The 224,564-nt window shown below is 60.8% G+C and carries 228 protein-coding genes, 2 tRNA genes and 1 other RNA gene (2 of these 231 only partly in view); 105 read left to right on the top strand and 126 right to left on the bottom strand.

Annotation, left to right across the window (positions count from 1 at the left end; genetic code table 11):
- The 4 genes from DSM110093_RS04880 to DSM110093_RS04865 form a co-directional block, all read left to right on the top strand.
- Positions 1-602, top strand: partial view of an AI-2E family transporter gene (locus DSM110093_RS04880; protein ID WP_243266938.1) — the 3' portion only. Its footprint begins 481 nt before the window's first position; only the last 602 of its 1,083 coding nucleotides appear in the window; its start codon lies beyond the left edge, outside the window; it ends in the stop codon at positions 600-602.
- Position 603: 1 nt separating this feature from the next.
- Complete coding sequence (locus DSM110093_RS04875; protein ID WP_243266937.1) at positions 604-1,284, top strand: DnaA/Hda family protein; 681 nt, start codon at positions 604-606, stop codon at positions 1,282-1,284.
- Between the two features lie 61 nt (positions 1,285-1,345).
- Positions 1,346-3,520 (top strand): RNA degradosome polyphosphate kinase, encoded by a 2,175-nt coding sequence (locus tag DSM110093_RS04870; protein WP_243266936.1) that lies wholly within the window; start codon positions 1,346-1,348, stop codon positions 3,518-3,520.
- Positions 3,521-3,604: 84 nt separating this feature from the next.
- On the top strand, positions 3,605-5,188 hold the full coding sequence (locus DSM110093_RS04865) for a Ppx/GppA family phosphatase (protein WP_243266935.1): 1,584 nt from the start codon (positions 3,605-3,607) through the stop codon (positions 5,186-5,188).
- A gap of 6 nt (positions 5,189-5,194) precedes the next feature.
- Here the strand turns inward: DSM110093_RS04865 and DSM110093_RS04860 are convergent, their stop codons facing one another.
- From DSM110093_RS04860 to scpA, 5 genes are all read right to left on the bottom strand, one after another.
- Positions 5,195-5,560: a hypothetical protein gene (locus DSM110093_RS04860; protein WP_243266934.1), complete on the bottom strand. Its 366-nt coding sequence runs from the start codon at positions 5,558-5,560 to the stop codon at positions 5,195-5,197.
- 77 nt (positions 5,561-5,637) lie between these two features.
- A complete protein-coding gene (locus DSM110093_RS04855; RefSeq protein ID WP_243266933.1) occupies positions 5,638-6,639 on the bottom strand; it encodes an endonuclease/exonuclease/phosphatase family protein in 1,002 nt (333 codons plus the stop codon).
- The gene (locus DSM110093_RS04850; protein ID WP_243266932.1) at positions 6,639-7,319 is read right to left on the bottom strand and encodes a molecular chaperone DjiA; all 681 of its coding nucleotides are present in this window, start codon (positions 7,317-7,319) and stop codon (positions 6,639-6,641) included. The genes DSM110093_RS04855 and DSM110093_RS04850 overlap by 1 nt, the downstream gene beginning before the upstream one ends.
- A 52-nt stretch (positions 7,320-7,371) precedes the next feature.
- Positions 7,372-7,893: a GNAT family N-acetyltransferase gene (locus DSM110093_RS04845; RefSeq protein ID WP_243266931.1), complete on the bottom strand. Its 522-nt coding sequence runs from the start codon at positions 7,891-7,893 to the stop codon at positions 7,372-7,374.
- A complete protein-coding gene (scpA, locus tag DSM110093_RS04840; protein ID WP_243266930.1) occupies positions 7,893-10,034 on the bottom strand; it encodes a methylmalonyl-CoA mutase in 2,142 nt (713 codons plus the stop codon). Before scpA ends, DSM110093_RS04845 begins: the two co-directional genes overlap by 1 nt.
- Positions 10,035-10,199: 165 nt before the next feature.
- Here scpA and DSM110093_RS04835 point away from each other — a divergent pair, with 165 nt between their 5' ends.
- The gene (locus tag DSM110093_RS04835) at positions 10,200-10,655 is read left to right on the top strand and encodes a DUF4174 domain-containing protein (protein ID WP_243266929.1); all 456 of its coding nucleotides are present in this window, start codon (positions 10,200-10,202) and stop codon (positions 10,653-10,655) included.
- Between the two features lie 42 nt (positions 10,656-10,697).
- Here the strand turns inward: DSM110093_RS04835 and DSM110093_RS04830 are convergent, their stop codons facing one another.
- The 7 genes from DSM110093_RS04830 to DSM110093_RS04800 form a co-directional block, all read right to left on the bottom strand.
- A complete protein-coding gene (locus DSM110093_RS04830; RefSeq protein WP_243266928.1) occupies positions 10,698-12,743 on the bottom strand; it encodes an acetyl/propionyl/methylcrotonyl-CoA carboxylase subunit alpha in 2,046 nt (681 codons plus the stop codon).
- Between the two features lie 137 nt (positions 12,744-12,880).
- On the bottom strand, positions 12,881-13,084 hold the full coding sequence (locus tag DSM110093_RS04825; RefSeq protein ID WP_093926802.1) for a hypothetical protein: 204 nt from the start codon (positions 13,082-13,084) through the stop codon (positions 12,881-12,883).
- 322 nt (positions 13,085-13,406) lie between these two features.
- On the bottom strand, positions 13,407-13,754 hold the full coding sequence (locus tag DSM110093_RS04820; protein ID WP_243267674.1) for a hypothetical protein: 348 nt from the start codon (positions 13,752-13,754) through the stop codon (positions 13,407-13,409).
- A gap of 81 nt (positions 13,755-13,835) precedes the next feature.
- On the bottom strand, positions 13,836-13,982 hold the full coding sequence (locus DSM110093_RS04815; protein ID WP_167360200.1) for a hypothetical protein: 147 nt from the start codon (positions 13,980-13,982) through the stop codon (positions 13,836-13,838).
- A gap of 214 nt (positions 13,983-14,196) precedes the next feature.
- Entirely contained in the window at positions 14,197-14,520 is a 324-nt protein-coding gene (locus DSM110093_RS04810; RefSeq protein ID WP_243266927.1) for a DUF6497 family protein, read from the bottom strand.
- Positions 14,521-14,594: 74 nt separating this feature from the next.
- Entirely contained in the window at positions 14,595-14,849 is a 255-nt protein-coding gene (locus DSM110093_RS04805) for a Rho termination factor (RefSeq protein WP_243266926.1), read from the bottom strand.
- 105 nt (positions 14,850-14,954) lie between these two features.
- Positions 14,955-16,487 carry an acyl-CoA carboxylase subunit beta gene (locus DSM110093_RS04800; RefSeq protein ID WP_243266925.1) on the bottom strand — a complete coding sequence of 511 codons (1,533 nt, stop codon included), beginning with the start codon at positions 16,485-16,487 and terminating at the stop codon, positions 14,955-14,957.
- 169 nt (positions 16,488-16,656) lie between these two features.
- On the opposite strand from DSM110093_RS04800, the gene DSM110093_RS04795 reads away from it, so the two are divergent.
- Together DSM110093_RS04795 and DSM110093_RS04790 are read left to right on the top strand one after the other, a co-directional pair.
- Positions 16,657-17,871: a multidrug effflux MFS transporter gene (locus DSM110093_RS04795; RefSeq protein ID WP_243266924.1), complete on the top strand. Its 1,215-nt coding sequence runs from the start codon at positions 16,657-16,659 to the stop codon at positions 17,869-17,871.
- A gap of 85 nt (positions 17,872-17,956) precedes the next feature.
- Positions 17,957-19,357: a helix-turn-helix transcriptional regulator gene (locus tag DSM110093_RS04790; protein WP_243266923.1), complete on the top strand. Its 1,401-nt coding sequence runs from the start codon at positions 17,957-17,959 to the stop codon at positions 19,355-19,357.
- Here the strand turns inward: DSM110093_RS04790 and DSM110093_RS04785 are convergent, their stop codons facing one another.
- The 6 genes from DSM110093_RS04785 to DSM110093_RS04760 form a co-directional block, all read right to left on the bottom strand.
- Positions 19,358-20,032, bottom strand: coding sequence for a thermonuclease family protein (locus tag DSM110093_RS04785; RefSeq protein ID WP_243266922.1), 675 nt, complete (start codon positions 20,030-20,032; stop codon positions 19,358-19,360).
- Positions 20,033-20,093: 61 nt separating this feature from the next.
- On the bottom strand, positions 20,094-21,752 hold the full coding sequence (gene betA / locus DSM110093_RS04780; RefSeq protein ID WP_243266921.1) for a choline dehydrogenase: 1,659 nt from the start codon (positions 21,750-21,752) through the stop codon (positions 20,094-20,096).
- A gap of 86 nt (positions 21,753-21,838) precedes the next feature.
- Positions 21,839-23,296: a betaine-aldehyde dehydrogenase gene (betB, locus tag DSM110093_RS04775; protein ID WP_243266920.1), complete on the bottom strand. Its 1,458-nt coding sequence runs from the start codon at positions 23,294-23,296 to the stop codon at positions 21,839-21,841.
- Between the two features lie 76 nt (positions 23,297-23,372).
- Positions 23,373-23,948 (bottom strand): transcriptional regulator BetI, encoded by a 576-nt coding sequence (betI, locus tag DSM110093_RS04770; protein ID WP_120351550.1) that lies wholly within the window; start codon positions 23,946-23,948, stop codon positions 23,373-23,375.
- Between the two features lie 92 nt (positions 23,949-24,040).
- Positions 24,041-24,970: a DMT family transporter gene (locus tag DSM110093_RS04765; RefSeq protein ID WP_243266919.1), complete on the bottom strand. Its 930-nt coding sequence runs from the start codon at positions 24,968-24,970 to the stop codon at positions 24,041-24,043.
- Positions 24,971-25,025: 55 nt separating this feature from the next.
- On the bottom strand, positions 25,026-25,625 hold the full coding sequence (locus DSM110093_RS04760) for a LysE/ArgO family amino acid transporter (protein ID WP_243266918.1): 600 nt from the start codon (positions 25,623-25,625) through the stop codon (positions 25,026-25,028).
- Between the two features lie 88 nt (positions 25,626-25,713).
- On the opposite strand from DSM110093_RS04760, the gene DSM110093_RS04755 reads away from it, so the two are divergent.
- The gene (locus tag DSM110093_RS04755; protein ID WP_243266917.1) at positions 25,714-26,595 is read left to right on the top strand and encodes a LysR family transcriptional regulator ArgP; all 882 of its coding nucleotides are present in this window, start codon (positions 25,714-25,716) and stop codon (positions 26,593-26,595) included.
- Here the strand turns inward: DSM110093_RS04755 and DSM110093_RS04750 are convergent.
- Positions 26,592-27,332 (bottom strand): YebC/PmpR family DNA-binding transcriptional regulator, encoded by a 741-nt coding sequence (locus DSM110093_RS04750; protein WP_067936698.1) that lies wholly within the window; start codon positions 27,330-27,332, stop codon positions 26,592-26,594. The genes DSM110093_RS04755 and DSM110093_RS04750 overlap by 4 nt on opposite strands.
- Positions 27,333-27,451: 119 nt before the next feature.
- Between DSM110093_RS04750 and DSM110093_RS04745 the strand changes: the two genes are divergently transcribed.
- Positions 27,452-29,224, top strand: coding sequence for an SLC13 family permease (locus tag DSM110093_RS04745; RefSeq protein WP_243266916.1), 1,773 nt, complete (start codon positions 27,452-27,454; stop codon positions 29,222-29,224).
- Positions 29,225-29,371: 147 nt separating this feature from the next.
- Here the strand turns inward: DSM110093_RS04745 and DSM110093_RS04740 are convergent, their stop codons facing one another.
- The 4 genes from DSM110093_RS04740 to mgtE form a co-directional block, all read right to left on the bottom strand.
- Positions 29,372-31,144 (bottom strand): SLC13 family permease, encoded by a 1,773-nt coding sequence (locus DSM110093_RS04740; RefSeq protein WP_243266915.1) that lies wholly within the window; start codon positions 31,142-31,144, stop codon positions 29,372-29,374.
- 94 nt (positions 31,145-31,238) lie between these two features.
- Complete coding sequence (locus DSM110093_RS04735; protein ID WP_243266914.1) at positions 31,239-32,051, bottom strand: TIGR00282 family metallophosphoesterase; 813 nt, start codon at positions 32,049-32,051, stop codon at positions 31,239-31,241.
- Between the two features lie 57 nt (positions 32,052-32,108).
- Positions 32,109-32,675, bottom strand: a complete 567-nt coding sequence (locus DSM110093_RS04730) for a 5-formyltetrahydrofolate cyclo-ligase (RefSeq protein ID WP_243266913.1) — start codon at positions 32,673-32,675, stop codon at positions 32,109-32,111.
- Positions 32,672-34,075: a magnesium transporter gene (mgtE, locus tag DSM110093_RS04725; RefSeq protein ID WP_243266912.1), complete on the bottom strand. Its 1,404-nt coding sequence runs from the start codon at positions 34,073-34,075 to the stop codon at positions 32,672-32,674. Before mgtE ends, DSM110093_RS04730 begins: the two co-directional genes overlap by 4 nt.
- 121 nt (positions 34,076-34,196) lie before the next feature.
- Between mgtE and guaD the strand changes: the two genes are divergently transcribed.
- A complete protein-coding gene (gene guaD, locus DSM110093_RS04720; RefSeq protein ID WP_243266911.1) occupies positions 34,197-35,498 on the top strand; it encodes a guanine deaminase in 1,302 nt (433 codons plus the stop codon).
- A gap of 24 nt (positions 35,499-35,522) precedes the next feature.
- Here the strand turns inward: guaD and DSM110093_RS04715 are convergent, their stop codons facing one another.
- From DSM110093_RS04715 to DSM110093_RS04700, 4 genes are all read right to left on the bottom strand, one after another.
- The gene (locus DSM110093_RS04715) at positions 35,523-35,942 is read right to left on the bottom strand and encodes a CAP domain-containing protein (RefSeq protein ID WP_243266910.1); all 420 of its coding nucleotides are present in this window, start codon (positions 35,940-35,942) and stop codon (positions 35,523-35,525) included.
- On the bottom strand, positions 35,939-37,273 hold the full coding sequence (locus DSM110093_RS04710; protein WP_243266909.1) for an 8-oxoguanine deaminase: 1,335 nt from the start codon (positions 37,271-37,273) through the stop codon (positions 35,939-35,941). The genes DSM110093_RS04715 and DSM110093_RS04710 overlap by 4 nt, the downstream gene beginning before the upstream one ends.
- A gap of 132 nt (positions 37,274-37,405) precedes the next feature.
- A complete protein-coding gene (hisN, locus tag DSM110093_RS04705) occupies positions 37,406-38,206 on the bottom strand; it encodes a histidinol-phosphatase (RefSeq protein WP_243266908.1) in 801 nt (266 codons plus the stop codon).
- A 98-nt stretch (positions 38,207-38,304) separates the two neighbouring features.
- A complete protein-coding gene (locus tag DSM110093_RS04700; RefSeq protein WP_243266907.1) occupies positions 38,305-38,673 on the bottom strand; it encodes a helix-turn-helix transcriptional regulator in 369 nt (122 codons plus the stop codon).
- Between the two features lie 624 nt (positions 38,674-39,297).
- On the opposite strand from DSM110093_RS04700, the gene DSM110093_RS04695 reads away from it, so the two are divergent.
- Positions 39,298-40,074, top strand: coding sequence for a Bax inhibitor-1/YccA family protein (locus tag DSM110093_RS04695; RefSeq protein WP_243266906.1), 777 nt, complete (start codon positions 39,298-39,300; stop codon positions 40,072-40,074).
- A gap of 134 nt (positions 40,075-40,208) precedes the next feature.
- Here DSM110093_RS04695 and DSM110093_RS04690 read toward each other — a convergent pair whose 3' ends face one another.
- From DSM110093_RS04690 to DSM110093_RS04680, 3 genes are all read right to left on the bottom strand, one after another.
- Positions 40,209-40,898, bottom strand: coding sequence for a VIT family protein (locus DSM110093_RS04690; RefSeq protein WP_243266905.1), 690 nt, complete (start codon positions 40,896-40,898; stop codon positions 40,209-40,211).
- Positions 40,899-40,914: 16 nt separating this feature from the next.
- Entirely contained in the window at positions 40,915-41,073 is a 159-nt protein-coding gene (locus tag DSM110093_RS04685) for a hypothetical protein (protein ID WP_243266904.1), read from the bottom strand.
- A gap of 72 nt (positions 41,074-41,145) precedes the next feature.
- Positions 41,146-41,838, bottom strand: a complete 693-nt coding sequence (locus DSM110093_RS04680; protein ID WP_243266903.1) for a metal-dependent hydrolase — start codon at positions 41,836-41,838, stop codon at positions 41,146-41,148.
- Positions 41,839-42,164: 326 nt separating this feature from the next.
- Here DSM110093_RS04680 and gatC point away from each other — a divergent pair, with 326 nt between their 5' ends.
- From gatC to rpmG, 6 genes are all read left to right on the top strand, one after another.
- Positions 42,165-42,452 (top strand): Asp-tRNA(Asn)/Glu-tRNA(Gln) amidotransferase subunit GatC, encoded by a 288-nt coding sequence (gatC, locus tag DSM110093_RS04675; protein WP_093927248.1) that lies wholly within the window; start codon positions 42,165-42,167, stop codon positions 42,450-42,452.
- The gene (gatA, locus tag DSM110093_RS04670) at positions 42,452-43,939 is read left to right on the top strand and encodes an Asp-tRNA(Asn)/Glu-tRNA(Gln) amidotransferase subunit GatA (RefSeq protein ID WP_243266902.1); all 1,488 of its coding nucleotides are present in this window, start codon (positions 42,452-42,454) and stop codon (positions 43,937-43,939) included. The genes gatC and gatA overlap by 1 nt, the downstream gene beginning before the upstream one ends.
- Before the next feature lie 37 nt (positions 43,940-43,976).
- A complete protein-coding gene (locus DSM110093_RS04665; protein WP_243266901.1) occupies positions 43,977-44,735 on the top strand; it encodes a hypothetical protein in 759 nt (252 codons plus the stop codon).
- 3 nt (positions 44,736-44,738) lie between these two features.
- Entirely contained in the window at positions 44,739-45,407 is a 669-nt protein-coding gene (locus tag DSM110093_RS04660; RefSeq protein ID WP_243266900.1) for an N-acetylmuramoyl-L-alanine amidase, read from the top strand.
- Between the two features lie 33 nt (positions 45,408-45,440).
- An RNA gene (gene rnpB, locus DSM110093_RS04655) (RNase P RNA component class A) lies at positions 45,441-45,922 on the top strand.
- 159 nt (positions 45,923-46,081) lie between these two features.
- Positions 46,082-46,249: a 50S ribosomal protein L33 gene (rpmG, locus tag DSM110093_RS04650; protein WP_007119221.1), complete on the top strand. Its 168-nt coding sequence runs from the start codon at positions 46,082-46,084 to the stop codon at positions 46,247-46,249.
- Between the two features lie 138 nt (positions 46,250-46,387).
- On the opposite strand, the gene DSM110093_RS04645 is transcribed toward rpmG, so the two are convergent.
- Genes DSM110093_RS04645 through DSM110093_RS04635 form a run of 3 tightly spaced genes read right to left on the bottom strand, consistent with a single transcriptional unit; the run spans position 46,388 to position 47,862 of the window.
- Positions 46,388-46,786, bottom strand: coding sequence for a hypothetical protein (locus DSM110093_RS04645; RefSeq protein ID WP_243266899.1), 399 nt, complete (start codon positions 46,784-46,786; stop codon positions 46,388-46,390).
- Positions 46,783-47,403 carry a DUF5671 domain-containing protein gene (locus DSM110093_RS04640; RefSeq protein WP_243266898.1) on the bottom strand — a complete coding sequence of 207 codons (621 nt, stop codon included), beginning with the start codon at positions 47,401-47,403 and terminating at the stop codon, positions 46,783-46,785. The genes DSM110093_RS04645 and DSM110093_RS04640 overlap by 4 nt, the downstream gene beginning before the upstream one ends.
- Positions 47,404-47,406: 3 nt before the next feature.
- Positions 47,407-47,862 carry a nucleoside deaminase gene (locus tag DSM110093_RS04635; protein WP_243266897.1) on the bottom strand — a complete coding sequence of 152 codons (456 nt, stop codon included), beginning with the start codon at positions 47,860-47,862 and terminating at the stop codon, positions 47,407-47,409.
- A gap of 62 nt (positions 47,863-47,924) precedes the next feature.
- Here DSM110093_RS04635 and DSM110093_RS04630 point away from each other — a divergent pair, with 62 nt between their 5' ends.
- The 10 genes from DSM110093_RS04630 (at position 47,925) to dtd (ending at position 56,487) form a co-directional block, all read left to right on the top strand.
- On the top strand, positions 47,925-48,983 hold the full coding sequence (locus DSM110093_RS04630; protein ID WP_093926833.1) for a pseudouridine synthase: 1,059 nt from the start codon (positions 47,925-47,927) through the stop codon (positions 48,981-48,983).
- A 111-nt stretch (positions 48,984-49,094) separates the two neighbouring features.
- Positions 49,095-49,325: a hypothetical protein gene (locus DSM110093_RS04625; RefSeq protein ID WP_243266896.1), complete on the top strand. Its 231-nt coding sequence runs from the start codon at positions 49,095-49,097 to the stop codon at positions 49,323-49,325.
- A 3-nt stretch (positions 49,326-49,328) separates the two neighbouring features.
- The gene (locus DSM110093_RS04620) at positions 49,329-50,243 is read left to right on the top strand and encodes a 5-bromo-4-chloroindolyl phosphate hydrolysis family protein (RefSeq protein WP_243266895.1); all 915 of its coding nucleotides are present in this window, start codon (positions 49,329-49,331) and stop codon (positions 50,241-50,243) included.
- Entirely contained in the window at positions 50,243-51,439 is a 1,197-nt protein-coding gene (locus tag DSM110093_RS04615) for a toxic anion resistance protein (protein WP_243266894.1), read from the top strand. Before DSM110093_RS04620 ends, DSM110093_RS04615 begins: the two co-directional genes overlap by 1 nt.
- 202 nt (positions 51,440-51,641) lie before the next feature.
- Positions 51,642-52,424 (top strand): DUF2927 domain-containing protein, encoded by a 783-nt coding sequence (locus DSM110093_RS04610; RefSeq protein WP_347568634.1) that lies wholly within the window; start codon positions 51,642-51,644, stop codon positions 52,422-52,424.
- Between the two features lie 35 nt (positions 52,425-52,459).
- The gene (locus tag DSM110093_RS04605; RefSeq protein WP_243266892.1) at positions 52,460-53,581 is read left to right on the top strand and encodes an SPFH domain-containing protein; all 1,122 of its coding nucleotides are present in this window, start codon (positions 52,460-52,462) and stop codon (positions 53,579-53,581) included.
- 51 nt (positions 53,582-53,632) lie between these two features.
- Entirely contained in the window at positions 53,633-54,181 is a 549-nt protein-coding gene (locus DSM110093_RS04600; protein WP_243266891.1) for a cytochrome b/b6 domain-containing protein, read from the top strand.
- Positions 54,182-54,252: 71 nt separating this feature from the next.
- Positions 54,253-55,365, top strand: a complete 1,113-nt coding sequence (locus tag DSM110093_RS04595) for a TFIIB-type zinc finger domain-containing protein (RefSeq protein ID WP_243266890.1) — start codon at positions 54,253-54,255, stop codon at positions 55,363-55,365.
- A complete protein-coding gene (locus DSM110093_RS04590) occupies positions 55,362-56,039 on the top strand; it encodes a nitroreductase (protein WP_243266889.1) in 678 nt (225 codons plus the stop codon). Before DSM110093_RS04595 ends, DSM110093_RS04590 begins: the two co-directional genes overlap by 4 nt.
- A 1-nt stretch (position 56,040) precedes the next feature.
- The gene (dtd, locus tag DSM110093_RS04585) at positions 56,041-56,487 is read left to right on the top strand and encodes a D-aminoacyl-tRNA deacylase (protein ID WP_243266888.1); all 447 of its coding nucleotides are present in this window, start codon (positions 56,041-56,043) and stop codon (positions 56,485-56,487) included.
- A 189-nt stretch (positions 56,488-56,676) separates the two neighbouring features.
- Here the strand turns inward: dtd and DSM110093_RS04580 are convergent, their stop codons facing one another.
- The 6 genes from DSM110093_RS04580 to DSM110093_RS04555 all read right to left on the bottom strand — a co-directional run bounded on the left by DSM110093_RS04580 (position 56,677) and on the right by DSM110093_RS04555 (position 62,621).
- Positions 56,677-56,937 (bottom strand): hypothetical protein, encoded by a 261-nt coding sequence (locus DSM110093_RS04580; protein WP_243266887.1) that lies wholly within the window; start codon positions 56,935-56,937, stop codon positions 56,677-56,679.
- Complete coding sequence (locus DSM110093_RS04575; RefSeq protein ID WP_243266886.1) at positions 56,927-57,169, bottom strand: DUF1127 domain-containing protein; 243 nt, start codon at positions 57,167-57,169, stop codon at positions 56,927-56,929. Before DSM110093_RS04575 ends, DSM110093_RS04580 begins: the two co-directional genes overlap by 11 nt.
- A 262-nt stretch (positions 57,170-57,431) precedes the next feature.
- The gene (locus DSM110093_RS04570; RefSeq protein ID WP_243266885.1) at positions 57,432-59,312 is read right to left on the bottom strand and encodes an acyl-CoA synthetase; all 1,881 of its coding nucleotides are present in this window, start codon (positions 59,310-59,312) and stop codon (positions 57,432-57,434) included.
- Between the two features lie 147 nt (positions 59,313-59,459).
- Positions 59,460-61,268 (bottom strand): ABC transporter transmembrane domain-containing protein, encoded by a 1,809-nt coding sequence (locus DSM110093_RS04565; protein WP_243266884.1) that lies wholly within the window; start codon positions 61,266-61,268, stop codon positions 59,460-59,462.
- Between the two features lie 135 nt (positions 61,269-61,403).
- On the bottom strand, positions 61,404-62,495 hold the full coding sequence (locus DSM110093_RS04560; protein ID WP_243266883.1) for a purine nucleoside permease: 1,092 nt from the start codon (positions 62,493-62,495) through the stop codon (positions 61,404-61,406).
- A gap of 52 nt (positions 62,496-62,547) precedes the next feature.
- Positions 62,548-62,621, bottom strand: a tRNA-Gly gene (locus DSM110093_RS04555).
- A gap of 168 nt (positions 62,622-62,789) precedes the next feature.
- On the opposite strand from DSM110093_RS04555, the gene DSM110093_RS04550 reads away from it, so the two are divergent.
- Positions 62,790-63,725 (top strand): YihY/virulence factor BrkB family protein, encoded by a 936-nt coding sequence (locus DSM110093_RS04550; protein ID WP_243266882.1) that lies wholly within the window; start codon positions 62,790-62,792, stop codon positions 63,723-63,725.
- Between the two features lie 3 nt (positions 63,726-63,728).
- On the opposite strand, the gene DSM110093_RS04545 is transcribed toward DSM110093_RS04550, so the two are convergent.
- The 6 genes from DSM110093_RS04545 to DSM110093_RS04520 all read right to left on the bottom strand — a co-directional run bounded on the left by DSM110093_RS04545 (position 63,729) and on the right by DSM110093_RS04520 (position 70,612).
- On the bottom strand, positions 63,729-64,304 hold the full coding sequence (locus DSM110093_RS04545; RefSeq protein WP_243266881.1) for a hypothetical protein: 576 nt from the start codon (positions 64,302-64,304) through the stop codon (positions 63,729-63,731).
- Complete coding sequence (locus DSM110093_RS04540; protein WP_243266880.1) at positions 64,301-66,541, bottom strand: molybdopterin cofactor-binding domain-containing protein; 2,241 nt, start codon at positions 66,539-66,541, stop codon at positions 64,301-64,303. The genes DSM110093_RS04545 and DSM110093_RS04540 overlap by 4 nt, the downstream gene beginning before the upstream one ends.
- Positions 66,542-66,543: 2 nt before the next feature.
- Positions 66,544-67,002, bottom strand: a complete 459-nt coding sequence (locus DSM110093_RS04535) for a (2Fe-2S)-binding protein (RefSeq protein ID WP_243266879.1) — start codon at positions 67,000-67,002, stop codon at positions 66,544-66,546.
- A 123-nt stretch (positions 67,003-67,125) separates the two neighbouring features.
- Positions 67,126-68,301 (bottom strand): hypothetical protein, encoded by a 1,176-nt coding sequence (locus DSM110093_RS04530; RefSeq protein WP_243266878.1) that lies wholly within the window; start codon positions 68,299-68,301, stop codon positions 67,126-67,128.
- Between the two features lie 92 nt (positions 68,302-68,393).
- Entirely contained in the window at positions 68,394-69,830 is a 1,437-nt protein-coding gene (locus DSM110093_RS04525; protein ID WP_243266877.1) for a TolC family outer membrane protein, read from the bottom strand.
- Between the two features lie 128 nt (positions 69,831-69,958).
- Positions 69,959-70,612, bottom strand: coding sequence for a methyltransferase domain-containing protein (locus DSM110093_RS04520; RefSeq protein WP_093926866.1), 654 nt, complete (start codon positions 70,610-70,612; stop codon positions 69,959-69,961).
- 143 nt (positions 70,613-70,755) lie between these two features.
- On the opposite strand from DSM110093_RS04520, the gene DSM110093_RS04515 reads away from it, so the two are divergent.
- Positions 70,756-70,829, top strand: a tRNA-Cys gene (locus DSM110093_RS04515).
- A gap of 237 nt (positions 70,830-71,066) precedes the next feature.
- Here the strand turns inward: DSM110093_RS04515 and ptsP are convergent.
- The 5 genes from ptsP to DSM110093_RS04490 all read right to left on the bottom strand — a co-directional run bounded on the left by ptsP (position 71,067) and on the right by DSM110093_RS04490 (position 76,480).
- On the bottom strand, positions 71,067-73,310 hold the full coding sequence (ptsP, locus tag DSM110093_RS04510) for a phosphoenolpyruvate--protein phosphotransferase (RefSeq protein WP_243266876.1): 2,244 nt from the start codon (positions 73,308-73,310) through the stop codon (positions 71,067-71,069).
- Positions 73,311-73,471: 161 nt separating this feature from the next.
- Positions 73,472-74,710, bottom strand: coding sequence for an aspartate kinase (locus tag DSM110093_RS04505; protein WP_243266875.1), 1,239 nt, complete (start codon positions 74,708-74,710; stop codon positions 73,472-73,474).
- A gap of 87 nt (positions 74,711-74,797) precedes the next feature.
- Positions 74,798-75,442, bottom strand: coding sequence for an SDR family oxidoreductase (locus DSM110093_RS04500; RefSeq protein ID WP_243266874.1), 645 nt, complete (start codon positions 75,440-75,442; stop codon positions 74,798-74,800).
- Positions 75,443-75,468: 26 nt separating this feature from the next.
- Positions 75,469-75,918: a DUF1178 family protein gene (locus DSM110093_RS04495; RefSeq protein ID WP_243266873.1), complete on the bottom strand. Its 450-nt coding sequence runs from the start codon at positions 75,916-75,918 to the stop codon at positions 75,469-75,471.
- A 94-nt stretch (positions 75,919-76,012) separates the two neighbouring features.
- On the bottom strand, positions 76,013-76,480 hold the full coding sequence (locus DSM110093_RS04490; protein ID WP_243266872.1) for an NUDIX hydrolase: 468 nt from the start codon (positions 76,478-76,480) through the stop codon (positions 76,013-76,015).
- Between the two features lie 109 nt (positions 76,481-76,589).
- Between DSM110093_RS04490 and modA the strand changes: the two genes are divergently transcribed.
- Genes modA through modC form a run of 3 tightly spaced genes read left to right on the top strand, consistent with a single transcriptional unit; the run spans position 76,590 to position 79,094 of the window.
- Positions 76,590-77,327, top strand: coding sequence for a molybdate ABC transporter substrate-binding protein (gene modA / locus DSM110093_RS04485; RefSeq protein WP_243266871.1), 738 nt, complete (start codon positions 76,590-76,592; stop codon positions 77,325-77,327).
- Positions 77,317-78,009, top strand: coding sequence for a molybdate ABC transporter permease subunit (modB, locus tag DSM110093_RS04480; protein WP_243266870.1), 693 nt, complete (start codon positions 77,317-77,319; stop codon positions 78,007-78,009). The genes modA and modB overlap by 11 nt, the downstream gene beginning before the upstream one ends.
- Entirely contained in the window at positions 78,006-79,094 is a 1,089-nt protein-coding gene (modC, locus tag DSM110093_RS04475; protein ID WP_243267673.1) for a molybdenum ABC transporter ATP-binding protein, read from the top strand. Before modB ends, modC begins: the two co-directional genes overlap by 4 nt.
- Here the strand turns inward: modC and DSM110093_RS04470 are convergent, their stop codons facing one another.
- Positions 79,095-79,862 carry an EcsC family protein gene (locus DSM110093_RS04470; RefSeq protein WP_243266869.1) on the bottom strand — a complete coding sequence of 256 codons (768 nt, stop codon included), beginning with the start codon at positions 79,860-79,862 and terminating at the stop codon, positions 79,095-79,097.
- Positions 79,863-79,913: 51 nt separating this feature from the next.
- Positions 79,914-80,393: an N-acetyltransferase gene (locus DSM110093_RS04465; protein WP_243266868.1), complete on the bottom strand. Its 480-nt coding sequence runs from the start codon at positions 80,391-80,393 to the stop codon at positions 79,914-79,916.
- Positions 80,394-80,498: 105 nt separating this feature from the next.
- On the opposite strand from DSM110093_RS04465, the gene DSM110093_RS04460 reads away from it, so the two are divergent.
- On the top strand, positions 80,499-81,104 hold the full coding sequence (locus DSM110093_RS04460; protein WP_243266867.1) for a flavin reductase family protein: 606 nt from the start codon (positions 80,499-80,501) through the stop codon (positions 81,102-81,104).
- A 118-nt stretch (positions 81,105-81,222) separates the two neighbouring features.
- Here DSM110093_RS04460 and DSM110093_RS04455 read toward each other — a convergent pair whose 3' ends face one another.
- Complete coding sequence (locus DSM110093_RS04455; RefSeq protein WP_243266866.1) at positions 81,223-82,854, bottom strand: SulP family inorganic anion transporter; 1,632 nt, start codon at positions 82,852-82,854, stop codon at positions 81,223-81,225.
- Positions 82,855-83,144: 290 nt separating this feature from the next.
- On the opposite strand from DSM110093_RS04455, the gene DSM110093_RS04450 reads away from it, so the two are divergent.
- Positions 83,145-84,017, top strand: coding sequence for an S-methyl-5'-thioadenosine phosphorylase (locus tag DSM110093_RS04450; RefSeq protein WP_243266865.1), 873 nt, complete (start codon positions 83,145-83,147; stop codon positions 84,015-84,017).
- A gap of 154 nt (positions 84,018-84,171) precedes the next feature.
- Entirely contained in the window at positions 84,172-84,702 is a 531-nt protein-coding gene (locus tag DSM110093_RS04445; protein ID WP_067939895.1) for an adenine phosphoribosyltransferase, read from the top strand.
- Here the strand turns inward: DSM110093_RS04445 and DSM110093_RS04440 are convergent.
- From DSM110093_RS04440 to coxB, 10 genes are all read right to left on the bottom strand, one after another.
- Positions 84,699-86,114 (bottom strand): FAD-binding oxidoreductase, encoded by a 1,416-nt coding sequence (locus tag DSM110093_RS04440; protein WP_243266864.1) that lies wholly within the window; start codon positions 86,112-86,114, stop codon positions 84,699-84,701. The genes DSM110093_RS04445 and DSM110093_RS04440 overlap by 4 nt on opposite strands.
- Positions 86,115-86,249: 135 nt before the next feature.
- Positions 86,250-86,834, bottom strand: coding sequence for a GNAT family protein (locus DSM110093_RS04435; protein ID WP_093926879.1), 585 nt, complete (start codon positions 86,832-86,834; stop codon positions 86,250-86,252).
- Positions 86,834-88,096: a pitrilysin family protein gene (locus tag DSM110093_RS04430; protein ID WP_120351626.1), complete on the bottom strand. Its 1,263-nt coding sequence runs from the start codon at positions 88,094-88,096 to the stop codon at positions 86,834-86,836. Before DSM110093_RS04430 ends, DSM110093_RS04435 begins: the two co-directional genes overlap by 1 nt.
- The gene (gene thrC, locus DSM110093_RS04425) at positions 88,093-89,481 is read right to left on the bottom strand and encodes a threonine synthase (protein WP_243266863.1); all 1,389 of its coding nucleotides are present in this window, start codon (positions 89,479-89,481) and stop codon (positions 88,093-88,095) included. Before thrC ends, DSM110093_RS04430 begins: the two co-directional genes overlap by 4 nt.
- A gap of 4 nt (positions 89,482-89,485) precedes the next feature.
- The gene (locus tag DSM110093_RS04420) at positions 89,486-90,172 is read right to left on the bottom strand and encodes an SURF1 family protein (protein WP_243266862.1); all 687 of its coding nucleotides are present in this window, start codon (positions 90,170-90,172) and stop codon (positions 89,486-89,488) included.
- Between the two features lie 95 nt (positions 90,173-90,267).
- Positions 90,268-91,074, bottom strand: a complete 807-nt coding sequence (locus DSM110093_RS04415) for a cytochrome c oxidase subunit 3 (RefSeq protein WP_093926883.1) — start codon at positions 91,072-91,074, stop codon at positions 90,268-90,270.
- Positions 91,075-91,109: 35 nt separating this feature from the next.
- The gene (locus DSM110093_RS04410; RefSeq protein WP_243266861.1) at positions 91,110-91,685 is read right to left on the bottom strand and encodes a cytochrome c oxidase assembly protein; all 576 of its coding nucleotides are present in this window, start codon (positions 91,683-91,685) and stop codon (positions 91,110-91,112) included.
- On the bottom strand, positions 91,685-91,852 hold the full coding sequence (locus DSM110093_RS04405) for a hypothetical protein (RefSeq protein ID WP_007119153.1): 168 nt from the start codon (positions 91,850-91,852) through the stop codon (positions 91,685-91,687). Before DSM110093_RS04405 ends, DSM110093_RS04410 begins: the two co-directional genes overlap by 1 nt.
- Positions 91,852-92,787 carry a heme o synthase gene (cyoE, locus tag DSM110093_RS04400; RefSeq protein ID WP_243266860.1) on the bottom strand — a complete coding sequence of 312 codons (936 nt, stop codon included), beginning with the start codon at positions 92,785-92,787 and terminating at the stop codon, positions 91,852-91,854. The genes DSM110093_RS04405 and cyoE overlap by 1 nt, the downstream gene beginning before the upstream one ends.
- Positions 92,788-92,847: 60 nt before the next feature.
- Complete coding sequence (gene coxB, locus DSM110093_RS04395; protein WP_243266859.1) at positions 92,848-93,765, bottom strand: cytochrome c oxidase subunit II; 918 nt, start codon at positions 93,763-93,765, stop codon at positions 92,848-92,850.
- Positions 93,766-93,944: 179 nt separating this feature from the next.
- Between coxB and tldD the strand changes: the two genes are divergently transcribed.
- The 6 genes from tldD (at position 93,945) to DSM110093_RS04365 (ending at position 101,736) form a co-directional block, all read left to right on the top strand.
- The gene (gene tldD / locus DSM110093_RS04390) at positions 93,945-95,366 is read left to right on the top strand and encodes a metalloprotease TldD (protein WP_243266858.1); all 1,422 of its coding nucleotides are present in this window, start codon (positions 93,945-93,947) and stop codon (positions 95,364-95,366) included.
- A gap of 98 nt (positions 95,367-95,464) precedes the next feature.
- Complete coding sequence (gene dprA, locus DSM110093_RS04385) at positions 95,465-96,643, top strand: DNA-processing protein DprA (RefSeq protein ID WP_243266857.1); 1,179 nt, start codon at positions 95,465-95,467, stop codon at positions 96,641-96,643.
- 254 nt (positions 96,644-96,897) lie between these two features.
- Entirely contained in the window at positions 96,898-99,570 is a 2,673-nt protein-coding gene (gene topA, locus DSM110093_RS04380; protein WP_243266856.1) for a type I DNA topoisomerase, read from the top strand.
- A gap of 154 nt (positions 99,571-99,724) precedes the next feature.
- On the top strand, positions 99,725-100,312 hold the full coding sequence (locus DSM110093_RS04375) for a L,D-transpeptidase (RefSeq protein ID WP_243266855.1): 588 nt from the start codon (positions 99,725-99,727) through the stop codon (positions 100,310-100,312).
- A gap of 96 nt (positions 100,313-100,408) precedes the next feature.
- Positions 100,409-101,113: a CoA transferase subunit A gene (locus tag DSM110093_RS04370; RefSeq protein ID WP_243266854.1), complete on the top strand. Its 705-nt coding sequence runs from the start codon at positions 100,409-100,411 to the stop codon at positions 101,111-101,113.
- Complete coding sequence (locus DSM110093_RS04365; RefSeq protein WP_243266853.1) at positions 101,113-101,736, top strand: CoA transferase subunit B; 624 nt, start codon at positions 101,113-101,115, stop codon at positions 101,734-101,736. The genes DSM110093_RS04370 and DSM110093_RS04365 overlap by 1 nt, the downstream gene beginning before the upstream one ends.
- 42 nt (positions 101,737-101,778) lie before the next feature.
- On the opposite strand, the gene DSM110093_RS04360 is transcribed toward DSM110093_RS04365, so the two are convergent.
- Positions 101,779-102,594 carry a lytic transglycosylase domain-containing protein gene (locus tag DSM110093_RS04360; protein ID WP_243266852.1) on the bottom strand — a complete coding sequence of 272 codons (816 nt, stop codon included), beginning with the start codon at positions 102,592-102,594 and terminating at the stop codon, positions 101,779-101,781.
- 358 nt (positions 102,595-102,952) lie between these two features.
- Between DSM110093_RS04360 and DSM110093_RS04355 the strand changes: the two genes are divergently transcribed.
- The 17 genes from DSM110093_RS04355 (at position 102,953) to DSM110093_RS04275 (ending at position 119,042) form a co-directional block, all read left to right on the top strand.
- Positions 102,953-103,156: a hypothetical protein gene (locus DSM110093_RS04355; protein WP_243266851.1), complete on the top strand. Its 204-nt coding sequence runs from the start codon at positions 102,953-102,955 to the stop codon at positions 103,154-103,156.
- A 105-nt stretch (positions 103,157-103,261) separates the two neighbouring features.
- Positions 103,262-103,429, top strand: coding sequence for a hypothetical protein (locus DSM110093_RS04350; protein ID WP_243266850.1), 168 nt, complete (start codon positions 103,262-103,264; stop codon positions 103,427-103,429).
- A gap of 142 nt (positions 103,430-103,571) precedes the next feature.
- On the top strand, positions 103,572-104,432 hold the full coding sequence (gene cpaB, locus DSM110093_RS04345; protein WP_243266849.1) for a Flp pilus assembly protein CpaB: 861 nt from the start codon (positions 103,572-103,574) through the stop codon (positions 104,430-104,432).
- A gap of 205 nt (positions 104,433-104,637) precedes the next feature.
- On the top strand, positions 104,638-106,074 hold the full coding sequence (locus tag DSM110093_RS04340; RefSeq protein ID WP_243266848.1) for a type II and III secretion system protein family protein: 1,437 nt from the start codon (positions 104,638-104,640) through the stop codon (positions 106,072-106,074).
- A 4-nt stretch (positions 106,075-106,078) separates the two neighbouring features.
- The gene (locus DSM110093_RS04335; protein WP_243266847.1) at positions 106,079-106,762 is read left to right on the top strand and encodes an OmpA family protein; all 684 of its coding nucleotides are present in this window, start codon (positions 106,079-106,081) and stop codon (positions 106,760-106,762) included.
- A 292-nt stretch (positions 106,763-107,054) separates the two neighbouring features.
- A complete protein-coding gene (locus DSM110093_RS04330) occupies positions 107,055-108,299 on the top strand; it encodes an AAA family ATPase (protein ID WP_243266846.1) in 1,245 nt (414 codons plus the stop codon).
- A 24-nt stretch (positions 108,300-108,323) separates the two neighbouring features.
- The gene (locus DSM110093_RS04325; RefSeq protein WP_243266845.1) at positions 108,324-109,793 is read left to right on the top strand and encodes a CpaF family protein; all 1,470 of its coding nucleotides are present in this window, start codon (positions 108,324-108,326) and stop codon (positions 109,791-109,793) included.
- 11 nt (positions 109,794-109,804) lie between these two features.
- Positions 109,805-110,767 carry a type II secretion system F family protein gene (locus DSM110093_RS04320; RefSeq protein ID WP_243266844.1) on the top strand — a complete coding sequence of 321 codons (963 nt, stop codon included), beginning with the start codon at positions 109,805-109,807 and terminating at the stop codon, positions 110,765-110,767.
- A 10-nt stretch (positions 110,768-110,777) separates the two neighbouring features.
- Positions 110,778-111,755, top strand: a complete 978-nt coding sequence (locus DSM110093_RS04315; protein WP_243266843.1) for a type II secretion system F family protein — start codon at positions 110,778-110,780, stop codon at positions 111,753-111,755.
- A complete protein-coding gene (locus DSM110093_RS04310) occupies positions 111,755-112,354 on the top strand; it encodes a tetratricopeptide repeat protein (protein ID WP_243266842.1) in 600 nt (199 codons plus the stop codon). Before DSM110093_RS04315 ends, DSM110093_RS04310 begins: the two co-directional genes overlap by 1 nt.
- Before the next feature lie 27 nt (positions 112,355-112,381).
- Entirely contained in the window at positions 112,382-113,233 is an 852-nt protein-coding gene (locus tag DSM110093_RS04305; RefSeq protein ID WP_243266841.1) for a tetratricopeptide repeat protein, read from the top strand.
- A 3-nt stretch (positions 113,234-113,236) separates the two neighbouring features.
- Complete coding sequence (locus DSM110093_RS04300; protein ID WP_243266840.1) at positions 113,237-113,731, top strand: prepilin peptidase; 495 nt, start codon at positions 113,237-113,239, stop codon at positions 113,729-113,731.
- Between the two features lie 124 nt (positions 113,732-113,855).
- On the top strand, positions 113,856-115,163 hold the full coding sequence (locus DSM110093_RS04295) for an ATPase (RefSeq protein WP_243266839.1): 1,308 nt from the start codon (positions 113,856-113,858) through the stop codon (positions 115,161-115,163).
- Between the two features lie 45 nt (positions 115,164-115,208).
- Positions 115,209-117,662, top strand: a complete 2,454-nt coding sequence (locus DSM110093_RS04290; RefSeq protein ID WP_243266838.1) for a ligase-associated DNA damage response DEXH box helicase — start codon at positions 115,209-115,211, stop codon at positions 117,660-117,662.
- Between the two features lie 49 nt (positions 117,663-117,711).
- Entirely contained in the window at positions 117,712-117,864 is a 153-nt protein-coding gene (locus DSM110093_RS04285; RefSeq protein ID WP_243266837.1) for a hypothetical protein, read from the top strand.
- Between the two features lie 84 nt (positions 117,865-117,948).
- Positions 117,949-118,620 (top strand): ligase-associated DNA damage response endonuclease PdeM, encoded by a 672-nt coding sequence (pdeM, locus tag DSM110093_RS04280; protein WP_243266836.1) that lies wholly within the window; start codon positions 117,949-117,951, stop codon positions 118,618-118,620.
- Positions 118,620-119,042 carry a PaaI family thioesterase gene (locus DSM110093_RS04275; RefSeq protein ID WP_243266835.1) on the top strand — a complete coding sequence of 141 codons (423 nt, stop codon included), beginning with the start codon at positions 118,620-118,622 and terminating at the stop codon, positions 119,040-119,042. Before pdeM ends, DSM110093_RS04275 begins: the two co-directional genes overlap by 1 nt.
- Here DSM110093_RS04275 and folD read toward each other — a convergent pair.
- The 17 genes from folD to ruvC form a co-directional block, all read right to left on the bottom strand.
- On the bottom strand, positions 119,039-119,929 hold the full coding sequence (gene folD / locus DSM110093_RS04270; protein ID WP_243266834.1) for a bifunctional methylenetetrahydrofolate dehydrogenase/methenyltetrahydrofolate cyclohydrolase FolD: 891 nt from the start codon (positions 119,927-119,929) through the stop codon (positions 119,039-119,041). The two genes, DSM110093_RS04275 and folD, sit on opposite strands and share 4 nt — an antisense overlap.
- Before the next feature lie 74 nt (positions 119,930-120,003).
- Positions 120,004-121,680, bottom strand: coding sequence for a formate--tetrahydrofolate ligase (locus DSM110093_RS04265; protein WP_243266833.1), 1,677 nt, complete (start codon positions 121,678-121,680; stop codon positions 120,004-120,006).
- Between the two features lie 111 nt (positions 121,681-121,791).
- Positions 121,792-122,376: an MOSC domain-containing protein gene (locus DSM110093_RS04260; RefSeq protein ID WP_243266832.1), complete on the bottom strand. Its 585-nt coding sequence runs from the start codon at positions 122,374-122,376 to the stop codon at positions 121,792-121,794.
- Between the two features lie 39 nt (positions 122,377-122,415).
- The gene (locus tag DSM110093_RS04255) at positions 122,416-123,069 is read right to left on the bottom strand and encodes a hypothetical protein (protein WP_243266831.1); all 654 of its coding nucleotides are present in this window, start codon (positions 123,067-123,069) and stop codon (positions 122,416-122,418) included.
- Between the two features lie 167 nt (positions 123,070-123,236).
- Positions 123,237-125,153, bottom strand: a complete 1,917-nt coding sequence (gene ftsH / locus DSM110093_RS04250; protein WP_279290854.1) for an ATP-dependent zinc metalloprotease FtsH — start codon at positions 125,151-125,153, stop codon at positions 123,237-123,239.
- A 101-nt stretch (positions 125,154-125,254) separates the two neighbouring features.
- The gene (gene tilS, locus DSM110093_RS04245; protein WP_243266830.1) at positions 125,255-126,526 is read right to left on the bottom strand and encodes a tRNA lysidine(34) synthetase TilS; all 1,272 of its coding nucleotides are present in this window, start codon (positions 126,524-126,526) and stop codon (positions 125,255-125,257) included.
- Between the two features lie 6 nt (positions 126,527-126,532).
- Entirely contained in the window at positions 126,533-127,390 is an 858-nt protein-coding gene (gene ybgF, locus DSM110093_RS04240; protein WP_243267671.1) for a tol-pal system protein YbgF, read from the bottom strand.
- Between the two features lie 72 nt (positions 127,391-127,462).
- Complete coding sequence (gene pal, locus DSM110093_RS04235) at positions 127,463-127,993, bottom strand: peptidoglycan-associated lipoprotein Pal (RefSeq protein ID WP_243266829.1); 531 nt, start codon at positions 127,991-127,993, stop codon at positions 127,463-127,465.
- 100 nt (positions 127,994-128,093) lie between these two features.
- Positions 128,094-129,401: a Tol-Pal system beta propeller repeat protein TolB gene (tolB, locus tag DSM110093_RS04230; protein WP_243267670.1), complete on the bottom strand. Its 1,308-nt coding sequence runs from the start codon at positions 129,399-129,401 to the stop codon at positions 128,094-128,096.
- Between the two features lie 40 nt (positions 129,402-129,441).
- A complete protein-coding gene (locus DSM110093_RS04225) occupies positions 129,442-130,626 on the bottom strand; it encodes an energy transducer TonB (protein ID WP_243266828.1) in 1,185 nt (394 codons plus the stop codon).
- Positions 130,627-130,629: 3 nt separating this feature from the next.
- Positions 130,630-131,103: a protein TolR gene (tolR, locus tag DSM110093_RS04220; RefSeq protein ID WP_093926914.1), complete on the bottom strand. Its 474-nt coding sequence runs from the start codon at positions 131,101-131,103 to the stop codon at positions 130,630-130,632.
- Positions 131,104-131,106: 3 nt separating this feature from the next.
- Positions 131,107-131,802 carry a protein TolQ gene (gene tolQ, locus DSM110093_RS04215; RefSeq protein WP_243266827.1) on the bottom strand — a complete coding sequence of 232 codons (696 nt, stop codon included), beginning with the start codon at positions 131,800-131,802 and terminating at the stop codon, positions 131,107-131,109.
- A 117-nt stretch (positions 131,803-131,919) separates the two neighbouring features.
- Positions 131,920-132,318 (bottom strand): YbgC/FadM family acyl-CoA thioesterase, encoded by a 399-nt coding sequence (locus DSM110093_RS04210; RefSeq protein WP_243266826.1) that lies wholly within the window; start codon positions 132,316-132,318, stop codon positions 131,920-131,922.
- Positions 132,315-132,938 carry a hypothetical protein gene (locus DSM110093_RS04205; RefSeq protein ID WP_243267669.1) on the bottom strand — a complete coding sequence of 208 codons (624 nt, stop codon included), beginning with the start codon at positions 132,936-132,938 and terminating at the stop codon, positions 132,315-132,317. The genes DSM110093_RS04210 and DSM110093_RS04205 overlap by 4 nt, the downstream gene beginning before the upstream one ends.
- 30 nt (positions 132,939-132,968) lie before the next feature.
- Positions 132,969-133,988 carry a Holliday junction branch migration DNA helicase RuvB gene (gene ruvB / locus DSM110093_RS04200; RefSeq protein ID WP_093926916.1) on the bottom strand — a complete coding sequence of 340 codons (1,020 nt, stop codon included), beginning with the start codon at positions 133,986-133,988 and terminating at the stop codon, positions 132,969-132,971.
- A 46-nt stretch (positions 133,989-134,034) separates the two neighbouring features.
- Positions 134,035-134,712 carry a Holliday junction branch migration protein RuvA gene (ruvA, locus tag DSM110093_RS04195; RefSeq protein ID WP_243266825.1) on the bottom strand — a complete coding sequence of 226 codons (678 nt, stop codon included), beginning with the start codon at positions 134,710-134,712 and terminating at the stop codon, positions 134,035-134,037.
- The gene (gene ruvC, locus DSM110093_RS04190; RefSeq protein WP_243267668.1) at positions 134,709-135,212 is read right to left on the bottom strand and encodes a crossover junction endodeoxyribonuclease RuvC; all 504 of its coding nucleotides are present in this window, start codon (positions 135,210-135,212) and stop codon (positions 134,709-134,711) included. Before ruvC ends, ruvA begins: the two co-directional genes overlap by 4 nt.
- Positions 135,213-135,570: 358 nt before the next feature.
- Here ruvC and DSM110093_RS04185 point away from each other — a divergent pair, with 358 nt between their 5' ends.
- The gene (locus DSM110093_RS04185; protein ID WP_243262439.1) at positions 135,571-135,789 is read left to right on the top strand and encodes a DUF1127 domain-containing protein; all 219 of its coding nucleotides are present in this window, start codon (positions 135,571-135,573) and stop codon (positions 135,787-135,789) included.
- 104 nt (positions 135,790-135,893) lie between these two features.
- Here the strand turns inward: DSM110093_RS04185 and DSM110093_RS04180 are convergent, their stop codons facing one another.
- The 4 genes from DSM110093_RS04180 to DSM110093_RS04165 form a co-directional block, all read right to left on the bottom strand.
- Positions 135,894-136,238, bottom strand: coding sequence for a hypothetical protein (locus tag DSM110093_RS04180; protein ID WP_243266824.1), 345 nt, complete (start codon positions 136,236-136,238; stop codon positions 135,894-135,896).
- 110 nt (positions 136,239-136,348) lie between these two features.
- On the bottom strand, positions 136,349-137,221 hold the full coding sequence (locus DSM110093_RS04175) for a 50S ribosomal protein L11 methyltransferase (RefSeq protein WP_243266823.1): 873 nt from the start codon (positions 137,219-137,221) through the stop codon (positions 136,349-136,351).
- Between the two features lie 82 nt (positions 137,222-137,303).
- Positions 137,304-138,536 (bottom strand): MFS transporter, encoded by a 1,233-nt coding sequence (locus DSM110093_RS04170; RefSeq protein ID WP_243266822.1) that lies wholly within the window; start codon positions 138,534-138,536, stop codon positions 137,304-137,306.
- Positions 138,537-138,789: 253 nt separating this feature from the next.
- A complete protein-coding gene (locus DSM110093_RS04165) occupies positions 138,790-140,979 on the bottom strand; it encodes a primosomal protein N' (RefSeq protein ID WP_243266821.1) in 2,190 nt (729 codons plus the stop codon).
- A gap of 122 nt (positions 140,980-141,101) precedes the next feature.
- Between DSM110093_RS04165 and fsa the strand changes: the two genes are divergently transcribed.
- The gene (gene fsa, locus DSM110093_RS04160; RefSeq protein WP_243266820.1) at positions 141,102-141,755 is read left to right on the top strand and encodes a fructose-6-phosphate aldolase; all 654 of its coding nucleotides are present in this window, start codon (positions 141,102-141,104) and stop codon (positions 141,753-141,755) included.
- A gap of 63 nt (positions 141,756-141,818) precedes the next feature.
- On the opposite strand, the gene DSM110093_RS04155 is transcribed toward fsa, so the two are convergent.
- Positions 141,819-142,739: a nitrilase-related carbon-nitrogen hydrolase gene (locus DSM110093_RS04155; protein ID WP_243266819.1), complete on the bottom strand. Its 921-nt coding sequence runs from the start codon at positions 142,737-142,739 to the stop codon at positions 141,819-141,821.
- 269 nt (positions 142,740-143,008) lie between these two features.
- Here DSM110093_RS04155 and DSM110093_RS04150 point away from each other — a divergent pair, with 269 nt between their 5' ends.
- The 3 genes from DSM110093_RS04150 (at position 143,009) to DSM110093_RS04140 (ending at position 145,193) form a co-directional block, all read left to right on the top strand.
- Entirely contained in the window at positions 143,009-143,716 is a 708-nt protein-coding gene (locus DSM110093_RS04150; protein WP_243266818.1) for a DUF484 family protein, read from the top strand.
- Entirely contained in the window at positions 143,713-144,657 is a 945-nt protein-coding gene (locus tag DSM110093_RS04145; protein WP_243266817.1) for a tyrosine recombinase XerC, read from the top strand. The genes DSM110093_RS04150 and DSM110093_RS04145 overlap by 4 nt, the downstream gene beginning before the upstream one ends.
- Before the next feature lie 107 nt (positions 144,658-144,764).
- Positions 144,765-145,193 (top strand): PACE efflux transporter, encoded by a 429-nt coding sequence (locus DSM110093_RS04140; RefSeq protein ID WP_243266816.1) that lies wholly within the window; start codon positions 144,765-144,767, stop codon positions 145,191-145,193.
- On the opposite strand, the gene meaB is transcribed toward DSM110093_RS04140, so the two are convergent.
- Positions 145,190-146,164 (bottom strand): methylmalonyl Co-A mutase-associated GTPase MeaB, encoded by a 975-nt coding sequence (gene meaB / locus DSM110093_RS04135; RefSeq protein WP_243266815.1) that lies wholly within the window; start codon positions 146,162-146,164, stop codon positions 145,190-145,192. The genes DSM110093_RS04140 and meaB overlap by 4 nt on opposite strands.
- Before the next feature lie 80 nt (positions 146,165-146,244).
- Here meaB and hrpB point away from each other — a divergent pair, with 80 nt between their 5' ends.
- Positions 146,245-148,668: an ATP-dependent helicase HrpB gene (hrpB, locus tag DSM110093_RS04130; RefSeq protein WP_243267667.1), complete on the top strand. Its 2,424-nt coding sequence runs from the start codon at positions 146,245-146,247 to the stop codon at positions 148,666-148,668.
- A gap of 55 nt (positions 148,669-148,723) precedes the next feature.
- On the opposite strand, the gene msrB is transcribed toward hrpB, so the two are convergent.
- The 4 genes from msrB to DSM110093_RS04110 all read right to left on the bottom strand — a co-directional run bounded on the left by msrB (position 148,724) and on the right by DSM110093_RS04110 (position 151,252).
- Positions 148,724-149,206 (bottom strand): peptide-methionine (R)-S-oxide reductase MsrB, encoded by a 483-nt coding sequence (gene msrB, locus DSM110093_RS04125; RefSeq protein WP_243266814.1) that lies wholly within the window; start codon positions 149,204-149,206, stop codon positions 148,724-148,726.
- A gap of 82 nt (positions 149,207-149,288) precedes the next feature.
- Positions 149,289-149,843, bottom strand: coding sequence for a fasciclin domain-containing protein (locus tag DSM110093_RS04120; protein WP_243266813.1), 555 nt, complete (start codon positions 149,841-149,843; stop codon positions 149,289-149,291).
- Positions 149,844-150,014: 171 nt separating this feature from the next.
- Positions 150,015-150,707: an anti-sigma factor gene (locus DSM110093_RS04115; RefSeq protein WP_243266812.1), complete on the bottom strand. Its 693-nt coding sequence runs from the start codon at positions 150,705-150,707 to the stop codon at positions 150,015-150,017.
- Positions 150,704-151,252 carry a sigma-70 family RNA polymerase sigma factor gene (locus DSM110093_RS04110; RefSeq protein WP_093926930.1) on the bottom strand — a complete coding sequence of 183 codons (549 nt, stop codon included), beginning with the start codon at positions 151,250-151,252 and terminating at the stop codon, positions 150,704-150,706. Before DSM110093_RS04110 ends, DSM110093_RS04115 begins: the two co-directional genes overlap by 4 nt.
- 251 nt (positions 151,253-151,503) lie before the next feature.
- On the opposite strand from DSM110093_RS04110, the gene DSM110093_RS04105 reads away from it, so the two are divergent.
- From DSM110093_RS04105 to DSM110093_RS04090, 4 genes are read left to right on the top strand one after another with little or no spacing between them, the layout of a single operon-like run.
- Positions 151,504-152,706: an FAD-binding oxidoreductase gene (locus DSM110093_RS04105; protein WP_243266811.1), complete on the top strand. Its 1,203-nt coding sequence runs from the start codon at positions 151,504-151,506 to the stop codon at positions 152,704-152,706.
- Positions 152,703-153,482 carry an aldolase/citrate lyase family protein gene (locus DSM110093_RS04100; protein WP_243266810.1) on the top strand — a complete coding sequence of 260 codons (780 nt, stop codon included), beginning with the start codon at positions 152,703-152,705 and terminating at the stop codon, positions 153,480-153,482. The genes DSM110093_RS04105 and DSM110093_RS04100 overlap by 4 nt, the downstream gene beginning before the upstream one ends.
- 12 nt (positions 153,483-153,494) lie before the next feature.
- Entirely contained in the window at positions 153,495-154,337 is an 843-nt protein-coding gene (locus tag DSM110093_RS04095; protein WP_067630166.1) for an NAD(P)-dependent oxidoreductase, read from the top strand.
- A gap of 23 nt (positions 154,338-154,360) precedes the next feature.
- Positions 154,361-155,593, top strand: a complete 1,233-nt coding sequence (locus DSM110093_RS04090) for a mandelate racemase/muconate lactonizing enzyme family protein (protein WP_243266809.1) — start codon at positions 154,361-154,363, stop codon at positions 155,591-155,593.
- 96 nt (positions 155,594-155,689) lie between these two features.
- Here the strand turns inward: DSM110093_RS04090 and DSM110093_RS04085 are convergent, their stop codons facing one another.
- Together DSM110093_RS04085 and DSM110093_RS04080 are read right to left on the bottom strand one after the other, a co-directional pair.
- Positions 155,690-157,864: a thiamine pyrophosphate-dependent enzyme gene (locus DSM110093_RS04085; protein WP_243266808.1), complete on the bottom strand. Its 2,175-nt coding sequence runs from the start codon at positions 157,862-157,864 to the stop codon at positions 155,690-155,692.
- A gap of 68 nt (positions 157,865-157,932) precedes the next feature.
- The gene (locus DSM110093_RS04080; RefSeq protein ID WP_243266807.1) at positions 157,933-159,156 is read right to left on the bottom strand and encodes an acyl-CoA dehydrogenase; all 1,224 of its coding nucleotides are present in this window, start codon (positions 159,154-159,156) and stop codon (positions 157,933-157,935) included.
- 97 nt (positions 159,157-159,253) lie between these two features.
- On the opposite strand from DSM110093_RS04080, the gene DSM110093_RS04075 reads away from it, so the two are divergent.
- Both DSM110093_RS04075 and DSM110093_RS04070 read left to right on the top strand, forming a co-directional pair.
- Positions 159,254-160,153, top strand: a complete 900-nt coding sequence (locus DSM110093_RS04075; protein WP_243266806.1) for a LysR substrate-binding domain-containing protein — start codon at positions 159,254-159,256, stop codon at positions 160,151-160,153.
- Between the two features lie 90 nt (positions 160,154-160,243).
- Complete coding sequence (locus tag DSM110093_RS04070) at positions 160,244-160,591, top strand: hypothetical protein (RefSeq protein ID WP_243266805.1); 348 nt, start codon at positions 160,244-160,246, stop codon at positions 160,589-160,591.
- 67 nt (positions 160,592-160,658) lie between these two features.
- On the opposite strand, the gene DSM110093_RS04065 is transcribed toward DSM110093_RS04070, so the two are convergent.
- Positions 160,659-161,072, bottom strand: coding sequence for a VOC family protein (locus DSM110093_RS04065; protein ID WP_243266804.1), 414 nt, complete (start codon positions 161,070-161,072; stop codon positions 160,659-160,661).
- Positions 161,073-161,238: 166 nt separating this feature from the next.
- On the bottom strand, positions 161,239-162,798 hold the full coding sequence (locus DSM110093_RS04060) for a bifunctional metallophosphatase/5'-nucleotidase (protein WP_243266803.1): 1,560 nt from the start codon (positions 162,796-162,798) through the stop codon (positions 161,239-161,241).
- A 129-nt stretch (positions 162,799-162,927) separates the two neighbouring features.
- Here DSM110093_RS04060 and DSM110093_RS04055 point away from each other — a divergent pair, with 129 nt between their 5' ends.
- From DSM110093_RS04055 to arsC, 3 genes are read left to right on the top strand one after another with little or no spacing between them, the layout of a single operon-like run.
- Positions 162,928-163,278 carry a DUF952 domain-containing protein gene (locus DSM110093_RS04055; RefSeq protein WP_243266802.1) on the top strand — a complete coding sequence of 117 codons (351 nt, stop codon included), beginning with the start codon at positions 162,928-162,930 and terminating at the stop codon, positions 163,276-163,278.
- Positions 163,278-164,318 (top strand): quinone-dependent dihydroorotate dehydrogenase, encoded by a 1,041-nt coding sequence (locus DSM110093_RS04050; protein ID WP_243267666.1) that lies wholly within the window; start codon positions 163,278-163,280, stop codon positions 164,316-164,318. The genes DSM110093_RS04055 and DSM110093_RS04050 overlap by 1 nt, the downstream gene beginning before the upstream one ends.
- Positions 164,315-164,656 carry an arsenate reductase (glutaredoxin) gene (gene arsC, locus DSM110093_RS04045; protein ID WP_243266801.1) on the top strand — a complete coding sequence of 114 codons (342 nt, stop codon included), beginning with the start codon at positions 164,315-164,317 and terminating at the stop codon, positions 164,654-164,656. Before DSM110093_RS04050 ends, arsC begins: the two co-directional genes overlap by 4 nt.
- Here the strand turns inward: arsC and DSM110093_RS04040 are convergent.
- The 3 genes from DSM110093_RS04040 to DSM110093_RS04030 are packed head-to-tail and all read right to left on the bottom strand — an operon-like array spanning position 164,653 to position 166,959.
- Positions 164,653-165,990 carry an MATE family efflux transporter gene (locus DSM110093_RS04040; protein WP_243267665.1) on the bottom strand — a complete coding sequence of 446 codons (1,338 nt, stop codon included), beginning with the start codon at positions 165,988-165,990 and terminating at the stop codon, positions 164,653-164,655. The two genes, arsC and DSM110093_RS04040, sit on opposite strands and share 4 nt — an antisense overlap.
- A gap of 37 nt (positions 165,991-166,027) precedes the next feature.
- Positions 166,028-166,540 (bottom strand): PaaI family thioesterase, encoded by a 513-nt coding sequence (locus DSM110093_RS04035; protein WP_243266800.1) that lies wholly within the window; start codon positions 166,538-166,540, stop codon positions 166,028-166,030.
- Positions 166,537-166,959: a PaaI family thioesterase gene (locus tag DSM110093_RS04030; protein ID WP_243266799.1), complete on the bottom strand. Its 423-nt coding sequence runs from the start codon at positions 166,957-166,959 to the stop codon at positions 166,537-166,539. The genes DSM110093_RS04035 and DSM110093_RS04030 overlap by 4 nt, the downstream gene beginning before the upstream one ends.
- A gap of 118 nt (positions 166,960-167,077) precedes the next feature.
- Here DSM110093_RS04030 and DSM110093_RS04025 point away from each other — a divergent pair, with 118 nt between their 5' ends.
- Positions 167,078-167,458 carry a MerR family DNA-binding transcriptional regulator gene (locus DSM110093_RS04025; RefSeq protein WP_243266798.1) on the top strand — a complete coding sequence of 127 codons (381 nt, stop codon included), beginning with the start codon at positions 167,078-167,080 and terminating at the stop codon, positions 167,456-167,458.
- 22 nt (positions 167,459-167,480) lie between these two features.
- Here DSM110093_RS04025 and DSM110093_RS04020 read toward each other — a convergent pair whose 3' ends face one another.
- Positions 167,481-167,711, bottom strand: a complete 231-nt coding sequence (locus DSM110093_RS04020; protein WP_243266797.1) for a hypothetical protein — start codon at positions 167,709-167,711, stop codon at positions 167,481-167,483.
- Positions 167,712-167,811: 100 nt separating this feature from the next.
- Positions 167,812-168,705: a helix-turn-helix transcriptional regulator gene (locus DSM110093_RS04015; protein WP_243266796.1), complete on the bottom strand. Its 894-nt coding sequence runs from the start codon at positions 168,703-168,705 to the stop codon at positions 167,812-167,814.
- A gap of 59 nt (positions 168,706-168,764) precedes the next feature.
- On the opposite strand from DSM110093_RS04015, the gene DSM110093_RS04010 reads away from it, so the two are divergent.
- The 8 genes from DSM110093_RS04010 to DSM110093_RS03975 all read left to right on the top strand — a co-directional run bounded on the left by DSM110093_RS04010 (position 168,765) and on the right by DSM110093_RS03975 (position 176,946).
- A complete protein-coding gene (locus DSM110093_RS04010) occupies positions 168,765-169,166 on the top strand; it encodes a MerR family DNA-binding transcriptional regulator (RefSeq protein ID WP_093926948.1) in 402 nt (133 codons plus the stop codon).
- Between the two features lie 38 nt (positions 169,167-169,204).
- The gene (locus tag DSM110093_RS04005) at positions 169,205-170,986 is read left to right on the top strand and encodes an acyl-CoA dehydrogenase C-terminal domain-containing protein (RefSeq protein WP_243266795.1); all 1,782 of its coding nucleotides are present in this window, start codon (positions 169,205-169,207) and stop codon (positions 170,984-170,986) included.
- Positions 170,987-171,035: 49 nt separating this feature from the next.
- The gene (locus DSM110093_RS04000) at positions 171,036-171,248 is read left to right on the top strand and encodes a hypothetical protein (protein ID WP_067630099.1); all 213 of its coding nucleotides are present in this window, start codon (positions 171,036-171,038) and stop codon (positions 171,246-171,248) included.
- Positions 171,249-171,265: 17 nt separating this feature from the next.
- Positions 171,266-172,417 (top strand): acyl-CoA dehydrogenase family protein, encoded by a 1,152-nt coding sequence (locus DSM110093_RS03995; RefSeq protein ID WP_243266794.1) that lies wholly within the window; start codon positions 171,266-171,268, stop codon positions 172,415-172,417.
- A gap of 137 nt (positions 172,418-172,554) precedes the next feature.
- The gene (locus DSM110093_RS03990; protein WP_243266793.1) at positions 172,555-173,193 is read left to right on the top strand and encodes a glutathione S-transferase family protein; all 639 of its coding nucleotides are present in this window, start codon (positions 172,555-172,557) and stop codon (positions 173,191-173,193) included.
- An 18-nt stretch (positions 173,194-173,211) separates the two neighbouring features.
- Positions 173,212-174,426 carry an acetyl-CoA C-acetyltransferase gene (locus DSM110093_RS03985; RefSeq protein ID WP_243266792.1) on the top strand — a complete coding sequence of 405 codons (1,215 nt, stop codon included), beginning with the start codon at positions 173,212-173,214 and terminating at the stop codon, positions 174,424-174,426.
- Positions 174,426-174,722 carry an acetyl-CoA acetyltransferase gene (locus DSM110093_RS03980; protein WP_243266791.1) on the top strand — a complete coding sequence of 99 codons (297 nt, stop codon included), beginning with the start codon at positions 174,426-174,428 and terminating at the stop codon, positions 174,720-174,722. The genes DSM110093_RS03985 and DSM110093_RS03980 overlap by 1 nt, the downstream gene beginning before the upstream one ends.
- Positions 174,723-174,741: 19 nt before the next feature.
- Positions 174,742-176,946: a 3-hydroxyacyl-CoA dehydrogenase NAD-binding domain-containing protein gene (locus tag DSM110093_RS03975; RefSeq protein ID WP_243266790.1), complete on the top strand. Its 2,205-nt coding sequence runs from the start codon at positions 174,742-174,744 to the stop codon at positions 176,944-176,946.
- Between the two features lie 109 nt (positions 176,947-177,055).
- Here the strand turns inward: DSM110093_RS03975 and DSM110093_RS03970 are convergent, their stop codons facing one another.
- Entirely contained in the window at positions 177,056-177,706 is a 651-nt protein-coding gene (locus tag DSM110093_RS03970; protein WP_243266789.1) for a sulfotransferase family 2 domain-containing protein, read from the bottom strand.
- A complete protein-coding gene (locus DSM110093_RS03965; RefSeq protein WP_243266788.1) occupies positions 177,703-178,635 on the bottom strand; it encodes a DMT family transporter in 933 nt (310 codons plus the stop codon). The genes DSM110093_RS03970 and DSM110093_RS03965 overlap by 4 nt, the downstream gene beginning before the upstream one ends.
- Positions 178,636-178,730: 95 nt before the next feature.
- Between DSM110093_RS03965 and DSM110093_RS03960 the strand changes: the two genes are divergently transcribed.
- Together DSM110093_RS03960 and DSM110093_RS03955 are read left to right on the top strand one after the other, a co-directional pair.
- Positions 178,731-180,356, top strand: a complete 1,626-nt coding sequence (locus tag DSM110093_RS03960) for an AMP-binding protein (protein WP_243266787.1) — start codon at positions 178,731-178,733, stop codon at positions 180,354-180,356.
- Positions 180,357-180,441: 85 nt separating this feature from the next.
- The gene (locus tag DSM110093_RS03955) at positions 180,442-181,455 is read left to right on the top strand and encodes a hypothetical protein (protein WP_243266786.1); all 1,014 of its coding nucleotides are present in this window, start codon (positions 180,442-180,444) and stop codon (positions 181,453-181,455) included.
- A 75-nt stretch (positions 181,456-181,530) separates the two neighbouring features.
- Here DSM110093_RS03955 and DSM110093_RS03950 read toward each other — a convergent pair whose 3' ends face one another.
- The 5 genes from DSM110093_RS03950 to DSM110093_RS03930 form a co-directional block, all read right to left on the bottom strand.
- A complete protein-coding gene (locus DSM110093_RS03950; RefSeq protein WP_243266785.1) occupies positions 181,531-182,970 on the bottom strand; it encodes an SPOR domain-containing protein in 1,440 nt (479 codons plus the stop codon).
- Between the two features lie 87 nt (positions 182,971-183,057).
- On the bottom strand, positions 183,058-183,699 hold the full coding sequence (gene upp, locus DSM110093_RS03945; RefSeq protein WP_243266784.1) for a uracil phosphoribosyltransferase: 642 nt from the start codon (positions 183,697-183,699) through the stop codon (positions 183,058-183,060).
- 70 nt (positions 183,700-183,769) lie between these two features.
- Complete coding sequence (locus tag DSM110093_RS03940; RefSeq protein WP_243266783.1) at positions 183,770-184,960, bottom strand: phosphopentomutase; 1,191 nt, start codon at positions 184,958-184,960, stop codon at positions 183,770-183,772.
- On the bottom strand, positions 184,960-186,264 hold the full coding sequence (locus DSM110093_RS03935; protein WP_243266782.1) for a thymidine phosphorylase: 1,305 nt from the start codon (positions 186,262-186,264) through the stop codon (positions 184,960-184,962). Before DSM110093_RS03935 ends, DSM110093_RS03940 begins: the two co-directional genes overlap by 1 nt.
- A 4-nt stretch (positions 186,265-186,268) precedes the next feature.
- On the bottom strand, positions 186,269-186,661 hold the full coding sequence (locus DSM110093_RS03930) for a cytidine deaminase (RefSeq protein WP_243266781.1): 393 nt from the start codon (positions 186,659-186,661) through the stop codon (positions 186,269-186,271).
- Between the two features lie 189 nt (positions 186,662-186,850).
- Between DSM110093_RS03930 and DSM110093_RS03925 the strand changes: the two genes are divergently transcribed.
- On the top strand, positions 186,851-189,124 hold the full coding sequence (locus DSM110093_RS03925) for a phosphate acyltransferase (protein ID WP_243266780.1): 2,274 nt from the start codon (positions 186,851-186,853) through the stop codon (positions 189,122-189,124).
- Between the two features lie 52 nt (positions 189,125-189,176).
- Here DSM110093_RS03925 and DSM110093_RS03920 read toward each other — a convergent pair whose 3' ends face one another.
- Complete coding sequence (locus DSM110093_RS03920; protein WP_067267274.1) at positions 189,177-189,287, bottom strand: malic enzyme; 111 nt, start codon at positions 189,285-189,287, stop codon at positions 189,177-189,179.
- Between the two features lie 142 nt (positions 189,288-189,429).
- The gene (locus tag DSM110093_RS03915) at positions 189,430-190,191 is read right to left on the bottom strand and encodes a MipA/OmpV family protein (RefSeq protein WP_243266779.1); all 762 of its coding nucleotides are present in this window, start codon (positions 190,189-190,191) and stop codon (positions 189,430-189,432) included.
- A 189-nt stretch (positions 190,192-190,380) separates the two neighbouring features.
- On the opposite strand from DSM110093_RS03915, the gene DSM110093_RS03910 reads away from it, so the two are divergent.
- The 3 genes from DSM110093_RS03910 (at position 190,381) to DSM110093_RS03900 (ending at position 194,856) form a co-directional block, all read left to right on the top strand.
- Positions 190,381-192,273, top strand: coding sequence for a propionyl-CoA synthetase (locus tag DSM110093_RS03910; protein WP_243266778.1), 1,893 nt, complete (start codon positions 190,381-190,383; stop codon positions 192,271-192,273).
- A 227-nt stretch (positions 192,274-192,500) separates the two neighbouring features.
- Positions 192,501-193,595 carry a carboxynorspermidine decarboxylase gene (locus DSM110093_RS03905; protein WP_243266777.1) on the top strand — a complete coding sequence of 365 codons (1,095 nt, stop codon included), beginning with the start codon at positions 192,501-192,503 and terminating at the stop codon, positions 193,593-193,595.
- A 19-nt stretch (positions 193,596-193,614) separates the two neighbouring features.
- Positions 193,615-194,856, top strand: coding sequence for a saccharopine dehydrogenase family protein (locus DSM110093_RS03900; RefSeq protein WP_243266776.1), 1,242 nt, complete (start codon positions 193,615-193,617; stop codon positions 194,854-194,856).
- 70 nt (positions 194,857-194,926) lie between these two features.
- Here the strand turns inward: DSM110093_RS03900 and DSM110093_RS03895 are convergent, their stop codons facing one another.
- Together DSM110093_RS03895 and DSM110093_RS03890 are read right to left on the bottom strand one after the other, a co-directional pair.
- The gene (locus tag DSM110093_RS03895) at positions 194,927-195,124 is read right to left on the bottom strand and encodes a CsbD family protein (protein ID WP_243266775.1); all 198 of its coding nucleotides are present in this window, start codon (positions 195,122-195,124) and stop codon (positions 194,927-194,929) included.
- 141 nt (positions 195,125-195,265) lie between these two features.
- On the bottom strand, positions 195,266-196,027 hold the full coding sequence (locus DSM110093_RS03890) for an NAD kinase (RefSeq protein WP_243266774.1): 762 nt from the start codon (positions 196,025-196,027) through the stop codon (positions 195,266-195,268).
- Between the two features lie 182 nt (positions 196,028-196,209).
- Between DSM110093_RS03890 and glyA the strand changes: the two genes are divergently transcribed.
- Both glyA and DSM110093_RS03880 read left to right on the top strand, forming a co-directional pair.
- A complete protein-coding gene (gene glyA / locus DSM110093_RS03885; RefSeq protein WP_243266773.1) occupies positions 196,210-197,487 on the top strand; it encodes a serine hydroxymethyltransferase in 1,278 nt (425 codons plus the stop codon).
- A 282-nt stretch (positions 197,488-197,769) separates the two neighbouring features.
- On the top strand, positions 197,770-198,168 hold the full coding sequence (locus tag DSM110093_RS03880; protein WP_243266772.1) for a cupin domain-containing protein: 399 nt from the start codon (positions 197,770-197,772) through the stop codon (positions 198,166-198,168).
- 19 nt (positions 198,169-198,187) lie between these two features.
- Here DSM110093_RS03880 and DSM110093_RS03875 read toward each other — a convergent pair whose 3' ends face one another.
- Entirely contained in the window at positions 198,188-198,562 is a 375-nt protein-coding gene (locus DSM110093_RS03875) for a hypothetical protein (protein WP_243266771.1), read from the bottom strand.
- A 53-nt stretch (positions 198,563-198,615) separates the two neighbouring features.
- On the opposite strand from DSM110093_RS03875, the gene DSM110093_RS03870 reads away from it, so the two are divergent.
- Positions 198,616-199,401 carry an alpha/beta fold hydrolase gene (locus DSM110093_RS03870; RefSeq protein ID WP_243266770.1) on the top strand — a complete coding sequence of 262 codons (786 nt, stop codon included), beginning with the start codon at positions 198,616-198,618 and terminating at the stop codon, positions 199,399-199,401.
- Positions 199,402-199,555: 154 nt separating this feature from the next.
- Positions 199,556-202,915 (top strand): carbamoyl-phosphate synthase large subunit, encoded by a 3,360-nt coding sequence (gene carB, locus DSM110093_RS03865; protein WP_243266769.1) that lies wholly within the window; start codon positions 199,556-199,558, stop codon positions 202,913-202,915.
- Positions 202,916-203,023: 108 nt separating this feature from the next.
- Here carB and DSM110093_RS03860 read toward each other — a convergent pair whose 3' ends face one another.
- The 3 genes from DSM110093_RS03860 to DSM110093_RS03850 are packed head-to-tail and all read right to left on the bottom strand — an operon-like array spanning position 203,024 to position 205,796.
- The gene (locus DSM110093_RS03860) at positions 203,024-203,590 is read right to left on the bottom strand and encodes a hypothetical protein (RefSeq protein ID WP_243266768.1); all 567 of its coding nucleotides are present in this window, start codon (positions 203,588-203,590) and stop codon (positions 203,024-203,026) included.
- Positions 203,587-204,120: a TadE/TadG family type IV pilus assembly protein gene (locus DSM110093_RS03855; RefSeq protein WP_243266767.1), complete on the bottom strand. Its 534-nt coding sequence runs from the start codon at positions 204,118-204,120 to the stop codon at positions 203,587-203,589. The genes DSM110093_RS03860 and DSM110093_RS03855 overlap by 4 nt, the downstream gene beginning before the upstream one ends.
- Positions 204,117-205,796, bottom strand: coding sequence for a Tad domain-containing protein (locus DSM110093_RS03850; protein ID WP_243266766.1), 1,680 nt, complete (start codon positions 205,794-205,796; stop codon positions 204,117-204,119). Before DSM110093_RS03850 ends, DSM110093_RS03855 begins: the two co-directional genes overlap by 4 nt.
- Before the next feature lie 416 nt (positions 205,797-206,212).
- On the opposite strand from DSM110093_RS03850, the gene DSM110093_RS03845 reads away from it, so the two are divergent.
- Both DSM110093_RS03845 and DSM110093_RS03840 read left to right on the top strand, forming a co-directional pair.
- The gene (locus DSM110093_RS03845; protein ID WP_243266765.1) at positions 206,213-207,337 is read left to right on the top strand and encodes a beta-ketoacyl-ACP synthase III; all 1,125 of its coding nucleotides are present in this window, start codon (positions 206,213-206,215) and stop codon (positions 207,335-207,337) included.
- Between the two features lie 77 nt (positions 207,338-207,414).
- On the top strand, positions 207,415-207,996 hold the full coding sequence (locus tag DSM110093_RS03840) for a thymidine kinase (protein ID WP_243266764.1): 582 nt from the start codon (positions 207,415-207,417) through the stop codon (positions 207,994-207,996).
- Here the strand turns inward: DSM110093_RS03840 and DSM110093_RS03835 are convergent.
- From DSM110093_RS03835 to DSM110093_RS03815, 5 genes are all read right to left on the bottom strand, one after another.
- Complete coding sequence (locus DSM110093_RS03835; protein ID WP_243266763.1) at positions 207,993-208,943, bottom strand: D-glycerate dehydrogenase; 951 nt, start codon at positions 208,941-208,943, stop codon at positions 207,993-207,995. The two genes, DSM110093_RS03840 and DSM110093_RS03835, sit on opposite strands and share 4 nt — an antisense overlap.
- Entirely contained in the window at positions 208,940-209,278 is a 339-nt protein-coding gene (locus DSM110093_RS03830; RefSeq protein ID WP_243266762.1) for a tRNA-binding protein, read from the bottom strand. The genes DSM110093_RS03835 and DSM110093_RS03830 overlap by 4 nt, the downstream gene beginning before the upstream one ends.
- Complete coding sequence (gene proC / locus DSM110093_RS03825) at positions 209,271-210,086, bottom strand: pyrroline-5-carboxylate reductase (protein ID WP_243266761.1); 816 nt, start codon at positions 210,084-210,086, stop codon at positions 209,271-209,273. Before proC ends, DSM110093_RS03830 begins: the two co-directional genes overlap by 8 nt.
- Positions 210,087-210,117: 31 nt before the next feature.
- The gene (locus DSM110093_RS03820; RefSeq protein ID WP_243266760.1) at positions 210,118-210,618 is read right to left on the bottom strand and encodes a YbjN domain-containing protein; all 501 of its coding nucleotides are present in this window, start codon (positions 210,616-210,618) and stop codon (positions 210,118-210,120) included.
- Between the two features lie 313 nt (positions 210,619-210,931).
- Complete coding sequence (locus tag DSM110093_RS03815) at positions 210,932-211,174, bottom strand: accessory factor UbiK family protein (RefSeq protein WP_243266759.1); 243 nt, start codon at positions 211,172-211,174, stop codon at positions 210,932-210,934.
- 94 nt (positions 211,175-211,268) lie between these two features.
- On the opposite strand from DSM110093_RS03815, the gene lgt reads away from it, so the two are divergent.
- From lgt to DSM110093_RS03790, 5 genes are all read left to right on the top strand, one after another.
- Positions 211,269-212,153: a prolipoprotein diacylglyceryl transferase gene (gene lgt, locus DSM110093_RS03810; RefSeq protein WP_243266758.1), complete on the top strand. Its 885-nt coding sequence runs from the start codon at positions 211,269-211,271 to the stop codon at positions 212,151-212,153.
- Positions 212,150-213,208, top strand: coding sequence for an SAM-dependent methyltransferase (locus DSM110093_RS03805; protein ID WP_243266757.1), 1,059 nt, complete (start codon positions 212,150-212,152; stop codon positions 213,206-213,208). The genes lgt and DSM110093_RS03805 overlap by 4 nt, the downstream gene beginning before the upstream one ends.
- Positions 213,205-213,960 (top strand): peptidoglycan editing factor PgeF, encoded by a 756-nt coding sequence (gene pgeF, locus DSM110093_RS03800; protein ID WP_243266756.1) that lies wholly within the window; start codon positions 213,205-213,207, stop codon positions 213,958-213,960. The genes DSM110093_RS03805 and pgeF overlap by 4 nt, the downstream gene beginning before the upstream one ends.
- A 274-nt stretch (positions 213,961-214,234) precedes the next feature.
- Complete coding sequence (locus tag DSM110093_RS03795) at positions 214,235-214,378, top strand: hypothetical protein (RefSeq protein ID WP_243266755.1); 144 nt, start codon at positions 214,235-214,237, stop codon at positions 214,376-214,378.
- Between the two features lie 300 nt (positions 214,379-214,678).
- Positions 214,679-215,398, top strand: coding sequence for a Hint domain-containing protein (locus tag DSM110093_RS03790; protein WP_243266754.1), 720 nt, complete (start codon positions 214,679-214,681; stop codon positions 215,396-215,398).
- 47 nt (positions 215,399-215,445) lie between these two features.
- Here DSM110093_RS03790 and DSM110093_RS03785 read toward each other — a convergent pair whose 3' ends face one another.
- Positions 215,446-215,946 (bottom strand): Lrp/AsnC family transcriptional regulator, encoded by a 501-nt coding sequence (locus DSM110093_RS03785; protein ID WP_093927269.1) that lies wholly within the window; start codon positions 215,944-215,946, stop codon positions 215,446-215,448.
- Between the two features lie 214 nt (positions 215,947-216,160).
- On the opposite strand from DSM110093_RS03785, the gene trxB reads away from it, so the two are divergent.
- Positions 216,161-217,165 (top strand): thioredoxin-disulfide reductase, encoded by a 1,005-nt coding sequence (gene trxB, locus DSM110093_RS03780; protein WP_093926987.1) that lies wholly within the window; start codon positions 216,161-216,163, stop codon positions 217,163-217,165.
- A 195-nt stretch (positions 217,166-217,360) separates the two neighbouring features.
- A complete protein-coding gene (locus DSM110093_RS03775; protein WP_243266753.1) occupies positions 217,361-219,070 on the top strand; it encodes a bifunctional sulfate adenylyltransferase/adenylylsulfate kinase in 1,710 nt (569 codons plus the stop codon).
- A gap of 259 nt (positions 219,071-219,329) precedes the next feature.
- Here DSM110093_RS03775 and DSM110093_RS03770 read toward each other — a convergent pair whose 3' ends face one another.
- A complete protein-coding gene (locus DSM110093_RS03770) occupies positions 219,330-219,548 on the bottom strand; it encodes a DUF1150 family protein (RefSeq protein WP_007119022.1) in 219 nt (72 codons plus the stop codon).
- Between the two features lie 4 nt (positions 219,549-219,552).
- Complete coding sequence (locus DSM110093_RS03765; RefSeq protein WP_067267324.1) at positions 219,553-219,966, bottom strand: Hsp20 family protein; 414 nt, start codon at positions 219,964-219,966, stop codon at positions 219,553-219,555.
- Between the two features lie 163 nt (positions 219,967-220,129).
- On the opposite strand from DSM110093_RS03765, the gene DSM110093_RS03760 reads away from it, so the two are divergent.
- The 3 genes from DSM110093_RS03760 to DSM110093_RS03750 all read left to right on the top strand — a co-directional run bounded on the left by DSM110093_RS03760 (position 220,130) and on the right by DSM110093_RS03750 (position 221,998).
- Positions 220,130-220,354, top strand: a complete 225-nt coding sequence (locus DSM110093_RS03760; protein ID WP_067267347.1) for a DUF465 domain-containing protein — start codon at positions 220,130-220,132, stop codon at positions 220,352-220,354.
- A gap of 95 nt (positions 220,355-220,449) precedes the next feature.
- Positions 220,450-220,935 (top strand): 5-(carboxyamino)imidazole ribonucleotide mutase, encoded by a 486-nt coding sequence (gene purE, locus DSM110093_RS03755; protein ID WP_243266752.1) that lies wholly within the window; start codon positions 220,450-220,452, stop codon positions 220,933-220,935.
- Positions 220,928-221,998 (top strand): 5-(carboxyamino)imidazole ribonucleotide synthase, encoded by a 1,071-nt coding sequence (locus DSM110093_RS03750; protein ID WP_243266751.1) that lies wholly within the window; start codon positions 220,928-220,930, stop codon positions 221,996-221,998. The genes purE and DSM110093_RS03750 overlap by 8 nt, the downstream gene beginning before the upstream one ends.
- Before the next feature lie 4 nt (positions 221,999-222,002).
- Here DSM110093_RS03750 and DSM110093_RS03745 read toward each other — a convergent pair whose 3' ends face one another.
- The gene (locus tag DSM110093_RS03745) at positions 222,003-223,145 is read right to left on the bottom strand and encodes an alpha-D-ribose 1-methylphosphonate 5-triphosphate diphosphatase (protein ID WP_243266750.1); all 1,143 of its coding nucleotides are present in this window, start codon (positions 223,143-223,145) and stop codon (positions 222,003-222,005) included.
- A complete protein-coding gene (locus tag DSM110093_RS03740) occupies positions 223,132-223,932 on the bottom strand; it encodes an alpha/beta fold hydrolase (RefSeq protein ID WP_243266749.1) in 801 nt (266 codons plus the stop codon). The genes DSM110093_RS03745 and DSM110093_RS03740 overlap by 14 nt, the downstream gene beginning before the upstream one ends.
- A gap of 63 nt (positions 223,933-223,995) precedes the next feature.
- Between DSM110093_RS03740 and DSM110093_RS03735 the strand changes: the two genes are divergently transcribed.
- Positions 223,996-224,460, top strand: a complete 465-nt coding sequence (locus DSM110093_RS03735) for an NUDIX hydrolase (RefSeq protein WP_243266748.1) — start codon at positions 223,996-223,998, stop codon at positions 224,458-224,460.
- Here the strand turns inward: DSM110093_RS03735 and DSM110093_RS03730 are convergent.
- Positions 224,426-224,564 carry the final stretch of a DMT family transporter gene (locus DSM110093_RS03730; protein ID WP_243266747.1) on the bottom strand. It continues 710 nt past the right edge of the window, so 139 of the gene's 849 nt are visible here — the last part of the coding sequence; its start codon lies off the right edge, out of view — the gene reads right to left on this strand; its stop codon occupies positions 224,426-224,428. The two genes, DSM110093_RS03735 and DSM110093_RS03730, sit on opposite strands and share 35 nt — an antisense overlap.

Genomic DNA, 224,564 nt, shown 5'->3' with positions numbered 1-224,564 from the left:
TCGCCGTCTACCTCCTGCTTGACTGGGACCGCATGGTCGCCGGCATCGACCGTCTTTTGCCGCGCGACCACGCCCCCACGATTCGCCAGCTCGCGCGCGAGATCGACGCAACGCTTGCATCATTTGTGCGCGGCATGGGCACGGTCTGTCTGATCCTTGGCACCTATTACGCCGTGGCGCTGATGCTGGTGGGGCTGCAATTTGGCCTTGTCGTGGGGTTTGTCGCAGGGCTGGTAACCTTCATCCCCTACCTTGGGGCGCTGATTGGCGGGGCGCTGGCCATCGGGTTGGCGCTGTTTCAGTTCTGGGGGGACTGGCTCTCGATCGGGCTGGTCGCAGGTATCTTTGTGCTGGGCCAGATTGTCGAAGGAAACCTGCTGACCCCGAAGCTGGTCGGCAATTCGGTCGGGCTACACCCGGTCTGGCTGCTGCTGGCGCTGTCAGTCTTTGGCACGCTCTTTGGCTTTGTTGGTCTGTTGGTCGCCGTGCCTGTCGCCGCCGCAATTGGCGTGATCGCGCGTTTTGCCACGGCAAGTTACCGCGAAAGTGTACTCTACAAAGGCCGGGAACCTGAAACGACCGTCGACGAGGACATCCGCTAACATGGCCCACCAACTCGGGTTGAACCTGCCCAGCCGGACGGCTCTGGGCCGCGACGCTTTTTTTGTCGCCCCCTCCAACGCGATGGCGATGGCGATGATCGACGGCTGGCGCGAATGGGCAGGCGGCAAACTCGCGCTGACCGGGCCGCAAGGGTCGGGCAAGACGCATCTAACGCATGTTTGGGCGGACCTGTCGGGCGCGCGGATCATCAGCGCCGCCGATCTGATGGAGGCCGACATTCCCAACCTCGCCCGCGGCCCCCTCGCCGTCGAGGATGTGCATCTGATTGCCGGAGACGCGGCGGCGCAAACGGCGCTCTTTCACCTGCACAACCTCGTGTTGGCCGAGGGTCAGGCGCTCTTGCTCACCGGCACCGGGCCGGTGGCCCATTGGGGGCTGACGCTGCCCGATCTGGTCAGTCGGATGCGCGGCGCCACGATGGTCGAAATGGAAGCACCCGATGACGCGCTGCTCTCTGCCCTGCTGGTCAAGCTTCTGGCCGACCGGCAGTTGACGCCCAAACCGGAGCTGATCAACTACCTGATGACCCGGATGGATCGTTCCTTTGCCGCCGCCATCGCGCTAGTCGACCGGCTGGATGCCGCCAGCCTTGCGCAGAAGCGCCCCTTGACCCGCGCACTGGCCGCGCAGGTGCTGGACATCGCCCCGCCCCGCGCGTGATACTGGAATAATTAACGTTCGCATTCGCAAACCCGTTACATTCCAATGTCATGAGGCCCGCATGACCCAAGCTGATTTCCTGCAAGCGCCCTTTCCGCCCGCCACCGATCTGCCCGAGCTTGATACCGCCGGGCCGGGCCGTTTCTTTAACCGCGAGCTAAGCTGGCTCGACTTCAACTGGCGGGTGCTGGAAGAGGCCGAGAACCCGCGCGTGCCGCTGCTGGAACGGCTGCGCTTTCTGTCGATCTCGGCCACCAATTTGGATGAATTCTACACCGTGCGCGTCGCGGGCCTGCGCGAACTGGCCCAAGCGGGCAATACCACCGCCGCCGCCGACGGGCTGAGCCCCGGTGAGCAACTGGTGCTGATCAACGAAGATGCGCGCAACCTGATGATGTCCCAGCAGCGCGTGCTGGTCGATCTCATGGCCGAGATGGACGCCCAGAACATCATGCTAGAGCGCACGGCCGATCTGACCGAGGCCGATCTTAAGCATCTCGAAGGGGTCTTTCTTAACCAAGTTTTCGCTGTGCTGTCGCCACTGGCGATCGACCCTGCGCATCCGTTCCCTTTCATCCCCAACACGGGCTATGCGCTGGCCTTGCAACTGGAGCGCAACAGCGACAAACGCCCGCTACAAGCGCTGCTGCCGATCCCCGGCCAGATTGACCGGTTCGTCGCCCTGCCCGCGCCAAACGGGTGTCTGCGCTATCTGCCGCTCGAAGACCTGCTGATCATCAACATCCCCAACCTCTTCCCGGGCTACAAACTCAAAGCGCATTTTGAATTTCGCGTGCTGCGCGATAGCGATCTAGAGGTTGAGGACGAGGCCGAAGACCTCGTGCGCGAATTCGAAGTCGCGCTAAAGCGCCGCCGCCGGGGCGAGGTCGTGCGTCTAACCCATTCCGCTGGCGCACCCGAAAAGCTGAAATCGGTCGTCATGCGCGAGCTTTGCGTGCGGCCTCAAGACGTGATCGAAATCGAAGGGATGCTGGGCATTGCCGACCTGTCAAAACTGGTGACAGACGCCCGGCCCGACCTTCTGTGGCCGCAGTTCACCCCCCGTGTGCCCGAGCGGGTCAGCGACCATGATGGCGATATGTTTGCGGCGATCCGGCAAAAAGACATGCTGCTGCACCACCCTTATGAGACGTTCGACATGGTGGTCCGCTTCCTTGCCCAAGCGGCGCGGGATCCGGATGTGGTGGCGATCAAACAGACGCTTTACCGCACCTCGCGCGACAGTCCAATTGTCGAGGCGCTTTGTGAAGCCGCCGAAGATGGCAAATCCGTCACCGCGCTGGTCGAGCTTAAGGCCCGTTTTGATGAGGCCGCCAACATCCGTCAATCGCGCCGCTTGGAACGCGCTGGCGCACATGTTGTTTACGGGTTCCTTGACCTCAAAACACATGCCAAAATCTCGACTGTTGTGCGGCGCGAGGGCGACCAACTGGTGACCTACACCCACTATGGCACGGGTAATTACCACCCGATCACGGCCCGCATCTATACTGATCTGTCGCTCTTTACCTGCGATCAGAACCTTGGGCGGGATGCCACCAAAGTGTTCAACTTTCTCTCGGGCTACGCCCCACCCGAAAAGCTGGAAAACCTTGCCATCTCTCCCACCACGCTCAAGCCACGCCTGCTTGAGATGATTAAGGCCGAGGCCGAGCATGCCCGTGCCGGGCGGCCCGCAGTGATCTGGGCCAAGATGAACGCGCTGATTGATGCCGAAGTGATCGACGCGCTTTATGACGCAAGCCAAGCCGGGGTCGAAATCAGCCTTGTAATCCGCGGCATCTGCGGGCTGCGCCCCGGCGTGAAGGGGCTGTCGGACAACATCCGCGTCAAATCCATCATCGGGCGTTTTTTGGAACACAGCCGCATTGTTTGTTTCGGCAATGGCCACGGTCTGCCCCATAAAAAGGCGCGGGTTTTCATGTCTTCGGCCGATTGGATGGGCCGCAACCTGAACCGTCGGGTCGAGACACTGGTCGAGATCGAAAACCCCACCGTCAAAGCACAGATCACCAGTCAGGTTATGGCGGCCAATCTGGCCGATGTAGCCCAAAGCTGGGTCATGGGGCCGGAAGGCAAATTTACCCGCCCCGCCATTCCCGAGGGCACGTTTGCCTTCAACTGCCATCGCTTTTTCATGGAGAATCCGTCGCTTTCGGGCCGGGGCAGCGCGGGAGCATCGGATGTGCCCAAGCTGACCCATACCGAGGATTGACCGGCGGATAGCTGCGTTAGCAATTGACCTTACCGCCCCCCTGCGCCAATTATCCAATCAAACGGATGGCCCGCAGGAGCATTGATGGCAGACCAGACCGACCCTTCCCGAGCCGCCCCCGTCCCTGAGACGGGCGTGGCGGAACTGGGCCTTTTCGCGAAACCGTTGTTTCAGGATCCGGGTGCGCGCGCGCTGGCACGGGTGGGCGTGGTGGATGTGGGCTCGAACTCAGTCCGTCTGGTGGTGTTTGACGGCGCGGCCCGCTCTCCGGCCTATTTCTATAACGAAAAGATCATGTGCGCCTTGGGCGCTGGCATGTCCGAAACCGGGCACCTCTCGCCCGAAGGCCGCGCCCGTGCTCTATCGGCGCTGCGCCGTTTCAGCAAGCTGGCCGATGGCATGGGGCTGTCTGAACTCACCGTCGTCGCAACCGCAGCGGTGCGCGATGCCAGCGATGGGCGCGAGTTTTGCGCCGATGTGCTGCGCGAGACCGGCCTGCGTATCTGGGTGATCGACGGCGAGGAAGAGGCCCGTCTTTCGGCCCAAGGCGTGCTGCTGGGCTGGCCCGGCGCTTACGGCCTTGTCTGCGACATCGGCGGCTCTTCGATGGAACTTGCGGAAATCTCTGGTGGGCGCGTCGGGCGGCGGGTGACCTCGCAACTCGGGCCGCTGAAATTGCGCGATCTCAAGGGCGGTGCCAAGGGGCGGCATGCCCATATCAAAGAGGTCATCACCGGCCTTCAGGAAAAGATGGGCAACCAGCGCGACCGGCTGTTCCTTGTGGGCGGCTCATGGCGTGCCATTGCGCGGATCGACATGTACCGCCGGGGCTATCCGCTGCATGTTCTGCATGAATACCGCATGACCGTGACCTCGGTCCGGGAGACGGTGAAGTTCATCCAAGCCTCTGATTTGGAAGAGCTGCGCAGCGCCTGCGGCGTGTCGTCGAGCCGGATGTCGCTGGTGCCCTACGCCGCCGAGGTGCTTAGCCGTCTGGTCAAAACCTTCCGCCCCAAAGACATTGCCATCTCCAGCTACGGCATCCGCGAAGGCATGCTGTATGAGCAGATGCCGCAACGCCTACGCGACCGTGATCCGCTGATTGAGGCCTGCTATTTCGCCGAAGCCAAAGACGCGCGGATGCCCGGCTTTGGTAAGGTGCTTTATAACTTCATCCTACCGCTCTACCGTTCTGCCCCCCATGCCCGCAAACGGCTGGTCAAAGCAGCCTGCCTTTTGCATGACGTCAGCTGGCGCGCGCATCCCGATTACCGGGCAGAGACCTGTTTTGACAACGCCACCCGCGCCAACCTCGGCGGGCTCAAGCATTTGGAACGCATCTATCTAGGGCTGGCGCTGCTCCACCGGTACTCCAACAAGCGCGAAAATACGCGGTTTGAAGACCTCTATGAAATGGTCGACGAACAGATGCGGTTAGAGGCGGAGATTCTTGGCAAGGCCATGCGCTTTGGCGCCATGCTGTGGATGGATAAAGACGAGCAACGCGGCGAATTACGCTGGTTCCCCAAGAAAAAGCAGTTGGAGCTGTGGCTCACCCCCGACATGGTGCCGCTTTTCGGTGAGGTCGCAGAGGCGCGACTTAACTCGCTCGCCAAATCCCTTGACGCCGAAGTCCATGTGCGCACCGGCAAGCGGCCTCCGAAATAGGCCGGATTACAGGTCGATCTGGGGGGCAGGCTCTGTCGGCGTCTCTGGCGGCACCATTGGATGGTCCGGCTTGCGGCGAATGATGATATCCCCGTTGGGCTGCATCTCGGGCGCTTGGTATGCGCTCCAGTCTTCGACCTCATCCAGCAGTTCCGTCAGCTTCGGCCCCATCTCGCGCGCGAAATCGCGCAGGGCGGGGCGCATGGCTTCGGTAAAGCCTTCGAAGCCTTCCATAACCGGGCCCATCTCATCCATGATCCCGTCCATGAACATCTGCGCGCCGCGCTCCATCAAGCCGAGGCCGCGTTCTTCGGTGCCCTCTTGCGCGTGGGCCGCAAGCGGCAGCATCGTGCAAAGGGCGATAAGGGGCATAAAACGTGTCATGCAATTGATGTAGGCGGCGCGTTCGGGATTTCCAGTCTTCTGCCGATGCACGGGCACAAGCACGCCTAGAGGTAGACATCCAGCGTGACCGGGAAATGATCCGACGCCGCAAGAAGCGCATCGCGCAGGGCCACATTTTGCCAGCAGGCGGGGTCATCCATCGGATGCCAGATCCGCCAGCGCGCATCGCAGGCAAAGATTTGCGGGCTGACCATGATGTAATCTAACAGCGCCTGAAGATAACGCTCCTCTGGTGCGATCCAAAACCGCGCGCTGGTAGGCGCGGCCCCCAACCGTCGGCTAAGCGCTTGTTTGGCATGCGGGTCAAAGAGCGCCGGCGCCCCCTCCCCCAGCACAATCTCGACCGACGACCGCCCGAACAGGCTTTCGAATTCATCCAGCCCCGGCCCGTCGTTCAAATCGCCCATCACCATCACGGGCCGATCTGCCGCCAGATGCATGTCGATCCGTCGCCTGAGCCAAATCGCCTGCGCCAATTGCTTACGCCGATTGGCGATGGCGATGCGCAGCACATCGGCCTCGGACTTGGCCCCATGGGGCGCTTTGGATTTGAGATGCGCGCCGATCATCTGAAAGGCAAACCCGGTCTCCGTGGTCACCTCCAACTCAAGCGGCGGTTTGGAGAAGACCACGGCATCCTCCGTCGCGTCTACGTCAAGATCAATCCGCAACGTCTGGTCAAAGCGCGGGGCATCAGCAGCCGACTGCGGCGCGTGGCGGGCGGTGAGCTTGTCGGGGTCATAGAGCAGTGCAATCTCTTGCTCTGTATCGTTGGAAAACCCCATGACGGCCTCCCGCGCGCGCAGGGAAAACCGCGCGGCGAAATGCTTTAACGCTGCCACGGTGGACTGCCGCCGCCCGTGGTTGGGTGCCTCAATCACCATCACCGCATCGGCATCTAGCGAAGCGAACACCAGCCCCAAAGCCGCCGTCTGCTGCGCACGGGTCACCTGATAGCGCGAAGACCATTCATCGTCGTCGTAGAGCTGATTGTCATCGTCAAAAAGGCTCGCGAACCACTCAACATTGTAGGTCGCGATGCGCATCAAGCGTGTTTGCCCGAGATCGTTTCCCACGCGCGGTTGATGTCGATCATGCGTTTCTCGGCCATTTTGATGGCCTCTTGCGGCAAGCCACGCGCCACCAACGCATCGGGATGGTTTTCGCGCACCAGCCGCCGCCACGCTTTGCGGGCTTCTTCGAGCGTGGCATGGGGGCCGATGCCCAGAACCGTGCGCGGCAAGGGCGAGCTGTCGGGCACGAACCGCGCTTTCAGCGAGGCAAAAGCCTCCTCTCCCATGCCAAAGATCGCGGCCACATCTTCGAGAAAGGCGTTTTCGTTCGGGTGATAGACGCCATCGGCCATGGCAATGTGAAACAGCCCCTCCATCAGATCATGCAGCATCTCGGGCTGGTCGTTGAACATGTTGGCGATGCGTTTGGCGTATTCCTCAAACCCGGTGACATCCTGCCGCGCAAGGTTAAAGACCCGCGCAGCGCCGTCCTGATCCCCTTCGGCAATCTGGAAGACCTCGCGAAAGGCAGTCACCTCATCGCGGGTCACCAATCCGTCAGCCTTGGCCATCTTTGCGCCCAAGGCGATGACTGCGATGGTAAAGGCGACCGAGCGTTCGGGCGGGCTGCGCAGACGGTCAAAGACAGCCGAAAGCCCTTCGCCCGCGGTGAGGGCTGACAAAGCTTCGGAAATGCGCGTCCAGATCGACATGGGCTGACCCTTTGGTATTCGGCCCCCAGCTTAACCGCTGGCACCGGGGAAGTCAGGATGCTGACAGGGTTTTTTGCATCAAGATCAGATCAAGCCATTGGCCGTGCTTGCGCCCGACCTCGGGCATCCGGCCCACCTGCGCAAAGCCCAGTTTTTCATGGAAAGTCACAGCACCCGGATTGGCGCTGCTGATCGCGGCAACCATGACGTGATGGCCCTGCGCCGCAGCCGCCTCCTCCGCCCGCGTCATCAGGCCGCGGCCCAGCCCCTGCCCCTGTGCGGCGTCCGCCAGCACGATGCTATGTTCGACCGTCGCGCCGTAGCCCGGACCGCCGCGAAAGCTGCCGTAGGTGACAAAGCCCATGACTTGCCCTGCGTCTTCGGCCACCCAAAAAGCGTCGGCGCGGGTGGCGATGAGCGCGGTGATCTCCTCAGGCGTTTTTTCGTCGGTGGTAAAGGTCGACAGGCTGTCGCGGATCATGCCGTTCCATAGGCCCGCCACGGCAGCGGCATCGCGCCGCTCTGCCGGGCGGATCGCGCGGCCCGATTGGACCGCGCCCGTTTCAGCCTGCATCACTTCCGGGTCTCGCGGATCAGCTTGAGGATATCCTGCGCAGCCGTCGGGATATTCGTCCCCGGGCCAAAGATCGCCTTCACGCCCGCGTCCTCCAAGAACTTGTAATCCTGCTGCGGGATCACCCCGCCGCAGATCACAAGGATATCCTCGGCCCCTGCATCCTTGAGCGCCTGGATAAGCTGCGGTGCCAATGTCTTATGCCCCGCCGCTTGGCTAGAGATGCCGATCACATGGACGTCATTGTCCACCGCATCCTGCGCGGCCTCGGCGGGTGTTTGGAACAGCGGTCCCACGTCCACGTCAAAGCCGATATCAGCGAAAGCCGTGGCGATCACCTTGGCGCCCCGGTCGTGCCCGTCTTGGCCCATTTTAACCACCAACATACGCGGGCGGCGGCCTTCGGCCTCAGCGAATTCATCGACTGATTTCTGGATATCGGCAAAGCCCGCGTCGCCCTCATAAGCCGCGCCATAGACGCCCGAGAGGGTTTTGACCTCGGCCCTGTGCCGTCCGAATTCTTTCTCCATCGCCATGCTGATCTCTCCCACTGTGGCGCGCGCGCGGGCGGCTTCCACCGCCGCGTCGAGCAGGTTGCCGCCCTCGGCGGATCGCCGTGTCAGTTCCGCCAAGGCGGCTTCGCAAGCTGCGTCGTCCCGCTCGGCGCGGATGCGCTCCAGCCGCGCCACCTGACCGGCGCGGACCTTGACGTTGTCGACGTCGAGAATGTCGATCGGCTCTTCCTTGTCGCGGCGGTATTTGTTCACGCCCACGATCACCTCGGTGCCCCGGTCGATGCCCGCCTGACGCTGGGCCGCGGCTTCCTCGATCCTGAGCTTCGGCATGCCGGAGGCCACGGCCTTGGTCATGCCACCCATCTCTTCAACTTCTTCGATCAACTTCCACGCGGCCTCGGCCAGATCGGAGGTCAGCTTCTCGACGTAGTAGCTGCCCGCAAGCGGGTCGACGACATTGGTGATGCCGGTCTCTTCCTGCAAGATCAGCTGGGTGTTCCGAGCGATGCGCGCGGAGTGTTCCGTGGGCAGACCGATGGCCTCGTCCAGTGAGTTGGTGTGCAGCGACTGCGTGCCGCCCAGCACCGCCGAGAGCGCCTCGTAAGCCGTGCGCACGACGTTGTTGTAGGGGTCCTGCTCGGCAAGGCTAACGCCGGAGGTCTGGCAATGGGTCCGCAGCATCGAAGATTTGGGGTTCTTCGGCTCGAATTCCTCCATCACCCGTGACCAAAGCAGACGCGCGGCGCGTAGTTTGGCGGCTTCCATGAAGAAGTTCATGCCGATGGCGAAGAAGAAGCTCAGGCGCGGAGCAAAACGGTCCACATCCATGCCCGCCGCAATCGCCGTGCGCACATATTCGCGCCCGTCCGCGATGGTGAACGCCAGCTCCTGCACGAGGTTCGCGCCCGCCTCTTGCATGTGGTAGCCGGAGATCGAGATCGAGTTGAACTTCGGCATATGGTCCGAGGTATATTCGATAATGTCCCCGATGATCCGCATCGACGGCTCCGGCGGATAGACATAGGTGTTGCGCACCATGAATTCCTTGAGAATGTCGTTCTGGATCGTCCCCGAGAGCTTGGCCCGGTCATGGCCCTGCTCTTCGCCCGCGACAATGAAACTCGCGAGGATCGGGATCACCGCGCCGTTCATCGTCATGGAGACCGAGACCTGATCCAGCGGGATACCGTCGAAGAGGATTTTCATATCCTCAACCGAATCGATGGCCACACCGGCCTTGCCGACATCACCCTCGACACGCGGGTGGTCGCTGTCATAGCCCCGGTGCGTCGCAAGATCAAAGGCGACCGAAACACCCTGCTGCCCGGCGGCCAGCGCGCGGCGGTAAAAGGCGTTGGATTCCTCAGCCGTCGAGAAGCCCGCATATTGCCGGATCGTCCAAGGGCGGCCCGCGTACATGGTCGCTTTCACACCGCGCGTAAACGGCGCTTCGCCGGGGATGCCGCCCAAATGATCCAGCCCATCGACATCCTCCGCCGTATAGAGCGGCTGAACGTCGATCCCCTCCAGCGTCTTCCACGTCAGATCATCAAGGCTGCGCCCGCGCAATTCGCCCGTCGCCAGTTCCTGCCAACGTGTCTTTGCGTCCTTTTGGTCGGATGTCATATGCTTGTCCTTCTCCCTTAGCGCCGGGCGGCAGGCATGGGCCTGCGCATCACTGGCGGCTGAATTGTCACGGGGCGCGCGCTCACGGGGATAAATGCCCCCTGCGGCGCTTTGCCCTTCGCAAAATGGCCCAAGCCCCCTATATCTGAAGGGACAGGAGCCTTGATGAAACGTTTGATCTCACTAGTTTTTGCAGGATTGATGACCACTGCGGCCATGGCCCAAGGGGCGGACGCCCCGGCGGAGGATCCGTTGTTCCTGCCTGCCGATATGGCCGATCTCAGTACTTTCCAATGGACCAAGCGGCCCGTGCTGGTCTTTGCCAATTCCGAGAACGATCCCGCCTTCGTCGCCCAGATGGAGTATCTACGCGACCGCGAGGAGGAGTTGCGCCTGCGTGATGTCATCGTTCTGACCGATACCGACCCCGCTGCACGCAGCCCGCTCAGGCTGCGGATGCGCCCGCGTGGCTTCATGCTGGTGTTGGTCGACAAGGAAGGCCAGATCGAGTTGCGCAAACCCTTTCCGTGGGACGTGCGCGAGATCACTCGGAGCATCGACAAGATGCCGCTGCGCCAGCGTGAAATCAGAGAGGCGAAGGAGCGCGACGTCATCCGATGATGCCCCGCGCCCTGCCCGCCCTGATCGCCAGCGCATCGCACCCTATTCGAACTCCATGATCACATCGTCCACCGCAAGGCTGTCGCCCGCGCCAGCGTTGACCTTGCTCACCACGCCCTTCTTCTCGGCGCGCAGGATGTTTTCCATCTTCATCGCCTCGATGGTGCAGAGCGCTTGGCCCTCTTGGACCTCATCACCCACTTCGACGTCGAGCTTCACCACCAGACCCGGCATCGGGCAGAGCAGCATTTTGGAAGTGTCGGGCGGCAGTTTCTCGGGCATCAGCGCGGCCAACTCGGCCTGACGCGGCGTGCGGACATGGACCTTCAGGTCTGCGCCGCGTGTCCGGATACGGAAGCCCCCAGAGATCTTGCCGACCTTCAACACCAACGGCGTGCCATCAACGGTCATTTCTGCCAATTGGTCACCCGGCGTCCAATCGCCGCTGACGCGCATTTCGCCGCCATCGCCAAAGGCCACCGTCGCCCCTTCGGGATCGGCCTTGGTGACCACGTCAAAGCTCTCGCCCTGCAGCTTTACGTTCCAATCGCTGCCGACTTTTCGCTCGTGGTTGTCCATCCGGCCCGAGACACGCGCGCGGCGGATTTCGCCTACGCGGTGCATGGCGGCACAGGCGGCGGCGATGCGGCGCAACTCCCCTTCGGGCAGGGTCACGCCCTCGAAACCTTCGGGATATTCCTCGGCGATGAAGGCGGTGGTCATTTCGCCCGAGACGAATTTCGGGTGATCCATCACGGCAGAGAGAAACGGCAAGTTATGCCCGATCCCTTCAACTTCGAAGCTATCCAGCGCCACGCGCATCTTCTCGATCGCTTCGGCGCGGGTCGGTGCCCATGTGCAAAGCTTAGCGATCATCGGGTCGTAATACATCGAGATTTCGCCGCCCTCAAAGACGCCGGTATCGTTGCGTACGGCCATCTCGCCGCTGGGTGCATCGCCCTGCCATGTGCCTTGCTCCAGCAGCGGCCCTGCGGCTACTTCCTGCGGCGGGCGGTAGCGGGTCAGACGGCCAATGGACGGCAGGAAACCACGGTAAGGGTCTTCGGCGTAGAGCCGGTTTTCGATGGCCCAACCGGTCAGGGTCACATCGTCTTGGGTGATCGACAATTTCTCGCCATTGGCGACGCGGATCATCTGCTCGACAAGATCGACGCCGGTGATCAGTTCGGTGACCGGGTGTTCCACCTGAAGGCGGGTATTCATTTCAAGGAAGTAGAAGTTCTTGTCCCCATCGACGATGAACTCCACCGTGCCTGCGCTGGTATAGCCCACGGCCTGCGCCAAAGCGACGGCCTGTTCGCCCATGGCTTTGCGGGTGGCTTCGTCAAGGAAAGGGCTTGGTGCTTCTTCGACAACCTTCTGGTTGCGGCGCTGGATCGAACATTCTCGCTCGCCCAGATAGATACCATTGCCATGCGCGTCGCAGAGCACCTGAATTTCGATGTGGCGCGGCTGGGTGACGAATTTCTCGATAAAGATACGGTCATCACCAAAGCTATTGGCCGCCTCGTTCTTGGACGACTGGAAACCCTCGCGGGCCTCTTCGTCGTTCCAAGCGATCCGCATGCCCTTGCCGCCGCCACCAGCCGAGGCTTTGAGCATCACCGGATAGCCGATCTCATTGGAGATTTTCACGGCCTCATCGGCGTCTTCGATCAGCCCCATATAGCCCGGCACGGTCGAGACGCCCGCCTCCTGCGCGATCTTTTTAGAAGTAATCTTGTCGCCCATCTTCTCGATAGCACCAACGGGCGGGCCGACAAAGGCCACGCTGATCTCATCAAGAGCCTCGGCAAACTTGCTGTTTTCGCTGAGGAACCCATAGCCCGGATGCACCGCCTGCGCGCCGGATTTCTTGACCGCCTCCATCACCTTGTCGATGACGATATAGGATTGGTTGGCAGGGGGTGGGCCGATGTGAATGGCCTCATCCGCCATTTCGACATGCAACGCATTGGCGTCCGCGTCTGAATAGATCGCGACGGTGCTCAGCCCCATCTTTTTGGCGGTTTTAATGACGCGGCAGGCGATTTCGCCCCGGTTGGCAATGAGGATCTTGTCAAACATCAGCAGTTCCTTTGACGGTGACAGGCAACGCAAAAAGCCGCGTCAGCCGGGGCTGCGCGGTGCCTGTGAATGTAGTGTTAGAAGGGTCCGAAGCTCTGCCCACGCCGATGGTGGACAGAGCGGTCCGAGGGCTTAGATTAACATTTGCCGGGGTTAAGCTGGCAATAGGCGACGTTGCCTGCCGCACCGATCGCAGCACCCTGCGCCAGAGATCCGCCGGTGATTGCGGCTGCGCCTGCGCCAACGGCTGCGCCGCCCAGACCTTGTTCGCCGATGTTGTCGCCACAGGCGGCAAGCCCGGCTGCCGCGCCAAGCGCGAGAATGATATTACGGATGGACATGAGCCTGTTCCTTCACTGCTGTTAACTAACCGACCAACGCCCTGATTGGCATAGGGTTCCCAGCCGGTTCTTCTGTTTGATGCCCTGCGCCAAAAAGACCACATTAGTAAAAAGTCGGACAGCGACGCCAGAGGTCTGGTCCGCTGCCCGACAGGGGAAGGGGTATGGTCTTCATGCTTAGCGGAGCTTTGGACAATTACTGCCCCGCCAACAGACTTATATCTGCCCCAAGGCCGCACCCGCGCCAAGCGGGGCATGCGCGGCGGCAAGACTTCGGCAAGCCTATGCTGATTTGCAAAGAGGCGCGGCGACAACATGCCTATCAACCCTCGAATGCTTCGGGGAAGGCCGCGCGGGCGGCGGGCACATCCAAGACCAACAGCGCTTCGTAATCGGCAGGATCAAACGGGTCGGTCGCGGGCAGCACCTCGCGGCCAAAGAGCCACGAAAGACGGCCTGCATCAAGGTTGCCGCGCTCAAAGGGATGTTCGCCAAAGGCCTCCCACAACGCTTTGACAAAGGCAGTGTCGGCGCGGCGATCCGGCGCGCGGCGGTCATTGCGACGCTCACGACGGGTGATCGGCGTAACCCCTTTAGGGTTCGGGCGGCGAACAGTGAATTGGAAATCGGTGCCGGGCAGACGGCCCGGGAACCCGCGGTGTTTCAGCATATAGGCGGGCATTACACACCCCTCCCGATTGCAGGGGTGGCAGGGATCAGGGCAGGCGCGGACGCCTGCCCTGCAACGGCATTACTTGTACTTGCCGGTGTATACGGGCTCAACCGAAATGGGCTCGGGCTCGACAACAACGAACTCTTCTTCGGTCTGACCGCTTGTGCAGGCGGAAACGACTGCGACGAAACCGAAAGCTGCCAGCATCTTGATGCTCTTGGACATGTAAGTCTCCTATTAATGTTAGTGGAACCTGGTGCGACATCATGCCGACCAAGCCCGGGTTCTGAGGCAAGGGATACGTCGGTATTCCTTGACCGCATCATATGCGATTCACATGGCAATGGATACGGTTGCAAGCGCAATCGGTCGCGTTGTGACTCCAAAGCATCATTCCAAATGCGGGATCGGCGGATTCTTGCAAGATATTGCGTCTGCATCACAAACCCTCCCAGATGCAGGTGCCATCCTGGGCGCGGAACGCTTCGAAATACTGGGTCGCGTCGGGGTCAGCGGCGCCGAATTCCACGAAACGGTCAGCAAGTGAGACGACAATTACCTGCCCCGCAAGCGCGTGTTCGGTCATGTAAGGCAGGGCGACGGCCGCGCAGAGGTGTTCCATATCAGGCGCGGCCAGATCATAGGCGATGGCATCCGGCCCTTTTGCAATCTGCGGCGCAACAAAGCGGAAGCGCAGCCACGTCTCGCCGCCCAATTCCTCGATCAACACCTCTTGAAGATCAATAGCTTGGCCGGAAGGCACATCAATCGCCAGCGCGGGCGTTACCAGCCCGAATGCAAGCGCACCAACCAGCAGCGCGCGTGCGATTCCCGCGGTTAATGGTTGCGCAGCGCGTTGATCAGCGCGTCCTTGTCCATGTCCGAGCGCCCCTCGATCCCAAGTTCCTGCGCCCGGTCGTAGAGGTCGTCCTTGGTCCAATCCTCGTAAGGCGGCTGCTTGCCCCCCTTCTTGCCGGGATGCTGGCTGTCGTTGGCCTGCGCATTGGCGATGCGGGCGGCTTTCTCCTTGCTCGCCCCATCCTCGCGCAGGGATTTGTAGGTCTCTTCGTCTTTGATGGATGAATTTGGCATGGGGTGACCCTCCTTTGCGAAGGAAACCACCCAGCCCGCCGAGGGTTCCGCATGCGGCCTCGGTGGGATCGGTATTTAAGAAAGGATGAAACTGCATGGCGGTGCTCAGAGCGGGATGTTGTCGTGCTTCTTCCACGGGGTCTGCACTTTTTTGTTGCGTAGGGAGGCGAAGGCGCGGGCGACCCGTTTGCGGGTGCTGCGCGGCTGGATCACTTCGTCGATGAAACCGCGTTCGGCGGCGACAAAGGGATTGGCGAACCGGTCTTCGTAATCCTTCGCGTGCTGCGCGATCTTTTCGGGATCGTTCAGGTCTTTGCGGTGGATGATCTCGGTCGCGCCTTTGGCGCCCATCACGGCGACCTCGGCCGTGGGCCAGGCGTAGTTAAAGTCAGACCGGAGGTGTTTGGAGGCCATCACGTCATAGGCGCCGCCATAGGCTTTGCGGGTGATCACTGTGACCATCGGCACGGTTGCTTCGCCATAGGCGAACAGCAGTTTCGCACCATGCTTGATGACGCCGCCGAATTCCTGACCGGTGCCTGGCAGGAAGCCGGGCACGTCTACGAGGGTCAGGATCGGGATTTCGAATGCATCGCAAAAGCGCACGAAACGTGCGGCCTTACGGGAACTATCAATGTCGAGGCAGCCCGCCAGCACCATCGGTTGGTTGGCCACAACGCCGACGGTACGCCCCTCAAGGCGGATGAAACCGGTGATGATGTTCTTGGCGAATTCCTCTTGGATTTCATAGAAGTCGCCCTCATCTCCCAGCTTTAGGATCAATTCCTTCATGTCATAGGGGGTATTGGCATTGGCCGGGACCAACGTGTCGAGCGACGGCTCGATCCGGTTGGGATCATCAAAGAAGGGCCGAACGGGTGGTTTCTCGCGGTTGTTGGCGGGAAGCAGATCAACAAGGCGGCGCACTTCGGCGAGCGCTTCGACATCGTTCTCAAACGCCGCATCAGCCACGGAGGATTTACGGGTATGGGTCACGGCACCGCCAAGCTCTTCGGCGGTGACGACTTCGTTGGTGACGGTTTTCACCACATCAGGGCCGGTCACGAACATATAAGAGCTGTCTTTGACCATGAAGATGAAATCGGTCATCGCAGGCGAATAGACCGCCCCGCCCGCGCAGGGGCCCATGATCACGCTGATCTGCGGGATCACACCCGAGGCTTCGATGTTGCGCTGAAACACCTCGGCATAGCCTGCAAGGCTTGCGACGCCTTCTTGAATACGCGCGCCGCCGGAATCGTTAATGCCGATCACAGGTGCGCCGTTTTGCACGGCCATGTCCATGATTTTGCAAATCTTCTGTGCGTGTGTTTCCGAAAGGGAGCCACCAAAAACAGTGAAATCCTGACTAAAGACATAGACAAGACGGCCGTTAACCGTGCCCCATCCTGTGACCACACCGTCGCCTGCGGGCTTTTGATCCTGCATGCCGAAATCGGTGCAGCGGTGGGTGACGAACATGTCGAATTCCTCAAACGAGCCTTCGTCGAGCAGCAGATCGACCCGCTCGCGCGCCGTCAGCTTGCCACGGCCATGCTGCGCATCGATCCGCGCTTGACCGCCGCCCAAGCGCGCATCTTCGCGGCGCTGCTCCAGTTGTTCGAGAATGTCTTTCATGACGCACCCCTATTGTGATTTTGACCAGTCTATCGGAGGAGCGCAGACGACCAAAGCGCATTTTTGCAAATTTGCAAAACTAATACATAGACTGAACGGCAAATTGAAAAGTTGCAAATCAATCTAGTTAACATGGACATTGCCCACACCCCCGACTACTTGCCATAGCATGAGCGATCTCCCCCGTGTCCGGTATTTAGACCGAACGACCCCGCCCCACATTTCCACGCTGATCCTGCTTGCGGGGCTTTCGGCCATGGTGATGAACATATTCCTGCCAAGCCTGCCCAAAATGGCAGAGCATTTCGGCACGGATTACGCTGTCATCCAGCTTTCGGTGCCGCTGTATCTGTTCTTCAGCGGGATATTGCAGATTTTCATCGGTCCAATCTCGGACAACCTTGGGCGGCGGCGCGTTATGCTTTGGGGGTTGGGGCTGTTTCTTGGGGCGACTGTTGGCTGCCTGCTTGCACCCAATATCGGCATCTTTCTTGTCTTTCGGATGGCGCAAGCCGTCATCGCCACCGGCATGGTTCTCAGCCGTGCGGTGATCCGCGATCTTTACACCCAAGAACAGTCAGCTTCGATGATCGGCTATGTCACCATGGGCATGGCGCTGGTGCCGATGATCAGCCCCGCCGTGGGCGGCCTGCTAGAACAAGCCTTTGGTTGGCAGGCTTCCTTCTGGGCGATGCTCATCCTTGGCGGGCTTGTGTTCTGGGCCGCGTGGGCAGATTTGGGCGAAACGGCCCGTGCAAGTGGCAAATCTTTGGCCCAACAGTTTGGTGAATACCCTGAACTCCTGCGTTCCCCACGTTTTTGGGGTTATGCGCTGGCGACGGGCTTCTGTTCGGGTGCATTTTTTGCCTATCTCGGCGGTGCGCCCTTCGTGGGGACCGTGGTGTTTGGGATGGAACCGGCTGTGCTGGGCATCTATTTCGGCGCGCCAGCCATTGGCTATTTCGTCGGCAATTTCATCACCGCGCGCACCGCGACCCGCTACGGGGTTAATACGCTGGTGCTTTGGGGCTGCATTTCCAACGCGGTTGGCGGCACAGTATCGCTGCTAATCTTCCTCGCCGGCTACGGCTCCCCACTCAGCTTTTTTGGACTGATGACGCTGGTGGGTCTGGGCAATGGGCTGTGCATCCCCAATGCCACCGCTGGCATGCTGTCCGTGCGCCCACATCTGGCGGGCACGGCCTCTGGTCTTGGCGGGGCGATCATGATCGTTGGCGGCGCGGCGCTTAGCGCACTGGCGGGGGCGCTGCTTACCCCTGAAACAGGGGCCTATCCGCTTTTGTGGCTGATGCTGCTGACGGCCATCGCCTCGGTCGGGTCGATCTGGCTGGTAATTCACCGCGAGAAGGTCTTGGGCCTGTAACCTGCGTTAGCCACGCGACCCACCTTGCGACCATCAGTTTGCAAAGCTACGCTGCGGGAAACTGCAAAGTTGCAAAGGGGCGCGGATGGCGATCCAAAAACTCTACGCCGGTGTGAAACTGCGTGAAACCCGCACGCGCGCGGGGCTGACGCAAAAAGACTTTGCCGCCCGGCTTGGCGTATCCCTGCCCTATCTCAACCAGATGGAAAACAACAACCGCCCCGTCAGCACCAGTGTCGTGCTGGCGCTAGCTTCAGAGTTTGGGCTGGATGTGACCGAGCTTTCCAGTGGTGACGGAGAGCGATTGGTAAGCGATCTGCGCGAAGCCCTGGCCGATCCAATTTTCGCTGGAAAGACGCCACCAACGGCTGATCTGCGTCTTACCGCGTCTAACGCACCGGGGCTCGCGCATGCATTTCTAGCCCTACACCAAAGCTACCGGCAGGTGCACGAACGACTTGCCTCATTGGACGAAGCATTGGGGCGCGAGGATGCCCGCGCCACCCCCTCTCCGTGGGAAGAGGTGCGGGACTTCTTTCACTATTGCGACAATTACATTGATGCGGTCGACCGTGCGGCAGAACATTTTGCCACCCGCAAAGGCACGACTGGCGATGCCCGGACGACGGCGATGGCCACTCTCAGCAACGCCGGAGTGTCAGTGGTTTTCGACGATGATGACCGCCTGCGCGCTTACGATCCGGCCAGTAAAACGCTGCAGCTCTCTTCCCGCGCGGCACCTGAGACGCAGACCTTTCAGCTTTTGCTGCAAGTGGCGCTAACCCGGCAAGATGCACTGCTAGAGGCGACACTTGATCTGGCCCGGTTCCACAGCGCCGCTGCGCGAGACATCGCCAAAATCGGGCTGGCCAATTACTTCGCTGGGGCGGCGCTATTACCCTATGGGCGTTTTCTGGAAAAGGCCCAGGCCTGCCGCCATGACCTTGAGGTTCTAGCCGGGCATTTCGGCGCGTCGATCGAACAGGTGGCACATCGCCTATCGACCTTACAGCGGCCCGGGGCGAAGGGCATCCCCTTCTTCTTTGTGCGTGTCGATCAAGCCGGCACAATCACCAAACGCCACTCTGCAACGCGGCTGCAATTCGCGCGCTTTGGGGGCGCTTGCCCGCTGTGGAATGTGCACCGCGCCTTTGAGACGCCCGGCCGTTTTCTGCGGCAATTGGCCGAAACGCCGGATGGGGTGCGCTATATTAGTCTGGCGCGCGACATCTCGAAACCGGCGGGACGGTTTGGGGCGCCAGTGCGGCGCTACGCGATCTCTTTGGGGTGCGAGGTGCGCCATGCGCCCGCGCTAGTTTACGCCGATGGGATGGACATCAATCGCGCCGAAGCCTTTGAGCCGATTGGCATTTCCTGCCGCATCTGCGAACGGCGCGATTGCCATCAACGTTCTGTACCACCGCTGGAACGGCAGTTGGTTGTTGACCCGCATCTGCGCGACGTGCTGCCCTATCGGGTAGAGTGATCAGCGCTGTGCGCGTCGCCAGCCAGCGCCGCGGGCTTCCGCCTCGGAACAGAACCAACGCTCTCCATTTTGGCTGCTGATCCGGGTGCGGCTGTAAAAACTCTGCCCCGGCATGTGATAAATCTTGGTTCCCTTGGCGCTGATGTTCCCCTTGATCTGGCAGCTTCCTTCGGGACGCTCGGGTTCCGCCCCGCTGCGTCGGGTCACGCGATAACGCGCAGGGGACACCGTTTTGAAGCCATGAATCCCGCGCGCCGCGACAAAGGCGGCTTTTTCATCCAGATCATAATCCATCGAGTATTTGCGATAGGCAAAGGCCAGCCCCTCCTGCACCAGCGCCTGCCCCACGTCGACGCCATCTATACGGCATCGCGCCACGATACGCTCATAGCGGTCCCGATCCAGTTCTTCGCACTGGGCTTGTTCCCCTTGATAACGGTCGCGCACCTCCCTCGTTGTCCAATCGCCGCAGGCCCAGGGCTGCCCGCCCTCGGTCTCACAGGTTTGGCGCGCCTCAAGCGCGTCGATCCCATGCAAACGAATGCGCGTACCGCCAAGATCGAAGGTATCCCCATCAATCACACGCACCACGCCAGAGACGGTCTGCGCCCCAGCCGAAGCGGCCCCAAAGCTCAGCGAGAGACTGAGGACGAAAAGTGAACAAATCCTTAACATGCGGCAGGTATGACGCCCTGCCCCGCCAGCTTCAAGAGTCCGAATTAAGAGAGGTTAACGATCAACGCTGCGCCACCTGCCAGTTTGGATGCATCCAAGGTTCGTCATTGGCGCGGGGCAGCGGATCGCGGCCCAGCAACAGGTCCGAAACCTTCTCTCCTACCATGATCGACGGCGCGTTCAGGTTGCCATTGGTGATGCGCGGGAAGATTGAGCTGTCGGCCACCCGCAGCCCCTTGACCCCGATCACCCGGGCCTGTGGGTCGACTACGGCGTTCCGGTCATCGGCCGCGCCCATGCGGCAGGTGCCGCATGGATGATAGGCGCTTTCTGCGTGTTCGGCGATAAAGCTGTCAAGCTCCGCATCCGATTGCAGCGCGGCACCGGGTTGGATTTCGTGCTTTACGAAAGGCTTAAACGCCTCCTGCCCAAATATCTCCCGCGTGAGGCGAATACAGGTGCGGAATTCCTCCCAGTCATCGGGATGCGACATGTAGTTAAAGCGGATTTTCGGCGCCTCCGCCGGGTCAGCCGACCGCAGCGTGATGTCGCCCCGCGACTTGGACCGCATCGGCCCGGTGTGGGCCTGAAATCCATGCCCCTCGGCCGCTGCCTGCCCGTCGTAGCGCACGGCAATTGGCAGGAAATGGTATTGAATATCGGGATAGTCCACGCCGGGCTTGGAGCGGATGAAGGCAGCGGATTCAAACTGGTTCGACGCCCCCATACCGGTCTTGGTAAAAAGCCACTGCGCCCCGATCACCGCCTTGGACAGCAGGTTCCAGTGCTTATAGAGCGTGATCGGTTGGCTTGAGGCCATCTGGATGTAAAGCTCCAGATGGTCCTGCAAATTCTGCCCTACACCCGGGCGGTCTGCGACCACATCGATCCCATGCTCGGCCAGATGGGCTGCCGGGCCAATGCCCGATAGCATCAAGAGTTTTGGGGAGTTAATCGATGATGCCGCCAGCACCACTTCGCGCTGCGCACGGATGATCTCGACCGTTTTGCCACGCTTGACCTCGACGCCCACGGCACGCCCGTCTTCGATCACCACGCGCTGCGCCAGCGCGCGGATCAAGGTGACGTTGCCCGTCTTTTGCGCAGGCCGCAGATAGGCGTTCGCCGCCGACCAGCGCCGCCCGTTCCAGACCGTCTGCTCCATGGGGCCAAAGCCCTCTTGCTTCTCTCCGTTGTAATCTTCGGTCATCTGGTACCCGGCCTGCGACCCAGCCTGCACAAAGGCGTCAAACAAAGGGTTCGCGCGCGGCCCACGGCTGACATGCAAAGGCCCGTCCTTGCCGCGCCATGCTGCATCCCCGCCATGGCCGTTCTCGTGCCACGTCTCCATGCGTTTGTAATAGGGCAGCACGTCGGCATAGCCCCAGCCCTGCGCGCCGCTTTCCTCCCAATGGTCGAAGTCCTTGGCATGGCCGCGCACATAGACCATGCCATTGATCGACGACGAGCCGCCGATCACCTTACCACGCGGGCAGACCAGCTCGCGGTTGTTCAAATGCGGCTCAGGCTCAGACTTATAGCCCCAATCATAGCGCGGCATGTTCATCGGATAGCTGAGTGCAGCAGGCATCTGGATGAACGGTCCCGCGTCGCTGCCGCCATGTTCGATGACGATCACCTTTCGCCCGGCCTCGGCCAGACGGTAGGCCATGGCGCAGCCTGCAGAGCCCGCCCCGACGATTACAAATTCAGCTTCCATTCCACTCACCTTCCGCAAATCCGCACGGGTGCGGGGCAGCGCCCGACGGTGTCGGCTTTATGCGCTGCGGCCTAATTTTCCGTTGCTTAGAACGGCGCTTCGACATCGCCCATGCGGACGTAGACCGACTTCAACTGGCTATAATGGTTGATCGCCGCCTTGGAATTTTCGCGGCCCACGCCGGAGTTCTTCATGCCCCCAAAGGGCGCTTCGACGGGCGCGTCATTATAGGTGTTGATGTAGCAGGTCCCCGCCTCGAACCCGGCAGCCACGCGATGTGCGCGGGTCAGGTTTTGGGTAAAGACACCGGCGGCGAGGCCGAATTCCGTGGTATTGGCACGGGCCATGACCTCGGCCTCATCCTCAAAATCGAGCACCGCCATGACGGGGCCGAAAATCTCTTCGCGGGCGATTGCCATGTCGTCTTTGACATCCGCGAAAACGGTGGGCTGCATGTAGAAACCGTCGCGCTCGATCCGTTTGCCGCCATAGACCAGCCGCGCGCCTTCAGCCTCGCCCTTCGCCACATAGTCCAGAGCGATCTGCATCTGGCGGTCGCTGACCATCGGGCCAAAGCTGGTGTCGGGGTCCATCGGGTCACCGATCACGGCGTTTTCCAACCGCTCAGACAGCCGCCCGAGAAACGCCTCCTTGATATCGCGGTGCACAAAGACCCGCGTGCCGTTCGAACAAATCTGGCCGGAGCTATAGAAGTTGCCCAAAATCGCGCCACTCACGGCGTTGTCGATATCCGCATCTTCAAAAACGATCATGGGGGATTTGCCGCCCAGCTCCATCGTGACGTGCTTGATGCCTTCGGCGGCGGCTGCATAGACCTTGCGGCCCGTCGGAACGGAGCCAGTCAGCGACACCTTGTCGACGCGGGCATCGGTGACCAGCGACTGCCCTACCTCGCCCATGCCCTGCACCACGTTAAACAGGCCCGCAGGCAGCCCGGCCTCGATGAGTATCTCGGCCACCTTCAGCGCACAAAGCGGTGTCGTCTCGGACGGCTTAAAGATCATCGCATTGCCACAGGCGAGCGCTGGCGCGGCTTTCCAGCAGGCGATCTGCGTGGGGTAGTTCCACGCGCCGATGCCCACACAAAGGCCAAGCGCCTCGCGGCGGGTATAGACCCAGTCTTCGCCCAGTTGGATATGCTCGCCCGTCAGGCTGCCTGCAAGTCCGCCGAAATACTCCAGCGCGTCAGCCCCGCTGGTGGCATCGGCGACAGAGGTCTCCTGATAGGGTTTGCCGGTGTCATAGGTCTCCAGCACCGACAGGTCGTGGTTGCGTTCGCGGATCATGTCGGCGGCGCGGCGCAGGATGCGCCCCCGCTCGGTGCCTGTCATCGCGGCCCATGCGGCCTGCGCCTTGCGGGCCGAGGTGATGGCTTGTTCAACAATCGCAGGCGTGGCGGCATAGAGGGTGGCGATCGTCTCGCCCGTGGCGGGATAGATCACCGGGATCGGCGTGCCCTCCGTATCTTCGACATAGGCGCCGTCGATGAAATGGCTGGCTGTGGGTTGGGGATCATAAGACATCAAAGATACTTTCTTGCCTGAGGGGCGGAGTGTTCGAGGAGGCGGAGCGCGGCAATGCCGCCATTCTCCGCAGTGTTTAGCGGCCCGCTTTCAGCAGCAGGTCGAGGGTATAGAGCGCGCGGGTCATGGCTTCGGCAGCGCTCACATCGTCCGACAGCGCGGCGCGCAGATAGAGCCCATCAATCAGCGCCGCCAATGTGTCGGCGTCGCCTTCGGGTTGGGGGCTGATCGGGCGCAGCGCATGGGTGAGGTTCGAGCGCAGACGGCTTTGATAAGCCGTCAGCAGCCTCCGCGTTTCGGGATTGGTGCGGGCATGGGCATAAAGCGTCATCCACGCGCTGATCGTGCCGGGGTGAAAGCCGGTGTCGTCGAAACTGGCGACGATGATCGCCGCCGCCCGGTCATGCGGCGTGCGGGCCGTGGCCAGCCGTTCGCGCACCCCGGCGGCATATTCCGACAGGATATGCCGCATCGCCGCGAGGAAGATCTGGTTCTTGCCGCCGAAATAGTGATGCGCCAGCGCGCTCGACATGCCTGCCCGCTTGGCGATCTGGCTCACCGTCACATCCAGCGACTGAGCCTCGCCAATCTCGGCGATGGTGGCTTTGACCAGCGCAGAGCGGCGGATGGGTTCCATTCCGACTTTGGGCATTGGATTCGGGTCCTTGGGGCAGTGTTGACCGCCTCAGGATAGGGGAATCTTTATTGACTCGTCAATCAAGTTACCGAAGGCCACCGCCTCCGTCAGAATTTCGTGGCATGAGCGGGCGGCGTGACCTGCCGTTTCAGCATCGCTTCGCGCCATGTGATAAAAGTAACCGAGCCCAAAATCACAGCACCACCCAGCACGACCCAGACGTCCACCGGCTCGGCAAAGACCACCACGCCGAGGATCGTGGCCCAGACCAATTGCAGGAACGTGACTGGCTGCGTCACCGTCACCGGGGCGGCGGCGAATGCCAGCGTCATGGTGAAATGCCCCGCCGTGGCAAAAAAAGCGACCCCGGCGAGGATCAGCAGCTCCTGCGTGGTCGGGGTGATCCAAACGGTGAAGGCAAAGGGCGCCAACCCGATGGTGACGAAGATCGACAGCATGGTGACGATCATCACCGGGCGTGCCTCATCCGCCAGCACCTTGGCCAAGAGGTAGGAGCCTGCAAACACCACCGCTGCCAGCAGCATCGCCAGATGCCCGGTTGAGACTTCGCGAAAGCCGGGCCGCAGGATGATCGCCGCCCCCGCCAGCCCCAAGCAGACCGCCACGATGCGCCGCGCCGCGAGCTTTTCGCCCAAAAAAATCGCAGCCCCGACAGTGACATAGATCGGCGCGAGGTAGTTCATCGCCGTGACCTCGGCAATCGGCAGGCGGGTCATGGCGTAGAACCACAAGATCACCCCGCCCGCGTGAAAAAACCCGCGCAGACCGAACAGCCCCCACTGACGCCTGCTGACCGGGGTTGCAAGCAGCGAGCGCAGGATCGGAAGGACAAAGACCAGCCCCATCGCGTAGCGCAGGAATGCGGCCTCTGCCGAGGGCAGGCGCGGGCCCATGTATTTCACCAACGCAGTCACGCCGATGAAGCAAGCCCCCGTGACCAGCATCCAAAAGACGCCGACAAGCGGACGGTTGGCGGGAACGGGGATATCGGGCGTGGTGGCCGGGCTTTGTGTCATGCCGCGACCCTTTCCCAAAGTGCAGGTAAGGGCAAGATAGCCGCAGCATTTTTATTCACATCGCAAGCAACTTGAGGGCAATAGACCACACGGTCACGGCGATCAGCGCGTCCAGAGTTTGCCAGCTGCGCGGTTTAGCGAAAAGCGGCGCAAGCAACCGCGCACCATAGCCGAGGGCAAAGAAGAACACAAAACTGGCCGACGCCGCCCCAAGGCCAAAGCTCAGCCGATCAGGGTATTGCGCCGAAAGGGAGCCGAGCAGCACCAGCGTGTCCAGATAGACATGCGGGTTCAGCCATGTCAGCGCCAGCAGGGTTAAGATTGCCTTGCCCAAGCTGCGCGTGGCCTGCCCGTCGGCTTCCAAAGCCTCACCCCCGCGCCATGCCGACACAGCGTTGCGCCAACCATACCAAAGCAGGAACGCCGCCCCGCCATAGCGCATCAGCGGACCAAACCATGGTGCTGCCTCGGCCAGCGCGCCAAAACCGGCGACCCCTGCCCCAATCAGCAGCGCATCCGAAGCTGCGCAGACCAAACAGACCGGGAGCACATGCTCACGCCGCAGCCCTTGGCGCAGCACAAAGGCGTTCTGCGCACCGATGGCCATAATCAGCGTCAGGCTTAGCGCAAAGCCGGGGAGGAAAGAGGTCAGCATTGGTATGTCCTGTTATGGGTTGCCTTTGCCTAGCCCCCTGCTTCAAATTACTCAAATTCAATAAGCTCCGCTAGGATTAGAAAAACTTATGCAGCTAGACAGCGCCCAACTGACCGCTTTGGCGAGCATCCTGCGACTTGGCAGTTTTGATGCGGCAGCGGCGGCGCTCGGGGTCACCCCCTCCGCCATTTCGCAGCGGGTGAAGGCGCTTGAGGATCGTGTCGGCACCACGCTCGTCCTGCGCGGCCAACCCTGCACGGGCACGCCGACCGGCCAGCGCCTTGCCAAACACGCCGAAGACGTTGCCCTGCTCGAAGCGCAGGCATTGGGCGTCAGCGGCAACACCTCCCCACCCCGGCTGCGGCTGGCGGTGCCTGCGGATGTTCTGGCGACATGGCTCATCCCGGCCTTGGCTCAGATACCGGATATGCTGTTTGATCTGGTGATCGACGATCAAGACACCTCTGCCGATTGGCTGCGGCGTGGAGAGGTCAGCGCAGCCGTGACCGGACAAGCCCGCGCCGCACCGGGCTGTGATGTGCGGCCCTTGGGCGCGCTGCGTTATCACCCCACCGCCAGCCCCGCCTACATGAAGAAATGGTTTGCCCGAGGTGTCACCACCGAGACACTGAGCCAAGCGCCGATGCTGACCTTTAACCGCAAGGATCAATTGCAGGGGCGTTGGCTGATGCAAAAGACCGGGCAGCGACTGACCCCGCCCAGCCACCATCTGCCCTCAAGCCACGGTTTCGTGACGGCGGCGCGCGAAGGCTTGGGCTGGGGCATGAACCCTGCCCCTCTGGTGGCCGAGGATATGGAGAAAGACCGCCTCGTCTCGCTCGACGACGCATTGCCATTGGATGTGCCGCTTTACTGGCAGGTCGCGCGGATCATGGCCCCCGCGCTTGCCCCGCTCACCGCTGCCATAAGGGCCACGGCGCGCGAGGCGCTGGTGCAAGGGGCGCGTTAAAGCTGCGCCATAACCTCGTCAGAGGCTTCAAAGTTGGTAGTGACGCGCTGAACGTCGTCGTCTTCCTCAAGCGCATCGACAAGCTTCATCAGCTTTTCCATGTTCTCAAGGTCCATCTCTGTCGTCGTGACCGGACGCCAGATCAGCTTGGTCGATTCCGATTCGCCCAGTTCGGCCTCGAGCGCGGTCGAGACATCGTTGAGATCGGTGTCGGCGCAGTAAATGACGTGGCCGTCTTCGGAGCTTTCGACATCCTCGGCTCCGGCTTCGATCGCCGCCATCATTACTGTGTCGGCGTCGCCCACGGACGCGGGGTAGATCACCTCGCCCTTCCGCTCGAACATAAAGCCGACCGAACCCGTCTCGCCCAGATTGCCGCCATTCTTGGTAAAGGTCGAGCGCACGGTCGAAGCGGTGCGGTTGCGGTTGTCGGTCATCGCCTCGACGATCACCGCCACGCCGTTGGGGCCATAGCCCTCATAGCGGATTTCCTCGTAATCCTCGCCTTCACCGCCCACGGCCTTCTTGATGGCGCGTTCGATGTTGTCCTTGGGCATGGACTGGCCCTTGGCCTCTTTCACGGCCATGCGCAGACGCGGGTTCTTTTCCGGGTCGGGATCGCCCATCTTGGCCGCGATGGTGATTTCCTTGGAAAGTTTGGAAAACACCTTGGCGCGCAGCTTGTCCTGACGGCCCTTGCGATGCTGGATGTTTGCCCATTTGGAGTGACCGGCCATGAATACCTCGTTCTGGCAATGCGTTTGCGCCACTCTATATGCCAGCATCACCGCTGGAACAAGCCACCCGGCCTGTGCTTAGCTTTCCGCCGATAGGGCAATCACGTTAGACCGGATATATGACCACAGATCAGATCATTCTCTTTACCCTCTTTGGCGCGGTCTTTGGCCTGCTGCTGTGGGGCCGCTTTCGCTATGACATCGTGGCCTTTGGCGCACTGATGGCCGGGGTCGTGCTGGGCGTGGTGCCCACGGAAAACGCCTTTGACGGCTTTGGCCATCCGGCGACGCTGATCGTCGCGCTGGTGCTGGTGGTTTCCGCCGGGCTGGTGCGGTCGGGCGCGGTGATGTTGATCACCCGCACGCTGGTGGACAGTTCGCGCAGCTTGGGCGCGCATATTTCGATTATGGGGGCCGTCGGCGGGGTGCTCTCGGCCTTTATGAACAACGTGGCGGCCTTGGCGCTTTTGATGCCGGTCGACATTCAGACCGCCCGAAAAGCGGGCCGCGCGCCGGGGCTAAGCCTGATGCCGCTGAGTTTTGCCACCATCCTTGGCGGCATGGCCACGCTGATCGGCACACCGCCCAATATCATCATCGCGTCGATCCGGCAAGAATCGCTGGGTGCGCCGTTCAAGATGTTCGATTTTGCGCCGGTGGGCGGTTTGGCCGCCATTGCCGGACTGATCTTCGTGGCGCTGATCGGCTGGCGTTTGATCCCCGCCCGCGAAGACGCGATGATCGAGGCTGAGGATATCGCGGAATATATCGCCGAGTTGACCGTGCCCGAGGGCAATAAGCAGATCGGCAAGCGTTTGGCAGAGCTACAGGAAGAAGCACATAAGGCCGATGTGGCGATCCTTGGGCTGATGCGGGACGGCAAGAGGCGCTATGGCACCGCGCGCAATGTGGTGCTGCAGGCCGGGGACGCGATCGTGCTGGAAGCCACGCCCGACGCTTTAGATGAATTTCGCAGCACGCTGAACCTCGCGCTGGCGGACAGTGACCGTGAAGACCTGCTGCTGGCCGATGGCGACGGGGTCGAGATTGTCGAGGTTGTGGTGACCGAAGCCTCGCGTCTCAATGGTCGCACGGCGCAGGCGGTGGGCCTCTCGTGGCGCCAGCGCACGGTGTTGCTGGGCTTGTCGCGGCAGGGTCGCAAGATCACCTCTCAGCTGCGCACGACCGAGTTGAAACCCGGTGACATCCTCTTGCTGCTGGTGCCGCGTGACACGGTGGCCCATGTCACCGACTGGCTGGGCGTGCTGCCCTTGGCCGACCGTGGCCTTGCCGTAACCCAAGACAGCAAGACGTGGCTTGCCATCGGCATGTTCGCAGGTGCGGTGGCGGCGGCCTCCTTTGGGTTGATCTATCTGCCCATCGCGCTTGGGCTGGTGGTCGTGGGCTATGTGCTGGCCAAGATCGTGCCGCTGTCGGAGCTCTATACCCATATCGAATGGCCGGTGATCGTGCTTTTGGGGTCCATGATCCCGCTGGGCGCGGCGCTGGAAACCTCGGGCGGGACCGAGTTGATCGCGGGCGCACTTGTCGGACTGACCGAAGGGCTGCCCGCATGGGTCGTGCTGACGGTGCTCATGGTGGTGACCATGTCGCTGTCGGATGTGCTGAACAACACGGCGACGACAATCGTCGCCGCCCCGGTGGGCATCCAGATGGCGCAGACGCTCGGGGTGTCGCCCGACCCCTTCCTGATGGCGGTGGCGGTGGCAGCCTCTTCGGCGTTCCTCACGCCGATTGGGCATAAGAACAACACCCTGATCCTTGGCCCCGGCGGCTATTCCTTTGGCGACTATTGGCGCATGGGGCTGCCGCTAGAGATCATCGTCGTCGCGGTGTCGATCCCCGCGATCCTCGTCTTCTGGCCGCTCTGAGCAGAACGCAAAAGGCGCGCCATCTCTGGCGCGCCTTTTAAGGTTTAAACTGTCTGGCTCAAACAACATCAAAGACATCTTCAAAGCGTATCATAGCCCCGACCCCTTCTTCCTGCGCCGAGGTGTGGCTAAGCGTATCCCTCTACCCTACCAAAACAGCGGGATTACCGCGCTGACCAACAGCGACATGCTCAGGTTCAGCGGTATGCCGATGCGCATGAAGTCAGTAAATTTGTACCCCCCCGGCCCGTAAACCAGCGTGTTGGTTTGATAGCCGATGGGCGTGGCAAAGGCGCAAGAGGCCGCGATCATCACCGCCACGACCAAGGGGCGCGGGTCCATGCCAAGGGCCGTGCTGAGGCTGATGGCGATGGGCGTCATGATAACGGCCACGGCGTTGTTGCTGACGATCTCGGTCAATGTCGTGGTCAACAGGAATACCGCCCAGATGATGAAGAAGGGGGGCAGCTCGGCCAATCCCGGTGCGATGTTATCGACGATCAGCGAAATCGCACCTGAGTTTTCCAGCGCCGCGCCCACGGCCAGCATGGCAAAAATAAGCGCTAACAAACGCCCTTCGACAAAAGAAAACGCCTCCTCGGCGTCGATACAGCCTGTCACCAGCACCACCGCTACGGCGATCACAGCCAAAGCCAAAATCGGCGCCACGTTAAAGGCCGCAAGCACCACGATGCCCGCGAGAGCAGCAATGGCAATCGGCGCGTGCCCCCGGCGGAACGCGCGGGACGATGGCTGGGTCACGTCCACAAGGTTCATTTCACTGGCGAGCCGCTGGATATCTTCCGCAGCCCCCTCCAGCAGCAGCGTGTCGCCCACCTTGACGATCAGTTGCTCAAGCTGCTGGCCGATGTTCTGGTTCCGCCGATGCACCGCCAGCGCATAAACCCCATAACGCCGCCGCAACCGCATGGAGCCGAGCGAACGCCCCACCATCCGGCAACCCGGTGTGATCAGCACCTCAACGGTCGTGGTTTCGACCGCCGACAGCTGGTCAACGCGGCGCAATTCCTTGTTATTTTGCAGGCTCAAAAGCTCGGTCATTTGGGTCCGCAGAACCACGCGGTCCCCGACCTGAAGCTCGACCCCCTTAAGGCTGCGTCGCAGGGAATCATCACCGCGCACCACGTCGATTAGCCGCACGCCCTCGCGCTTGAACAGCTGCACATCCAACACATCGCGCCCGATAAGGTTGCTTTCAGGCGGGATTACCGCTTCGGTGAAGAACTTCATCTTGGATCGGTCCGACAGCATGTTCGCCATGCTGTCGCGCGCAGGCAGCAGCCTGTCGGCAAAGAACAGCATATAGATCAGACCCCACGTACAGACCACAAGTCCCACGGGAAGGATCTCGAAGATACCGAATGGTGCCATGCCCTGCGCCCGCGCCACACCGTCAACCAGTAGGTTGGTCGAGGTGCCGATCAACGTGAGAGAGCCGCCCATGATCGCGGCATAACTCAGCGGAATTAACAACTTAGAAGCTTTGGTGTTGAGCGTGCGGGTCAATTGCACCACCACCGGAATCATCACTACAACAACGGGTGTGTTGTTCATGATGGCGCTGGCCGCCATGACCGACAGGACAACCCCCGCTACTGCGGATTTCGGGTGGGTCTTGGCCGTTCGTTCGGCCAGCCGCGTCAGCACATCAAGCGCCCCGGTCCGCACCAACGCCCCCATGATGATGAACATGGCGGCAATGGTCCAAGGTGCGGGGTTTGATAGCACCTCTAGCGCATCGTCATAGGGTAAAACGCCGATTGCCAGCAGCAAAGCCGCCCCAGCAATGGCAACCACCTCGGTGGGAAAGGCTTCGCGCAGGAAAAGCACGAACATCATGCCGACGACCACCAAGGTGAGCACCGACGTCTCCATCGGAGAGAAACTGAAAAATTCCATCAAGAACCTGTCATTCGGGCAAAAGGCCGTTGTCCAGTTACGCCGATTGCGGCGCCCTGCGCAAGCCTGACGCAAAGGCGCATGCTGTCAGATCTCAGGGGGCACTGGCCTGTAATGCGCCACCATCGCGCACCGGCACAATGCGCGTGGCGCGGCCTGTGCGGTCATCGGTCTCGATATAGACGCCAGATAGTGTTGCTTCGCCATTTGCGGGGGTAAAGCGTTCGCGCGGCATGCCGGTGATGAAACGGCGCAGCGGCTCGGCCTTGTCCATGCCAATCACCGAATGATAATCGCCACACATGCCCGCATCGCTCAGGTAGGCCGTCCCGCCCGGCAGGATCATCGCATCGGCGGTCGGCACATGGGTGTGAGTGCCGACAACAAGGCTCGCACGCCCGTCGCACCAATGGCCCATGGCCATTTTTTCGCTCGTGGCTTCGCAGTGCATATCGACGATGATCGCTTGGGCCATTCCACCCAAAGGATGAGTTTTCAACACCGGCTCCAGCGCTGAGAAGGGGTCATCAAAGGGGCGTTTCATAAAGACTTGGCCAAGCGCTTGAGTGACCAGAACCTTCTTGCCGTTCTGCGCCGTGAACAGCTTTGCCCCCTTGCCCGGCGCGCTTTTGGAAAAGTTCAGAGGCCGGATAATTCGCGGCTCTTGCTCGATAAAGCTGAGCATGTCTTTTTGGTCAAACGCGTGATCGCCAAGGGTCAGACAGTCAGCCCCGGCATCCAGCAACGTCTTGGCATGCGCGCCCGACAGGCCCATGCCCCCGGTCGCATTCTCGCCATTCACCACAATAAAATCGAGCTTCCAGTCGCGCCGCAGCCGCGCCAGATTTTCGGTGATTGCCCGCCGTCCGGCCCGGCCCATCACATCGCCAAGAAACAAAATCTTCATAAACTATGGACTAGGACGCGCGTGGCTTGGCGGCAACCCTTATTCCGCGTGGGCGGGTTAGTGTTGCGTCACTTCGATCACACCGGCCTCTGTCACGATCAGGTCCAGCGTCTCATCGGTTTCCTCGAGCGGAATGTCATCGCACTCCTGCCCGGCAAAGGCGAAACCGATTGCCATAGTGGCCCTGCGCGCGCGCAGCATCGCCAATGTCCGATCATAAAACCCGCCGCCATAGCCCAGCCGCGCCCCCGCGCGGTTAAAGGCCAGCAGCGGCACGATCACGATCTCCGGCTCAAAGAAATCGTTATGTTCGGGGATCATTGCGCCGAAAGTGCCCGCGACCATCGGCGTCTCCGGCGTCCAGCGCGAGAACGACAGCGGGTGGTCGGGCCACATGATCACCGGCACGCCGACTGGCCCATGGGCGCAGGCTTCGGCCATGGCCGGGCGCGGGTCGATTTCGGTGCGGATCGGCATAAAGCCCGAAAGCGGCACGCCGCGATACCCTGCCAGCACTTCGGAAAGATACCCCGCCTGCGCGGCATTCGCCTGTTCAAACAACGGCTTGCGGCGGGCAAATGCCGCCTTGCGCGCTTCGGCCTTCTGGGTGGCGCAATCACTCACAACAGCACCAGCGCCGCGAGACCGAGGAAGGCAAAGAAGCCGACAACATCCGTCACCGTGGTCACAAAGGCCCCCGAGGCGAGCGCCGGGTCGACCCCAAACCGCTCCAGCAAAATCGGGATACCGGTGCCCGCAAGTCCTGCCACCACAAGGTTAATCACCATCGCGGTCGCAATCACATAGCCAAGCGCCGGAGAGCCGAACCAAATCACCCCGACGATGCCCATGATCACCGCAAAGATCAGCCCGTTCACCAGCCCCACCAGAACCTCCCGCCGGATCACCCGCCAGACGTTGGAGCCGGTAAGGTCTTTCGTCGCAATCGCACGCACCGCGACGGTCAGGCTCTGCGTGCCCGCATTGCCGCCCATCGACGCCACGATCGGCATCAGCACCGCCAGCGCCACGATCTGCGCGATGGCGGCTTCGAACTGCGAGATGACCATCGATGCGGCAATCGCCGTCACAAGGTTCACCGCGAGCCATGGCAGACGTTGTTTGGTCGTTTCCGCCACCCGGTCGGAAAGTGAACCCTCGCCCACACCCGCCAGACGCAGGATGTCTTCTTCGTGTTCTTCATCCAGCACCGCCATGGCATCATCAATGGTGATGACGCCGATCAACCGCCCCTCTTCATCAACCACCGGGGCCGAGATCAGGTGGTACTGGTTAAACGCATAGGCCACATCGCCCTCATCGCGCATGGCGGGGATGATTTGGAACGTTTCCTCTAAGATATCCGCCAGCCGCGTCTCGCGGCGCGAGCGCATCAGCTTGCCCAGTGTCACATTGCCCACCGGGTGCAGACGCGGGTCGACCATGACAATGTGATAGAATTGGTCTGGCAGGTCTTCTTCCTTGGTGGCGCGCAGATGGTCGATGGTTTGGCCCACCGTCCAATGCTCGGGCGCCATCACAACCTCGCGCTGCATCAGACGACCGGCGGAGTATTCTGGCCAGTTCAGCGCCTGTTCAACGGCGACCCGGTCGGTTTCCTCCAGCGCGTCGAGGATGGTTTCCTGCTGCGCGTCCTCCAGATCTTCGATCAGGTCGACAACATCATCGCTGTCCAGTTCACGCACCGCTTGGGTCAGGACCTGCGGCGTCAGGATGGAGATGACTTCTTCGCGGATCGACTCGTCGAGTTCCGACAGAATCTCACCGTCGAATTCCTGCCCGTAAAGCCGGATCAGTGCTGCGCGGTCATCTTCGTCGATCTGTTCCAAAAGGTCAGCGATGTCCGCCGCGTGCAGCGGTTCCATCAACTTGGTCAGATGGGCTTGATCGTTGGCCTCTACGGTTTCAAGGATCGCGGCCACGGCCTTGCGGTCCAGCATATAGGCTTCGGCATTCTCCTCAGAAGGTACCGCCGGATCCAGCTCTTCGATCTGCTCTGACATCCGCGTTCTCCGTGCCTGTGCTGCGCTTTGGGCCGACAATATGCAAGCGCCCGCACGGGCACAATGCCGCCCGCGACGCTTCGGTATTGTTCCCTGTCTCGCCCTCACCTAAACCACTGGCATGACAAATCAACGACTCCTTTTGGGCGCGACGCTCACCTATTCCGGCAACCCGATGCAAAGCGCGTGGGAAGATACCGTGAAGATCGACACCGAAGGCGGTGTCTTGATCGAAGACGGTCGCATTGCCGCCTTGGGCAATGGCGAACGCCTGCGTGCCGACCATCCGCAAGCCGAGGTGACGCGCTATGGCGAGGCGCTGATTTGTCCGGGGTTTGTCGACGCCCATGTGCATTATCCGCAAACCGCGATCATCGCGTCATGGGGCAAGCGGCTGATCGACTGGCTGAATACCTACACCTTCCCCGAAGAGATGCGCCTCTCGGATCCCGCCTATGCGGGTGACATCGCCGCGCGTTATCTGGACCTGACGCTGGCCCATGGCACCACCACGGTCGCGTCTTATTGCACGATCCACCCCCACAGCGCCGACGCGCTGTTTCAGGCGGCAGAAGATCGCGGTCAGCGGATCGTGGCGGGCAAGACCTGCATGGACCGCAACGCCCCCGAGGGGCTGCGCGATACGGTGCAATCGGCCTATGACGACAGCAAAGCGCTGATCGAGCGGTGGCACGGCAAAGGCCGCGCGAGCTATGCGATCACGCCGCGTTTCTCTCCGACCTCGACGCCCGAGCAACTCTCGGCCCTCGGTGCGCTTTGGGCAGAGCATCCGACCTGTCTGATGCAGACCCACCTCAGCGAACAAACGGATGAGATCGAATGGGTGCGCGGCCTGTTCCCAGAGGCGCGCGATTACCTTGATACCTATGAGGCCCACGGGCTGTTGGGCGAGCGCGGCCTTTACGGCCATGCGATCCACCTAGAGCCGCGTGAGATTGACCGGCTGGCAGAGACAGGCGGGGCGCTGGTGCATTGCCCCACCTCCAATACGTTTATCGGTTCGGGGCTGTTTGACATGACCGGCCTTGCGGCGCGGGACATTCCGCTGGCGCTGGCAACGGATACCGGGGGCGGCTCTTCATTCTCGATGCTGCGGACCATGGCGGCAGCCTATGAGGTCGGCCAACTGCGCGGCACGCCGCTGCATGCGGCGCAGCTGATCTGGCTCGCCACCGCAGGCTCGGCCCGCAGCCTTCATTTGCAGGATCACGTCGGCAGTCTGGCCGAAGGGATGGAGGCGGATATTACCGTGCTATCGCTCGACTCCACCTCCGCCATCGCGCAGCGTCACGCGGCAGCCAAGGATATCTGGGAAAGCCTTTTCGCCACCATCATGATGGGCGATGACCGTGCGATTGCAGATGTTTGGGTTGCGGGTGCGCGTCGGGGTGGCACAGCGTAACGCACCACCCGCGATTGGTTCAAGTTAGCAGGGCGCGCCCAGCACCATGACCCAAACCTCACTATCGGCCTGCACCAGCCCCATCTCTTCGGCGCGGCTGTCGACCATATTGCGGTAATGCCCCGGCGAGTTGGTCCAGCCGGTCATGACCTCATCCAAGGAGTGCTGCCCCTTGGCAATATTCTCGGCCACAAAACACCATTGATACCCCGCCATCGCGGCACGACGGCCCACATCCGTGCCATCGCGGCCTTTGTGGCTGAAATAGTCATGCTCTGCCATATCGGTGGCATGGGTTTGCGCCGCCTGCGCCAAACGGCCATCATAGACGAGAGGTTTGAGCCCCTGCACATCCCGCAGCGCATTTACGCGCTCCAACCCCATGGGGTCGGCCAATGCTGGCATACCGGCCAGCATCAGGATCGATAGAAAAAATGGCCTCATTCAGCCAAGCCTTTCGCCAATTCGTTTTGCCGCGCCACCTGTGCGGCCAAGTCAATCGTGGTGATGTGACCATCGCGCACCACCTGACGGCCTTCAACGAAAAGGTCGCGCACCGCCGTCGGACCGGCAAGAAGCAGCGCAGCAGGATCCCAACTGCCTGCGCTATGCACGCCGGAAACGTCCCAGATCGCCACATCGGCCCGTTTGCCGGGCATCAGCCGCCCGCAATCAGGGCGCCCCAACACATCCGCCCCGCCGCGTGTGGCCATTTCCAAGGCGGCGCGGGGACTCATCGCATCAGCGCCGCGTGCCACGCGCTGCAACAGCATCGCCTGCCGCGCCTCGGCTGCCAGATTGCCGCTGTCGTTGCTGGCCGATCCATCGACCCCCAGCCCCAGCGGCACGCCTGCATCCAGCATCGCCCGCACCGGCGCGATGCCCGACCCAAGGCGGCAATTGGAACAGGGGCAATGCGCCACCCCGGTGCCTGTGCGCGCGAAAAGATCAATCTCCGCCCCGTCCAACTGCACGCAATGGGCATGCCAAACGTCATCGCCCAGCCAACCAAGACTTTCGGCATATTCTCCGGGGCGGCAGCCGAATTTCTCCAGCGAATAGGCCACATCCTCGGCATTCTCAGCAAGATGGGTGTGCAGCATCACGCCCTTGTCCCGCGCCAGCAGAGCCGTGTCGCGCATCAACTCGCGGCTGACCGAGAAAGGAGAGCAAGGGGCCAGCCCAACGCGGCACATCGACCCTTCGGCGGGATCGTGAAAGGCGTCGACCACGCGAATGCAATCGTCCAAAATCGCCGTTTCCCGCTCCACCAGCGCATCAGGCGGCAGGCCACCATCGCTTTCCCCGATGCTCATCGAGCCGCGGGTGGGGTGGAAGCGCAGCCCAAGTTCGGCGGCGGCATGGATCGTGTCCTCCAGCCTTACGCCGTTTGGGTAGAGGTAAAGGTGATCCGAACTCAGGCTACAGCCCGACAGCGCAAGTTCAGCCAAACCGATCTGGGCCGAGACGAACATATGCTCTGGCCCCATACGCGCCCAAATGGGATAGAGCCGCTGCAACCAGCCAAAGAGCAGCGCATCCTGTGCCCCCGGCACGGCGCGGGTCATGCTTTGGTAGAGATGGTGATGCGTGTTCACGAGACCCGGCGTGACGACGCAACCCTTCGCCTCGACAATCTCACCGTCCGTCCGAAGGCCCTGCCCGATCTCGGCAATCACCCCGTCGCGCAGCAACAGGTCCGCGCCGGCAAGCTCGCGCCGGGTGTCGTCCATCGTGATGAGGTAATCCGCGCCGCGGATGAGGGTCTCTGCCATAGGTCACACTTTTCGCTATGCCCGTCTCATGCAAAGTGTGTGTGGCCGGTGGAAAACGGGCGAGAGAACCAGCCTATACGGCATTATCGCATCCCGCTGGGGCCGGTCAATCCGCGGGTTCTGACAATTGGATCAATAGGCGGAAAGGATCGCAAGCGCCTGCGCGTGGATTTCGCGGTTGGCCGCCGCCAGCGCCCTGCCCCCTTCATGCACCGGATTTCCCTGCCAATCGGTGACGATGCCCCCGGCCGCTTGGATCACTGCGATGGGCGCTTGAATGTCATAGGCGTTCAATCCTGCCTCAATCACCAGATCGACCTGCCCCGCCGCGACCAGCGCATAGGCGTAGCAGTCCATACCATAGCGGGTCAGCAGCGTCTGCGACGCGACGGCCCGAAAGGCGCTGGCCTCCTCGGTGCTGCCGACCTCTGGGAATGTGGTGAAAACGATGGCCTGCCGCAGGTCCCGCGCCGCGCGGGTTTGCAAGGGGCGGCTTCCATGCGGCCCGGTCATCAGCGCGCCATCCGGTGCGCCCTCGAACCGCTCGCCGATATAGGGCTGGTCAATGATGCCGTAGAATGGCCCCGACGCATCGCTGACCGCGATCAGCACGCCCCATGTTGGTGTGCCGCTGAGAAACCCGCGCGTGCCGTCAATCGGGTCGAGTACCCAAGTCAGCCCCGACGTGCCGGGCTGCGCGCCATATTCCTCGCCCAAAATGCCATCGGCGGGCCGTTCCGCCGCCAAGATATCGCGCATTGCTCGTTCGGCGGCGTGGTCTGCTTCGGTCACAGGGTCAAAACCCGTACCGAGCTTGTTGTCAGCCTGCAAATCAAGGCTGCGGAAATAGGGCAAGATCACCTGACGCGCAGCATCAGCCATCAGATGGGCGACGCGGCGAATATCGGGATCAAAATCAGGGGCGTTCATCATGACGAAGACCTGACAGCTTGCGCTTGTTTGCGCAAGCCTGCCAGTTTGACCAAAACCCCGTTAGGGTCAAAGTGCCGTAGCAACGATCTCGGTTGCCGTCAGGCCACGTCGCTTAACACACGGGCCAATTCAAACAGCCTGCGCCGCTGGTTCTCTGGAATGGCATAATACGAGCGGACCAACTCCATCGCTTCTTTGTCAGCCATCAGATCAGCAGGCAGACCGTCTATCGGTGCATCGGCTTCATCTTCCTTCAGCCCTTCGAAGAAGAAAGGCACCGGCACGTCGAGGGCATCTGCGATATCCCACAGCCGTGAAGCGCTCACGCGGTTCGCGCCAGTCTCATATTTTTGTATCTGCTGAAATTTAATGCCAACGAGTTCTGCCAGCCGTTGCTGGGTCATCCCTGTTAGCCAGCGTCGTTGCCGGATGCGTTTTCCGACGTGAACATCAACTACATGTACCATCTAGCATATTCCTTATAGGGCACATGCTACCGTGCCAATCTCATTTCCGAACATGAACGAATTGCGCCGTCACCCAGCGCAGTACCGCATTGGTTGCGCATGGGGCCTTCCCTTAATTATAATGGTTGCGTCGAATTCAGCAAAGAAATTTCACACAATGGTAAATATCCGCCTCTATCAACTGCAACCCTAGGCGGTGCAATGCTCTTGTTTCCTCTTAGCCGGGCGGGGACGAATGACCCAATTTTCCTTAGGCGTACTAGTTCCCGCCCAGCAACCAGTGGATGAACGCAAAAGATATCAATCGGTTCCCAGAGTATCTTTCAGTTCCTAAATTTAATCTATTTATGGTATTGGACTTCTTGTTTTCCCTCTTGCGCAGATATGCGGCAGGTGACGGGGGTTTTCCGCCTATCGAGGCTGTTTACGGGGCCCTGATAGACAACAAAGAGCAATCCGCCCCTTCCCCGTTGGCCATGCGATGCACATCTGTCGAAACCTGCGGCTATCACCCTGAAATCAGACAGCAAGACACTTGAAATTCAGCCCATCAGGCCCGATATTCAAACCCAAGAACGTGTCGGCTTGTTTGCGACACGCAACTTTGCCAATGGGAGTCACTAAATGGCTGACGTCAATTCAATTCGCTCTGCTGCCGGGTCGCACGCCTCTGCGATCGACGCGGGGCTGCGCGCGCATATGAATAAGGTGTATGGCACCATGTCGGTTGGCATGTTGATCACCTTTGCCGCTGCTTGGGCCATCTCGGGTCTATCTGTCACATCTGATCCGTCCGCAGCTGCGGCGCAGCTCAGCCAAGATAAATACCTGACACAATTGGGCTATGCGCTTTACGCCTCCCCGTTGAAATGGGTTGTGATGTTTGCGCCGCTGGCCTTTGTCTTTGGCTTTAGCGCCATGATCAACAAGATGTCGGCGGCCACGGCGCAGGTTGTGTTCTACGCATTTGCTGCGGTGATGGGCGTTTCAATCAGCTCAATCTTCTTGGTCTTCACAGGTTATTCTATCGCGCAGATCTTTTTGATCACCTCGATCGCGTTCGCGGGTCTGTCGCTATGGGGCTACACCACCAAGAAAGACATCTCAGCATGGGGCAGCTTCCTCATCATGGGTGTGATCGGTCTTGTCGTGGCGTCGATCGTGAACATCTTCCTCGCCTCTTCGGCGCTGATGTTTGCGATTTCGGCCCTTGGCGTGCTGATCTTCGCGGGTCTTACTGCCTATGACACCCAGCGCATCAAGACGGAATATCTGGCCCATGCGCACCATGGCGACACCGAGTGGCTGGGCAAAGCCGCCATCATGGGTGCGCTGAACCTTTACCTGAACTTCATCAACATGTTCATGATGTTGCTGTCGCTTTTCGGTAACCGTGAATAACTTACGCGTAATATGAATGCGGAAGGGTCGGTTCTGAAAAGGGCCGGCCTTTTTCTTTGGGCCGATCCATTCTATAATCTACCGTCCGAATGGATTAGTGACACCCTTCCATGCGGGCGGGGCAGTGTGCAGGCCTAACCCACCGCGCCGAAAAGCTGACCGACACCCGCGGTTACTGCCATAGCCAGCCCGCCCCAGAACACCACCCGCCGGATCGCAGGCCACACAGGCGCGCCGCCCAACCGTGCACCCCCTATCCCCAGCAACACCAGCGCAAACACCGCCACCAATGCGACACAGGCACCGCGCGTGCCTGAAGGCGTTACAATCGCGGCGATCAAAGGCAGACCGCCCCCGAGTGCGAAGGCAAATGCAGAAGCCCCCGCCGCCTGCAACGGATCAGCCTGTCCGGCGAGACCAAACATCCCCAACTCTTCCCTAGCGTGGGCACCAAGGGCGTCATGATCCGTCATCTGGGCGGCCACCTCTAGTGCAAGGTCACTTTCTACGCCCCGGTTCTCCAGCCCCTCGGCAAGCTCACTAAGTTCGTAATCCGGGTCTTCGATCAGCGCCACGCGCTCGCGTTCCAGATCGGCTTTCTCTACGTCCGCCTGCGCGGAAACAGAGACATACTCCCCCGCCGCCATTGACAGCGCCCCTGCGGTGAGCCCGGCAAGCCCCGTCAACACGACGTTACCATGCGCCATGCCAGCCGCACTCACCCCGACCAACAAACTGGCGGAGGAGACGATACCGTCATTGGCCCCCAGCACGGCGGCGCGCAGCCAATTGCTGCGGTTGATATAGTGTCCTTCTCTTGGCATCGCGGCCGCCTTACGTCTATTGCGGCTGGTAAACCAGTATATGCGCCGGGAAGATGACCGGGCGGTCACCGCCGACGCCCGTGAAACCGACACTGCCCGTAGGCTCGGCCCGGTCCAGCGGGGCGCAGGCCCCCAGCGTCAGCAACAAAATCACGGCAGTCGATTTGGCAGACATGGCATTTCCCCGGGCAGTTGGTCTTCAGGTATCCCCTGTTCCGTCTTGCAGCGCAAGGCGAAGGGGGGCCGGTCAGAGCTTGATCGGCTGCATCACCTGCGGTTCCACCACATCGACGCCCGGCAGCCCGTCGACCAACACCTGCGCCGATTGCTCTAGTGCATCGAAGGTACGGTAGTGGCAGGGGATAACCGTCTTGAAGTTAAAATAGCGTTTCGCGGCATAGGCGGCCTGCGCCATGTCCATCGTGAAATGCCCACCCGCGGATAGAATGCCAAGGTCGGGTTTGTGGTAGTCGCCCATCCAATCCATATCCGCCATGATCGCCGTGTCGCCGGAGTGATAGATCGTATGCCCCTCGCCCGAGATCATGAACCCCGTCTCCATCCCGGTGTAGATCGGCCCGTTGTCGCCCTCGACCGAGGAGGAGTGCGACGCAGGCACCATGCTAATCGCGACATTGCCCGCGCGGATCGTACCGCCCTTGTTGAAGCCTGTGGTGTTCTCGACACCCTGCCCTTCAAGCCAGCCCATCAACTCGACCATCCCCGCCACCGGCGCGTTGGTCTGCCGGGCGACATCGGCGATGTCGGCTGTGTGGTCGAAATGGCCGTGAGTGACGAGGATTTGAGTCGCACCTTTGATTGCATCGGCATGGTGTTCCTCAGGCAGCATCGGGTTGTCTTTGAGCCAAGGGTCGATCAGCAGCACTTGATCTTCGATCTCGATGCGAAATGAGCCATGGCCGAGCCAGATGATGTTCATTGGAGTTCTCCTGAGTAATGTGGGTTTTACGTCAGATTTGACCCTCCGAAGCGCGGAATCAAGTAAACGCCTCCGCATGCCACCAGCCCGGAAACAAGGGCGCATGCCCGCCGGGCAGCGCCAGACCGGCCCAACGGGCTGGCGCTTCTGCAAGCCGGAAGCCATCCCGCCATCGCGCAATACCCCAGCAAACATAAATTGCCCAACTGCTTCGAAGCAGGCGCCATCCCCCGGTCTGGCGCTGCCCGGCTCCGCTTCGCCCCTCTCAAACCCTTGCGAGGCCCGCCCCCAGACGGTAGAGGAGCCTCAAAGAGATGGAGATGTTCATGTCGATCGACGAAAACACCGCCGCACGGGTGGCGAAACTGGCACGGATCAAAGTTGAACCCGACGCGCTTCCGGCGCTTGCGGAAGAGTTCAACAACATCCTCGGCTTTATCGAACAGCTGAGCGAGGTGGATGTCGACGGCGTCGAGCCGATGACCTCAGTCACGCCACAGCGCCTGAAACGGCGCGAGGATGTGGTCACCGATGGCGACCAGCAAGACCGCGTGCTGGCCAATGCCCCCGATGCCCGTGAAGGGTTCTTTGCCGTGCCGAAGGTGGTGGAATAATGACCGATCTGAACAAACTGAGCCTTGCCGAAGCCCGCGACGCCCTGCGCAAGGGTGAGACCACCTCGAAAGACCTGACCGAGGCCTGCCTCAAGGCCATCGACGGCGCAGGCGCGCTGAACGCCTTCGTGCACCGCACCCCCGAGATCGCGCTGGAACAGGCCGCCGAGGCTGACGCGCGCATCAAGCAGGGTGACGCCCCCGCCATGTGCGGCCTGCCGATCGGCATCAAGGATCTTTTCTGCACCAAGGGCGTGCCCAGCCAAGCGGGCAGCCGCATCCTTGAAGGCTTCCTGCCCGAGTATGAGAGCACCGTCAGCCAAAAGCTGAAAGACAGCGGCGCGGTGATGCTGGGCAAGCTCAACATGGACGAATTCGCCATGGGCTCGTCGAACGAGACCTCTGTCTATGGCAATGCAGTGAACCCGTGGCGCCGTCAGGGCGACACCGCCGACCTGACACCGGGCGGTTCCTCGGGTGGTTCCGCCGCTGCCGTGGCCGCTGACCTCTGCCTCGCCGCCACCGGCACCGACACCGGCGGCTCAATCCGCCAGCCTGCGGCCTTCACCGGCACCGTGGGCATCAAGCCGACCTATGGCCGCTGCTCGCGTTGGGGCATCGTCGCCTTCGCCTCAAGCCTCGACCAAGCCGGGCCGATGACCAAGACGGTGCGCGACGCCGCGATTATGTTGGAAGCCATGTGCGGCCATGACGCCAAAGACAGCACCAGCGCCGATCTGGCGGTGCCGGACTTTGAAGCCGCGCTGACCGGCGACATCCGTGGCAAGAAGATCGGCATCCCGCGCGAATACCGCATGGACGGCATGCCCGCCGAGATCGACAAGCTCTGGCAAGACGGCATTGCCATGATGAAGGACGCGGGCGCCGAGATCGTCGATATCTCGCTGCCGCACACGAAATACGCCCTGCCCGCCTATTACGTCATCGCCCCCGCCGAGGCGTCCTCGAACCTCGCGCGCTATGACGGTGTGCGCTTTGGCCACCGTGCCAAGCTCGACCACGGCGACGGCATCACCGAGATGTATGAGAAAACCCGCGCCGAGGGCTTCGGCCACGAAGTCCAGCGCCGTGTGATGGTCGGTACCTATGTGCTGTCGGCGGGTTTCTATGACGCCTATTACAACCGCGCCCGCAAGGTCCGCACCCTGATCAAGAAAGACTTCGAAGACGTCTTCGCCCAAGGCATCGACAGCATCCTGACCCCGGCGACCCCCTCGGCCGCCTTCGGTCTGGGCGAAATGAAGGACGCCGATCCGGTCGCGATGTATCTCAACGACGTCTTCACCGTGACGGTGAACCTTGCCGGTCTGCCCGGTGTCGCGCTGCCGACGGGGCAAAGCGCCACAGGCTTGCCGTTGGGTCTGCAACTGATTGGGCGGCCGTGGGAAGAGGCCGAGTTGCTATCCTCCGCCTATGCGCTGGAGAAGGCAGCCGGTTTTGTGGCCAAGCCTGAAAAATGGTGGTAAGCCCACGGGCGTTATTTAACAGGCAAGAGCGGGTCAGATGATCAAACGGACACTTCTAGCGATGACAGCGGGCGGTCTTTTGGCAGCCTGCCAACCTGCGATCCCCGATTCCGGGAGCGTCAACAGCGGGCGCGGCGTCGGCTTTGGCGATGGCAGCTTTGAGGCCGAACAGCGTGCACGCGATGCGGCACTTGCCAACGATAGCATCGACAGTGCCATCGCGGCGACTACGCCCGCCCCGGCGGATGGTTCGCCCGAGGCCACAGCAGCCGAAACCGCACGCGTTTTGGCCGCCACCCGTCCCGGCGGGGCCAGCAACGGATTGGGCAACGACGCGGCCACCAACTCCGGTGTCGCGCCCGTTAACGCCAGCCCGTCAAATCCGGCCCCAACGGCGGTTAACGCGGTGGGCATCTCGAATGAGAATAACTTTGACGCGGTTTCTGGCCAGCGCAGCATTCAAGACGATGCCGCGCGTGTTGCAGCCAACCGGGCGCAATATCAGGTCGTCCAACCCGAAGCCCTGCCCGAGCGCAGCAATAGCGGCCCCAATATCGTCGCTTACGCGTTGCAAAGCAATCAGTCGGTCGGCCAGCAAATCTACAGCCGGATTGGCTTTAACAAGGCACGGAAGTTTGAGCGGGCCTGTGCGCAGTACAGCCACGCAGATCAAGCGCAGATCGCCTTTCTAGAGGCCGGTGGCCCAGAGAAGGACCGCAACGGCATGGACCCCGACGGCGACGGATTTGCCTGTAACTGGGATCCGACGCCCTTTCGCCGGGCTGCACAGGGCTGATAGATGCCCGTCGCGCCTGACGTATCGGCGCAGCCTTCGCCCAATTGCGGCCCGCGACGCGGCGGGCTGCGCCCCCGGCTTATCGTCCTGCATTACACGGCCATGGCCAGCGCCCAAGCGGCGCTGGAACGGCTTTGCGACCCTTCTGCCGAAGTCTCTGCCCACTACCTGATTTCAGGCAGCGGAGAAGTCATTCAGATGGTCGACGAGGATCAGCGTGCATGGCACGCGGGCCAAGGCGAATGGGCGGGGATGGACGACATCAATTCCCGCTCAATCGGCATCGAATTGGACAATCGCGGCGATCACCCGTTTTCGGAGCCCCAAATGCAGGCGCTCGAAACCTTATTGCCCAACATCATGGCCCGACATGACATCCCCACTAAGGGGGTGATCGGTCATTCGTGCATGGCACCAGGCCGCAAGGTTGACCCCGGCCCCAGATTCGATTGGGCACGTCTGGCATGGCGTGGACTGGCGCAGCCTGCAGGCTCCGGCCCTTTGCCCGAGAGGGTGACCGCCGAAACCTTTCGCGATGCCGCGCGGGCCGCAGGCTTCACCGCGCCCTGCGACGATGACACGCTGTTGAGTACCGTGCGGATGCGGTTCAGACCATGGGGGAGAGGCCCTCTCACCCCCGCAGACCACACTGCCCTGCCCCACGCCCATTGACGCGCCGCGCGGCGGGGTCTAGGGCGGTCAGGCGCGGAAGGCTGGATGGCCGCTGCGTCGACTCGTGTCGCATGACCGACGTCCGCTCCCGTCACAAGCATGTGTGACCTTCGCGGCGTCGCTTTTGCGAGACAAAAGCGGCGTAGAGGAAAGTCCGGACTCCAAGAAGGAACGGTGCCGGGTAACGCCCGGGCGGGGCAACCCGACGGAAAGCGCCACAGAAATGAAACCGCCCCTACGGTCCGGCTTGCCGGAACAGCCGCAGGGGTAAGGGTGAAACGGTGGGGTAAGAGCCCACCGCGGGGCTGGCAACAGCTCTGGCACGGCAAGCCCCACCGGGAGCAATGCCAAATAGGGACCGCGCGCCGATGATCTTCGGGTCAAAGGCGGGGCTCTTCTGCCCCAGCAGGTCCGGGTTGGCAGCTATAGCTGCATCGGCAACGGTGCAGTCAGAGGAATGGTCATCGCCTGCTTTAGGGCAGGTACAAAATCCGGCTTATAGGCCTTCCGCGCATATTCCTGCTCTTTCAGGTCCGAAAGACAGGTTTTTCGACGAAACCGGCGTCTTTCGGCACCGGACGGGCAAATAGCGGTTGACTCGGGCGCGGGTCTGACTAGAACCCGAAATTCAGAATTCACGCACGCCTGCGCGGCGCTGCAGCAGGAGAAGACACATGGCGAAGCCAACCACGATCAAGATCCGTCTGAACTCGTCCGCGGGCACAGGCCATTTCTACGTTACAAAGAAGAACGCACGCACCATGACCGAGAAAATGGTCATCAAGAAATACGACCCTGTTGCGCGCAAGCACGTGGAATACAAAGAAGGCAAGATCAAGTAAGATCGCCTGACTTGAATGGTTTATTAGACCACGTGCTATGCGCGTGGTCTTTTGCGTTTGGGAATGGGGGCAAGTTCAAAGCCCTGCCCGCGCATGCGTCAGACAGGCCGCGACCATAAACAGCCATAGCACCCCCATTCAGTGCCCTTCGATCACCCACTGCTTTGACGGTTGCGCCAGTTGGTACCGCAGGCACCCGCGCGCCCCGTCAAAGTGCAACGCGTCTCTCATAGAGGACTCCGCCTGCGCCAACTCAAACCGCGCACATACTTGGAAAGCATCTTCACCTTGCGTCACCTCATAGGCCGCCCCGGTCTGTGGGTCCGTTGCGTCCGCCGCAGAACGGCAAGCCCGCGAGAATGCCCTCCCATCGCCCGCATCGCAAATAATCGCATCGGCGATTCGATGCAGATCGGCGATGCGCTGGTCATCGCGCTTTTCGGCCCGCGCCTGCCCCGGCCCGCCTACCACCGCGAGCCCCGAAACAACCGCGCCCGACACGACTGCAATCACCGCAACAAAAAGCAGCTTATTCACACCGCTGCTCCGCGCCCATCGCCCGCGCGGTAATAGCCGAAAATGCCCCCGGCAATGCCCGCCACGACCAAGGCCTTCAGCGCGAACTGCAACGTGAAATCGCCATTCAGAAAGGCATAGATCACCGCAACCAGATCGCCCAAAAGCACGGCAGCGGCAAAAAGCAGCGTTACATAGGTCATCCAATTGCGGATGGCTGAACGCTGTAACGCCGGGTCCGCCGCCAGCCGCGCCCGTTCGCGGGTGGCGAGCCAGAGATAAAGCGGCAAGGTCACAATCAGCACTGCCACCGCCCAACGGATACGATGATCCGCCGTGCGCGCCGGCGCGTCGAGCAGGTGGTCAATCAGCGCATGCAGCAGCCCCACCAGATAGCCCGCGCCAAATAACAGCGCGCCGAACATCAACGCATAGATAAAAAAGTCCCGCGCTGTGACGACGGTCTGCGGGCGCGGCACCGGCGGGGCGAAGGGCACATCGGCCCAGCCATCAAGCGCGTCCGTAATCTCATGCGTTGACCAGCCTGCCTGCGTCAGCACTGATGCGATCTCTGCGCGGTTTTTGCCCGCGCTCAGCGCATCCCGTACGAATACAGCCAAATCCCTACTGCTCGCCATGGGTTACCCCCCTCTTTTTGCTTTGAAAAAATCGATCAGCAAGTCTTCGGCATCGCTCGCGGCGATACCATCAAAGACCTCTGGCGCATGGTGGCATTGCGGATGCGAAAACACCCGCGCGCCTTGTGCCACGCCGCCTGACTTGGGGTCTGCCGCGCCATAAAACAACCGCCCGACCCGGGCGGCGGCGATGGCCCCGGCGCACATCGCACAAGGCTCTAATGTGACGTAGAGCGCATGGTTGATCAGCCGCTCCGACCCAACCGCGGCACAGGCGGCACGCAGGGCCAACATCTCGGCATGGGCGGTCGGATCATGGCGTGCGCGGGTCTCATTGCCCGCCGCTGCAATGATCTCTCCCGTGGGAGAGACCACAACCGCGCCCACCGGCACCTCGCCGCGCGCGGCGGCGGCACGGGCTTCTTCCAGCGCCTGAGCCATATATGAGCGAAACTTCATCCGCTCACATGGCCGCAAACGCCACCCTTTCGCAAGGGCGTGAAACAGGGTAAGCGCAGTGTATGAACGCAAAACCTCCCTCCTCCGGCTCCGGCCCGACTGCTGATTCTTCCGATGCCGCCGCCGATACGGCGAAGGGCGACCGCATTGCCAAAGTGCTGTCTCGCGCAGGCATCGCCTCGCGTCGTGAGGCTGAGCGGATGATCGAGGCGGGCCGCGTGCGCGTGAATGGGGAACAGATCACCTCGCCCGCGCTGAACGTGACGCCCGACGATAAGATTACAGTCGACAACACCCCCGTCGGCGCGCCCGAGCCGCCGCGCATCTGGCTCTACCACAAGCCCACCGGGTTGGTGACGACGAACTCTGACGAAAAAGGCCGCGAAACGATCTTTGACGCCCTGCCCGAGGACATGCCCCGCGTGATGACCGTGGGGCGGCTTGATCTCAATTCCGAAGGTCTGCTGCTACTGACCAATGACGGCGGCGTGAAACGCAAGCTGGAATTGCCCAGCACCGGCTGGCTGCGCCGCTATCGTGCCCGGGTGAATGGCCGCCCCACCGATGAGATGCTGGAACCGCTGCGCAAAGGCATCACCGTGGAGGGCGAACAGTTCCAACCTATGGATGTATCGCTGGACCGTCAGCAAGGCGCGAACGCTTGGCTGACCATCGGCCTGCGCGAAGGCCGCAACCGTGAGATCCGCCGCGCGATGGAGGCCGTTGGTCTGACTGTGAACCGGCTGATCCGCGTCTCCTATGGCCCGTTCCAATTGGGCGAACTTAAAACTGGCGAAGTCGAAGAGCTGCGCCGCAAGGTCGTGCGTGACCAATTGGGGCTAGAGCTGGAAGACCCCACCGGCACCGCCGTCAAGAAACCCACCACAGTACGTCGCCCGCCGCGGCGCAAACCCGGTGGCTTCGGCGGCGCGGGTCAGCCGGGCATGCCGGTGCAACGCGGCGAAGACGACGAACCACCGCCCCGTCGCGGTGGCGGCAAGGCCAAGAACGCGCCGCGTGGCAAGGCGACATCGGGCAGAAACACAGCCAAACCGGGCGCGCGCCCCGGTGGCCGTACGGGTGGCAAACCCGGCAGCAGGGGCCCAAAGCCCCGCCGCTGACATTCTCGCCCCCATCTGAGCCGCCGATTGCTGGAACGCTGCTGTAATGCGCGCGTTGAATAGAGAACGACAGGCAAGACCGGCGCGAAACCGCTGTCAGAAAAGGGCAATATGGCGCGAATACTGATGTTTTTGGTGGCCTTGGCCGCGCTGGTGGTTATCATCCTCGGCGCGGCCTCGCTCTTGGGGCGCGCGGCAGACACCGCAGGCACAGCTCTGCGCCCCATCTGGGGCAGCAAAAGGGGAAACTTGATGGCGCCCACACCCTTTCAGAAAATCGCTTATGGGGCGCTTCTGGTAGTGCTACTGGGCGTGACCAGCGGCTTTCTCGGGGGGCTCTAAGCCATGGCGCAACGCTTTGGGGGCCGCTATAGCCCCGATCCCGATACACAGCCCGGTAAGACTCCGCGCAAAACGCAACGGCTGCGCGTTGACCCAGCGGGCGGGCGTGTGAACCTGATGTTCCTGCCACCCATTGTTTTGGCCGCGACCTCTTTGATGGGTGGCGCTGGTACTTTGGTCATTGGGCTTGCCGGGGCTTTTGTGTTGGCCTCTGGCGTATGGCTTTTGCGCGAAGGTTTGCTTGCCGAAGCTGAGTATAACGAGCGCAAGGTCGCCCGCCGCCCCGCGTGGCCCCGCAAAATCTTCGCTGCCCTTCTGGCCGGATTGGGCACTGCACTCGCCGCCTACACGTCAGAGCCCGGCACAGTCGCCCCGCTGCTGTACGGCGTGGCGGTTGGAGCGCTGCATGTGGCTGCCTTTGGCATTGACCCCTTAAAAAACAAAGGGATGGAAGGTATCGACACCTTCCAACAAGACCGCGTGGCCCGCGTGGTGGACGAGGCGGAAAAACTGCTGTCAGGCATGAGCCAGGCAATCCTCCGCGCCGGGGACCGCCGTGCTGAAGCAAGATTGGCAGATTTCCAAGACACCGCACGTCACCTGATCCGTACCGTCGAAGAAGACCCGCGTGATTTGACAGCCGCCCGCAAATACCTTGTCGTCTACCTACGCGGCGCGCATGATGCGACGGTGAAGTTCGCAGACCTGTATGCCCGCAACCACGATGAACAAGCCCGCGATGATTACCTTGCGCTGCTCGACGATCTGGATGAGAATTTCGCCGCTCGAACGGCGAAATCCCTGCTTGACGATCGCAGCGATCTGAACGTCGAAATCGACGTGCTGCGTGCGCGTCTCTCCCGCGAGGGGGTCAGGCTGGATCAGTCTACGCCCGTAAATACTAAGGAAGATCAGTGATGACCGATGCCGTCCGTGAAAAAGCTGCCCAGTCCCAAGGGCTGGTCGAAGAAGTGAACGCAACCGTCCTGCCCGAACCTTCGGACGCCAACGCCATCGTGCCATTGGCCAAAGCCGACGCGACCCAGAGCGCAGAAATTCAAAAACGCATGGCCGAGATTGACGTGACCGACACCCAATCCATCGTCAGCTTCGGCTCTGCCGCGCAGGCCGAGTTACAAGAGATCAGCCAATCCATGCTCGCCGATGTGCGCAACAAGGATGTCGGGCCAGCAGGCGACAGCCTGCGCACCATTGTCAGCGCGATTCGCGGTTTCTCGGTCTCGGAGCTGGATGTCCGCCGCAAGCAAAGCTGGTGGGAAAAACTGCTGGGCCGTGCCACGCCTTTCGCCAAATTCACCGCGCGTTTTGAAGAGGTGCAAGGCCAGATTGACCAGATCACTGACAATTTGCTGGCCCATGAGCACACACTATTGAAAGACATCAAATCGCTCGACTTGCTTTATGAAAAGACGCTGCAATTCTACGATGAATTGGCGCTGTATATTTCTGCCGGTGAGGCCAAGATCGTAGAGTTGGATCACAAAACCATCCCCGCAAAACAGACCGCGCTGGATAAGGCGAGCGAAGAAAATCAGGTAATGCGCGCCCAAGAATTGCGCGATCTTCGCGCCGCGCGTGATGATCTGGAACGCCGGGTGCATGACCTTAAACTGACGCGGCAGGTGACGATGCAATCCCTCCCCTCCATCCGCTTGGTGCAAGAAAACGATAAAAGTCTTGTGACCAAGATTAACTCGACCTTGGTCAACACCGTGCCGCTGTGGGAAACGCAACTTGCGCAGGCCGTGACGATCCAACGCAGCAGTGAGGCGGCAAATGCCGTGCGCGAAGCGAATGATCTGACCAACGAATTGTTGACCTCTAACGCCAAGAACCTGCGCGACAGCAACAAGGTCATCCGCCAAGAGATGGAACGCGGTGTGTTTGACATCGAAGCGGTAAAACAGGCCAATGAAGACCTGATCGGCACCATCGAAGAATCGCTTCAGATCGCGGACCAAGGCAAAGCAAAACGTGCGGCTGCAGAAAAAGACCTGCAAGAGATGGAAGGCCGCTTGCGCGACACATTGGCCGCAGCCAAAGCACGCGAAACGGGTTTGGGGGACACCACCAGCAACGCGGTCCCGAGCTAAGACCGACGTGAGGGAACTGGCAATGCAAGGACGTTTGCGCCGACATTTGCGCGTCGCTGGGGTGTTGTCTTTCTGCGCCTTGTTGCTTGCCTGTGCGGAACCCGCGCCGGCGCCGCAAACGGTTGCTAAACCCCAAGCACGCCCGGCTGAACCTGCCCCGCGCCCCCCCGAGGTTGCCAAACCCACATCTCAAAAAAGCGCAATGCTGCGCAGCTATTTGCATCAGGTTGAGAAGGCGCAATTGGGCCAAGACCTGCTGCGCCAAGACGGCGGTGGGCCCGACACGCCTTTCACCAGCGACATGCTGGCGCGGAACTTTGAACAGATCGCGCTTTATAATGAATACGATGGCAATTTTGCGGGCCAGGGCGGCGCAAGCCCGCTGCGCCGCTGGGAAGCGCCGGTGCATATGGGGATCATCTTTGGCGATAGCATCCCCCCTTCGCAGCGCCGCTCTGACACGGCCCACATCAAAGCGTTTGCCCGACGCCTTTCACGGGTCACCGGGCATCCGGTTTCGACCAATGGCACGCCTAATTTCATGGTGATCGTCGCCTCCGAGGATGACCGCGTCGAAGCATTGACCCAAGCCGCCGAAGAGGTCGCGGGTGTCAGCCCTTCATCGCTACGCGCGATGCGCAACATGCGCCGCGACACCTATTGCGCCGTAGCTGCCTATGCGGCGGGCGACAATCCCAACGTCTACACCGCCGCCGTCGCGGTGATCCGGTCGGAAAACCCTGAACTGTTGCGGCTATCGTGCATTCACGAAGAACTGGCTCAGGGGCTAGGTCTGGCCAACGACAGCCCCAGCGCGCGGCCATCAATCTTTAACGATGATGACGAATTCGCCCTGCTGACCAACCACGACGAGCTTCTGCTTAAGATGCTCTATGACGCGCGTCTGCGCCCCGGTATGACGGCAGAGCAGGTCGACCCGATCAGCCGGATCATCGCGCGCGAGTTGACGGACGGGCCGGTGTAGCGCACCTTTACGACGAAAAAATAAGGACCACCCCCATGGGCATTTTCGATTTCCTCTCTGGCCAGTTCATCGACGTCATTCACTGGACCGACGACACCCGCGACACGATGGTCTGGCGGTTTGAGCGTGAAGGCCATGAGATCAAATACGGCGCCAAGCTGACGGTGCGCGAGGGGCAAGCCGCGGTCTTTGTGCATGAGGGGCAGTTGGCGGATGTCTTTACCCCCGGTCTCTATATGCTTGAGACCAACAATATGCCGATTATGACCTCCCTTCAGCATTGGGATCACGGCTTCAAAAGCCCGTTCAAATCCGAAATCTACTTCGTCAACACCACCCGGTTTAACGATCTGAAATGGGGCACAAAAAACCCGATCATCGCCCGCGATCCTGAGTTTGGCCCCGTACGATTGCGGGCCTATGGCACCTATTCGGTGCGGGTAAGCGACCCGGCGAAATTCCTGATTGAGATCGTCGGCACCGATGGTGAATTCACCATGGACGAAATCTCTTACCAAATCCGTAATATCATCGTTCAAGCATTCTCACGCACGCTTGCATCCTCTGGCATCCCGGTGCTCGACATGGCCGCAAACACGCGCGAGTTGGGGCAGTTGGTGGGCAAGGATATCGCCGCGCAGATCGCGGAATACGGTCTGGCGATGCCAGAGCTCTATATCGAAAACATCTCGCTTCCCCCTGCGGTTGAGGCGGTGATGGACAAGCGTACATCCATGGGCGTCGTTGGAAATCTCAACGAATACATGCAGTTTCAGGCTGCCGAAGCGCTTGGCCGCGACGGTGCCGGGGGTGCGGCGATGCAAACCGGCCTTGGTGCGGGCCTCGGCATGAGCATGGCCCAAGCCGCCACCGCCCAGGCCGGCCCATGGGGTGCGCGCCCTGCGCCTGCCGCTGCCGCGCCCGTTCCGCCGCCCCCACCGCCGGTCGAAAAAGTCTGGCATATCGCCAAAGATGGCGCGACCTCTGGCCCCTTTTCCAAGGCCGCGATGGGCCGCAAAGTGAGCGAAGCCAGCCTTGGGCGCGATTCTTTGGTCTGGACGCCGGGCCAAGACGGCTGGCAACGGGCCGAAGACGTGGCCGAACTCGCGCAGCTCTTTACCGTGATGCCACCGCCCCCTCCGCCGCCGCCCGCGTGATCCGGCGCTGCTGCGGGTGAAACTTTCACGCCTTTTGCCCGTGGCTTTGCCATGACACCGCGCTTTACCCTTCCGCACCGCCGCAGCGCCCTAAAGGTGCTGCATTGGTCGATGGTGCCGCTGCTGATCTGGTTCATCCTCGTGACCCCCGCCGATGTACTGCCCTTTGGCCGCACGGCCTTTCGCATTCATTCGCTGCTGGGGCTGGTCTTTGTCACCGCCTGCTTGCTATGGACCGCCGATTACCTGCGTAGGGGTCTTGCCAGCCGACCGGGGCCAAAGCTGCCGCCTTGGGCGCGGCGTGTGCACCAATGGATGCATAAGGCGCTGATTTGGGGGCTGTTTGGCGTGGCACTTACGGGCTTTGGCCTTGGTCTTACTGCACCGCGTCTCTTTATGGCGAGCGATCTGGTGCCCGTCGCCCCGCCGCTGAACCTGCCGCATGCGCATGATCTGATTGGCAAAATCCACATCTATGAATTCTACCTGCTCGCCGCCATCGCGGGCGCCCATGCGCTGTTCCACCTTTGGCGTCACCTGCGCCTGCGCGACAACGCGCTGCGGATCATGGCGCCGAAATGCCTGCACCGCTTTTTGTGAGGTTCAAGGTCTGGCCCATGCACCCCAAGGCCGCTAGGCTCCGCCGCGATTAACCTTGCAAAGCATATCCCATGTCCGCCACCGATCTGCCCCCCGCCGCCCCGCTTGAAGAGCATCGTTTCCCCTGTGATACCTGCGGCTCTGACATGCGCTTTGATCCGGCGCAGTCGCTGCTGATCTGCGATCACTGCGGCAATGTTGAACCGATCGACGGCACCGGTCGTCACGCCCATGCCATCGCCGAGCAAGACTTCCGCGCAGGCTTGCAATCCGCCCTGCCCGCCGCCGAAATGGAAGAAACCCGCGTCACCACCTGCCCCAATTGCGCAGCCGAGGTAGAGTTCGCCCCCGGTAAACACGCCCGTGAATGCCCGTTCTGCGCCACGCCCATCGTGATCGACACCGGCACCAACCGCCATATCAAACCCCGCGCCGTGCTGCCCTTTGCTCTGCCCGAAGAAAGCGCCCGTAATGCAATGAAAGATTGGCTCGGCAGCCTTTGGTTCGCGCCCAACGGCTTGCAGCAATACGCGCGTAAGGGCCGCCGAATGCAGGGGATTTACGTGCCCTTCTGGACCTATGACGCGCAGACGGCATCAAGCTATCGCGGGGAACGTGGCACGGTCTATTACGTGACCCGTACCGTCATGCGCGATGGCAAGCGCGTGCAGCAGCAGGTGCCGAAAATCCGCTGGCGCGCGGCCTCGGGCCGGGTGGCGCGGTTCTTTGACGACGTGCTGGTGCTGGCCTCCCGGTCTCTGCCCAAGAAACACACCGACGCGCTGCACCCTTGGGATCTGTCCGCGCTGGAACCCTATGCGCCCGAATACCTCGCCGGTTTCCGGGCCGAGGCCTATGGCATCACGCTGGAGGAAGGCTTCGTTCAGGCCCGCGCCCATATGGACCGCGTGATCGAACGTGACGTGAAATTTGACATCGGCGGCGACCGTCAGCGCGTGCATGATATCGACACGCAGATCAGCGATGTGACCTTCAAACATATTCTGCTGCCGGTCTGGCTTGCCGCCTACAAATACCGCGGCAAGACCTATCGATTTGTGGTGAACGGCCATTCCGGCAAGGTGCAGGGCGAACGGCCCTACTCCGCGATTAAAATCACATTTGCCGTCGTGCTGGGGCTAATTGCCGCCGCCATTGTCGGCTATTTCATGGCACAGCAATGACCCAAACTTACAACCAATTCGCCGCGCTTTTGCAGGCGCGCTATTCCTGTCGCGCGTTCCGGTCTGACCCGCTGCCTGAAGAAACCATCATCCAGATCGTGAGCGCCGCGCGCCATGTGCCTTCGTGGTGCAACGCCCAGCCATGGCAGGTGACCGTAACGCGTGGCGCAGCCACCGACGCCTTTCGCGCCGCGCTGCTCAAGGCTGCCAATGAAAACACCCCGGTTGAGCCTGACCTCGCTTGGCCCAGTGGCTACTCCGGCCCATATGCCGAGCGCCGCCGCACCTGTGGGTTTCAGCTTTATGATGCGGTGGGCATCGCCAAATCCGACCGCGACGCGCGCAAGGCGCAGATGCTGCGGAACTACGAACTTTTCGACGCGCCACATGTGGCCATCGTAACCTCCCCTGCCGAGCTTGGGCCCTATGGCGCGATGGATTGCGGCGGCTTTGTCACGGCCTTTACCCTTGCGGCAACCGCGCTCGGCGTGGCCAGCATCCCGCAGGCCGCCATTGCCGCCTATGCGCCATTGGTCCGCGAATCCCTTGATCTCCCCGAAGATCGGCTGGTGCTCTGCGCCATCTCATTTGGATATGCAGACTCAGATCACCCGACCAACGCCTTTCGTACCGAACGGGCGGCCCCCTCAGACATTATCGACTGGAAAGACTGACATGCGCGCATTGCTGCAACGGGTGACCGAGGCGTCAGTCACGGTCGAAGGTAAGATCATCGGAGAGATAGGCCCCGGCCTGCTGATCCTCGTCTGCGCCATGCCCGAGGACACAAAAGAGGGGGCAGAGAAGCTGGCGCTGAAAATTTCGAAACTGCGGCTGTTTAAAAATGAGGGCGGCAAAATGAACTTGAGCCTTGCTCAGACCGGTGGCGCGGCACTGGTCGTCAGCCAATTCACTCTCGCCGCAGATACATCACGCGGCAATCGTCCCGGTTTTTCGGGCGCGGCGAAACCTGACATGGCCGAAGCGCTATATGAGCATTTTGCCCGCAGCTTTGCCGACTTGGATATTCCAGTTCAGACGGGACGGTTCGGCGCGGATATGTCAGTGGCGCTGGTCAATGACGGGCCAGTGACTCTGTGGCTCGACAGCGCGGCACCTTGATCGAAAGCGGGAAAAGCATGGGCCGGCAAGCTTGGGAGGAGGTAAGCTTGCCGGCCGGTATAACGGGTCCGGGAGGAGGAGGACCGTTAAGATGCGGTGTCAGATCAACCCGGGAAGGAGCGGGGTCCGGCACCTGACAATGCAGCGCTATTGCGCGACATTGATCTCTGAAGGTCGAAAGCCTAAGGCTTACAAACCGTCGTATTCTTCGGTAACCAGCGCTTCGGCGTGCTGCGGGATCTGGTTCCGGTCGATGCCCGCGCGCTCTAGCTGATCGTCGCTCATGCTATTGAGGACGGACTGCATGCGCGAAATCTGCATCTGGGTCACGCCGCGTGCCAGCAAGCTGCCGACTTTGCCAGCTGCGGTGCCGAGGGCACCAACAACAGGCGCTGTCGCGTCGCGGAAAGAAAAGCCGTGGGGGGCGCTAAGGGTGTTGTTATACTTCATAGGTCTGCTCCTTTGAAAGTTCTTCCGACGCCACACGCCGGATGTCGCACCGCGCGATGCCGATATCGGACAGTTCGCGATCGCTCAGTACGTTAAGTTCTGTGAAAGTTCGGTCGTAAGCTGCGCGCCGGGCCTTGATCTGGGCCACACGACGACGCATGCCGTCATAGGTGTGTTGAAGCCCATCGAGCGCGGAGCTCAGGGTAGTGCCACGTGAGATTGCCATCGTCATAAGCGCAACTCCTTTCAGAATGCTGCAAGTGCATTGTTAAATGCTGCAATGCAGAAGTAGTACGCTCTGACCCTAGTTTGAACCCTCAGAATTTGCATAGGCGCTATGCCTGACGCGAAAGGCCCACCCCTAACTATGTGCAAAAAAGCCTAAAATTTTTGCGCCGACCCACAGGAATTGTGCATCGGCGCAACGCAGCAGGGCTGCAAACAGAGATTTGAGAGGTAAGAGGGCGGATCAGCCGCCCCCGAAACTGAGTCGTTTAGCTCACAGGTTCCCAAGGGCGCGTATAGGCGCTAAGCACTTTACCGACGTCATCGTGCGATGCACCGTTCATCGTCACCTTGGCCACCAAACCACGCTTCTTGTTGTCCTCAACCTCCGTTACCCGCGCGGCGCTGCCGGCTTTCTCTAGGCTGCCATTGTAGACTCGCGTGATCGCATCTTTGCGCAGGTCGGGCTTAAAGATCTTGCCAACGGCGGTCTTCGGCAACTCATCCATGATCTTGAGGTGTTTCGGCTGCGCCGCACGTTCGGCAACCTTCTCTCGCGCAAAGGCGAGCAGCTCTTCCTCTGTCACATTGGCACCGTCCACCAGTTCGACGAAGGCGCAGGGCACCTCGCCCGCATGGGCGTCGGGTTGACCGATGGCTCCGGCAAAGGCGACGGCCTCATGGCCCAACAGCGCCTCTTCAATCTCAGCAGGATCAATGTTGTGCCCGCCGCGAATGATCAGGTCTTTGGCACGCCCGGTGATCCAGACGTAGCCGTCGTTGTCGATCCGGCCCAAATCACCGGTGCGCAGGTACTTCCCATGATAGAAAAGGTCTTTGTTCTTTTCCTCTTCGACATAGGTATGGCCCGCAAAGACACCGGGGTTCGACACGCAGATCTCGCCGATCTCATCGACATCTGCGTCAACCGGTCCGTCCGCCGTGCCCTTGATGATCCGCACATCCGAATAGGGAAAGGCGACGCCGATAGAGCCAACCTTTTTGACGCCATCCGGTGGGTTGCAGGACACAAGGCACGTCGCCTCAGTCAGGCCATAGCCCTCAATCAACGTGATTCCTGTGGCCTTTTCAAAGCGGCGGAAGAGTTCCAGCGGCAGCGGGGCCGAGCCGGAGAAGGCAGTTTTTACGGTGCTGACATCCGCATCGATCGGGCGCTGCATCTTGGCCGAAATCGCCGTGGGCACGGTGATGATAAAGGTGATCTTCCACCGTTCAATCAGCTTCCAGAAGTTGTCGAACACCCCGTCGCCGCGATAGCCCTGCGGCGTCGGAAAGACCACATGCGCGCCTGATGCCACGGCGGCCATCAGGATGACGTGGCAGGCAAAGACGTGGAACAGCGGCAGCGGACACATGATATTGTCCTGCTCGCTGAACAGCAGACGATGGCCCAGCCAACCGTTGTAGATCAGCCCGGAATACTTGTGCTGCGCGACTTTGGGCATGCCGGTGGTGCCGCCGGTGTGGAAATAGCAGGCAACGCGGTCTTCTTGCACATCCTCGAAGTTGAGCGAAGTGTTCTGCTTGGCGATTTCGGCGTTGAAGTTGAGGTATTTCGCCTGATTGTTCATCATCCCCTTGGGCCGAACCAGCGGGACGATCCAGCTTTTCGGTGGGGTGAGATAGCGAACCAGATCGACTTCGAGCACCGTATGCACCTTGGGCGCAAGCCGCACCGCCTCGGCAGTCTTTTGGGCCACATCCGTTTTGGGGAAAGGCCGCAGAGTGACGACGACCGATGCGCCAACTTCGCGCAGGATCGCGCCGATCTGTTCGGCATCCAGCAGCGGGTTGATCGGGCTGACGATCCCGGCCACGGCTCCGCCCAGCAGGGTGATCGTCGTCTCGTTACAGTTCGGCAGCACATAGGCCACCACGTCTTTCTCGCCCACGCCCAGGCTGCGGAACAGGTTCGCGGCCTGCGTCACACGGCCATGCAACTCTTTCCAAGTCAGCGTTTCCGCCTTGTCCTTGGGGCCCGAGAAAATCTGATAGCTGACGGCGTTGTGGTTGGGGAATTTCGCGGTCGTATTGCTTAGCATCCCATAGAGCGTCTTGGCCACGTCTCGGTCTTCCCACGGCATTTCCGCGGCGATAACATTGCGGTCTTCGATCCCGGCGAATGTCATGGTGTCTCCTCCCCTATGCCGGTGTTCCGGCTTGTTCTCCGTGCTCAGATTGCGGCGAAACGCGCCATTTCGCAAGCAATCGGCGGCAACAGACGCAACGTCACACAAAGTTGACGTAACACCGGAGTGGCGCGGTTCAAGAGCAGATCAGGCGGCAGCGGCCCCATCAGTAAATTGCAAACGCGCCAAACGCGCATAAAGCCCATCACTGGCGACCAATTCATCATGTGTGCCGATGGCGGCAATCCGTCCGGCTTCCATCACCACGATGCGGTCGGCCTTTTTCACCGTGGCTAGACGGTGCGCCACGATCAACGTGGTACGGTCGGCACTCAGGCGGTCCACGGCTGCCTGCACCAGCTCTTCGCTTTCGGAATCCAGCGCACTTGTTGCCTCGTCCAGCAGCAACACCGGCGCATCGCGCAGAATGGCGCGGGCGATGGCGATCCGCTGCTTTTGCCCGCCTGACAACATCACGCCGCGTTCGCCCAGATAGCTGTCATAGCCTTCGGGAAGTGCGGCGATGAAACCATGCGCGGCGGCGGCACGCGCAGCTTGCTCTACCTCGGCATCGCTGGCGTCGGGCCGACCAAAGCGGATGTTCTCAGCAGCGGTCGCGGCAAAGATTACCGGGTCTTGCGGCACCAAGGCGACGGCCCGGCGGAAATGATCCCGTGCCACATCCCGAAGGTCCACACCATCAAGCGTGATGCGGCCGGTTTGCGGGTCATAGAACCGTAGGATCATTTGAATGATTGTCGTCTTCCCCGCGCCTGACGGGCCGACGAAAGCCACCGTTTCACCGGGGTTGATCACCAGATTAATTCCGTCCAATGCCGCCACATCAGGCCGCGCCGGATAGGTGAATTGTACGTTCTCAAACGTGATCTTACCCGCAACGGGGTCCGGCAGGTGGGCTTGTGCGTCGGCGGATGGGTCTTTCACGCTGTCTTCGGTTTGCAGCAGATCAACCAGCCGTTCCGTGGCACCTGCCGCGCGCTGCAATTCACCCCAGATCTCTGACAGGGCAGCGACGGCACCTGCGACCATGACCGCATAGATCACGAATTGCACCAGCGCGCCTGCACTCATCACATCGGCGCGCACGTCCCGCGCCCCGATCCAAAGCACGCCGACCACGCCGGAAAACACTAGAAAGATAACGATCATCGTCATTGCCGCGCGGGTCTTGATCCGGCGTTGCGCCGCATCAAAAGACGCTTCGGTCATCTGTGCAAATTGGCCCCGGCTGGCCGTCTCATGGGTAAAGGCTTGCACGGTTTGTACCGCGCCTAATGTCTCTGATGCATTGCCCGAACTGGCGGCGATCCAGTCTTGGTTCTCACGGCTAAGGACACGCAGACGGCGGCCCAGTGTCAAAATGGGGATCACCACAGCAGGCACGATCAGCAGCACCAGACCCGTCAACTTGGCAGAGGTCAGCAGCATTAGCCCCAGCCCGCCCACAAAGATTAATAGGTTGCGCAGCGCGATGGACACCGAAGAGCCGATTACCGACAGGATCAGCGTGGTGTCGGTGGTGATGCGGCTTAGGACTTCGCCCGTCATGATGCGCTCATAGAACGACGGGCTCATCCCGATCACCCGGTCAAACACGGCGCGCCGGATGTCGGCCACGACCCTTTCGCCCAGCCGTGTAACCAGCGCATAGCGCAGGCCGGTGCCCACAGCGAGCAACCCGGCAATGATCAACGCTGCGATGAAATATTGGTCCAACAACTCCGTCTCGCCGGTGCCGAAATTGTCGATCACCCGACGCACCGCCAAGGGCAAAGTGAGCGAGATCATCGCCGTCATGACCAAAGCAGCCCCGGCAGCAACCATCAACCAACGATAGGGTCCAAGGAAGGGCGTCAACGCCGCCAATGCTCCGATCCGCCGTGACTTTTCGCGTTCATCTTTGGCGGTCGGTGCGGGGGTGGGCGTGCGGGCCATGGGCATTCCTTTGTCTTGCGACATGGTCATGGCGCGGGGACCGAGCGGGGTCAAGCAAGACCGCCCCAACGGGACAATCTGCCACCCCTGCCCTGCAGCGCAAAACAAGACGCCGCAGGGTGTTGGTGTGCGAGTTTACTCGGCGGAGGGTGCGGGTACGCCGTCTTTCCAATCGCCCCAATTGGCGACGATCTGATCGACCAGCGGCGCACCGACGAGGGTGATATTCTCTACCGTTTCGGCAAAGCCACCGGCCGTCTCACCCGGCGCCGGGTCAAGGTGCTCAAGCGTGGTCTCATCCGGGTGGCCTTGATCAAAGTTCACCGCGCCGCGCAGGCTGGCGATCCGGTCTGTGCCGTGCAGACGTTTGATAACCAGTGCGATTGCTGCCGCTTCCATCTCTGTGATCATATAGTCGTCAGCCCCGTAAAGCTCGGCCATATACTGCGCCTCTTCCGACAAGCCCGGCCCGTGAAAGAAAGTATCGCCTGTCATATGCGTGCCGACCTTAACGCTCGGCGCGGCCTGCGCGGCGTCATCTGGATAGCGCTGGCGGTATTGACGCGCAGAATCGGAATCCTGCATCTCGACATCTTGGGAAAGTTCAACACCCCATGAAACCAACTGCGCATTCAGCTCAAAGCGGCGGTAATCCTCATATCCTGCGCGCGGCATGAAAACCGGCGCGTCAGGTTTCCCTTCTTCAGGCGCCCAGCGGTGACCAAGGTCATAATCCACCAACCAACTGCCCCAGACCACATCACCGATTGTGCCGCGCGATGGGGGTGTGCCCGCCACGCCCGACAGCATGAAATAGGTCTGCGAAAAATCGTAAGCCGGGTTCAACAGAATCGCCTGCATAGAGGCCGAAGAGTTCACCTTGCCCATGCCCAATACCGCGCCGCAAACGCCATCGTCGTTGCAATACATCGAAGAAAATGCCCCCGGCACGTCCTGCGCTTCAGTCTCGGACCAATATCTCTCGTACCAATGCTGCAATTCGCCCGCCCGGTCGCCGGTGTTTTCGCCAATCTCAAACATCGCGCCAATGAACACCTTGACGGGCATCGGCTCTTGCGCTGCCAGCGGCGCGGCGAGTGTGGAAAGGGCCAGAGCGGCAAGGCCCGGTGTGGAATGCTTTAGCATGATGTGTCCTTTAGGAGTGTCGCCCGCACGCAGCGCGCGGATGGCGCAGCTATAGACGTTGACGTAAGGGAAACCAAGCATCCGGCACGCCTTTGGCAGGACCAGCCAAAAGGATGAAGTATATCAGGAAGAGTGGAGCGGGCGGCGGGAATCGAACCCGCATCATCAGCTTGGAAGGCTGAGGTCTTACCATTACACAACGCCCGCGCTACGGTTTCTCTCCTATTTTATCGCTTGAGGAGCGTCAAGTGGAGCCATGCTCCTTAGGAGCGATCAATCGAATAAGCCTGCTTTTGCCAACAGCCCTTCATCAAGGTGGTCGCCAACGCCAAGGGGCACTAGCTTATGCCCCACGGATCAAAATGAGGCACGGGAATGGACGCCAGACCGGCTCAGGACCAAAAGCGCGAAGTCGTGATGACCCACGGTGTTCTGAGTGAGAACCCCGAGGATCTTTTTCATGGCCGTGGTTGGCGGGTCGGGCGCGCAGTGCTTCACGAAGCGGTGCTGCGTCTGTGGAGCGATGACGCCTTTGGCATGGCGGGCAATGTGGCGTTTCGGGCGCTTCTGGCGATCTTTCCGTTCCTAATCTTCACCAGTTCGCTGACCGCCTATGTCGGCGACCGGTCGATGGCCGACGATCTGATCCATTTCCTTATCGCCATTGTCCCCCCTGCCCTAATTGAGCCGATCGTGTCCGAGGTGGAAAAGGTCATGACCGTGCCGCGCGGCGATTTGCTGAGCGTCGGTATCCTGCTCACCGTATGGTTTGCGGTTGGTGGGGTAGATGGCGTGCGCGTCGGCCTTAACCGCGCCTATGGGCTGCGCGAAACACGTTCGGTTTTCACGATCTACGCTGTGCAGGTGGTGATGGTGCTGCTGGCAAGCCTGATCCTTGTGATCGTCGGCTATCTGCTGGTTCTGGCCCCTCGTGCGGGGTCTTGGCTACATATGTTGATGCCGGGATTTGACCCAAGGTCCGTGACCGTTGGGCTTGTCCGCTTTCCGGTGTCAGCGACGATCCTATTGATCGCCCTTTTCGCGGCGCATGTGATCCTGCCCGCGCGCCGCACCAAGTTTAACAACATCTGGCCCGGCGTGGTGGCCACCGCCGTTGCGTGGACCCTGCTTGCGATGCTTTTTTCATCTTATCTTCGCAGCTTTGCTACCTATTCCAGCTATTACGCAGGTATGGCCGGAATCATCGCGGCGTTGTATTTCATGTATCTCGCCGCACTAGTGCTGATATTTGGCGGAGAGTTGAACCGCGCCCTGCGCATTCGCAGACTGGCCCGCGCGATGAGCGATTAGCGGTCAATCCCCCTCGCAGGGTGTGCCCGCAGCGCCCCAGACCGTCACATCATGCACCAGCCCATCGAGCGATCCTTCGGGCACCGACCGCCCCGCACCGGGGGCGAAACCCCAGTTCACAAAGGCCGAGTTTTGCAGGTGGTCGACCAGTGAGGCGATGTCATGGCCGTCATTGGTCTCAGGGTCGCGCAACTGGGTGCAGACCTCTGCCGAGGTCTTGCCGAGCCACGCCAATTCCACCGGAGGCAGCCGCCACGCATCGTCGATATGCGGTGGGGCATGGGGCACGGTGTTCGCAGCGGCAGAGGTGACGTGGCAGGCGTCGCAAGGAATGCTCTCGGCCCCGATCCGGCTATCGCCCGCGCGCACGTTCATGCCATGCACCGCCTCTGGCCCATACCCCAATGCCTGCCACATCGGCTGGCCCTCTTCGCCTACATGACAGTTGGTGCAGCGCGGGTGCGAGGTGACGGCAAAGATCCGGTCCCAAGCCGCCAGCCCCTCGACGCGGTTGGGATCGTCCTGCGCGATCGCAGGGGCGGCCAGCATCAGCGCGGCACAGGTAAGCAGGTATTTCATGCGAAATCCACGGACTTGGAGAGGGGGAGTTCACGGATACGCTGGCCCGTGGCGGCAAAGATCGCATTGGCCAGCGCAGGAGCGGCTGGCGGCACGCCCGGCTCACCGATGCCGCGCAGCTTGCCGCCATTCTCCAACCCGCGCACTTCGATCTTCGGCGTCTGATACAGCCGCAGCCCCTCATAGAGGTGATAGTTGTCCTGTTGCGGCACCCCATCGCGATAGGTCAGCTCGCAATTCATCGCATGGCCCAAGCCCCAGATCACCGCGCCTGAGAGTTGCGCCTCGAAATTCACCGGGTCCATCACGCGGCCCACTTCGGCGGCGACGAAAGCCCGGTCGATCTTGAGGCCCGCGTCAGTCTGGCTGACCTCGACCACCTCGGCCACCGGCACGCCAAAGGACAGGCAAAACGCCAGCCCCCGGCCCCGCCCCGGCCCAAGGTCCGCGCCCCAATCCGACATCTCGCCCACAGCTTCCAGCACCTTGCGCGATGGGTCATGGGTACAAAGCCGCAACCGTTCCTCCAGTGGATCGACGCCTGCGGCGTGGCACATCTCATCCATGAAGCTTTCGTGCAGAAACCCGTTGCCCGACGCCCCGACCGACCGCCACGAACTCACCGGAACCATCGCGGGCACCCGGTGGCCGGTCACACGGTAGTCGGGAATCGCAAACGGCTGATCCCACGCGCCCGCCACGATGGCGATGTCGGGGCCGAAAACAGGCTGGTTCAGCCGCGCCATCTGCGACTCTGCGGTAGATGGCGCAGCGATAGCCAGATCATAGGCCGCGATCTGCCCGTCTGCGACTTTGCCACGCGCCCGGGCCATGGCCAGCGGTCGGGGGAAATCATGGGTGAAATCCTCCTCCCGCGACCAGACCATCTTGATCGGTGTACCGGGTATCTGCCGCGCCACTTCGACGGCGCGCAGGGTATAGTCATCCTCCAACCGCCGTCCGAAACTGCCGCCTGACATCAGCACATGAATATGTACGTTCTCGGCGTCGATCCCGGTCAGCGCGGCGACGTTGGCCTGCATGAAACGCGGAATCTGCGTGCCGGTCCAAATGTCGACGCGGCCCTTCTCAAGCTTCACCACGACGCTCATCGGCTCTAACGGGGCATGGGCGAGATAGGGGATACGGTACTCAGCCTCTAGCAACTCGCCATCGGAAAGCGCGGCGCTGACATCGCCATCATCGCGAAACCGGCTGTCCTGCCGATCATCGGTGAAAGACTCCGCGACAGCTTTGAACTGATCTACCGTGTCGCCGGTATAGGGCGACGGCCCCCAGTCACAGTCGACTGCCTGCACGGCCTGAAAGGCGCGCCATGTATTGTCCGCCACCACGGCTACCCCGCCGGTGATCGGTAGCACGGCCTGCACGCCACGCATCTTTTCGGCACGGCCTGCGTCAAACCCCATGATCTCCCCACCCTGCGCCGGATTGGTGCGGGTCGTGGCGTACACCATCCCCTCCAGCGCCATGTCGATGCCATAGGTCTGGGTGCCGGTGGATTTGGGCAGGATATCAGTGCGCATCTGCGCCTTGCCCAGATGCCGCCATTCGCTGGGATCGCGCAGTGTCACTTCGGTTACTGGATCAATCTCCGCCGCGGCGGCGGCAAGGTCTTGATAGGCCAGTCGCATGCCATCGGGCAGTACCACAGCGCCCGATTCGGTCTTGAACTGATCGCGGTCCAGCCCGGTCTGCGCCACAGCGGCAGCCAAAAGCGTTTCACGTGCCACAGCGCCTGCCATGCGCAAACGGTCATACATATCCGGCACGGTGGAACTGCCGCCGGTCAGTTGCAGGCCCAACAGCTTGCCCGCTACATCCGACGCCCCGCGCCCGGTGCGGGCCAGCAAGGTTTCCGAGGTCGCGGCGATCGGCATTGCCTCAACCCCGACCACGCCATTGTAATAGACCGGCGAAGGGGGGCCGGGCGTGATCTGAACCGCGTCGAGATCGACATCCAATTCCTCAGCAATCATATGGGCTTGCACCGAATACGCCCCCTGCCCCACATCAGCGCGCGGGGTGATTAGGGTGACACCGCTGGCATCGATCTTAACATAGGGCGTGATCGCCGCCGCGCCGGGTGGCAGCCCCTCTAGCAGCGGGTTTTTCAGGTCACGTTTATAGAGGTAGGTGCCAAAGGCGACGCCCCCGACAATCGCAGCAGAACCGACGATGAAACTGCGGCGGGTGATGGTGCGCAGACGCGACATGCTCAGGCCCCCCGCAGTCGGGCGGCGGCGCTGTGGACGGCGGCGCGGATACGCGGGTATGTGCCGCAACGACAGAGGTTTCCGCTCATTGCCGCGTCGATCTGGTCATCGGTTGGTTCGGGATTGAGATCAAGAAAAGAGGCCGCCTGCATGATTTGCCCCGATTGGCAGTAGCCGCATTGCGCGACCTGATGCTCGATCCATGCTGCCTGAACCACATGCAGCGCCTCTGGCGTGCCCAAGCCTTCGATCGTGGTAACGTCGCCATCTACATCGCCCGCCCGCAATTGGCACGAGCGCACGGCCAGACCGTCAACATGCACGGTACAGGCCCCACATTGCGCAATGCCGCAGCCGTATTTCGGACCGGTGATGCCCAACTCATCGCGCAGGACCCACAGAAGCGGCATATCGTCTTCCACGTCCACGTCGTGGACCGTGCCGTTAACCGTCAATTCCATCGGTGATCCTTCTGCCCTGTTGCGTATAATGTAACCACGCATCAACGGGCCGCAAGACCGCGCGAAGCAAGTCGCGCAGCGTCATGCAAATAAAGGAAAGGACAACTGTGGTCGCGCCTAAGACTATTCGAGGTCTTGCGCCGTCATGGCACGGTGAATTTCACGGCGCACCAGTTTACGGACATTGCGGGTGATCCGCTCTCCCAAGGCACCCTGCAACTCGGCCCGGACGATTTCGGTCACCAGATCGCGCAGCGCCTCTTCGTCGAGGAATTGGTCTTCGCCCCCCATGCCTTCATCTTCCGCAGGGGCGGCATAGCCAAATTCCGGCGCCGTCGCTGCGGGATCGGCCACGCGGGGGCCGGTATCGGCAAAGCGACGCACTTGCTCCTCGACCTGCGGCGTGGACGGTTGCGTGGGGCGCGCGCGCGGCGCGGTATCGGCGGCTTCTACAGTCGCGGTATCGGCGATCGGCGTCTCTGGCGTGTCCAGTTCAACATCGTCTTTCCATTCCATCGCCGGAGGTTCCGTACCGGAATAGTCATTATCGCCGGGGCTGTCGGGGTCCCAATCGTCAGTAATCTTGCCAATGGCCGTCTCCAACGCTGCCAGCTTGTCACTGCGCGAACCACTGCTCGCTTTGGCCGCCACCTCGGATATGGGTTTGGTCGGGGTCTCTATTTGTTTTTCAGCAACGGGTTCTGCTGGAGCTTTCACTTCGGCTACAGCGTCCTGCGGTGGGCTGCTGAAGTCTTCGGCATGTAAATCACTGGGATCATCATGCAGCATATCGTAATCCAAGGGGGTGACCTTGGCCGGTTCAATTGCAGCGGGCGTCGGGCGATCTTTGCCGTCCGACGTGGCAACCCGCAACGCCGGGGTCAACACCAAACGGTCGCTTGATGGATCGGGTGCTTTGGCGGGGGGCGGCGTAGAGGGGCCGCGCGCCGAGACAAAGGGACGTTCCGCAGTACCACCGCTTCGGTCATCTTCGGTCTGCATAGCTTGGGTCAAGCTCAGCGGGCGCGTCACACCATTGGACGCCGATCTAATGGATAGATGCGGGGTGAAGTCATCAGAAGACGCGGCCTCAGAAGCGTCCGTATCCGAAGGCGTTACACGCGCGCTCTTGAACTCACCTTCCTGAACTGTCTGCCCCTCTGATTGGGGCGCAGCAGCTTTGGGAGCGTTTTCCCCTGCAGGGCCAGAGGCTTGCAAGGGGCGCTTGTTTTCGGACACCAATCGGCGGATCGACGACAAAACGTCTTCCACCTCCGCATTTGTGACGGGTTCGGACATGTTTCTCTACCACTCTTTCCTCGCGGATAGCTTAACCGCGCGGGGGGATTCTCACAATGGGGCGGTGCAAAATGTCCGGTCGGTGTGACCCGTCAGTCTTTTTGCAGTGCACGCAGCACCCGATCAAGTGCTTGCCCCTCTTTCGAGTATTTAGCAGGCCCATCCTTAACAAGGTTGTAATAGGCCCCTGCATCATAGATCTGCACTGGCAATTTCAGGTCACGCGCGGTCAATTGACCGGTCGCCGCCAAAACCGAATAGGCGGCAACATATAGGTTCGCACGGGCTGACACGCGGGTCGATTCCGCATCCAGCAGGGACTGTTCCGCATCTAGCACATCCAACGTGGTACGCGCGCCAAGTGTGGCTTCCTCTCGGACACCGCGGAAGGCGATACGCGCGGCACGAATTTGCCGCTCGGAGGCCTCCAATTGTGCACGAGCCGAAGACAGCGCGGCATAGGCGTTGCCCACTTCCTGCTCCACGTTCCGGCGCACCACATGCAGGTTTGCCCGCTGCGCATCACGCTGGGCCATGGAACTGCGCACAGCCGAAGACAGCGCACCGCCCTGATAGATGGTCTGCCCCACTTCAACGCCGACACTGCCACTGCGGGTATAGGAATTGCTGTCGAACGTCTCATTCAAACCGTATTGGCCGTTCAACGTGACACGCGGCGCCATCGCCGCTTCATTGGCTTCGACCCCAAGATCGGCGGCAGCCACCTGATGCTGAGCCGAGATAATCGACGGGTGCTGACGCACGGCCAGACCTTTGGCCGCCGCAAGGTTGCCCCCGACATTGGGCAGGCTTGGCGGCTGGTTAAGGTTACCGGGCTGGCGGCCAACGGCGTTGCGGTATTCTTCGACAGCACGCAGCAGATCCCCTTCGGCACCGGCCAGACCGCTGCGGGCATCGGCCAGTTGTGCTTCGGCCAAGGCGACATCGGTACGGGTCACTTCGCCCACGTCAAAACGATCCCGCGCGGCGCGCAATTCTTGGGTCAACAGACGCAGGTTGTTGTTACGCAGCTCCACAGTTTCCGAGGCTTCGATCACCCCCATATAGGCCGCAACCGCACGCAACAGCACTTGCTGCTCAAGGTTCACGAGCGTCTGGCGGGTGGCCAGCACAGTTTCCTTGGCGGCTTCAATGCGATAGGCACTGGCCCCAAAATCATAGATAAGCAGCTGACCGATCAGACTGATCGACGCTTTCAAGCTTTCCGTTGATTGTGCTGCCAGCAATGAAGAGGTGCGGGTGGTGCCAAAGCTCTGCGTGAGGCCGGCGGCCCACTGCAAAACCGGCTTAAGCGCTGATTTCGCAGTTGCAACATCTTCGTCGGCTGCGCGCAGCAGCGCCCGGTTCTGCTCAAGAAGCCCGGAATACTCGTAGGCCCCGACCAAAGCATCAGCCAGCGTCTCGGCTGAGGCCGGACGCGGCAGCGCCACTGCACCCGCTAGGGCAAGGCTTACCGGCACCGCAAGGGCAAAACGTTTAAGGGATTTTCGGATACTGATCGCACTCATGGCTCGATGCCCCTGATTGGCTTTATATAGACCTTCTTAGACCGACCCATTGGCCGACCGGGACAGGTGCCCCTACCTTGGAAACGATGTTGCGGCACCCGATTCACTTCGAGAATCCGCCACCACGTTTACAGCTGAAATTCTGCCTGACGTTCAAAGCCACGCAGCACCGGCGCACCGGCGTTAAATTCGGGCCGCCAAGAGACCTGCCCGCCCCGTTTATAGCCCACGCGCACCTCGCCCAGACCACGCTCCATAAAGAGGCACGCAATGCGCCCGCCTTCTTTCACCTGTTCAAGCAGCGCCTTAGGCAGTTCGCCAACAGCTCCCTGCACGATCACCACGTCATAGGGTCCATGCTGCGGCGCCCCATCAGTCAACGGCGCGACATGAACAATCACGTTATCCGCACCAGCCTGCGCCAGCGCCTCTTGCGCCTCGGCGGCCATGGCTTCGTCTTCTTCAACGGCGACAACGGCTTCGGCCATATGGGCGATCACGGCGCTGGAATACCCCATGGCGCAGCCGATATCGAGCACCAGTTCGTTGTTGGTGATGTCGAGGTGATCGAGCATCTTGGCCAATGTCCGCGGGTCGAGCAGCACACGATCTTGGCCCAGATCAAGGTTTTCACCCAGATAAGCGGCCTCACGCTGCGCCGCCGGCACGAAGTCTTCGCGCTGCACGGTCAACATCGCGTCGATGATTGGGAACTTGGTCACATCCGAAGGACGAACCTGCGTATCTACCATGGTTACGCGGCGGGCGGCGAAATCACTCATCAGCTAAACTCATTCGTTCAGGGTGTCTGAAGAGTGATGTGCCACATTGCCGGGCCAGCGGCAACGCCCTGACCGCATTTTCACACGCATATGGGTCTTGCGGCCCTCTTCGTGATCCGATAGCAGTGCGCCAACCACGGAATGGCGAGTTGGCGGAGTGGTTACGCAGCGGATTGCAAATCCGTGTACACCGGTTCGATTCCGGTACTCGCCTCCAATACTCCCATAGAGAACGATGTTTGCGACCGAACGGTCGCGTGCCCGGACGTGTGGTGGCGGTTTTTCTGTATGCGTCCACACCGCACAGCCCCGCCGTCACCTAGGACACCGTCGAACCGGTCGCCGCAATCCGAACTGCCGCAAAGACCGCCTTTAAATTCATTCTCAGAATAAAGCAGTCGTTGCCCGTTTCGCCCCATGGTTTCGCGATGATCTCAGCGCAAAGCTGCAGTTCTCAGTGCTGGTGCTGTTGACGCACGTAATCCATCACCGCACCTCGGACCGACATTTCGCCCCGTTCGCGCGCCGCATGGATTACCTCGCGCACATCATCAAGGTTGCACCGTCGCAGCAGACTTTTGACGGGCCCGATCGAAGCAGGGCGCATTGAAAGCGTATTGAGCCCAATGGCCGCGAAACACAGCGCTTCAACGGGGCGGCCCGCGTCCTCTCCGCAGAACGACAGCGCCGTATCGGTTTCGGCGCAGCGTTCCACGATACCTTCGAGGAACGTCAGGAACGAAACGTTCAGTGTGTCATAGCGCTTGCGCACCCGCTCATTTTCGCGGTCGGCGGCAAAGAAGAACTGTTTCAGATCGTTGCCCCCGATGGACAGAAACTCAACTTCTTCAAAGAATTTCTTCGGCGCAAAAGCGAGGCTGGGAGTCTCAAGCATGGCGCCGATTTCCAACTTCTCGGGTAGTTGATGGCCCAGAATACGTTCACGCTCCATTGCCTTGTCGACCTCGGCGCGGGCGGCGCGGAATTCTTCGAATTGCGCAACGAAAGGAAACATCACCGCAAGGGGCCGCCCCGCCGCAGCGCGGATCAGCGCTTGCAACTGCATCCGCATAACGCCCGGCTTGTCCAAGCCCACACGAATCGCGCGCCAACCCAAAGCCGGGTTCGGCTCATCGTTTGGCTTCATATAGGGCAGCACCTTGTCCGATCCGATATCGAGCGTGCGAAACACCACCCGGCGGCCATGTGCAGCATCCAGCACGCGGGCATAAAGCGCGGCTAATTCGGTCCGGCGCGGCATTTGATTGCGCACAAGGAACTGCAACTCGGTGCGGAACAGCCCCACCCCTTCAGCCCCCGACCCTTCGAGGGACGGCAGATCAGCCATCAAGCCCGCATTCATCTGCAGGCTGATGATCCGCCCGCATTTCGTTTCAGCAGGTTTGTCGCGGATCGAGGCATAGCGCTCCTGCGCCGCCGCCTGCATCGCGATCTTGTCGCGAAAGGCCGTGGCCACGGTATCGTCGGGCCGCAGATGCACCACGCCCTGTTCCCCATCCACCATGATGTGATCGCCATTCAGCGCATCATTGGTGATGCGGCTCGCGTGAACGATCAGCGGAATTGCCAGCGCCCGTGCCACAATAGCCGCGTGCGACCCGACAGAGCCGCCCTCCAACACGATGCCGCGCAGCGTCCGCCCATAGTCCAGCAATTCCGCCGGGCCGATGTTGCGCGCCACGAGGATCGGATCGACCGGCATCTCTGCACCCGTGTCACTGCCCTGCCCCGTTAAATGCCGCAGCAAGCGGTTCGACAGATCGTCCAGATCCGACAGCCGCTCCCGCAGATAAGCGTCATTGACCTGCCCCAATCGGGCGCGGGCCATGGATTGTTCTTTCTCGACCGCAGCCTCGGCGCTCAGCCCGCTTTGAATATCCTCCACCATGCGCCGCATCCAGCCTTTGGAATTGGCGAACATGCGATAGGCTTCGAGCACCTGTTGCTGCTCTTTGTCGGCGGTAAGGCTTAACAATTGGTCAACGCTGACGCGCAATTGCTCGACCGCTTCGGTCAAACGCTCCGTCTCACGCTCCGGGTCATCGGCGATGGGGTTGGAAACCACCACCCGCGGCTCATGCAGCCAGACATGGCCCTCGGCCACGCCCTCTTGCCCCACGGTGCCGCGCAGCAAAACCGGCTGGCTGTGCCGCGCCGACATCGCCGCGCCCTCACCGACAAAGGCACCAAGCTCGGCCATTTCGGCCAGCACCATGGCCACGACCTCAAGCGCGTAAACCTCATCTGCCGAGAATTCGCGTGCCTGTTTCGACTGCACCACCAAGACGCCCAGCGTCTCGCCCAAGCGTTGAATCGGCACGCCAAGGAACGAAGAGTAAATCTCCTCCCCCGTCTCTGGCATAAAACGGAAACCGGCAGCTTGCGGCGCATCGGGCGTGTTGATCACCGTGCGGCGCTTGGCCACGCGCCCCACCAGACCTTCGCCCAGTTTCATACGGGTTTCATGCACCGCCGCCTCGTTCAGGCCTTCGGTGGCACAAAGCTCAAGCGTGTCTTCGTCGCGAAACAGATAAATCGAGCAGACTTCGCAGCCCATGGAGTTGGCGATCAACTGGGTGATCTTGTCGAGCCGCGCTTGCCCCGCCACATCACTGGCCATCGCATCGCGCAGCCGCCCCAGCAGCTTGCGGCTTTCTGTTTCAACCCGTTCGGCCATATGATCTGGTCCCTGTCCCTCTGGAGCAGGGTTTAGCGCACTCGCGCAAGGATAGAAATGCTATTCGCGACATACCCTGCATCCTCTGCCAGCATATCGGCGGGATGCTGCAGTTTTACGCAAGGCGCAACCTCGCGTAAAACCCATTTTATCGCAGATGCTTAAGCGGCTTTATCAAGCCCGAAAGCGTCATGGAGCGCCTGCACGGCCAGCTCCATATACTTGCGGTCAATCAACACACTGATCTTGATTTCAGAGGTGGTGATAACCTTGATGTTGATCCCCTCGTCCGAGAGGACTTTGAACATCTTGGCCGCCACGCCGGTGTGGCTGCGCATGCCGATGCCCACCACCGAAACCTTGGCCACAGCCTTGTCGGCGATCAACTCTTGATAGTTGATGACCCCCTCTTCATGGGCCTTTTCCATGGCCTTTTCGGCGCGGATCACCTGATCGACGGGGCAAGACCACGTCATATCGGTGCGGCCTTCTTCGGCGATGTTTTGGACGATCATGTCGACGTTCACGCCACCTTCGCTGAGCGCGGTAAAGATCGTCGCCGCGATGCCGGGGCGGTCCGCCACGGACACCAAAGTCATCTTTGCCTCATCACGGGAAAACGCGACCCCGGCCACCACATTGCTTTCCATGATTTCCTCCTCATCGCAGACGAGCGTCCCGGCATCGTCAGATTGTTCTTCGAAACTGCTCAGCACCCGCAGTTTAACCTTATAGCGCATCGCCAGCTCGACCGACCGGGTCTGCAAAACCTTTGCCCCGAGAGAGGCCAGTTCCAGCATCTCTTCAAAGGAGATCTTGTCAAGTTTGCGTGCTTTGGATTCGACCCGCGGGTCGGTCGTGTAAACGCCGTCCACGTCGGTATAGATATCGCAGCGCTCCGCACCGAAGGCAGCGGCAAAGGCCACGGCGGTCGTGTCAGACCCGCCCCGGCCCAGCGTGGTGATCCGGCCCTGCGGGCTGATGCCCTGAAAGCCTGCAACCACGGCGACTTTCATGCCTTCGCCGAATTTGGCGGTGATGTTGTCTGTTGGAATTTCCTCAATCCGCGCGGCGGAATGGGCATCAGTCGTGCGCACTGGCACCTGCCAGCCCTGCCACGAGCGTGCGGGCACGTCCATTTCTTGCAGGGTCAGCGCCATCAGACCAGCGGTAACATTCTCGCCACTCGACACGATGGCGTCATATTCGCGCGCGTCGTAAAGCGGCGAAGTCTCGTTGACGAAGCCCACCAGCTTATTCGTCTCGCCCGACATGGCCGAAACGATGACGATCACGTCATAGCCTTTAGCAACCTCGACGCCGACGCGCTTTGCTGCGCGGCGGATACGGTCCAAGGTGGCGACCGAAGTCCCACCGAATTTCATAACCAGAACAGGCATATTGTCCCCCGCGCAACAGTCCAGCGCGGTCTAAGCCCCCGGCACGGCAAGGGCAAGCCTATTTAACATGATGTTATGCTGCGCAGCTTAGAACGGATGCGGGCATCCATCCCATGTCTCAAACGCGCCCGTCTGAGCAAGGTCCAGCGCGGCAATCCGTTGTACAAGGCCTCGCGCAGACTCCGCGACGCTGATCTCGCCCTGATCGCCGCCCATATCCGTGCGCACCCAGCCGGGATGGTAGATGCCTACCGCGATGCCCTTAGGTTTGAGGTCGACCGCCAGATTGCGCCCCAGATTGATCGCCGCCGCCTTGGAGGCACGGTAGATATAGCTGCCGCCCGGTGCCCGCGTCGAAGACCCCATTTGCGAAGCAATGATCGCGATTTTCGCGCTCGACGCAGCCCGCAGGTTGGGCAAGAGCGATTGCACCGTCAGGAACACGCCGGTCACATTGGTCGCGAAACTCTGCGCCCAGAGATCGGCGCCAAAGCCGGTTTCCAAATCGTGACCCTTATCAAGATAGACGCCCGCGTTGCAGATCAGCAGGTCCAGCGGACGATCTTTCAGCTGGGTAGCAAAGGCGGTGTGGCTTGCCCGGTCGGTCACGTCCAACACGGCTTCTGCCCCCGCGCCGCGCGCGGTGCCGATCACCTCTTCGCCTGCATCTTCGAATTGTGCAGCCAGCGCCGCGCCGATGCCCCGACTTGCGCCGGTGATAACGATGGTCATGGGCGATCCTTTACAAGAATGAGTTTTCAGGAAAGCTGGCGTTTGGGTTTGAACGGCAGCGACATTAGGGGCACGCCTTCCTCAACCAAGGCCCGCGCCTGATCCAGCCGCGCCTCGCCATAGATCGCACGCTCAGGAATACGCCCTGCGTGCATGTCACGCGCTTCGCGAACAAAGTTCTTGCCGACGTAATCCGATGTGGATTCTACCTTTTTGCGCAGCGCGGTCAGGGCTTTTTCAACATCGCTCGGAGGGTTGGACAAGACGGGTACGGATTTTTCAGCCACCTTGGGGGCCTCGGCCACGCTATCGCTCGACGTCACGCGCGGGGCCATCAGCGATTTGCTCACCTCGCCCGATCCGCAGACGGCACAGCTCAGATGGCCGCCGCGGGCGAGGCTGTCAAAGGCTGCCGCCGATTGGAACCAACTGTCGAAACCATGCCCGGCCTCACATTTTAACGCATAACGGATCATTCGCCCGGTCCTTAAACTCTCTGCATTAGATGGGCCGCGACGCGAGAGAGGTCAAGACAGATGGGATCGGCCCATGCGCCACATCTCCGTGTGGTTATCGCGTTAGACCGCCGCTGCGCGGATCGAAATCACGGATCAACCGCGCCAGATCGGGCGCTTCGACCAAACGTGCGGCCTTTCGGCGAGAACACCACATCCGTTTGCGCTGCCCCTTTTCGGGAAAATGCTTGGCCAGCGCTTTGACCTTCACGGGATAGAGCATGGCCAAACAGGGCAATGTCCCGTCAGCTGCGACCTTCGCATAGCTATAAACGCCCAAACATTGGCCCCGCGCTTGGCCCACCACGCCGCCTTCTTCCCACGCCTCGACCAAGGCCGACGCGGCAGGGGTTTTCCCCTCCATCGGCCAGCCTTTGGGGATGATCCACCGCTTGCCGCCGCGCGATGTAATCAGCAGAACCTGCAATTTGCCACGTTTGCGACGCCAGCAAAGCGCTGCAAACTGAATGCGCAGATCGTCTTTCTGTCCGCCGTTCAAGGATATCGGTGCCTGTGTCGTCATCCGTCGCGGCCGCGTCCTGTGGCTGTTGGCTTCTGCTTACCCTAGCGTGGCAATCTCTGTCTGGCCATATGCACTTGCCCCCCTCCAATGCATCAAAGATACTACCAAAATGATAAGATTTCTCACCCTTCTGGCCTTGCTTTGCGGCCTCGCCCTGCCCCTTAGGGCCGAAGCGCCGCTTACGGTCTTTGCTGCCGCCAGCCTGCGCGGCGCATTGGAGGAGGTTGCAGCAGCCTTTCCCGCGCCTTTGGTGCTGGCCTATGGCGGCTCAGGCACGATGGCGCGGCAAGTCGCAGCCGGGGCACCTGCAGATGTCGTCCTGCTGGCGAATGCCGACTGGATGGATTGGTTGGTCGATCAGGGTATGGCCCCTGCCGAGGGTGCGCAAATCGTCGCTCGCAACCGTTTGGTGCTGATCGCGCCCAGCGGCAGCGCCCCCCTTGCAAACCCCGGCGACCTTCCCGCGCGACTTGGCCCCACGGGGCGGCTGGCTATCGGGCAACGCGATGCGGTGCCTGCTGGCAGCTATGCCCGGGAATGGTTGAAGCATGAAAAACTTTGGGACGGGCTGCAAACTCAACTGGCCGAGACAGACAATGTTCGCGCCGCATTGGCATTGGTCGCACGCGGCGATACGCCTTTTGGCGTGGTCTATGCCAGCGATGCGCAGGCCGAAGCTGAGGTTCAGATCGTCTTTGACGTGCCCGCAGTTACCCATACGCCCATTACATACCCCGCCGTCGCCCTAACGCCTAAAGGCGCGACATTGATCGATTTTCTAACATCGGAAAAGGCGCAGGCGATCCTTTTGAAACATGGTTTCGCCCGGGCCGATCATGGATCTTGACACCGCCGCTTGGGCGGCTTTGCTGCTTTCCTTGCGGGTGGCAGGCGTGGCGATGCTCTGCTCTTTACCGCTGGCGCTTTGGGTAGCGTGGATCCTCGCCCGCAAGGAGTTTCGCGGCAAGGGTCTTTTCAGTGCGCTGGTGCATCTACCGTTGGTGCTGCCGCCGGTGGTTACGGGCTATCTGCTGCTGCTCAGCTTTGGCCGCAACGCCCCCTTGGGTCGGCTGCTAGAGAGCTTTGGCATGGGGCTTGCCTTTCACTGGAGCGGCGCGGTCTTGGCCGCGCTGATCATGGGCTTTCCGTTGATGGTCCGTTCTATGCGGCTGGCGATCGAAGCGGTGGACCCGCGCATTGAGGCCGCCGCCGCCACGCTCGGTGCGCCACGTGTTAGCGTCTTTCTCCGCGTGACCCTGCCGCTGATCTTTCCCGGCATCCTTGCCGGGGCGGTTATGGGCTTTGCCAAGGCAATGGGCGAATTTGGGGCCACGATCACTTTCGTCGCCAATATCCCCGGCCAGACACAAACGCTCCCCAGTGCGATCTGGACTGCGTTGCAGGTGCCGGGCGGCGAAAACCGCGCGCTGGCCATGGCCGCTTTGGCCGGTCTTGTGGCATTGGCCGCCGTCCTGCTTTCCGAAGCTTTGGCCCGGCGGGTCGCCAGACGCATCTCGGGGGCCCGCTGATGCTGAACGTCACACTGCGCCACGGTTTTGACGGGTTTGATCTGGACCTGTCCTTCATTGCCGAGGACGGTATCACCGCGCTTTTCGGGCGGTCCGGGGCGGGCAAGACCACGGTGATTAATGCCGTGGCTGGGCTGCTGCGCCCCGAAACCGGACGCGTGGTGCTGGATGACGAAGTGCTGTTCGACGCAGAGCGCGATATTTGGGTGCCGCCGCATCGCCGCCGGCTTGGATATGTCTTTCAAGATGCACGCCTTTTCCCCCATTTGGACGTGCGCAAAAACCTAACCTTTGGCAGGCGCTACGCCCCACGCGGCAGCCGTGGCGCGGGGTTTGACGATGTGGTCAGCTTGCTGGGGCTCGCACCGCTGCTGACCCGCGCCCCCGCAACCCTTTCGGGAGGAGAGAAACAGCGCGTGGCGCTTGGTCGGGCGCTGCTTTGCAACCCTCGCCTGCTGCTGATGGACGAACCGCTTGCCAGTCTCGATGGCCCCCGCAAACAGGAAATCCTGCCGTATCTGGAGCGTTTACGTGATGGCGGACTGGGCCTGCCGATCCTCTATGTCAGCCATGCGGTGGATGAGGTGGCGCGGCTCGCGGATCGCCTAGTGCTGTTGCAGGGAGGGCGGCTCATGGCTCAAGGGCCGCTGTTTGATGTAATGGCCGACCCCGCTGCCGTGCCGCTGTTAGGGGTGCGCGAAGCGGGCGCGGTGCTGGAAGCCGATGTCATCGCCCATGCGGAGGATGGGCTGTCGACCTTGGGGGTGCGTGCGGGGCAATTGGAACTGCCCGGCGTGCAAGCGCCAGCTGGGACGCGGGTGCGGTTACGGGTTCTGGCGCAGGATGTGATCCTGTCGCGCCAGCGGCCCGAGGGGCTGTCTTCGGTCAACATTCTGCCCGTGCGGGTGAATGCCGTGCACCCCGGTGACGGGCCGGGCGCTGCCATTGCGCTGGACGCGGGCGGTGACCGTCTGCTTGCCCGCGTCACGGCGCGGGCAGTGCACGATCTTGACCTGCGCGCCGGGATGGATTGCTACGCCATCATCAAGGCCACTACCGTGGCGCCGGGCAGCATCGGGCGCTAATCAAATTTTTGGCGGCGTCCGACCCATTTTCTGACGCAGCCGGGCGACCAGTTCCTGTTGCGGAATATCCGCATCAATCGCCAGTTTGCGCATCCCGAAATGCACATGCGCCATGTCTTGGTAATAGCTGGTATAGGCATAGTTCGTCGCAGCCCCGGCCACGGCGCCCAGTACCGGGACAGCTTGGGCCGCAAGCTTTTGCCCCAGCACCACAGCGAGGCGCGGTGCGACACGGGCGATCACAGCATTCATTGCGCGCCCCGTCAGTGCCATGCGCACGGTTAGAAATCCCAGATCGGCGCTGTCATCATCGGCCAGCGGGCCAGCAGCAGTGAAAACATGCACGCAATCGAACTGCACATTCTCGGCCGCCGGATCGAACCCATGCTCAGCAGCCACACCTTGGATCACCCGCAACAACAGCGTAGTCGTCACCGGCAATTCCGCCAGCGCCGTGGGCAGGCCCCCGGCCCCACCAGCGGCCCCCATAGCGGTTGAGACCGCTTGGTTCAGCCAACCCTGCTGATCTTTGACATAGCTACGGCTGGAATGCGCCGCCTGCATCGCGTGGTTAAGCGCCTTCATCGTGGCGCCTTCGAGGTTGCGCCGCACCGGAGACGGCAGACGGTCAATCAATCCGTCTGCACTGCCCCCGATCAGGTTGAGCACATGGATACCCACACCGCCCGCTTGTTTATAGCGGCGGGCGATTTCATCCAGCCGCGCATCGACGTCGATTGTGCTGGGCAGGTTGCTTTCGATCTGCATGGGCGTCCCTCTTTGAGCTTAGGCTCAATGTGGGCCGCGATGGGCGTAAAATCAATCGCGCCAGCGGCGAACCGCGCCGGAAACGCCTGCCCATGCGCCCTCAACCAAGGCCCGGCCCAAAATGCGCGCGGGGTTCGTCGGTGGAGGCATCTCAACGCCCGTTAGCAAGGTAAAACCAAAGCGGTTATAATAGGGCGCATCGCCCACCAGCATCACGCGCTGCCAGTCCAGAGGGGCCGCGCACGCCAGTGAGGTTTCGATCAAACCAGCGCCCAGCCCTTCGCCCTGACGGGTCGGGTGCACCGCCACCGGCCCTAGCAAAAGCGCGTCAGCCGCGCCGATCCGCACCGGCCAATAGCGGATCGCGCCCGCCAAAATCCCATCGCGGTCGCGCGCCACATGGCTCAGCCCCGCCACGGGCGGTACGCCGTCGCGCAGCCGGTAAGACGACAGCGCCTCGCGCCCCGGCGCAAAACAGGTGTCGTAAAGCGCCTCAACCTCCCAATGGTCGGCGGGCCCCTCCGGGGTCATCTTGTATGGCATCTGATGCAAGGCCGGAGGCTTTCAGGAGCAATTGCGGGTGGCGCTGGACGTAGCATGAGGCTAGCCATGGGTGCAAACCATCAAGGAGTGTTCATGTTCTACCGCCCCGAAGACGGCCATGGTCTGCCGCATAACCCGTTTAATGCCATCGTAACCCCCCGCCCCATCGGCTGGATTTCCAGTCGCGATGGCCAAGGCCGCGACAATCTTGCACCCTATTCGTTCTTTAACGCCGTGGCCTATGTGCCGCCGCAGGTGATGTTCGCCTCGACCAGCGCCAAGGATGACGTAGACGGCACCAAGGATTCGGTCGCCAATATCCGTGAAACCGGTGTCTTTTGTGTAAACATCGTCGAATATGCGGCGCGAGACGCAATGAACGTGACCTCCGCCATGTTGCCCCATGGCACGGACGAATTCGACCGAGCCGGGATCGCCAAGGCGGACTGCGACCAGATCGCCTGTGCGCGCGTCGCCGATGCGCCCGCCAATCTGGAATGCAAGGTGACGCAGATCGTGCAGCTACCGGGCGAGGCGAATTTTGTCGTTTTCGGTGAAGTTGTCGGCGTGCACCTGCGCGATGATTGCGTGGTCGACGGACGCTTTGACGTGACCCAGTACCAACCGCTGTCGCGCATGGGCTATCGCGATTACACAGTGGTGCGCGAGTTGTTCGAACTGAAACGCCCGGATGATTGATTAGGACCATCGCCTGCCCGTGGGGTGGACGATGAGGCGGTGCCTTCGGCTTCGTTCCGGGCCTGCGAGAATCCTCAGCCAACAAAAAACCCGGCACCTCTTGGCGCCGGGTTTTCCATTAGTGCCCGCCCAGGACCCCGGTGCGTACATCGTAATCAACCGCCAATTCATAGTCGGGGTCGTCATCACTATCGACCATCAAATGCCCCGCCTTGGTCAGCAACCGGTGGCAATCGCGGCTGAGGTGGCGCAGTTGCAGACGCTTACCCGCAGCCTCGTATTTCGCGGCCATCGCCTCGATCGCCTGTAGCGCGGATTGATCCACCACGCGGCTATCGGCGAAATCAACGATCACCACATCTGGGTCATTCTCGACGTCGAACAATTCAGAAAAACCATCCGACGAGCCAAAGAACAGCGGCCCATGAATCTCATAGACCTTGGCCCCCTGCTCTGTCGCAGATTCGCGGGTGCTGGCGTGGATGCGCCGCGCGTTGTTCCATGCATAGGCCAACGCCGAGACGATCACGCCAACGACCACCGCCACGGCGAGGTCCTCCATCACGGTCACCACCGTCACAAGAATGATTACAAAGGCGTCCATCAGCGGCACTTTGCGCAGGATGGTAAGCGAGTTCCACGCGAAGGTGCCGATCACCACCATGAACATCACCCCGACCAAAGCGGCCAGCGGGATAAGTTCAATTACCGACGATCCCACCAAGATAAACAGCAACAAAAACACCGCCGCCGCGATCCCGGCAACGCGGGTGCGGCCACCGGATTTCACGTTGATCATCGACTGCCCGATCATCGCACAGCCGCCCATGCCACCGAAGAAACCAGTGACGGTATTGGCGACACCTTGGGCGATACATTCTTGGCTCGCACCGCCGCGCTTGCCCGTTAGATCACCGACGAGGTTCAGCGTCAGCAGGGATTCGATCAGACCGATTGCCGCAAGAATCACTGCATAGGGCAGGATGATCTCAAAGGTTTCCCACGTCAGCGGCACCATTGGGATGTGCCATGCGGGCACCCCCCCTTGGATCGAAGCCAGATCACCAACGCGCGGCACATCAAGACCAAAACCGATGACCAGCGCGGCGATAATCCCGATGCCCGCCAAGGGCGCGGGGATCAGGCGCGTGATGCGCGGTGTCAGCCAGATGATCGCCATCGTCGCGGCCACCAGACCCAACATCAGGTACAGCGATTGACCCGAAAGCCATTCACCACCACCCATGCCGTGGCCAGTGTCGACCATCGTGCCGGGCACTTTAAACTGGCTCATCTGGGCCAAGAAAATCACGATGGCGAGGCCGTTCACGAACCCCAACATCACCGGGTGCGGCACCAGACGGATGAACTTGCCCCACTGCATGACGCCTGCGAAAATCTGCAATAGGCCCATCAGAACGACAGTAGCAAAGAGGTATTCAACCCCGTGCTGTGCGACCAAAGCCACCATGACAACCGCCAGTGCGCCCGTGGCGCCCGAGATCATGCCGGGCCGGCCGCCGATTAGCGCGGTGATGAGACCTACAAGGAAGGCGGCATAGAGCCCGACCAGAGGGTGCACCCCAGCGACAAAGGCAAAAGCCACCGCTTCGGGTACCAAAGCCAGCGCCACGGTCAGCCCCGACAGCAATTCGATGCGCAGCCGCCCAATGGAAAAGCCATCATCCGGCATCCAGCGCAAATCGGTCACATCAAGGTTCTTGGCAAAATTGTGCAGCGTGGCGCGCATAGGGGCGTCCTTTGACTTTCGGAAAACAGATATAGCGCCCGGATCGCGGATGCGGGGCGCTTTTGGCTGCACCTAGAGTAGTTTTACCACGATGAAAAGCATCTTGGCGACGATCAAACTGAGGCTGCTGCAATGCAGAAACACATTGATGCAAGGGCCAACTCTCGAAGAGCTCTGGCAATTCCTGACTAAGACGTGTCTTCCCCGGTGGCAAAAACACTTGAACCCCATTGAAATCTGTGAGGTTCTTTAAGCTTCACTGGCAAACATCCGAGGCACAGGCACCCCCCATGACAGATACAAAAATCGCCGTGATCGGCGGCTCAGGCATCTATGACATCGACGGCCTGAAGGATGCCGATTGGGTCACGGTGGAAACCCCATGGGGGGCGCCGTCGGATCAGGTGCTGACCGGGACTCTGGATGGGGTGGCCATGGTCTTTCTGCCGCGCCATGGGCGTGGTCATGTGCATACGCCAACCTCCGTGCCCTACCGCGCCAATATCGACGCGCTCAAGCGGCTGGGCTGTACCGATGTGATCAGCGTGTCGGCCTGCGGATCGTTCCGCGAGGAAATGGCACCGGGCGATTTTGTCGTCGTCGACCAGTTCATCGACCGGACCATGGCGCGAGAGAAAAGCTTTTTCGGCCCCGGATGCGTCGCGCATGTGAGTGTGGCCCACCCGACCTGCCCGCGCCTGAGCGACGCTTGCGAGACTGCCGCACGGGACGCGGGCATCAACGTACATCGCGGCGGCACTTATCTGGCGATGGAGGGGCCGCAGTTCTCGACACTGGCGGAATCAAAAATGTACCGCGAAAGCTGGGGCGCGGATGTGATCGGCATGACCAATATGCCGGAGGCGAAATTGGCCCGCGAGGCAGAGCTTTGCTATGCCTCTGTCGCGATGATCACAGACTATGACAGCTGGCATCCGGATCACGGTGAGGTGGACGTAACACAGATTATCGCCACTTTGATGGGCAATGCCGACAAGGGCCGCAGCATGGTATCACGTCTGCCTGCGCTGTTGGGGGCTGATCGCGCACCCTGCCCGCATGGTTGTGACCGGGCGCTGGAATTTGCGATCCTGACGCAGCCCGACGCGCGGGATCCGAGCTTGGTCGCGAAGTTAGATGCTGTGGCGGGCCGGATACTTTGAACGCAGGCGGTGGCGCGCGAAGCAGATTGCGGACGGTATTTAAGAAAGGATGAAGGAGGGGTGTGATCCGCGAGCCGCATGGGGGGCCTTTGGGTTTGCGCAGGGGGCGCGGGCTGGGCTATGACGGTTCGGGTGATTTACGCGGAAGGGCGGCATGAAACAGGTTCAGGATTATATTCGCACGATTGTAGATTTCCCGCATGAAGGGATCATGTTTCGTGACGTGACAACGCTTTTTGCCGATCCGCGCGGGTTTCGCATGGCGATCGATCAGATGCTGCATCCCTATGCGGGGATCAACATCGACAAGGTGGTGGGGCTCGAGGCGCGTGGCTTTATTCTTGGCGGTGCTATTGCGCATCAGTTGAGCGTGGGCTTCGTGCCGATCCGCAAGAAGGGCAAGCTGCCCGGCACGGTTATCAGTCAGGAATATAAGCTTGAATATGGCGAGGCCATTGTCGAGTTGCATGACGATGCGATCAAGCCGGGTGAGAAGGTTTTGGTGGTGGATGATCTCTTGGCCACCGGCGGAACGGCGGAAGCTGGAATCAAACTGATCGAGCGTCTGGGGGGCGAGATCGTTTCCTGCGCCTTTATCATTGATCTGCCCGAATTGGGCGGGCGCAAGCGTTTGGAAGCGCTTGGCAAAGAGGTGCATGCGCTCTGCGCTTTCGACGGGCTTTAAGCCCTTAGGACGGCACCGGGGTTCATGATGCCTTGGGGGTCGAGCGCCGTTTTGATGGCGCGCATGGCGGTGAGTTTGGCGGGGTCGCCGTAGCGTTCGAGGTCAACGACCTTGATGCGGCCCACGCCATGTTCCGCGCTGAATGAGCCGCCGAAGTCGTGGACGAGGTCGTGAACCAGACGTTTCACGTCGTCACGCTGGCCTTCGTAATCGGCGCGGCTTTTGCCCTTTGCGGGGAAGACGTTGTAATGCAGGTTGCCGTCCCCGACATGGCCGAAACAGTTGATCCGAAAATCATTAAGCGCATTTAGCGCTTTGGTGGCGCGGGTGATGAACTCGGGAATAGCGCCCAAGGGGACGGAAATGTCGTGGCTCGAAACCGAGCCGATCAGACGATTGGCCTCGGGGATAGTTTCGCGGATGGTCCAGAAGTCTTGGGCCTGTTGGGCGTTTTGGGCGATCAGACCGTCCGAGACAAGACCCGCGTCGAGGGCCGCCGCGAAGAGGGTTTCGAGAGCAGCGTCGGTGTCGATTTTGCCCGGCGTGCCGATTTCCATCAGTACGCACCACTCAGGCGGGATCGCGAAAGGTTGGCGGGTTTGGGGCAGGGTTTCATTAAGGAAATCGAAACCTTGGCGGTGCATCAATTCAAAAGCGCTGATCATTTCGCCCATGTGGTCGCGGGCGAGTGATAGCAGGGTCAGCGCCGCGGCGGGGCTGTCGACCACCAAAAGTGCTGTGCCGCTGCGGGCCGGGCGGGCATAGAGTTTGAGCGCGGCGGCAGTGATGATACCGAGCGTGCCTTCGGCTCCGATCAGCAGATGGCGCAGATCATAACCGGTGTTGTTTTTTCGTAGGCGGGTCAGGCCGTGCCAGATTTGGCCATCAGGCAGCACGGCTTCGAGCCCAAGACAGAGGTCACGGGCATTGCCATAGCGCAGCACGCCAGTGCCGCCTGCGTTGGTGGAGAGTGTGCCACCGATGCGGGCTGTGCCTTCGGCGGCGAGAGAGAGTGGAAAAAAGCGGTTTGCCTCTTCGGCGGCGGTTTGGACATCGGCGAGAATCGTGCCCGCTTCGGCGACCAGTACGTTCTCTTCGGGCAGCACGGCCCGGATGCGGTTCATGCGTTCGAGGGAGAGGATCAGCGGTGCCGGGCCATCGCTACTGATCTGCCCGCCGACGAGGCCGGTGCCGCCGCCATAGGGCACGACCGGCACGCGGGCGGTATGGGCGGCGCGGATCAGGGTGGCGACCTCTTCGGTAGTGCGCGGCAGCGCCAAGACGCCACCCTGCCCTGCGTAACGGCCGCGGGGTTCTTCAAGGTAGCGCTGCTCGGGTTCGCGCAGCACATTGTCGGGCAGTTGCGCGCGCAGGGTGTCGATAAGGGCGGTGTCGGCTGGGTTCAGTGTCATGGACCTTTGATCCTGCGCGGGGCGCGCGGATGCAAGGGCAAAGCGCCGGAACGGCTGGGAGAATACGGATCGTGAAGCGGTGCGATGATGCTCCGGCGATGCTTGTATTCGCAGCGAAGCGTTCCGCGTTAGGGCTTAGCCTACGTCCGTGCGCCCGCGCCGATCCTTGCGCAGGGAGGCATAGAGCACATGGGTTCGCCAGCGGCCATCGATTTGCAGATAGCTCTGCGCGACGCCTTCGTATTTAAAGCCCGCCTTTTCGAGCAACCCGCGAGAGGCTTGGTTTTCCGGCAAGCAGGCGGCTTCGATGCGCGACAGGTCAAACCGGGTGAAGGCCTGATGCACCGTCGCCTCAATCGCTTCGCGCATGTAGCCTTGGCGGGCGAAAGGTTCGCCCGTCCAATAGCCTAATGTGCCCGATTGCGCGGGCCCGCGGCGGATGTTGTCCAGCGTGATCGCGCCAACGAGATTTTGGTCGCTGCGGCGGATCAGGAACAGCGGCATGGCATTGCCCGACGACACCGAACGCTGCGCCCAGTAGACGCGGTTGGTAAAGGCCTTGCGGGTCAGGTGATCCTCGGCCCATGTCGGCTCCCACGGGCGCAGGTAGTCGTTGCTGGCGCGACGCAGGGCAGACCACGCGCGGAAATCGGCGTGGATCGGCGGACGCAGGGTCAGCCGCTCCGTTTCGATCCGCAGTTTACGTCGCCCCAACAGCATCAGGCGGCGCGTCTGCTGTGAAGCTCGTCGAGCGTTGGTGCACTATCTACAGGGCCGTAGAGCGCAAGGGCCGCCGGGGCTTGGGTCGCCATGCGTTCGGCGAAATCGCGCACATCGCCTGTGGTGACGGCGTCGATCTGGGCCACGGTTTCTTCCAGCGGCGGGACACGGTCCCAAATCTGGATCAGCCGGGCCAGACGCTCGGCACGGTTCGAGGGGCTTTCCAGCCCCATGAGCAGCCCGGCCTTCATCTGCGCACGGGCGCGGGCGACTTCGGCGGGGGACATGTCAGAGGCCGCGCGCTTCATCTCGTCGATGGTGATGTTTGCCAATTCGGGCAGTTGTTCGGCGCTGGTTCCGGCGTAGATCGTCGTCATCCCGGTGTCGGCATAGGCACCGGCTTGGGCAAAGATCGTATAGCAGAGGCCGCGGTTCTCGCGAATTTCTTGGAACAGGCGCGAAGACATGCCGCCGCCCAAGGCAGAGGCGTAGATTTGGGCGATGTAGATATCGTCGGACCGATAGCCGGGGCTTTCAAAGCCGAGGGCGAAATGAGCCTGCTCAAGCTGCTTGACCTGCCGGAACTCGCCCCCGCCGAAGCGGGCGCTGTCGATCTGGTAGAGCTTTTTCGAGGGCATGTCGCCAAAGAGGCTTTCGGCCAGTTTAACGATTTTGTCGTGATCCACGGCCCCAGCAGCTGACAGGATCATCTGCTCGGGACCGTAGTGATCGGCAATGAACCGTTGCAGATCGTCGCGTGAGAAGGCCGAGACACGCTCGCTTGGGCCAAGGATGGTGCGGCCGATGGGCTGATCTGGATAGGCTTGCTCTTGCAGCCAGTCGAAGATCACGTCGTCGGGCGTGTCGAGGGCTTGGCCGATCTCTTGCAGGATCACGCCGCGTTCGACCTCAACCTCCGAAGGGTCCAGCACCGGGTTACGCAAGATGTCGGCGATCACGTCGAGGCCAAGCGCCACGTCGTTTTCCAGCACGCGGGCGTAATAGGCGGTGACCTCGCGCGAGGTATAGGCGTTGATATAGCCGCCCACGTCTTCGATCGCTTCGGCGATTTGCAGCGAGGAGCGGGTCGCGGTGCCTTTGAACGCCATATGCTCAAGGAAATGCGCGATGCCGTTTTGCTGCGGCGTTTCGTGGCGCGCGCCTGCGTTGACCCAGACTCCGATTGCGGAGGAGGCAAGCCCCTCCATATGTTCGGTGACGATCCGGAAGCCGTTGGGCAATGTGGTCTGTTGAAGGCTCACGCGGGGAGGTTTCCTTTGATATGCGCTTTCAGCGCGTCGAGGTCATTGGGCAGCCGGGTGAAACGTTCTTCCCGGTCGAAAAGGTCCGCCATGCGGGGCGGCAGCGGGGGGCGAATGCCGGTTGCAGCTTCGACCGCGTCGGGGAATTTCGCCGGGTGCGCGGTGGCTAGGGTGACCATTGGGATGGCCGGATCGCGCTGCTCATCCGCGACTTTGACGCCCACGGCAGAGTGCGGGCAGAGCAGCTCGCCCGTGGTGCGGCGGCGGTCGCTGATGGTGGCGCTGGTTTCTTCTTCCGAGGCGCGACCTGACCGGTAGGTGTCTTGCAACGCCTGCATGGCGCCTTGGGAGACATCGAAACCGCCCTGCCCCAATTCGTCCATGAGTTGTGCCACGGCACCGGCGTCGCGGTCGTATGCGTCAAAGAGGGCGCGCTCGAAATTGGACGAGACTTGGATATCCATCGAGGGGCTGATCGAGGGGGTCACGCCGCCCTTGTGATAGCCCTGTCCCGACAGGCAGCGGTGCAGGATATCGTTCTGGTTGGTGGCAACCACCAGGTCGGCGATGGGCAGGCCCATGCGTTTGGCGATGTAGCCCGCGAAGATGTCACCGAAGTTGCCGGTGGGCACGGTGAAGCTGATCTCACGCAGGGGTGCGCCGAGGCTAGTGGCGGCGGTGAAGTAATAGACCACCTGTGCCAGCACGCGGCCCCAGTTGATCGAGTTCACGCCTGCGAGCCGCACGGAATCGCGGAAGTCGAAATCGTTGAACATGTCCTTGAGGCGGGCTTGGCAGTCGTCGAAATCGCCGTCGATGGCGAGGGCGTGGACGTTGAACTCCGACGGCGTGGTCATCTGGCGGCGCTGCACGTCAGACACGCGGCCATGCGGGTAGAGGATGAAGACATCGACATTGTCCAAGCCCTTGAAGGCTTCGATCGCGGCAGAGCCAGTGTCACCCGAGGTGGCGCCCACGATAGTCACCCGCTCGCCCTTGCGGCCCAAGGCGGCTTGGAACATCTGTCCGATCAGCTGCATGGCGAAGTCTTTGAACGCCAGCGTGGGGCCGTGGAACAGTTCCAGCAGGAAGTGGTTCGGCGCAAGCTGCACCATAGGCGCGCGGGCAGTATGCTCAAAACTTGCGTAGGCGCGGGCGATGATGGCGTGGAATTCGTCGTCGGTGAAAGTCTCGCCGATGAAGGGGCGCATGACGGTAAAGGCGACCTCTTCGTAGCTTTGGCCCTGCATGGCGGTGATCTGGTCCGCGCTGAGTGTCGGGATCGTTTCAGGCACATAGAGCCCGCCGTCACGGGCAAGGCCGGTCAACATCGCCTCTTCGAAGGACAGAACGGGGGCGGAGCCACGGGTAGAGATATAGCGCATAGGGTCAGTCGACTTTCGGCGTTGCAGGGGCGCGGCGGCGGCGCAGGAAAAGGACGGTCATCGCCAGCCAGATGGCGGCGAGGGAAAACCAGGTGATCGCATATTGCAAGTGATCGTTGGGGATCCGGGCAGTATCGACGGGCAGCGGGGCGACCTTGGGGTCACCCCCCTCGGTCTCACGGGCGACGACGAGAAGTGGTTCCGTGCCAAGCGTTTCGGCCATAAGCGGCACGTCGCGGGCGAACCAAATGTTGCGGGCGGTATCAACCTCGGGCGTGAAACTGTCGACCTCCTGGGGCCATTGCAGATTGCCGATGATGCGGGCGGGGCCAGCAGGTTCTACCGCGTCTTTATTCTCTGTAGCGGTGAAACCCAGATCAACGAGGATGCGGCGGCCTGTGTCCAGCGTCAGCGGCGCGATGATGCGATAGCCTGCGCCCTTTTGCTTTTGGCTGACGAGTACATGCAGCGCGTCGGCACCGATCTCTCCCTCCACCATCACGGGCAGATAGGCGTCGGCCTCAGGGTCAGGTTGGGCGGGCAATTCAACGGGTGCGGCCGTAATGCGGGCATTGATGTCGGCGACAATCGCCTCTTTCCATGCCAGCCGCTGCACCTGCCATACTCCAAGCGCCACGAGGATGGCCGCCCCGCCAAGACCTACGATGATGAAGAACAGGCTGCGCCGCATACGAATCTCTCAGGCTGAAACGACAAACGCGCGAAGAAGGCTTCGCGCGTTTGGGTTTTACGGGTGTGGGGCGCGGATGCAACCCCGCCCTATGTTCAGGGCTGGCCCCACATGTAGACGGCGAAGAAGAGGAACAGCCAGACCACATCAACAAAGTGCCAGTACCACGCCGCCGCTTCAAAACCCACGTGGCGTTCTGGGGTGAAATGGCCCCGCATCGCGCGCAGCAGGCAGACGAAGAGGAAGATCGTACCGATCACAACGTGGAAGCCGTGAAAGCCTGTCGCCATGAAGAAGCTAGAGAAATACATGTCGCCGCCGAAGGTCCAATCGTCATGGACCAGAAGCTCGTAGTATTCGTAAGCCTGAAGCGCGGTGAAGAGCACACCGAGGATCACCGCAATGGTCAGGCCCGAGATCAGGTCTTTGCGGTTGTTCTCATGGGCCAGTGCATGGTGCGCCCATGTGACGGCGCAGCCCGACAGCAGCAGAACCAGCGTGTTGATCAGCGGCAAGTGGAATGCGTCGACTGCGTGAATCTCAGGCTGCACGTATTCGGTGCCAGCGTATTCGTACATCGGGTACAGGGCTTGCTTGAAGAAAGACCAGAACCAAGCGACGAAGAACATCACTTCGGACATGATAAAAAGGATAAAGCCATAGCGCAGGCCGATCCGCACAACGCCGGTGTGATCCCCGACTTCGCTTTCGGTTACGACTTCGGCCCACCATGCGAACATGACGTAGAGCGTGGCGACCAGACCGCCGAGGAAGACAAAAGGCGTTACACCGTGCATCCAGAGCACGGCACCGGCCAGCATGACAAACCCACCAAGCGAGCCGAGCAGTGGCCAAGAAGAGGGGGGCAGAATGTGATAGTCGTGGTTCTTTGCATGGGCCATGGTTTCGGGTCCCTCACCTTTGTTTAATCAGGTCGTTAATTCGTTGTTGTGGCGCTGGCCTGATCGAGGGCGGCATAGCCTTCGGGCAGGTCAATTTCATAGAATGTATAAGATAGTGTGATGGTATGTACAAACTTCCCATCGCGGTCTTCGACCATTTCGGGGTCGACAAAGAAGCTTACCGGCATTTGCACACGTTCACCGGGGGCCAGCACCTGTTCGGTGAAGCAAAAGCAGTCAATCTTTTCAAAGAACGGCCCGGCGGTATAGGGGGTCACGTTATAGCTCGCCTGCCCTGCGACCGCATGGTCGGTTGGGTTGTAGGCTTCATAAAACGCCAGCCCGGTTTCACCGATGCGGACCTCCATTTCGCGGACCACGGGCTTGAACTGCCACGGCATACCGTCGTTCAACGATCCGTCAAAGCGAACCTTGACGGTTTGTTCCAGTACATCTGCGCTGCCCGCCGTCACCTGCCCCGGCGTGCCACCGAACCCTGTCACGCGGCAGAACCAATCGTAGAACGGGACAGAGGCCCAAGCCAAACCACCCATCAGCACTACAACGCTGACGGTTTGCACCACTGTTTTCTGAGGACCGGAGAGCGCCATTACTGGGTCACCTCGCGTTGGTTAGCAGGCAATTCAAAGTCGGTTTGCGTGATCTTGACGTAGGTTAGCGCCATGATCAGCACCACAAAAGCCGCCAGCATCAGACCGACACCAATATTGCGGCCCCGGCGGCGTTTGTGCAGTTCGTGCTCAGGACGAAAGCTCATCACCAGCCCCCCAAGCCAAAGGTGCGCAGGGCGGCTTCGCCCAAGATCGCGCCGAAGTGCAGGAACAAATAGGCTAGCGACAAGCGGAAGAACTTGCGCTCTTCGGCGTAATCATCGGCTTCGGCCATGACCTCATCCCGTTTCCAGATGCGCCATGCCCCCAGCAAAAAGGCTAGGTTCAGCACCAGTGCCACGGCGAAGTAAAAGATGCCGCCGATTGCGGTAAAGGCCGTGCCAATCGCCAGAGCGGCCAGCAGAACAGTGTAGATCAGGATGTGCATCCGCGTCGCTGGGCGGCCGTGGGTCACGGTGAGCATCGGCACTTTGGCATCGTCATAGTCAGAGCGCATGAACAGGGCCAAAGCCCAGAAGTGTGGAGGGGTCCACATGAAGATCAGCGCAAACATCAGCCAGGCCTCGACCGAGAAGCTGCCCGTGGCGGCGACCCAGCCGATCACCGGTGGGAAGGCCCCAGCCGCACCGCCAATGACGATGTTCTGCGGCGTCAAACGCTTAAGCCACATGGTGTAGAACACGGCGTAGAACAGGATGGTAAACAGCAACATGCCCGCAGCCAGCAGGTTGGTTGCCAGCCCCAGCATCATTACCGACAGCCCCGAAAGGGCCACGCCAAGCACCATGGCTTCGCCGGGTTGCACGCGGCCCGACGGAATCGGGCGGCCACGGGTGCGGCGCATCACGGCGTCGATATCGGCATCCCACCACATGTTCAGCGCGCCAGAAGCCCCACCACCAATGGCGATGAACAAAATAGCGCAAAAGCCAACGATTGGGTTCACGGACACCGGTGCGGCCAACAGGCCCACGAAAGCCGTGAAGACGACCAACGACATAACACGCGGCTTCAACAGGGCAAAGTAATCCCCCAGTTGAGCGTCGTATTCACTTGTTGGCGTATTGGTGATGTCAGTCATCCCGAACCTTCCCAGGGTAAACACGGGGCGAAGGCCTAGGCCCTGCCCCGTGGAACTGGCTTACTTAGAAGCGACGGTCAGCGGCTGTTCGATGCCTGCATATTCCGCCTTAGCCTTGCCAAGCCACTCGGCATAGGCCTCTTCCGAGACGACTTTGACGGTGATCGGCATATAGGCATGGGCCTGCCCGCAAAGCTCGGAACACTGACCGTAATAGACGCCTTCCTGCTCGGCGGTGAACCACAGCTCAGCCAAACGTCCCGGTACGCCATCCTGTTTCACGCCAAAGGCGGGGATGGTCCACGAATGGATCACGTCGCTTGCGGTAACCTGCACCACGATCGTCTGACCCACGGGGATCACGACAGAAGTGTCGGTGGCCAGCAAAAAGTCTTCGCGGGCATAGCCTTCGCCTTCGAGCTTGGCGACCATTGCGTCATTCAACACGAAGGGGGTCACATCTTCGTCGCCGTCACCCAGCGTGGCCGGGGCGCCGATCATATAGCTGTCAAAGGCGATCTCTTCGTCGACATATTCATAGGTCCAGTACCACTGGTTGCCCGTCGCTTTGATGGTGATGTCTGCCTCAGGGATTTCCTGCTGGCGGAACAGGATCGGCAGCGAATAGGCACCGATCAGCACAAGGACCAGAATCGGCAGGATCGTCCAGGCGATCTCAATCGGGGTGTGGTGCGTGAAGGACGACGGTGTCGGGTTCCGCTTTTTGTTGTAGCGGATCATGACCCAGATGATCAGACCCGTCACAAAAATCGTGATGAGCGTGATGATCACGAGAATCATATAGTCCAAATCGTGGATATCCTGCGCCAACCGCGTCACAGCGGGTTGAAAGCCTGTCTCGCCGTCAACAGGTCTGCCGATGACATCAAGCCCGTCAATGCGCAGGCTGTCCTGTGCCAATGCAGGCAGGGCGGCAAGGCTGGTCAACAGACCGGAAAGGGGGAGTAGATGTTTCATATGTCGTCCTGATCTTGTGACCATTAAGAAGCCGATTAGACACCTCAACCGCTGCTGCGACCCGGTGCCGTTGTAATCCTGGGTGCTTACAATCATATTCTGCTTACAAGATAAAGTCACATGCTTGCGTCATAGAGCCGCGCGAGACAGTTTTGTGACAGCAAGTAAGGATACCCCCAATGAGCAGCGCGCAATTCACCCCGTTTGAGGCCGATCTGGACCGAGAAACCGCTCTGAGCGTCCTTCGCGAAGCTGTGGCCGGTGCGGATGACGGCGAATTATTCCTAGAACGCCGCCGTTCCGAGGCGCTGGTCTTTGATGATGGGCGCCTCAAAACCGCAAGCTATGACGCCGCCGAAGGGTTTGGCCTGCGCGCGGTTCGTGGCGAGGTGGCGGGTTACGCGCATTCAACCGAACTTAGCGAAGCGTCGCTGCGTCGTGCGGCAGAAACGGCGCGGCTGGCGGTGGGTGATGGCGGTGGCACATGGGCCGACGCGCCCCAAGCGAGCAACGCGCGGCTTTACACCGACGAAGACCCGATTGCTGGCCATGCCTTTCCTGTAAAAGTCGACACGCTGCGCGAGATCGACGCCTATGCCCGCGGCCTTGATTCCCGCGTGGTACAGGTAAGCGCTACGATTGCCGCAAGCATTCAAGAGGTCGAAATTCTCCGCCCCGAAGGGCATTCGGTGCGCGATGTGCGGCCCATGACGCGGGTCAACGTCTCGGTCATTGTCGAACAGGACGGGCGCCGTGAAAGCGGCGGCGTCGGCGGTGGCGGGCGGATTGGTCTCGACGGAATGCTCGCCGCTGAAGATTGGCAATCGAAGGTACGCGAAGCGCTGCGTATTGCTTGCGTGAATCTTGATGCGGTCCCTGCTCCGGCGGGTGTGATGGATGTGGTGCTTGGCCCCGGCTGGCCCGGCATCCTTTTGCATGAGGCCATTGGCCACGGGCTTGAGGGGGATTTCAATCGCAAGGGCTCCAGCGCCTTTGCCGGGCTGATGGGCCAGCAGATCGCCGCAAAGGGCGTGACCGTGCTGGACGATGGCACGATCCCCGACCGCCGCGGCTCGATCTCTGTCGATGACGAAGGCACCCCTTCGGCGCGTAATGTGCTGATCGAAGATGGTGTATTGGTAGGCTATATGCAGGATCGTCAGAACGGGCGGCTGATGGGCGGTGCCTCAACCGGGAACGGGCGGCGCCAATCCTATGCGCATATCCCTATGCCGCGTATGACCAACACGTATATGCTGGGCGGCAACGTGGCACCGGGCGATATCGTGGCTGACCTAAAAGATGGGATCTATGCCGTCGGCTTTGGCGGTGGTCAGGTCGATATCACCAACGGTAAATTCGTGTTTTCCTGCACCGAAGCGTATCGCGTGCAGAACGGCAAGGTCGGCGCACCGGTCAAAGGGGCCACGCTGATCGGTGACGGGGCCACGGCACTGCAGCAGATCCGCGCTATCGGCAATGATCCGGCGCTGGATCCGGGCATGGGCAACTGCGGCAAACAGGGGCAATGGGTGCCGGTGGGCGTGGGTCAACCGACATTGATGATCGGCGGGCTGACCGTGGGCGGCGCGGCGACCTAAGCCGAAGAAGCCGAGTTAATGCAAATGGTCGGGAAAAGATTCATGAGTTGTTAAGCAACAAATTCTATACCTGATTCTGCAACGGACGGAGCTTTGGGATGACTGACAAGGACCTACATCCTTCTTCCACTCACCCCCCACTCCCACCCACCCAGGAAGATGAACAGTTTGCCCGGCTTCGTCTGTTGCGCTCTCGCAGAGTTGGCATCTCAACCTACCGGCGGTTGCTGGATGAACATGGGTCTGCGATCAATGCGCTGACCGCCCTGCCAGACGTTGCGCATGCCGCTGGCATTTCTGACTATCGCATCTGCCCCGAAGGGGTTGTTCAGGCCGAACTTAACGCGGCCCGCACCGCCGGGGCGCGGCTGTTGGTTCAGGGCCAAGCGCTCTACCCCGACCTGTTGAATGATCTTGAAGATGCACCGCCCTTCTTGTGGGTTATCGGTGACCCAAACCTACTTTCGAAACCTATGATTTCATTGGTCGGGGCGCGGAACGCGTCTTCGCTTGGCCTGCGCATGGCGCGGACCCTCGCGGCAGAGTTGGGGGAGGCCGGGTTTGTCGTTGTCTCCGGCCTTGCACGGGGCGTCGACGCCGCAGCCCACACGGCCGCACTGGGACATGGCACAATCGCCGTACAGGCAGGCGGGGTAGACATTATCTATCCGAGCGAAAATGCCGAGTTAGCCCGTCAGATTGGGTCCGATGGGCTGCGCCTGTCAGAGCAACCGATGGGGCTGCAACCGATCGCGCGGCATTTCCCGCGGCGGAACCGCATTATCTCGGGCCTTAGCCGGGCGACCCTAGTGGTTGAGGCGGCAGCGCGGTCTGGCAGCTTGATCACCGCACGGGATGCGCTGGATCAAGGGCGCGATGTGCTGGCAGTGCCGGGGCACCCGATGGACGCGCGCGCGGCAGGGGGCAACATGCTGATCCGTGACGGCGCTGTGCTCATACGCTCCGCCGCCGATGTGTTGGAGGTTTTGCCGGATGTGCATAGACCAACGGCGAACACGCCTACCCCTGCAAAACCTGCCTCTCGTCAAACATCCGCGCCGCCGACCCGCGCAACGCAACCCTTTGGCAATACCGGGTCAATCGCGAAACTACATGCGCGTATCTTGTCCCGTCTCGGCCATGCTCCGGTTGCAGAGGATCAACTGATCCGCGACCTGCAAGTGCCCAGCACCGCCGTGGCCCCGGCGCTTCTTGATCTTGAGATGGAAGGCCAAATCGAAAGGCAGCCCGGCGGATTGCTGAGCCGCACAGTTTAGCGTCAGAGCGGCAAAGCGGCGCCAGCTTATGTCGGGCAAAGAACGGCAGACCGCCGAGGTCTTGACGCGCCTCATCTCGGCCAAAGAACCAATTCAATGCATCACAACGGCAACGGCTTTCTACACCATTCAGGACGCAAAACCGCAGTTTCGCAAAACCCTCATAAGCAGCAGCCGCATTGACAAACACCCCCGCCATCCCACATGAGACAGCGCAAAGCTGCCCTCATTTATGATCTAAGGTGCCTGTATTTATGCCCGTCGTCGTTGTCGAATCCCCCGCCAAGGCCAAAACGATCAACAAATATTTGGGCGACAATTATACTGTCCTCGCCTCTTACGGCCACGTCCGAGACCTGCCGCCCAAGGACGGATCGGTCGACACCGATGCCGATTTCGACATGAAATGGGAAGTGGCCAGCGACAGCAAAAAACACGTCAAAGCCATTGCCGACGCCCTGGCGAACGACAACGCATTGATCCTCGCGACTGACCCCGACCGCGAAGGCGAGGCGATCAGTTGGCACCTGCAAGAAGCGCTGACCAAGCGCAAATCGATCAAGAAAGACACGCCGGTCAGCCGCGTGGTTTTCAACCAGATCACCAAAAAAGCCGTGACCGAGGCTATGGAAAACCCGCGTCAGGTCGACATGCCGCTGGTCGAAGCCTATCTCGCCCGCCGCGCGCTGGACTATCTGGTGGGCTTCAACCTCTCCCCCGTGCTGTGGCGCAAGCTGCCGGGCGCAAAATCCGCAGGCCGGGTGCAATCGGTCACTCTGCGTTTGATCGTTGAACGTGAGATGGAGATCGAAGCCTTCCGCGCCCGTGAATATTGGTCGGTCAAAGCGCTGCTCGCTACGCCGCGCGGTCAGGAATTTGAAGCGCGTCTTGTCTCGCTCGCGGGCAAAAAGCTGGACCGCTTCGATCTGGCCGACGCTACGCAGGCCGAGATGGCCGTGCAAGCGATCACCAGCCGCGCGCTGAAGGTCATGAACGTTGAGGCCAAACCAGCCAGCCGCAACCCATCGGCGCCGTTCATGACATCGACCCTGCAACAAGAAGCGAGCCGCAAATTTTCGATGGGCGCCCGGCAGACGATGTCGACCGCGCAGCGTCTTTATGAGGCGGGCCACATCACCTACATGCGGACCGACGGCATCGATATGGCCCCCGAAGCGGTGAGCATGGCCCGCGATGCGATCAAAGACCGCTTTGGCGCGGATTACGTGCCGAAAGAGCCGCGCATCTATAAAAACAAGGCCAAGAACGCTCAGGAAGCGCACGAATGTATCCGTCCCACGGATATGACCAAGGACGCCAAGACGCTGAAGCTCGATGCGGATCAGGCCAAGCTTTACGATCTGATCTGGAAACGCACCCTCGCCTGCCAAATGGAAAGCGCCCGGCTTGAGCGCACCACGGTTGAGGTCGGCAGCGATGACGGTCAGGTCGGTCTGCGTGCCAACGGTCAGGTCGTGCTGTTTGACGGGTTCCTGCGCGTCTACGAAGAGGGGCGCGATGATGTGGTCGACGAAGACGACAAGCGTCTGCCCCAGATCAACAATGGCGATGCGATGGACAAGCGCAGCGTCACGCCAGAGCAACATTTCACCCAGCCGCCCCCGCGCTATACCGAAGCGACATTGGTCAAACGGATGGAAGAGCTGGGCATCGGCCGCCCCTCGACCTACGCCAGCATCGTCACCACGATCCAAGATCGCGAATATGTCCGTAAGGATGGCAACCGCCTGATCCCAGAGGATAAGGGCCGTTTGGTCACCGCTTTCCTTGAGAACTACTTCCGCCGCTATGTCGGGTATGATTTCACCGCCGACCTAGAAGACCAACTTGATAAGGTCAGTGCGGGCGACGCGGCCTATAAAGAAGTGCTGCGCCGCTTCTGGCGCGATTTTTCCGCCGCGATTGCCGAGACGTCTGAGCTGCGCATTACCGAAGTGCTGGAGAAAATTAACGAGATTCTAGAGCCGCATCTTTTCCCCCCCACGGAAGACGGCAGCGACCCGCGCCTTTGCCCCAATTGCGAGATTGGCCGTCTGTCGATGCGTACTGCACGGTCGGGAGGGGCGTTTATCGGTTGCTCTAACTACCCCGAATGTCGCTACACCCGCCCCTTCGGCCCTCCGGACCCAGAAGCCGAAGCGTCGGCCATTCCACCTGACGGCAAGCTTTTGGGCGAAGATCAGGGTGACGAGGTCCGCGTCTTCAAAGGCCGCTTTGGGCCATATGTACAGCGCGGGCCCGTGACCGAAGAGAACAAAAAACCCCCGCGCCAATCGATCCCCAAAGATTGGCCTGCCGAAGAAGTGACGCTTGAACAAGGTGTTATGCTGCTTTCCCTCCCCCGCCAGATCGGTCCGCACCCCGAAGACGGCGTGATGGTCTGGTCAAACATCGGGCGCTATGGGCCGTATATCAAACACGCTGAGAGCACCTCGGACCGGGGCGGCACCAATGCCAATCTTGAAGGGATTGATGAGGTCTTTACCGTGGGCATGAACCGCGCCGTGCAATTGCTGGCCGAAAAAGTCGCCAGCCGTGGCGGGCGTGGCAAGGCCGCCAAGCCGATCCGCGAGATGGGCGAACACCCTGATATGGGCGGCGCGGTCAATATCATGGAAGGCAAATACGGGCCCTATGTGAAGTGGGAAAAGGTCAACGCCACGATCCCGAAAGAGGTTGAACCGGCGGACCTGACCATGGAGCGCGCGGTGGAGTTGATCGAGGAAAAGCTCGCTAAATCTCCGGCCAAGCGCAAGGCGGCGACCAAGAAGAAAGCGCCTGCAAAGAAGCCCGCGACCAAGACCGCTGCGAAGAAGCCCGCAGCGAAAAAAGCGCCTGCCAAGAAACCGGCCGCGAAAAAGCCCGCCGCAAAGAAACCGGCGGCTAAAAAGACCGACAGCGCGTAACCAATCGCGCCTGATCAGAAAGACCGCGCCGCCATCGGCGCGGTTCCGCCTGTGTCGTGTTTTTCACATCCAGCATCATGCATATGTGATTTGCCATTTCCCTTTGATTTTCGGATCAGGGGCGAACGGCACGACCAGTATGAAAGGCAGATACATGTCAGGCATTAAATTCACCCGACGCGGCGTGATCGCCGCCAGCGGTGCAGCGTTGATGACCCCGCAAATCCTGCGCGCGCAGGAAGTGGGCCAAGCCGCACGCGAGTTTTCCAACGAAGCCCCGGTGTCGCGCAATGCGTCGAGCTTTGCCACGCAGCGCTGGCAGGACCATTTCGACAGTCTTGGCCAAGGGGCGATCGTGGCCGATACCATCAGCCGCGCCTTGCATTATTGGAGCGCCGACGGCCAGATTTACAAGGTCTACCCAACCTCGGTGCCTGCTACCGAAGAGCTGACCAAACGCGGCTATACCGAAATCGTGCGCAAGAAAGAGGGTCCGGATTGGACCCCAACCGCCTCGATGATGGAGCGTTTCCCGCACTATAAATACATGCCGCCCGGCCCCGACAACCCGCTGGGCACCCATGCGATGTATCTCAGCTGGCCTGCCTATATCATTCACGGCACCCATGACACGCGCAAGATCGGGCGCCGCTCCTCGGACGGCTGTATCGGTCTCTATAACGAGAAGATCGAAGAGCTTTTCGGGATGTGCCCTGTAGGCACACAGGTCCGCGTAATCTAAACCTCTCGCGGCGGCCTTCCTTGCGTAGCTCCACGTAATTGACACTGCGGCAACGCAGCGTCACATATGGCGCAACGAAACCAAGGGAGGTCGTCCGTGAACAAAATCTATGGATCCGCCGCCGAAGCGCTGGAAGGCGTCTTGTCGGATGGCATGCTGATCGCCGCAGGGGGCTTTGGCCTTTGCGGCATTCCTGAATTGCTGTTGCAGGCGATCAAGGACAACGGGGCCAAAGACCTCACCTTTGCGTCGAACAATGCGGGCGTCGATGATTTTGGCATCGGCATTCTGCTGCAATCGCGGCAGGTGAAGAAGATGATCTCTTCCTACGTGGGCGAAAACGCCGAGTTTATGCGCCAGTATTTGAGCGGTGAGCTGGAACTGGAATTCAACCCTCAAGGCACCTTGGCCGAGCGTATGCGCGCCGGTGGTGCGGGCATTCCGGGTTTCTATACCAAGACCGGCGTCGGCACCCAGATCGCCGAAGGCAAAGAGGTCAAACAATTCCGGGGCGAGGATTACATCCTCGAAGAGGGCATCTTTGCTGATCTGTCGATTGTGAAGGCTTGGAAAGCCGACGACACCGGCAACCTTGTGTTCCGCAAGACCGCGCGCAACTTCAATCCGCCAGCAGCCATGTGCGGCAAGGTCTGCATCGTCGAGGTCGAAGAGATCGTCCCGCGTGGCAGCCTCGACCCCGATAAAATTCACCTGCCCGGCATCTATGTGCATCGCATCATCCAAGGCGAGCATGAAAAACGCATCGAAAAGGTCACGACACGCCAGCGGGAGGAAGCATAATGCCTTGGGACAGAGATCAAATGGCGGCGCGGGCCGCAGAGGAACTCGAAGACGGCATGTATGTGAACCTCGGCATCGGTATTCCGACGCTGGTGGCGAACTATGTGGGCGACAAGGACATCACGCTCCAGTCTGAAAACGGCATGTTGGGCATGGGCCCCTTCCCCTTTGAGGGCGAGGAAGACCCAGACCTCATTAACGCTGGCAAACAGACCATCACCGAGCTCAGCCGCACGGCCTATTTCGACAGCGCCATGTCTTTTGGCATGATCCGTGGTGGCAAGATTGCCGCAGCGATTCTCGGGGCCATGGAAGTGGCTGAGAACGGCGATCTGGCGAACTGGATGATTCCCGGCAAGCTGGTCAAAGGCATGGGCGGAGCGATGGACCTCGTTGCAGGCGTCAAACGGGTCATCGTGGTGATGGACCACCAGAATAAGGCCGGAGAATCGAAGCTGCTGAAGGAATGCACCCTGCCGCTGACCGGCAAGGGCGTGGTTGACCGGATTATCACGAACCTCGGTGTGCTCGACGTGGTCGAAGGCGGTTTGCGGATCGTCGAATGCGCCGATGGTGTGACCGAGGACGAGCTGCGCGCGGCCACAGACGCCACCATCGTTTGAACCAAAGCCCCCGGCGGCATCCGCCGGGGCGCCACTGCGGCCCTAGTTCATCGCCGCAAAGACGCAGCCATCGCTGATAAGTTGAGGTGGTGTTAAGCAAAGCCCCTGCGCGACCTGAAAGGCGGCCAAAACTTTAGGCACGTAGTCGCGCGTTTCGGCAAAGGGCGGCACGCCCGCGTGTTTGCGCACGGAACCTTCCCCCGCGTTGTATCCGGCAAGCACGAGAATCGGATCGCGGTCGAACTCTCCCATCAGCCAGTCGAGGTATTTGACCCCGCCGAGGATATTCTCGGCTGCGATCAGGCTGTCGCTGACGCCAAAGCGCGCGGCGGTATCGGGCATAAGTTGCATCAAGCCTGCCGCGCCTGCCCGGCTTACTGCATCGCTACGCCCAGACGATTCGACACTGATGACCGCCAGCACCAACGCCGGAGAGACCTTGGTGCCAACTGTGGCGCGCAAGATATCCACACCATTGCTGCGGGCGATGTCTTGTAAGTGTTGAAGACGCGGCGCGGGCACCTTGCCCGTAGAAAGCGCCGCCATCGCAGGTGCCAACCGCCCCGCCCCACCGAAATCAGCTGCGGGAGAGACCTTATCCCAGAACCAGTCGAACTGCCCTGCCCTTAAAGGTGCTATCGCCCCTGAGGGCGTAGCAGCCACCGCCGGACCAGTCTCAACCTTGGCAGCCGCGGCAGCGCGGGCCGCGGGATCAATCTGCACAGTGATCCGCTTTGCCCCTTTCTTTGGGGGGGCGATCCGTTTGGCCGAGAATTCGGGGAAGGGCTTTGGCCCCTCTGCCGACGTGGCAGGGGCGATAAGGGCTGTTACCAGCGATAATGCCAATATGCGATACATGCCTGCTCTACCTTGCGTCTGACGCGCCTTTGGCTGGCAATATCTCATGAATCGGGGAATCGGGCCAGCGATTGAGACGCGGATCATGGCATTTTCGCCCCAATTGGCACGAAAACTCCGGGAAATATCGCGATTCCAGAGCTCTAAACCGGTCTAAACCATTTAATATCAGATCCTTAAGAGAATCTCGAAAGAAAAACTTAGCAGAACTGCAAAAGTCACATTTGCTGCCAAATTCGCGCCCCAATCTAACGGCTATATAGGGTCATACCAAGTCGGACAGCCTCAATGAGAGAACGAGGCAAACCGGACGGCGAGGTTAAAACCTTTTACTCAGTGATCCTTGGAGGGACATGACATGATGAACTTTATCAAAAACTTCCGCAAAGACGAAGACGGTGCCGTGACAGTTGACTGGGTCGTTCTGACCGCTGCGATTGTTGGCTTGGCTATCGTCGCCTTCAACGCAATTGGCGACAGCACAGGGACAATGGCAGGCAATATTGCTACAGATATCACGACTTTTGAAACCACTGCCGATCGCACACCAGCGACGAACTAAGCAGATCAGAGCTGGTCGGCTCTACGAACAATTGGGACCGCTTCCCAACCTGGGAAGCGGTCCTTTTGCATACCTAACGGTGTCGCTCAGCAAGCGGAGATACGCATGCGCAGCCATTTCAAGAAATTCTTCTGTGACCAAAACGGCGCCGTCAGCGTTGATTGGGTTGTCCTGACCGCCGGACTGGTGGGCCTAGCAATCTTGGTGTTGGGCCTATTCTCCGACAGCCTTGACGGGCTTGTCGAATACATCCGGGTCCAGCTGACCGCTTAAGACAACGGCGCCGCAAAAACGCACCACGGCGAGCTTCATCGCATCGCCGCCGTGGCGACCAAATCTCGCCATATTCGGCGGCTAATCTGCCGAGGTGATCAAAGCGGGCCGAGACTCGCTTCCATAGCAAAGAGGTGACGACATGCGAGCCGTATTCGGATTGGTTCTTTTGGTGGGCATAGCACTTGCCGGTGGGGCCGTTTATCTGGCGAAAGACCGGATTTCACAGTATCAAGCCGCCAATGCGCAGGCCCAAGCCGCGCTAGCGCAGGTGGTGCCAACCAAAACCGTTTGGGTGGCTGACAAACCCTTGAAATACGGGCAGCCCCTTACCCGCGAAGACGTCCGCGCCGTGAAATGGCCCGAGAATGCCATTCCCGAGGGCACATTCTTTGAGGAAACCGTGCTGTTTCCGGAAAACACCAAAGATCGACGCATCGTGCTGCGCAACATCGAGAAAGATGAAGCGATCATGGCCGTGAAGGTGACCGAGCCGGGCGAAGATTCCGGTCTGACCTCGCGTCTGGCACGCGGCATGCGCGCCTTCGCCCTCAAAGTCGACGTTTCCAGCGGCGTGTCGGGCTTCCTGCGTCCCGGCGACCGGGTGGATGTCTATTGGACCGGCCGCGTGAACGTGGGCAACCAATCCAGCAACGGCGATGTAACCAAACTGATCGAATCGGCCGTGCAGCTGATCGCCATCGACCAAAGCGCTGATGCGCTGGTGATGGGCGAAGCCTCAATCGCCAAGACAGTAACCGTAGCCGTGAACCCGCAACAGGTCGCCGCGCTGGCGCAGGCACAGTCAACTGGTAAACTCTACCTCTCCCTCGTTGGTACGAATGACGACACCGTCGCCGAAGCAATCGAGGTCGACCAACGTTCGCTTCTCGGCATCGAAGCACAAGAGACCATCGCAGAGGTCGCCAAAGAGAAAGTGTGCACCATCCGCACGCGTCGCGGTGCCGAGGTCGTCGAACTGCCGATCCCCTGCACAAACTGACCCGATAACAACCTCTTGCCATGCTAAGCAAAGACGTCGCAGCCCCCTGCGGCGTCTTTTCCATTTTGGGTTATGTTGCGAATAGCCCACATGCAGCGCGTCCGCGAAGAGCTTGATTCTTGCAATAAAATTCTAATTGCCGCAGAGTGCTGCCAAACGAGGGCGAAAAGACCCATCCCGAGGCGTGATCAAAAAGGCAGGTCACATGAAAATCGATAGATTTCTAAAAGCGGCCCTGCTGGGGCTGACACTGGGCGCGATGCCAATGGCATTAACCCTGCCCAGTTCAGCTGGCGCCGACACGTTGCGCGTTGTCAAACGTGGCACCAATTCCAGTCTCGATGTCCCCATGAACCGCGCTGTGGTGGTGGAAAGCGACATTCCCTTTGCGGAACTCAGCATCGCCAATCCCGGCATCGCAGATATCTCATCCCTGTCGGACCGCACGATTTACGTGCTCGGCAAATCGCCTGGTCTGACCACGCTGACGTTGCTGGACGCAGGCGGACAGTTAATTACCAATGTCGATGTGCGCGTCGCGGCGGATGTGTCAGAATTCAAAGAACGGCTGCGCCAAATCCTTCCCGGTGAAAAGATTGAGGTGCGCACTGCCAACGACGGCATCGTGCTTTCGGGCATTGTGTCTTCGACGCAGCGCTTGCAACGCGCCCTTGATCTGGCCGAACGCTATGCCCCCGAACGGGTCAGCAACCTGATGAGCGTTGGCGGCATCCAGCAGGTGATGATGAAGGTCCGCTTTGCCGAAATGCAGCGCAACGTGTCGAAATCGCTTGGGTCTTCGCTTGCTATTAATGGCGCAATCGGTGGCACGGGCGTTAATGCGGGTACCGGCAGTACCAATACTTCGGGCGGGGTCGCGACCTCGCTCGGCGGTTCGATCCCTTCGGCGAATCAGAACGCGGGCGCGGTGCTGTTTGGCTTTAACGCAGGCTCTACTCAAGTGGGCATCTTGCTGGAAGCACTTGAGGAAAAAGGCGTCGTGCGGTTCTTGGCAGAGCCAAACCTCGTGGCGCTTTCGGGGCAAGAGGCCAAGTTCCTTGCCGGGGGCGAATATCCCATCCCCGTGGCCCAGACCAGTGATACCGTTTCGGTGGAGTTCAAACCCTTCGGCGTAGAGCTCGCCTTTATTCCGCGCGTCGTTGACAAGGATATCATCAATCTAGAGATGAACGCCGCCGTGTCGGCCATCGACGCCAGCAACAGCATTTCATTGGGCAACGGCATCGAGATTTCCGCCTTCACCCGCCGCGAAACCTCCACCACGGTCGAGATGCGCGATGGCGAAAGCTTTGCCATTGCTGGGTTGCTGACCGATGATTTCACCGACAGCACGCGGCAATTGCCGTGGATCGGCGATGTGCCGGTTCTGGGCGCACTGTTCCGGTCGGCGGATTATCAGCGCAGCCAGACTGAATTGGTCATCATCGTCACCGCGCATCTGGTCACGCCAACCCGCGGCGAAGCTCTCGCGCTGCCGACGGACCGCATCAAGCCGCCGTCCGAGAAAGACCTATTTTTGCATGGGCGCACTGCTGATGGCACCCGCACACCCAGCCGGGGTGCAGCGGGCGAAGTGGCCAAGCAGGATTTCCGCGGCTCCTACGGTTATGTACTGGATTGATCCGATGACACGCAGAGATATCACGTTAATTGCTGGCACTGCGGCCCTCACCGCGCTGACGGCCTGCGCCCCCAGCAACGATCCAGTTTATACTCAATTCTACCGCGAAGCGGGTTCGGTTGTGGATACCGGACAGTTCGGAAATGCCACGCTGCACAATCGGCAGGTCATGACAAGCGAAAAACAGGTCACCTTTGATTTGGCCAATCGTTTCGCCAACGAAGTTGGCTCTACCGTGACATTCGCCTTTAATTCGGCCCAACTAGACGCCAACGCACAGGCTGTCTTGCGCCAACAGGCCGGATGGATTCGTCAGTTCCCCGAGATTCGCTTCCGCGTCTATGGCCACACCGATCTGGTCGGCTCTCAGAGCTATAACCGAGCACTCGGATTGCGGCGTGCGCAGGCGGTGGTCGGATATCTTTCCACCCTTGGAATCAGCCGAAGCCGTTTGGAAGCCGTTGTTTCCTATGGCGAAACACAGCCCCTCATCGTCACGCAAGGCCGTGAGCGTCGGAACCGGCGCACGGTAACCGAGGTGAGCGGCTTTGTGAAAGGTCATCCGATGCTTCTGGATGGCAAATATGCGCAGATCATTTACCGCGAGTATGTGGCCAGCGCAGTGCCTTCCTCGCAGTTAAGCTCCGGCGCCACCGCGACCGGTGGCGGCGACAGCGGCGGAGAGTAAGGCCAAGAGCCTCTCTTGCAACGCAATTTCACCCCCGCGCCTTTTGGGCCGCGGGGGTTTTTCGTGACCCGCTAATAGATGTCCAATCGGGCGCTAAAACGCGGATCGTTTCAAGATACCCAACAATGGAGGCTTTTTGGCCCCAATCTCGCCCCAGTTGGAAGTGATATTCGACCAAGAAGGATAAATGTGCCCGGCTTCGAGGCCGCGCATGAGGCAGACGCCAGAGCGGTCGCAGCGACAGAATATCGCCGATCCCCGGCCAACCCGTTGATGTAAAGGACAAAAGGTCATGAGCAGCAGTATGCCCCAACCCGAAGCAGCGCCGATTGTTGCCTGCACAATCAGCCGTGATGTGCAGAACTTCGATCTCTTGATCGAAGACATGGAGGCCACCCTAGGCGAAAGCTGGGGCGATCTGGGATTCGCTGAAGCGCTGGCATTCTTTGGCCAGCCAGAAGCCGAGGCGATGGAATTTGTGGCGCTCGCCATGGATGAAACCGACGAAGACAACCTTGTGCTGATGAGCGAAATCATCACACAGGCCAAGGCCCGGGACATCAGCGTGATCCTGATCGCCGAAGATATGACCCCCGCCGCGCTGCATTCGCTGCTGCGTCAGGGTGCTGACGAATTCGTCCCCTATCCGCTGCCCGAAGGTGAGTTGGCCCAAGCCATTGCCCGGGTGCGCGCCGGAGAGAACAGCGCCCCTGCCCTTGCCGCAGAAGCCGCCGCGCCGCAGCTTAAAGCTGGTGCGCAAAAGGATGGCGCATTGATCGTGGTACACGGGCTGGCCGGCGGCACAGGTGCCACGACCCTTGCCGTGAACCTCGCGTGGGAACTTGCCAACGCTGATAAAAAGAATGCCCCCTCAGTCTGCTTGTTGGATTTCGATCTGCAATACGGCTCGGTCGCGACGTTCCTTGATCTGCAACGCCGCGAGGCGGTCTATGAGATGATGTCCGACACAGAGTCCATGGACGAAGAGATCTTTGGCCAAGCCCTGCAAACCTTCGACGATAAGCTGCATGTGTTGACCGCCCCGGCAGAAATGCTGCCGCTCGACATTATCACCAACGAGGACGTCGACCGCATCCTCAGCATGGCACGCAACCAATTCGACTATGTCATTGTCGATATGCCTTCGACGCTGGTGCAATGGTCGGAAACTGTACTGACCAGTGCCCATGTCTATTTCGCGATGCTGGAACTCGACATGCGCTCAGCCCAAAACGCCCTGCGGTTCAAACGCGCACTGCAATCCGAAGAGCTCCCCTTTGAGAAGCTGCGCTATGTCATGAACCGCGCCCCAAAGTTTACTGATCTCAGTGGCAAAAGCCGGGTCAAGCGTATGGCCGAATCGCTTAGCATTTCAATCGACGTGCACATGCCCGATGGCGGCAAAGCGGTAACACAGGCCAATGACCACGGTCTCCCCCTTGCTAATTCTGCCCCGAAAAGCCCGCTGCGGCGCGAAATCGCCAAGCTGGCAAGCTCCATCCACGATCTCAAGGGCGAGCAGGCCAAAGCGGCCTGAGCCCCCTAGCGAAAGAGCGTATCGATGTTTTCCAAGTATAAGAAACCAGCCCCCGGCGCCCCAAAAGCGGCCCCTGCCCCGGCCAAACAGGCCAAGCCTGCCAAGGTTGTCGAAGCTGCGCCGGTGGCTGCCCCGGCACCTGCTGAGGCTGCCAAATCGGCTTCGATGCGTCGCGCCCTCAAGCCCGCCGCCGCGGCACCTGAGGACCGTGAGGTCAAGCGCAAGCAGCGGATGAGCGAAATCAAACTCGAGTTGCACCGCGCACTGTTGGACAACCTCAACCTTGCCGCGCTGGAACATGCGTCCGAAACTGATTTGCGCCAAGAAATCAACGACATTGCCGTCGAAATTCTGTCGGAAAAAAGCATCGTGCTCAACCGCGAAGACCGCATGACGCTGAACTCCGAACTCTATGACGAGGTGACCGGCCTTGGCCCGTTAGAGACGCTGCTGAAAGACGACACGGTCAACGATATTCTGGTGAACGGCCCGCAGCAGATTTTTGTGGAACGCGACGGCAAGCTGCAACTGACGGACATCACCTTTAAGGATGAAAAGCACCTGCTGCGCATCATCGACAAGATCGTCTCGGCAGTGGGTCGCCGCGTCGATGAAAGCAACCCCTACGTCGACGCGCGGCTCAAAGACGGCTCGCGTTTCAACGCCATGGTGCCCCCCGTCGCGGTGGACGGCTCCTTGGTGTCCATTCGTAAGTTCAAGAAAGACAAGCTGGGCATCGACGATCTGGTGAATTTCGGGGCTTTCTCGGAGGAGATGGCCGCCTATTTGCAGGCCGCCGTGGCGACGCGTCTGAATATCATCGTGTCCGGCGGTACGGGCTCGGGTAAGACGACCACGCTCAACGCGCTGTCGTCGTTCATTGCCAATGATGAACGCATCCTGACCATCGAAGACACCGCCGAACTTCAGCTCCAGCAGACCCATGTGGGCCGGATGGAAAGCCGCCCGCCAAACGTCGAAGGCAAAGGCGAAGTCTCTCCCCGCGACTGTCTGAAAAACGCCCTGCGGATGCGCCCGGACCGGATCATCGTGGGTGAGACCCGCGGCGAGGAAGTGATCGACATGTTGCAAGCGATGAACACCGGCCACGATGGGTCAATGACCACGATCCACGCCAACTCGGCCCGTGATGGCATCAGCCGTCTGGAAAACATGATCGCCATGGCCGGGATTGAAATGCCGCTCAAGGCGATGCGCAGCCAGATTTCCTCGGCTGTGAACCTGATCGTGCAGGCCAGCCGCCTGCAAGACGGCTCGCGCCGGATGACCTCCATCACCGAGATCACGGGCATGGAGGGCGAGGTGATTTCGATGCAAGAAATCTTCCGGTTCCAGCGTGTCGGCCTGACGCCCGAGAACAAGATCATCGGCCATTTCACCGCCACCGGCGTGCGCAGCCACTTCTCTGAGCGGTTCCGCATGTGGGGCTATGACCTGCCCGCCTCTATCTACGAACCCGTGGCGGCCCAGTAAGGATTGATGCAATGAGTGCCGAACCAATCATCTATGGTCTGATCTTCATCGGCGTCCTGGTGCTGGTCGAAGGGCTATACCTTGTCGCATTCGGCAAATCGATCAGCCTCAACAGTCGGGTGAACCGCCGTCTTGAGATGCTGGAAAAAGGCGCCCGCCGTGAGGAAGTCTTGGACAAGCTGCGCAAGGAAATGCAGCAGCATATGAACGCCAAGTCGATCCCGCTCTATTCCCTGCTGTCAGAACGTGCGCAGAAGGCCGCGATTGCCTTCACGCCACAGCAACTTTTGATGATTATGGCAGGTCTTGCCGCCGTGGCCTTTCTGGGGTTGACGATTGGCACTGATGCATCTGTGTCGGTTCGGGCGCTTATGGCCATCGCGATGGGTGTCGGCGCGGTGTTCTTTTGGGTGTCGCACAAAGCGGGCAAACGCATGGCGATGATCGAAGAGCAGCTTCCCGATGCGGTGGAGCTGATGGTCCGCAGCCTGCGCGTGGGCCATCCATTTTCCAACGCGATCTCGATCGTGTCCAAAGAAATCCAAGACCCGCTTGCCTCGGAATTTGGGGTGATCGCCGATGAGGCCGCCTATGGCCGCGATCTGGGTGAAGCGCTGAAAGACATGGCCGAACGGCTCGACATGCAGGATTTGCGCTTCCTCGCCGTGGCCGTGACCATCCAGCAACAATCGGGCGGCAATCTGGCTGAGATCCTCGCTGGTCTGGCCAAGGTGATCCGCGCCCGCTTCCGCCTGTTCCGCCGTGTCAAAGCGATCACCGCCGAGGCAAAATGGTCGGGCAAGTTCCTCTCGGGCTTCCCGCTGGCCGCGCTGGTGGTGATCAACCTTGGCGATCCGCATTACTACGACGAAGTGCGCGATCACCCCTACTTCATTCCCGCCTGTTTCCTTGTGGGCATCTTCCTTGTGCTGAACCTGTTCGTGATGCGCATCCTTACCAATATCAAAGTCTGAGAGGCCGATGATGGAATTTCTCAATCAGCTTAGCGATCAGATCAACCAAGCCTTGGGGCCGATGGGTTTGATTATCATCATCGGCACATTGGGCGTCGCGTTGGTGGCGATTACACTGGTGCTGATGTTGCGCCAGCCAGAGGACCCGTTAAGCAAGCTCAAGCGCACCAGCACGGCCCCGTCAGGCGATAGCGCGCGCGAGAAGTTGCGCCAGTCCGACCAGAACGCACAGCTGCAGAAATTCGCCAAGTTTCTTGAGCCCGAGGACGTGGCCGAACTCAGCGCCAAACAATTGATGCTGCGTCAGGCGGGCTATCGGTCGCGCGATGCGGTGCGGCTTTACTACTTTGCGCAGTTTGCCCTTGGGATGCTCGGGCTGGTGGGCGGTCTGGTCTATACCAATGTCTTGGGCGGCGGCGAAGGGCTGACCACCCAGCAGACCATGATGTGGGCGATCGGTCCCGGTGCGATCGGGTACTATCTGCCCAAGTATTGGGTCAGACGCCGCGTCGATTCCCGCAAAGAAGAGATCACCCGCGGCTTTCCTGATGCGCTTGATATGATGCTGGTCTGTGTCGAGGCCGGGCAATCTCTGGATCAATGTATCGTCCGCGTCGGCCGTGAGTTGCGTGCCTCCTACCTCGCGTTGGCCGAAGAGTTCGAGATGGTCGCCTATGAGATCAAGGCCGGTAAGGACAAGGTCACCGTGCTTAACGATATGGCGGAGCGTTGCGGTGTGCAGGATGTGTCCTCCTTCGTGACCGTGCTGATCCAATCAGCAGCTTTCGGTACATCCGTGGCCGACGCCCTGCGCGTCTATGCCGAAGAGATGCGCGACAAGCGCGTGATGCGCGCCGAAGAAGCAGCAAATAAGTTGCCAACCAAGATGACCCTTGCCACTATGGGCCTGACCGTACCGCCGCTGTTGATCATTCTGGTCGGCCCGTCGGCACATGGCATCTCGAAACTGGGTCAGATAGGAAATTAATGACGGAGAAAATTCGGCGCAGCCTCGCCCGCGCCGTTTTCATCGGGCCGATCTTGGCCCTTGCTTTGGCCGCCTGTTCGACAGACGGCTTTTCCGCGTTCGGCGGGCCAAAGAAACCCGATGATCTTTATGCCCCCGGCGTAAATCAGCGAGCAGAGGCTGTCGACGGGATCGAAGTGGGTCACCGGCTTATCGCAGCGGGACAGCATGAACTGGCCATCAAATCCTTCAACCGCGCCGCGCTGGATCACGGACTGACAGGCGAAATCCTCTCGGCTTTGGGCAGCGCCAACCTTGGGCTGGGCCGGTTGGGTCAAGCCGAGACCCTGCTGCGCCGCGCGGTTGAGAAGGACGCTGCCGAGCCGGAAGTCTGGAACAACCTTGGCGTTGTACTGATGGAAAGCGGTCAAACCGCCGAGGCCGAGCAGATTTTCCGCAAAGCCTATGCACTGGATAATGGCGAAAGTGACGCAATCCGGGACAATCTGCGCTTGGCGCTCGCAAAAACGGAAAAATCTGTTATAACAGAAGTCAATGAAGATAATTACAAATTGGTGCGGCGCGGCAGCGGGGATTACCTGATCCGTCCGACACCATGACCCGGCAGAGCAGTAAAAGGACGCAAAATGCGCCATCCAATCATTCTGGCCGTCTGCATGGCAGGCGTCACCGCCCTTGCTGGCTGCGGTGAAAAAGATGCGAACGCCACCGTTGAGCGGGCCTTCAAGGACGTCAATGTGGTGGATGAAACCAACCTTTCTGACGTGATGCTTACCGTAGCCGACCCCAATGAGGCGGTGAGTTACTTCGCGCGGTCCGTCAAGGAAAGCCCCGACCGGATCGACCACCAGCGCGGGCTTGCCGCATCGCTCGTGCGCGCCAAACGCACCACCGAAGCCGTGGGCGAATGGGACAAGGTCACCAAGATGAAGGGCGCCACGCCCGAAGACAGCGTGCAACTGGCCGATGCGCTGATCCGCTCGGGCAACTGGGCGCGGGCCGAAACGGTCCTGAACGGCATCCCCCCCACCCATGAGACATTCGCCCGCTACCGGCTCGAAGCCATGGTCGCCGACAGCAAAGAGCAGTGGAGCCGGGCCGACAGTTTCTATGAAATCGCCGTTGGGCTCACCACCACCCCCGCCGCCGTGATGAACAACTGGGGCTACTCCAAACTGACCCGCGGCGATTACCCCGAAGCCGAGCGTTTGTTCGGTGAGGCGATCCGTCAGGACAACACGCTATTCACCGCCAAGAACAACCTCATCATGGCCCGCGCCGCACAGCGCGACTACACCCTGCCCGTCATGCCGATGGAGCAGTCCGAACGCGCCCAGCTTTTGCACACGATGGCGCTTTCCGCGATCAAACGCGGCGATGTGGAGACCGGCAAGGGCCTGCTGCGCGAAGCAATCGACACACATCCTCAGCACTTCGAAGCCGCCGTCCGGTCTTTGCGCGCGTTGGAAAACGGCTGAGCCATGGCGATCTCTGCCACGGCGGCCCTGTGGTTTCTGCCCTTCGTCCTGCCGATCTGCCTCTATGTCGCTTTCACCGACATGAAGCAGATGCGCATTACAAATCAGGCGGTCTTGGTACTCACCGCGATCTTCGTGGTGTTGGGTCTGTGTCTGCTGCCGTTTGAGACTTATCTCTGGCGCTTGCTGAGCCTTGTCATCGTCTTGGTCGTTGGCATCGTGCTGAACGCTGCTGGCGCCATGGGTGCCGGAGACGCCAAATTCGCCGCCGCTGCCACGCCCTTTATCGCCATGGGCGATCTGCGTCTGCTGATGATGCTTTTCATGGCCACCCTTCTGGCCGCCGCTGCCACGCACCGTGGGGTGAAATACACCCCCCTGCGCCGCCTCGCCCCCGATTGGCAAAGCTGGCAGGAAACCAAGAAATTCCCCATGGGCCTCGCCCTCGGCACCACACTGGGTCTTTATCTAATCTTGGGGGCTGTTTACGGCGTCTAACGATGACATCGGCCAGATATGCTGCCCCAATTGTCGCTTCGGCCATCCACATTCACGCCATATTCAATAATTACGTTGCACAGTAATTGAACCGCAGCGCGCCGCCCTTTCAAGGAAGCCATTGATGAACGCCCCGACCAGCACAGTGCTTGCCCCGCCGCCCCCCAAGCGGTTGGAGGATATGAAACTGCCCATCGTGATGATGCGCGACATCCTTCTGAAAACGATCTTCCGCAAGAACGTCGAAATGGTCAGCGATCTGGCCCAAGCGCTGTGCCTGCCGACCCAAGTCACGCAAGAAATGGTCGATCAAGCCCGCGGTCAGCGCCTGCTTGAGGCAACAGGCACGCTAAGTGCAACCAGCGGCAATGAAATGGGCTATCAGCTTACCGATGCTGGCAAAGCGCGCGCCTTGGATGCGCTGGCGCAATCCGAATATTTCGGTGCCATGCCCGTCCCGCTTGAGGTTTACCGCGAGCAGGTCAAACGCCAATCCGTACGCAATCTGCAAATCACCCGCGATCAACTGACCGGAGCTATGGGCCATCTGGTGTTGCCCGACAGCCTGCTGGACCATCTTGGCCCCGCCGTCTCTGCCGGACGGTCAATCTTGATGTACGGCCCTCCCGGAAATGGTAAATCTAGCATTTCCAACGGCATACGAGATGCTTTGGGCGATAAGGTCTATGTGCCACGCGCCATCGAATACGCCGGCCAAGTGATTACCGTCTATGATCCCATCGTGCATTCCGCCGCCGAGGCGCAGGTCCAAGACCCCACTTCCCTGCGCCGGATCACGCGTTATGACGCCCGCTATGTCTGCTGCGAACGCCCCACCGTCATCACCGGCGGCGAACTGACGCTCGACATGCTCGATCTGGTGTACAACCCCACGGCGCGGACCTATCAGGCCCCGCTGCAACTCAAGGCCACGGGCGGTATTTTCATCGTCGACGACCTTGGCCGCCAGAAAGAGCCACCGCAAAGCATCATCAACCGCTGGATCGTGCCGCTTGAGGAAAGCAAAGACATCCTCGCCCTGCAATCGGGCGAAAAATTTGAGGTGCCCTTCGACACGCTGGTGATCTTCTCCACCAACTTCCACCCGAATGAGATTTTCGACCAAGCGGCCCTGCGACGTATCTTTTTCAAGATCAAGATCGACGGCCCGGACCAAGAGAACTTCCTCAAGATCTTTGCCATGGTCGCCCGCAAACGCGGCATGCCACTGGACGAGGCGACGCTGATCCATCTGCTCAAGGTGAAATACCCAACCATCGACAACGTCTATGCGAACTATCAGCCGAACTTCCTGATCGACCAGATGATCGCCATTTGCGATTTCGAAGGCATCCCCTATCAAATGAACCCCGATCTGGTGGACCGCGCCTGGGCAAACATGTTCGTCCGCGATGAGGTGATCGTTAAATAGCCCCAGCCGCTGGCCCCACGGCCTGCCGATACTATATTGGCAATCATGCGCGCCCTCCCCCCCAAATTCGCCGATTGGTTCGCCCAGAACGGCTGGTCCCTGCACCCGCACCAGCAAGAGATGCTGGACCGTGCCGATGCCCCCGCCCTGCTGCTTATCGCCCCCACAGGCGGCGGTAAAACGCTGGCGGGTTTCCTGCCCACCCTCGTTGATCTGGCCGAGGAAGAACACGAGGGGATGCACACGCTTTATATCTCCCCCCTCAAAGCGCTGGCGGCGGATATCAAACGCAACCTGACCCGCCCGGTCGAGGAAATGGGCCTGCCCATCCGCATCGAAGACCGTACCGGCGACACCTCGCAATCGCGCCGCCGCCGCCAACGGGCTGACCCGCCGCACATCCTGCTGACCACACCAGAAAGCCTTGCTCTGCTCACCTCCTACGAGGACGCGGCCCGCACCTTTCGCGGGCTCAAACGCGTGGTGATCGACGAAATCCACGCCCTCGCCGAAAGCAAACGAGGCGATCAGTTGATGCTGGCGCTGACCCGTCTTCAAGCCCTCTGCCCCGGCCTCAAACGGGTGGGCCTCTCGGCCACGGTCGAAGACCCCGCCGCCATCGCCCACCTGATGGCCCGCCACCCCGATCCTTGCGAAGTGCTGCTGGCAGACCCCGGCCCGGCCCCTGATATCCAGATGCTACACACCGAAGAGGCCCCGCCTTGGGCCGGGGGCGGTGCTGCATATTCGATCCCGGCTGTCCTTGAGCAAGTGCGCCAACACAAAACCACGCTGATCTTCCACAACACCCGCGCGCAGGCCGAGATTTTCTTTCACAACCTCTGGCTCGCCAATGAAGACGCCCTGCCGATCGCCATCCACCACGGCAGCTTGGATCGCGCCCAACGAGAAAAGGTCGAAGCCGCCATGGTGCGCGGCGATCTGCGCGCCATCGTTTGCACAGGCACGCTTGATCTTGGCATCGACTGGGGCGACGTCGACCTTATCATCCAGATCGGCGCCCCCAAAAACGTAAAACGACTGGTCCAACGCATCGGCCGCGCCAACCACCGCTACAACGCACCCTCCAAGGCGCTTTTGGTACCTGCCAACCGCTTTGAAGTGGTCGAATGCGTGGCCGCGCTAGAGGCCGTGCTCGAAGGCGCGCTCGACGGTGATCCCCGCGGCCCCGGCCCGCGCGATGTGCTTTGCCAACACATCCTCATCGCCGCCTGCGCCGGTCCCTTCGACGTTAATGATCTTTTCGCCCAAGTCCGCTCAGCTGGGGCCTACGCCGCCCTGTCCCGCGCCGACTTCGACGCCTGCCTCGACTTCTGCGCCACCGGCGGCTACGCCCTGCGCGCCTACGACCGTTGGCAACGCCTGCTGCAACGCCCAGACGGCCAGTGGCAATTGCGTGATCCGCGCGCCGCACAACGCATCCGCATGAACATCGGCACGATCCAAGATACCGATAAGCTGAAGGTCCGCATGAAACGCAACCGCGGCGGCAAACCGCTGGGCGAAATCGAAGAAGGCTTTGCCGCAACGCTCACCAAAGGCGACACCTTTCTGATCGGCGGCCAAATCGTACGCTACGAAGGGCTGCGTGAAACCGTGGTCGAAGTCAGCCGCAACGCCGCGAAAAAGCCCAAAGTGGCCACTTTCGGCGGCACCAAATTCGCGACGTCTACCCAGCTTTCCGCCCGCGTGCAGCGGATGTTTACGCAAGACAGCTGGCCTGAGCTTCCGTCCCACACCGCTGAATGGCTGAGTCTCCAACGCGAGATCAGCCAATTGCCGCAACCGGGTACTCTGCTTGTTGAAAGCTTCCCCCATGACATGGCCGAACAAACTGTGTTCTACGGCTTTGCCGGACGTAATGGCCAGCAAACCCTAGGCCTGCTGCTGACCAAACGCATGGAAGACCTCGGCCTGCGCCCCTTAGGTTTTGTCGCCACCGACTATGCCACTCTCATCTGGGGGTTGTCCCCTGTTGAAGACCCTGCACTGCTGCTTGACCCCGCCTTGCTACACGAAGGTCTCGACAGTTGGCTTGCAGGCAACGCCGTGATGAAACGCACCTTCCGTGCCGCCGCGACCATTGCCGGACTGATTGAGCGCAACGGTCCGCAGGCCCGCAAGTCTGGACGCCAAACAACGTTCTCCAGCGACATCCTTTATGACACGCTTTACCGCTATGAACCGGACCACCTGATGCTCGACATCACCCGCGAAGAGGCGCTGAGCGGACTAGTGGACTTTGGACGCATCGAAGAAATGCTGGCCCGTATTGCCGGACGCATCACCCACCGCAAATTGACCCGTGTCAGTCCGTTGGCCGCACCGCTTTTCTTGGAAATGGGCCGCGTGCCGGTCGAAGGGGCCGGCCAAGAACGCATGTTGGCGCAAGAAGCCGAAAGGCTGATGGAAGCGTCGGGTCTTGCACAACTGACCCCGCCGCCCTCAGATCAGCCGCGCTGGCGGACGGGCGGCTGAACTCAATGACTGCGCGTGCGGTCAGGTGGTGCACGGTATTTGAAAAAGGATGAAGCTGATTAAGAGTTCTTTAACCATCCTCGCGCATGTCTTCCCTGCGGTACAGGCTGCGGAGCCGATGACCGCAAAGGATGAAGGCGTGCCTCAGATCAAGTTACCGCTCGATCTCGGGGCACGCTTTCTGCATTTCATCCTTTCTTAAATACCGCTGCGTTGCCTTTTCTGCCTCTCCGACACTTGCGGTTGGCCCCTTGCCAAATCAGCGGCGATCCCAGATGAACAAAGGATGAACGGGTTTGATTTTTCCTTCGTCGGCGCGGCGCTTACCGCGCTTGGCTCTGGCGCGCTTTGGTGGCGCGAGCGGGATCTGCTTTGTGTAAGCGATCTGCATTTGGGCAAGTCAGAGCGGATCGTTCGACGTGGCGGGTCGGCGTTGCCGCCTTATGAAACGCGCGACACGTTGAATCGTTTGGCCGCGGATTTGACTTTCACGCAGGCGCGGCAAGTGGTTTGTCTTGGAGATAGTTTTGATGATTTGGGGGCCGCGCAAGCGCTGCCTAAAGAAGAGCGGCTGTGGATACTAGGTCTGCAAGCCGGCCGGCAATGGGATTGGATTGAGGGCAATCATGATCCCGGTCCGGTTGGGCTGGGCGGCACGCATTTGAGTACCCTTACGCTGGGGCCGCTTACTTTCCGGCATATTGCCGAACCGGGCAGTTGCGGCGAAGTATCGGGCCATTATCATCCCAAAGCGTCGATCCGCGCGCGCGGGCGCAGCATTTCGCGCCCCGCCTTTCTATTTGACACTGCGCGGCTAATTATGCCTGCCTACGGCACTTATACTGGGGGGCTACGCAGCCAGTCTCAGGTGCTATGTGATCTGATGGGGCCGGACGCATGCGCGGTACTTACAGGGCCACAGCCGGTGGCCATACCGATGCCGAGAAAGGCGCGATAATGAACGACATGATCGAACGCCGCGTGCGCGAGAGTTTTGCCACACAGACGATGATGCAGACCTTGGGGGCCGAGATCATTGAGGTGCGATCCGGTCTGGTACGGGTCGCAGCACCAATCTTGCCAAGCGCGATGCAGCAGCAAGGTTTTGGCCATGCGGGGCTGACCTTTTCCATCGGTGATTCCGCAGCGGGCTATGCAGCGCTGAGCATGCTGCCGCCCAAGGTCGATGTCGTCACCTCAGAGATCAAAATCAACTTGCTGGCCCCGGCGCGTGGGGATCGGCTCATTGCCACTGGTCGGGTGGTCAAAGCCGGGCGGCGGTTGTGTGTTGTCACAGCAGAGGTTCATGCGGAAACGGATGGCGCGGCCAAGCTCATCGCTATCCTGCAAGGCACCATCGTTCCTGTGCCTGCCTCTTAGGCGGTCAGCCCTTCGGGCTCTTCCAGCCCGTTGGCGCGGCAGCAGGCAGTGACCGTATTGGCCAGTAGGCAGGCGATGGTCATCGGCCCGACGCCGCCCGGTACGGGCGTGATGGCCCCGGCGCGTTGACTTGCGCTGTCGAAATCCACGTCGCCGACCAGCTTGGTTTTCTCGCCAGTTTCGATCCGGTTGATGCCCACGTCGATCACGGTGGCCCCTTCTTTGATCCAATCGCCGGGCACCATTTCAGGGCGCCCCACGGCGGCGACAACGATATCGGCACGGCGCACCACCTCCGGCAAATCGCGGGTTCGGCTGTGGGCCATCGTCACGGTGCAGCTATCCCCTAGGAGCAGCTGCGCCATCGGTTTGCCGACGATGTTCGACCGCCCGATCACCACGGCGTTCATTCCCGACAGATCACCATGGTGCTCACGCAGCATCATCAGGCAGCCCAGTGGCGTGCAAGGCACCATGCTTTTTTGCCCCGTGCCCAACAGCCCGACGTTGGAAATATGAAAGCCGTCCACATCCTTGGCGGGCGACACCGAGTTAACCACACGCTTTTCGTCCATATGATCTGGGAGCGGCAACTGCACGAGAATACCGTGGATCTCGGGGTCGTTGTTCAGCTGATCAATCAGCTTGAGCAGCGCATCTTGGTCTACCGTGGCGGGGAGCTTGTGCTCAACCGACTTCATGCCGACTTCGCGTGTCATCTTACCTTTGGAACGCACGTAGACTTGGCTTGCTGGGTCTTCGCCCACCAGCACCACGGCGAGGCCCGGCGTTATTCCATGATCGGCCTCAATCCGGGCGACATGGCCCGCCACCTTGTCACGCACCGTTGCCGCAAAGGCTTTGCCGTCGATGATTGTCGCTGCCATAACCGTCTCACTCTCGCTCGCTGCACCTTGAACACGCCCTACATCACCGCGACGGCGGGGCAATGCAACCCGGCTTAGAACAATCCCTCCACATCGCCGTCAGCGTTGAGCTTGATTGCCTCTGCAGAAGGCACCCGAGGCAGGCCCGGCATGGTCATGATCTCACCGCAGATCACCACGACGAACCCAGCACCTGCCGACAGCCGCACTTCACGGATCGGAACGCTAAAGCCGATGGGCGCGCCCCGCAGCTCAGGATCGGTAGAAAAGCTGTATTGCGTCTTCGCCATGCAGACCGGCAGGTTGCCGTAACCCTGCTCTTCCCAATCCTTCAACTGGTTGCGCACCTTCTGGTCGGCCAACACCTCATCGGCGCGGTAGATGCGTTTGGCAACGGTTTCGATCTTTTGCAACAGGGGCATTTCATCGGCGTAGAGCGGCGCGAAATTTGCGTGATTGCCATCGGCAATCTCGGCCACGCGGGTGGCAAGATCGGCAGAGCCTTCGGAGCCCAACTCCCAATGGCGCGATAGGATTGCTTCGGCACCTTGGGCCGCGACGTAGTCCTTGACCGTCTGCACCTCGGCGTCGGTATCTGTGACGAAATGGTTAATCGCCACGACCACAGGCACGCCAAAGGACTTCACGTTTTCGATATGGCGGCCAAGGTTTGCGCAGCCCAGTTGCACCGCTTCCACATTTTCAGGCCCAAGATCGGCTTTGGCCACGCCGCCGTTCATTTTCATCGCCCGCACTGTGGCGACCACGACGACAACCGAAGGGGCCAGACCTGCCTTGCGGCATTTGATGTTCATGAATTTCTCGGCACCAAGGTCGGCACCGAAACCTGCCTCTGTCACCACATAATCCGCCAGTTTCAGCGCCGTGGTCGTGGCAATGACAGAGTTGCATCCGTGGGCGATATTGGCAAAAGGGCCGCCGTGGACGAAGGCCGGGTTGTTTTCCAGCGTCTGCACAAGGTTGGGCTGCATCGCGTCTTTCAACAGCACGGTCATTGCACCGTCGGCTTTGATGTCGCGCGCATAGACCGGGCTGCGGTCGCGGCGGTAGGCGACGATCATCGCGCCCAAACGTTCCTGCAAATCAGCGAGGTTTTTGGCGAGGCATAGGATCGCCATGACTTCAGACGCGACCGTAATATCAAACCCCGTCTCACGCGGGAAACCGTTGGGCACGCCACCAAGAGACGCGGTGATTTGCCGAAGGGCGCGGTCGTTCATATCAACCACCCGCCGCCAAACAACGCGGCGGGTGTCGATCTCAAGCTCATTGCCCCAGTAGATATGGTTGTCGATCATCGCCGCCAGCAGGTTATGCGCGCTGGTAATCGCGTGGAAATCTCCAGTGAAATGGAGGTTCATCTCTTCCATTGGCACAATCTGGGCATAACCGCCGCCCGCAGCCCCGCCTTTCATCCCAAAGTTCGGCCCGAGGGATGCTTCGCGGATGCAGACCGCCGCCTTTTTGCCGATCCGATTCAGCCCGTCGCCCAGCCCCACTGTGGTGGTGGTCTTCCCCTCCCCCGCTGGCGTGGGATTGATCGCAGTGACAAGGATCAACTTGCCATCGGGTCGGTCTTGGACGCTGTCGATAAAGCTCTGGCTTACCTTCGCCTTGTCATGGCCGTAGGGCAGCAGGTCATCGCTGGAGATGCCCAGCTTCTCGCCGATTTCCTGAATAGGGCGTTTCGCCGCTTCGCGGGCGATTTGAATGTCGGTTTTAAAAGCCATGAGAATCCCCTGTTGCCGTTGGTGGCGATCTTTATCCTCCAGCCATACAGCCACAAGCCCTCAACCGGGGGCCGTGTTTCCGACACTCAAAGGGCGCGAAACGGCGCGTGGTCAGCCCAGATGCGGCCAGACAGGCTGGTTTGGCACAAACAGCCGCATTTCATCGCCCAAGGCCAGCGGTCCTTCCCGCTCTACCCAAGCAGTCACGCCGCGCTTGCCCTGCGCGGCGGCTTTGAACCCTTTGCCGTGGCCGGGGGCTTCGCTTTCGATTTCACGCGCGGGCAGGTTGCAGGGGCCGTTTTCAATATCCACCACCAACGTGGTGCCCTGCGCGTTCTGTAACCGCGATCCCGGTGGGATGAGGGTGAAGTCAGGGATGCCCCCAATAATGATAGAAGTGCCCAGCAGTGTCGGGTCCAACTCGGACAGGTCAATTGCCGCGGCGATCTGGGCCATCTCTTCGGCTGAGAGAATAGAGAGTTGCCGCGTATTGCGAATTTCCGTGCCTTTGGCATGTAGATTGCGCACCCGCACGCAAGCGGGGCGGGTCAGCCCGGCGTGGAAGTCCCCTTTGAACCCCGCGTAACTGGCGAAGGTCTCTTTGAGCGGCGTTGAACGGATGTTTTTGCGATCCGGCGGGACCATGCCCAGCCAAGTAATGCGACCGATATAATCTGTAGTGCGAAGCTCGGGCATGGTGCTGTCCTTTGACGTGCGGTTTGAAAGGCGTGAATTTTACTGACGGGTCAGATGTACCTTGAAGCCACCGCCGCTCATTGAAGCGCGGGCGAGCTTGCGGTCGGTATACATCAACTGCATCCCGAACGACTTGAGATAAAAAGGAGAGACATACCCCGGCCCCATGACGACGCGGTAGGACATATCGCAAACCACTGTCTCGTCCTCCTGTTTCACAGCTTCGGTCGCAATCTGAACCACACGCCGGCCATCATAGACGGCGAGCGGCGACAGGCATGTTTCAGCATTGGCAAGGGCGGCAAAAAGTTCGGGCGGGAAGACGGTATCGGCAGGGACCTTTCCGGCTTCCGACATTTTTGTCATTTCAGAAGGCGGCGTGATCGTGACCGAGGCGACCTGATCCGCCCGCCGGGTGATCGCGATATCACGGGTTTCACTGCCCCGGTTCGTCCCCAGATAGTTAGTCTTGTTGCCCTCAGTCCGGGTTACTGCATTGAAGGTACCGTTTTTAATGCCAAAGGGCGCATTGTTCAAAGTCAAAAGAAACGCCGCATTCCGGATTTGGCCATTGAACTGCAATGTGCCCAATTGACGCCCGCCCAATGACACGGCGTAATTTTGCGGTTCGGCCCATGTCGGACCTGCGACCAAAGCAAGGAAAGCGGTAATAGAAAAAAATACGCGTCGCATAAAAAATCCGTCGGTTGAGACCTGTGGCCATGTCTATCTGCTCTCGGCCCCATAAGCGACAGCGGATTCCCGCACCCTAGCTTCTGCCCCCGCCCCGAACCAATAATGCCCGAAAAAGAAAAACCCCGCCAAAGCGGGGTCTTTGCAATTCAACAAGTAGGGTCAGGTCAGACCGAAGGTTCAGGCTCCATCCCGCCATCCTTTGGCGGGGTCTTCTTGCCCTTCGCCTTGGGGATCGCGGTGACACTGGGCGCATTGCCCGCGTCGGAGTTGTCATCGTCGGAATCTTCCGCAGGCGGCAGACCATCCATGACACGTTTGATCTCGTCCCCAGTGAGGGTCTCATATTCCAGCAGACCTTGGGCCAGACGCTCGAACTCGACCTCTTTCTCGGTAATGATCTTCATCGCGTGGTCATAGCCGTCTTGGATGAACTGCTGCACCTCTTTCTCAACCAATTCCTTGGTATTAGCCGAGACTGAGAAACCACCGGTATTGCCCTGATAGCCCTGTGCGGCTTCGGAATAGTCGATGTTACCGACCTTATCCGACATGCCCCATTGCAGCACCATCGCACGGGCCAGAGCGCTGGCCTGCTGGATGTCGCCCGCAGGGCCGTTGGACACGGAATCGGGGCCGTATTTGTGGATTTCAGCCGCCTTACCCGCCATGGCCATGGCTAGGCGTTGGTGGCATTCGTCCTTGAACATGTTCAGGCGGTCAATTTCGGGCAGGCTCATCACCATGCCAAGCGCACCACCACGCGGGATGATCGTGGCCTTATAGACCGGATCACATTTCGGCAGGGTCATACCGACCAGCGCGTGACCCGCTTCGTGGTAAGCGGTCATCTCCTTCTGCTCGGCGGTCATCACCATCGAGCGGCGCTCTGGCCCCATCATCACCTTGTCCTTGGCCTGTTCAAAATCGACCATGGTGACAAAACGGCGACCGACACGGGCAGCCATCAGTGCGGCCTCATTCACGAGGTTCGCAAGATCCGCGCCCGAGAAACCCGGCGTACCACGTGCGATGATGCGCAGGTCGACGTCCGGCCCCAGTGGGGTCTTGCGCGCGTGGACCGAGAGGATCTTTTCGCGGCCTTTGATGTCGGGGTTCGGCACGGTGACCTGACGGTCAAAGCGGCCCGGACGCAACAGCGCGGGGTCAAGCACGTCACGGCGGTTGGTCGCGGCGAGGATGATGACACCTTCGTTGCTCTCAAAACCGTCCATCTCAACCAGAAGCTGGTTCAGCGTCTGCTCACGCTCATCATTGCCGCCGCCATAACCGGCACCCCGGTGGCGACCCACGGCGTCGATCTCGTCGATAAAAACGATACAGGGGGCGTTTTTCTTGGCTTGTTCGAACATGTCGCGCACACGGCTTGCGCCGACGCCGACGAACATCTCAACAAAATCGGACCCTGAAATGGTGAAGAAAGGCACGCCAGCCTCACCCGCGATGGCGCGGGCCAGCAACGTTTTACCAGTACCCGGAGGGCCCACCAGCAGCGCGCCTTTGGGAATTTTACCGCCAAGACGAGAGAATTTCTGTGGGTTGCGCAGGAACTCGACGATCTCTTCAAGCTCTTCCTTGGCCTCATCAATGCCCGCAACATCGTCAAAAGTCACGCGACCCTGCTTTTCGGTCAGCATCTTGGCTTTGGATTTGCCAAAGCCCATAGCGCCACCTTTGCCGCCCCCCTGCATCCGGTTCATGAAGTAAATCCATACACCGATCAGCAGTGCGATAGGCAGAAGCGACATCAGGAATGTCTGAAAGCCAGATTGTTGCTGCGGACGGGCTTTTACGGGGATGTCGCTGTTGATCAACAGCTGTGTCAGCTCTGCATCCTCGGGTTTGATCGTCAGATAATCGGCCCCGTCCGCTTTGCGGAACCGAACCTGCTCGCCATCCAATGTCACATTACGGACATCACCCTGTTCTACAGAAGTGACAAACTCGGAATAGCTGACCTCGTTATTTTGCAACGATCCACTGGACCCGCTGAACAGGTTGAACAGCGCCAAGACCAGCAACATCAGGACAACCCAGAAAGCGAGGTTACGAACATTTCCCAAGGGAATTCTCCTAAATTCACACGACCGCAGGCAAGTCCTGCGGCCCAAGGGGCGCCCGTCCGGGCAACCACCACACTAAGATAGACATGATGCGCTCATGTTCAATGCGATAATGGCGTGGTTTTAAGCCAACCGGCATCGCGTTCCAGCAGCACATGCCATTTCTCGTCCAGACCAGCAAGGGGCGCTGCAAGCAGCCGCCCCCCCTGCCAGACCGCCGGGGTCGACAAAAGCATCGCACGGGGCCGCCCGAAGCTGCGCCAATCAGGACAATACGCCAGACCCTCTGGCCCTAATGCCCGCAATTCGGCCCCCTGCGGAACCACCGTTGGCGGCACTGCGCGCCAGCGCCCGTCCCACAGATGATCCGCAGGCACATGAAGATTGCGTACCGCGTTATATTCGCGAAACACCCAGATTTCACCGCGCCGCAGCAGGGTTTGGCACCCATCCAGCGTCGCGCCTTGCCCTTTTGCCAGCCCAGCAATCAGCGCCGCCACCGGACCGCGACGCGGAGGATAGGCACCGCCGCTAATCTGCCCAAGCGCGCGGATCATCAAACGACGGCGGATTTCTTCGGGTTCGGCGAAAAAGGCTTTGGCCCCAAGCACCAACGCCCCCGCCTCCATGCGCAGAATATTGCCAGCGGCGTGGTCGGTTTGCTGGTCGAGTGCGTCACGGGCGCGGGCCATGTTGCTTGCCACCTCGGCCAGCGTTTCAACATCAAGGCCGAGTGGCGCGAGGGCAGCGAGGGTTTGGCGGGTCTGAATGCGTGTATAACGCGGGTCATCGTTGCTGGAGTCATCGACCCATTCAAGCCCCGCGCGGCGCAGATAATCGCGTAAAGCCTCCCGCCGGGCAAACAGCAGGGGGCGCAGCCATGTGACACCCTGCCGCTGGCTTTGCGGGGCCATCGCGGCCAGCCCATCCACGCCCGCCCGGCGTGCCAATCGCATCAAGACAGTCTCGGCCTGATCATCCGCCGTATGGCCAAGGGCAATGCAGGGCAAATCGCGCCGCGCTGCCCAATCGGCCATCAGCGCATAGCGCGCGTCACGCGCGGCGTTTTGCAGATTGCCCTGCCCGTCCCACCCGCGCCATTGCAACGTCTCGTGGTGCAGCCCCAAATCGCCCGCGCAGCGCGCGACAAGATCTGCCTCTGCCGCTGCTTCGGGTCGCAGTCCATGATCGACTGTCACAACTTCGAGATATGTGCCCGCAGCCTTGCAAAGCCCGTGCAGCAGGGAAAGCAACGCCATGGAATCGCCCCCACCTGAAACGGCAACGCCAAGGCGAGACGGCAGCGCACCGCCCAACCCTGCAAGCAGTCCTTCAGCCAATGTTGCATCAGCCAAATCGGCGGGGGCAGTCATCGCAGGTTAGGAGCAACCCAGCGTCTGACGCTGCGCTTCGGCTCGAGACACCTGCGGCGCATTGGGAAAGCGCACCGCGACCTCGGATAGGGTCACGCAGGCTTCTTGGGTCTGCTCCAAAACGCCAAGCGCACGACCCAACTCAAACAGCGACTGCGGGGCCACTGGCCCTTCGGGATCGGTGCTGAAGGCCGCCAGATAAGCACGGGCCGCTTCGCGGTTGTCGCCCAGCCCGGTCAGCGCCTCGCCGCGACGCAATTCGGATTCGGCGGCTAGCGGACCACCGGGATAGGTCTGATTGAAGGTCGTAAAGAGATCGGCGGCGCTGCGAAAGTCACCGGATGCGAGCGCCCCCTGCGCCCGCTCGAAATCGGTCTTTTCGCTGACCGCCAGCTCTGCTTCGTTGATGGGGGTGATGATACCGCCAGAAGTGTCCGCGCCGCCACCAGGGGCCACCTCGACCACTTCGCGGGCCGGGTCCGTTCCGGGCGCTGCCACGGCGGGCGCTTCGCCGCCACCCAGCGTCGATGTCTCACCAAGTGCGCCCAGATCGCCGCCTTCAAGCTCAACCAGGCGATATTCCAGATCACCGATCCGGTTCGTACCATCGGAAACGACCCGGTTGATGCGGTTCTCCATCTCCTCGGTTTTCGATGTCAGGCGCTGCAATTCGCTTTCCATCGTGCTGACACGTTCCAGCACAGAGTTGCCGCCCGTCTCGACCGAGCCGCCGCCCGTGGTGGACAACTCGCGGCGCAGCTTTTGCACCTCGACGCTCAGCACGGTCAACTGCTGGCGGATGTCCGCCAGCGTTTGATCGTTGTCCTGCGCCATGAGCGCGGCAGGGGCTGTCATCAGCCCCATCACCGCCACGAAGATATATCGCTTCAGCACATCGGTCTCCTTGGATAGGTCATTGCGTCACGGGTGCCGTGATCAGCTGGTCAGCGCGCCGCCCGCCAGCACGGTCACCGCGCGGCGGTTCTTGGCATAGCAGGCCTCTTCCGAGCAGATCTCGATCGGGCGCTCCTTGCCGTAGCTGATGGTCTTGAGACGCGAAGCCGCGATCCCGCGCGAGATCATATATTCGCGCACCGCATTGGCACGACGGCCGCCAAGGGCGATGTTGTACTCACGGGTGCCCTGCTCATCCGCGTGACCTTCGATCACGGCCTGATAATCTGTATTGGTCTGCAACCAAGCAACCTGCCCATCAAGGGTGGCGCGGCCTACATCCGTCAGCGACGATTGGTCGACAAGGAACAGCACCCGGTCGCCTACGGCCTGCTGGAAGTAGGCGGTCGAGGTCGGATCATTCGCGCTGCCCGGCACCACGCCAGAATTGACGCCTGCGCCTGCATTTACCCCGGCGCCGCCCATGCCATCGGCACCAAAACGGTCGGGGTTAGTACAGGCCGACACGGCCAATGCGGAAATCAAAAGCGTGCTGGTCAAAATGCGTTTCATCGGGGTCTGCCTTCTCTGTGGTGGCGTTGTTGTTGCTGTTGTTAGCACAGGCGCGGGACCATTGGAATTGCCCGCGCCCGCATGGGAGGTGTGGAAAACGTTACTTCTGCAATGGTGACCACGATGGGTCAGAGCCGCCTTCGGGTGTGCGCACAGGCTTGAGGTTACGCCCCGAAATATCAACGGAATAGAGCGAGGACGACCCGCCTGCCCCTTGGGTTTCACGGGCGAACATGATCACCCGGCCATTGGGCGCCCATGTCGGGCCTTCGTCGAGGAAGGAGGCCGTCAGCAGTCGCTCTTCGGAGCCGTCGGTACGCATCACGCCGATGTGGAAGCGGCCCTTGTTCTGTTTGGTAAAGGCGACCAAATCCCCACGCGGCGACCAGACGGGCGTGCCGTAACGGCCTTCGCCAAATGAAATTCGCGTTGCCTCCCCACCGGTGGCGGGCATGATATAAAGCTGCTGGCTGCCAGAACGGTCGCTTTCAAAGACGATCTTGCTGCCATCGGGCGAGAAGCTGGGCGCGGTTTCAATCGCGGGGGTGTTGGTCAGGCGCACAGATTGGCCGCTGTTGATATCCATCGTAAAGATGTCGGTATTGCCGCCTTGGCTCAGCGAATAGACAACCGTCTGACCACTGGGCGAGAAGCGTGGTGCGAAAGCCATGCTGCCCTCGGCGCTTTCCAAGGCACGGCGCTGCACCGACCCGATATCAAGCACATAAATACGCGGAAAACCGCTCTCATAGCTGGTGTATAGCACTCGGTTGCCGTCAGGCGAAAAGCGCGGTGCCAAAACGATAGAGCCAGATTCGGTCAGGTACTTCAGATTCGCCCCGTCGTAATCCATGATCGCAAGCCGCTTTTGGCGGTCGTCCTTGGGACCGGTTTCCGAGACGTAGACGACGCGGCTGTCGAAATAGCCGCCTTCGCCGGTGATCCGGCTGTAGACCGCATCGGCCACCTTATGCGCCATGCGCCGCCAGCCATCGACCGTGCCGGAAAATTGCAGACCGCCCTGCCCATTTCCATCAAGCAGCTCTTCACCGGAAAAGACATCATAGACCCGAAATTTCACATTCACGCTATTGCCGGTGACATTGACCGCCCCGGTGATCAGCGCTTGGGCGTTGATCGCTTTCCAATCGGCATATTCCACCGGCGCGTTAAAATCGCTGACGGTCGAGATATAGGCGCTGGCCGGGATCTCACGGAAAAGGCCCGTGCCGGTCAGGTCTTCGGACACCACGCGTGCCAGATCAACGGCCATCTGCCCTGCTTCGCCGCTCTCCGGCTGAAAGCTGGGTACGGCAAAGGGCAAGGGTTCGATCGTTGGATCGTCAATCACGATGCGCAGCGGTTGGGCCTGCGACTGGTTGGGGGCCAGCGCGAGCGTGGCCGCCATGGCGCAGAGCGCCAGTAGTCCCAGAAATCTAGTCAGCATGTTATCGGCTCCTCATTGGGTCGAATGTCATCTCGATGTCTTGCCATTGACTGTATTTTTCCTGCGGCAGTTTGTAACCACTGCTGCCGCAACGAATGACTGCGCGTTTTGCGGCCTCAAAGGCTTGCCGTGCAGCCGTGTCGCTGCCGCCGCTGGAACTCAGCAAGCGGATCGAACTGGCCACTGGCGTGCCGTCGGTGTTCATCTGCATGCCCACCACGACCGTCGTGCGCGACGCCTCTGTCGAGAGCGCGCCGATGTTCCAGCAGGCAGAGACCGCCACGCGCAGAGATTCGCGTTCACCCGATGACAGCGGCGGGCCGCTTGGCGCGGGCGCGGTTGCCTCGGGCTGCCCCAAGACTTCGCTCAGCGCATCGGCGATCGCGTCCTCGGTCGAGCTAGAGGTCGCTGGCTCCTCAACGGGGTCAGGTGTTGGCTCAGGCTCTGGCGTTGGTTCAGGTGTCGGCTCAGGCGCGGGCGTTTCAGCCGGTTCTTCCGGTGCTTCGGCCACTTCGACAGGTGCCGGGGGCGGCGGTGTCGGACGGCGGCCGGGTGGGCGCGCGGAGGCAGCCGGAGCTTTATCGGCTTCGGTCACGATCTCGGTCGTGCTGTCCTCGGGCGTCTGGGCTTCTTGCGGCTCTTCCACAACGGCTTCGGCTTCGGCCTCGGCATCCGGTGCTACGGCGGGTTGCTCATCCAGATCGGGGCGCAGTTCGGGGTCGGGCTGCTCAACCGGTTCTGGGGCCACACGCGGCGCTTCGCGCGGGCGGGCCTCTGGCGCGATCTCAGGCACCAGCACGGCGGTATCGCCCACCGGCTCGTTCATCTCGGGCGGCGTGTCATCCACTTGGGTCTGCGGCGGCAACTCCAACTCCGTCACCTCGGGGGGGAGGTCCTCGGGCGGGGTTTCGGTCTGCACCGGTTCGGGTTGCTCTATCTGGGTGTCAGGCTCTGCCGTGACGTCGGGTGCCTCCTCCGTCACCTCTGGTGGCGCGGGCTGTGTCACCTCGGTGGACGAAGACGGCGGCTGCTGCGCGGCCACCAGCGCGTCATATTCAGCGCCAGAGATCACGGAGACTTCGGTCATCTCAACGGGGTCAGGCTCGGGGGTGAACATCCCACCAAAGAGAAGCCAACCGATAAGACCCAGATGCCCGGCACCTGATATGTAATGCCCGGTATGCACGGCTCAGCCACCCGACGTGTCGCTGCCGTCCAACGCCGGGCCACCGATGTCGGTCACCAGACCGATGTTGGAAAAGCCGCCTGCGTTGAGCGCGCCCATGACTTCCATGACCTGCGCATAAGACACTTTGCCATCCGCGCGGAGGAAAACCCGGTCGCTGGCTCGTTCCGAGGCAATCGCCCGCAGTTTGGTGATCAGTTGGTCGCGGGGCGTCTCGGTGGTTTGGATTTGCACCGCCCCCTCGGCGGTCAGGGTGACGGTCAACGGCTCTTCCTGCTCGGATGGCAGGGCCGTGGCGGCGGTTTTGGGCAGTTCCACCGGCACGCCAACGGTCAAAAGCGGAGCGGCGACCATGAAGATGATCAGCAGCACCAGCATAACGTCGACGAAGGGCGTGACGTTGATCTCGGCCATCGGCTGTGCGCGCCCGCGACGCCGCCCCTTACCGCCTTGCTTTTTCATGACACCTGCGCCCATGGCTTAGCTGTCCAACTGGCGGCTGAGGATGGTGGCGAATTCATCCGAGAAGGCTTCGTAGTTGCCCAAGATACGGTCGCTGTCAGCGCTGAGCTTATTATAGAACACAACCGCCGGGATCGCAGCCAGAAGGCCGATACCGGTCGCCAAAAGCGCCTCGGCAATACCGGGGGCGACGACGGCGAGGTTGGTGTTCTGCTGGGCGGCAATCTCAATGAACGAGTTCATGATGCCGAAGACGGTCCCGAACAGGCCGACGAAGGGCGCGGTGGAGCCCACGGTCGCCAGCACCGGCAGACCCTTTTGCAGACGTTCGGCCTCTTTGGAAATTGCCACATCCATGGAGCGGTCAATCCGTGCGGTGGCGCCGGGGATCAGCGCGCCATCTTCGCGGTGTGAGCGGCGCCATTCGGACATGCCTGATGCAAAGATTTTCTCAGATGGTCCATCGGGGTCTGCGCCGATGTTATCAAACAACCCGTCCAGCGGCTCGCCCGACCAGAAAGCCTGATCAAACTGCGCGGCCTCGGCACGGGCTTTGCGGTATTGGATGGTTTTTTGAACAATGATCGACCAAGACCAGAACGAAGCCCCAATCAGCATGATCATTACAAGTTTGACCGTGACTGTCGCCTTCGCGAACAACCCCCACAGGGAGAAATCAATCCCCTGTGCCAATGCCAGCGTCTCTGCTTCCATTTAACTATGCTCTTTTACTGCCGCCCCTTTGGGGCAATCTGCCTCTTGGGCCTAATTTCCGGCCTCTATTTGGAGCAAAGCTAACGGACTGCAACCGAGATTGCCAGAATTATGGTATCAGGACGCAGGATCGCCGCTTGGCAGGCGGAGTTTCGCTGGCAAACGGGTGGGTTTACCGGCCGTTGTCATGCAAACGGCAGTAACCTTAGCACGAAAGATGACCTTGCCATCGCGCAGCACGTCTTGGTCGAACATCCAGCGCACCGGCCCTTCGGCCTGATGGGTGGTCTGCACCTCCAGCCGATCGCCAAAGCGCGCGGCACCCAGATAATCCGCCTCGACCCGCGTCACGACAAATACCAGCCCCTCGTCGCGCATGGCCCGTTGGTCGAGGCCGATCTGTTCGACGATATCCGACCGCGCCCGTTCGATATAGCGCAGGTAGTTCGCGTAATAGACCACGCCCGCCATGTCGGTGTCTTCGTAGAAAATGCGGACCGGAAAGGTATGGCTCATGACGCGACCTGCACCCGCGCGGCAAGGCGCAGCGCGTGGCTAGGATCATTGGCGGCGGGCGGCATGATCGGGTCATAGGCCGCGCGGATCACATCCGCGATCTCGGGCCGCAGCACCAGTGCTTCATCGGCCAGCGCCAACGGCGATTGCTCTTGAAAGGCGTCCTCGGACCAGAGCAGGATGACCTGTACCGCTTGGCTCAGCGCCAAGACTTGCGCCGACATATCGCGCAGGTTGTCGTCCATGCGCAGAAAGACAAAGGCCGCCTTGATCGCGCCGTTTTCTTCGAAGCGGAAAAAGCGGTATTGGTTGGCCCCAGCCGCCTGCAAGCGCTCGACCTGCCCTGCGAGGTCCGGCACCAGCCCATCCATCCCCGGCACGTCTAGCAACTCCGCCCAATCCGCGAAAAAGAACATCATCAGGTTGCTGCCCAACTCGGGATCGGTCTCGACCATGTCGTGACCGGCGAGCTTGGCAACAGCCTCAAGCGCGCCTTTCACCACCGGCAGCGCCGCCTCCTCGATTCCAAAGGCCACCGGCGCGATAGGGCGGCCCCAGCGGGCAAAAGCGAACTGTCCGTCGCGGCGGGTGAAAAGGGTCTCGATTTGCTCTGCGGTCATTGTCATCAGTCTTACCTTCGCTCTGGGGCGTCAGCCGAAAAGGTCGCTCTGCCCCTTGGGCGCAGCCATGCCGAGATGGGTCCAAGCCTTGGCCGCCAACATTCTGCCGCGCGGGGTACGCTGGATCAGCCCTTGCTGCAACAAGAAGGGCTCGATCACCTCCTCAAGCGCATCACGGCTTTCCGAAAGCGCGGCCGACAGGGTTTCGATCCCCACCGGGCCGCCTTGGTAGTTCTCTGCGATCAGCTTGAGGTAACGGCGGTCAGCGCCATCAAGACCCAGATGATCGACCCCGAGCCGCGTCAGAGCCATGTCGGCCAAATCGCGGGTCACCCGGCCATCGCCCTCAACCACCGCGAAATCCACCACCCGGCGCAGCAGGCGGCCCGCAATACGAGGCGTGCCGCGGGCGCGTTTCGCAATCTCGCGGGCACCGCCTTCGTCGGCGGGCGCGCCCAGTTTGCGAGCATTGCGGTCGACGATGATGTAAAGCTCGTCTTCGGTGTAGAATTGCAGCCGGGTCGGGATGCCGAAACGGTCGCGCAAAGGCGTGGTCAGCAGGCCCATGCGGGTGGTGGCCCCAACGAGCGTGAAGGGCTGCAACTCGATCCGCACGGTTCGCGCGGCGGGGCCTTCACCGATCACCAGATCAAGCTCAAAATCCTCCAACGCAGGATACAGCACCTCTTCCACCGCCGGATTCAGACGGTGGATTTCGTCAATGAACAACACATCACGCGCTTCAAGGTTGGTCAGGATCGCCGCCAGATCGCCCGCCTTGGCCAATACCGGGCCAGAGGTCATGCGAAAGCCCACGCCCAATTCCCGCGCCATGATCTGCGCCAGTGTGGTTTTACCTAGGCCCGGAGGCCCGTGAAACAGCGTGTGATCCATCGCCTCGCCGCGCTGGCGGGCGGATTGGATGAACACGGCAAGGTTCGCGCGCGCCTCGGCTTGGCCGACAAATTCGGCCAACATCTGCGGGCGCAGCGCACGGTCGAAATCTTCGGGCATCGGCTCGGGCCGGACGGTGGGGTCAATGTCGGTCATAGAGCCTCGTTATGGCGTAGGGCGTAGGGTTCTGCCAGAGGGGGTCTCAATCCTTTGGTGCCAGCAGTTTCAGCGCCGCGCGGATGAGGGTCGGTGTGTCCGCCGCTGGCATCTCGCCCGCCGCCTGCGCCACAGCGCCCGCCGCGTCACCGGGACCGTAGCCAAGATTGCCAAGCGCCGAAAGCGCCTCGGACTGGGCGGATGCATTCGGCGCGGCGGGTTTTGGCGCGGGGCGCGGGGTGGCAGCTTCGATGACGCTCTCGTCAGCGGCGGCTTCGGCCTCTCCCATGGCGTCGGCAATGGTGCCCGTCATCGCCATGACGCCGGGCGCTTTGTCTTTGAGGTCAAGCACCACACGCTGCGCGATCTTGGGGCCGATGCCCTTAGCGGCCTTCACCGCGTTCCAGTCACCCAATGCAATCGCCCGGCTCACGCCATCTGGCCCGAGCGTGCCAAGGATCGCCAGAGACGCCTTGGCCCCCACCCCCTGAACGGATGTCAGCAAGCGGTGCCATTCCTTTTCCACCAGCGTCTGAAAACCAAACAGTTGCATCAAGTCTTCGCGCACCACCAAATCGGTATATAGCGCCACAACCTCACCCACGCCCGGCAGTGCGGCCATGGTGCGGTCAGAGACATAAACGAGGTATCCAACGCCGCGTACGTCGATCAAAATATGATCGGCAGCACGGTAATCGATACGGCCCGAAAGCTTACCAATCATGCCTGCGCCCTCGCCACGGCCTGCGCCAATGTACTGGCCCCACCATGATGCGCGTGGCAAATGGCGATGGCCAGCGCGTCCGCCGCATCCGGCCCTGCAATCTCGACCCCTGGCATCTGCATCCGCACCATATGCGCCACCTGTCCTTTATCCGCGTGGCCAACACCGACCACCGTTTTCTTGACTTTGTTGGGCGCATATTCACCCACCGCGAGGCCAAACTGCGCAGGCACCAACATCGCAATGCCCCGCGCTTGCCCCAGTTTCAGTGTTCCAGCGCCGTCTTTGTTTACGAACGTCTGCTCAACTGCTGCGGCACCGGGGCGGTAAGTGGCCAGCACCCGCGTTAACTGCCCGTGCAAGGAAAGCAGCCGCGCCGCAAGGTCGTCGCCCTCGGAATGACAGATACCGTTGGCGACATGCGCGATTCGGCTGCCAGAGACGTCGATGACCCCCCAGCCCAGATTGCGCAGCCCCGGATCTATGCCGATCACCCGTATCATCTCTGCCCTCGTTAAGTTTGTTGCTTTTTTGGTGCACTAGCACGAAACGCGAACATCGCAAAGCCCTGATGCATCACAAGCGCTTTGCGACACCCGTGCTGTCGCATTTGAACCGCAACGTCAAATTGCGCCTGTCCGTGATACAAAACCGACACCACTTGCGCGGGATTTATTACTTATTGGCAATAGGTTAACACCAATTTCGACCCATGCAGAAAATGCAGACCTCCATGTCGTTTTTGAGGGATTGCGCCTTCCTACATTCGGGCATAATTGCCAAAAATCCCGTTTTGAACATGGCGCCTTTCGATGCGCCGCGCAGGACGCAACCGACGATCAAACATAGGACGGCACCATGGCAGCTTTCGATACCACCCGCACCGCTTACGGCTCTACATCGGCCGTCTCTCGTATTTTCAGCTTTTTCGGCGCGTTCTTTGCAGCAGTCGAAGCGTGGCAGGACAGCCGCGCCACCCGCAAGGCGCTGTCGGATCTGACCGATCTTGAATTGCAGGACATTGGCCTGATCCGCGGCGATATCGACCTTGTGGCGCAAAACCATTTCGTACGCTGATTGCCACGCGCGCCCCCGCGGCGCAGCGCCCTGCCCGAATGCAAAAGCCGTAGCCGGATATACCCGCTACGGCTATTTTCTATTTCAGAAATAGGGCGCTGTGCTTAGCGCATCATCGGGCCGGTCAGCCCTGCCAAAGCCTCTGTCACGGGATCGATGGCCATCATTTTGGCACCAATCTGCTCTAGGCTTGATCCATTGTTCAACCGCGACAGCCGTTCATTGTAAGTCACCGGGCCAATCGCGGCCAGAGTGAAGGCTTTGAAGCCAAAAAACACCAGAACGATCAGGTAAAGCCCCCTCATCGGGAAGCCCCGTTTGCCCCGCTTTGGCAAAACGGTGATCAACCCGTCGCGACCGACGCGGGTGACATACCCGTGTTGCATCTTCCGATGCTTGCGCCCCAGAAGTTCAATACGTTTCGCGAATTGAGCGTGTCCTTCAGCCATCACAGCCTCCGTAGCAATTCGGCCCCCACCGTTTGCTCCCAATTTGAATAAAGACAAATTGTGGCAACAAAGAGGCAATAAGGCCAAATGCAACGAAAATGAGGCGTGAATTATGCGTTAGCTTGGAGCGTTAATGTCGTCCAGTCACCAATGCTTTCGCGATGCACCAGATTGATGCCAGATCGTGCATAAACCTCGATCACCTCATCCGCCTGCTCATTCAGAAGCCCCGAGAGAATCGCATAGCCGCCGGGCTGAAGTGCTTCGGCCATATCTGGCGCCAGTGCGACCAGCGGGCCTTTCAGGATATTAGCAAAAACCAAGTCAAACGGCGCGGCTTGCGCCAATTGGGGATGATCAAAGCCCGCGGCCTCGACACAGGTCACGCGGCCCGTGAGGGTATTAGCATCAACATTGGCCTGCGCGACTTCAACGGCGACTTCGTCGATGTCACTCGCCAGCACAGGCTCTGGCCAGATGCGCGCGGCGGCCATCGCCAGCACGGCAGTGCCGCAGCCGATATCGACCACGTTTTTACCGTGAAACCCATCGCCCGCCAGACGGTCGAGCGCGCGCAGACAGCCCAGCGTCGTGCCGTGGTGTCCTGTCCCAAAAGCCATCGCGGCCTCGATCAGCAGCGGCTCGCAATCGGCAGGAACCTTGTCGGCGTCATGGCTGCCATAGACAAAGAAACGCCCGGCCTCGACCGGGGCCAATTCACGGCGCACATGGGCAACCCAATCGGTTTCGGGCAGTTCCGAGATGGTGAACTCCTTGGCCCCCATCGCGGCGGACAGCACGGCCAAAGCAGCGGTGTCGGGTGCTTCCTCGAAATAGCCGCCGACCTCCCACAGGCCTGATCCGTCTTCGACCTCAAAGACACCAACGCCGGTGGGTTCGGGGATCAGCCGCTCCATCGCCTCGCCCAAGGCATAGGCGGGGTCGCGGCCTGTGAGAGTCGTCAGGGCGGTGAAAGTGGGCATGGCGCGGTCCTTTGCTGCGGTGCGGTTGCGCTTCGCCTAGGGCTGTGCGCGCGTCGGGTCAAGCCATGCTGGTTTTGGCGCGCTATTCGGCGGCTTGCGGCACGGCAGTTTGAAAGATCGTCTCATGCCCCGGTGCCGGGTGGCGCGGGATCAACAGCGACAACATCAGCGACACCGCAGCCATTCCTGCAGCGAGAAAGAACACTGCGGCAGGCGAGACGAGCCACAGCAGGCCAAGCCCGACTGGCAGGAACACCGCCGCGATATGGTTGATCGTAAAGGCAACCGCTGCGGTGGGGGCGATATCTGCGGGGTCTGCAATCTTTTGGAAATAGGTCTTCAGCGCCAATGCGAGGGCAAAGAACATGTGATCCAGCACATAAAGCGTTGCCGCAATCACCACACCCCAGCCAAGGTAATAGACGCCGCCGTAAGCAAGGAAGACGATGATCAGCCCGACATATTCAACGGTCAGCGTCCGGCGCTCGCCGAAATGACCCACCGCGCGGCCCATCAGCGGGGCAAAGATCATATTGGCGACAAGGTTGATGAGATAGAGCATTGTGATCTCATGCACTTCAAAACCGAAGCGTTCGACCATCATAAAGCCTGCAAAAACCACGAAAATCTGCCGCCGCGCGCCTGACATGAATTGCAGCGCGTAATAGAGCCAGTAGCGTTTGCGCAGGATCATCTTTTTGTTCTGCACCGTGGGGGCTTCGAACTGCGGATAGGCCAGCATGGCGATGATGGCCACGGCAACGGTGACGCCGCCGCCGATCATGTAAACGATGCCGTAGCTCAGGTTCAGCGTTTCCCACAGCGCCATGATCGCCAAATAGGCCACCAGCGTCGCCAGCGATCCAGCCGCCATAAGCCAGCCGATCATGCGCGGCGCGTCTTCGATTTTCAGCCATTGCAGTTGCAGCGATTGGTTCACCGTCTCGTAGTAGTGAAACCCGATTGAGCTGAGCATGGTGATCGTCAGGATGCCGCCCATGGAGGGGAAATAGGCGGTGATCGCCGTGGCTGCCCCCAGAAGGGTCAGCGACACCAATCCCAGCATTTGTTCACGCACAAACAGGAGAATGGCGATCACGCCGATCGCCAGAAAGCCGGGGATTTCGCGCACGGTGTGCAGCAAGCCGATGTCGGACCCGTCGAAATCTGCCACTTCGATGACGAAGTTATTCAGCAGCGCCGACCATGTGTTGAAGGCGATGGGCATGGCCAGCGCCATGAGGAACAGCAGAGCCACGGGGCGGCGCCAGAACGGCAGGCCCTTGGCTTCTTCGAGGGTGATATAGCGGGTCATGCGGATTTATTACGCCCGGCATGAGGGAATGGCGAGAGAAAAGGCAAGCTCGCAACGCGGCTAACTGCCACCGGGCCCGGAATCAAGCCGCAGGCGCCGGGCCATCGCCTGCCCGCCCCCCGGGTAGGCGATTTGGTGAGGTTAAGTGCGACCTCGCGAGCGTACATCATGACTGATCCATAAAGTGGCAGAGAGCGCCGTCGGATCGCCGACCCGCGGGCAGTCGTTGGCCCTCGATATGTGAAAGCCAAGTTCAATAAAAACTCTGCGGATCGATATCCACTGCCAGCCGCAAATCGCCTTTCAGCCGCACCGATCCGATCCAGCGGCTCAGCGCCTCTTGCAAGGCGACACTCTTATCCGCCTTCACCAAGAGCCGCACCCGATGCCGCCCGCGTACCCGGGCGATCGGCGCGGGCGCTGGCCCAAAGACTTGCGCCCCAACAGCCCGCAAAGGCCCGTCATGCCGCGCCAGATGGTTGCCCAGATCAAACACCGCCGCCGCATCGCTGCCGCTGAGGATGATCCCTGCCATACGCCCATAAGGCGGCACCCCGGCCTGCCGCCGCTCGCCTGCCTCGGCGGCCCAGAATTTTTCCTCCTCACCCGCCAAAATCGCCCGGATCACCGGATGCTCGGGCTGATAGGTCTGCAACAGCGCTGCGCCGGGCGCTTCGGCCCGCCCTGCACGCCCCGCCACCTGCCGCATCAGTTGAAACGTCCGCTCCGCCGCGCGCAGGTCCGACCCGGTGAGGCCGAGGTCCGCATCAATCACCCCCACCAGCGTCAGCTTGGGAAAATTGTGCCCCTTGGCGACCAGTTGCGTGCCGATGATGATGTCCGCCGCCCCCTCAGCGATGCCCGCGATCTCGGCCTTCAACGCCCGCGCCGAGCCGTACATGTCCGAACTTAGCGTCGCGATCCGCGCCTCGGGCCAGAGCGCCGTGGCCTCCTCTCCCAGCCGCTCCACCCCCGGCCCGATGGGGGCAAGCTTGCCCTCGACCCCGCAAGATGGGCAGGCTTCGGGCATCGGCTTGGTCTCACCGCATTGGTGACAAACGAGCCGCTTAAGAAACCGATGCTCCACCATCCGCGCGTCACATTGATCGCAGCCAATCTGCTCACCACAGGCCCGGCAAAGTGTAATCGGCGCATAGCCGCGTCGGTTGATAAACAGCATTGCCTGCTCGCCGCGTTCCAGCCGCGCATCGACTTCGCGTTTCATCTCGCCCGAGATCCACTTGTCCCCCGGCAAGCCCGCCTGCCGCATGTCAATCGCGCCCATCTTCGGCATCACCGCCGGACCAAAGCGCGAGGTCAGTTCAAGCCGCCGATACTTGCCCGCCTCGGCATTGGCCCATGTCTCAAGGCTGGGCGTCGCACTCGCCAACACCACCTGCGCAGCGCAGATTGACGCGCGCAGCACGGCCATGTCGCGGGCGTTATACAAGACACCGTCTTCTTGTTTGTAAGAAGTGTCGTGCTCCTCATCGACAACGATCAGCCCGAGGTTCTGAAACGGCAAAAACAGCGCCGACCGCGCCCCGATCACCAATTGCGCGTTGCCTTCGCCCACCATGCGCCAGATGCGGCGGCGCTCGGTCATGGTGACGCCGGAATGCCACTCGGCGGGCTTCGCGCCAAAGCGCTCCTCAACGCGGTCCAAGAACTGTTCGGTCAGGGCGATCTCAGGCAGCAGCACCAATGCCTGCCGCCCGGCCTCAATCGCCGCCGCCACAGCTTCGAGATAAACCTCGGTCTTGCCCGATCCGGTAACGCCACGCAGAAGGGTCGTGCCATAGGTCTCGGCCTTGATCCCGTCGCGCAAAATCGCCGCCGCTGTCGCCTGATCCTCGGTCAGCGCCTTGCCGGGCAGTGACGGATCAAGCCGCCGGAACGGCAGATCGCGGGGGCTTTCCTCTTCGCGCACGGCCCCCTGCTCCACCAGCCCCTTCACGACCGAAGACGTGACCCCCGCCATCTCCGACAGTTCCTTTAGCGTGAAGGCCAGATCGCCGTATTCCTCTAGCACCCCCATGACCCGCTGCCGCGCGTCGGTCATGCGGGCAGGCAGGCCCCCGCCCGCCCGGTAAATCTTGCGCATCGACGGTGGATCACCCAAACCCGGCGCACGAGTGGCCAGCCGCAGCATCGCGGGCAGCGGGGTCAGCGTATAGGCGGCGGACCGCAGCAAAAACTCGCGCATCTCATCGCGCATCGGCGGGGCATCAAGCACCCGGATGACATGGCGCACCTTGTTGATGTCGTAATCCCCGGCCCCCGGCCCCCAGACCACGCCCATCACCTTGCGCGGGCCCAATGGCACCTCGACAAAAGCCCCCGCATGGCAGCCGCCCTCGGGCGCACGATAGTCCAACGCGCGGCCCAAAGGCTGCGTGGTCATCACTGACAGCAACTCGCCATGATGGTAGAATTCAGCCATGTCTGCCGCATGCTCCGTGTCGCTTGGGGGAATTGAGGCTTTAAGCATCGCAGATCATGCGGTAAAGCCAAGGCAACGAATAGACCTGTTAGCGATCACATTCCAACCCGGAAGGAAAGCCCATGAAATTTTTCGTAGATACTGCTGAGATCGACGCCATTGCCGAACTCAATGACCTTGGCATGGTCGACGGCGTGACAACCAACCCCTCCCTGATCCTGAAATCGGGCCGTAACATCCTCGAGGTTACCAAAGAGATTTGTGACCTCGTTGATGGCCCCGTTTCTGCCGAAGTGGTAGCGCTGGAAGCCGACGCGATGATCGCCGAAGGCCGCAAACTGGCCGAGATCGCCGACAACATCACCATCAAGCTGCCGCTGACATGGGACGGGCTGAAAGCCTGTAAGGTTCTGTCAGGCGAAGGCCGTATGGTGAACGTCACGCTCTGCTTCTCGGCCAACCAAGCGCTGATTGCGGCCAAAGCTGGCGCGACATTCATCTCGCCCTTCATCGGCCGTTTGGATGACATTAACCTTGATGGCATGGACCTGATCCAAGATATCCGCACCGTCTATGACAACTACGGGTTTGAGACACAGATCCTTGCCGCCTCCATCCGCAGCCCGAACCACGTGCTCGATGCTGCGCGCATCGGTGCCGATGTGATGACCGCGCCGCCAGAAGTGATCAAGAAGCTGGCCTCCCACCCGCTGACCGACAAGGGTCTTGAGCAGTTCATGGCCGATTGGAAGAAGACCGGTCAGAACATCCTCTGATCCGGCCTGAGCGCCAAGACATGCAACCCCTTCCGCCCTTGGCGGAGGGGGTTTTTCTTTGCCCTATGCGGCGTTGCCTTCGACAGTCAGGTGATCGCCCGACCACAGGCCGGGGCGCACCTCGGCCTCGGCCGCGCCTGCGCGGATGCGACGGCACTGCCCCACTGGGATCGCCGGAGCCTGCAACACCAGATCCATGCCCTGCGCCGCCGTCTGGGGCGGCAACGCCGCGTGCATTCCGTCCAAGGCCACCGACACATCGCAGGGCAGATAGACGCTTGCCCCGCCCACGCCGGTATCCTGCTGCCACGGGGTCAGCGGTGCGCCCACGGCACCAACACAGCAAACAGCAGTTTGCAATTCGATCGCCCGCGCCCGTGCACAGCTAAAGACGCGGTTGTAGCCGGTTATCATATCGGTCTTGGCAGGGATGATCACCAGATCAAGGTCCAGCTCGCCCAGTTTCGACCAGAGCGCGGTATATTCCGCATCCAGACAGATCGCGATCACACAGCGCAACCCATTCCATTCAAACAGGTTGATCCCGGTGCCCGCGATGGTCACGCCGCTGGCGCCATTTGCCTCAAGCGGCGTCAGGCTCAGCTTGTTTTGCACTTGCATCCCACCATCCGGCGTCAAAAACCACGCCTGATTGAGGTAGCCCTCGGGCGCGTCGGCCGATGGAAAGGCCACAGGAAATGTGCCGGGCAGCAAGGCGACGCCTGTTTGCTCCACCATGCGGCGCATCGGATCAAGGGCCAGCGCGGCGGTCTGCGCGAGCCAGCCCAGTTGCTGCTCTGCGGGCAGGTCCGCCGGGGCAAAGCTCAGCCATTGTGCGCAGCAAAACTCAGGCATCACCAAAAGCTGCGCCTCGCGCGCGGCAGCTTGTTGCAGACGCACCTCCACACTGGCCAGCCAGCTTTGCAGCGAATCCGGCGCGACCTGAAGATTGGCGGCCCAAAGATCGACAGAGACATGTTCCACTTGAAATTTCCTCGCCCGGCTCTGACCCTGAGCGCCACATCCGGGGATATGCGGCAGGCTGTAATGGCGCGCGCAGCCTTGCGGCTGAATTCCGCGCGTCGACTGAGGCCAACACCGCCGAGAGACTTTAGTTCCCCGAGGCTTCGTTCTACATCGGGCCTCTGACGCAAGGGGGCAACAAAGACCTCAGGCGGCGGGACCGTGACCAGTTTGGGGCAGATCTTGACGCCCCACCATGCTATGACAATGCAAATCAAAAAGAGACGCCCATGAGCAGCAGCCCGAAAATTGACGACGCCCTGCGTGAGGCGATCATTCTAGCGCCTGATGTCATCCTAGACGACAGCGACGTGATGCAGGCGTTGATCGCGGCGAATGAAAAGGCCATGGGCGGCAATATCGTCGATCTGCGCGGCATCGCGATGGAGCGGCTGGAGACCCGGCTTGATCGGCTGGAGGACACTCACCGCAGCGTCATCGCGGCGGCTTATGAGAACCTTGCCGGGACCAATCAGATCCACCGCGCGATCCTGCAAATGCTGGACCCGGTGGAGTTTGAGACCTTTCTGCGCAATCTGGGTGGCGAAGTGGCCGACATCCTGCGCGTCGATGCAGTGAAGCTGGTGCTTGAGTCGGTGCAGAACGACAATGATCCGGCAGTGCAGCGTTTGGGCGATGTGCTGACCGTGGCCGAGCCGGGCTTTATCGACGACTATCTGTCGCAAGGGCGCGGCGGCATGGTGCGCCAAGTGACCCTGCGCGCACTCCAAGACGGGTCTGAGACGCTGTATGGCACCAAGGCGGGCTGGATCCGTTCTGAGGCCTGCCTCAAGCTTGATTTCGGCACGGGTCGCTTGCCCGGCCTTCTGGTCATGGGCGCCGAAGATCCGCATATGTTTGGCCCGCAACAGGGCACTGATCTGCTTACCTTCTTTACCGGCGTGCTGGAGCGATCCATGCGCCGCTGGCTGTCTTGAGCGAGAAGGCAAATCCGCTGCTGATCAGCCCCGCCGCGCGGGACGCGCTTCAGACGTGGCTGGAGCACCAGAGCGCCTTGAAGGACGCGGCAGAGAATACGATCATCGCCTATCGGGGCGATGTGACCGAGTTCCTTACCTTCATGACCCTGCATAAGGGCGACACCCAAGGTCTGGGGGCGCTGGCAAAGATCACCATCAGCGACATGCGCGCTTGGATGGCCAGCACCCGCAGCGGCGGGGTCGGCTCTCGCTCCGTGGCGCGCAAGCTTTCGGCGGTGAAAGCCTTTTATCGCTGGCTGGCCGAGCGAGAGGGGTTCGAGCCCACCGCCGTTCTGCTTGCCCGGTCGCCCAAGTTTCAGAAAAAACTCCCCCGCCCGCTGGCCGAAGACGCCGCCCGCGCGCTGATCGACTGCGTCGAAACCCAAGCACGCGCCCCATGGGTCGCGGCGCGCGATGTCGCTGTGCTGACGATGCTGTGGGGCTGCGGCTTGCGGATTTCCGAGGCGCTCGCCCTTAAAGGCGGCGATGCGCCCCTGCCAAACAGTCTGCGCATCATCGGCAAAGGTGGCAAGGAACGGGTCGTACCAGTCTTGCCTGCCGCAAGCGCTGCCGTCGAAGATTACCTCGCTGTTTGTCCCTACCCGCAAGAGCCGCAAGCCCCGCTGTTTCGCGCCATTCGCGGCGGCGCCTTGGGCGCGCGGGCCGTGACCCAGGTGATGGCCGATGCGCGGATGCAGCTGGGACTGCCCGCCACAGCCACCCCCCATGCCATGCGCCACAGCTTTGCCACGCATCTGCTCGACGCGGGCGGTGATCTGCGCGCGATTCAGGAACTGCTGGGCCATGCGTCGCTGTCGACCACGCAGGCCTATACCGCCGTCGACACCGCGCGGCTGATGGAGGTCTATAACAACGCCCATCCCAAAGCGGGCCGCTGACCCTCTTGCACCCCGCGCCCCAATCGCCATATTGAGACCAAGCGAGGACGACCTCCCCCATTTGGGCAGCCACTCGGGACGACCCGACCAATACCGGGACCGACCCCATGCGCAGCACCGCAGACCGCATCCGCCACGCCATCAGCTTTGAAATTCTCGCCCTTTTGATCGTTACGCCCATGGGCGCTTGGCTGTTTGACAAGCCACTGCATGAGATTGGCGTTGTCACCATCGTCAGCGCCAGCATCGCGACGGGGTGGAACTACCTTTACAACCTCGGGTTCGACCACGCCCTGCGCCGGTTGCGCGGCACGGTGCGCAAGACTGTGCCGATCCGGATGCTCCATGCCGTCATTTTTGAGATTGGCCTGCTCTTCGTGCTGATGCCCTTCATCGCGTGGTACCTGAGCATTTCGCTGATGGAGGCCTTCCTGATCGACGTGAGCTTCGCGCTGTTCTACCTGATCTACGCCTTCGTCTTTAACTGGGTCTACGACGTGATCTTCCCGGTGCCGGAGCCTGTCCGCCCGTCCTAATCGGCCCGCAGGCGGCTGACGAACTCAGCCGCCGCCTCTGCCGGATCGCGCGTGCCTTCAGCCACCGCATCGCTGAGACGGCTGAGATCGTCCTTCGCCTGCTGTGTCTCCAACTGCGCCAAAAGCCGCTGTTTCACGTCCTGCTCGAACCAATAGCGCGCCTGCGCGGCGCGGGTGCGGTCCCAAAAGCCCTTTGTGCGCCGCCATTCGATTAACTCCTGCAGCGCAACCCAAGTCTCGTCCAGCCCGTCTTCCTCAAGCGCTGACACAGCGGTGGCGCGGGGGTAACCTTCGGGGTCTTGCGGGCGTTTGCGCAGCAGGCGCAGGGCACCGGCGTAGTCGGCCCGGGTGCGCGCGGCGGTAGATTTCAGATCGCCATCGGCCTTGTTGATCACGATCAGATCGGCAATCTCCATGATGCCGCGTTTCACGCCCTGCAACTCATCCCCGCCCGCCGGGGCCAGCAGCAAAACGAAAGCGTCCGACATCTCGGCCACCACCGTCTCGGACTGACCAACACCCACGGTCTCAATCAGTACCACGTCGAAACCCGCCGCCTCACAGAGCCGCACCGCCTCGCGCGAGCGGCGTGCGACACCGCCGAGGTGGGTCTGGCTGGGCGAGGGCCGGATGAAGGCATTAGGATCGCGGCTGAGCCGATCCATCCGCGTTTTGTCGCCCAAGATCGACCCGCCCGAACGCGCCGAACTCGGGTCAACAGCCAGCACCGCCACGCGCTTGCCCTGTGCCGTCAGCATCATGCCAAAGCTTTCAATAAAGGTGGATTTGCCCACCCCCGGCGTGCCCGAGAGGCCGATGCGCAGCGCCTGCCGGTCGGTCGGCAGCTTCGCTAACAGCTCTGCCGCCGCCGCACGATGGTCCGCACGGCCCGATTCCACCAGCGTGATCGCCCGCGCCAACGCGCGACGCTCGCCTGCTATGATGCCCTTGGCCAGATCGTCGATATCCATGGGCCAACTTTTGCGGGGGTGGCGCGGAATTGTCCATCCCCACCCTTGGCGCGGCGGCGGCTTTGCCCGATAACCGCACCATGTCCAACGCTGATTTCGCCCTGCCCATCGACGCCGTCCTGCCTGACGTGATCGCCGCCCTGCGCGACACGGGCCGCGTGGTGCTGCAAGCGCCCCCCGGCGCGGGCAAGACGACCCGCGTGCCGCTGGCAATGCTCGACGCTCGCCTGACCACGGGCCGCATCCTGATGCTGGAGCCGCGCCGCCTCGCCGCCCGCGCCGCCGCCGCGCGCATGGCCGAAAGCCTCGGCGAGGAGACCGGCCAGACCGTCGGTTTTCGCGTGCGCGGCGCTTCGGCGGTGTCGAAAAACACCCGCATCGAAGTCGTCACCGAGGGCATCCTGACCCGCATGTTGCAGGACAACCCCGACCTGCCCGGCGTCGGCGCGGTGATCTTTGACGAATTTCACGAACGCTCGCTGAACGCTGATTTGGGCCTCGCACTATGCCTCGAAGTCGCGGGTGCCTTGCGGGACGATCTGTTGCTGGTCGCCATGTCCGCCACGCTTGATGCCGCGCCGGTGGCAGAGTTGATGGAAGCCCCCATCGTCACCTCCGAAGGCCGCAGTTTTGAGGTAGAGGCGCGCTGGCTCGACAGGCCCATTGGCAAACAGCGGCTTGAGAATGCGGTGGCCGACCTGACGCTGAAGGCGCTCGCCGAAGCCCCCGGATCGGCGCTGGTCTTCCTTCCCGGTGAGGGAGAGATCAGGCGGGTGGAGGCGCTTTTGCGCTCTACTCTGCCAAGCGACTGCACCTTGGCCCCGCTCTTCGGTGCGCTGGACTTCAAGACGCAGCAGGCCGCCATCGCGCCCGTGCGGTCGGGGCGGAAAGTCGTGCTGGCGACCTCAATCGCCGAAACCTCGCTCACCATCGAAGGCATTCGCATCGTCGTCGACGCTGGCCGCTCGCGCCGGGCGCTGTTCGATCCCGCATCAGGCATGTCGCGGCTGGTGACCGAACGTGTGACCCGTGCCGAAGCCACGCAACGCGCGGGCCGGGCCGGGCGGGTTGAGGCTGGCGTGGCCTACAAACTCTGGACGCGCGGCGAGGAAGGCGCGCTGGCCGCTTTCCCCCCGGCGGAGATCGAGGCGGGTGACCTCACCGGCTTTGCGCTGGAACTGGCGCTCTGGGGCGCACAGGCCGAAGAATTAAGCTTTGTCACCCCGCCCCATGCGGGCCGTTTGGCCGAAGCGCAGGCGGTCTTGCGCATGCTCGGCGCGTTGGAGGACACGGGCCGCATCACCGACCATGGCCGCAAATTGGCCAAGCTGCCCCTGCACCCGCGTCTGGCGCATATGGTCGCGCGGGGCGGTCCGCGTGCGCCGCTGCTCGCCGCACTTTTGGCCGAGCGCGACCCGATGCGCGGCGCGCCGGTGGACCTATCGCTGCGGATGGATGCGCTGGCCGGGAAACGCACCGCCGCCGCGCCCCATGCCCCGACGCTGGCGCGGATCAAGGCCGAGGCCAAGCGGCTAGGTCGGATGACGACAGCCCATGGGCCGGACGCTTTGGGCGTTCTCGCCGCGCTCGCTTATCCTGACCGCGTCGGCCTGCGCCGCAAAGGTGACGCGCCGCGCTATGTTCTGTCGGGTGGTAAAGGCGCAGTTCTGCCTGAGGCTGACCCAATGGCGGGTGCACGGCTGCTTGTGGCGACCGATCTGGACGGCGACCCACGCGAGGCCCGGATCCGGCAGGCGGCGCTGATCACGGATGCCGAATTACGCGCCACTTTCACCGATCAAATCCACTGGCAGGATGTCTGCCTCTGGTCGCGCCGCGAGGGGCGCGTGCTGACCCGGCAACAAGAGGTCTTTGGCGCATTGGTTCTGGAAGACCGCACATGGCCCGATGCCCCTGCCGATGCGGTGGCCGTGGCGATGCTCGACGGTGTGCGACAGTTGGGGTTGAAACCCGGCAAGGCCGCAACGCTATTTCTGGCCCGTGCGCGGCTGATGTCCGCGCCTTTCCCCGATTTCAGCGAAGCGCATCTGATGGAAACGCTTGATGACTGGCTGCTACCGCATCTGGCAGGTGTACGCAGCACCGGCGATTGGAAGGGGTTTGACATCACCCCGGCGCTGAAAGCACGGCTGACATGGGAACAGCAGCAAGAGTTGGACCGCGCCGCGCCTGCGCATTTCGAAACCCCGCTGGGGCGGCGTGTGGCGATTGATTATAGCGGCGAGCAACCCGGCATCTCGCTGCGCCTGCAAGAGATGTTCGGCGTGACCCGGCATCCGACCGTGGGCGGGCAGCCGCTACAGGTCACCCTGCTCTCGCCCGCTCAGCGCCCCGTGCAGGTCACGATGGACATTCCGGGGTTCTGGGCCAGCTCCTATACCGATGTGCGCAAAGACATGCGGGGGCGCTATCCGCGCCACCCCTGGCCCGAAGACCCCACGGTGGCAGACCCGACCCTGCGCGCCAAACCGCGCGGAACCTAAAACAGCAACGCGCGCCGAAAACGGCGCGCGGTCAGGTCGTGTAGGTTCTTAGAAACTAGGCTGCGACAAACTTCAACGACACACCGTTAAGGCAATGGCGCTTGCCCGTCGGCTCAGGCCCATCGTCAAAGATATGGCCCAAATGGCTGCCGCAACGGTCACAGTGGACCTCGGTCCGGCGCATGAAGAAACTGTTGTCGGCCATCGTCTCGACAGCATTGTCGAGCGGTTGGTAAAAGCTCGGCCAGCCAGTGCCGCTTTTGAACTTGGTCGCGGCATCATAGAGCGGCTGGTCACAGCCCTTGCAGATGAAGGTGCCTGCGCGGACCTCATCGTTGAGCGGGCTGGTAAAGGCACGCTCTGTGTCGCCTTCGCGCATGACCGCAAATTCCGTGTCGTTCAGCATGGCGCGCCATTCGGCTTCCGTGCGCTCAACCTCAAAATTGCCTTCGACATAGGCTGCCAAGGCACCGCGTGCGCCCAGCCCGATGGCGGTGGCGCCCAGAAAGGTCGATGTCAGAAAATGACGTCTGTTCATGGTGTTACTCCTCGCATTGGGGTTGGGATCGCACCGGGCCAGCATGGGGGTACTGGCCCGGCATCACAGTGTGTGTCGCCTATTATTTGGGAACCAACACGCTGTTTACAACGTGGATCACGCCGTTGGACTGGTTCACATCTGCGATAGTTACACGCGATGCATTGCCATTTTCGTCAAGGATATAGACGTTTTTGCCCTTAACCTGAGCCGACAGAGCGTCGCCCGATACAGCTTCAAAGTGGTAGAAACCATCGCTGGACGCGCGCGCTTTGGCGGCGATGTCAGCGGCAGACCATTTGCCTGCTACAACGTGGGCTGTCAGCACTTTGGTCAGCATGTCCTTGTTTTCGGGCTTCAGCAGAGTCTCAACGGTGCCAGCCGGCAGCGCCTCGAACGCAGAGTTCACGGGGGCAAAAACGGTGAACGGGCCTTCGGAGGCCAGCGTGTCGACCAGACCAGCGGCTTTTACAGCGGCAACCAGCGTGGTGTGATCGGCAGAGTTCACAGCGTTTTCGACGATGTTTTTGTTCTCAAACATTGGCGCACCACCCACTTCGGGATTGGCAGCCATGGCACCGGTTGCCAACAGAGCGGCGGTGGCGGTGGCGGCGGCGAAAGATTTGAAGTTGATCATTGGTAGTCCTCCTCAGATGCCTCCCGTTGTGGGCGGCGATGCTGAACCCACGGGCCAAGAGGTGAAGGAGTTTCAGAAAGGTTCAAAAAAATCTGAAGAATCTTCAAGCTACTGTTTTTAAATGAACAAATAAAAACGCCCACTCCGATCTGGGGTGGGCGTTCAACCTTTTTACAGTTCGGCAACGGCGCCGAGGGCCATGATGCCGCCAGTGGGCGCGCCCTCCGGCGCGCCGCCCGGTGGCTCATCGGTAATGGCCAGCGTGATCGCGGCCGCATCAGTTGCCAGATCGGCGGGCAAGGCCACGCGGGTCACGTCGCCTTCAGGCAGAACGCCCAAAGAGATCGGCGCGCGATCGGGCAGAATGGCCCAAAGCTCTAACACACGCCCTTCGGGTGCATTGCCCGAAACCCGACGCAGCGCGATATCGCCGCGAGACATATCCATAACAGCCAGCAATTCTAGCGTACTGTCTTCTGCAACCATCCGGGTAGCATAGACGTCGCCCGGCACTTGGGTCGGCGCCTCGCGCAACATGGGCAGAGCAAGGAAGGCCACGGTCGCCAATGCAGCAACCGAAATGCCCTGCCAGAGCCAGAGGCGCTGCATCAACGGCACATGGCGCGTGGGGAAGAGCCGCGACATCAGCGCCTTGCGCGTCTTGGTGGGCGGGGCGACAGGTGCGATATCATCGGTCAGCGCGACGAAACGCTCCTGCCAATCGGCCACGGTGCGGGCAAAATCGCGGTCTTGCAAAAGGCGCGCGCGTGCGGCCACGCGGTCTTCGCCTTCGAGCAGACCCAACGCCACTTCGGCGGCCAGCAGATCGTCGTCTTGGGGGGGGATGATGGGCGTGTCACTCATGCGCTCATACACTCCCGTAGGCTCATCAACCCGCGCCGTAGCCATGTGCGCATCGTATTAAGCGGCACGTTAAAACGCTGGGCAAGGTCGGCGTAACTGTCGCCATCAAGATAAGCACCGCGCACGGCAGCGCCCCGGTCGGCCTCTAGATCGTCGAGGCAGCCGGTCAGGCGCTTCGCTTCGGATGCGGCAACGGCGGATTGTTCGGGGTTCGGCCCCGGCGCGGCCAGTTCCAGCCCCGGCGTGTCGATATCCTGATGCCCCTTGCGGGTCGCACGCAGCCGATCAATCGCGGTATTGCGCGCAATGGTAATCAGCCACGTCATCGGCGACAGACCATTGGCCTGATAGCGGTCGGAATTATTCCAGATCTTGACGAAACTGTCCTGCATGGCATCCTCTGCTGCGGCCCGTGTATCCAACACACGCAGGCAGACCCCGAATAGTTTCGCGGACACCCGATCATAAAGTGTCTCGAATGCCGCACGGTCCCCCAGAGCGACCTGTCCAATCAGACGCTCGATCTCTTCACGGTCGCTGTTCAAGGGTCACTCCTTTGGGCGGTCATGTCTTTGGCGGCGCGGACGCGGCACATCGCTCATGGTGCGACAGCCGCCATAAAAGTCAACGGCGCATTCCCACCAGACGCTTTCTACGGCACCTTGCCCTATCCTAAGGCATCCGCGCAACCCATCGCGGGAAAAGGAAAATTCGCCACGCTGTTCACAGAGATTGCAGGCTCTGGATGCTTAGGCTACCCAAGTTTCAGAGGGGAATGCGCAAAGGGAGACTGTGCATGCAAAACGCGCTTGAGACGTCATATGACGTGGTGATCGTGGGCGGGGCCATCTACGGCTCGGCCTTGGCTTGGTGGTTGACCAACACGCCGGGGTTTGACGGCGAAGTGCTGGTGGTGGAGCGTGATCCCACCTATGAATTTGCCTCAACCAGCCATACGAATTCCTGCATCCGCCAGCAGTTCAGCGCCCCGGTAAACATCCAGATTTCTCAGTTCGGGGCCGATTTTATCCGCAACTTCCGCCACTTTATGCACGACGATCCCGAGGTGCCGGAGCTGGCGCTGCAAAGCTTTGGCTACCTCTACCTGGCCGACACACCCGAGTTTGCCCAGACCCTGCGGGAAGCGCAGAGCATTCAGGCATCTTTGGGTGCGCATACCCAGCATATGACCAAGGATGAGATCGCCGCGCGCTATCCGTTCTACATGCTCGACGATGTGATCGCGGGCAATCACAACACGGTAAACGAAGGCTATTTCGACGGCGGCACGATGTTCGACTGGTTCAACCGTATGGCCAAGCGTCGAGGCGTGACCTTTATCCACGACGAGGTGACGGGCATGACGCTGAACCCCGCAGGCAGCGCGGTGGAAGCGGTGACGTTGAAATCCGGCGCAAAGGTCTCCTGTGGCACGGTGGTCAATGCCTCAGGCCCCCGCGCGGCGGCGACGGCGCAGATGGCAGGGATCGCCCTGCCCGTGGTGCCGCGCAAGCGCTACACCTTCATCTTTGATGCAGCGGAGCCGCTGGAGATGGACCTGCCGCTGACCATCGACCCCAGCGGTGTGCATATGCGCCAAGAGGGCAAGTATTATATGGCCGGCTGCCCGCCAGAAGATGACTATGACGCAGCTTATGATGATTTTGCCTTTGATCATTCGATCTGGGAGGAGAAAGTCTGGCCCATCATCGCCACCCGCGTTCCGGCCTTTGAGCGGGTCAAGGTGATCAACGAATGGGTTGGGCATTACGCCTTTAACACTGTGGATCAAAACGCAATTGTCGGGCGGCACGACAAGGTCGAGAACTTCGTCTTTATGAACGGGTTTTCCGGCCATGGGTTGCAGCAAGCCCCCGCCATCGGGCGCGGCACGGCTGAGTTGATCACCCATGGCGCCTTTCGCACGCTGGACCTCACCCCATTGGACTACGGGCGCATCACGCGGTCGGAGAAATTTATCGAAAAGGCCGTGATATGAAGCACCCCGAGAACACATTCCTGACGGCCATCCGCGCCGGGAAAAAGCAGTTGGGCCTCTGGGTCTCCCTCTCGGATGGCTATGCCGCCGAGGTGGTGGCCCATGCGGGCTATGACTGGGTGATGTTGGATATGGAGCACGCGCCAAGCGACATGAAATCGGTGCTGGGGCAGCTTCAGGCGTTCTCGGGCAGTGAGACCACGGCGATGGTGCGGCCTGATTGGAACGACGCGGTCAAGGTCAAACGCCTGATGGACCTCGGCGCGCCGGGGCTGCTGTTTCCGATGGTGCAAACCCCCGATGAGGCCCGCGCCGCCGTGGCCGCCTGCCGCTACCCGCCGCGCGGTATCCGGGGGGTGGCCGGGCTGAACCGCGCCAACCAATTTGGCCGGGTCGAGAATTACAACACCGAGGTCGAGAACCAGACCGCCATCCTGATCCAGCTTGAAACCCGCGCCGCCGTGGAAGACGCCGCCGCCTTTGCCGAGGTTGAGGGGATCGACGGTATCTTCTTTGGCCCCGCCGACATCGCCGCTGACATGGGCCATCTGGGCCAGACCCTGCACCCCGAGGTTTGGGAGGTGATCCGCCCCGCCGCCAAGCTGCTGATGGACAGAGGCATTCCCGTGGGCACACTGGTCACCGACCCCGATTTCGCCGCCCAGTTGCTGAACGAAGGCTTCACCTTTGTCGCCTGTGGCACGGATGTGGGACTTCTGGCGAAAGGGGCCGATGCCCTGCGCGACCAAGTGCGCGACAAGATTTCTGAGACGTGAAAGGAAGATGTTATGAAATTTAAGAAACTGGTCCTGACAGGTGCCGCCGGTCGGCTTGGCTCTTACCTGCGTGAGCCGCTGGCCGCGATGTGCGAAGAATTGGTCAGCTCTGACATCGCCGAGGACATCGGCAAGCTTTATGAAGGCGAGCGTTATCAGAAGGCCGATCTGGCAGAATACGATCAGGTCGCGGCCCTGATGGAAGGGGCCGATATGGTGGTGCATTTCGGTGCCATCGTGGACGAAAAACCCTTTATGGAGCTGCTCGGCCCGAACTTCGTCGGCTCTTACAACGTGTGGGAAGCTGCCTATCAGGCAGGCGCACGCCGCGTCGTCTATGCCTCCTCGATCCACGCCGTGGGGATGCACAAGAAATCCGATTTCATCGGCATTGACGCCCCCCACAAGCCTGACACGTTCTACGGCCTCGCCAAATGCTTCACCGAAGACCTCGGCTCCATGTATTGGGACAAACGCCAGCTTGAATCCGTGCATCTGCGCATCCTCAGCGCCGCGCAGGTCAACAACTCCCGTGCGCTTGGCTCGTGGCTGAGCTATGACGACCTGATCCAGCTTGTGACCCGCGCGGTGGACACCCCATCGGTCGGTTTCTCGGTCATCTACGGCGTGTCGAACAACGACCGCGCCCCGGTGGACAATGCCAAGGCTGCCTTCCTCGGTTACCGTCCCAAGGACAACGCCGAGCAATTCGCCGAAAAAGTGCTGGCCGAAGAAGGCCCTGTCGACATCACCGACCCCGGTCAGATGTGCCACGGCGGCCCCTTCGCCAAGGTCGATCTGGGCGAAAGCGGCATTGCACAGATGACCATCGTCGACGACAAAAAAGAGACCTGATCAAGCGCGCAGGAGAGACCGTCATGAAGCTACAAGACCTCGACATCATCGTGACGGCCCCGCCCGCCCCCGGCTGGGGCGGGCGCTATTGGATATTGATCAAGGTGACGACCGATACGGGCGTGACCGGCTGGGGCGAATGCTATGCCGCCAGCGTCGGGCCCGATGCAATGCGCGTGGTGATCGAAGACGTTTTTGCCCGCCATATGCAGGGCGAAAATCCTGAGAATATCGAGTTGATGTTCCGCCGCGCCTATTCCGCGGGCTTTACCCAGCGGCCAGATTTGACCGTCATGGGCGCGTTTTCGGGGCTAGAGATCGCCTGTTGGGACATTCTAGGCAAAGACCGCGACCGTCCGGTGCATGCGTTGATCGGCGGGCGCACCAATGACCGGGTGCGCGGCTATACCTACCTTTACCCACTGCCGCATCACAGCATGGCCGATTTCTGGACCTCGCCCGAGATGGCGGCGGAATCGGCGGCGGACTGCGTGGCGCGGGGCTATACCGCGGTGAAATTCGACCCTGCCGGCCCCTATACGCTGCGCGGCGGGCATATGCCTGCGATGTCGGATATCAGCACCTCCGTGGCCTTTTGCAAAGCCATCCGCGAGGCCGTTGGCGACCGCGCCGATCTGCTCTTTGGCACCCATGGGCAGTTCACCACCGCAGGCGCGATCCGGCTGGGGCAGGCGTTAGAGCCCTATAGCCCGCTGTGGTACGAAGAGCCGATCCCACCAGACGCGCCCGAGCAGATGGCCAAGGTCGCGCGCGGCGTGCGCATTCCCGTGGCCACGGGCGAGCGGCTGACGACAAAGGCCGAGTTTGCGCCCCTGTTGCGCGCCGGTGCGGCAGAGATTTTGCAACCGGCGCTTGGCCGCGTGGGTGGCATTGCAGAAGCCAAAAAGATCGCCACCATGGCCGAGGTCTATAACGCGCAGGTGGCGCCGCATCTCTATGCCGGGCCGGTGGAATGGGCGGCGAATGTGCAGCTTGCCACGGCGATACCGAATATCCTGATGTGCGAATGTATCGAAACGCCGTTTCATGACCAGCTGATCAAAGGGGCGATCCGGGTGGAGGATGGGTTCATCACCGCCTCTGACGCGCCCGGTCTGGGGATCGAAGTGGACGAAGGCCTTGCCCGCGCGCATCCCTATACCGGCGATGGGCTGCATCTGGAGATGCGCGAAGAGCCTTGCGATTATGTGAACGGGAATAATTTCCAAGGCGGCGCGCCAGCGGATAGCCACTAGGCAGGCAGGGCGATGGCCCACGGAAAACCGAGGGCCATCGCCCTGCCTGCGGGTCGGCGCCTGCCGCTTGAATCCGGGCCGGGTGGCTCCTACGCCCTAGCCCAACAACTCCCGCGCCGCCGCCACGATCCCCTCCCGCGAGGGCAGGGTCGCCGCATAGGCCGGACCCGTTGCGATAAAACTATCCTCCGCCGTCAGCCGCGCAAAACGCTCAACACCGCGCTCTGCCATCAGCGCCATCAACGCTTCGGCCTGCCCGCCGGTGCGGCGGCATTCATCAACGATCAGCACAGGCCGATCCCCGATTGCTGCCAACAGCGCCTCTTCCGGCAGTGGGGCCAACCAACGCAGGTCGATCACCCGCACCGCGACACCCTGCTTTGCCAGATCATGCGCCGCCTGCTGGCTCAGGTAATGCCCGTTACCATAGCTCACGATTGCCAGATCCGTGCCCTCTCCAGTGACACCAACCTCGCCCAGACCAATCCGCCGATCAGGTGCCGGATAGGTCCGCATCCAGCCGCCATCCCCGGCCTCTAACAAATCGCGCATCGGATAAAGCGCAATCGGCTCAACAAAGACCACCACTCGCTGCTCTTCCCGCGCCAAACGGTGCGCTTCGCGCAGCATCATCGCCGCATCATCCCCCGCCGAGGGGCAAGCAATGATGATCCCCGGAATGTCGCGCAGCACGGCCAGTGAGTTGTCGTTGTGGAAATGCCCGCCAAAGCCTTTCTGATAGCCCAGCCCGGCAATCCGCAGCACCATCGGATTGCTCCATTGCCCGTCCGAGAAGAACGGCAGCGTCGCCGCCTCGCCGCGCAACTGGTCTTCGGCGTTGTGCAGATAGGCGAGAAACTGGATCTCAGGCATCGGCACGAAACCGTTGTGCGCCATGCCGATGGCGAGACCCAGAATGCTCTGCTCATCCAAAAGCGTGTCGATCACCCGCCCCGGCCCAAACCGGCCCTGCAACTTCTGTGTCACGCCGTAAACACCGCCTTTGCGGCCCACATCCTCGCCCATCAGCATGGTCTCGGGATGCGAGAGCATCAGGTCGTGCAGCGTCCAGTTGATCAGCCGCGACATCGGCTGCGGATTGTCCATCTGCGCCATATCGCTGCCCAAGGTTTCGGCACGGACCTCGGCACTTGGCCCGTTACTGGCCGCGCAATTGCGCTTAGGCGGCACGAGGCTCGCCATCACATCGGATGCCGATTTCAGGCGCGGGCGTTTGATCACCTCTGCCGCCGCTTTCGCCACGGCATCTTGGGTTTCACGGTAAATCGCCAGCGCTTCCTGGGTGGTCATCCCAGCCTCAACCACCAGCCGCGCAGAATGCAGTAGCGGATCATTCGCCTCATCCGCCTCGACCTCTGCACGTGGCAGATATGAAGTCGCCACATCCGCCCCCGCATGACCGTAGAGCCGCACGGTGCGCAGATGCAGGAAGGCGGGCTTACGGTGGACCCGAACATAATCCGCCGCCTCTTTCGCCGTTGCATAAGCGGCATGAAGGTCCAGCCCATCGCCCTCGAAATACTTCAAGCCCGGTCGGGCAGACATGGAGGCTTTGATCCAGCCCGTCGGGGTCTTGGTTGAGATACCGATGCCATTGTCCTCACAGACGAAAAGCAGGGGCAGCGGCACGCCCTGAACGGCGGTCCAGCACGCCGCATTGATCGCGCCCTGCGCGGTGGAGTGGTTGGCCGAGGCATCGCCAAAGCTGCACATCGAAATCGCATCGCGTGGCAATATTGCATGCTCAGGCCGGTTGCGCCGCGCCATGCCGATGGAATGCGCCGCGCCCACCGCCTTGGGCAAGTGGCTGGCGATGGTCGAGGTCTGCGGCGGGATCATCAGCGGGCGCGAGCCCAGCACTTTGTGCCGTCCGCCGCTGATCGGATCGTCAGCAGAACAGGCGAAACTCAGGAGCATATCGCGCAGCATGTCCTGCCCCTCGGCCTGATCGGCGCGGGCGATCTGGAACGCCGCATCACGGTAGTGCAGGAAGGCGATGTCATCGACCCGCAGCGCCGCTGCTACTGCCGCCATGCCCTCGTGCCCAGACGAGCCGATGGTATAGAACCCCTGCCCTTCTTTCTGCATCACGCGGCTTTGCAGGTCGAGCGCGCGGCTCAGCACCTGCGCGCGGTAGAGCTGCTCTAACGCGGCACGATCAAGCGCCTTTTTGTCTGAGGTGGAAACGGGAAAATCCCCCGCCGCGACGCGACGGAGGAAGTTCTCATGAACGATGGCAACGCGGTCCATGGGGCCTCTTGGTATTTAGAGTTTTTGCTGAGGCGAGATGGGGGGAGGTGATCCCCCCAAACCGTTTCTTAAAAGAACGCCTGCAGGCAGGTCTGGGCACGGCCCAGGATCAGCGCGTGAACGTCATGCGTGCCTTCATAGGTGTTCACCGTCTCAAGGTTCATCATGTGACGGATCACTTGGAACTCGCCCGAGATACCGTTGCCGCCATGCATGTCCCGCGACATACGCGCCACATCGAGCGCCTTGCCACAGTTGTTGCGTTTGACGATCGAAATCATCTCAGGCGCGGCATTGGCGGCATCCATCAAACGACCCACCTGCAACGACCCCTGAAGGCCCAGCGAGATTTCGGTCATCATATCGGCCAGCTTCTTCTGGAACAGTTGTGTCTGCGCCAGCGGCTTGTTGAACTGCTTGCGGTCCAGACCGTACTGGCGCGACGCATGCCAGCAGAATTCAGCAGCGCCCATCGCACCCCAAGAGATGCCGTAGCGGGCGCGGTTCAAACAGCCGAACGGCCCTTTCAGACCCTGCACATTCGGCAGCAGCGCGTCTTCGCCGACTTCAACACCGTCCATGACGATCTCACCGGTGATGGAGGCCCGCAGGGACAGCTTGTTGCCGATCTTCGGCGCGCTCAGACCCTTCATGCCTTTTTCCAGAACGAAGCCACGGATTTTGTTGTCGTGTTCTTCGGACTTGGCCCAGACTACGAAAACATCGGCGATGGGGGAGTTCGAAATCCACATCTTGGAGCCGGTCAGCCTGTAGCCGTTCTCGGTCTTCACGGCGCGGGTTTTCATGCCGGCAGGGTCAGAACCCGCGTCAGGCTCGGTCAGACCAAAGCAGCCGATCCATTCGCCAGAGCAGAGCTTCGGCAGGTACTTCTGACGCTGTTCTTCGGAGCCGTAGGCATAGATCGGGTACATGACGAGGCTCGCCTGTACCGACATCATCGAACGGTAGCCGCTGTCGACCCGCTCCACTTCACGCGCAACCAGACCGTAGGAGACATAGTTGCCGCCCAAGCCGCCGTATTCCTCGGGGATTGTGACACCCAGAAGGCCCATGTCGCCCATTTCACGGAAGATGCCTGCGTCGGTTTCTTCATTGGCGAAAGCGTCGATCACGCGGGGCTGTAGTTTTTCCTGCGCATAGGCGTGCGCAGAATCGCGGATCATGCGCTCGTCTTCGGTCAACTGGCTGTCGAGACGGAACGGGTCCGTCCAGTCGAATGTACCAAGGTCGGGTTTGTCTTTGGCGCGCAGCTTGGGGGCTTCGGCAGTCATGAGGCATCCTTTCGGGTGATGTGATTTGCGGCAGTATTGCAAATTGGCGACGCGAACTCTATCGCTGCTTTGTCCTGAGTTCATGAGAAAAAGTCATATGATCGCCCCGCGCCGCTTTTTGCCATCGATCTCGGCCCTGCTGTCTTTCGAGGCGGTCGTGCGGCTTGGCACGGCCACGGCAGCGGCGCAGGAACTGAACCTGACCCAAAGCGCGGTGAGCCGTCAGATCAAGACGCTTGAAGATCAATTGGGTGTGTCGCTGATGATCCGTCAGGGGCGACGGCTCTCACCCACGCAGGCCGGGTTAGAGTATGTAACGCAGGTCCGCGATATCTTGAACCGGCTGGCACAGGCGTCGGTCTCGGCCCGAACCAATCCCACCGGCGGCACGCTTGATCTGGCGATCCTGCCGGCGTTCGGAATGCATTGGCTCGCCCCACGGCTGCGCGATTTCGCGCGGGCGCATCCTGAGGTGACGGTGAACCTTTCGACCCGGCTGCACCCCTTTGCCTTTGCGGGCAGCCGTTTCGACGCCGCCATTCATTTTGGTCATGAAGATTGGCCCGGCGTACGCTACCTGCCGCTGCTGCCGGAAACGGTCGTGGCTGTCTGTGCGCCTGATCTGCTAGCCGAACCGCTGGAGGATGCGCGCGATGTGCGCCACCTGCCCCTGCTCCATTTGGAAACCCGCCCGCGCGGCTGGGCGCGCTGGCTGTCCTCGCTGGGCGTAACTGACGAGCCACCGGGCGGCATGATGTTTGACCAGTTCTCAACCATGGCGCAGGCGGCGATCCACGGGCTGGGTGTAGCGCTGCTGCCGACCTTTTTCGCCCGCCCCTATCTGCGCGATAAGCAGTTGGTTTTGGCCGCATCGCAAACCACCCAGAGCATCGGCAACTATTACCTTGTCTGGCCCGAAGACCGGGACGAAACCGCCGCCCTCGCATCCTTTCGTGGCTGGCTGGCCCAGCAAGCCGAACCGGCGACGAACGAATAAGCCACCCCAAATACGGCCAAAGTTATGCCGCAATCCCTTTGTACAAAATCGGCCAATCCGCCCACGTCGGGCGACCTAAAGGAGCAGATGATGCTACGTTCATACCGCAAAAGCGCGGGCGCTCTGGCCGTTGCCATGAGTGCTTTCGCAACCACAGGAGCATGGGCCGAAGCCCGCAACGTGCTGATTGTCGATGGTGCCTACTTTCCGTCATTCACGCATGTGCAGCCGGGCGATCAGGTGATCTTTACCAACAACGCCACGGGCAGCCATACGATCACAGGCGAAGGAGAGGCTTGGACCAGCGGCGCGATCCCTGTGAACGGCAGCTATACGCTCGACATCGCTGCCGATACTCCCGGCACATTCAGCGGTCAGACCTTAGAAGAGCCCGCTTTTGAAGGGGCAATCAGTTTAGATGAGCCCGCTACACAGTAAGACAACCGCCTCAGAAAAACCAAAGCCCCGCAGCAATAACGGGGCTTTGAGGGTCTAGCGCTCAGGCTTACTGGGCGAAAACCCGTTCCATATCCGCAAAACCCTTGACCTCAATCGGATTGCCCGACGGGTCGCGGAAGAACATCGTCGCCTGCTCGCCCGGCTCTCCTTCGAAACGCAGCGAAGGCTCGATAACGAAATCGACCTCTGCGCCTTTCAGCCGTTCGGCCAGCGCCTTCCAATCGTCCATCTGCAAGATCACGCCAAGATGCGGCATCGGCACCATATGTTCGCCGACTTTCCCGGTGGCTTGCGTTGCAAAAGGCTCTCCCAGATGCATCGAAATTTGGTGCCCAAAAAAGGAATAATCGACCCAAGTTTCGGTAGAGCGGCCTTCGATGCAGCCCAACACGTCGCCATAGAAGGCGCGGGTTTGGTCAAGGTCGCGGACGTTATAGGCAAGGTGGAACGGGGTGAGCATTGGTAATCTCCTATCTATCTGCCGCCTGTGTATCCTGCCGGCGCGAAGGTGCAAGTGCGCCCCGCGCCGCAGCACGGCTCCATGGGCCAAAGGCCGCCACCACGCCACATACAAAGGGCGCGCCCGCAATCGGACGCGCCCTCTCAGGTCAGGTCGAAACCTATTCTTATTTCATCGTGATGCGGCCATCGGTGTAAGGCTTATAGCTGCCGTTCTTCGCCAGATACTCCGCCGTCACATCGGCAAGGTCGGGGCCGAAATCATAGGCATTCTCGGCATCTGTGAACATTGCATAGCCATCGCCGCCATTACGGACGTAGTTGTTGGAAACCGCGCCATATGTCTTTTCAAGGTCAATGGGCGCACCCGCAACCATGACATCGCTGATACGGCTGCCCACCTCTGCCTTGGGATCAAAGGCATAGGACATGCCCGCCACCTGCGGGAAACGACCTGCGCCATCTTCCAATTGGCTTACACCATTTTCCAGCGCCTCAACCAAAGTGGCACCGCTGATTTGGAAGGTCGAGAGCGTGTTTTGAAATGGCAGCACGGTCAGCACTTCACCCATTGTCACCTCGCCCGCGTCGATAGAGGCACGCAGCCCGCCCGCGTTGGAAATGGCCACGTCGATGCCCTGATCCTTCACCCGGTCAAGCATGGCGTCGGAAACGAGGTTGCCCATGGCGCATTCCTGTGCGCGGCAAACATCGCGGCTTCCTTCGATGGTCTCTGATGTCTCAGCCACGACCTTTTGGCGCAACTCTTCCAGCGGCGCAGCACGTTCGGCAACCAGATCAACCGTTGCCTGATCTTCTTCGATAGAGGCATCCAGCAAGATCGGATCGCCTGAGATCGATGTCACCTCACCCGCGTCGTCAAAGGTCACGCTCAACTCGCCCAGATATTTACTATAGGCATAGGCCTGAACAATCGGGACATCGCCAACCATTGTTGGGTAAGCGCCTTCGGCACTGTCATCACTGTTGCTAAGCAATGTGTGAGAGTGGCCCCCAACGATCAGGTCAACGCCGGTCAACTCTTCTGCAAGCCGTTTGTCACCCGCCAGCCCGACGTGGGTCAGCAGGATGATCTTGTTGACACCATCATCCGTCAGCGCGTCAATTTCGGCCTGCGCAGCGTCCGCAGCAGGAGAGAAGATCACCTCAGGTCCGGGCGACGAGGTTTCAGGCGTGTCTTCGGCCAAGACCGAGACGATGCCAATCCGCTCGCCGCCGACCTCAAGCACCGTGGATTTGCCAATCTCACCATCCAGCCCTTCAACATCGCTGACATCGATATTCGCCGACAGCACCGGAAAATCGACCTTTGCTACGAAATCGGCCAGCCCTTCGGGGCCGTCGTCGAATTCATGGTTGCCGACGGCCATCACATCATAATCGAGCTTTGACATAAACTCGGCGGCCATCTCGCCCTTATATCGCGTATAGAAAAGTGAGCCTTGAAACCAGTCGCCTGCATCGAGCAGCAGATGGTTCTCTCCCGCGCGTTCGCGTGCGGCTTCAATCGCTGTGACCATCCGCGCGACGCCGCCGAAACACTTCCCTTCGCCGTTATCCTCGGCGCTACAGGGGCCGTCATATTTGCTGATCGGCTCAAACCGGTCGTGGAAATCATTGGTGTGCAGAATGGTGAGGTTATACTCAGCCGCCGCCATGCCACTGGTAAGCGCCAGTGCGGCGGTCGCCGTCAGGAATCGTTTCATGATAGTTCCCCTATTGGTTGTTATGCCGGTATCGTGGCGCGGCGTCAGGCCTGTGTCAAAGGTCATATCACCTGCCCTATGGTCACCCTCGGGTCTTGACCCCACTCCGCCCGGCGGGCATCAGAAGCCATGCTGATTTTCAAGATATTCCGCGCCGACGAATGGGCGGCGCTGCGCAAAGATGGGGCCACCGATGGGGCGCCGATTGATGTCACCGATGGCTATGTGCATTTCTCGACCGCCGAACAGGCCGAAGAAACCGCCGCCAAGCATTTCAAGGGCGAGGACGGGCTGTTTCTGCTGGCACTCGACAGTGATGCCCTCGGCGATGCGCTGAAGTGGGAGCCGTCACGTGGCGGCGCACTTTTCCCGCATCTTTATCGGCAGTTAAAGATCGAAGATGTGGTCTGGGCGCAGCCCCTACCTGTTGTGGACGGCACGCATGAATTCCCCGCCGGTCTGGGCGAAGCAAGCGCATGATGCCACTACTCGAAAGGTTGGGTCTGCGCGCCCTGCACCGAATTGATCCCGAAGCGGCGCACGGTCTTGCGATCCGAGCGCTGCGCGCGCGCCTTGCCCCCGCCCCCGGCCCTCAGACCTCTGCGCGCTTGCACACAACGATTGCTGGGCTTGATCTGCCGAACCCCGTCGGGCTGGCAGCAGGCTTTGACAAAAACGCGACCGCTGTGGCCCCGCTCAGCCGCGCCGGGTTCGGCTTTATCGAAGTGGGGGCCGCCACGCCCCTGCCCCAGCCCGGCAACCCGCGCCCGCGCCTGTTCCGCCTGACCGAGGACCGCGCCGCAATCAACCGCTTTGGGTTCAACAACGACGGCATGGAAGCGATCTGCACGCGGCTGTCACAGCGCGGCATCGGTGTGCCGGTGGGGCTGAACCTTGGCGCGAACAAGACCAGCCCCGACCGCGCTGCCGATTTCGCCCGCGTGATGACCGCCGCCCGCAATCACGTTGATTTTGCCACGGTCAACGTCTCCTCTCCCAATACCGAAAAGCTCCGCGATCTTCAGGGTAAGGCGGCACTCTCGGCCCTGCTCGAAGGGGTGATGGAAGTGCGCGGTGCCACGCCCGTGTTCCTGAAAATTGCCCCCGATCTCAGCCCGGCAGAGATTGAGGACGTGGCCGAGGTTGCCCAAAATTCGGGCGTTGCTGCCATCATTACAACCAATACCACACTCGACCGGACCGGCCTTGCCAGCGCCCATGCGGGCGAGGCTGGTGGCCTTTCCGGTGCGCCGCTGTTTGAGCGGTCCACCCGCGTGCTGGCACAATTGGCGGGGCTGACGGATATTCCTCTGATCGGCGTTGGGGGCGTCTCGGATGCCGAAACCGCCTATGCCAAGATCTGCGCCGGTGCCACCGCGCTGCAACTCTATACGGCGCTGGTGTTTGGCGGACTTGGGCTGGTGCGCGAGATCACCAGCGGGCTTGAGACACTACTGGCCCGCGATGGTTTTGCCAATGTGGCCGATGCCGTAGGCAGCAAACGCGAGGACTGGCTATGATCACACTTTGGCACAACCCACGCTGTTCGAAATCCCGCCAAACGCTGGCATTGATCGAAGAAGCGGGCGCACCCGTGACCGTCCGCCGCTACCTCGAAGACGTGCCGACGTTGGGCGAAATCCTTGCCGCCCGCGACACCCTTGGCCTGCGTGCCATTGCAATGATGCGAACAGGCGAAAAGGTTTTCAAGGAGCTGGGCCTGACCAAAGACAGCCCCGACGACATATTGGTGAATGCGATGGTCGCGCATCCGATCCTGATCGAACGCCCGATCGCCTTTGCCCAAGGCCGCGCGGTGATTGGCCGCCCGCCAGAGGCCGTTCTAGCGCTGCTTTAACCCGCCGCGCGCTCTAGCGCCCGATAGCGCAGCGCCAATGTGATGCCCCGTGCCACGAATGACACCAGCATCGAAATCCACAACCCGTGGTTGCCAAGGCTCGGCACCAGCACCATTGCCACGGCGACGTAGATCAAAAACGACACCACCATCATATTGCGCATGTCACGCGACCGAGTGGCACCGATAAAGACCCCATCCAGCATATAGGCCGCGCAGCCCAAAAGTGGGGCCGCGACCAAATAGGGCAGATAGACCCGCGCTAGGTCTCGCACCTCAGGCGCTTTGGCCATCAGATCAATGATCGCCCCGCCAAAGGCGACAAAAACCACCGCCAATGCAAGGCTGACCAGCAGCGCCCAGCCTGAGGTCAGCACCGCGCCGCGCCGCAACACATCGCGCTGCCCCGCGCCATAAGCCCGGCCAATAATGGCCTCTGCTGCAAAGGCGAAACCGTCCAATCCATAAGACGTAATCATCAAAAATTGTAGCAACACCTGATTGGCCGCCAGCGTCACATCGCCCAAGCCCGACCCCATGAAAAGGAAAGAGACAAAGATCGCTTGCAGAAGCAGCGACCGGATCAGGATGTCAGTATTCACCTGCATCATCCGCGTCCATCGCGGCCCATCAAAGACCTGCACCCAATCCCGCCATGCAGGTTGTGCAAAGGCGGCACGGCAGAACCACAGCCCCAGTGCCGCGCCGCTCCATTCCGCAAGAAAGGTCGCGATCGCCACGCCTTCGACACCCCAACCAAGGCCGAGGACAAACCATAGGTCGAGCAGGATATTCAGCCCGTTCATCCAAACCTGTATCACCAACACCGCACGACTGCGTTCTTGGGCGATGAGCCAGCCAGTAATCGCATAGAGCGAGATGGCGGCGGGCGCAGACCAAATGCGGATCGCCATATATTGCCGCGCCAAGGCTTCGACTTCAGCAGATGCCGGGGCAACCTGAAACGAGGCCAAAAACAGCGGCAGTTGCAGCGCCATAAGGACCAGCCCCGCGCCGGCACCGATCAGCAGCCCGCGCGTCAGCAGCGCCGCGACTTCACGCTCTTCGCCATTGCCTGCCGCCTGCGCGGTAAGACCAACGGTGCCCATCCGCAAAAAGCCAAAAATCCAATACAGCGCCGACAGGATGATCGCCCCCAGCCCTACAGCGCCGATGGGCGCCGCCGCCCCCAATTGGCCCACAACACCGGTATCGACCGCACCGAGGATCGGCACAGTGGCATTGGAAATAACGATTGGCACGGCGATCTTGAGCACCCGGCGGTGCGTTACCACATCGCGTGCTGCAAGGGCGCCACGCGCCACCGCGCGCACTTCGGCATCGGTAAGCGGTTCGGCCTCGGCGCTCGGCTCAGCCACGCTGCTGCGGCATCAAAAAATGGCCCGTGGCTTGGGCGAAAATACGGCTACGGTTGTCTTGCCACGCTTCAACATGGACGCTGGCATAACGCCGCCCCGACCGGTTGATCCGCGCCCGTGCATAGGCATCCCGCGGCAGACCGGTGCGCAGATAATCAACCGTGAAATCAATCGTTTTGGGCAGGCGTGGCAGATGATCGCTATCCAGATTATCCAGATCAAGCGCGCCGTTTTCCATGTCTTCCCAGATCAAGCCCCAGCTAAGTGTGATGATCGCCGTGATCTCAAGAAACGCCGCCGTTGCCCCCCCGTGCAGCGCAGGCAGGATCGGGTTGCCGATCAACTGCTCTGAAAAAGGCATCACCCCCGTCAGCTCATCGCCGCGCCGTTCAATTTCGATGCCCAAAAACCGGATATAAGGCACCCCTTCAACCATGGCGCGCAGCACGCCGTCGCGACGTTGTTTGACGATCTGAACCGGCTCTGGCTTGCGATGTTTGGTCATTTGTGGCCCTCTACGGTGAAGGTTCCAGTGGCAGTGGCGACAAGGTTCTCGGTATCTTCGTCCGTCGCCGTAGCGCGCACAAAGGCCACGGATCGGGTCACATGATAACAGGTCGCGCGGGTGGTGATCGTCTGGCCCGGGGTCGCTGCGCGCAGATACTCGATCCGCAGGTCCATCGTGGCCGTGGCCGACGGGTTGCTTGGATGGCTCATCACTGCCGCACCGCAACAGGTGTCCATCAGAGCCGATACCGCACCGCCACTGATCACGCCTGTCTTGGGGTCGCCCACCAGTTTGTCATCATAGGGCATCGTGATCTCGGCAGAGCCATCCCCCAGTTCCTGCAACTCCATCCCGAGCGCCATGGAATGGGGCAGCGCCTGAATGAACTGTCGCGCCATTTTCAACTTGTCCGACATGCGGCTCAACCCTTCGCATCTGGTTTTGACCTTTATCATGGGGGGATGGCGAAAGGGCAAGACCACCTGTTGCGCATCCCCGCGCGTGACCATAGTTTGCCTGAAGGGAGTAGATGCTTTGGACGATGAACGCTTAACATTCAAAGAGATGTGCGCGGCTTTTGACGTGACGCCTCGGACGTTGCGCTATTACGAATATATCGAATTGCTGCAACCGCATCGCGAGGGGCGCTCTCGTTTCTATGGCGTGCGCGAACGCGCCCGGATGAAGCTGATCCTGCGCGGCCGCAAGTTCGGCTTTGCGTTGGAGGACATCCGTCAGTGGCTGTTGATCTACGAAAAAGAGGGCACCGAGGCGCAGATGCGTGCTTGGGTCTCTATGGCTAACGGGCAGCTGGAACAACTGGCCGAGCAGCGCCAACAGCTCGAAGAGGCGATGACCGAATTGCAAAAGCTACGCGATGACACCGCTGCTGCAATCGAACCGGGCAAGGGTTAACCCCGCGCCTCTTTTCAACGGATCAGTGGCTGCCGCGCTGCGATAGCTCTGCGATGATCATTTGCAGATCAGCAGCGATGCGGATGAGGTCTGACACCGTATCAGGGCTTGCCTCTCCGGCCAGATCAAATGCGCTATTCTCAATGGTTTCTGACGCAGTTTTCAGGTCCGTGACAACACGTGTGCGCGTTTTCAGGTCAGAACCGTTTTTGAGTCCGTTGCCTGAGCCTTTATTATCTTGATTTCCTGACATGCCTCATACCTTTTTAGGTCAAGCGCCCGCACCTATAGGCTGCCCCCATCGGGGTCATGTCACGCAGTCACGCCACAATGCGGCATGTTATGCCTTTACTTCAGGGTGCCGCGTCTTTCGGGCGCCGCAGCAGCCCCGCCCCCAAGCCTCGAATGGCGGCGGTTGTGCGGTCATTCACATCAAGTTTGGAGAAAATCCGCCGCACAATCGTGTCGACGGTATGAGGTGAAATCCCAAGTATCTCGGCAATGACACCGTTGCTTTTGCCGGTGGCGATCCATTCCAATACCTCAACCTCGCGCGGGGAGAGGCCAAAGTTACGGGGCGATTGGCTTTCCGCCAATACGCAATAGCGCAGATGTGCGATCTGGGCGGCGCAAAGCAGCTTATACAGCGCACTCGGCGACAGTCGCGCCTGTTTGGCGGCAAACCCCAAGCCCACCACGGCAGAATCCCCACCCGGACCGTGGACCTTCAGTGAAACGCCGCCATTTGGATGACGCCGCAGAAGCCCTTCCATATAGAGCGTCTCGCTGCGGGTCAGACGCGCCTCTCTGACAACGTCATACCAGTAGACCGGCAGCACCTGATTTCGGACCATGGCTCCCAGCGGGCTATCGCGCAGTCTCTCAATATCCAGAAACTGGGAATGCCATTGAGGTTCTTCCGCACCTGTGGGCGCAAAGCGGTAAAGGATCGCGGGCGCGCCTGCGCTATCACCATGATAACTTACCAAATCGATCCCATGCAATTGGTAGTAGGCCAGTCCGCAGGCCAGTAGGGTCGCGGCGGTCTTTGCTTCGTGGCAGCCGTGAACCAGTTCATCCAGCGTTTTGGGGTTGTGCTGACTGAGGTCTATCATCTCGCGTCCACTCCCATGCCCAAGCGCCGTGGTGCGGATAACACTGCCCCCGCCGCCTTTGTCAAACCTACGTGTAAATGCTTCGCCCATAAAGTGACGCAACGTATCGCTTACGTCAACGTCAGCTTCCATTGTATCAGAAGTGCCAGTCCCCACCTGAAGTCCAGAAACGACCATCGGAGAGTGATGAGATGACCGCCGACACACTGACCATCCGCCAGATGTGCGACGCCTATGAGGTGACCCCCCGCACCCTGCGGTTCTATGAAGCGAAAGAACTGCTCTTCCCGCTGCGGGAAGGTCAGAAACGTCTGTTCACCAAAAGCGATCGCGCCCGGCTCAAGCTGATCCTGCGCGGCAAGCGCTTTGGGTTCAGCCTCGAAGAAATCCGCCAGTTGCTTGATTTGTACCACATGGGCGACCAACAGCAGACTCAAATCGCCGCCGCCTATGACGTGGCCCGCGCCCGTCTGGCCGATCTGGAATCGCGCCGCGAAGAGCTGAACGAAGCAATCGAAGACCTTAAAGATCAGTTGAAATGGGGGGAAAAGATGATCGCCTCCATGAACCAACCGCGCCGCGCCGCTGAATAAATTCCGACATCCATAAAAAGACCATCCGGAGAGCCTAGATGCCCAGCTACACAGCCCCCACCAAAGACCTGCAATTCGTCCTGCATGACGTGCTGAAAGTCACCGAAAGCAAGACCCCCGGCTATGATGAGCTGGAGCCTGATTTCACCTCCGCCATTCTTGAAGAAGCAGGCAAGCTAACCTCCGAGGTGCTGGCACCGCTGAACGCCGCGGGCGACAAAGAAGGCTGCCGTTTGGAGAATGGCGTGGTCTATACGCCGAAAGGCTTCAAAGAAGCCTTTGAAAAGGTGAAAGAAGGCGGCTGGACTGGTCTCGACATGCCCGAAGCTTACGGCGGGCAGAACATGCCTTATGTCCTCGGCACCGCCGTGGGCGAGATGTTCTCTGCCGCGAACCAAGCCTTCACCATGTATCAGGGTCTCACCCACGGCGCGGCCTCGGCGATCCTTGCTCATGGCACCGACGCGCAAAAAGACACCTATCTGCCCAAGATGGTGTCCTGCGAGTGGACCGGCACGATGAACCTGACCGAGCCGCATTGCGGCACCGATCTGGGCCTGATGCGCACCAAAGCCGCGCCACAGGATGACGGCAGCTACAAAATCTCCGGCCAGAAAATCTTCATCTCCTCCGGTGAACATGACATGGCCGACAACATCATCCATCTGGTGCTCGCCAAGATCGAAGGCGGCCCCGAAGGCATCAAAGGCGTGTCGCTCTTCATCGTGCCCAAGTTCATGGTGAACGAAGACGGCTCCTTGGGTGAGCGCAACGGCGTCTCCGTCGGCTCCATCGAAGAGAAGATGGGCATCCACGGCAACTCCACCTGTGTGATGAACTACGACGGCGCGACCGGCTATCTGCTGGGCACCGAACACAAGGGCATGCGCGCCATGTTCACCATGATGAACGAAGCCCGCGTCGGCGTCGGCATGCAGGGGCTGGCACAGGCCGAAGTCGCCTACCAAAACGCCGTGATCTACGCCAACGACCGCCTGCAGGGCCGCGCTGTGACCGGTGCCGTGGCCCCTGAAAAGCCTGCCGATCCGCTGATCGTCCACCCCGACATCCGCCGCTCGCTGATGGACCAGAAAAGCTTCGTCGAAGCCGCCCGCGCCTTCATCCTCTGGGGCGCCACCATGATCGACGCGGCCCACCGCGCCGAGGATAAAGACGCCGACGGCCTCGTGTCGCTGCTGACACCGGTCATCAAAGGGTTCTTGACCGATCAAGGCTACGACATGACCGTGAAGGCCCAGCAGGTCTACGGCGGCCACGGCTATATCGAAGAATGGGGCATGTCCCAATTCACCCGCGACGCCCGCATCGCGCAGATCTACGAAGGTGCCAACGGCGTGCAGGCGCTCGACCTCGTGGGCCGGAAACTGGCCCAAGACGGCGGCAAACATGTTATGGCCTTCTTCGATCTGGTCAAAGGCTTCATCAAAGACAACGCAGGCCAAGATGCCGAGTTTGACGCGGCCTTCCTCGACCCGCTGAAAGCGGCCAGCAAGGACCTGCAATCGGCGGGCATGTACTTCATGCAGAACGGCATGAAGAACCCCAACCACGCGCTCGCAGGCTCCAACGACTTCATGCATATGTTCGGCCATGTCTGCCTTGGCCTGATGTGGGCCAAAATGGGTTTGGCGGCGAAACAAGCATTGAAGAACGGCAGCGGCGACGCCACGTTCTACGAGACCAAGATCGCCACCGGCCGCTACTATATGGCGCGCCAACTGCCCGCCACGGCGCTGCACCTGACCCGCATCCAATCGGGCGCGGATACTGTCATGGCGCTGGAGGCCGCAAACTTCTAAAACGGGTGGTGGGGGCCTGCCCCCACCCTGCCCAACACCCGGAGAGACCATGCCAAAACGCTTCCGCCTGACCCGCCGCTTCCCCGTCGCCATGACCGAAGAGGGCTACCGCAGGCTCAAGAAGTTCAGCACGGATGCAGGTCTTGATGAAGGGGAAGCACTGTCGTTCCTGTTCGAGAATTTCAACTCGGTCATGAACGAAGAAAACCTGACCGCGCGGCTACGCCTGTTCAACGCCGAACTGGAAAGCCGCAAACGCTGAACCCTGGGGAGGGGCGGATGACGCAAGGCAAGACATCCAGCTGGATGACCGACGAACACCAGATGATCGCCGATATGACGGCGCAGTTCATCAACGCCGAATGGGCGCCCAAGTTCGAGAAATGGCGCAAGCAAGGCCAGATGGACCGCGAGACATGGGCCCAAGCCGGTGAGCTCGGCCTGCTCTGCCCCTCGGTGCCCGAAGAATACGGCGGCGCCGGCGGTGATTTCGGCCACGAAGCCGCCATCCTGATCGAAGGCTCGCGCGCCAATCTCGCCTCATGGGGCCACGGCATCCACTCGGGCATAGTGGCGCATTACATCCTCGCCTATGGCACCGAAGACCAAAAGAAGCGCTGGCTGCCAAAAATGGTCTCGGGTGAGCTGATCGGCGCACTGGCAATGACCGAACCCTCCACCGGATCGGACGTGCAGCGGATCAAAACCAAGGCGACCCGCGACGGCAACGCATACAAGCTCTCGGGTCAAAAGACCTTTATCACCAACGGCCAGCATGCCAATCTGATCATCGTGGCAGCCAAGACCGACCCCAAGGAAGGCTCCAAAGGCGTGTCGCTTGTCGTGGTCGAAACCCACGGCGCACAGGGTTTCCAACGCGGCCGCAACCTGGACAAGATCGGCCTGCATGCGGCGGACACCTCGGAACTGTTCTTCGACAACGTCGAAATCCCACCAGAAAACATCCTTGGCCAAGACGAAGGCCAAGGCTTCTACCAAATGATGCAACAACTCCCGCAAGAACGCCTGATCATCGGCTGCGGTGCGGTCGGCGCGATGGAAGGCGCCGTGGCGCGCACGATTCAATACTGCAAAGAACGCGAAGCCTTCGGCGGCCCGCTGACTCAGTTCCAGAACACCCGCTTCCAACTCGCCGAAGTGAAAACCAAAACCATGGTGGCCCGCGCCTTCCTCGACGAATGCATCAGCGAACATCTGCGCGGGGAGCTAACCGTCGATAAGGCCGCGATGCAAAAATACTGGCTGACCGACACCCAAGGCGAAGTGCTTGATGCCTGCTTGCAACTGCACGGTGGCTACGGCTTCATGCAGGAATATGCGGTCGGCGAAATGTGGGCCGACGCACGGGTGCAGCGCATCTACGGCGGCACAAACGAGATTATGAAGGAACTGATCGCGCGCAATCTCTGACCCCGCGCCCAGCCCCGGCCGCCGCGCAGAGGTATTTAAGAAAGGATGAAAATAAGGGCGCAAGACCCCTCTTCATCCTTTTACTAAATACCGTCCAACCGTGCCGCGAACGACGACAGATTGAGGAGGAATGATACGTGACCATCCAGCTTTACTGCTTTGGCGAATCTGGCAATGCCTATAAGGCGGCGCTCGCTTTGGAACTTTCGGGGCTTGCTTGGGAGCCGATCAAGGTCGACTTTTTCGGCGGCCAGACGCGGCAGCCCGACTACCGCACGCAGATCAATAACATGGGCGAAGCGCCGGTGATGATCGACGGCGATTTGCGACTTACCCAGTCGGGCGTCATTCAGGATTACGTCGCGGAAAAGACGGGCAAATTCGGCGGCCGCGACGCGACGGAACGGCGTGAAATCATGCGGTGGGTGCTATGGGATAACCACAAGCTGAGTGGTGTTGCTGGGATGACCCGTTATCTGATGAATTTCCTGCCCGAAGACAAACGCCCCGCTGAGGTTATTGCCTTTAGCCAAGGGCGGCTCAAGGCGGCTTACGGCGTGCTGAACGACCATCTCGACGGCCGCGATTGGATCGTGGGCGACGAATTGACCAACGCGGACCTCAGCTGCTGTGGGTATCTATATTACCCCGAGCCCTTTGGCTTCGACCGCAGCGACTGGCCGCATATCGACGCGTGGCTCACGCGTCTGAGCGAAACACCGGGCTGGAAGGCCCCATACGACCTGATGCCCGGCAGCCCTGCTGACCGCGCTTGACCATCGGAGGACATGAACATGACCCAAGACGTTTACATCTACGACGCCCTGCGCACCCCCCGCGGCAAGGGCCGCAAAGACGGCGCTCTGCACGAAGTCACCTCTCTGCGACTGTCGGCACAGACACTGAATGCTCTAAAAGAGCGTAACAACCTTGAAGGTCACGCCGTAGAGGATGTGATCTGGGGCAATGTGACCCAAGTCATGGAACAGGGCGGCTGTCTGGCGCGCTCGGCTGTGCTGGCCTCGGACCTTGACGAGCGCATCCCCGGGCTTGCGATCAACCGTTTCTGTGCTTCTGGCATGGAGGCGGTGAACCTGGCCGCCAACCAAGTCAAAGGCGGCGCAGGCAACGGCTATATCGCTGGTGGTGTTGAGATGATGGGCCGTGTCGCCATGGGCGCCGATGGAGCTGCGATCGCCGTAGACCCGACGCTTGCGATGGAGAAATATTTCGTCCCTCAAGGTATTTCGGCCGACATCATCGCGACTGAATTTGGCTTTAGCCGCGATGAGGCCGACCAACTGGCCATGCGCTCCCAGCAGCGCGCGGCGCGGGCATGGGAAGAGGGGCGGTTCGACAAATCGGTTATCACCGTACGCGATCAGAACGGCCTCGCGATCCTTGACCGTGACGAATACATGCGCCCGCAGACCGACATGCAGTCTTTGGGCGGCCTGAACCCGGCGTTCCAGCAGATGGGTGAGGTCATGCCCGGCTTCGACAAAGTCGCGCTGATGAAATACCCGCATTTGGAGCGGATCAACCACATCCACCACGCGGGCAACTCGTCTGGTATCGTTGACGGGGCCGCCGCCGTGCTGATCGGCAATAAGGAGTTCGGCGAGCAGCATGGGCTAAAGCCCCGCGCCCGCATCCGCGCCACCGCCAAGATTGGCACCGATCCCACCATTATGTTGACCGGTCCCGTGCCGGTGACCGAGAAGATCCTCAAAGACAACGGCATGACCATCGGCGACATCGACCTGTTCGAGGTTAACGAAGCCTTCGCCGCCGTGGTTCTGCGCTTCATGCAGGCCTTCGATGTAGACGACAGCAAGGTCAACGTGAACGGCGGCGGCATTGCAATGGGGCATCCGCTGGGGGCCACTGGTGCGATGATTATCGGCATTCTGCTGGATGAGATGGAGCGCGCGGATAAGGAAGTTGGCCTTGCCACGCTTTGCATTGCCTCGGGCATGGGTGCCGCAACCATCATCGAGCGCGTCTGATGGCCTCCAACCATCCTTTCCACGCGGTTGCGGCGCTTGCCGCAACCCGTGGCACGCCGGACCTGCAGATCAAGGTCGAACGCGGTGGCGATTACGTGCGGCTTTATAGCACCGATCCCGCCTTGTTCTTTAAACATCGCGACGATCCCAGTGACAGCTTTGACCGTGAGGCCTTTGGCCAGTCCAAGCGCATCCTGCTCAGCGCCGACGACTGCGACGCCGGCCCCGAAGCGACACTGGACTTGATTGAGGCGCTGCTGGAAAAATTCGCTGACTACACGTTTCAGCGCCCCTAACCCATTGAGGGAGAGAACAATGACCGATTTTACATTGAACAAAGACGCCGAAGGCATCGCCACCATCACATGGGACGTGCCGGGCAAAAGCATGAACGTGATGTCCTTTGAGGGGCTGCGCGATCTGGAAAAACATATCGACGATGCGCTGGCGGATGACGCCGTAAAAGGCATCGTGATCACCTCGGGAAAGGACGGTTCCTTTGCCGGAGGCATGGACCTGAACCTGCTGGCCAAAATGAAAGAAGACGCGGGCGACGATCCAGCCAAGGGTCTGTTCGAGGGCACGATGCAGATGCACGCATTGCTGCGCAAGATCGAGCGCGCGGGCATGGACCCCAAGACCAACAAGGGCGGCAAGCCCGTGGCTTGTGTGATCCCCGGCACCGCTGCGGGCATTGGTTTGGAGCTTCCGCTGGCCACGCATCGCACCTTTGCGGCGGATAACCCCAAGGCGCGGATCGGCCTGCCGGAAATCCTCGTGGGTATCTTCCCCGGTGCCGGTGGCACCACGCGGATGGTGCGCAAGTTGGGCGCGATGGCGGCATCGCCCTTTTTGCTGGAAGGTAAGATGGTTGCGCCTGCCGCTGCGGTGAAGGCTGGGATTATCGACGAGGTCTCTGACAACCCGATGACCGCGGCGCGTGACTGGGTGCTGAATGCCAAAGACGCCGATCTGGTGAAACCTTGGGACGCGAAGGGGTATAAAATGCCCGGCGGTGCGCCCTATCATCCAGCGGGGTTCATGACCTTTGTGGGTGCGTCAGCCATGGTGAATGGCAAGACACAGGGTGTATATCCGGCGGCCAAGGCGCTGCTCTCGGCAGTCTATGAAGGCGCGCTGGTGCCTTTCGACACGGCTCTGAAAATCGAGGCGCGCTGGTTCACCAATGTGCTGATGAACCCGTCCTCGGGCAATATGATCCGCTCGCTTTTCCTTAACAAAGAAGCGCTGGAGAAGGGGGCCGTGCGTCCCGAAGCTGTGCCAGACCAGCGGGTGAAGAAGCTGGGCGTTCTAGGTGCGGGCATGATGGGCGCGGGCATCACGCTGGTGTCGGTTCAGGCGGGCATCGAAGTTGTGCTAATCGACCAGACCCAAGAAGCAGCCGACAAGGGCAAGGCCTATTCCGCGAGCTATTTCGACAAGGGCATCGCCCGCAAGAAATCGACCGAGGAGAAGAAGGCCAAGGCGCTGGACCTGATCACCGCGACCACCGATCTGGATGCGCTCAAGGGTTGCGATCTGATCATCGAAGCGGTGTTTGAAGACCCCAAGGTGAAGGCCGAGATGACCCAGAAGGTCGAAGCGGTGATCCCCGAAGATTGCATCTTTGCCTCCAACACCTCGACCCTCCCGATCACCGATCTGGCCAAAGCGTCGAGCCGCCAAGAGCAGTTCATCGGCATTCACTTCTTCTCACCCGTTGAGAAGATGTTGCTGGTGGAAATCATCAAGGGCGCTGAGACCGGCGACCGGGCCGTGGCCAAGGCGCTCGACTATGTGCGCCAGATCCGCAAGACCCCGATCGTGGTCAACGACGCGCGCTTCTTCTACGCCAACCGCTGCATCATTCCCTACATCAACGAAGGTGTGCGCATGGTGCAGGAGGGTGTTGAGCCTGCGCTGATCGAGAATGCCGCCAAGCTAGTCGGCATGCCGCTCGGCCCGCTGCAACTGATGGACGAGACCTCGATTGATCTGGGTGCAAAGATCGCCCGTGCGACCAAGGCGGCGATGGGTGATGCCTATCCGAACGACGATCTCGATCCGCTGGTGTTTTGGATGGAAGAAGAGGGCCGTCTGGGCCGCAAAGCCAACGCTGGTTTCTACAGCTATGACGCCAAGGGCAAACGCGAGGGGCTGTGGCAGGGCATGGGCGACAAGTACCCCGTGGCCGAGGAACAGCCCGATCTGATCGAAGTGCAGCACCGTCTGCTCTTCTCGCAGACGCTGGAAGCCGTGCGCGCGCTGGAGGAAGGCGTGTTGATGGACATCCGCGAGGGTGACGTCGGCGCGATCCTTGGCTGGGGCTTTGCGCCGTGGTCCGGTGGCCCGCTGAGCTGGCTTGATATGATCGGCGCGCCCTATGCGGCAGAGCGTTGTGACCAGTTGACCGAGAAGTTTGGTGAGCGGTTTGCTTGCCCCGAGTTGCTACGCGAGATGGCTCAGAAGAACCAGAGTTTCTACGGGCGGTTCAACCCGGACGCCAGCAAGGCAGCATAAGAGATCGGGGCGCTTCGGCGCCCCTTTTTCGTTAAGGTAGTCCCCGGCCCGGAATCAAGCCGCAGGCGCCGGGCCATCGCCTGCCCGCCCCACCGGGTAGGCGCTGGCCCTACTCGCGCACCTCGGGGTAGCCGTAGCCAAAGCGCGCGATGTCCTCCGCGCAGACCTCGGCCACAATATCGCGCAACTCCGGCGTATATTCCGCCCCGTCCCGCGCCGAGGCATTCACCTGCGGCAAGTCCAACGCGAACCCCAGATGGTCAAACAACGACAGCGCATCCGCCGCAAAATGTTCCAACCGGATGTACAGATCACAACGCTCGCGTCCCGCCGCATCCTCCATATACCGCCGCGCAGGCCACGCCCGCAAACTCGCCTGCGTTTGCGGGTGCCGCAAGAACCCCGCAAAATTCTCCGCTTTGGCTAGATGCACCGCTGGATGGTCAAACCTCTGCCCACGCAGCCAGCGATAATAGCTCGCCACCCGGTCCCACGGATTGCGCACCAGCGTAAAGCAGAACAGCCCGCCCAAATCATCCTCCGACACCAACCCGTCGACATCGGCCAGCGTAGAATGCTTCCACAACCGCCCCGCCGCCTGCACCCCCTGCAACCGCCGCCGCCGTTTCAGCGCTTTAGGCGTGTCGCCCAACATCAGGTCATCCTTCATCGCCCGCCCTTCCAACGCCAGCGCCAGCGAGGTACCACCCGTCTTTGGGATATGCACAAAGGCATAGCTTCGGCCCCGGCTGATGATCACTCCACCGCCTCCGGCGCACGCAAGGTCGAAGGCTCTTCGCTGCGTAGGGCGATCACCGCGCCTGCAAGCGCGATCAGCGCCATGCCAGCGAATGCCAGCGGCGGCACCTGCTGGCCCCAAAGCATGTAGGCCCAGAAGCTTGCGAAGATCAGCAAAGAATACTCAAAAATCGCCACATGCCCGGCCTCGCCCAACTGATAACCGCGCACCAAGAGCCCGATCCCCACCAAGGACCCCGCCGCCTGCACCGCGATCCAGAACCACATTGGCCCGTCAAGTGGGCCCCATGTGCGACTGACAAAACCTTCGGCGCCCGTCACCTCTGCCCCCGGCAATACCAGAACGCCAATCGCACCCATCACCGCCAACATTCCAAAGAACCCTGCGGTCATGACCATCGTGCTTTCGCCCTCGCACCAAGCCCGCGTGGCTACGGCACCAATCGCATAAAGCCCCCCGGCCAGCAGGGGCAGAAAGGCGATGGGATCCAGATCGCTTGGATCGGGGCGGATCACCATCAGCGCCCCGGCAAAGCCGACGACTACAGCGCCCCACCGCCATGGGCCGACCCGCTTGCCCTGAAACAGGGCCGAGATCATCAGCACAAAAAGCGGTGAGGTGAAGAGCCCTGCTACCACCACGCCGATGGGCAGAAACGCCAGGCAGCCGAAATAGATCAACATGGCGCCGGCCTGAAACAGGCTACGCCCCGCCACGGCCCAGAATCGCCGGGGCCGCAGAATGCCGAACCCCAAGGTTGCCAGCACCATTAGAATGGCCACGGCCATGACACCGCGTACGAAATGAAACTGCCAAAGCGAACCACGTTCAGTGATGAAGGGGACGAAGTTGTCCGTCAGCCCTAAAGCCGCCATACCGCCCACCGCGCAAAGCGCCGCCAGACCCGATTTCACCGCTGCGTCCTGCATTTGCCCTCCTTTTCGCTTCTTGCCCTCTTTTCAAAGTCACGTCCCGACAGCAATACTCAACCCCAAATCGCAACCAATGCCTTGGGAGGGGTCGCATGGGGTGGATGAAAGACGAAATCGGGCTTGAAAAATGCGCGGCAAATTATGTGCCGCTGTCGCCTTTGTCACATCTGCGCCGCGCGGCGCATGTCTTTGCCCATCATACAGCGGTGATCCATGGCGATCACCGGGTAAACTATGCGCAGTACCATGAGCGCTGCACCCGGCTGGCTTCGGCCCTTGCCAAGATGGGCGTCACACCGGGCGATGTAGTGGCCACGTTAATTCCCAACCTGCCCGCTCAGGCCGAAGCGCATTTTGGCGTGCCTGCCTGTGGTGCGGTGCTAAACACCATCAACATCCGTCTTGATGCCGGAACGGTTTCCTACATCCTTGATCATGGCGGCGCGGTGGTGCTGCTGGTCGACAGCGAATTCATAGACCTTGCCGAAACCGCCTGCGCCCAGATGGAAGGCACGCCACCCGCGATCATCGAAGTGCCTGACGCTGCAGCAGGGCATCCCGCAACCACGCGGCATCCTCTTTACGAAGACATGCTGGCAGAGGCCGATCCGGCCTTTGATTGGCTCACGCCACAAGACGAATGGGAAAGCCTTGCGCTGAACTATACCTCTGGCACCACGGGGCGGCCCAAGGGCGTGGTCTATCACCACCGTGGCGCTTACCTGATGACCATGGCCACGGTGGTGAGTTGGCAAATGGTGCTGCGCCCGGTCTTTATGCAGATCGTGCCGCTGTTTCACTGCAACGGCTGGAACCACACATGGATGATGCCTCTACTGGGCGGCACGCTGGTTTGCTGCCGCGACATCACGGCAACTGCGATTTATGACGCCATCGCCGATCACGGCGTCACCCATTTCGGCGGTGCGCCGATCGTGCTGAACATGTTGGTCAATGCCGCCGCACAAGACCGCCGCGCTTTCGATCACACTGTCGAGGTCTTCACTGCTGGCGCACCTCCTGCCCCCGCGACCCTGTCCAAGATCGAAAAGCTCGGCTTCAACGTCACACAGGTCTACGGGCTGACCGAAACCTTCGGCCATGTCACGGAATGCCTCTGGCAAGGGGATTGGGACGCGCTGTCAGAAAACGAACGCGCCGCGATCAAAGCGCGCCAAGGCATCCCCATGCCGATGATGGAAGACATCACCGTCACTGACCCTCAGATGGCCCAGACCCCGCGCGATGGCAAAGCGCAGGGCGAGATTATGATCCGGGGCAATGCGGTGATGAAAGGTTATCTCAAGAACTCTGAGGCCACGGCAGAAGCTTTCGCAGGCGGGTATTTCCACTCCGGCGATATCGCGGTGCAGCACCCAGACGGTTACATCCAGATCGCCGACCGCGCCAAAGACATTATCATCTCAGGCGGAGAAAATATCTCGAGCGTTGAGGTCGAGGGCGTTTTGATGAGCCATGACGCGGTCAATCTTGCCGCCGTTGTGGCCCAGCCGGATGACAAATGGGGCGAAGTCCCTTGCGCCTTTGTTGAATTAAAGCCCGGGGCGGACACCAACGAAGACGCGTTGATTACCTTCACCCGCGAGCGACTTGCCGGGTTCAAAACCCCAAAACGCGTAATCTTTGACGAATTACCCAAAACCTCCACCGGGAAAATCCAGAAATTCGAACTACGCAAGCGGGCTGCAACACTCTAACGCGCACGCATTATGTCACCTCCCATTGCTGATCCCGCAGCGCGTGGTAGAGTGGCGAAAACTGACAGGCCCGCAGCAGAACCCCATGACCGCCTTGACAAAATACGCCCGGCTCGAAGCGACGGGCCTTTGGCGCGCCACGCCCGATGCGCAGCGGCGCGAGGTGATCGTATCTATCGGCGATGCGACGCTGGTGATCAGCGATCTCAAGGATCAAGCGCTCACCCATTGGTCGCTGGCGGCGATTGAACGGGCCAACACGGGCCAACTGCCCGCGCTCTATCATCCTGACGGTGATCCGGGCGAAACGCTGGAGCTGCCCGACAACGAAACCGACATGATCGAAGCGATCGAAAAGCTGCGCCGCGCGATCAACCGCAGCCGTCCAAAACCGGGCCGCTTGCGTTGGGTGGGCATGGTGGCATCGGTGGCCGTGGTGGCAGCACTCGCGTTGTTTTGGATGCCCGGCGCGCTGCGCGATCATGCGATCAAAGTCGTGCCGGATGTAAAACGCGCCTCGCTTGGAACCGCGCTGCTGAAACGGCTCGAACGGGTCTCTGGCCCAGCCTGCGAAAGCCCCGGGGGCAGTGCCGCATTAACGCGGCTATCGAACCGTTTGGACGTTGGGCGCGTGGCGATCCTACCTGATATGACCCGCGCCAGCCTACATCTGCCCGGACGCCTTATCGTGCTTGATCGTGCGGTGCTAGAGGATCACGAAGAACCCGATGTTGCCGCAGGCTATGTGCTGACCGAAGATGTCGCGCGGATGGAACATGACCCGCTGCGCGCCCTGCTCGAAGCCGTCGGCCTGCGCGAAAATTTCCGCCTGCTAACCACCGGCGATATCTCTTCCGAAGCGCTTGACGCCTACGCCGAAAAATTGCTGCTGCGCCCGTCCGCGAACCCGCAGGTCGACACACAGCTGGCGCGTTTTGCCAAGGCAGAGCTGCGCAGCAAACCCTATGCCTACGCGCGTGACATCACTGGCGAAACCACCCTGCCCCTGATCGAAGGCGACCCGATGAACGGCAAGCTTACCGCGCCACTTCTGTCAGACGCTGATTGGCTGCGGCTGCAAAATATCTGCGGCGGATAAGAAATTTTACCAGACTCACAAAAAAGGCCAGCCGGGCAATGCCGCGGCTGGCCTTTTGCTGTCATTTCAATTCGCTCAGCGGCGCAGGTAGGCATCCCGGTAGCCCGCGCGGCGCAGTTGGCTGACCGCGGATTGAACCGACCCGCCCGCGATGGGACCGGCCTGAACGCTGTGGTAGGTCTTGCCGCCCCGAGTCTGCTTGCCGATGCGGGCGGGCAATCCCATGCCTGAAATCTCACGCGCGGCGCGCTGTGCGTTGGCGGGGTTGCCGAAGACACCAACCTGAACATATCCCGCCTTAGAGGTCGTTTGCGTGGCCGAGGCCGAGCGGCTGGAATAGACCGGCTTTGCCTTAACCGGGCGTGCATCACGATGGACCGGCGCGGCATTGCGGTAGCGGATGACCCGTTTGACCACCTGCCCGTCGCGCTCCACGATTTTGACCACCCCGAGCTTCCGACGCTGAGTTTCGATGTCGAGGTAGGGGTAGATCAGCGGCACTTTCGCGGTCACGTCTTCCCCGGTCGCCCTATTCACCAAACGGCGCGGCACCGTCTGGGTCCAGATCAGCAGCATGTCTGCACGGCCATTCAAGGTCTGCTCGGCGCGGTGCGGGTTCAGGCGGTCGTCTTCCCAGACCTTCTTGTAGCCATGCGGCACCTTCACGTTGGTGGTGTTCTGACGGTTGATCGCCACATGTTTCGGCACGATCCGCGTTTTTGCACTCACGGCTTTGGCGGGCGGTGCGCTTGGAACCGGTGCAGCAACCACACGAGGCGCGACAATCCGCGCCGGAGCGCCTGCAACACCCGGCATCATCCCTGCACTGCGGTAGGGCTGCGGCGCCGTAGCGCGCTGCGGGCCTGAGGGGGCATGGCGGCCCGTAATGGGCTCGGCCTGCGGGCCACAACGTACGGTATACCCATCACCGCGCCGCATATAGCGCTGCGACAGAGGCGATGCCGCAGGACACGCAGTGGCAAATCCAGTTGGCGCTGGCGCGGCCAGAGCCACGGGTTTGCTTGGCACCACAGGCACAGGGCGCGGCGCGGTCTGACGCACGACCTTGGGCGCGGCTGTTCGAATCGGTGCGGGGGCCACACGGCGGACCACTTTTTGCGGTGCGGGGCGGGCGACCGGCGCTTTGCGCATCTTTGCTGGGGCGGCAGAGGCTTCGGCGACGCGGGTCGGCTCGGCCGATGGCGGCGCGGCGCTGGCTGGAACCGTTTCGGCAGCTTTCGCCGCCGAGGCCGTTGCTGTTTGAGCGCCATTGGTGGGCTGGAACCCACAGACCTGATCCCGTGCCCGGCTCATGCGCGGCACCCATGACACATTGCCATCGATCCCTGCGCGGATGAACACACATCCCGCGCTATCTACATATTGCTTGCCCTTGTAAGAGGACGGCGGAAATTCGGCTGGCTGGCTGCGGCTGTCTTGTGCCTGCGTCTGCGATCCGCCGACGCCCAAAGCGGCCACGATCACTGCCATGGCAATACTTCTGGTAAGTGTCATCTAATGCCCCCACACTATCTGGTAGAACGATGCATCAGCGCGCGGCCTGAGTAAAGCACCGCGCGCTAAATTGCTGATCTTACCGGATCACTTGGTGCCAAACATCCGGTCGCCCGCGTCGCCGAGACCCGGAATGATATAGCCCTTCTCGTTCAGCGCTTCGTCCAGCGATGCCGTGACGATGCGTACATCAGGATGAGCTTCCTTCATCGTGGCCACGCCTTCGGGCGAGGCAAGCAAGCAGAGGAAAATGATATTGGTGGCCCCCGCCTGTTTTAGCAGATCAATCGCGGCGACCGAGGAGTTGCCGGTGGCGAGCATCGGGTCCACAGCGATCACCAGACGATCATCCAGCCCTTCGGGCACCTTGAAGTAATACTGCACCGGCTGCAGCGTCTCTTCATCACGATACAGACCGACAAAACCGACCCGCGCCGAGGGGATCAGTTCCAAGACTCCATCCATCAGACCGTTGCCCGCTCGCAGGATCGAGATCAGCGCCAGCTTTTTGCCGTCGAGCGTTGGCGCGTCCATCTCTTGCATCGGGGTCTCGACCCGTTTGGTCGTCATCGGCAGGCCGCGCGTGACCTCATAGGCCAGCAACTGGCTGATCTCACGCAGCAACTGCCGGAACACCGCCGTGGGCGTGTCCTTGTCGCGCATGATGGTCAGCTTGTGCTGCACCAGCGGATGGTCGACGATCGTCAGGTGATTGGGGGTATCGGTCATGCGGCAGGCTCCTTTATTTGCCTCGCTTCTAGCCGCACAAGCGCCCCGCTCGCAAGCAAAGGCTGCGCGGCTAGCGCGGCACCTCCACCCCCAGATGCCCGGCGACGAGCGCGGCGACATCGGTAAAGCCGATCTGCCCCAGCTCCCCTGCCCCGGTCCCGGCGACCAGCACCGGCACCCTTTCGCGGGTGTGATCGCTGCCCGCCCAAGTGGGATCATTGCCGTGATCCGCTGTGACGATCAGCATATCGCCCTCGCGCAGCGCCGCGATCACCTTGCCGATCTCACCGTCGAACCACTCCAACGCGCGGGCATAGCCCGACACATCGCGGCGGTGACCATAAAGGCTGTCGAACTCCACGAAATTGGCGAAGGTCAGGCTGCCGTCTTCGGCCTCATCCACCAGATCATGCAGATGCTCCATTAGCTTGGGGTCTGGCCCTTTGCGCAACTCATCAATGCCTTGCATGGTAAAGATGTCGCCAATCTTGCCCACCGCATAGACCCGCCCCCCCGTGTTCTGCACCCAATTGGTCAGCACGGGTTTGGGCGGGGTGATAGCATAGTCGCGGCGGTTCGCGGTGCGCTGGAATGCGCCCGGTTCGCCGGTGAAGGGCCGCGCGATGACACGGCCCACCTTCATCTCATGCAGGCGCGGTGCGATGTCTTCGCAAAGTTTTAGCAGGCGGTCGAGGCCAAAGGTCTCTTCATGGGCGGCGATCTGGAAAACACTGTCGGCGGAAGTATAGCAGATCGGCCAGCCGCTTTCGCAATGCGCTGCCCCCAACTGCTCAATGATCGCCGTGCCGGAGGCGTGGCAATTGCCCAAGATGCCGTCGGTGCCCGCCAGCCGCGCGACCTCTTCGGTCAGGTCGGCTGGAAAGGCCGGTGTTTCATCCGGGAAGTAATGCCAAGCCCAAGGCACCGGCAACCCCGCCAACTCCCAATGGCCCGAAGGGGTATCCTTGCCCTGCGAGATTTCCGTTGCGGCGCCCCATCGCCCCTCTGGTGTCGCCCCCAAACCCGGCGCGTCCATCCCGCTGGCGAGCGTCAGCGCAGCGCCCAGCCCCAGCCTATCAAGATTGGGCAGGGCAAGCGGCCCGCTGCGGCCCTCTTCTGCCTTACCAGCCGCACAGGCCTGCGCGATATGTCCCAGCGTGTTGGCCCCGGTATCGGGCAGATCGCCGTTAAAGAATGCCGCCGCATCCGGCGCACCGCCAATGCCGACCGAGTCGATCACGACCAAGAATGCACGTCCCATCAACCGATCCTCTCCAAGATCAAATCCGGTACTTTAACCGGCGTGTCGCCCAATGTGATCGCCGCCAAGACTGCTGCCTTTGCCGTATCCGCAGCCTCTGGCCGCGCGGCGTGGATCATCGCCAGCGGCTGGCCTGCTCGCACCTGATCCCCCAAACGCAGTACTTCCGATAGGCCCACGGCAGGATCGATCTGATCCGCCTCGACCACCCGGCCCCCGCCAAGGTTAACCACCGCCATGCCAAGCGCTGCCCCGTCGATCGCGCTGATATAACCATCACGCGGCGCAGGCACGGCGCGAATTACGGGGGCTTCGGGCAGAACGCGCTGCCACTCTTCAGCAAAATTTGCGGGCGCACCCATGGCGCTCAGCATCCGCACAAAATGGTCAAGCGCGCGACCATCGGCGACTGCCGCACGCAGAGCCTCTGCTCCCGCTTCCGCAGTCGCCGCCAAACCACCGCTGGCCAACAAACCGCCACCAAGTTCAACGGTCACATCAAGAATCGGCCCCGATGTAAGGCCAGTCAGAACCCGCATCACCTCGGCCACCTCCAGCGCGTTGCCTAGGCTTGGCACCAACGGCTGGTTCATGTCGCTGATGATTGCCGTGGTCGGGCAGCCCGCCGCCGTTGCCGTGCGGCTTAGCGCTTGGGCCAAGGCGCGCGCCTCAGCCAAATCTTTCATGAACGCACCGCTGCCAACCTTCACGTCCAGCACCAGCCCGTCCAGCCCCGCCGCGAGCTTCTTTGACAGGATCGACGCGGTAATCAAATCGAGCGAATCCACGGTCGAGGTCACATCCCGCACCGCGTAGAGCCGACGGTCTGCTGGGGCAATGTCGCCGCTCGCGCTGACAATGGCGCAGCCCACGTCCCGCACGACCGCGCGAAATTGCCGTTCTTCCAGCTGTGTGCTGACGCCGGGGATCGCCTCTAGCTTATCAAGCGTACCGCCCGTGTGGCCCAAACCCCGGCCCGAGATCATCGGCACATAGGCCCCGCAGGCCGCCAGCGCCGGCGCAAGGATCAGCGATACGCAATCGCCCACGCCCCCGGTGGAGTGCTTGTCGAGCACAGGGCCGTCCAAATCCCACGCCAGCACCCGCCCCGAATCGCGCATCGCCAGCGTCAGCGCAACGCGGCCCGGTTCATCCAAGCCATTAAGGCAGATGCCCATGGCAAACGCCCCGGCCTGCGCGTCGCTGACCCTACCATCTGCCAATGCACCCGCCATCCAAGACAGCGCATCGGTGTCCAACACCTCGCCGTGGCGCAGCCGCGCCAGAATATTCCGCGCGCTCATGGGTTTAACCTTGCATATGGGCGACACCAAAGGCCCCCGGCAGCAGTTCGCCCATGGTCATCTGCTGCTCTTTGCCCGCCACGGTCGCCATCGTCACCGATACCGCACCGCCCGAAAACTCTGCCAGCTTTTGACGGCAGCCCCCGCAGGGCGTGACTGGCAGATCACTGCCCGCCACCACATAGACTTCGGCGATCTCACGCTCGCCCGCCGCGACCATCGCAGCAATCGCTCCGGCTTCGGCACAGGTGCCCTGCGGGTAGGCGACGTTTTCGACGTTGCAGCCGCTGAACACCGCGCCCGACGCCGTGCGGATCGCCGCGCCAACCTTGAAATTCGAATAAGGCGCATGGGCATTTTCCCGCACCAACACAGCCACTTCGCGCAAATCAGTCATGAATATCTCCCTTTGGAGCGAGTATAGAAAATTGCCCCACCCAGTGCGATGGAAAACGCCGCGTCACGCACGGCGGTTAATCTAGGTATCACGTAGACACGGGCCGATGACCATCTAATCCAAATGCCGCTTTGCTTGCGCGCAAAAATTAGTTTAACGCTAAACCATTATTCGGGAGAAGCACAAACGATGTCCGACACCCCCAACTTGCGCCAAGCAGCATTGGATTACCACGAACACCCGCGCCCCGGCAAACTTGAGGTGCGCGCCACAAAACCGCTGGCCAATGGCCGCGATCTGGCGCGCGCCTATTCGCCCGGCGTGGCCGAGGCTTGTATTGAGATAAAGAACGACCCCGACACCGCCGCCCGCTACACTTCGCGCGGCAATCTGGTGGCCGTGGTCACCAATGGCACCGCGGTACTGGGGCTGGGCAATATCGGCGCGCTGGCCTCCAAACCGGTGATGGAGGGCAAAGCCGTGCTCTTCAAGAAATTCGCCAACATTGACTGCTTTGACATCGAACTTGACCAAGCCGACCCCGAAAAACTGGCCGAGATCGTCTGCGCGATGGAGCCGAGCTTCGGCGCGATCAACCTCGAAGACATCAAGGCCCCCGATTGTTTCGTTGTCGAGAAAATCTGCCGTGAGCGGATGAACATCCCCGTTTTCCACGATGACCAACACGGCACCGCCATCGTCGTCGGCGCCGCTGCGAAAAACGCGCTGCATGTCGCGGGCAAAAAGTTCGAGGACATCAAGATCGTCTCGACCGGTGGCGGGGCGGCGGGGATCGCCTGCCTCAACATGCTGCTGAAACTCGGCGTGAAGCGTGAAAACGTCTGGCTGTGCGACATCAACGGGCTGGTCTATGAGGACCGGACCGAGGATATGAACCCCAGCAAAGCGGAATATGCGCAGAGGTCCGATCTGCGCACGCTGGACGATGTGATCGACGGGGCGGACCTCTTCCTCGGCCTCTCCGGCCCCGGTGTGCTGGCGCCTGAAATGGTCGCGAAAATGGCCAAGCGCCCGATCATTTTTGCGCTGGCGAACCCCACGCCCGAAATCCTGCCCGATCTGGCCCGCGCCGTGGCACCGGACGCGATCATCGCCACAGGCCGCAGCGATTTTCCCAATCAGGTCAACAACGTGCTCTGCTTCCCCTTCATCTTCCGGGGCGCGTTAGATGTGGGCGCGACCACGATCAACGACGAGATGAAAATCGCCTGTATCGACGGTATCGCCGCCCTCGCCCGCGCCACGACAAGCGCCGAGGCGGCAGCGGCCTATCAAGGCGAACAGCTGACCTTTGGCGCGGAATATCTGATCCCGAAACCCTTCGATCCACGCCTCATCGGCGTGGTATCCTCTGCCGTGGCCAAGGCCGCGATGGAGACGGGCGTGGCCGCGCGGCCCATTGAAGACCTCGACGTCTATAAACGCAAACTAGATGGATCGGTGTTCAAATCGGCGCTGATCATGCGCCCGGTCTTTGAATCCGCCCGCTCCTCTCCCCGCCGTCTGGTCTTTGCCGAAGGCGAGGACGAACGCGTGCTGCGCGCCGCCCAAGCGATCATCGAAGAGACGGTGGAACGGCCCATTCTGATTGGCCGCCCCGAAGTGATCGAACGGCGCATCGAAAAGGCCGGGTTGAACCTGCAACTGGGCCAAAACGTCGATCTGGTGAACCCCGAGAACGACCCCCGCTACCGCGACTATTGGGAGACCTATCACAGCCTGATGTGCCGCCGCGGCGTCAGCCCCGACATCGCGCGGGCGATCATGCGCACCAACACCACCGCCATCGGCGCAGTCATGGTGCATCGCGGAGAGGCCGACAGCCTGATCTGCGGCACCTTTGGCGAGTTTGGCTGGCATCTTAATTACGTCAATCAGGTGCTGGGCCGCGACGGTTTCCGACCGCATGGCGCGCTTTCGATGATGATTCTCGAAGACGGGCCGCTGTTCATCGCGGACACCCAAGTGAACCTGCACCCCACCCCCGAACAGATCGCCGAGATCGCCATTGGGGCCGCGCGTCATGTGAGGCGTTTCGGTATTGAGCCAAAAGTCGCGCTGTGTTCGCAAAGCCAGTTTGGCAATCAGGGCGAAGGGTCGGGCAAGCGCCTGCGCGCGGCGCTGCAAATCCTCGACGCGGGCAACCATGATTTCGTTTATGAAGGCGAGATGAACATCGACACCGCGCTTGATGCCGAGTTGCGCGCGCGGCTACTGCCTTGCAACCGGATGGAAGGGGCCGCCAATGTGCTGGTCTTCGCCCATGCCGACGCCGCCTCGGGCGTGCGCAACATTTTGAAAATGAAGGGTGATGGGCTTGAGGTCGGGCCGATCCTGATGGGGATGGGCAACCGGGCGCATATCGTCTCGCCCTCAATCACCGCGCGCGGACTGCTTAATGTGGGTGCCATCGCGGGCACCCCGGTCGCGCATTACGGCTAAGCCCCCAAGCAAAACGCCGCCCCCTTCGGGGGACGGCGCTGCGGGGATAGGTTTATTTACGGGGCGTGGCGGGCTTGATGTCCGCGACGGAGGACGGGGCCTTGGCGGCGGGTTTTGCCGCGGCCTTGGCTTGCTTCTTCTTATTGCCGATTTTGTCACCCATGGTCGGGCCCTTTGTCATGCGAGGGGCGCTGGCCTCATGCCGCGCCTGCCCTCATCATGACAAAAACTCGTGCCCGCGCTGATCCGTTTTCGACCATGATGTCGCAAAAGGCGCGCCGCCCCGAGAGGCGGCGCAATGTCGCTTAGAACCGCCAGTTAAACGCGCGGCTCACACCAAAGCGCATGGTCCATTGATCATCAGAACCGGCCTGCGTGATCGGGCTGTCACCGGCATCATTCAGCAGGCGTTGATAGGCCACGGCCCCCTCAAGCGCCCATGCCTCATCCAGACGGTAGGTCGCCTCGACCTCGAAGCCCGCCCCCAGCAGACCGCCATCGGCCTCATAGGCCGCCAAGGTCGGTGTGGCCGTGTCGACGCCGAAGTAGGTGTCGGCATAGGTGTCATTGCCAAGGCTGAAACGCGGGCCTGCGGTGATGGTCCAACGCTCATCGGGGCGGAAGATCACGTCAGCGCCGATGTCACCGGTCACACCCTCATGCCCGCCAAACCCGCGGCGCACCTTGCCGAAGACTTGCCAGTTCACTTCGCGGTAGACCACGCCAAAGCCCAGTTCGACCGCAGCGTCGATATCCTCAAGCCCCGCCAGTTCCGAGTGATCGGAACTGTCACGTTCGCCCAGATACCGAAACGCGCCGGTAAAGCCGAAACCGGTTTTAGGCGCTTCGCCGATGTTGGTGCCGATCTTGCGCCCGCCCCATTCGAGCGAGCCGAAGGTAAAGGCCAAATCAGGCGTCGCGCGGTAGCTGCTGGCGCCCGGATAATCAGGTGCCGCCCCCACCCCGCCGCGCAGTGCGAAGTTGAATGAACGGTCCTGCGCCGCCACCGGCAGCGCGGCAACCAGAGCGAGACAAGAAGCAAGGGGCAGAGAAATGGCGAGGCGCATGTGGGCAGGCTCCAAAGGTAATAGGGTTTCAGGGCAATCTAGCATGACGCGCTCTAACTGACAGGAACAATAGCGATACGCTTGCCGAATTCTTTCTAAGCGGCCAGAGTGGCTGGAAATATTTGCGCGTCAGTACAGCTATACCCGGCCCGCGGGTTTGCCGCACCGCGCAACAGGAGGAGGAACACCATGGGATACCGCGACACCTACGACCGCTGGCAGGCCGATCCGGAAGCCTATTGGCTGGAACAGGCAGAGGCGATCGACTGGGACATCGCGCCGACGCGCGCGCTGTTTGACCGGGGCGAGCATCTCTATGAGTGGTTCGCGGATGCGAGCGTAAACACCTGCTACAACGCCGTGGACCGCCATGTGGAGCAGGGCAACGGCAAGCGCGTGGCGATCATCTATGACAGCCCGATCACCGGCAATAAATCGACCCTTACCTATAGCGAATTGCAGGGCCATGTCGCGTCGCTCGCCGGTGCTTTGGTGGCCCAAGGCGTAGAAAAAGGCGACCGCGTGGTGATCTATATGCCCATGGTCCCCGAAGCGGTTGAGGCAATGCTGGCCTGCGCGCGGATTGGCGCGATCCATTCGGTGGTCTTTGGCGGCTTTGCCTCAAGCGAGCTGGCAGTGCGGATCGACGATTGCAAACCCAAGGCGATCATCGCGGCCTCTTGCGGGGTCGAACCGTCGCGCGTGGTGGATTACAAACCCTTGCTGGACGGGGCCATCGAACAGGCCACGCATAAGCCTGACACCTGCATCATCCTGCAACGCGGCCAGAAACCCTGTGAGCTGAACCCCGAGCGGGACATCGACTGGTACGCCGCCCAAGACGGCGTGCGTCCCGCGCCCTGCGTCCCCGTTGAGGGGAACCACCCAGCCTATATCCTTTACACCTCCGGCACCACCGGCGCGCCTAAAGGCGTGGTGCGCCCCACAGCGGGGCATCTGGTGGCGCTGAACTGGACGATGAAGAACATCTATAACGTGGAACCGGGAGAGGTGTTCTGGGCCGCGTCGGACGTGGGCTGGGTCGTGGGCCACAGCTATATCTGCTACGCCCCGCTGATCGCGGGCAACACCACCGTGGTGTTCGAGGGCAAGCCCGTGGGCACCCCCGATGCGGGTACCTTCTGGCGGGTGATCGAAGAGCATGGGGTGTCGAGCTTCTTCACCGCCCCCACCGCAATCCGCGCCGTAAAACGCGAAGACCCCAAGGGCGAAGAGATCAAGAAATACGATCTGTCGAGCCTTCGCGCGCTTTACCTCGCGGGGGAACGGGCCGATCCGGATACCGTCGAATGGGCGCAAGAAAAGCTGGGCAAGCCGGTCTACGATCACTGGTGGCAGACCGAAACCGGCTTTACCATCGTTGGCAACCCCGCAGGGCTTGAAACGCTGCCGGTCAAGGTCGGCTCTCCCACCGTGCCGATGCCGGGCTATGACGTGCAAATCCTTGATGAGCGGGGCGAACCGCTCCCTGCCGGAGAGTTGGGCGCGATTGCCATCAAGCTCCCCCTGCCTCCCGGCACCCTGCCCGGCCTGTGGAACGCCGAAGACCGCTTTCGCAAATCTTACCTCACCACCTTCCCCGGCTATTATGAGACAGGCGATGCGGGCCGGATTGATGAAGACGGCTATGTCTGGATCATGGCGCGCACCGATGACGTAATCAACGTCGCGGGCCACCGCCTGTCGACCGGGGCGATGGAAGAGGTTTTGGCGGGCCACCCCGATGTGGCCGAATGCGCCGTTGTTGGGGTGAGCGATGAGCTTAAAGGGCAAAGCCCTGTGGGCCTTTTGTGCCTCACCAAAGGCGTCGACCGCTCGCATGATGAGATCGTCGCGGAATGCGTGGCCCGTATGCGCGAGCAGATTGGCCCTGTGGCGGCGTTCAAGCAGGCGGTCGTGGTGGATCGGCTGCCTAAAACACGCTCGGGCAAGATCCTGCGGGCAACGGTTGTGAAAATAGCGGATGGAGAAGATTTCAAACCGCCCGCAACCATCGACGATCCGGCAATCTTGGACGAGATTCGCGAAGCACTGAGAGGCATCGGCTACCCGCAGAGCTAACCAATCAGACCTATGGCGGTGGACCTTTGCAGGTCTGGCGCTAAACTCAGACCCAAGGAAACGCGCGCGCCGTCCAGCCCGCGCGTTTTTTTACAATTGCGTTGCTTGCGCGAAATATGCGAAGCGCCACCGGAAATGCCCCTCAGCGGGGCCAACCACGACAGCACATTCAGTGGGTCTTTTCCCTCCCGGAGCTTGCCCTTCGGCCGCGCAGAAAGGTTTTCGACGTGCAGACACCCTATTACCTGATCGACAAGGCCAATCTCCGCGACAATATGGAGAAGATCGCCCGCCTGCGCGCGCTTTCAGGCGCACGATGCCTGCTGGCGCTCAAGTGTTTCGCCACTTGGTCGGTGTTCGACTTTATGTCGGAGTATATGGACGGCTCGACCTCCTCCTCGCTTTACGAGGTGCGGCTGGGCTCCGAGAAATTCCCCGGTGAGACGCATGCCTATTCCGTCGCCTATGCCGATCATGAGATCGACGAGGTGCTGGGCCACGCCGATAAGATCATCTTTAACTCCATCGGCCAGCTCGATAAATTCGACACGCAGTCGCGCGGGCATATCCGGGGGCTGCGGGTGAACCCCGGCGTCTCGACCTCCGACTTCGATCTGGCCGACCCCGCGCGGCCCTTTAGCCGTTTGGGTGAACACGACCCGGCGGCGATTGACGCGGTCGCAGACCGGATCACCGGGCTGATGTTTCACAACAATTGCGAGAACGACAGTTTCGAGCGTTTCGACGAGATGCTCACCTTGATCGAAGACCGCTTTGACGAAGTGCTGCACAAAATGGACTGGATCAGCCTTGGCGGCGGCATCCATTTCACCGGCGCAGACTATCCGCTTGATGATCTGGCGCTGCGGCTGAAATCCTTCGCCGAAGCCTTTGGCGTGCAGGTCTACCTTGAGCCGGGTGAGGCCGCGATTACCGGGGCGGCGACGCTGGAAGTCACCGTGCTCGACACGATGCACAACGGCAAGAACCTCGCCATCGTCGACAGCTCGATCGAGGCGCATATGCTTGACCTGTTGATCTACCGCGAACCGGCCGAGATCGCGCCCGACACCGGCGACCACGAATGGATGATCTGCGGCAAGTCCTGCCTTGCGGGCGATATCTTTGGCGAGTTCCGTTTTGACGCGCCGCTGAAGGCGGGCGACCGCCTCTCGTTCCAAGACGCTGCCGGTTACACGATGGTCAAGAAAAACTGGTTCAATGGCGTCAAAATGCCCGGCATCGCAGTGCGCGAGTTGGACGGAACCACCCGAATGGTGCGCGATTTCGACTATGACGATTTCGCCGCCGCCCTGTCGTGACAAGAAAGAGGTCAACACTATGAAACGCAATGTTCTTATCATCGGCGCGGGCGGCGTCGCACAGGTTGTGGCGCATAAATGCGCCCAGAATAATGATCGTTTGGGTGAGCTTCATATCGCCAGTCGCACGGTTTCCAAATGCGAGGCGATCATCGCCAGCGTGCATGAGAAAAGCGCGATGAAACAGGACGGCGTATTCAAGGCGCACGACGTCGACGGTATGGACACCAACGCTGTCGCCGCCCTGATCAAGGAAACCGGTTGCCAGATCGTGATTAACGTGGGCTCCCCCTTCGTGAACATGACCGTGCTGCAGGCCTGCATCGAAACCGGCGCCGCCTATATCGACACCGCGATCCACGAAGACCCGACCAAGATCTGCGAGACCCCGCCGTGGTACGGCAACTACGAATGGAAGCGCCGCGAAGCCTGCGCCGAAGCAGGCGTGACCGCGATTCTCGGGGCCGGGTTCGATCCGGGCATGGTCAACGCCTTCGCCCGTTTCGCGGTTGATGAGTTCATGGACGAGGTCAAATCCATCGACATCGTCGACATCAACGCGGGCAACCACGGCAAGTATTTCTCGACCAACTTCGACCCTGAGATCAACTTTCGCGAGTTCACCGGCACGGTCTACAGCTGGCAGGAAGGCGCGTGGAAAGAGAACAAGATGTTCGAAGTGGGCCGCGAATGGGATCTGCCCGTGGTCGGCAAACAAAAAGCCTATATGTCGGGCCATGATGAGGTGCATTCGCTGGCCGCGAACTACCCCCATGCCGACGTGCGCTTCTGGATGGGCTTTGGCGATCACTACATCAATGTCTTCACCGTTCTGCAAAACCTCGGCTTGCTGTCCGAACAGCCCGTGACCACCGCCGAAGGGCTTGAGGTCGTGCCGCTGAAAGTGGTGAAGGCCGTACTCCCCGACCCGTCGAGCCTTGCGCCGAACTACACCGGTAAGACCTGCATCGGTGATCTGGTGAAGGGTGTGAAGAACGGCGAAGAGGTTGAGGTTTTTGTCTACAATGTCGCCGATCACAAGGACGCCTATAACGAGGTCGGCAGCCAAGGCATTTCCTACACCGCAGGTGTGCCGCCCGTGGCCTTTGCGATGCTGATCGCCGATGGTACCTATGACGGCGGCACCATGGTCAATGTCGAAGAACTGGACCCCAAGCCGCTGTTCGGCCTGCTTGATGACATCGGCCTACCGACCCGTGTGAAAGACGGCAAAGGTGATCGCGCGTGGCACGAAGCATGAGGCCGTAGCGCATTTCAAACGCAAAAAGGCGACCCCACGGGGTCGCCTTTTCCAATTCATCTTCAAGAATTCAGTGCTTTGCAGCGAAGTCATCGACTTGTCGCTCTGCCTCATCCTTGGCCACACCATAACGTTCTTGGATCTTGCCCACCAACTGCTCGCGGTTGCCGCGGGCTTCGGCGATTTCATCGTCGGTCAGATCGCCCCATTGCGACTTCACGGCGCCGGTCATCTGTTTCCAATTGCCTTCGATACGGTCCCAATTCATTGCAGGTCTCCTTTCATAGGCTGTGAAGATGCGGGATTGTCCCGCTCTTGTGGGTACAACGCTAACGCGAAGCCTGAGTTCCTAAGGATTATCTGTGCAGCGGAAAGGTGCCATACCCTAGAGCAGGAGGCTGAGCGATGTTTAGTTGAACTGTTCCGAGATCAACCGCTCTTCCAATCCGTGACCGGGATCGAACAATATGCGGTGGGTAATCTCTGGGTCAGACGCCACTTCGACCGTCGTTACATCACGGTGTGACTGTCCGTCGGCATCCGCCATAACGGGGCGTTTTTCAGCTTCTTGCACATCGAAACGCACCGTCGCGCGTTTGGGCAACAATGCCCCCCGCCAACGGCGCGGGCGGAAAGCGGCGATGGGGGTCAGGGCCAGCACATCCGACCCAATCGGCAAGATCGGCCCATGTGCGGAATAGTTATAAGCAGTAGAACCCGCAGGCGTGGCCACCAGCGCGCCGTCGCAGACAAGCTCTTCCATCCGCTGCCGCCCATCTATCGTGATCCGCAACTTGGCCGCCTGCGGCCCAGCGCGTAGCAATGATACCTCGTTGATCGCAAGCGCGGTAGAGATGGTGCCGTCAATATGCGTGGCCCGCATGACCAAAGGGTTAATCACCGCCTCTTCGGCAGCGGCAAGTCGGGCCTGCAGGTCCCCTTCGCGGTAGGCGTTCATCAAAAAGCCGATGGTGCCGCGGTTCATCCCATAAACTGGCGCGTCGAGTTCTTGGGTGCTGTGCAACGTATGCAACATGAACCCATCCCCCCCCAAAGCCACAATCACATCGGCCTGACGCATCGACACATCGCCGTATCGGCCGATCAGGGCGGCACGCGCTGTCTGGGCCACGGTGGCGCGGCTGGCCACAAAGGCGATCTTTAGGGACATGTCAGCAAGCTCACTCGGGGCAAAGTTTCCGATCATCGGCGTTTGGGGCCAAAACAATCACATTATTCCGTACGCCACCAGTGGTGACGCACATATCTTGCACATGGTCGGTTTACAGCCTTCACCTTAGGCCGCGTTTCCGATAGGCAACACGCGAAACCAGCCCCAATGAGGATCCCCTGATGTCCGATTTCTTCACCAAATCTCTTGCTGATTCCGATCCGGCGCTTGCCGCTGCGATTGATGCCGAACTGGGCCGCCAGCGCGACGAGATCGAATTGATCGCCAGCGAGAATATCGTCTCTGCTGCGGTGCTTGAGGCGCAGGGCAGCATCATGACCAACAAATACGCCGAAGGCTATCCGGGCCGTCGGTATTATGGCGGATGCGAGCATGTCGACGTGGCCGAGAACCTCGCGATTGAGCGTGCTTGCAAGCTGTTCGACTGCCAATTCGCGAACGTGCAGCCGAATTCGGGCAGCCAAGCGAACCAAGGTGTCTTTACCGCGCTGTTGCAACCCGGCGATACCATTCTGGGCATGAGCCTTGATGCCGGGGGTCACCTGACCCACGGGGCCAAGCCGAACCAATCCGGCAAGTGGTTCAACGCTGTGCAATACGGTGTGCGCAAGCAGGACAACCTGCTGGACTATGATCAAGTCGCCGAACTGGCGGCTGAGCATAAACCCAAGATGATCATCGCCGGCGGCTCCGCCATCCCGCGCCAGATCGACTTTGCCAAGATGCGTGAGATTGCCGACGGCGTAGGGGCCTATCTGTTGGTCGACATGGCGCATTTCGCGGGCCTCGTGGCGGCGGGTGAGCACCCCTCCCCCTTCCCGCATGCGCATGTGGCTACCACCACGACACACAAAACCCTGCGCGGCCCGCGCGGCGGCATGATCCTCACCAATGACGAAGCGATCTCGAAAAAGATCAACTCCGCCATTTTCCCCGGCATTCAGGGCGGCCCCCTGATGCATGTGATCGCGGCCAAGGCCGTGGCCTTTGGCGAAGCGCTGGAGCCCGGCTTCAAAGACTATGCCAAGCAGGTCATCGCCAACGCGCAGGCGCTTTCGGATCAGTTGATCAAAGGTGGGCTAGATACAGTGACCCACGGCACCGACACCCATGTGGTGCTGGTTGATCTGCGCCCTAAGGGTGTCAAAGGCAACGACACCGAGAAGGCTCTGGGCCGGGCGCATATCACCTGCAACAAGAACGGCGTGCCGTTTGATCCGGAAAAGCCGATGGTGACTTCGGGCATCCGTTTGGGCTCCCCTGCTGGGACCACACGTGGCTTTGGCGAAGCCGAATTCCGACAGATCGCGGATTGGATCATCGAAGTGGTCGATGGGCTTGCGGCCAATGGTGCGGATGGCAATGCCGAGGTCGAGGCCAAGGTGAAAGCCGAGGTCGAAGCGCTGTGCCAGCGTTTCCCCATGTATCCGAACCTGTAAGCAATTCGGCCCTCGCAGCAATGCGGGGGCCTTTTTTATGGAATGTCTTTGCCCGGAAACAAGGCGCCCCGCGCCGCCGGGCAGCGCCCGACCGGCCCATGGGCGGGCGCTTTTGCGACGAAACGCACCAAATCACCCTCACATCAAACTTGAGAAATTAAGTGGTATCAACTCCCGTGCTGGTGCCCACCCGCAGTCCGGCGCTGCCCTCTGATGAACTGTCATGCTTCCCCTTGCCGCTCCCCCCTCCCCGCGCCACATTCTTCTGCAAAGGAGAACCGCATGATTATTCACCCTAAAGGCAGCCGCCCCTCTGAACCCGGCCCCGAAGATTACTTCACCGGAGAGGTCGAGATGGCCCCGCTGATCTCGGCCCCCGCTCCTGCACGCCTGCGTGCCGCGACTGTCACCTTCCAACCCGGCGCGCGCACCGCATGGCATGTGCACCCACTGGGCCAGACGCTGGTCGTCACCGAAGGCACAGGCCGCGCCCAGACCGAAGGCAGCCCGATGCAGACGCTTAACAAAGGCGATGTCGTTTGGTTCGGTGCGGGTGAAAAGCACTGGCACGGAGCCGCGCCTGACAGCGCCATGACCCACATTGCAATGCAAGAAGCGCAGGTTGGCGAAGCCGTCGAATGGATGGAAAAAGTGACGGACGAAGACTACGATCCGTCCTAAGCCTTAATGGCGCGGCGGCTTAAACGTAGCCGCGCCACCAAAGCCAGATCACAAAACCCACGATGACCACGAGAATGTTGAAGGCGATCCCTGCCAAGCGATCCAAGATAATCCCGCGCCGCCGGGCTTTAGGATCGATCTTTTTCAAATGGGCCGTAACCCGATTGAATGCCGCCGAAACAGGGGCATCCTCCAATTGACGGGCGATATGGGGATTGGCGACCAGATGTTCGGTCTTGCCCAACAACACGCCATCGCCACGAATGCCGCGCGGCAGTTCCGGCCCGGCACGGTGAAAAGCCTCACGCAGATCGCGGGCTTTGATGCGCAGCCTATCCTCGAACAAGGGGCGCAGCGCCTCGGCGCGGGTGTCGAAATCTTGGCGGTCAATCATGGGCGCATCTAATCGCTCTGGTCCCCGGCCTGCAATGCCCGTAATTTGACCGCATGTTGAATTACACCGAATATGGCGAAGCCGCCGCCGACCGCCCGACCCTGTTCATCGTTCATGGACTATACGGCTCTGGCCGCAACTGGGGTGTCATCGCCAAACGCCTCGCGGACAGCCGCCGCGTGGTGACGGTGGACATGCGCAACCACGGCAGCAGCCCACATCACGACACCCATAGCTATCCCGAGATGGCGCAGGATCTGGCCGAGGTGATCACCCATCTTGGCGGTCCGGTGGACATTTGCGGCCACTCTATGGGCGGCAAGGCGGTGATGATGCTGGCACTCACCCGCCCCGAATTGCTGCGCCGTGTGATCATCGCAGATATCGCCCCCGTCACCTATGGCCACACACAACAGATGTTCATCGACGCCATGCGCGGCGTGGAACTCAGCACGGTCGAGCGCCGTTCGGACGCCGAGGCGCAACTGGCTGACGCCGGGGTTGAACGCGCGTTGCAGAGCTTTTTCACCCAATCGCTCGACGTGCCGGGCAAACGCTGGCGGCTGAACCTTGATACGCTAGAGGCAGAGATGCCCAAGATTATCGGCTGGCCCGAAGATGTCAGCGGTCAGTTTGACGGCTCTACACTTTTTCTATCGGGCGGCGCGTCAGATTACGTGCGCACCGAACACCGTGAGCCGATCAAGGCGCTGTTCCCGCAAGCACGCTTTGCCAAAATTCCCGGCGCGGGCCATTGGCTCCACGCCGAAAAACCCCGCGAGTTCGAGGCGACACTGCGCATTTTCCTTGATACCGAACGTTCCGCCCTGCCAAGCTGATCCAATCAGCCCCCTAGAAGCACTAAAACGCTACCCTTAGCGGTTGAAGCCACAGCGCGACCCTTATTTCTCAGGCCGTCAGGGCCATTCCCCCCTTGCAGCCGCAGCCGCCTTGCCTATAAGGCAGGACAATTTGCAAGCACAGGGGGCCGCCATGCCGAAACGTACCGACATCCAGTCGATCATGATCATTGGTGCGGGGCCGATTGTCATCGGACAAGCCTGCGAGTTTGACTATTCCGGCGCCCAAGCCTGTAAGGCGCTGAAAGAGGAAGGCTACCGCGTCATCCTCGTCAACTCGAACCCGGCCACGATCATGACCGATCCGGGCCTTGCCGATGCGACTTATATCGAGCCCATCACGCCTGAGATCGTCGCCAAAATCATCGAGAAAGAGCGCCCCGACGCGCTGCTGCCAACCATGGGCGGCCAAACCGGGCTGAACACCTCGCTCGCACTCGAAGAGATGGGCGTGCTTGAGAAATTCGGCGTCGAGATGATCGGCGCCAAGCGCGAAGCCATTGAAATGGCCGAAGACCGCAAGCTCTTCCGCGACGCGATGGACCGTCTGGGCATTGAAAACCCCAAAGCCACCATCGTTACCGCCCCCCTGCGCGACGACGGCAAGAAAGACCTCGCCGCAGGTGTGAACCTCGCCCTCGAAGCGTTGGAATACGTCGGCCTGCCCGCGATCATCCGCCCTGCCTTCACCATGGGCGGTACCGGCGGCGGCGTGGCCTATAACCGCGAAGACTACGAATTCTACTGCCGCTCGGGCATGGACGCATCACCGATGGGCCAAATCCTCGTCGATGAATCCCTGCTTGGCTGGAAAGAGTTCGAGATGGAGGTGGTGCGCGACACTGCCGACAACGCGATCATCGTCTGCTCGATCGAGAACATCGACCCGATGGGCGTGCATACCGGCGACAGCATCACCGTGGCCCCGGCCCTGACGCTCACGGACAAAGAATACCAGATCATGCGCAACCACTCGATTGCCGTCCTGCGCGAAATTGGGGTGGAGACTGGCGGCTCCAACGTGCAATGGGCGGTGAACCCCGCCGATGGCCGCATGGTGGTAATCGAGATGAACCCGCGGGTTTCGCGCTCTTCGGCGCTGGCATCCAAGGCGACCGGCTTCCCGATTGCAAAGATTGCCGCAAAGCTCGCCGTGGGCTTTACGCTGGATGAACTCGACAACGACATCACCGGCGTCACGCCCGCATCGTTTGAGCCGTCCATCGACTATGTCGTCACCAAGATCCCCAAATTCGCCTTTGAAAAATTCCCCGGTGCCGAGCCACATCTCACCACAGCGATGAAGTCGGTCGGCGAAGCCATGGCGATTGGCCGCACCATCCACGAGAGCCTGCAAAAAGCGCTGGCATCGATGGAATCGGGACTTACCGGCTTTGACGAAGTTGAGATCACCGGCTTTAACGCCGATCTGCCAAACGACGCGCCCGAGAACACAGCAGCGCTTATCAAGGCGATCACCGCGCAGACACCTGACCGTATGCGCACCATCGCCCAAGCGATGCGCCACGGCATGAATGACGTCGATCTGCACGCGCATACGATGTTCGATCCGTGGTTCCTTGCTCGCATTCGCGAGATCATAGAGGCCGAAGAAGACATTCGCGCCAATGGCTTGCCAGACGATGCCGATGCGGTGCGGATGCTCAAGATGATGGGTTTCACCGATGCCCGCCTCGCCATTCTGACAGATCAAGCCGAAGCAAGCGTCCGCGACGCCCGCATCGCGCTTGGGGTCAAAGCCGTGTTCAAACGGATCGACACCTGCGCCGCCGAATTCGAGGCACAGACCCCCTATATGTATTCCACCTATGAGACCCCGTTGATGGGCGAGGCGGAATGCGAAGCGCGGCCGTCTGACCGCAAAAAGGTCGTCATCCTCGGCGGTGGCCCCAACAGGATCGGTCAGGGCATCGAGTTCGATTATTGCTGCTGCCACGCCTGCTACGCACTCACGGATGCGGGCTATGAGACCATCATGGTCAACTGCAACCCCGAGACGGTCTCGACCGACTATGACACCTCTGACCGCCTCTATTTCGAGCCGCTGACCTTTGAACACGTCATGGAAATCCTGCGCGTCGAGCAGGAAAACGGCACGCTGCACGGCGTCATCGTCCAGTTTGGCGGCCAAACCCCACTAAAGCTTGCCAATGGCCTGCAAGAGGCTGGCATCCCGATCCTTGGCACCACGCCCGACATGATCGACCTGGCCGAAGACCGCGAGCGTTTCCAGCAGCTTGTGCTGAACCTCGGGCTGAAACAGCCACGCAACGGTATTGCCCATTCCGACGCCGAAGCGATGGAAATCGCCAAAGAAATCGGCTTTCCGCTGGTGATCCGCCCTTCCTATGTTCTGGGTGGCCGCGCGATGGAGATTGTGCGCGACCAAGCCAGCCTTGAGCGTTACATCACCAACGCTGTGGTCGTCTCGGGCGACAGTCCCGTTCTGCTCGACAGCTACCTCTCGGGTGCTGTGGAGCTTGACGTCGACGCGCTCTGCGATGGCAAAAACGTCCATGTTGCAGGCATCATGCAGCACATCGAAGAAGCAGGCGTGCACTCTGGTGACAGCGCTTGCTCCTTGCCGCCCTATTCCCTCCCCCGCGAAATCATCGCCGAGGTCGAAGAGCAGACCCGCGCACTGGCGCTGGCACTGAATGTCGTCGGCCTGATGAACATCCAATTCGCGGTCAAAGATGGCGATATCTACCTCATCGAAGTGAACCCCCGCGCCTCGCGCACGGTGCCCTTCGTGGCCAAAGCGACCGACAGCGCCATCGCCTCCATCGCCGCACGGATCATGGCCGGGGAGCCGCTCAGCAACTTCCCCCTACGCGCACCTTATGACGCCTCCGCCGCTTACGAAGACACCCTGCCGCTGGGCGACCCGATGACGCTGGCTGATCCCAACATGCCGTGGTTCTCGGTCAAAGAGGCCGTGCTGCCCTTTGCCCGTTTCCCCGGCGTCGACACGCTGCTGGGGCCTGAAATGCGCTCTACGGGTGAGGTCATGGGCTGGGACCGCGACTTCCCCCGTGCCTTCCTGAAGGCGCAGTTGGGCGCAGGCAACCCGCTGCCGCGTAAGGGCTGTGCATTCCTTTCAGTCAAAGATGCGGACAAGGGCCAAGGCATGCTGGATGCAGCAGAAATCCTGCTTGCCCAAGGCTTTACCCTAATCGGCACGCGCGGCACTGCGGAATGGCTCACCGCGAACGGTCACGCCTGCGATGTAGTGAACAAGGTCTACGAAGGCCGCCCGGACATCACCGATCTGATGAAAGACGGCGATGTGCATCTAGTGATGAACACCACCGAAGGTGCACAGGCCGTCGAAGACAGCAAATCCATCCGCTCCATCGCGCTTTATGACAAGATCCCATATTTCACCACCGCCGCTGGCGCCCATGCCGCCGCTCTGGCGATCAAGGCACAGGCCGAGGATGCGATTGGTGTGAAAGCGCTTCAGGGCTAAGAGAGCGGGGCCGTCCAACGGGCGGCCCTGATACGAAAGTCGCGGAGCCAGCGACATAGATCGGCAGGTTCCGCGCATCGCAGTTTTGCTAATTTTGCTCGGCCGGTATCAGCTAACCGTGCATTCTTCCCAACAAAGCTGCGGCGAAAAGCGCATGCGGGTGGCGTGAGATACACTGACCTCCCTGCCCTCAAGCCCGATTTGCGCGATAGGCTCGTGCATGAATGATGTCTCAACCAACACCAAACGGTCCCCTTCAGCCATAAGCGGCACGCGTTGCCGGGATTCACCCGCGGTGAAATCCTGATTGCCGAGACTATCCAGATCTATCCCGCGCGAGAAATCGACCCGAAGGGTCCGGGCATTGAGATTTGCGCAGTCCCGAACACAGCGCACTTGGGTCACACGCAAAGCAACCTGATAGCCTGTCAAACGTTCGCCGACGGCCTGAAATCCACGCAGATCATCCATGTCAATCGGCGTGGTTTGACGCGAGAGGCTATCTGCGATGACGGCAGTGGCATCCGTCGCCATGCCACGCACGCGAAAGGCGTCTGTAAAGGTCAGCATCGCCATGATCGACCAGACCAAAAGCGGCAGCAACACAAGGAAGGCAATCGTCTGACTGCCCTCTTCGTCATGGTAAAATCGTTGTAGTTTGCCCAAAAGCTTCATCCGCGCGGCTCCGTCACGAAGGCGGTCGTGATCCGCACACCATATTCCCCATCAGACCCTTCGGGCAACTGACGCCCCAACCCCGTTCCCGGCAAAAGCGGATCAAAAAACCGGCAGACCCGCATCATCATCAGGTTGTTCTGCTGGCCGGGTTTATAGTCGTTTGCGGCATCATAATTTTCAGTCCGATCTACGCAGGGCGCGGGCCCCGTCAGATCGGCCCAATCGGCAACGGGCATGGCTTCCATCTGAATCCGGATGCCTTCAAGACAGCCAGCTTGGAAAACAGACCGCTCGCAGATCAGCGTTTTCATGGCCTCATAATTCGGCGCATTTCCCGTGGACAAACGCACGTCCCTCACCGCCAGATTGGTCGCCCGGCGCAGCATGATCTCACGCGCGCTCCACAGGCCAGTCTCAAGCGCAAGAAAGAAGAAGTAGAGCGCAAGGGGAAACAGAATGACGAACTCAATCGTCACGCCCCCGTCCTCTGATTTGCGAAAGCGGTTTTTAAGGAATGCCGGGATCATTTCGTCAACCGCAACATAGAGATAGACGCGGCGATCATGTCGAATGCAGTCTGAATCTCCAGCCCCTCGACGTTGAAATAATGGGTCTCGGAAGAAGCGCAATCTTTCAAAAGGTTAAGCGAGCTTGTGCTGTCGACATCCATGCCGATGGAGTAAATTACGACCCCGGCATCATTGGCCGTATCGCAGATTTGACGCAGCCGACGGTCTTTCTCACCTGCACTGATTGTATTGGTTACATGGTCTCTGAAATATGAGGCGCGGCTTGATGCACCTGAACTTCGCTTAATTCCATATAGGTTGTACCCATAGTAATAGGGTGACATTTCATTCCAGACTTGCGGCCAAGTAAGATCTTCTTCTTCAGCACGCCATGCGTCACCAAAATTCGGATGATCAATTAGCCTGTAATCGCTCCAGATTCGGTCATAAGAAGAGGAATGGGTGGCGTAGAAATACCTTTCGGGATAAGGGCGCTCCCCATCATTCTCATAGTAGGTCTCAGGAGAATCCACAGTATAGTAGTCTGTGTTCCTTACACGGGTACGCGTGACTCCCGATGAACCGGAGGTATAGCTGGGGTGAAGTCGGTACTCCTCACGGTTTTCACCGTCCGTCATCAGCACCAGAACTTTCATACTGTTTTCTTCGTCGTAGGCGTGTGGGCGTCCACGAAATTCGGACTCAATTTGACCGGAAGTGACCAGATTCCCAACTGGAACCTGCGCGGAAGGATCAAGCAGGGCCAGCCCCCACTTGGCTCCCATATCAATTGATGTCGAGCCCAACGCGGTGAGAGCGGAAATTTGGGATTGCAACTCACGCACAGAACTGGACAGCGGCGTAATCGGAAAACCGGCATCAAATCGGCAGACCCACTGCCCTGCAGTAGGATAGTAAGTTGACATTGCTCCTATCAAAAAATGCCCTGTGCGCTGGAGCTCTTGGCTTGTGCTCAGTCCCAATCGAGTGAAATCGTCCGCATCGAAATCAACACAATCCGAATAGGCGTGTTCCCCTGTTACAGAATACTGGCTAAGCAGTTCCTCTCCCGCGTTCACTTTGGTCGAGTAAGGAATGATCGAGATCGAGACGCGCCCTTCTTCGGAATCGCTCAGAATGGTCTCAACAAAATCGCTGGCTGCGTTCTTGAGAAGATCAAGTTTGATCCCACTCCGGTCGCTGGTCCGTTCCCCCATTGAGCCAGAAACGTCGAGTACCAGCGAAATTTCAATATCTTCCACCCGTTCTGTCGCTTCGGAGCTGATCGTCATGCCAAGCGTCTCGATGTCGAAGAAGCGAAAGAAATAGGTATTTAGCCCCGCAGGCAAAGAGGCCTCGACCGTCCGCCCCACCAGAATACCGCCAATTCTCTCTTCACTTGTATCGATTTCAACTTCACTTGGGTCCAACCCCGCCGACAAAAGATAGCTGCGCACCACCTCTTCAGCGTCAAGCTCTTGCGACAGGCTCGCCGCGGCCAGAACCGCATTGTCGAGATGGGTTTGAAAGGTGGTCCGCGTCCGCTCGTGGTTCGCCAGATCAACCGCGAGTCCGCCAAAGATCGTTATGCCGAAAAAAATCGCAAGCATAAGGATCAGCATGCCGCCGCTCTCATCATTGCGAAAATGCTTAATCCGCCTGATAAGCATAGTTGTTTTAGCGCTGCGCCTCATGCCATCCCTCGTCTACGGAGGTTAAGATCGTAGAGTTTTGTGCTCTATGCGTTACGAAATCCGGCGCAACAGGGCCCGCATTATCGTCGCCGAATTCTTCGGCTCTAGGGCATAACTCGTAATATCATCGAATAATTAATGATCGTTAATGTCCGATGACTGCGCCCTATCGGTTGCATAGTCAAGACGGGGCGGCCGCGACTGCGCGATCAAAATCGTAACTGTAGCGGCATTCCCACGCCGGGTCTGTCAAAGCCGTGGCAAGTCTGATGTAGTTTCGCTAAAATGGACACTTACACCAGTTCAGACCGCCTATACCTTGGCGTGACGACCATGCAGATGCCCCTTGCAAAACTTTCGGGGCTGCTCAGCTTTAGTAGACCAGCCATGCCGTTGGTGAGAAAGGGACAACAGCGATGTATCAAGCCGCCATCACCGGTACGGGCGTTTTCACGCCCCATCAAACCATCACCAATGCCGAACTGGTCGAAGCGTTTAACGCCTATGCGGACCTCTACAACGCCGAGAATGCCAAGGCGATTGAGGCTGGTACAGTTGAAGCCAAAGCACATTCTTCGGAAGAGTTTATCGTCAAGGCCAGCGGGATCGAGCAGCGCTATGTGATGGACAAATCCGGCATTCTCGACCCCAATATCATGCACCCCTTCTTGCGGCAGCGCCGGGACGAGGAACCCTCGTTGATGGCCGAAATGGCCATTGACGCCGCGCAAAAGGCGCTTGCCGCTGCGGGCAAAACCGCCGCCGATGTAGATGCAGTAATCTGTGCCGCCTCAAATCTAGAGCGCGCCTATCCCGCCGTGGCGATCGAAATTCAGGACCTACTCGGGGTCAAGGGCTTTGCTTTTGACATGAACGTTGCCTGCTCTTCGGCCACCTTCGGCATCCAAGCTGCGGCGGATATGATCCGCTCCGGCTCCATCCGCTCCGCCTTGGTGGTGAACCCTGAGATTTGCTCAGCCCACCTCGAATGGCGCGACCGGGATTGCCATTTCATCTTTGGGGATGTCGCTACTGCCACCTTGCTGGAACGCGCCGAGGATACCAACGGCCCCTGTTTTGACGTTATCTCAACGCGCTGCGCCACCGAGTATTCCAACAACATCCGCAACAACAACGGCTTCCTCCGTCGGTCCCGTCCCGACGGGCTGAGCGACCGGCGCGATATGCAGTTCATGCAGAATGGTCGCAAAGTGTTTAAGGAAGTGTTGCCCATGGTGGCCGAACATATCGGCGGGCATATGGCCGACAACGGATTGGAACCCTCAGATCTGAAACGCATTTGGCTGCATCAGGCGAACAAATCGATGAATGATTTCATCGGGCGCAAGGTGCTGGGCCGGGAGCCAGAGGCGGGCGAACAGCCCAACATTCTGCAAGACTACGCCAATACCTCGTCCGCAGGGTCAATCATCGCTTTTGCCAAGAATTCTGACGATCTGAAGGATGGCGACACCGGGCTAATCTGCTCTTTCGGCGCGGGATATTCCGTGGGGTCGGTCATCGTCAAAAAGCGCGGTTAACGCGCCCCACCCAGCCCATGAGATCGGGCGGGGTTTGCATCTTGATCCGCTGTCATGGGCGGCGTAACACCCTGCCCATGGCAAAGCTCTACTTCAACTACTCCACCATGAACGCTGGCAAATCCACGGTGCTGCTGCAGGCGGCACACAACTATGTGGAGCGCGGCATGGTCCCCTATCTGCTGACCGCGCAGTTCGACAATCGCGCTGGCGAAGGGCGTATCGCCTCGCGCATCGGCATCGGGCAAGAGGCCGACACTTTCGCCCCGGGCGAAGACCTTCTGGCCAAGATCGAAAGCCGGCTAGAGCAGGGCCCCTGCGCCTGTATCTTTGTTGATGAAGCGCAGTTTCTTGAGGTTGAACAGGTCTGGCAACTAGCCCGCGCGGTGGATGATCTGGGCGTGCCGATCATGTGTTTTGGGCTACGGGTCGATTTCCGAGGGGAGCTTTTTCCCGGTTCTGCCACCCTTCTGGCGCTGGCCGATGAGATGCGCGAAGTGCGCACCATCTGCCACTGCGGAAAAAAGGCCACGATGGTCGTGCGCCGAGACGCGGAAGGGCAAGCCATGCGCGACGGCGCGCAAGTGCAGATCGGCGGCAATGAGACCTATATCTCGCTCTGCCGCAAACACTGGCGCGCCGCCGTCGGGGATGGCTAAACCCGGTTCGGCGGGGTCTCTCCGTCGACAAAGGCTTGTAGATTGGCCACTGCCATCAGCCCCATATCAACGCGCACCTCATGCGCCGCCGTACCCAGATGCGGCAGTAGCACAGCATTGTCCAGATCGCGCAGCGCCTGCGGCACCGTGGGCTCGAACTCATAGACATCCAGACCCGCGCCGCCGATCTTCCCCGCTTGAAGGGCGTCAATCAACGCCGTTTCCTGCACCACATCGCCGCGGGCGATGTTGATCAGATGCGCATGGGGCTGCATCGCCCCGAGCACGGTTTCATCAATCAAATGCCGCGTCTCGCCTCCGCCCGGTACGGCAACGACCAATACGTCGACGGACCCGGCCAATTCGGGCAGGCTTTCGACACGGGTGGCCGGGAAATCGAGGTCTTTCTCACTGCGGTTAAAATAGCTGACCTGCATGTCGAACCCATAGTGGCAGCGCCGTGCGATGGCCTGACCGATCCGGCCCATGCCGACGATCCCGACCCGTTTACTGGTCAGGTGCAGGCCCAGCATCTGCGTTGGGTGCCACCCCTCCCACCCGCCGGAACGGACCAGCCGCTCCCCTTCGGCGGCGCGGCGTGCGGACATCAGCATAAGCGTCATGGCGATATCTGCCGTCGCATCGGTGACCGCCCCGGGCGTGTTGGTAACCTCTATCCCCGCCGCGCGGGCCGCAGCCGCGTCGATATGATTATAGCCGACGCCAAAATTGGCGAGGATTTTACAGCGCGGGTCGGGCACATCGGCAAAAACCTCGGCCGAGAAAGCATCCCCCAAGGTCGGCATCACCCCGTCATAGTCGCGCAGCGCCGCACGCATTTCCTCGGCCGAAAGCGGCGCGGTTTCCTCGCGTACGGTCACTTCGCAGCCTTTCAGCGCTTCGGTGACTTCCTTGGGCAAAGGTCTGGCAATCAATATCTTTTTCAATGCATCCGCCCTCCTTCGGGCACTTTTTGATCGGGCGACAACAGCACGATCTCTCCGTCCTTATCCGGCAAGCCAAGCACCAGCACTTCGGACATGAAAGGCCCGATCTGGCGCACGGGGAAGTTCACCACGGCCACAACCTGCCGCCCCAACAGCGTTTCGGGTGTATAATGCGCCGTGATCTGGGCAGAGGTCTTACGCTCCCCGATCTCAGCGCCGAAATCCACCCAGAGTTTGATCGCCGGTTTGCGCGCCTCCGGGAAAGCTTCGGCCCGGGTCACGGTGCCGACGCGAATGTCGACCTTGAGAAAATCGTCAAAAGTGATCTCAGCCATTGGCCAACTCCCGCGATCTGTCAGCGGCGGCGGCCACGGCGCGTTTCAGCAAGGGCGGGAAGCCCTCGGCCTCATCCATCAGCACCTCAAGCGCCGCTTGGGTGGTGCCATTTGGGCTGGTCACATTGACGCGAAGCTGGCTCGGGTCTTCTTCGGCCTGCAACGCCAATGCCCCGGCCCCGGCGACTGTCGCTTTGGCCAATTGCATGGCCAATTCGTCGGGCAACCCTTGGGCCACCCCGGCGGCGGCCAGGCATTCAATCATGTGAAAAACATAGGCTGGGCCAGAGCCACTGACCCCCGTGACTGCGTCGATCTGCGCCTCGTCGGTCAGGCGGACGACTTCACCCACGGCGCTTAGGAGGGTCTCGGCCTCATCCAATGACCGGCTTCCTGCTTTGGCATTGCCGACAATGGCGGTGATCCCTTGAGAAATGGCTGCGGGGGTGTTGGGCATGGCCCGCACAATCGGTGTATCGGCTCCGAGGACGCCTTCGAAATAGCCAATAGTGGTGCCCGCGGCGACGCTTACGAACAGTGTTTCGCCATTGCCCATCGCCCGAAGCGTCGGCAGCGCATCCGCCATCATCTGCGGTTTCACTGCCACCAGCACGACGGCAGGCGCAGCAGGCAGATTGGCGTTTAGGTTCACGCCAGTGCTTTGCAGCCAGTCTGACGGCTTGGGGTCACGAACCCAGACCGAGCTTGCGGGCAGTCCCTTTGCCAGCCAGCCTTCCAACATGGCCGATCCCATCTTGCCGCAGCCCAGCAAAACTAGGCCATCACGTGCAACTCTGCCGTCTTTCATCGTCATCCCCCGAAGTTGTTCGGGGACTTTGTTACGCCCGGCCGTAAGCCTCTGCAATGGCGACATCCATCGCGGCCTTGGGGGTTTGATCGCCCCAGACGAGCAATTGCAGCGCGGGGTAGTAGCGTTCGGCGCTCATGACGGCGGCACCGATCATTGTATCAATCTGCTCTGGCCCCGCGACCTGCCCACCGGCCAGTACCAAGCCGTAGCGGTAGACCATCAACTGCTGATCCGGCCAGAAACTGAACGCCCCTGCCCAGCATTGATCGTTGACGAGGTTTAACAATTCGTAAAGCTGCGGCAGTTTTTCGGCAGGCGGCTCCATCTCAAAGGTGCAAATCAGGCGCAGGGTTTCGTCATAGGCCGACCATGCCAACGTGATGGAATAGGTCCGCCACTGCCCCTCGACAGCCATGGCAATCTGATCATCCGCGACGCGGTCAAAATCCCAATCGTGATGGGCTGCGAGATTTTCAACGATATCAATGGGGTGAATGTCTTCTTCAAGGTAATGCTCGGACAGGGCCATTTCGCCACCTCTCAATCTGTTCCATAGGGTGGGCCGGGGCGCCACCAGCCATGGAAGCCTGCACAAATAGGCGTGTAGGTTTACCTCGCCTATACAATATATGGTGCTTCCAGCGGACCATTCTGGCAACCTTTTTCTTGGGGATAACCACAAATCATAGGGGATAACCGCAATAACTTGTGGGTAAGTCGCGGAAAACGTCTAGAATTTGGAAGGGCATGCGGGCCCGGCCCAGATATGGGCCTCAGGCTACCGGAAGGATCACCGCCCCACGCAGGGGCAGCAGATCAATTTTTGGGTGGTGGTTGAGAGCTCAGCCCTTGGCTTCCAGCTTGTCGAGCCGGGTTTTAAGCGCTTCGTTCTCTTCGCGGGCCTTCTGCGCCATGGCGCGCACAGCGTCAAATTCCTCACGGGTGACGAAATCGCGATCGGCCAACCACCGGTCAAGCATGCCTTTCATGGCAGTCTCGGCCTCGTCTTTAGCACCTTGGGCCACGCCCATCGCATTTGTCATCATTTGTGAAACGTCGTCGAAAAACTTGTTACGGGTCTGCATGTCTGGCCTCCGGAGGTTTGTTAGCCCCTATATGGGGCGCGAAGCCCTTACTCGCAAGGTTGACTTCCCCGCGCGGCCTTGCTCAATCAGCGACATGATAGCCATGCTCCCCTTCCCCGATATCGCGCCGGAAATCTTTTCGGTTAACCTGTTTGGTGCCACCTTCGCGCTGCGGTGGTATGCGCTGGCCTATATCGTGGGCATCCTGCTGGGCTGGCGCGTGGCCACTGCGGCAGTCAAACGGCCCCAACTGTGGCGGAATGACACGCCCGTCATGAAGCACGGTCAGGTCGAAGATCTGCTCTTTTGGGTCATCTTTGGCGTGATCCTCGGCGGGCGGTTGGGCTATGTGCTGTTTTATCAACCAACCTATTACCTGTCGAACCCCGCCGCCATCTTGCAACTTTGGGAAGGCGGTATGTCTTTCCACGGCGGTGCGCTTGGGGTCATTCTGGCCGGGCTTTTTTATACATGGAAACACCGCATCCCCGTAATCTCAACCGGGGATATGGTCTGCTTGGGGTTGGCACCGGGGCTGTTTTTGGGGCGGCTGGCGAATTTCATCAACGCCGAGCTTTGGGGGCGGCCGACTGATCTGCCGTGGGGTGTCGCCTTCCCCGGTGAGGCCGCGCAGTTCTGCCCGGACGTGGCGGGCATCTGCGCGCGCCACCCTTCGCAACTTTACGAAGCGTTGCTGGAGGGGCTGCTCTTGGGCGGTGTGCTGATCTGGATGGCATGGAAACGTGGTGCGCTGAAGATGCCGGGCCTGATTGGCGGCACCTTCCTTGCGGGCTATGGCGCGGCACGCTTCGCGGTTGAGTTCCTGCGCCAACCGGATGCGCAATTCGTGACGCCGGGCAACCCGCTGGGGCTGGCGTGGCATATCGGCGGCTGGGGGCTGACCATGGGGCAAATCCTGTCGCTGCCAATGATCGCCGTTGGCATCTTTCTAATTATCCGGGCGCGGCGGCAGGCATGAGCCTGAAGGATCTTCTGCTGGCGCGGATCGCGCTGGAAGGGCCGATGAGGGTAGACGACTATATGCAGTCCTGTCTGCTGCATCCCGACTGGGGCTACTACACGACACGCGCACCCTTTGGCGCGCAGGGCGACTTTATCACAGCGCCTGAAATCAGCCAGATGTTTGGCGAGTTGATCGGCCTCTCCTTGGCGCAAAGCTGGCTGGATCAAGGTGCGCCTGCGCCTTTCACGCTGGCCGAACTTGGGCCGGGGCGCGGCACACTGATGGCCGACGTGCTGCGTGCCTGCGCGCGCGTCCCGGGTTTTCTAGCCGCCGCACAGGTAACATTGATTGAAGCCTCCCCCGCCTTGCGAGACGTGCAACGCGAGACATTGGTCGGCCATGAAGTCACGCACCTTGATACCGTGGCCGAACTGCCCGAAGCGCCTCTCTTTCTTATCGCAAACGAATTCTTCGACGTGCTGCCAATCCGCCAATTCATCCGCCATGGCGCAGGCTGGGCAGAGCGGCGCATCGGGGCGACGGATGCTGAGCTTACATTTGGCCTTGCCCCGGTGGCGCCACAGCCAGCCCTCGCGCATCGGCTGGAGGATACCAAAGACGGTGATCTGGTCGAACTATGCGCCCCGGCATCGAAAGTCATGAATGAGATCGGCCGCCGCATCGCAGACCACGGCGGCGCGGGGCTGATCATCGATTATGGCGATTGGCGCGCACTTGGCGACACGCTGCAAGCGTTAGAGAACCACGCCCCCGCCGCGCCGCTGACCAACCCCGGCAAGGCAGACCTTACCGCACATGTCGATTTCGAAGCGCTCGCGGGCGCTTGCCCGTGCCGCTATAGCCGCGTCGTGACCCAAGGAGTTTTTCTAGAGCGTTTGGGCATCACGGCCCGCGCGCAAAAATTGGCCGAACCGCTGAACGGAGAGGCGCTTAACAGCCACATTGCCGCACATCGACGGTTGACGCACCCGGCGGAAATGGGAAACCTGTTCAAAGTGATGGGGCTCTATCCGAAGGGTCAGACCCCGCCCCCTGGAACAGAAGCATGACACTCGAAATTCTCACCTCAGATGCCCTTGCCCCCCTGCGACATGGTTTTTTCACCCGACGCGGCGGTGCGTCCTCTGGGGTCTTTGCCGGGCTGAACTGCGGCAGCGGCAGTTCTGACCAATCTGAGATCGTGCGCATCAACCGCGCCCGTGCGGCCGAAGCGATGGGACTGCCTGCGGATCATCTGGTGGGGGTGCATCAGGTGCATTCCGCCACCGTCGTCACCGTGACAGAACCCCATGAGGATAAACCCCGCGCCGATGCATTGGTGACCAACACGCCGGGCATCGCGCTTTCGATTCTGACCGCGGATTGCCAGCCAGTGCTCTTTGCAGATGCGCAAGCCGGTGTCGTCGGTGCGGCCCATGCTGGCTGGCGCGGCGCGCTTGATGGGATACTTGAGGCGACCGTTGACGCGATGGTCGATCTGGGCGCCAAGCGCGAAAAGATCACGGCCGTCATCGGCCCCTCCATCAGCCAACGCGCCTATGAGGTTGGGCCGGAGTTTCTAGACAGTTTCATGAACACCGACCCCGAGTTCGCCCGCTATTTTGCGCAGGGCGAAGGCGACCGGCTGCATTTTGACCTGCCGGGCTTTGGCCTAAACCGTTTGCGCGCGGCAGGTGTCGGTCATGCAGAGTGGACGCGGCACTGCACCTATGCCGATCCGGGGCGATTCTACTCCTATCGCCGCACCACCCATGCCAAGGAAGCGGACTATGGCCGCTTGCTCGCGGCGATCACGCTCTGAACAGGGCGGGATTGGGGCAGAGCGCGTCAGTTTTACGCCCCATTAGCGCCGAACAATTCGAAACAATCGCTGTAAAGTTGGCGAATTGTCCACGGGTAACTTTGCAAGTAACTGAAATTAAATAGATTTAAAAATACGGCATGGGCGCCACATTGCCGCGTGCCCTATCTAAGATTTTCCGCAAGTTTCTTTTTCGCCGTCAAAAACCGGCCCGATTGCCCTGCGATAGTGAACTCAAGCAACGATGCCTGCGTGACCCGAGAGGAACAGAGCCATGAAAAAGAACCCGCGTTTCATCAAGTCCGTCGTCGAGACCGCCGCAAAGTCTGACACCGTCATGCCTTGGGCCCGGGGCGCACGGCGTGCTGCCTTTATCGCCAAGCGCACAGGTGCCGGACCGGTTCGCAAAACCGCCTAATAGGTTTCTCCCCTGCATCGTCAGCGCCACGGCGCCCGGTGCGACTGATCGCCCCTCGGTACGTTGATTCGTACCGGGGGGCGTTTTCGTGTAAATGTGGCAAGCACGAACCGTGTTGGGAAACAGACTGCTGGTTTCAGCAGAAATTGGCGCAGAATGCCGCAGCAATGTTCCGGATCCTTTGACAATGCATGGTGAACATGGCGCTTTGATCTTAGGATCGCGTTAAGTTGCACTGTGTTACGTCCGCGACATGGATACGGGCAAAGCCGGGCGCGACGGACCGACAAGAGGTTTTGCATGACACCGACCGCCGCCAAGGACTTAGGCAACCCCACCGTCACAGCAATGCGCAACTACGAAGTTGCCGCACTGCGCGCCGACGGTTCGCTCTATATCGGTCAGGATAACGCGCCCGTCTTGCCCCTGTTCGAAGCCGCATTCGCCGCCTTTGCCCGGGGGACATTGATTCAGACCGTGCACGGCGACATCGCCATCGAAGACCTTCAGCCCGGCGATATGATCAATACCTCTTCGGGTGAACCTGCGCAGTTGATTTGGATCGGGTCGAGTAATTTCATCCCTGCTGACACCGGGCGGCGGTTGCCTCTTATCCGCATAATGCCCGACAGTTTCGGAGAGGGGCGGCCCAGTTCATTTCTCACCGTCGGCCCCGCAGCACGGGTGCTGCACACACCGCATCACCTTCGGGCGGAGGCGGGCGGCACCCGGCTTCTCGCGCCGGTACGCGCGTTCGTGGATGGGGTGAACGTGATCGAGGTCGCCCCCCCGACCCCGGTGCGCCTGTTCCATATCTGCCTGTCCCGCCATGCGGTGATCAAAGCAAGCGGCCTGGAGATGGAGACATTCCACCCCGGCGCGCAGGCGCTGCGCGACGCCTCGGACAGCCTGCGGGAACAGTTTCTATCAATGTTTCCGCAGATTGGTCATGGCACGGATTTCGGACCGCTGGCCCATCCCCGTGCCCCCGACAGTCCAGACGAAAGCGCCACCGATTAAATAGGCAGTCGATTAAGTAGGCCGGCGATTAAGAAGGCGGGACTAAGTTAAGGCGCGGTAGACAGCCGCGCTTCGAGCACGTCAAAGGGCACACCGGGATCATCCTTGGCACCACGGATCACAAGACTGGTCTTAACGCTTTCCACATTGGGCGTGGTCAGCAATTGCCCGGTAAGGAAACTTTGAAAGCTCGACAGGTCGGGGGCGACACATTTCAGGATGAAATCAACTTCGCCGTTAAGCATATGGCATTCGCGCACCAGCGGCCAACTGCGACATTTCTCTTCAAACGCGCTCAGATCGACCTCAGCCTGACTGGCAAGGCCGACCATTGCGAAAACCTGCACTTCAAACCCCAGTTCGCGTGCATCGACATCGGCGTGATAGCCTTTGATATAGCCTTGCTCTTCCAACGTGCGGACCCGGCGCAAACAGGGCGGCGCAGAGATGCCCACGCGCTTGGCCAGTTCGACATTCGTCATCCGGCCATCCGATTGCAGTTCGGCCAAGATCATCCGGTCAATCGGATCTAGTCGTGTACCCGCCATATCATCCTCAGTGAATTTTCGATTCTTATAGCAGCCCACAGGCTGCACGCAATAAAGTTTCACACAAGCGCAATATTCTTTGCCGAGCACGCCCGCCAAATCGGTCTCGCTGCTCATATAATCGTAATGTACGCAGACGACAGCAGGGGTTTAACGGCGCCCTCCCCATCGCTATATGAAGCGGGCAATATCAATGACAGCCCGGGGGCGCCAGATGGCCGATACACGTAAAACCAAGGTACTGATCATCGGCTCCGGCCCTGCGGGCTATACCGCTGGCGTCTACGCGAGCCGGGCCATGTTAGAGCCGATCCTCGTGCAGGGGATCGAGCCGGGCGGTCAGTTGACCACCACGACCGAGGTCGAAAACTGGCCGGGTGACAGCGAAGTTCAAGGCCCCGATCTGATGATCCGCATGCAAGAGCACGCCAAAGCGATGGGCACTGAGATCATCGGCGACATCATCACCGATCTTGACCTTTCCAGCCGCCCCTTCCACGCCAAAGGCGACAGCGGCACGACCTATGTGGCCGATGCGGTGATCCTTGCCACTGGCGCGCGGGCCAAATGGCTCGGGCTGGAGAGCGAGGAAAAGTTCAAAGGGTTTGGCGTCTCGGCCTGCGCCACTTGCGATGGGTTCTTCTATCGCGGCCAAGAGATTGTGGTTATCGGCGGCGGCAATACCGCCGTGGAAGAGGCGCTGTTCCTGACCAACTTTGCTTCTAAAGTGACCCTGATCCACCGTCGCGATGAACTGCGGGCCGAAAAGATTTTGATCGACCGCTTGATGAAGAACCCCAAGATCGAACCGCTGTGGTTCCACCAGCTCGACGAAGTTTATGGCACCGATAGCCCGCTGGGTGTCGAGGGCGTAAAGGTGAAACACGTCAAAACGGGCGAGATCACAGATATTCCCGCCAAAGGCGTCTTTGTGGCGATCGGCCATGCGCCGTCTAACGAGTTGGTTAAAGACACGCTTGAGACCCACATGGGCGGATATGTCGTGACCAAGCCCGACAGCACAGAAACCTCGATCCCCGGCGTCTTTGCCGCGGGCGATCTGACTGACCATAAATATCGTCAGGCTGTGACCAGCGCGGGCATGGGCTGCATGGCCGCCCTCGAAGCCGAGCGTTTCCTTGCCGAAGTGGGCGATGACGAGGGCAAAGATACCTCCCTCCCGCTTGGCTATGGGGCTGAGGTGAAGGAAGAGGTTTAACGCTTAAACCCGTGCGGCGGATATCATTCTGGATTCCGCCGCACGCTCCAAACCTGATGATGGCCGATCTCAATATTATGGGATTTTCGCCTTTAACGAACCATCAACGCCCGGTTCTGTAGACAATTATTGCACTTTAAAGCTATGGCAGACCAACGATAGCCGCCTGCCACCTGATGAAAAGTGATAGATATAATGTCTAGTAGTCTTGCTCCTATTCCAGAACTCTATGTCTCCTATGAGTCCGCACAAAAACTGAAGGTAGAAGCTGGCAATTTGGTCAGCCTTGACCTGACCCCGCGTCAAATTTGCGATCTTGAGCTGTTGATGAACGGCGGTTTCAACCCGCTCAAAGGCTTCCTGACCGAGGAGGATTACGATGGCGTCGTTGAAAACATGCGGCTGGCTGATGGCAGCCTCTGGCCGATGCCAATTAACCTCGATGTAGGCGATGCCTTTGCCGAAAGCCTCGAACTGGGTCAGGATATCGCCCTACGCGACCAAGAGGGCGTGATCCTTGCGACCATGACCGTCACGGACCGCTGGACCCCTAACAAAGCACGCGAGGCCGAAAAGGTTTTCGGCGCCGATGACGATGCGCATCCGGCGGTGAACTACCTGCACAACCAAGCGGGCAACGTCTATCTGGGCGGCCCCGTGACCGGCATCCAGCAGCCCGTGCACTACGATTTCCGTGCCCGCCGCGACACCCCCAACGAGTTGCGCGCCTATTTCCGCAAGTTGGGCTGGCGTCGCGTCGTGGCTTTCCAAACCCGCAACCCGCTGCACCGCGCGCATCAGGAACTCACCTTCCGTGCCGCCCGCGAAGCGCAGGCCAACTTGCTGATCCACCCCGTTGTCGGCATGACCAAACCCGGTGACGTGGATCACTTTACCCGCGTGCGCTGCTATGAGGCTGTGCTCGACAAATACCCTGCCGCCACCACCTCCATGTCGCTGCTGAACCTCGCCATGCGCATGGCCGGCCCGCGTGAGGCCGTTTGGCATGGGCTGATCCGCAAGAACCACGGCTGCACCCATTTCATCGTTGGCCGCGACCACGCTGGCCCCGGCAAGAACTCCGCCGGCGAAGATTTCTACGGCCCCTATGACGCGCAGGACCTGTTCCGCGCACATCAGGAGGAAATGGGCATCGAAATGGTCGATTTCAAACATATGGTCTGGGTCCAAGAGCGCGCTCAATACGAGGCCATGGATGAGATCGAAGACAAAGATGACGTGACCATCCTGAACATCTCGGGTACCGAATTGCGCCGTCGCTTGCAGGAAGGTCTGGAAATCCCTGAGTGGTTCTCCTTCCCCGAAGTGGTCAAGGAACTGCGCCGCACCAAACCGCCACGCAGCCAGCAGGGTTTCACCGTCTTCTTCACCGGCTTCTCCGGCTCTGGCAAATCCACCATTGCCAACGCATTGATGGTGAAACTGATGGAGACGGGTGGACGCCCCGTGACACTGCTGGATGGCGACATTGTCCGCAAAAACCTTTCCTCTGAGTTGGGTTTCTCGAAAGAGCACCGCGATCTGAACATCCGCCGCATCGGCTATGTGGCATCTGAGATCACCAAGAATGGCGGCATCGCCATCTGCGCGCCGATCGCGCCCTATGCCACCACCCGCCGCGCCGTGCGCGAAGATGTGGAAAGCTTTGGTGCCTTTGTCGAAGTGCATGTCGCGACCTCTATCGAGGAATGCGAACGCCGTGATCGCAAAGGCCTTTATAAGCTGGCGCGTGAAGGCAAGATCAAGGAATTTACCGGCATCTCCGATCCCTACGATGTGCCGCAGAATGCCGAACTGGTGCTAGAAACCGAAAACGTCGATGTCGACAACTGCGCGCATCAGGTGCTGCTCAAGCTTGAGAATATGGGGCTGATCACAGGATAAACCGCCCTGCCCTTAGAAACGACAACGCAGCCCTACGGGGCTGCGTTTTGCATTTCGGGCTCAGGTCGTTTCGAAGATGAACACTTGGCTTTTAAACAAGTTAGCCGACCAGTGATAGGCCGCCATGACGCCGCCAACTGATCAAGTAAGAGCATTCGCTTGAGTCGAAATTAAAGTTCAAAACCCCGATCCCAGTAATAAAGGCCGCAGCGAACTGCGACCTTGCTTAAGGCTCTGACTATGACCATGCCTTATGGCGTCAATGCACCATGACTGGCCGATAGTCATGCTCACGTGCCAATGAGAACGCGAGCTTTTGATCGCCGACCAGCGCCAACTGCTGCCCTTCTGCGTCATGGACCGCGTAGAGAAGCTCCAGCCCCTCTGCCTGATCGCGCACTTCGCGCGGCAGATCAGCGACAGCGATCGTTTTGACATAGACCATACGGTCGTTTCCGTGGGTGATTGCGTCTTGCATGATATTACCCCTTCTTGATCTTGATGGTTTGAACCACTGTTTCAGGCTTGGCGCGGGTCAGGTCGACATGCAGCAGACCATTCTCCATAACGGCTTCGCCCACATCGACCCCATCGGCCAGTACGAACGAGCGCTGAAACTGTCGCGCAGCGATCCCACGGTGCAAGAACACCCGGTCTTCGCCATCGTCGGACTGACGCCCACGGATCACGAGCTGTCTATCCTCAACTGTTATCGACAGATCCTGTTCCGAAAAACCCGCAACCGCCAGTGTGATCCGGTAGCTGTAATCAGAGGTCTGCTCGATGTTGAACGGCGGATAACCTTCGTTTCCGGCCTTGGCGCTGCGTTCAAGCACCCGTTCCAATTGTTCAAACCCAAGCATATGTGGGTAAGAGGCAAGCGTTAGTTTCGTCATGTGACACGTCCTTATCAGGTCAAGCGACAGTGTTTCACAGGCCCCGCAACCGGCAACCCGTTGCATTGAATATGGGGGGGCTTTCTTGCCTGCGCAAGGGCTATGCCAAATGATCTCAAGCGCTTATATTCAAGGTTCAGCTGCCCAACGGAATCACCTACCCATGAATGCCCCTACCGATCTGTCGATGAAAACGGATGAAGTGCTGCGTGTTGAACTTGAGGTCTTCCGACGGGAACATCGCGATCTAGACGACGCCATCCATGCGCTGGTCGAACGCGGCACGGGCGATCAACTGACCCTGCAACGGCTGAAAAAACGCAAGCTGCGGCTCAAGGATCTTATCGCCCAGATCGAAGACCGCCTGACCCCCGATATCATCGCCTAAACCTTGATCTCTGTCGCCCGCGGCAATCGGCGTTGCCACATGGGCCGGGATGGGTATAGTGCGCGCTCTGATCCACCAAGAGAAGGCCCTGCGCAATGACCACGCCCCCGGTTGGCATCATCATGGGGTCCCAGTCCGACTGGGCCACCATGCGCGAAGCAGCAACCCTGCTGGAAGAGCTAAACATCCCCTTTGAGGCGCGCATCGTGTCTGCGCATCGCACGCCCGACCGGCTCTGGGACTATGGTAAAACGGCCGTCGACCGTGGCCTGCAAGTGATTATCGCGGGCGCTGGCGGTGCGGCGCATTTGCCGGGCATGATGGCCTCCAAAACCCGCGTGCCGGTGATCGGCGTGCCGGTGCAAACCAAGGCGCTCTCGGGAGTGGATTCGCTTTATTCCATCCTGCAAATGCCACGCGGCTTTCCAGTGGCGACGATGGCGATCGGATCGGCAGGTGCAGCCAATGCAGCCTTGATGGCGGCGGGCATCCTTGCCTTGCAAGATGCGGAACTGGCCAAGCGGTTGGACGATTGGCGCGAGGCGCTCAGCGCATCGATCCCCGAGGTGCCTCATGACTGAACCACTGCAAACCGGAGCTACCATCGGCATTCTGGGCGGCGGCCAATTGGGCCGGATGCTCTCGGTTGCCGCCGCGCGGCTTGGCTTTCGGACCCATATCTTTGAGCCGGGTGCCAACCCGCCCGCCGCCGATGTGGCCCACGCGCTGACCACCGCAGGCTATGACGACCACGAAGCGCTGAAGGCTTTCGCCCGCGCCTGTGACATCGTGACCTTCGAGTTTGAGAACATCCCCACCGAAGCGCTCGACGTGGTCGAGGCAATCACCCCGCTCCGTCCAGGCCGCGAAGCGCTGCGGATTTCGCAGGACCGATTGACCGAGAAAACCTTCCTCGGCGACCTCGGCCTAAAGGTGGCCCCCTTTGCCGATGTCACCGACGCCGCAACGTTGAAAGCCGCCGTGGCGCAAATCGGCACGCCCGCGATCCTCAAGACGCGGCGTTTCGGCTATGACGGCAAAGGCCAAGCGCGGCTGAAAGACGATGCCGATCTTGACGCCGCATGGGCCGAAATGAACGGCGCGCCGTCCGTGCTCGAAGGGTTCGTGAACTTCAGTGCCGAAATTTCCGTCATCGCCGCGCGCAGTGCCACGGGCGAAGTGGCCTGTTTCGACCCCGGTGAGAACGTCCACCGCGACGGCATCCTGCACACCACGACCGTCCCCGCGAGGATCAGCAACGCACAGCGCACCGATGCGGTTTTGCTTGCTGGTCGGGTGCTGAACGCGCTCGATTATATGGGCGTTATGGGGGTCGAATTGTTCGTCACACCGCAGGGGCTGATCGTGAACGAGATCGCGCCGCGGGTGCATAACTCCGGCCATTGGACCCAGAACGGCTGCGCCGTTGACCAGTTTGAGCAGCACGTCCGCGCCGTGGCTGGGTGGCCTTTGGGTGACGGGGCGCGCCATTCGGATGTGGTGATGACCAACCTGATTGGCGACGATATGGATCAAGTGCCGGAGCTTGCCCGCGCACGCGATACGGCGATCCACCTCTACGGAAAGGCCGAGGTTAAACCGGGCCGTAAAATGGGCCACGTCAACCGCATCACCCGCGCCTGATCGATCAGGCGGCGAAACGCTCTGCGATCGCCCCTGACATATAGCTGACCCGCCCTGCCGCGAATGTCGCGGCGACGCGACCTGTGGCTTTGTCGAGGATCACAATATCGGCACGTTTGCCCGGCATTAGCGTGCCGCGATCTGTCAGCCCCAGCACCTGCGCGGGGCCAGAGGATACAAGTGCCCAAGCGCCTGCTAAATCCAAAAGCCCACTCTGCGCCAGCATTAACGCCGCACGCCGCGGGGATGGGTAATGATAGTCTGAGGCAAGCGCATGGCACAGACCCATACTGATCAAATCAAGCGCCGAAAGATTGCCGTTATGCGAGCCGCCGCGCACCACGTTCGGCGCGCCCATGATCACTGCATCCCCTGCCGCATGCGCCGCCTCTGCGGCTTCTTGCGTTTCGGGGAATTCGGCCAAACTGACACCACGCGCACGCCATTCCGCCCGCTGCTCTGGCGTTTGATCGTCATGGCTACCCATGCGAATCCCACGCTGCGACAGTTCTGCGCAAAGCGCATCAAGCGCCGCCGGGACTTCTTCGCGCCGCGCGTGCATGTCCTGCATCTGTGCCAAATGCGTCTCGGGGCTGCGCCCCGCCTTCAGAGCCTGCCCAACCAGCCGCTTGGGCAGTTTGCCCTGCGCCAGCCGATCATGGGGAAGGTGATCGTTGAAAACGATATAGCCTACGCCCCATTCGGCCATCCGTTGCGGTAGATCCTGATAAAGATCGAGCATATGCGTCTCGAACCGCAATTGCGGACGAACATCAGTGACCAGTTCGGGTGCCGTATCGCGAATACCATTGAAGACCTGATTGGCAAATTCAGACCCGCGCAGCCCGCCTTCCCAGCTTACGAACTGCGCCAGCACAGCCGTGGTGATTCCGTTGGCCGCCAGTTCTGCCTCTGCTGATACCAGCCCTTCGGAGAGTTGTTTCATCGCCCCCCGCCGCGGTGCCAAATGCCGTTCAAACGCATCGCCATGCAGATCAACGATCCCCGGCAGCACTTGGAAACCGGTCAGGTCAACCTGCCGCCCCGTCGGGCCTTCGGTGATATGCCCTTCGGTGAATGAAAGCGGCGTGCGGCTCAACCCCTCGGGGTGCAGAACCTCGGCTCCGATCAGATTAAGGTTTGGCATTGTCATCCCCCAACCCCGGCAAGCATCCCCCATCAGGGCAACCGATTGCATCAAGAACCCCATCCATAAACGTCATAGAGCGGTCAAAACTGCCCGTCTTCAAAAACGCCATGGTCTGCGCAATCACGCGCGGGTTGTTCATCATGAATGTATGGGTCACAGGCAGTATGATATGCTCTTTCATCCCTGCCACACGGGTCGAAGCGACCGAAACCTTGCCATCATCCGGCCCCGGTAAAAGGCTTGAGAAATAGGGGTTCAACGACTGTGATCCGGCGATCACTCCCAACTCGAACGGTACGGGCGGCAATTGGTTCGGCAAGGCTTCATACCCCGTACCAATCTCGGCCCCGGCCGGGCCGTTAAGCCATTCAAATGCGGGGTTTTCCACCAGTTCATCAACCACTTCGCTGCCGTGGTTCGGCGGGCCTAGCATCACCACGCGCCGCACCCGGTCGGCGCCCGCCTCTGCCACCCATTCGCGAAGCAAAATGCCCCCCATGGAATGTGTCACAAAGTCGATCTGCCCCGCGCCACAGGCGGCCACCGCACGCGGCAGGGTTTGCTTGGTCAGCTCGGCGATATTGGCCTCGGTCGAAGGGTAGCCGGGGCGTACCACACGGTAGCCCTCGGCGGCCAAAGCAGCCTCCATCACGGCGAAAGACGCCTCGGTCCGGGCCAATCCGTGCAACAGCACCACACAACGACCTGCGATGGGTTCGGCGGCGATAGGTATCGGCAGCGCCGACCAAAAGGCGGCAATTATTAAGGAGAGACGTTTCATCATGTCCTTCAGATAGACTGATTGCCGAGACTGTGAAATGGTCTTGGCGCGTTACCTGACGAAAGTATGCCGATGCCCCGCCCCTGTCCCCGATTGGCTGCCCGCGCAATACTGCTGCACGAAGGTCGGCTGCTGCTGGTGAACGCTTATGCCGACAACCGGCTCGGCCTGATGTGCGCCCCCGGTGGCGGAGTAGAGGCCGGTGCCTCCCTGCCCGACAATCTGCGGCGCGAGGTTTTTGAAGAGACCGGTTTGGATATCTCCGTAGGGGCTCCTTGTCTGGTGAATGAATTTCACGACCCCGAAGGCGATTTTCATCAAGTTGATATATATTTTCGCTGTCACCTACTCGGCCCAGCCGAAATCGCCCCCGACTGGCAGGATCGCGAGGCCATTGTCACCCGCCATCAATGGGTAACCCAAGCCGAACTGGCGCAGATACCGCATAAGCCTGACAGCCTTGGTTCGGTTGCTTTCGCTCCTGCGGATGCGGCGATTACCTATGACCCGTTGGAGCCGATCTTGCGCTAAGCGCCCAAGCAATCCCGCCCAAGACCAACGCAGTCGCCAGAAGCAGGGTAAGACTGAGCGGTTCTCCCAAAAGTATAGAGCCGGCAAGGATGGCGATAATCGGC

The sequence above is a fragment of the Sulfitobacter sp. DSM 110093 genome, assembly GCF_022788715.1.
Classification (GTDB): Bacteria; Pseudomonadota; Alphaproteobacteria; order Rhodobacterales; family Rhodobacteraceae; genus Sulfitobacter.
This window is presented reverse-complemented; position numbering and strand designations above follow the sequence as displayed.

Excerpts from the sequence above, each read along its gene's own strand:
- DSM110093_RS04630 (WP_093926833.1), top strand. The coding sequence starts at position 47,925 with ATGAACGCAAAACCTCCCTCCTCCGGCTCCGGCCCGACTGCTGATTCT.
- DSM110093_RS04680 (WP_243266903.1), bottom strand. The coding sequence starts at position 41,838 with ATGAACATCATCTGGCTCGGCCATGGCTCATTTCGCATCGAGATCGAA.
- lgt (WP_243266758.1), top strand. The coding sequence starts at position 211,269 with ATGATAGCCATGCTCCCCTTCCCCGATATCGCGCCGGAAATCTTTTCG.
- DSM110093_RS04080 (WP_243266807.1), bottom strand. The coding sequence starts at position 159,156 with ATGACTGCCGAAGCCCCCAAGCTGCGCGCCAAAGACAAACCCGACCTT.
- modB (WP_243266870.1), top strand. The coding sequence starts at position 77,317 with ATGGATCTTGACACCGCCGCTTGGGCGGCTTTGCTGCTTTCCTTGCGG.
- DSM110093_RS04565 (WP_243266884.1), bottom strand. The coding sequence starts at position 61,268 with ATGGCCCGCACGCCCACCCCCGCACCGACCGCCAAAGATGAACGCGAA.
- gatC (WP_093927248.1), top strand. The coding sequence starts at position 42,165 with ATGTCGATCGACGAAAACACCGCCGCACGGGTGGCGAAACTGGCACGG.
- DSM110093_RS04030 (WP_243266799.1), bottom strand. The coding sequence starts at position 166,959 with ATGTCGGACAAGTTGAAAATGGCGCGACAGTTCATTCAGGCGCTGCCC.
- DSM110093_RS04315 (WP_243266843.1), top strand. The coding sequence starts at position 110,778 with ATGGAATTTCTCAATCAGCTTAGCGATCAGATCAACCAAGCCTTGGGG.
- DSM110093_RS04260 (WP_243266832.1), bottom strand. The coding sequence starts at position 122,376 with ATGCCCGAGCTTCGCACTACAGATTATATCGGTCGCATTACTTGGCTG.
- DSM110093_RS03895 (WP_243266775.1), bottom strand. The coding sequence starts at position 195,124 with ATGAATTGGGACCGTATCGAAGGCAATTGGAAACAGATGACCGGCGCC.
- betB (WP_243266920.1), bottom strand. The coding sequence starts at position 23,296 with ATGTCTTATGATCCCCAACCCACAGCCAGCCATTTCATCGACGGCGCC.
- DSM110093_RS04505 (WP_243266875.1), bottom strand. The coding sequence starts at position 74,710 with ATGCCTGTTCTGGTTATGAAATTCGGTGGGACTTCGGTCGCCACCTTG.
- DSM110093_RS04450 (WP_243266865.1), top strand. The coding sequence starts at position 83,145 with ATGACAGATACAAAAATCGCCGTGATCGGCGGCTCAGGCATCTATGAC.
- DSM110093_RS03985 (WP_243266792.1), top strand. The coding sequence starts at position 173,212 with ATGACCCAAGACGTTTACATCTACGACGCCCTGCGCACCCCCCGCGGC.
- thrC (WP_243266863.1), bottom strand. The coding sequence starts at position 89,481 with ATGCGCTATATCTCTACCCGTGGCTCCGCCCCCGTTCTGTCCTTCGAA.
- DSM110093_RS04210 (WP_243266826.1), bottom strand. The coding sequence starts at position 132,318 with ATGAGCCATACCTTTCCGGTCCGCATTTTCTACGAAGACACCGACATG.
- pgeF (WP_243266756.1), top strand. The coding sequence starts at position 213,205 with ATGACACTCGAAATTCTCACCTCAGATGCCCTTGCCCCCCTGCGACAT.
- DSM110093_RS04455 (WP_243266866.1), bottom strand. The coding sequence starts at position 82,854 with ATGCGCGCCACGCTGCACAATTTTGCCAAGAACCTTGATGTGACCGAT.
- DSM110093_RS04305 (WP_243266841.1), top strand. The coding sequence starts at position 112,382 with ATGCGCCATCCAATCATTCTGGCCGTCTGCATGGCAGGCGTCACCGCC.
- DSM110093_RS04865 (WP_243266935.1), top strand. The coding sequence starts at position 3,605 with ATGGCAGACCAGACCGACCCTTCCCGAGCCGCCCCCGTCCCTGAGACG.
- tolB (WP_243267670.1), bottom strand. The coding sequence starts at position 129,401 with ATGGCGGCCACGCTCGCGCTGGCCCCCAACCAGTCGCAGGCCCAACCG.
- DSM110093_RS04640 (WP_243266898.1), bottom strand. The coding sequence starts at position 47,403 with ATGGCGAGCAGTAGGGATTTGGCTGTATTCGTACGGGATGCGCTGAGC.
- modA (WP_243266871.1), top strand. The coding sequence starts at position 76,590 with ATGATAAGATTTCTCACCCTTCTGGCCTTGCTTTGCGGCCTCGCCCTG.
- betI (WP_120351550.1), bottom strand. The coding sequence starts at position 23,948 with ATGCCCAAAGTCGGAATGGAACCCATCCGCCGCTCTGCGCTGGTCAAA.
- DSM110093_RS04440 (WP_243266864.1), bottom strand. The coding sequence starts at position 86,114 with ATGACACTGAACCCAGCCGACACCGCCCTTATCGACACCCTGCGCGCG.
- meaB (WP_243266815.1), bottom strand. The coding sequence starts at position 146,164 with ATGGATATCGACGATCTGGCCAAGGGCATCATAGCAGGCGAGCGTCGC.
- DSM110093_RS03980 (WP_243266791.1), top strand. The coding sequence starts at position 174,426 with ATGGCCTCCAACCATCCTTTCCACGCGGTTGCGGCGCTTGCCGCAACC.
- DSM110093_RS04340 (WP_243266848.1), top strand. The coding sequence starts at position 104,638 with ATGAAAATCGATAGATTTCTAAAAGCGGCCCTGCTGGGGCTGACACTG.
- DSM110093_RS04500 (WP_243266874.1), bottom strand. The coding sequence starts at position 75,442 with ATGACCATCGTTATCACCGGCGCAAGTCGGGGCATCGGCGCGGCGCTG.
- pal (WP_243266829.1), bottom strand. The coding sequence starts at position 127,993 with ATGAAACGCATTTTGACCAGCACGCTTTTGATTTCCGCATTGGCCGTG.
- DSM110093_RS04825 (WP_093926802.1), bottom strand. The coding sequence starts at position 13,084 with ATGTCCATCCGTAATATCATTCTCGCGCTTGGCGCGGCAGCCGGGCTT.
- DSM110093_RS04835 (WP_243266929.1), top strand. The coding sequence starts at position 10,200 with ATGAAACGTTTGATCTCACTAGTTTTTGCAGGATTGATGACCACTGCG.
- DSM110093_RS03765 (WP_067267324.1), bottom strand. The coding sequence starts at position 219,966 with ATGACGAAACTAACGCTTGCCTCTTACCCACATATGCTTGGGTTTGAA.
- DSM110093_RS03920 (WP_067267274.1), bottom strand. The coding sequence starts at position 189,287 with ATGGGTGACAAAATCGGCAATAAGAAGAAGCAAGCCAAGGCCGCGGCA.
- DSM110093_RS04795 (WP_243266924.1), top strand. The coding sequence starts at position 16,657 with ATGAGCGATCTCCCCCGTGTCCGGTATTTAGACCGAACGACCCCGCCC.
- DSM110093_RS03735 (WP_243266748.1), top strand. The coding sequence starts at position 223,996 with ATGCCGATGCCCCGCCCCTGTCCCCGATTGGCTGCCCGCGCAATACTG.
- DSM110093_RS04320 (WP_243266844.1), top strand. The coding sequence starts at position 109,805 with ATGAGTGCCGAACCAATCATCTATGGTCTGATCTTCATCGGCGTCCTG.
- DSM110093_RS04605 (WP_243266892.1), top strand. The coding sequence starts at position 52,460 with ATGGGCATTTTCGATTTCCTCTCTGGCCAGTTCATCGACGTCATTCAC.
- DSM110093_RS04550 (WP_243266882.1), top strand. The coding sequence starts at position 62,790 with ATGGACGCCAGACCGGCTCAGGACCAAAAGCGCGAAGTCGTGATGACC.
- hisN (WP_243266908.1), bottom strand. The coding sequence starts at position 38,206 with ATGATGAACGCCCCTGATTTTGATCCCGATATTCGCCGCGTCGCCCAT.
- DSM110093_RS04090 (WP_243266809.1), top strand. The coding sequence starts at position 154,361 with ATGAAGCTACAAGACCTCGACATCATCGTGACGGCCCCGCCCGCCCCC.
- DSM110093_RS04490 (WP_243266872.1), bottom strand. The coding sequence starts at position 76,480 with ATGACGACACAGGCACCGATATCCTTGAACGGCGGACAGAAAGACGAT.
- DSM110093_RS04470 (WP_243266869.1), bottom strand. The coding sequence starts at position 79,862 with ATGCAGATCGAAAGCAACCTGCCCAGCACAATCGACGTCGATGCGCGG.
- DSM110093_RS03845 (WP_243266765.1), top strand. The coding sequence starts at position 206,213 with ATGTATCAAGCCGCCATCACCGGTACGGGCGTTTTCACGCCCCATCAA.
- DSM110093_RS03815 (WP_243266759.1), bottom strand. The coding sequence starts at position 211,174 with ATGCAGACCCGTAACAAGTTTTTCGACGACGTTTCACAAATGATGACA.
- guaD (WP_243266911.1), top strand. The coding sequence starts at position 34,197 with ATGACAAATCAACGACTCCTTTTGGGCGCGACGCTCACCTATTCCGGC.
- DSM110093_RS03875 (WP_243266771.1), bottom strand. The coding sequence starts at position 198,562 with ATGATTGACCGCCAAGATTTCGACACCCGCGCCGAGGCGCTGCGCCCC.
- DSM110093_RS04150 (WP_243266818.1), top strand. The coding sequence starts at position 143,009 with ATGAGCAGCAGCCCGAAAATTGACGACGCCCTGCGTGAGGCGATCATT.
- carB (WP_243266769.1), top strand. The coding sequence starts at position 199,556 with ATGCCGAAACGTACCGACATCCAGTCGATCATGATCATTGGTGCGGGG.
- DSM110093_RS04310 (WP_243266842.1), top strand. The coding sequence starts at position 111,755 with ATGACGGAGAAAATTCGGCGCAGCCTCGCCCGCGCCGTTTTCATCGGG.
- DSM110093_RS04050 (WP_243267666.1), top strand. The coding sequence starts at position 163,278 with ATGCCACTACTCGAAAGGTTGGGTCTGCGCGCCCTGCACCGAATTGAT.
- DSM110093_RS04635 (WP_243266897.1), bottom strand. The coding sequence starts at position 47,862 with ATGAAGTTTCGCTCATATATGGCTCAGGCGCTGGAAGAAGCCCGTGCC.
- ruvB (WP_093926916.1), bottom strand. The coding sequence starts at position 133,988 with ATGACCGACATTGACCCCACCGTCCGGCCCGAGCCGATGCCCGAAGAT.
- tldD (WP_243266858.1), top strand. The coding sequence starts at position 93,945 with ATGAGCAGCGCGCAATTCACCCCGTTTGAGGCCGATCTGGACCGAGAA.
- DSM110093_RS04740 (WP_243266915.1), bottom strand. The coding sequence starts at position 31,144 with ATGGAATTTTTCAGTTTCTCTCCGATGGAGACGTCGGTGCTCACCTTG.
- DSM110093_RS04100 (WP_243266810.1), top strand. The coding sequence starts at position 152,703 with ATGAAGCACCCCGAGAACACATTCCTGACGGCCATCCGCGCCGGGAAA.
- DSM110093_RS04860 (WP_243266934.1), bottom strand. The coding sequence starts at position 5,560 with ATGCCCCTTATCGCCCTTTGCACGATGCTGCCGCTTGCGGCCCACGCG.
- DSM110093_RS04445 (WP_067939895.1), top strand. The coding sequence starts at position 84,172 with ATGAAACAGGTTCAGGATTATATTCGCACGATTGTAGATTTCCCGCAT.
- DSM110093_RS04465 (WP_243266868.1), bottom strand. The coding sequence starts at position 80,393 with ATGACCCCGGAGGGGCCCGCCGACCATTGGGAGGTTGAGGCGCTTTAC.
- msrB (WP_243266814.1), bottom strand. The coding sequence starts at position 149,206 with ATGAACAGACGTCATTTTCTGACATCGACCTTTCTGGGCGCCACCGCC.
- DSM110093_RS03925 (WP_243266780.1), top strand. The coding sequence starts at position 186,851 with ATGTCCGACACCCCCAACTTGCGCCAAGCAGCATTGGATTACCACGAA.
- DSM110093_RS04180 (WP_243266824.1), bottom strand. The coding sequence starts at position 136,238 with ATGGCTGAAGGACACGCTCAATTCGCGAAACGTATTGAACTTCTGGGG.
- DSM110093_RS04115 (WP_243266812.1), bottom strand. The coding sequence starts at position 150,707 with ATGAGTGACACGCCCATCATCCCCCCCCAAGACGACGATCTGCTGGCC.
- DSM110093_RS04010 (WP_093926948.1), top strand. The coding sequence starts at position 168,765 with ATGACCGCCGACACACTGACCATCCGCCAGATGTGCGACGCCTATGAG.
- DSM110093_RS04085 (WP_243266808.1), bottom strand. The coding sequence starts at position 157,864 with ATGGACCGCGTTGCCATCGTTCATGAGAACTTCCTCCGTCGCGTCGCG.
- DSM110093_RS04055 (WP_243266802.1), top strand. The coding sequence starts at position 162,928 with ATGCTGATTTTCAAGATATTCCGCGCCGACGAATGGGCGGCGCTGCGC.
- proC (WP_243266761.1), bottom strand. The coding sequence starts at position 210,086 with ATGAAAGACGGCAGAGTTGCACGTGATGGCCTAGTTTTGCTGGGCTGC.
- hrpB (WP_243267667.1), top strand. The coding sequence starts at position 146,245 with ATGTCCAACGCTGATTTCGCCCTGCCCATCGACGCCGTCCTGCCTGAC.
- DSM110093_RS04695 (WP_243266906.1), top strand. The coding sequence starts at position 39,298 with ATGGCTGACGTCAATTCAATTCGCTCTGCTGCCGGGTCGCACGCCTCT.
- DSM110093_RS03940 (WP_243266783.1), bottom strand. The coding sequence starts at position 184,960 with ATGGGACGTGCATTCTTGGTCGTGATCGACTCGGTCGGCATTGGCGGT.
- DSM110093_RS04525 (WP_243266877.1), bottom strand. The coding sequence starts at position 69,830 with ATGAGTGCGATCAGTATCCGAAAATCCCTTAAACGTTTTGCCCTTGCG.
- upp (WP_243266784.1), bottom strand. The coding sequence starts at position 183,699 with ATGACCGATACCCCCAATCACCTGACGATCGTCGACCATCCGCTGGTG.
- DSM110093_RS03995 (WP_243266794.1), top strand. The coding sequence starts at position 171,266 with ATGACGCAAGGCAAGACATCCAGCTGGATGACCGACGAACACCAGATG.
- DSM110093_RS04580 (WP_243266887.1), bottom strand. The coding sequence starts at position 56,937 with ATGAAGTATAACAACACCCTTAGCGCCCCCCACGGCTTTTCTTTCCGC.
- DSM110093_RS04790 (WP_243266923.1), top strand. The coding sequence starts at position 17,957 with ATGGCGATCCAAAAACTCTACGCCGGTGTGAAACTGCGTGAAACCCGC.
- DSM110093_RS04205 (WP_243267669.1), bottom strand. The coding sequence starts at position 132,938 with ATGACCGCAGAGCAAATCGAGACCCTTTTCACCCGCCGCGACGGACAG.
- DSM110093_RS03830 (WP_243266762.1), bottom strand. The coding sequence starts at position 209,278 with ATGGCTGAGATCACTTTTGACGATTTTCTCAAGGTCGACATTCGCGTC.
- glyA (WP_243266773.1), top strand. The coding sequence starts at position 196,210 with ATGTCCGATTTCTTCACCAAATCTCTTGCTGATTCCGATCCGGCGCTT.
- DSM110093_RS04300 (WP_243266840.1), top strand. The coding sequence starts at position 113,237 with ATGGCGATCTCTGCCACGGCGGCCCTGTGGTTTCTGCCCTTCGTCCTG.
- DSM110093_RS04375 (WP_243266855.1), top strand. The coding sequence starts at position 99,725 with ATGTCAGGCATTAAATTCACCCGACGCGGCGTGATCGCCGCCAGCGGT.
- DSM110093_RS04785 (WP_243266922.1), bottom strand. The coding sequence starts at position 20,032 with ATGTTAAGGATTTGTTCACTTTTCGTCCTCAGTCTCTCGCTGAGCTTT.
- DSM110093_RS04700 (WP_243266907.1), bottom strand. The coding sequence starts at position 38,673 with ATGGTACATGTAGTTGATGTTCACGTCGGAAAACGCATCCGGCAACGA.
- DSM110093_RS04005 (WP_243266795.1), top strand. The coding sequence starts at position 169,205 with ATGCCCAGCTACACAGCCCCCACCAAAGACCTGCAATTCGTCCTGCAT.
- DSM110093_RS03870 (WP_243266770.1), top strand. The coding sequence starts at position 198,616 with ATGTTGAATTACACCGAATATGGCGAAGCCGCCGCCGACCGCCCGACC.
- DSM110093_RS04660 (WP_243266900.1), top strand. The coding sequence starts at position 44,739 with ATGCCCGTCGCGCCTGACGTATCGGCGCAGCCTTCGCCCAATTGCGGC.
- pdeM (WP_243266836.1), top strand. The coding sequence starts at position 117,949 with ATGAACGGGTTTGATTTTTCCTTCGTCGGCGCGGCGCTTACCGCGCTT.
- DSM110093_RS04855 (WP_243266933.1), bottom strand. The coding sequence starts at position 6,639 with ATGCGCATCGCGACCTACAATGTTGAGTGGTTCGCGAGCCTTTTTGAC.
- DSM110093_RS04685 (WP_243266904.1), bottom strand. The coding sequence starts at position 41,073 with ATGTCTGCCAAATCGACTGCCGTGATTTTGTTGCTGACGCTGGGGGCC.
- DSM110093_RS04760 (WP_243266918.1), bottom strand. The coding sequence starts at position 25,625 with ATGCTGACCTCTTTCCTCCCCGGCTTTGCGCTAAGCCTGACGCTGATT.
- DSM110093_RS04735 (WP_243266914.1), bottom strand. The coding sequence starts at position 32,051 with ATGAAGATTTTGTTTCTTGGCGATGTGATGGGCCGGGCCGGACGGCGG.
- DSM110093_RS03860 (WP_243266768.1), bottom strand. The coding sequence starts at position 203,590 with ATGAAGCTTTTGGGCAAACTACAACGATTTTACCATGACGAAGAGGGC.
- DSM110093_RS03745 (WP_243266750.1), bottom strand. The coding sequence starts at position 223,145 with ATGCCAAACCTTAATCTGATCGGAGCCGAGGTTCTGCACCCCGAGGGG.
- DSM110093_RS03855 (WP_243266767.1), bottom strand. The coding sequence starts at position 204,120 with ATGATCCCGGCATTCCTTAAAAACCGCTTTCGCAAATCAGAGGACGGG.
- DSM110093_RS04570 (WP_243266885.1), bottom strand. The coding sequence starts at position 59,312 with ATGACATTCGCCGGGATCGAAGACCGCAATGTTATCGCCGCGGAAATG.
- DSM110093_RS03740 (WP_243266749.1), bottom strand. The coding sequence starts at position 223,932 with ATGATGAAACGTCTCTCCTTAATAATTGCCGCCTTTTGGTCGGCGCTG.
- DSM110093_RS03955 (WP_243266786.1), top strand. The coding sequence starts at position 180,442 with ATGACCGCCTTGACAAAATACGCCCGGCTCGAAGCGACGGGCCTTTGG.
- tilS (WP_243266830.1), bottom strand. The coding sequence starts at position 126,526 with ATGACTGCCCCCGCCGATTTGGCTGATGCAACATTGGCTGAAGGACTG.
- scpA (WP_243266930.1), bottom strand. The coding sequence starts at position 10,034 with ATGACATCCGACCAAAAGGACGCAAAGACACGTTGGCAGGAACTGGCG.
- DSM110093_RS04075 (WP_243266806.1), top strand. The coding sequence starts at position 159,254 with ATGATCGCCCCGCGCCGCTTTTTGCCATCGATCTCGGCCCTGCTGTCT.
- DSM110093_RS04715 (WP_243266910.1), bottom strand. The coding sequence starts at position 35,942 with ATGAGGCCATTTTTTCTATCGATCCTGATGCTGGCCGGTATGCCAGCA.
- DSM110093_RS04350 (WP_243266850.1), top strand. The coding sequence starts at position 103,262 with ATGCGCAGCCATTTCAAGAAATTCTTCTGTGACCAAAACGGCGCCGTC.
- DSM110093_RS03930 (WP_243266781.1), bottom strand. The coding sequence starts at position 186,661 with ATGACTGATTTGCGCGAAGTGGCTGTGTTGGTGCGGGAAAATGCCCAT.
- DSM110093_RS03760 (WP_067267347.1), top strand. The coding sequence starts at position 220,130 with ATGAATGCCCCTACCGATCTGTCGATGAAAACGGATGAAGTGCTGCGT.
- tolR (WP_093926914.1), bottom strand. The coding sequence starts at position 131,103 with ATGGGCGCAGGTGTCATGAAAAAGCAAGGCGGTAAGGGGCGGCGTCGC.
- DSM110093_RS03935 (WP_243266782.1), bottom strand. The coding sequence starts at position 186,264 with ATGAGCGCGCGGAATATTCTGGCGCGGCTGCGCCACGGCGAGGTGTTG.
- mgtE (WP_243266912.1), bottom strand. The coding sequence starts at position 34,075 with ATGTCAGAGCAGATCGAAGAGCTGGATCCGGCGGTACCTTCTGAGGAG.
- DSM110093_RS04535 (WP_243266879.1), bottom strand. The coding sequence starts at position 67,002 with ATGGAATTGACGGTTAACGGCACGGTCCACGACGTGGACGTGGAAGAC.
- DSM110093_RS04820 (WP_243267674.1), bottom strand. The coding sequence starts at position 13,754 with ATGCTGAAACACCGCGGGTTCCCGGGCCGTCTGCCCGGCACCGATTTC.
- DSM110093_RS04095 (WP_067630166.1), top strand. The coding sequence starts at position 153,495 with ATGAAATTTAAGAAACTGGTCCTGACAGGTGCCGCCGGTCGGCTTGGC.
- DSM110093_RS04460 (WP_243266867.1), top strand. The coding sequence starts at position 80,499 with ATGTTCTACCGCCCCGAAGACGGCCATGGTCTGCCGCATAACCCGTTT.
- DSM110093_RS03795 (WP_243266755.1), top strand. The coding sequence starts at position 214,235 with ATGAAAAAGAACCCGCGTTTCATCAAGTCCGTCGTCGAGACCGCCGCA.
- DSM110093_RS03750 (WP_243266751.1), top strand. The coding sequence starts at position 220,928 with ATGACTGAACCACTGCAAACCGGAGCTACCATCGGCATTCTGGGCGGC.
- dprA (WP_243266857.1), top strand. The coding sequence starts at position 95,465 with ATGACTGACAAGGACCTACATCCTTCTTCCACTCACCCCCCACTCCCA.
- DSM110093_RS04620 (WP_243266895.1), top strand. The coding sequence starts at position 49,329 with ATGGCGCAACGCTTTGGGGGCCGCTATAGCCCCGATCCCGATACACAG.
- DSM110093_RS04610 (WP_347568634.1), top strand. The coding sequence starts at position 51,642 with ATGCTGCGCAGCTATTTGCATCAGGTTGAGAAGGCGCAATTGGGCCAA.
- topA (WP_243266856.1), top strand. The coding sequence starts at position 96,898 with ATGCCCGTCGTCGTTGTCGAATCCCCCGCCAAGGCCAAAACGATCAAC.
- DSM110093_RS04070 (WP_243266805.1), top strand. The coding sequence starts at position 160,244 with ATGCTACGTTCATACCGCAAAAGCGCGGGCGCTCTGGCCGTTGCCATG.
- DSM110093_RS04175 (WP_243266823.1), bottom strand. The coding sequence starts at position 137,221 with ATGCCCACTTTCACCGCCCTGACGACTCTCACAGGCCGCGACCCCGCC.
- DSM110093_RS04765 (WP_243266919.1), bottom strand. The coding sequence starts at position 24,970 with ATGACACAAAGCCCGGCCACCACGCCCGATATCCCCGTTCCCGCCAAC.
- DSM110093_RS04415 (WP_093926883.1), bottom strand. The coding sequence starts at position 91,074 with ATGGCCCATGCAAAGAACCACGACTATCACATTCTGCCCCCCTCTTCT.
- gatA (WP_243266902.1), top strand. The coding sequence starts at position 42,452 with ATGACCGATCTGAACAAACTGAGCCTTGCCGAAGCCCGCGACGCCCTG.
- DSM110093_RS04360 (WP_243266852.1), bottom strand. The coding sequence starts at position 102,594 with ATGTATCGCATATTGGCATTATCGCTGGTAACAGCCCTTATCGCCCCT.
- DSM110093_RS03820 (WP_243266760.1), bottom strand. The coding sequence starts at position 210,618 with ATGGCCCTGTCCGAGCATTACCTTGAAGAAGACATTCACCCCATTGAT.
- DSM110093_RS04255 (WP_243266831.1), bottom strand. The coding sequence starts at position 123,069 with ATGCGACGCGTATTTTTTTCTATTACCGCTTTCCTTGCTTTGGTCGCA.
- DSM110093_RS04365 (WP_243266853.1), top strand. The coding sequence starts at position 101,113 with ATGCCTTGGGACAGAGATCAAATGGCGGCGCGGGCCGCAGAGGAACTC.
- DSM110093_RS04405 (WP_007119153.1), bottom strand. The coding sequence starts at position 91,852 with ATGAGCTTTCGTCCTGAGCACGAACTGCACAAACGCCGCCGGGGCCGC.
- DSM110093_RS04560 (WP_243266883.1), bottom strand. The coding sequence starts at position 62,495 with ATGCTTGGTTTCCCTTACGTCAACGTCTATAGCTGCGCCATCCGCGCG.
- ybgF (WP_243267671.1), bottom strand. The coding sequence starts at position 127,390 with ATGGGGCTGATGACAGCCCCTGCCGCGCTCATGGCGCAGGACAACGAT.
- DSM110093_RS03950 (WP_243266785.1), bottom strand. The coding sequence starts at position 182,970 with ATGACACTTACCAGAAGTATTGCCATGGCAGTGATCGTGGCCGCTTTG.
- DSM110093_RS03960 (WP_243266787.1), top strand. The coding sequence starts at position 178,731 with ATGGGGTGGATGAAAGACGAAATCGGGCTTGAAAAATGCGCGGCAAAT.
- tolQ (WP_243266827.1), bottom strand. The coding sequence starts at position 131,802 with ATGGAAGCAGAGACGCTGGCATTGGCACAGGGGATTGATTTCTCCCTG.
- DSM110093_RS04875 (WP_243266937.1), top strand. The coding sequence starts at position 604 with ATGGCCCACCAACTCGGGTTGAACCTGCCCAGCCGGACGGCTCTGGGC.
- DSM110093_RS04665 (WP_243266901.1), top strand. The coding sequence starts at position 43,977 with ATGATCAAACGGACACTTCTAGCGATGACAGCGGGCGGTCTTTTGGCA.
- DSM110093_RS04800 (WP_243266925.1), bottom strand. The coding sequence starts at position 16,487 with ATGAAAGACATTCTCGAACAACTGGAGCAGCGCCGCGAAGATGCGCGC.
- DSM110093_RS04595 (WP_243266890.1), top strand. The coding sequence starts at position 54,253 with ATGTCCGCCACCGATCTGCCCCCCGCCGCCCCGCTTGAAGAGCATCGT.
- fsa (WP_243266820.1), top strand. The coding sequence starts at position 141,102 with ATGAAATTTTTCGTAGATACTGCTGAGATCGACGCCATTGCCGAACTC.
- DSM110093_RS04410 (WP_243266861.1), bottom strand. The coding sequence starts at position 91,685 with ATGGCGCTCTCCGGTCCTCAGAAAACAGTGGTGCAAACCGTCAGCGTT.
- cpaB (WP_243266849.1), top strand. The coding sequence starts at position 103,572 with ATGCGAGCCGTATTCGGATTGGTTCTTTTGGTGGGCATAGCACTTGCC.
- DSM110093_RS04830 (WP_243266928.1), bottom strand. The coding sequence starts at position 12,743 with ATGTTTGACAAGATCCTCATTGCCAACCGGGGCGAAATCGCCTGCCGC.
- DSM110093_RS03805 (WP_243266757.1), top strand. The coding sequence starts at position 212,150 with ATGAGCCTGAAGGATCTTCTGCTGGCGCGGATCGCGCTGGAAGGGCCG.
- trxB (WP_093926987.1), top strand. The coding sequence starts at position 216,161 with ATGGCCGATACACGTAAAACCAAGGTACTGATCATCGGCTCCGGCCCT.
- DSM110093_RS04600 (WP_243266891.1), top strand. The coding sequence starts at position 53,633 with ATGACACCGCGCTTTACCCTTCCGCACCGCCGCAGCGCCCTAAAGGTG.
- DSM110093_RS03785 (WP_093927269.1), bottom strand. The coding sequence starts at position 215,946 with ATGGCGGGTACACGACTAGATCCGATTGACCGGATGATCTTGGCCGAA.
- DSM110093_RS04265 (WP_243266833.1), bottom strand. The coding sequence starts at position 121,680 with ATGGCTTTTAAAACCGACATTCAAATCGCCCGCGAAGCGGCGAAACGC.
- rpmG (WP_007119221.1), top strand. The coding sequence starts at position 46,082 with ATGGCGAAGCCAACCACGATCAAGATCCGTCTGAACTCGTCCGCGGGC.
- DSM110093_RS04105 (WP_243266811.1), top strand. The coding sequence starts at position 151,504 with ATGCAAAACGCGCTTGAGACGTCATATGACGTGGTGATCGTGGGCGGG.
- DSM110093_RS04290 (WP_243266838.1), top strand. The coding sequence starts at position 115,209 with ATGCGCGCCCTCCCCCCCAAATTCGCCGATTGGTTCGCCCAGAACGGC.
- DSM110093_RS03790 (WP_243266754.1), top strand. The coding sequence starts at position 214,679 with ATGACACCGACCGCCGCCAAGGACTTAGGCAACCCCACCGTCACAGCA.
- DSM110093_RS04545 (WP_243266881.1), bottom strand. The coding sequence starts at position 64,304 with ATGAAATACCTGCTTACCTGTGCCGCGCTGATGCTGGCCGCCCCTGCG.
- DSM110093_RS03770 (WP_007119022.1), bottom strand. The coding sequence starts at position 219,548 with ATGCAAGACGCAATCACCCACGGAAACGACCGTATGGTCTATGTCAAA.
- ptsP (WP_243266876.1), bottom strand. The coding sequence starts at position 73,310 with ATGGCCGAACGGGTTGAAACAGAAAGCCGCAAGCTGCTGGGGCGGCTG.
- DSM110093_RS03880 (WP_243266772.1), top strand. The coding sequence starts at position 197,770 with ATGATTATTCACCCTAAAGGCAGCCGCCCCTCTGAACCCGGCCCCGAA.
- DSM110093_RS04755 (WP_243266917.1), top strand. The coding sequence starts at position 25,714 with ATGCAGCTAGACAGCGCCCAACTGACCGCTTTGGCGAGCATCCTGCGA.
- DSM110093_RS04615 (WP_243266894.1), top strand. The coding sequence starts at position 50,243 with ATGACCGATGCCGTCCGTGAAAAAGCTGCCCAGTCCCAAGGGCTGGTC.
- DSM110093_RS04575 (WP_243266886.1), bottom strand. The coding sequence starts at position 57,169 with ATGACGATGGCAATCTCACGTGGCACTACCCTGAGCTCCGCGCTCGAT.
- DSM110093_RS04540 (WP_243266880.1), bottom strand. The coding sequence starts at position 66,541 with ATGTCGCGTCTGCGCACCATCACCCGCCGCAGTTTCATCGTCGGTTCT.
- DSM110093_RS04870 (WP_243266936.1), top strand. The coding sequence starts at position 1,346 with ATGACCCAAGCTGATTTCCTGCAAGCGCCCTTTCCGCCCGCCACCGAT.
- DSM110093_RS04745 (WP_243266916.1), top strand. The coding sequence starts at position 27,452 with ATGACCACAGATCAGATCATTCTCTTTACCCTCTTTGGCGCGGTCTTT.
- DSM110093_RS04275 (WP_243266835.1), top strand. The coding sequence starts at position 118,620 with ATGAACGACATGATCGAACGCCGCGTGCGCGAGAGTTTTGCCACACAG.
- DSM110093_RS03900 (WP_243266776.1), top strand. The coding sequence starts at position 193,615 with ATGAAACGCAATGTTCTTATCATCGGCGCGGGCGGCGTCGCACAGGTT.
- DSM110093_RS03890 (WP_243266774.1), bottom strand. The coding sequence starts at position 196,027 with ATGTCCCTAAAGATCGCCTTTGTGGCCAGCCGCGCCACCGTGGCCCAG.
- ruvA (WP_243266825.1), bottom strand. The coding sequence starts at position 134,712 with ATGATTGGTAAGCTTTCGGGCCGTATCGATTACCGTGCTGCCGATCAT.
- DSM110093_RS04815 (WP_167360200.1), bottom strand. The coding sequence starts at position 13,982 with ATGTCCAAGAGCATCAAGATGCTGGCAGCTTTCGGTTTCGTCGCAGTC.
- DSM110093_RS04435 (WP_093926879.1), bottom strand. The coding sequence starts at position 86,834 with ATGCTGTTGGGGCGACGTAAACTGCGGATCGAAACGGAGCGGCTGACC.
- DSM110093_RS04065 (WP_243266804.1), bottom strand. The coding sequence starts at position 161,072 with ATGCTCACCCCGTTCCACCTTGCCTATAACGTCCGCGACCTTGACCAA.
- DSM110093_RS04355 (WP_243266851.1), top strand. The coding sequence starts at position 102,953 with ATGATGAACTTTATCAAAAACTTCCGCAAAGACGAAGACGGTGCCGTG.
- DSM110093_RS04520 (WP_093926866.1), bottom strand. The coding sequence starts at position 70,612 with ATGAGTGATTTCGCCGCCCGCCGCGTAACCATGGTAGATACGCAGGTT.
- DSM110093_RS04170 (WP_243266822.1), bottom strand. The coding sequence starts at position 138,536 with ATGACCCGCTATATCACCCTCGAAGAAGCCAAGGGCCTGCCGTTCTGG.
- DSM110093_RS04140 (WP_243266816.1), top strand. The coding sequence starts at position 144,765 with ATGCGCAGCACCGCAGACCGCATCCGCCACGCCATCAGCTTTGAAATT.
- DSM110093_RS04335 (WP_243266847.1), top strand. The coding sequence starts at position 106,079 with ATGACACGCAGAGATATCACGTTAATTGCTGGCACTGCGGCCCTCACC.
- DSM110093_RS04295 (WP_243266839.1), top strand. The coding sequence starts at position 113,856 with ATGAACGCCCCGACCAGCACAGTGCTTGCCCCGCCGCCCCCCAAGCGG.
- coxB (WP_243266859.1), bottom strand. The coding sequence starts at position 93,765 with ATGAAACATCTACTCCCCCTTTCCGGTCTGTTGACCAGCCTTGCCGCC.
- DSM110093_RS04690 (WP_243266905.1), bottom strand. The coding sequence starts at position 40,898 with ATGCCAAGAGAAGGACACTATATCAACCGCAGCAATTGGCTGCGCGCC.
- purE (WP_243266752.1), top strand. The coding sequence starts at position 220,450 with ATGACCACGCCCCCGGTTGGCATCATCATGGGGTCCCAGTCCGACTGG.
- DSM110093_RS04060 (WP_243266803.1), bottom strand. The coding sequence starts at position 162,798 with ATGAAACGATTCCTGACGGCGACCGCCGCACTGGCGCTTACCAGTGGC.
- DSM110093_RS04325 (WP_243266845.1), top strand. The coding sequence starts at position 108,324 with ATGTTTTCCAAGTATAAGAAACCAGCCCCCGGCGCCCCAAAAGCGGCC.
- DSM110093_RS04015 (WP_243266796.1), bottom strand. The coding sequence starts at position 168,705 with ATGGAAGCTGACGTTGACGTAAGCGATACGTTGCGTCACTTTATGGGC.
- DSM110093_RS04120 (WP_243266813.1), bottom strand. The coding sequence starts at position 149,843 with ATGATCAACTTCAAATCTTTCGCCGCCGCCACCGCCACCGCCGCTCTG.
- DSM110093_RS03775 (WP_243266753.1), top strand. The coding sequence starts at position 217,361 with ATGTCTAGTAGTCTTGCTCCTATTCCAGAACTCTATGTCTCCTATGAG.
- DSM110093_RS03975 (WP_243266790.1), top strand. The coding sequence starts at position 174,742 with ATGACCGATTTTACATTGAACAAAGACGCCGAAGGCATCGCCACCATC.
- DSM110093_RS04000 (WP_067630099.1), top strand. The coding sequence starts at position 171,036 with ATGCCAAAACGCTTCCGCCTGACCCGCCGCTTCCCCGTCGCCATGACC.
- DSM110093_RS04750 (WP_067936698.1), bottom strand. The coding sequence starts at position 27,332 with ATGGCCGGTCACTCCAAATGGGCAAACATCCAGCATCGCAAGGGCCGT.
- DSM110093_RS04590 (WP_243266889.1), top strand. The coding sequence starts at position 55,362 with ATGACCCAAACTTACAACCAATTCGCCGCGCTTTTGCAGGCGCGCTAT.
- DSM110093_RS04710 (WP_243266909.1), bottom strand. The coding sequence starts at position 37,273 with ATGGCAGAGACCCTCATCCGCGGCGCGGATTACCTCATCACGATGGAC.
- DSM110093_RS04020 (WP_243266797.1), bottom strand. The coding sequence starts at position 167,711 with ATGTCAGGAAATCAAGATAATAAAGGCTCAGGCAACGGACTCAAAAAC.
- DSM110093_RS03850 (WP_243266766.1), bottom strand. The coding sequence starts at position 205,796 with ATGAGGCGCAGCGCTAAAACAACTATGCTTATCAGGCGGATTAAGCAT.
- folD (WP_243266834.1), bottom strand. The coding sequence starts at position 119,929 with ATGGCAGCGACAATCATCGACGGCAAAGCCTTTGCGGCAACGGTGCGT.
- arsC (WP_243266801.1), top strand. The coding sequence starts at position 164,315 with ATGATCACACTTTGGCACAACCCACGCTGTTCGAAATCCCGCCAAACG.
- DSM110093_RS04330 (WP_243266846.1), top strand. The coding sequence starts at position 107,055 with ATGAGCAGCAGTATGCCCCAACCCGAAGCAGCGCCGATTGTTGCCTGC.
- DSM110093_RS04035 (WP_243266800.1), bottom strand. The coding sequence starts at position 166,540 with ATGACCAAACATCGCAAGCCAGAGCCGGTTCAGATCGTCAAACAACGT.
- DSM110093_RS04805 (WP_243266926.1), bottom strand. The coding sequence starts at position 14,849 with ATGCCAAATTCATCCATCAAAGACGAAGAGACCTACAAATCCCTGCGC.
- DSM110093_RS03840 (WP_243266764.1), top strand. The coding sequence starts at position 207,415 with ATGGCAAAGCTCTACTTCAACTACTCCACCATGAACGCTGGCAAATCC.
- DSM110093_RS04495 (WP_243266873.1), bottom strand. The coding sequence starts at position 75,918 with ATGATCCGTTATGCGTTAAAATGTGAGGCCGGGCATGGTTTCGACAGT.
- DSM110093_RS04845 (WP_243266931.1), bottom strand. The coding sequence starts at position 7,893 with ATGCAGGCTGAAACGGGCGCGGTCCAATCGGGCCGCGCGATCCGCCCG.
- DSM110093_RS04850 (WP_243266932.1), bottom strand. The coding sequence starts at position 7,319 with ATGTCGATCTGGACGCGCATTTCCGAAGCTTTGTCAGCCCTCACCGCG.
- DSM110093_RS03965 (WP_243266788.1), bottom strand. The coding sequence starts at position 178,635 with ATGCAGGACGCAGCGGTGAAATCGGGTCTGGCGGCGCTTTGCGCGGTG.
- DSM110093_RS04285 (WP_243266837.1), top strand. The coding sequence starts at position 117,712 with ATGAAGCTGATTAAGAGTTCTTTAACCATCCTCGCGCATGTCTTCCCT.
- DSM110093_RS03915 (WP_243266779.1), bottom strand. The coding sequence starts at position 190,191 with ATGCGCCTCGCCATTTCTCTGCCCCTTGCTTCTTGTCTCGCTCTGGTT.
- dtd (WP_243266888.1), top strand. The coding sequence starts at position 56,041 with ATGCGCGCATTGCTGCAACGGGTGACCGAGGCGTCAGTCACGGTCGAA.
- DSM110093_RS03910 (WP_243266778.1), top strand. The coding sequence starts at position 190,381 with ATGGGATACCGCGACACCTACGACCGCTGGCAGGCCGATCCGGAAGCC.
- DSM110093_RS04625 (WP_243266896.1), top strand. The coding sequence starts at position 49,095 with ATGGCGCGAATACTGATGTTTTTGGTGGCCTTGGCCGCGCTGGTGGTT.
- DSM110093_RS04185 (WP_243262439.1), top strand. The coding sequence starts at position 135,571 with ATGGCAGCTTTCGATACCACCCGCACCGCTTACGGCTCTACATCGGCC.
- DSM110093_RS04165 (WP_243266821.1), bottom strand. The coding sequence starts at position 140,979 with ATGGCTGAATTCTACCATCATGGCGAGTTGCTGTCAGTGATGACCACG.
- cyoE (WP_243266860.1), bottom strand. The coding sequence starts at position 92,787 with ATGACTGACATCACCAATACGCCAACAAGTGAATACGACGCTCAACTG.
- betA (WP_243266921.1), bottom strand. The coding sequence starts at position 21,752 with ATGGAAGCTGAATTTGTAATCGTCGGGGCGGGCTCTGCAGGCTGCGCC.
- DSM110093_RS04420 (WP_243266862.1), bottom strand. The coding sequence starts at position 90,172 with ATGCGGCGCAGCCTGTTCTTCATCATCGTAGGTCTTGGCGGGGCGGCC.
- DSM110093_RS04530 (WP_243266878.1), bottom strand. The coding sequence starts at position 68,301 with ATGTCCGAACCCGTCACAAATGCGGAGGTGGAAGACGTTTTGTCGTCG.